The sequence below is a fragment of the Pseudomonas pichavaramensis genome, from assembly GCF_050473265.1.
GTDB lineage: Bacteria > Pseudomonadota > Gammaproteobacteria > Pseudomonadales > Pseudomonadaceae > Aquipseudomonas.
The window spans coordinates 165,351-389,497 of record NZ_JBJKFJ010000003.1; the positions used below are offsets into that span (position 1 = coordinate 165,351).

Sequence of the window (224,147 nt, forward strand, 5' to 3'; positions counted from 1 at the left end):
CGGCAGTTGCAGCTTGTCCTGGATCATCCCGGCGGCCTGGGTAGCCAGGGCGATGCTGGTGCCTTCGAGCACGTTGACCATGCCGAAGAAGCTCACCGGGTTGTGCCGGGCGATGCGGTCGTAGACGTAGGCCACCATCAGTTCGGTGGGCAGGCGCGGAGTGCCGTGGCGCACGGCTTCCTTGTCCGCACCGCAGGCGGCGATGTCATTCAGTACCCACTCCTGATGGCCGTATTCCTCCTCGATGTACTCGGCGATGGCTTCGCGCAGCCACTCCAGCCGCTCCGGCAGGCGCGCGCCACAGGCCATCAGCAGCGGCACGGTGTGCTTGACGTGGTGGTAGGCCTCGGTGAGGAAGGCGATATAGCTGTGCAGGCTGACCTGGCCGCTGAGGGCCTGGCCGATGATCGGCGCCGACAGCAGGTACTGACGTTCGGCTTCGGTCTGGCTCAGCAGGGTCTGGTAAAAGCTCATGCGTTGACTCCTTCGGCCATGCACGCAGCGATGGCGGACTGGTAATGATTGAACAGGGCGTTGCGGCGCAGACGACCGTTGGCGGTGGCCAGCTCGTTGGCGGCGCTGAAGGGGTGCTCAGCGCGCAGCCAGTGGTGCACGCGGGCGTAATCGGGGAGGTGGCGGTTGACCTCGGCCACCGCCGCTTCCAGCTGGGCGTTGCTGATGCTGGCAGTGCGTGGCACCAGCACGGCGACGTTGCCCGGCAGTGTCTCGCCATGCAGCCAGGCCTGGGCGATTGGCAGTTGCTGGACCAGTTCGGCCTCGACCCATTCCGGGTTGACGTTGCGCCCGTAGGCGGTGATGAACTGATGCTTCTTGCGCCCGTGCAGAACCAGGAAACCGTTTTCGAAGTGGCCCAGATCACCGGTGCCCAGCCACTCGCCGGCGGGCGCCGGTTCGCCGAGGTAGCCGAGCAGGCGCTGGCCCTTGACCAGCACTTCGCCGTCGTCAGCCAGGCGCACCTGCAGATGCCCCAGCGGTTTGCCGGTGGTGCCGATACGGCGCTGCTCCGGCGTGTTCAGGCACACCACCGAGGCGCACTCGGACAGCCCGTAACCCTCGAAAACCGGCAGGCCCATGGCCTCGGCGCGGCGCAGCAACTGCTCGGCCACGCGGCCGCCGCCGACCGCGACAAAGCGCAGCGAGCCCGGCAGCGGCATGCCCATCTCGGCGGCGCTGACCAGCGCCAGCAGCAACTGCGGCAGCAGGATCAGGCTGTGCGGCTGGGCACTGTGCAGCGCCCGGATAAAACGCTGCACATCGAAGCCGCTGGCGCCGCTCAGGCCGATCTGCGCCATCTCCATCAGTTCGACGCGGGCGCCGGCCAAAAGCGGCGCATAGACCCCGGCGATATTCTCCAGCAGGGTGGCCAGCGGCAGGCAGCACAGGTGGCGTTCTACCTGGCGGCTGGCGCTGGCCTGCAGCAGGCTCTCGGCCACGGCCAGCTGGCTGGCCAGATCCAGGCACACGCCCTTGGGCTGGCCGGTGGTGCCGGAGGTGTAGGTGATCTTGCAGGTGCCGGTGTGCAAGGTGGCCGGGTTGGCCACGCTGCGCCGGTGCAGGCCCGGGGCGACGCTGACAAAGCCTTCGGCGCCCTGGCCGATCAGGCAGTCGATGCCGGCGCTGTCGAGCACATGGCGCTGCTGCACGGCGGAGAAGAAGCCCGGCACCGGTACGCAGACCAGCCCGGCCTGCAGCACGGCGAGATCCCATAGCACCCAGTCGATGCCGTTATCCAGCGCCAGCGCCACACGCTCGGCGCCCAGTTCGCGTAATTGCTGGCTGCGTGCGGTGACGGCGTCGAGCAGGCCGTCGTAAGTCAGTTCGCGGCCGCCTTCGGCCAGCGCGGCGCGTTCGCCGAAAGCCGCCAGACGACTGAACAGGGTTTCAGCTGCAGGCCACATGGGGCATCTCCTCGGAAGCATAAAGGGCCTGATGGCCCAGGCGCGGATAGGCGCCCAGTTGCAGCAGGCGCTGATGGCCGCCGTAGATATCTCCGGCCATCACCATCGGCGTGCAGGCGTAGTAGCTGCCCCAGTCGGCCAGCTCCTCGCCCATGCGCTGCGGATCGGCAAGCCCCAGGGCGATGGGGCTCAGGCCCAGGCGCTGGAAACTGTTGAGCAGGGTCGGCGTGCCGGTGAAGGTGACCCAGCGAAAACCCAGCGCCACCAGCAGATCGGTCAGCGCGACGATCAGCAGACGCGCCGCGCCGGGGCTGACGGCCGCGAGGTTGCCGACTTCGACGATCTCGTTGCGCGCAGGCGCTGCGCCGCTCTGGCGGTCAGCGATGGCCTGCTCCACCGGCGCGTCGAGGTAGCGCTCGAGAAACATCGCCTCGGGATTGCCGCAGCGCAGGCCGACCGCACCGAGCACCTGCCCGGCGGTGGTTTCCAGGCCGAACAGGCACGGCATGAAGTGACGGATGCGCGCGCCGTACTGCGTGGCAAAACGCTGGCTGATGAACTGCTCCAGCTCCGCACGGCGCGGGCTGTCGCTGGCGGCCAGATGCAGCTCGTAACGCTCGTCGCGGCCAATCATGGCCACGGCTCGATCTTGATGCGCCCAGGGTAGTTCCATGGTGGAACCTCGCTAATGAACCTGGGGCCGATTGTTGGGGGGCAGGCTTAACGCTGTATTAAGTAATGCAAGGTTGGCGCAAGGACGGGACAAAAACTTTCGGCAAGGCGGCGGTAAGGGCTGCAGACAAAAAAACGCCGGCCTGCATAAGGCAGGCCGGCGCTGAGAGAAACGCGAGCTGGATCAGGCCATCAGTAGGCGATGCACACCGATTTGCTTTCGGTGAAGCCTTCGATGGCGGCGCGGCCGAACTCGCGGCCGATGCCCGACTGCTTGTAGCCACCGAACGGCATGTTGGGGTCCACCGGCACGTGGTTGTTGACCCATACGGTGCCGGCTTCGATGCGCGGGATCAGGTCCATCACGCGGCCCAGATCGTTGCTCCAGATACTCGCAGTGAGGCCGTAGCGGCTGTCGTTGACCATCGTCAGCGCCTGCTCCAGATCATCGAAGGGCATTACCGACAGCACCGGGCCGAAGATCTCTTCCTGCATGTTGGTCATGTTCTGCTGCAGGTTGCTCAGCACAGTGGGCTGCACGAAGTAGCCGGGCAGATCCGGCTTGCCGCCGCCAGTGGTGAACTGCGCGCCTTCCTGGCGGGCGATGTCCAGGTAGCGCATGACGCTGTCCTGCTGCTTGCGCGAGACCAGGGCGTTGATCTGCGCCTCGGGGTCCATGCCGGCGCCGACCTTGAGGGCGGATACCTGTGCGGTCAGTGCTTCGAGGAAGTCCTTGTGGCGGCTGGCGTGCACATACAAGCGCGAGGCCGCGGCGCAGACCTGGCCCTGGTTGAGCAGGCCGCCGCCGATGGCACCGGCCACGGCTTTTTCGATATCGGCGTCGGCCAGCACCAGCATCGGGTTCTTGCCGCCCAGTTCGAGGGTGAAGCGGGTCATGTTCTGCAGCGCGGCGACGCCGACCTGCTTGCCCACGGCGGTGGAGCCGGTGAACGACACCTTGTTCACCTGCGGGTGAGCGACCAGCGCGGCACCGGCTTCCGAGCCCTTGCCCACCAGCACGTTGAAGATGCCCGCCGGGATGCCGGCCTCGATCGCCAGTTCGGCCAGGCGCAGGGCGGTCAGCGGGGTTTCGTCGGCGGGCTTGATGATGATGCTGTTGCCGCAGGCCAGGGCCGGCATCACCTTCCACAGGGTGATCATCATCGGGAAGTTCCACGGCACGATGCCGGCGATCACCCCGGCGGCCTCGCGGCGGGTGTAGGCATTGAAGCGCGCGCCCGGCGGCACCTGGATCGACACGTCGAGGGTCTGCCCTTCGATCTTGGTCGCCCAGCCGGCCATGTAACGCATGTAGTTGAGCGAGGCGCCCACTTCGACGGCGCGGGCCAGGTGAATCGACTTGCCCTGGTTGAGGGTTTCCAGCTGCGCCAGTTCTTCGCTGTGGGCTTCCACCACATCGGCGAAGCGCAGCAGGGTGCGCTCGCGCTCGGCCGGGGTCAGGCCGCTCCAGACGCCGCTGCTGAAGGCGCGGCGGGAGCTGGCGACGATGGCTTCGACCTGCTCGCTGTCGGCCTGCAGGGTGCGGCTGAGTACTTCGCCAGTGGCCGGGTTGAGAATGTCACGCGGGCTGGACGTGGCGGGCTGGCGTTGCTGGCCATCGATAAAGGACGCGTGGGTACGGTCGGTGAAGGCGGAAACGCTGGGGAGAATCTCAATCAATGCAGTCACGAGCAGCTCCTGAAACGGGGCAGAGAATTTTTTCGCCATGGCGAGCACCTGCCCAGCATAGGGGCGGGGGCTCGCGGCGTCTTGACTGTCACGGCCATAAAACATGACCGAGCAGACTGTGGCGCCGGGGCTGGCCCGGCGTCTTGCCCGCTCAGGCCGCAGCCGTTGCCTGGGTCTTGCTGCGGCTGGCCGGTGCCGCCAGTGCGGCCTTGCCGATCAGCAGGTCGGCGGCTTTCTCGCCGATCATCATTGCCGGGGCGTTGGTGTTGCCGGTGATCAGGCGCGGCATGATCGAGGCATCCGCCACGCGCAGGCCTTCGATACCGTGCACGCGCAGCTGATCGTCGACCACGGCCATGTCGTCGTGGCCCATCTTGCAGGTGCCGACCGGGTGGTAGACGGTGCCCAGGTTGGCGCGGATCCAGGCTTCGATCTCGCTGCGGCTGTTGACGTTCGGGCCCGGCACCAGCTCGCCCTGCAGGTGGCGGGCAAAGCTCTCGGTGGCGGCCAGGCGGCGGATCATGTGGAAGCCTTCGACCAGGGTGTCGAGATCGGCCGGGTGGCTGAGGAAGTTGCCTTCGATCTGCGGCTTGTCATGCGGGTCCGGCGAGTTCAGGCGAATCCGCCCGCGGCTCTGCGGGTGCATCACCGCCACGTGCAGGCTGATGCCGTTGCCGAACGGAATCACCCGGTCGGGCTGATTCTTCAGGGCCGGGGCGACGATCACGCCCAGCTCCGGCGAGCTGGCCTGCGGGTCCAGACGAAGGAAACCACCGGCCTCCACGGTATTGGAGGTCATCGGCCCGCGGCGGCCGAACAGGTACTGGAACGGAGAGCGCAGCAGCGGCAGCAGGCCCTTGCGGCTGAGGCCGAAGCCCAGCTCGGCCGTGCTGCGATACATCAGCACGATGTCCTGGTGATCCTGCAGGTTTTCGCCGACGCCCGGCAGTTCGTGACGCTGAACGATGCCATGGCGTTGCAGTTCGGCGGCCGGGCCGATGCCGGAGAGCAGTAGCAGTTGCGGCGAGTTGATGGTGCCGGCGCTGAGCACCACCTCGCGGCGCGCCTGCAGCTGGCGTACCGCGCCGTTTTGGCTGATTTCGATACCGGTGGCGCGCTTGCCGTCGAGCAGCACGCGCTGGGTCAGGGCGTTGCTGAGGATGGTCAGGTTGCTGCGCTGCAGGATCGGATGGAGGAAGGCGCGCGAGGCGCTGCAGCGTTCACCGTTGATCTGGGTGACATGGAAGGGGCCGATGCCTTCCTGCTGCTCGCCATTGAAGTCGGGGTTGTACGACCAGCCCAGCTCGCGGCCGGCGTCGTAGAACACCTGGTTGACCGCGCTCGGGCTGCGCAGCTCGGCGATGTTCAGCTCGCCGCCCTGACCGTGGTAGGGCGACGGGCCGGGCTCGAAATGTTCCGAGCGGCGGAAGTAGGGCAGCAGTTCGTCATAGCTCCAGCCACGGTTGCCGTCGGCGGCCCACTGATCGTAATCGTTGCGGTCGCCACGGATGTAGATCATCCCGTTGATCGCGCTGGAACCGCCCCAGACCTTGCCGCGCGGGCAGAAGATCGGCTTGTTGGCGGTGCCCGGCTGGGCGCTGAAATTGTGCATCCAGTTCCACTTCGGGTTGGCGATCAGACGGATGATCCCGGCTGGAGTCCGAATGTAGCCAGCGGGCAGCGGGGTACGGTCGCTGGCGCCGGCCTCCACCAGGCACACCGATACCGACGGATCGGCGGACAGCCGGTTCGCCAGGACGCAGCCGGCAGAGCCGGCGCCGACCACGATGTAGTCGAAGGTTTGGTGGGCTGTGGACGTCATGCTGTTTACCTCTGGGTGACGGGTTGTTTGGGCCGCCAGCCGCCAGGCAGCAGCCGGGCGGTGTAGCGGCATGGCAGTGCTACAGGCCGAGCATCGAGCCCATGTCAACGATCAGTTGCAGACCAACGACGAAGCCATCGCTGTTCAGCTCGCGTGCGTCGGGGTTGTAGTAGTTGTCCGGGTTGAAGATGTACTGCACCGAGGGCTCGACGCTGATGTTGCGGCCCAAGGCGATAGTGGCGTTGGTTTCCAGGCTGTAGACATTGCGGCTGCCGTTGCGCGGATCGCCGCCAGCGGCAATCCGGCTCTGCCGCTGGAACTCCAGTTGATGTGCGCTCTGGCGCAGGTAGCGGGCCTTCAGGCTGATCTTGTCCTGCGGCCGGTCGAACGGCGCGAAATAGGCCAGGCCGAGTTCGCCAAACTGGCTGAATGGCTGCTTGTCATCGGCGGCGGCCGACAGCGAACCGAACAGCCCCAGTGCCTGTGGCGAGGAGCGCTGGCCGCCGTCGGCACGCCAGATCAGTTGCTGGAACTTGAAGAACGCTCCGGCCGTGCCGTGCTCGCTGTCGCCGGTCAGTGGGTCGACCTGGTTGGAGGTGTTGTAGTAGGCGTTCAGCTCGTAGTGCGAGCGGTACGGGGTAAGCGACTCGTCCTGCTTGCGCCCGACGCCGAACAGCAGGGTGGTGCCGGCGGCGTCGGTGGTGCTGAAATCGACGCCCTTGCGCTCGTTGAGGTAATCCGCCGGATTGGACTCGAAGGCGCCCAGGTGCAGGTAGGTATCGGCGCTGGTGCGGTACTTGAGGTAGCCGCCCCAGGTGGCGTAGGGCGGTGGCAGCACGCCGGTGGAGGCGTCGACCACCGGGTCGTTGCAGGTGACGATGGCCTCGCAGTTGTAGATCAGGAAGTAGCGACGTGCGTTGGTGCGGCCCAGATGGGTTTCCAGGCGACCGTCGAGCCACTGCTGTTGCCAGGTGAGCAGGCTCAGTTGATTGCTGGTTATGTCGTTATGGATTGGTGCGCCGGCGAAGTAGCTGCCAGCTGCACCCTGCCAGTTTGGGGCGGTGGGTACGCCGGTGCCTTGATCGAGAACGAAGATTGTTTGTTCCAGGTGCAGCGATGCGCCATTGATTCCGGCCATCTTGTTCAGATCGAAATCGGCGCCGAGGAACAGGTCGCCGCTGTTGCCGAAACTGTGTTGTCGGGTGCCAGTGTCGAGGTTCTTCAGCGACAGGCTCCAGAAATGCGCGCGGGCGGTGATGCCCATCTCGGCCAGTTGTTCGCCGAGGGCTGCCAGCGGGCCGCTGCGATCAGAAGTTTCGGCTTGGGCAGTGAGACTGAGCAGGCTGCCGCAGAGCAGCGTGGTGATACGGTTGCAGGTCTTCATCTTTTGCTTACTCGTATTTTTTGTTTTTATTGCTGGTGGGGCTGGCCCGCCATACGTTGGCTCTAGGGGCTCAGGCCCGGCTGGCCTCCAGGTCGCTGTTGGCGCTTGGGCTGCCGCGGCGACGGGCTAGTACCGCCGGTGCTGTTTCACGCAGGAACAGCGAGAACAGCGCCGAGAGCAGGGCGCCTGCACAGGAGATCCACATCACTACTGGCAGGCCGAAACTGTCGGCTGCAAAACCGGCCAGGGTCGGCGAGACGAAACCACCGACCAGTTCACCGATGCCCATGACCAGGCCGATGGCAGTGGCGATGCTGTTGCTCGGCACGGTTTCGGCGGGGATGGTGGCCATGAACAAAGTGAAACAGCCCAGTCCGGTATAGGTCAGCAGCAGCAGAGCGCCGAGACTGTAGGCATCCGGCGCATAGAGCAGCACCAGCGGGCAGCAGGCGGCGATCAGGGAGAACAGCACCAGGGTCGGGCGGCGGCCGATGCGGTCGGAAATCGCAGCAACACCGAAGCCCCAGACCACCCAGGCCACGCCCAGGCAGCTCATCAGGCTGCCCATGGTGCTGGCGCTGAAGCCGCGGCTGTTGACCAGGAACGTCGGGGTGAAGGAAATCAGCACGATGAACCAGGTGACGAAGGTACAACTGATCAGGGTGCACAGAAGAATGTTGCGGTTCTTCAGCAGAGCCAGGCGACTGCCCTTGCTGGCCTGCCCGATACTGGCCACTGGCGCCGGGACACGCTGTGCATCAGGTTTGACGTAGCGCCACAGTAGCCAGGCAATGATCACCCCAGGAATCAGCGAGGCGATGAACGCCTGCCGCCAGCCGAACGCTTCGGCCAGGGCAATTAATACCGGGGGGCCGATAACAGCACCGAGCAGGCCGGCGGCCGAACCGTGCAACAGACCCATGTTCAGACCGCGGCGATGTGGCGAAGAGGCTTCCACCATCAGTGACTGCGAGATCGGCAGAATAGGCCCCTCGGCCAGACCCATGATGGCGCGGAAAATCAGCAGGCTGATGAAACCGCCAACCAGGCCGGAGACCGCTGAGCATACCGAGAACAGCAAGACTGCGACGATCAGCACGGGTTTACGTTTGCCATTACGGTCGGACCAGGCGCCGACCACCACGCCCGACAGCGCCCAGGCCAGAGCCAGTGCGGAAGAGAGCATGCCCAGATGGCTGTTATTCAGCTGCAATTCGTCTTGCAGGAAGGGAAAGAGGAAGGACAGCGCCAGGCGGTCGAAGAAGACGAAGCCGAAGGCGAGGAACAGGACAGCAAGCAGAACGTTTTCATAACTGGCGGAATTGTTTTTAGGCGCCATGTCAGTCTCCAGGCCAGATGGCCGGTCAGAGATGAAAGTGTCAAATGTCAGGTGCGACGCAGGTGTCTACTGTCAGCCGAGATCTAATAGGCTGCTGTAGGCGGACAGATGAGAGGGGGGACGGTAGGGTGTGGATTAATGCAGCGGGCAGAGTCGGGCATGGTGGCCTCTTGTTTTGCTGTTTTTATTGGGTAGCGAGACTCTAGTGCCCGGGGCGATAGCAGGTTTGTGTGCGGCAGACAGGATGTTTGCCCGCTGCGGACATGAGACCTATATCGACTAAAAGAGAATGCCATCGGTCGATTGATGTCGACAAAAATTCATATGTTAATGATATTGTCTGTGTTCCAGGCCACTGCCAGAAACCTGCTGATTTTCAGTCTGATCACAATGTATCTGTGCGCTGCTGTAGCTCCGCCAGGCCAGGCCGAAGGAAAAGAGCACCACTGAGAAATAATAAAAATGTCTACGAACAATCTGCTTGAAACCCGGCGTGCTAGTACCCAGGGGATTCCTCCAGAGCAGCGGTTGGCATTCTGGGAGGATTACAACGCCACCGCGTTGGTCGGTCTGAGATGCTCGTCTTATGCCCAAAGCGGTTTTCTCGCCACTCAGGACAACCTCGTTCTGGAGCGTCTGCGGGTGGCACGCATCGTCGGCAACGAGCATGTGGTCGAGCGCAGCCAGCCGATGATCCGCGAGTGTCCCAGCGAGTCGGTGTTTGTCGCTCTGGTGCAGGGCTGCCAGTCGTTCTTCTATCAGGGCGACAACTGCCAGATGCTGCAGCCGGGCGAGATGCTCATCTATCGCAATGACAAACCCTATCTGTTCGGTTTCACTGGGCCGATGCGCCTGTTCGTCTTCGACATGCCGGAGCAGGATTTCGCCGAGCGCTATCTGCGTGATCTGCGTGGGCCATTGCGCATTGGCGCGGAAAGCCCAGCGCAGCGTCTACTCTGTCGCTCGCTAGGGCAGCGGGTGGACAGTTTTCTCGATCAGCCCGATGGGCAGCAGGCTGGGCGCTTTCGCGAGGAGGCCGGCGACCTGCTGGGGAGTATTATCAGCGACCAGTTCGGCGAGCATCGCAGTAGCGCGTTGAGCGCTTCCTATCTGCTGGCTGCCAAACAGTTCATTAACGAGCACCTGGAGGATGCCGAACTCAGCTGCGAGCAAGTGGCGGCGGCGACCGGGATCTCAATCCGCCACCTGGCGCGCTTGTTCGCACAGGAAGGCAGCACGCCGGCGCGCTATCTGCTGGAGCGCCGTCTGGAGCGTGCCCGTCAGTTGCTCAGTTCGCCGCAGGGCACGCGCCTGGCGATTGCCGAAGTGGCTTACCGTTACGGCTTTTCCAGCCAGGCGCACTTTGCCCGGGTGTTCAAGGCGCGCTTTGCCTACACCCCCAGCGAAGCGCGCAGCGCCGCCGTGCGTCACTGAGTACGGCGTTCAGGCCACCTGCAGCCGCGCCTGCACCGCCTGCTGGGCGGCGCGGGCGCATTCGCCATCCTGCGCCTCGCTGGCGCCGGAAATACCGATCGCACCCAGCGCCTGCTCGCCCAGGCGCAGCGGCTCGCCGCCACCGAACAGGGCCATGCCTGGTTGCAGCGGCAGGCCGTTGCGCACCACCTCCGAGCAGCGCTGCAGGCGCTCCTGCCAGGCACTGGTGGAGAGGTTGAAGCTCAGCGCGGTACGCGCCTTGTTCAGGGCAATATCACGGCTGAGCAGGGCAGCTCCGTCCATATGCGCCATGTGGATCAACTGCCCGCCGGCATCCACCAGGGCGATGCTGATGCGCACCCCGAGGTGCTCGGCGTGCTGCAGGGCAGCCTGCAGGGCGTGCATGGCGAGGGTCAGACTGAGGCTGGGTTGCTGCTGAACGAGCGGATGCATGGCGATTCCTTGAGGTGGGTCGCGGGTGGCTGTAGGGGCTGCGGCTGGCGTTGGAAAAGTCCCGTGGAAAACGCCGGGTAGCCGACCATTATTGCTAATATCGTTAAGCTATTAATTTTTTGGCGCGTTGTCATGCTCAAGCCCCGTCAGTCCCTCACGCTCACCCTGTTGCAGGCACGTGAAGCGTCCATGCGTTTCTTCCGGCCGCTGCTCAATCAGCGCGGCCTGACCGAGCAACAGTGGCGGGTGATCCGCATCCTGCACCAGCAGGGTGAGCTGGAAAGTCATCGTCTGGCGCACCTGGCGTGCATTCTCAAACCGAGCATGTGCGGCGTGCTGGAGCGCCTGGAGCGCGCCGGCATGCTGCAGCGCACGCGCCTGGCCAGTGACCAGCGGCGGGTGCTGGTGCGCCTCAGTGAGCAGGGCGAGCAATGCTTTGCCGAAACCTGTGAGGAGATGGAGCGCAGCTACCGGCGCATCCAGCAGCAGTTGGGCGAGGAGAAGCTGGTGCAACTGGTCGGCCTGCTCCAGGAGCTGCGCACCCTGAGCGCGGCGGACGCATAAAAAAGGCCCCGAAGCGGGGCCAAAGCGTGACAAGCATCAGGGTGTGACGGGCATTACTGGATGCCCAGGCACATGTATTTCTGCTCGATGTAGTCGTCGATGCCGTAGTGCGAGCCTTCGCGGCCGAGGCCGGATTGCTTGATGCCGCCGAAGGGGGCGACCTCGGTCGAGATCAGCCCTTCGTTGACGCCGACCATGCCGTACTCCAGCGCCTCGCTGACGCGCCAGGCGCGGCCCAGATCGCGGGTGTAAACGTAGGAGGCGAGGCCGAACTCGGTGTCGTTGGCCATGGCGATGGCTTCGGCTTCAGTGTCGAAGCGGAAGATCGGCGCCAGCGGGCCGAAGGTTTCATCGCGCGCTACCAGCATCTCGGGGGTGACATCGCCGAGCACGGTCGGCTCGAAGAAGCTGCCGCCGAGCGCGTGCGGCTTGCCGCCGGCGAGCACGCGGGCGCCCTTGCTGACGGCGTCGTCGATGTGTTCCTGCACCTTGGCCACGGCCTTGGCATTGATCAGCGGGCCTTGTTGGGCGCCGTCTTCGCCAGCCGGGGCGACTTTCAGGGCATTCACCGCGGCGACCAGGCGTTTGCTGAATTCCTCGTACACGCTGTTCTGTACCAGCAGACGATTGGTGCACACGCAGGTCTGCCCGCTGTTGCGGAACTTGGAGCCCAGCGCACCCTGCACGGCGGCATCCAGATCGGCGTCGTCGAAGACGATGAACGGCGCGTTGCCGCCCAGCTCCAGCGAGACCTTCTTGATCGTTGTGGCGCATTGCGCCATCAGCAGTTTGCCGATGCCGGTGGAGCCGGTGAAGGACAGCTTCTGCACGTCCGGGTTGCCGGTCAGCTCGGCGCCAATGGCGCGTGCGTCGGTGCCGGGGACGATGTTCAGCACGCCGGCCGGAATGCCGGCGCGTTCGCCAAGCACGGCCAGCGCCAGGGCCGACAGCGGGGTTTCCGATGCCGGCTTGAGCACCACGGTACAGCCGGCCGCCAGCGCCGGGCCGACCTTGCGGGTGATCATGGCGTTGGGGAAGTTCCACGGCGTGATCGCCGCGACCACGCCGATGGCCTGCTTGATCACCACCAGCCGGCGGCCTTGCTTGTCATGCGGGATCACATCGCCGTAGACGCGCTTGGCTTCTTCGGCGAACCACTCGATGAAGCTGGCGCCGTAGGCAATTTCGCCACGGCTTTCGGCCAGCGGTTTGCCCTGTTCCCAACTGAGCAGGCGGGCCAGGTCTTCCTGGTTGGCCATGATCAGGTTGTACCAGTTGCGCAGGATGGCGCTGCGTTCCTTGGCGGTCTTCTCGCGCCAGGCCGGCAGGGCAGCCTTGGCGGCGGCGATGGCGCGGGCGGTTTCGGCCTGGCCGAGGGAGGCGACTTCGGCGATCAGTTCGCCGTTGGCCGGGTTGCTCACGGCGAAGCGGGCCTCGTTGTCAGCCTCGACCCACTGGCCGTCGATATAGGCCTGCTCGCGCAGCAGATTCAGATCGGAGAGTTTCATATCGGTCTCTTGTTTGGCTCAGTAAACGCCGCCGCCACTGCCGGTCGGCAGCGGCGCGTCCTTGAAGGTGGCTGCCAGGGTCTGCAGGCCGCGCATCAGTACGGTGGTGTCGACGCCGACGGCAACGAACCTGGCGCCCAGTTCGATATAGCGGCGTGCCAGTTTCTGGTCGGCGCTGAGGATGCCGGCCGCCTTGCCGGCCTTGCCGATACGCACGATGGCGTCCTCGATGGCCGCCTGCACCTCGGGGTGGCCGGGGTTGCCGCGATGGCCCATGGCGGCGCTGAGGTCGGCCGGGCCGATGAACACGCCGTCGACGCCGTCGACCGCGACGATTTCATCGAGCAGAGCCAGCCCCTCGAGGTTCTCGATCTGCACCAGCAAGCACATCTGCTCGTCCGCTTGCTCGAGGTAGCCGGGGATGCTGTTCCAGCGCGAGGCGCGGGCCAGGGCGCTGCCGACACCACGCACGCCGCTTGGCGGGTAGTGGATGGCGCGCACCAGTTCGCGGGCCTGTGCGGCGCTTTCGACCATGGGCACCAGCAGGGTCTGCGCGCCGATATCGAGAATCTGCTTGATCAGCGCGGTGTCGCCGATGACCGGGCGGATGATCGGTTGCGCGGCGTAGGGCGCAACCGCCTGCAGCTGGCCGAGCAGGCCGCGCAGGTCGTTGGGCGCATGTTCACCGTCGATCAGCAGCCAGTCGAAGCCGGCGTTGGCCGCCAGCTCCGCGCAGTACGGGTCGGCCAGGCCGAGCCACAGGCCGATCTGCGCTTCATCGGACAGCAGGCGTTGCTTGAAGGTGTTGATGGGCATTTGCATGACGGGCTCCTCGCGGGTCAGACGAAGCGGCAGGCGATGCTGCCGAGCATGTCGTAGTCGACGTGGAAGGTGTCACCGGGGCTGGCCGCCACCGGGCGGGTGAAGGAGCCGCCGAGAATGATCTGCCCGGGCTGCAGGGTGACGTCATACGGCGCCAGCTTGTTGGCCAGCCACGCCACGCCCTTGGCCGGGTGGTTGAGCACCGCGGCGGAAACGCCGGACTCTTCGATCACACCGTTGCGGTAGAGCACCGCCGGCACCTTGCGCAGGTCGATCTCGGTCGGCCGCACGGCGCGGCCGCCCATCACCACGCCGGCATTGGCGGCGTTGTCGGAGATGGTGTCGAAGACCTTACGGGTGGCCTTGCTGTGCGGGTCGATCTGCTGGATGCGGGCGTCGATGATCTCCAGTGCCGGGATCACCCACTCGGTGGCGTCGAGCACGTCGAAGATGGTCACGTTGGGGCCTTTCAGCGGCTTGCCGAGGATGAACGCCAGCTCCACTTCCACGCGCGGCACGATAAAGCGCTCGAAGGGAATGTCGCTGCCTTCGTCGAACAGCATGTCGTCGAGCAGGGCGCCGTAGTCCGGTTCGGTGATGTTCGAGGAGACCTGCATGGCGCGCGAGGTCAGACCTATCTTGTGGCCGACCAGCTTGCGGCCGTCCTTGATCTTCTGCGCCACCCAGGCGCGCTGAATGGCGTAGGCGTCTTCGATGGTGATCTCGGGGTAGTCCAGGGAGAACTGGCGGATCTGCTCGCGGGAACGCTCCGCGGCATCGAGGCGGGCAGCCGCCTGCTGGATCAGGGTCGAATCGAGCATGGCAAGAATCTCTTGAAGGTGAGTGCGCGGGAAATCAGACGGTCTTGTTGAACAACGGGTGCAGGGTGCTGTGCTTGCCGTCGTAAACCTGGCCGTGGCTTTCGTCGATCTGCAGGGTGAGGCCGACCGGGCGTTGCTGCTGGGCGTCCGCCAGGTACTCGCGCAGCACGGCGAGCAGGCTGTCGCCGACGCGCTGGTGCACCTCCGGGCTGCGCCCGAGGCCCATGCGCAGGTTGGCGTAGAGGAAGCCGTAGTCACCCTTGCCGTCGGCTACCGCACAGTGTGCGGCCGGGTAGGCCAGCACGCGGGTGCCGCCAGTGGGGAAAACCTGTTTGCCCTGCTCGTCGCGCTGTTCGAGCATGCTGTCGGCCAACGCGCGGCACAGGCCCGGGAGGTCGGCCTGATGTTCCAGTTCGGGGGTGTAGAGCAGCACCAGATGAGGCATGGGAACTCCTGTGAACGGCGCAGCAGGCTGCGCCGTGCATGCGGTTACAGGCGGCTGGTGGACAGCACGCCGGCGGGGTTGGAGGCGCTGGGGGCGGGGATCGCCGAGCCGTCCTGGGGGGTGACCGGGAAGATCGCGTTGATCTGGCCGGTGCCGGAGGCGGCGAAGTATGGCGTGATGACTTCGACGTTGGCGTCGTAGTTCGACCAGCCCAGTGCGCCGAGCAGCTTGGCGGTGTCGTGCATGAAGCCTTCACCGTGGCCCTTGGCGGCGTACTCCGGGAGCATGGCGCAGAAGTCCTGCCACTCGCCGTTCTGCCACATCTCGACGACGCGCTGGTCGAGGGTTTCCAGGAACGGGCTCCAGATCCTGGTGGCGAATTCCGGCGCCTGGCCGTTCTGCGCGAAGCGGTGCGACAGCGAGCCGCTGGCGAGGAACGCCACGGTGCCGTCGTAGTGATCTTCCACGGCCTTGCGCATGGCCCAGCCGAGGCGGGCGCTGTCGTTGAGGTAGTGCGAGGTGCACAGCGAGGAGGCCGAGATCACCTTGAAGTGCTGATCCTTGTTCATGTAGCGCATTGGCACCAGGGTGCCGTATTCCGGGGCCAGGGTGGTGGCATCGTGGGCCATGGTTTCCACGCCCATGGTGTTGCAGGCGTCGGCCAGGATGCGCCCGAGTTCCGGGTTGCCGGAAAACTCGTACTCCATGTTGCTGATGAAGTGCGGCAGCTCGTTGCTGGTGTACAGGCCCTTGAAGTGCGGCGCGCAGTTGATGTGGTAGTTGGCATTGACCAGCCAGTGGGTGTCGAACACCACGATGGTGTCCACGCCCAGCTCGCGGCAGCGGCGGCCGATTTCGATATGGCCGTCGATGGCGGGTTTGCGGAAGCCCTGACGCGGGCCTGGCAGTTCCGACAGGTACATCGACGGAACGTGGGTAATCTTGGCAGCCAGAGCAAGTTTGCCCATGACGGTTCTCCTAGCGGTTTGTTGTGATTGGTCTGCACGCAGGAAAGAGGCGAGGCTGGCCACGGTCGAAACCGTGGCTGCCTGGCTCGGGCGAACAGCGCGTCATACGCCCCAGCGCGGGATATGGTGGCTGCCCATGGAAATGCAAACGTTCTTGATTTCGGCGAACACCTCGAAGCTGTACTCGCCACCTTCACGGCCGGTGCCGGAACCCTTCACGCCGCCGAACGGCTGACGCAGGTCACGCACGTTCTGGCTGTTGATGAACACCATGCCGGCTTCGATACCACGGGCCAGGCGGTGGGCCTTGCCGATGTCCTGGGTCCAGATGTAGGAGGCCAGGCCGTACTCGGTTTCGTTGGCCAGACGCAGCGCTTCGGCTTCGTCCTTGAACTTGATCAGGCACACCACCGGGCCGAAGATTTCTTCCTGGGCGATGCGCATGCGGTTGTCGACGTCGGCGAACACGGTCGGCTGGATGAACTGCCCCTTGGCCAGATGTGCCGGCAGATTGGCCGGGCGCTCCAGGCCACCGGCCAGCAGGTTGGCGCCTTCTTCGATGCCGATCTTGATGTAGCCGGTGACCTTGTCGTAGTGCGCCTGGGTGATCATCGAGCCGACCTGGGTCTTCGGATCGGTGGGGTCACCGACGATCAGGCGCTTGGCGCGGGCGGCGAACTCGGCGACGAACTGGTCGTAGACGCTTTCCTGGATGAAGATGCGGCTACCGGCGGTGCAGCGTTCGCCGTTCAGCGAGAAGATGGTGAACAGCGCGGCGTCGAGGGCGCGGTCGAGATCGGCGTCGTCGAAGATCAGCACCGGACTCTTGCCGCCCAGCTCCATGGAGTACTTCTTCAGGCCGGCGGTCTGCATGATCTTGCGGCCGGTGGCGGTGCCGCCGGTGAAGGAGATGGCGCGTACGTCCGGGTGGCGCACCAGCGCGTCACCGGCGGTGGCGCCGTAGCCCTGCACGACGTTGAGCACGCCCGGCGGAATGCCGGCTTCCAGGGCCAGGCGGCCCAGTTCGTTGGCGGTCAGCGGCGACAGTTCGCTCATCTTCAGTACCGCGGTGTTGCCCAGGGCCAGGCACGGTGCGGTCTTCCAGGTGGCGGTCATGAACGGCACGTTCCACGGCGATACCAGGCCACACACACCGACCGGCTGGTACAGGGTGTAGTTGAGCATCTGGTCGTCGACCGGGTAGCTGTGGCCGTCCATGCGCGTGCAGACTTCGGCGAAGAAGTCGAAGTTGTGCGAGGCGCGCGGGATCAGCACGTTCTTGGTCTGGTGGATCGGCAGGCCGGTATCGAGGGTCTCCAGTTCGGCCAGCTTGGGCACGTTCTGGTCGATCAGCTCACCGAGCTTGCGCATCAGCTTGGCGCGTTCCTTGGCCGGGGTGTTGGCCCACTTGGGGAAGGCTTCCTTGGCGGCGGCCACGGCCATGTCGATTTCGCGGGCACCGCCACTGGCGACTTCGCCGATGGCTTCGCTGGTTGCCGGGTTGTAGTTGGTGAAAGTCTCTTCGCTCGCGACTTCCTGACCGTTGATCCAGTGCTTGATCATGCTGTACGCCTCTCTTGTTTTGATTAGCCGCGGGCGGCAAAGAAATCGCTTTCGCTGACGATGCGGTTGACCAGACGGCCAACGCCTTCCACTTCCACCACCACTTCATCGCCCGGCACCACGTCGGCCAGACCTTCCGGCGTGCCGGTGGCGATCATGTCGCCCGGCTGCAGGGTCATGAAGCTGGAGAAGTATTCGATCAGGTAGGGAATGTCGAAGATCATGTCGGCAGTGGTGCCTTCCTGCTTCAGCTCGCCGTTGATCCAGGTGCGCAGCTTGAGCTGCGACGGATCGGCCACGTCGGCGGCATCGACCATCCACGGGCCGACCGGGGTGGTGCAGTCGCGGTTCTTCACCCGCAGGTTGGGGCGGTAGTAGTTTTCCAGGTAGTCACGGATCGCGTAGTCGTTGCATACGGTGTAGCCGGCCAGGTAGTCGAGGGCGTCTTCGCGCTTGACGTTCTTCGCCGGTTTGCCGATCACCGCCACCAGCTCGCACTCGTAGTGCATGTACTTGACGTTGTCCGGGCGCCAGGTGACTTGGTTGTGGCCGGTGTAGGTGCCCGGCGACTTGATGAAGGCCAAGGGGTCGGTCGGTGCCTTGAAGGCCAGCTCGGCGGCGTGGTCGGCGTAGTTCAGGCCCAGGGCGAACATGCTGCCTTCGGCCGGCGGCAGCCACTCGACCTCGGCCTCTGCAAGCAGGCGGCCATCGGCCAGGCGCACGGCGTTGTCGGCCTCGACGGTGACCGCGTGGATTTCGTTCTGGTAGCGGATACGGGCGTGTTTCATGGTGCTCTCCTTATTCCGCCACGATGTTGTTGGTCAGACGGCCCAGGCCGCTGATTTCCACCACGACCTGATCGCCGGGCTGCACGTCGACGCGACCTTCCGGGGTGCCGGTGATCAGCACGTCGCCTTCGTGCAGGGTCATGAACTCGCTGAGCTCGGCGATCAGCTGCGGCACGCTACGCACGAAGTTGGCGGTGGTGTTTTCCTGGCGCACTTCGCCGTTGACCAGCAGGGTCAGGGTCAGGTTGTGCGGGTCATCCAGTGCTACTACTTCGCTGCTCAGGGCGCAGAAACCGTCGCGGCACTTGGCCTTGACCGCTGGGCGGTAGTAGCTGACTTCCGGCAGGCTGAATTCGTTGACGATCAGGTAGCCGGCGACGTGGCTGAGGGCGTCCTGCTCGCTGACGCGGCTGGCCGTCTTGCCGATCACCACGCCCAGCGCCGGGCCGGGTTGCAGGCGTTCGCCAGCGGGCATGGCCACGGGCTGGCCGTCGGCGTTGCGGGTATTGGGGGTCTTGATGAACAGCACCGGCTTGACCGGTGGCTTCTGGTAGGGCGGCTCGTTGAATTCAGCCAGTCGGCTGTCGAGCAGGCCCTGGTAGTTCAGGGCGATGCCGAACAGGGTGCCTGTGGCGATTTCGCTAGCGGGGCGGCGCATGCTTCACTCCTGGATCGGGCTGGCAGTGGCCAGCGGATAAAGGCGGCTGATCCGCATCGACGGCGGAATCACCAGTGATTCGTTAACATGCTAATTTTATAATTAATATGTTAATTATGGTCAAGGCGGACGTGGCCCGGCCTTGCGCGGAGGGTTATTTAACGGGCTTTCTGCGCCTGGCGATTGTCCAGCGCGGCCAGGATGTTTGCCTGGCTTGGCCAGTGCGCAGGGTTTGCCTGGCACTAGCGGAAATTGGTTAAATTCCTATCTATTTCCCAGCCGGCCGGAGAGCCACCCATTCATGAGCGCCCCTCGTCCCTCCCTGACTCTCACTCTGCTGCAGGCGCGTGAAGCGGCCATGGGCTTCTTCCGACCGTCGCTCAACCAGCACGGCCTGACCGAGCAGCAGTGGCGGATCATCCGCATCCTGCGCCAGTCCGGTGAGATGGAAACCCACCAGCTGGCCAGCCAGGCCTGCATCCTCAAGCCGAGCATGACCGGCGTGCTGTCGCGCATGGAGCGCGATGGTGTGGTGCGCCGCTGGAAGTCGCCGCAGGATCAGCGCCGTGTCTATGTCGGCCTGACCGAGCGCGGTCAGCAGTGCTTCGTGGCGATGAGCGAGGACATGGAGCGCAATTACCAGCGCATCCTCGAAAGCTTCGGCGCCGACAAGCTGCAGCAGTTGCTGACGCTGCTCAACGAGCTGAAACAGATCAAGCCCTGATCGAGCAGGCAGGCGCAGATGGCCACACAGGCGATTCCCAACATCGATATCGGCCAGGTCTATGATCAGCGCTATGCCGATGCCGAAGTGCATTACGAGGCGCTCGGCAAGCTTGCCGACTTCTTCGGCCGCAACATGCCGGCGCACCGCCACGACCGTTTTTTTCAAGTGCACTACATCAGCAGCGGCAGTGTGCGCGTCTACCTCGACGAGCAGGGCTATCAGCAGCAGGGGCCGCTGTTCTTTCTCACGCCGCCGACCGTGACTCACGCTTTTGTGACCGAGCCTGGTAGTGATGGTCATGTGCTGACCGTGCGCCAGCAGCTGGTCTGGCCGCTGCTCGATGAGCAGCACGGCCTGGCCCGTGGCGCAGAGGTGGCGCCGGTGTGTGTGGCGTTGGCCGAGCTGGACGAGGGTTTGCGTGCTGAGGCCGAGCGCCTTGATGGTCTGTTTGCTGCCTTGGGCCGCGAGTTTTCGGCTCGGTTGCCGGGGCGGGCGGCCAGCCTCGAGGCGTTGACCCGGCTGCTCTTTATCAGCCTGCTGCGCCTGTTTGCCGGCTCCTTGCCGGCACAGCCGGCGCGGCGCGAGGATCTGCTGATCTTTCGTCGTTTCAACGAGCTGATCGAGGCCTGCTACCGCGAGCATCTGCCGCTGGGCGACTATGCGGCGCAGCTGGGGGTGACCGAGGCGCGCCTCAACGAGGTCTGCCGGCGCGTGGCGGACATGCCCTCCAAGCGCCTGGTGTTCGAGCGGCTGATGCAGGAGGCAAGGCGTCTGCTGTTGTTCAGTGGGGCGACGGCCAATCAGATCGGCTATCAGCTGGGTTTTCGCGATCCGGCCTATTTCAGCCGCTTCTTCACCCGCCATGCCGGGCTGACGCCGGGCGACTATCGCGCCCGGCGCCGCGTCGATCAGAACAGCGGCAGGCTGTAACCGAGGATCACCCGGGTTTCGTCGATGTCGGTGCTCAGGCCACCGCTGGAGCGGAAGGTGGCGTTGCGCAGGCGCACGTTGAAGCCCTTCAGTGCGCCGTCCTGGAAGACGTAGACCAGATCGCTGTCACGCTCCCACTCCTTGCCGCCGCTGACGCTGGCCGTCTCGATATTGCGCCCGCTGACGTAGCGGCTCATGAAGCTCAGGCCGGGAATGCCGAGGCTGGCGAAGTCATAGTCGTAGCGCAGTTGCCAGGCATCGGTCTGGGCCTTGGTGAACACGTTGATGGTCACCAGGTTGACCGAGTAGGGGTCCATGCCCGGGTAGGCGAAGTCACCCTTGCCGGAGAGATTCTGGTAACCGGCGGCCACTTTGTGCGCGCCCAGGCCGAGGGTCAGCATGCCGTTGAAGAACTGGTTGTCGATGCGCCCGTCGTCCACTCGGGCGGCGCTGCGCAGATTCTGCGCGCCCTGCTCGCGGGTCGTGAAGTAGCGCAGATCGGTCTTCAGGCTGATGCCTTCGGCCAGTTGCGTGTTGTGCACCAACCCGGCGAAGTGCTGCCGGTAGAGATCGTCCATCTGCGCGTAGTAGTAACTCAGGCTCAGGTTTGGCGTCAGCGCGTAGCTGCCGCCGGCCAGGTCCAGGTGTGCACTTTCCACGCCGGCGTAGTTCATCTCGTCGTTGCTGGACGAGTCGCGCAGGTTGATCTTCTCCAGACGGCCGATGTTGAGGGTCAGGCCGTCGATCTCCTGCGAGGTGAGCAGGCTGCCGGTGTAGCTCGAAGAGAGCAGGCGGGTGTCGTTGTAGGCCGCTACCGGCAACTGTGGTTGCAGGGTGCCCAGGCGCAGCACGCTGTTGGACAGACGCACCTTGGCGGTCACGCCCAGTTCGCCAAACTGGTTTTCCGGCTCCTGGCTGTCCGCCCCAGAGGGCAGCAGGCCGGTGCCGCGGCGCGCGCGGCTGGAGTCGAGGCGAATGCCCCACTGGGCCATGGCATCCACGCCGACCCCCAGGGTGCCTTCGGTGAACCCCGATTCGAAGCGGGCGGTGAAACCTTGCGCCCATTCCTCGGCCTTGGCCTGAGCGGCGCCGCTCTGACGAAAGTCGCGGTTCATGTACATGTTGCGGGCATCCAGGCGCAGCGTGCTGTCGTCGATGAATTCGGCCAGGGCGGCCGGACTGAGGCTGCATAGCGAACCGGCCAGGCAGGCGAGGGCCGGGGAGTTACGCGGGATCCTGATCATTGTTTTTGTCTCCAGGAATAGGTCGGTGCCCATGCGGGCCGGCTCAATTTAGATCATTTGTTAACCTGTTAACAAGTGTGCGCAACGCATGCTTGGCTGCTCGTTTTAAAACTTTTCCATGCTTATATTGCTGATTTTTAAGTGTTTTATATGTTTTTGGAAAGGCTAAGACCTGCGTCGAGTTGACAGTTCTTGGTAAAAAGTTAACTTATTAAATTCATCGCGGGCGGCGCCTTCCGGCCCGCTACAGCCCTTGCGACAACAACAAGAACGGAGCTGGACCCATGAAAATGCTCAAGATGGCCTTGCTGTGCAGCCTGCTCGGCGGTGCCGGCGGCGCTCTCGCTGCCGACCGTGTGACCCTCAAGATTGCCCACTTCCTGCCTTCCACCTCGAATGCCCAGAGCCACATCATCGAGCCCTGGTGTGCCCAGCTTGGCGAGGAGTCGGTCGGACGCATCCAGTGTCAGATCTTCCCCTCCATGCAGCTCGGCGGCACCCCGGCCAAGCTGGCCGACATGGCGCGCAATGGCGTTGCCGATATCGTCTGGACGGCGCCGGGTTATTCGCCGGGCAAGTTCCCCCGAGTCGAGGCGCTGGAGCTGCCTTTCGTCCTGCCCTATGGCGGGCAGGCCGGCAACCGCATCATCTGGGATTACTACCAGCAGTACGCCCAGGACGACTTCAAGGGCTACAAGGTGCTGGTGGTGCATGGCGACGGCGGCATGAATCTGCACAGCCGTGGCAAGGCGATCCACAGCCTGGCTGATCTCACTGGCCTCAAGCTGCGTGCTTCGAGCCGCACTGCGGCGAAGACCATCGAGAGCCTGGGCGCGACCCCGGTGAGCATGCCGCCGGCGCAGATGACCGAGGCTATTTCCAAGGGGGTGGTCGATGGCGCACTGGCCGCCTGGGAAGTGGTGCCGGCAACCAAGCTCGATGAAGTCACCGAGTATCACAGCGTGCCGCCGCAGGGGCAGCCGGCCTTCGGCTACACCGTACTGGCGATGCTGATGAACCCGCGCAAGTTCAACAGCCTGCCGGCTGATCTGCAGGCGATCATCGAGCGCAACAGCGGCGCTGCGTTGTCCGAGCACTTCGCCACGGCCTGGGACGCCGCCGCCGATCAGGCCCTGGCCAATACGCCGGAGAGCGGCCGCGTGGCGATCGCACCAGAGGCCTACCAGGCCATGCAGCAGGCCTCGCAGACGGCCGTGCAACAGTGGATCAGCGAGGCGGCTGACAAGGGCCTCGACGGTCAGGCGCTGGTGCAGCACGTGCGCCAGTTGTCCGCTGTGGCTGCGCAGTAAGTCTCATGCAGGAGTCGATGGAGGTGGCGTTCGCCGAGGAACGCCCGGCGGGCTGGGTGCGCCGTATCCTGCAGCAGCTGAGCCAGGGCTTTGCCCTGGCCGGCGGGCTGCTGTTGCTGGGCCTGATTGGTATGTCGGTGGTGTCAATCATCGGCCGCAAGCTGTTTGCCACGCCAGTGCGTGGCGACATGGAACTGATCGAGGTGGGCGCGGCGGTGGCGATTGCCGCCTTCCTGCCGTTGTGCGAGCTGCGCGGCGAGCATATCCGCGTCGATGCGCTGAGCGCCTGGCTGCCGCAGCCTGTGCGCACCGGGCTGGATGTACTGGCGCATCTGCTCTGCGCGCTGGTGGCCGGGCTGCTGGCCTGGCGCACCTGGCTGCAGATGCTCGACAACCGTGAGTATGGTGACACCACCACCTTGCTGGCCTTGCCGCTGTGGCTGCCGTTGCTGCTGATCGTACCCAGCCTGGTGTTGCTCGGCCTGTGTGCGCTGGCACGTGCCGGGGAAGTCTGGCGCGGTGTCGGGAGGTTGTCATGAGCGGTCTGGTCATGGGCCTGCTGGCTCTGGGGATCACCACGCTGCTGCTGGTGCTGCGCGTGCATATCGGCATCACCATGCTGGTGGGGGGCGTGGCCTGCTTCTGGGCGGTCAACGAGGGTGATCTGTCGAGCCTGTTGTTCACCCTCAACAACCTGACGTATTCGCGGCTGTCCAACTACGACCTGGCGGTGATTCCGCTGTTCGTGCTGATGGGCCAGTTCGCCACCCATGGTGGGCTGTCGCGGGCCATCTTCCGCTGCGCCGCGGCGTTTATCGGGCACTGGCGCGGCGGCATGGGCCTGTCGGCCATCGGCGCCTGTGCCGGCTTTGGCGCGATCTGCGGCTCGTCGCTGGCCACTGCGGCGACCATGAGCCACGTCGCCTTGCCGGAGCTGCGCCGCCATCACTACAGCGGAGGGCTGGCCACGGCCAGTGTCGCGGCTGGCGGTACCCTGGGCATTCTGATTCCGCCGTCGGTGCCGTTGATCATCTATGCGGTGCTGACCCAGGAGTCGATCGCCAAGCTGTTCGTCGCTGCGGTGATCCCGGGGATTCTGGCGGTGATCGGCTACATGCTGGTGCTGCGCCTGGTGATTGGCCGCGAGTCTGAGCAGGCGACCCGTTCGCAGCCGGCTTCGTTGCAGGAGCGCGGGCGTGCGCTGCTCGGCGTATCGCCGGTGATCGGGGTATTCCTGGTGGTGATCGTCGGCATCTACGGCGGCTGGGCCAACCCCACCGAGGCGGCCTCCATCGGCGCGGCGGCCTGCGGCCTGTTGGCTGCGCTGCAGGGTGGCATGCGCTGGATGGGGCTGCGTGCCAGCCTGCTGGGCACGGCGCAGACCACGGCGATGATCTTCCTCGTGCTGCTTGGTGCCGATCTGCTCAATGCCGGTCTGGCGCTGACGCAGATGCCGGCCGAGCTGGCTCAGTTGGTGATCGACAGTGGTCTGGCGCCGATGCTGGTGTTGCTGCTGATCCTGCTGCTGTATCTGCTGCTCGGCTGTGTGATGGATTCGCTGGCGATGATCCTGCTGACCATCCCGATCTTCTACCCGATGATCATGGGCCTGGATTTCTTCGGTCTGAGCGAGTCGGACAAGTCGATCTGGTTCGGCATTCTCGCGCTGATGGTGGTGGAGATCGGCCTGATCACGCCGCCTCTGGGGATGAACCTGTTCATCGTCCAGCGCAGTGCGAGCGAGGTGCCCTATGCCGAGACCGCACGCAGCATCGTGCCGTTCCTCTGTTCCGACGTCGTGCGCATTGCCTTGCTGGCGTTGTTCCCCGGTTTGAGCCTGTGGCTGCTGACGCTCTAGGCCGTTCTCTGCAAACAGGCCGCCTGCGGGCGGCCTTCCTGATTGATGTGAGCCCTGCATGTCTGCTGCCAGTCAACCCAAGCGTCTGATCGTTCTCCTCGCCGCCCTGGTCGCCTTCGGCCCGCTGTCGATCGACATGTACCTGCCGGGCCTGCCACTGATTGCCCGTGATCTGGGCGCCAGCGAGGCGCAGGCGCAGCTGACCATCAGCCTGTTCCTCGCCGGCTTCAGCCTGGGCATGCTGGTTTACGGGCCGCTGTCTGATCGCTTCGGTCGGCGCCGTCTGCTGTTGCTGGGGATCGGCCTGTATCTGCTGGCCAGCCTGGGCTGCGTGCTGGCCGCCGATGTGCCGCAACTGGTGGGCTTCCGTCTGTTGCAGGCGCTGGGCGGGGCGGCGGCTTCAGTGTTGGCGCGGGTCATCGTGCGTGACCTGTTCCCGCTAAAGGACGCCGCGCGGGTGCTGTCACTGATGCAGCAGGTGACCATGATCGCCACCCTGGCGGCGCCGCTGCTCGGTGGCTACCTGATTCTCTTCAGCGGCTGGCGACTGCTGTTTGCCAGCCTCATGCTGTTCGCCGGCGTGTGCCTGCTGCTGGTCTACTGGCGCATCCCCGAGACCCTGGCGCATGAGTCGCGTGGGCATTCGGTGGCGCATGCCTTCCTCGCGTACGGGCAGATTGCCCGGCAACCACGGGCGCTGGGTTACATCCTGTGCATGGGCCTGGCCTTTGCCGGCATGTTTGCCTATATCACCGCTTCGCCCTTCGTTTACATCGAGTATTTCGGTGTGTCGCCGCAGCATTACGGCTGGCTGTTCGGCCTCAACATCGGCGGCATCATGGTCATGAGCTGGCTCAATGCGCGGCTGGTCCATCGCCTCGGGGTGGACTGGATGCTCGGCTTCGGTTCCGTGCTGGCGGCACTGTCCGGGGTGGCCTTGCTGCTGTGCACGGGCAATGGCTGGGGCGGGTTGCCGGCAGTGGTGGTCTGCCTGCTGTGTTATGTCAGTGTCACCGGGCTGCTGCTGGCCAACTGTCTGGCCAGCCTGATGGCGCTGTTCCCGAAACAGGCAGGTGCAGCGGCTGGGCTGGCGGTAGCGGCGCAGTTCGGCCTGGGCACCCTTGGCAGCCTGGCAGTTGGCCAGCTGTATGACGGTACGCCCTGGCCGATGGGGCTGGTGATCGGCATTACCGGCTGCGGCGTCGGCCTGGCCTGGCTGCTCAGTCGGCGTTGACCGGAGCCGCGTCAGTCTCGCGGCTGCGCAACGCGCTGAGGAAGTAGACCAGCAGCAGTACCGCACTGACCGCCATGACGCCGCGCACGCCGTAATGCGCAGCAGCGATGCCGGCGAGCAGGCCGCCGATGGCGTCGAAGCCGAAGCGGATCGAGGTGTACAGCGCCACCACCCGGCCGCGCAGAGCCTCCGGCGCTTCGCTCTGCAGCAGGATATTGGTGCCGACGTTGCTGATGGTGATGGCAAAGCCGAGCAGGGCCATGGCGCAAAGGGCATGCCACAGGTGCGTGCTGGTGGCCATCAGCAGCATGCCGGCGGCGCTCATGAGCAAAGCCAGCAGGATCAGCCGCGGCAGCGCGCGGGTGTTCTGCCGGCCGGCCAGCAGCAGGCTCGACGCCAGCGAACCGACCCCCGCGGCGCACCACAGCCAACCCAGGGTGCTGGCATCACCGCTGAAAATGTCGCGGGCAAACACCGGCAGCAGCACGGCATAGCTGGAGGCGGTGAGGTTGACCACCAGTACGCTGAGCATCAGTTGCAGCACCCGGGCATTGCCCAGGGCGTACTGCAGGCCTTCACTGAACACGTTGCGGAACGATCCGCTGGCCCGTGGCGAGGGCCCCATGCGCACACACAGCAGGCCGATCATCAGTGCCAGGTAGGAGATGCCATTGAGGGCGAAGCACAGCGCCTCGTCGAACAGCCCCAGCAGCACCCCGGCCAGCGGCGGGCCGATAAAGCGCGACAGGGTGAACAGCGAGGCGTTGAGCGCCAGAGCATTGGGCAGATCGCTGCGGTCGTTGACGAACTGGCTGAGCAGCGCCTGGCGCAGCGGTGTGTCCACCGCATTGAGCACGCCGAGCACGGCAGCCATGGCCACGATCAGGCTGGCGTTGATCAGCCCGCTGGCGGTCAGCAGCGCCAGGCTGAGGGCCTGCAGAGCGAGCGCGCCTTCCACCAGAATCAACAGCCGGCGCTTGTCGTGGCGGTCGATCCAGGCGCCGGCAAAGGGGCCGACCAGCAGTTGCGGAATCAGCGCGGCAAAGGTGGTCAGGCCGAGCAGGGCGGTGGAGTCGGTCAGCCGGTAGACCAGCCAGGCCAGCGCCACCTGCTGGATCCAGGTGCCCAGCGTGGAGATGGCGTGGCCGCAGAAATACAGACGGAAGTTGCGATGGCGCATGGCGCGCAGAGAATCGGGCCAGTCACGCATGGCAGGCGTTGCTCCGGGGGCGGCGAGGCCTGCATTCTAGTCTTTTTTGTTAGCTTGTTAATGAATTGTTTTTGGTGTCATCTCCCCGCCTTGCCGATGGGTTTGAGCATTGATGTTCATGAAAAGTGCAATCTATCCCGTGTAACGTCCATTTTTACCGGTAAATACCCTGTCCATAATTGAAATCCATTGCCAGCGCGTACGGCTGTCCGGATTGCGCTGCAGTTATTTCGTGAACATCTAATAAAAAGGATAACCTCATGAAAACAGCCAATGCGCTGCTGACCGCGCTGCAGGAAATCCTCCCCGCAATTGCCGCCAATGCCGCCCGTGCCGAGCAGGAACGCCGCGTGCCGGACGAAAATATCGCCATGCTCAAGGGCATCGGCATGCACCGTGCTTTACAGCCACGTGCCTATGGCGGTATGGAGATTTCCCTGCCGCAGTTCGCCGACTGTGTGGCGGCGCTGGCCGGTGCCTGCGGCGGCACCGCCTGGGCCTTCAGCCTGTTGTGTACCCACAGTCACCAGATGGCGATGTTCTCGCGTCAGTTGCAGGAGGATGTCTGGGGTGAGAATCGGGATGCCACGGCCAGCAGCAGCATCGCGCCATTCGGCAAGGCACAGAATGTCGAGGGCGGCATCATCCTGAACGGCGAGCTGGGCTGGAGCAGCGGTTGCGATCACGCCGAGTGGGCCATCGTTGGTTTTCGCCGCCCGGCTGGAGAGGGCGAGCCGCCGCTGTATTGCTTTGGCGTAGTGCCGCGCCGTGACTATGAAATCCGCGATGACTGGTATGTTGCCGGTATGAAGGCCAGCGGTACCAAGACCCTGATCCTCAAGGACGTATTCATTCCTGAGCACCGGATCGAAGCGGCCAAGGACATGATGGAAGGGCGCTCGGCCGGCTATGGTCTGTACCCCGACAGCAAGATTTTCTATGCGCCCTATCGCCCCTATTTCGCCAGCGGCTTTGCCGCCATCAGCCTGGGCATCGCCGAGCGCATGCTGGTGGTCTACGCAGAAAAGACCAGAAGCCGTGTACGTGCCTACACCGGTGCCAGTGTCGGCACGGCGACGCCGGCGCTGATGCGCCTGGCCGAGTCGACTCATCAGGTCGCAGCGGCGCGGGCCTTCCTCGAAAGACCTGGCAGGAACATGCCGAACACGGCGAGCGCCAGCAGTACCCGGATGCGCGCACGCTGACCTTCTGGCGCACCAATCAGGCTTACGCGGTGAAGATGTGCATTCAGGCCGTCGACCGCCTGTTCGAGGCGGCGGGTGGCAGCAGCTGGTTCGACAGCAACGAGATGCAGCGATTGTTCCGCGATTCGCACATGACCGGTGCCCATGCCTACACCGACTACGACGTCTGCGCGCAGATCCTCGGGCGTGAACTGATGGGCCTGGAGCCCGACCCGAGCATGGTCTGACGGGCTTACAGGTATCTGCGTCGCAACAGGAGACAAGCATGAACGACGTATTCGAACCACGCGCGCTGCGCCGCGTGCTGGGCAATTTCGCCACCGGCGTGACGGTGATGACTGCAGCCGTGGACGGCCGCCGGGTTGGCGTCACGGCCAACAGTTTCAACTCGGTGTCGCTGCAGCCGGCACTGATTCTCTGGAGCATCGACAAGCGTTCCAGCAGCTATGCGGTGTTCAATGATGCCGGGCACTTTGCGGTGAATATTCTCGCGGCCGAACAGATCGAGCTGTCCAACCGCTTTGCCCACCCCGGCGATGACCGCTTTGCCGCTATCGAGGTCGAAACCGGGCAGGCTGGTATGCCGTTGCTGCCGGGCTGCGCCGCGCGCCTGCAGTGCCGCCTGGTGCAGCAGATCGACGGCGGCGATCACTGGATTCTGATCGGCCAGGTGTTGGCCTTCGACGATTTCGGCCGTGCTCCGCTGCTTTATCATCAGGGCGCCTACTGCTCGCTGTTACCGCATCCGGGCACCGGCAAACGCACGGATGAACCTGCGGCCACGGCCTTCGGCGGGCGCCTGCAGGACAATCTCTATTACCTGATGACGCAGGCGGTGCGCCGTTATCAGGCCGACTACCAGCCGCGCCAGCTGGCGGCCGGGCGGCGTACCCGGGAGGCGCGCCTGCTGATGGCACTGGAGATGGACGGCGGCCTCGACGGCAGCCAGTTGCAGCAACTGATTGATCTGCCGCAGCGGGAAATTGCCGAAGGTCTCGATAGCCTGGCGGCCGAGGGGCTGCTGGTCCCGACGGCGGGCGGCCATACGTTGAGTAGTGCCGGCATGGAGCAGGCCGAGCGCCTCTGGCAGATTGCCGATGAACAGCAGCGGCGGGTGTTTGCCGGCTTCAGTCAGGAGCAGGTCGACACCTTCAAGACAGTATTGCAGGCGATCATTCGCCAGTTCTGATCAGCGCCTGTGAGGCGGTGCAGGGGCTGACGCGTGTTTGTCAGACCCCACCGTCCGTCTGGTGCTGTGTGCCTTCCTGTAGGACACTTCGCGTCCACTGCTTTCTGCAGTGTGGCGGTCGCTGCCCCGTTGGTGTTGGCAGGGTGAGCCCTGCGCACGGGCAGTCCCTATCCGCACGTCCCTTTGATCTGCTGCCCCGGTGCCGGCTCGTTGCGCCAGGGCTGGTCTGCGCCTGAAGGCAGGCTGCCGTTGGAGTTCGTTGATGTCGTACCGACCCCGCTTTACCTACAGCCTGCTGGCGCTGGCCTTGACTCCCACCTTGCTCTGGGCGGAAGAACCGACCGAGCTGGATGCCGCCACCGTGACCGGTGAGCGGGCCGACAACTACCGGGTCAAGCGAGCGTCGGTGACGGCTTATGACGATGCGCCGCTGCGCGACACGCCGGCTTCGGTGACGGTGATCAGCGAGCAGTTGCTGGCCGACCAGCAGCCCCGGTTGCTCAGCGAGGTGCTGAAGAACGACGCTTCGGTGGGCGACAGCTATGCGCCGGTGGGGTACTACGAGAACTTCGTGGTGCGCGGCTTCTCGTTGAATGCGGCGAGCAGCTACAAGATCAACGGCCGCACCATTGCCGGCGAGCAGAACGTGGCGCTGGAGAACAAGCAGCGGGTCGAGCTGCTCAAGGGCCTGGCCGGGCTGCAGGCCGGGGTGTCCGAACCGGGCGGTCTGGTCAACTACGTGACCAAGCGGGCCGCGGACGTGCGCTCGGTGACCGTCTCGACCAACGAGCAGGGCGAGCGCTACCTGGCCACCGATGTCGGCGGCTGGTTCGGCAGCGAGCAGCAGTTCGGCCTGCGCGCCAACCTGGCGCATGAGGACATCCGCTCCTATGTCGACCACTCCGATGGCAAGCGCGATTTCGCCTCGCTGGCCTTCGACTGGAACATCAGCCCCGATGCACTGCTGCAGCTGGATGTGGAATACCAGCAGCGCGAGCAGCTGTCGGCGCCCGGTTATCAGCTGCTTGGCGGGCGCCGCGTGCCCCACGGCATCGACCCCAGCGACAAGCTGGCGCACCCGGGCTGGGCCAAGCCGGTGGGCATCGATTCGCTGAATACCAGCGGGCGTTTCGAGTACCGCTTCAGCGAGGCCTGGGTCGGCGCCCTGAGTGCATCGCGCAGCCATGTGGTGATCGACGATTACAGCGCCTTCGCCTGGGGCTGCTACGGCGCCGCCAGTTGCGCCAGCGATGCGGTAGCGAACTACTTCAGCGCCGAGGGCGACTACGACGTCTACGACTACCGCAGCCCGGACGACACGCGCTGGAACGACGAGCTGGAGGCGACCCTCAGCGGCACCTTCGCCACCGGTTTCCTCGACCATCATCTGACGCTCGGCAGCGGCGCCTCGCGGCGCATCGTCGAGCGGCGCACGGCGGTCAACGAATGGGTCGGCACCGGCAATATCTACCAGCCGGCGCCCGTGCTGGCTGAGGCCAGCGCGGCGCTGAGCGACAAGACCCGGCGCCTCGACAGTCGTCAGTACGCGCTGTTCATCAACGACCGCATCCGCTTCAACGAGCACTGGCAGACCGTACTCGGCGGGCGTCTGGTCCGTCTCGACGAAGAGGCCTATGACGGCAGCGGCGTGCAGGCACGGCATACCCAGCGCAGCGAGTTCCTCCCCGATCTGGCGCTGATCTACAAGCCGCGTGAAGACACCACGCTCTACGGCCGCTACAGCGAAGGCCTGGCGCAGGGCGGCGAGGCGCCGTGGTTTGCCACGAACGCCGAGGCGATTCTGGCCCCGGCCGACTCGCGCCAGTATGAGCTCGGCCTAAAACGCGACTGGCGCCGGGTCAGTGCCAGCGTGGCGCTGTTCCGCATCGAGCGCGATTACCAGTACAGCCGGCCTAACGGCGATGGCAGCTACACCTATGTGGCCCAGGGCGAGCAGCACAACACCGGCCTGGAGCTGGCGGCCAGCGGCTGGCTGACCGAGCGCCTGCAACTGGCGGCCAGCACCGCGCTGATCCGCGCGCGGGTGACCGGCAGCGGCACGGCCGAGTACGAAGGGCATCAGGCGATCAACGTGCCGACGCTGCGCAGCAGCCTGTCGTTCGACTACCGCGTGCCGGGCTTCGACGGCCTGGCGCTGCTCGGCGGCGTGCAGTACAGCGGCAGCAAGTACGCCAGCCAGGCCGGGCAGGTGAAGGTGGATGACTACGCCGTGTTCGATCTGGGCGGGCGTTACACCCTGCGTGTCGAGGGCTACGAGACGGTGCTGCGCCTGAGCGTGGACAACCTGTTCGACAAGCGCTACTGGCGCGATGCCAGCGAGTACCTGGGCGATGGCTATCTGTTCCAGGGCGCGCCGCGCACGGCCCGTCTGGCGGCGACGGTGAGTTTCTGAAGGCTGACGCCTTGCCGGGGTTGGCCCGGCAAGGCGTTACACCTCAGCAGACCTGGGCGATCCAGTCGTTGAGGTTGTAGTAGTTGCTGATGCGCGCGACCTTGCCGTCCTTGATGTCGAAAAAGGCACCGGCCGGCAGCACGTAGGTCTGGCCGTTGGCTGGCGGCAGGCCCTCGTCGTCTGCCAGGTATTCGCCGTGGACCACGAACTCGGCGGCGGCGCGGCTGCCTTCAGCGTTCTGCATGACCACGATATCGGCCAGGCGCTCGCGGTAGCAGCGGTTCATCTTGTCCATGAAGGCCGCGAAGGTGGCCTTGCCAACCTGACGCTCGCCCTGGTTGATGTCGTGCACCACGTCGTCGGCCAGCAGGTCGAGGAAGGCGGGCATGTCGCCGGCGTTGAAGGCGGCGTAGTAGGCCTGCACCAGTTCGGTGGCGGTCATGGCTAAGTTCCTTTCGTAGTGTGGTTAGTGGTTTGCCGGCCCGCATGATAAGTTCGCCGCTTTCCGCTGGCATAGCCGCCGGCGTCATCCTGCTGCTGGCGAACGACTCCAGATGGACATCGAATTGCTCCAGGGGCCGCAGATCGCGCCCCACATCGAGGACCTCGCGCACCTGCGTATCACGGTCTTCCGCGAATTTCCCTATCTCTACGACGGTAGCCTCGATTACGAGGCCGAGTACCTCGACACCTACATGCGCAGCAAGGACAGCCTCTGCGTGCTGGTGCGTGATCAGGGCCAGGTGATCGGCGCCTCCACGGCGCTGCCGCTGGCCGACGAGACCGAAGAATTCCAGCGGCCGTTCATCGAGGCCGGCTGGAATCCGGCGCGCATCTTCTACTGCGCCGAGTCGGTGGTGTTGCCGGCCTGGCGTGGGCATGGCCTGGGCGTAAGGTTTTTTGCCGAACGTGAAGCCCATGCGCGGCGCCTGGGACGCTTCGACTGGTGTACCTTCTGCGCCGTACAGCGGCCGCTCGATCACCCACGGCGGCCCCATGACTACCAGCCGCTGGACGAATTCTGGATGCGTCGTGGCTATCGCCATCACCCCGAATTGCACACCGAATACACCTGGTGCGACCTGGACGAAACCGAGGAATCGGCCAAGCCCATGTCGTTCTGGCTCAAGGAGCTTGTCTGATGATCAAGGTTGCCACCTGTCAGTACCATATCGACCTGCTGCAAAGCTGGGAGGCTTACGCCGCGCATCTGACCGAACTGTGCGAAGAGGCCGCCGGGCAGGGCGCAGTGCTGCTGCTGTTGCCCGAGTACGCCGGGCTGGTGCTCACCGGCCTTTTGCCCGAAGCCGAGCGCGGTGATCTGCATGGCTCCATCGCCGGCATCCAGCCATTGCTACCGCGCTGGCTGGAACTGTGCGAGAGCCTGGCGCGCCGGCTCAACGTCTACCTGCAACCGGGCTCGGTGGCGGTGCTGGACGAGGATGGCGTGTATCGCAACCGCGCCTGGCTGTTCGGCCCGCAGGGCAACCTGGGTTACCAGGACAAGCTGATCATGACCCGCTTCGAGCTGGAGCAATGGAACATCGCCGCCGGTAACGGCCTCAAGGTGTTCGACACGCCGCTGGGCAAGCTGGGCATCCTGATCTGCTATGACAACGAGTTCCCCCTGCTGGCGCATACCCTGGCCGAGGCCGGCGTTGACCTGATCCTGGCGCCGAGCTGCACCGATACCGTCGCCGGCTTCTACCGCGTGCGCATCGGCGCCCAGGCCCGCGCGCTGGAGAACCAGATCGCCGTGCTGCACTCACCGACCGTCGGCCTGGCGCCCTGGTCGCCGTCGCTGGATGAGGGCTACGGCCGTGCCTCGCTTTACGTACCGTCGGACTACGGCATGCCGGCCAGTGGCATCGTCGCCGAGAGCGAGGAGCTGTGCCCTTCGCGCAGTCACTGGCTGATCTGCGAACTGGACTTGGCCGAGGTGCGTCGTGTGCGTGAGCAAGGCCAGGTATTCACCCGCCGTGACTGGCCGCGCCAACTGGATGATGGTCGGCTGGTGCTGCGTTGAGCGTGATTGCCCAAGGGCTGCCGGATTCCCCGCAGGCAGCTTACGAGCGGGCACTGGCGTCCGGCTTCGTCGCCGACGCTGCGCAGCAACGTGCGGTTCTGGCACTGCAGCACTGTCACGAGGCTGTGCACCGTGGCGAAATACCTTCGGGCGTCTATCTCTGGGGCCCGGTCGGGCGCGGCAAGACGTGGCTGATGGACAGCTTCTACAACGCCTTGCGGGTGCCGGCGCGGCGGCAGCATTTCCACCATTTCATGCAGTGGGTGCACCGTCGCCAGTTTCAGCTGACCGGCAATGCCGACCCGTTGCGCCTGCTCGCCGAGGAACTGGGCCGCGAGGTACGGGTGCTGTGCTTCGACGAGCTGTTCGTCAGCGATATCGGTGACGCCATGCTGCTTGGTCGCCTGCTCAGCCTGGTGGTGGAGCAGGACGTGGTGCTGGTGGCCACCTCCAACCAGCCGCCCGAACGCCTCTACGAGGACGGCTACAACCGCGAGCGCTTCCTGCCTGCCATCGCCGCGCTCGAGCAGCACATGCAGGTGGTGGCGGTGGATGGCGACGAGGATCATCGTCTGCATCCCGGTACGCTCTGCCAGCGCTATTGGGTGCGACAGCCTCAGGCATTGACCGAGACCTTCGCACGTCTGAGCGAAGGGCAGCCGCCAAGCCATGAGCCGCTCGAGCTGGCCCACCGCCGTATTGCCGCGCTGGCTCACACTGCGTCGCTGTTGTGGTGCCGGTTCAGTGAACTGTGCGAGCAGCCGCTGGCCGCCGCCGATTTCATCGAACTGTGCCAGCGCCACACGGCGATCTTTCTCAGCGACGTGCCTTGCCTGGGGGGACCTCCGCGGGAGGGGCGCATCGCCCGAGGCACCGAGGATGGTGCCGAGCGGGTCGATGCCGGCGATCGAAAGCTACCGGCTCTGGCGCGTAACGACGATGCGGTACGGCGTTTCATCGCCCTGGTCGACGAATGCTACGAGCGCCGCGTACCGCTTTATATCGACGCCGAGGTAGCGCTGGATGAGTTGTACACCCAGGGCTACCTCGACTTCGCCTTCCGGCGCACCCTGAGTCGTCTACATGAAATGCAGCTGCAACGCTTCGGCAGCGCCGCTCGCTAGACCGAATCTTCAGCAGCCTTGCCGGCGGGGTTGTCGCGCGTGGGCATGGCGAGCACCTCCGGCAGCACCTCGCGGGCAAAAACCTCGTGCAGGCGGCGCAATTCGGCGACCGGGTCACGGTGGTGATCGACGCGGATATCCCACAGCGGGTATTGCTCTTGGTCGACCACGTAGATCACCGCGGATGACTCGCCGTGACGGTCGCCGCCGCACTCATCGCCAGCCGCCAACGCTTCGATCAGCCGCTCGATCAATGGGCGCTGCTGCTCGCGGGAGAAGGCAGCTGCCACGGCGTCCAGCACTTGCGGGCCGACCAGGCGGTTGCCCTGCACGGAAAACTGTTCGCCGCTCAGCGAGCCGGCCCAGGGAATGCATGCGTCGCCCGTCCAACAAGCGGTGTCGCCCTGGGCGTCGATCAGTGCGCACTGGCGCAGCTGCATGCAGGGATCGGTGCCGTGCAGCTGCTGCAGCGCCTGCTGAGCGGTAAGCCCCTGGCTCAGCAGATCCAGGCCATCCAGGCCGAGGTAGGGGTTGACCTGCGCCTGGGTCGCCACGGCGCCCACCCTGGCGGCTGCATGGCTGAGCAGTTTGCCGACCGCAGGCATGGCCGTGGCGGCGGCGACACCGAACTGACCGCTGTGCGGGCAACGGGCAACGATGGAAAAGGTCATGGCACCTCCTTGGCGGTTTCCCGTTTAGGCCAGGGCCCGGCCCCTATCGTTCCGCAGGTTGTTCAACGGCCTTTGCCAGAACCGCTTGGGCGTCGTCTAATGCCGGCTGTTTCTGTCTGCAATGAGGAATCTCCGATGGTGCTTGGCCAGTCGATCGAGCAATGGTGCGCGGAATATCCACTGCTTGACGAGTTGATCGCGCTGCATGAAACCAGCTGGTTCAACCCGGGCGTCGCGCCTGCCGAGCAGGCGCTGGCCGATGTCGGTCTGAGTGCTGCCGATGTGCTCGACGCCAGCGCTCGGCTCAAGCGTTTCGCGCCCTATTTGGCCAAGGCTTTTCCCGAGACGGCCGGCAGTGGCGGCATCATCGAGTCGGATATTCTCCATTTACCGCACATGCAGGCGCTGCTGAGCGAACAGGGCGCCGGTGAGCTCGGCTCGCTGTGGCTCAAGCGTGACAGTCATCTGCCGATTTCCGGTTCGATCAAGGCCCGTGGCGGTATCTACGAGGTACTCAAGCACGCCGAGGAGCTGGCACTGGCCGCCGGGCTGCTCAGCCTCGATGACGATTACGCCTGTCTCGACAGCGATGAGCTGCGTGCCTTCTTCGGCGGCTATCAGGTGGCGGTGGGTTCCACCGGTAATCTCGGCCTGTCGATTGGCATCATCAGCGCGCGTCTGGGGTTTCAGGCCACGGTGCATATGTCCGCCGATGCTCGGCAGTGGAAGAAGGACAGGCTGCGTGCCCACGGGGTGAGCGTGGTCGAATACGCCAGCGACTACAGCGTCGCCGTGGAGCAGGGGCGGCGTCAGGCCGAAGGCGACCCGCGTTGCCACTTCGTCGATGACGAGAACTCCAGACACCTGTTTCTTGGTTACGCGGTGGCTGGTGAGCGCCTCAAGCAGCAACTGCGGGCTGCCAGCATCCTGGTCGATGACGAGCACCCGCTGTTCGTCTATCTGCCGTGCGGCGTTGGCGGCGGGCCGGGCGGTGTGGCCTTCGGGCTGAAACTGGCGTTCGGCGATGCGGTGCATTGCCTGTTCGCCGAACCGACCCACTCGCCGTGCATGCTGCTTGGCGTGCACACCGGCCGGCATGAAGAGCTGTCCGTGCAGGACTTTGGCATCGACAATCGCACGGCGGCGGACGGTCTTGCCGTTGGCAGGCCGTCCGGTTTCGTCGGACGCGCCATGCAGCGGCTGATCGACGGCTACTACACCGTCAGCGACGATCAGCTGTTTTGCTACCTGGCGCAGTTGGAGCAGAGCGAAGGTCAGCGTCTGGAGCCGTCTGCCCTGGCCGGTATGCCGGGACCGTTGCACGTGCTGGATGAACGGCAGGGTTATCGCCAGCGCATGGGGCTGACCTCGGCGCGCATGGCTCGCGCCACCCATCTGGTCTGGGCGACCGGCGGCAGCATGGTGCCGGAGGCTGAAATGGACAGCTACCTGGCGCGCGGCCGGCAACTGCTGTTGCAGCGTTCGGGTGAGGATTGACGCAGGTCTGTAGCAGCCCCGCCCCCGGGGCGAAGCTTCTCTGCCGGGGCGGGGCTCGGCTCCCACTCATGAGCGATAAGCGCCGCGCCTGAAAACGCAGAAGCCCGGCACTTGGCCGGGCTTCTTCTTGCAGCGTGGCTGCTTACTTCACTTCCACCGCCAGGCTTTCGGCGATCTTCTTGTTCCAGATCGCAGGTCCGGTGATGTGCACCGACTCACCGTTGGTATCGACGGCGACGGTGACCGGCATATCCTTCACTTCGAACTCGTAGATGGCTTCCATACCGAGTTCTTCGAAGGCCAGCACCTTGGACTTCTTGATCGCCTGGGCCACGAGATAAGCGGCGCCGCCGACGGCCATCAGGTACACGGCCTTGTTGTCCTTGATCGCGTCGATGGCTATCGGGCCGCGCTCGGACTTGCCGATCATGCCCAGCAGACCCGTCTGCTCAAGGATCTGACGGGTGAACTTGTCCATCCGCGTGGCAGTGGTCGGGCCGGCTGGGCCAACCACTTCGTCACCGACCGGATCGACCGGGCCGACGTAATAGATGAAGCGACCTTTCAGGTCCACCGGCAGTTGCTCGCCCTTGTTCAGCATGTCGACCATGCGCTTGTGCGCGGCGTCGCGGCCGGTAAGCATCTTGCCGTTGAGCAGGACGGTCTCGCCCGGCTTCCAGCTCTGCACCTCTTCCGGGGTCAGGGTGTCGAGGTTGACGCGGCGCGCGCTCGGGCCGGCTTCCCAGACGATTTCCGGGTAGGCGTCCAGATCCGGCGCTTCCAGTTCGGCCGGGCCGGAGCCGTCCAGCACGAAGTGAGCGTGACGGGTGGCAGCGCAGTTGGGGATCATGCACACCGGCAAGGATGCGGCGTGGGTCGGGTAGTCCATGATCTTGACGTCGAGCACAGTGGTCAGACCGCCCAGACCCTGGGCGCCGATGCCCAGCTGGTTGACCTTCTCGAACAGCTCCAGGCGCAGCTCTTCGATGCGGTTCTGCGGGCCACGGGCCTGCAGCTCATGGATGTCGATGTGCTCCATCAGCACTTCCTTGGCCATCACCGCGGCCTTCTCGGCGGTACCGCCGATGCCGATGCCGAGCATGCCCGGCGGGCACCAGCCAGCACCCATGGTCGGCACGGTCTTCAGCACCCAGTCGACGATCGAATCGGACGGGTTGAGCATGGCCATCTTCGACTTGTTCTCGGAGCCGCCGCCCTTGGCCGCGACGTCCACTTCCACTTTGTCACCCGGAACCAGGGAGTAGTGGATGACGGCCGGGGTGTTGTCCTTGGTGTTCTTGCGGGCACCTGCCGGGTCGGCCAGGATCGAGGCGCGCAGGACGTTTTCCGGCAGGTTGTAGGCGCGACGAACGCCTTCGTTGATCATGTCGTCGACGCTCATGGTGGCGCCGTCCCAGCGCACATCCATGCCGACCTTGACGAACACGGTGACGATGCCGGTGTCCTGGCAGATCGGGCGGTGGCCGGTGGCGCACATGCGCGAGTTGATCAGGATCTGCGCCATGGAGTCCTTGGCGGCCGGCGACTCTTCCTTCAGGTAGGCCTCGTGCATGGCCTGGATGAAGTCGACGGGGTGGTAATAGGAGATGAACTGCAGGGCGTCGGCGACGCTCTGGATCAGGTCGTCCTGTTTGATCACGGTCATTGGGGCGCTCCTCTATCAGGGAACATCTATAAGGAAGCGCCGAATCATGACCCGGCGCAACGGCGAAAGGGCATCTGAAAAAGACACTGCGGCCTGGTTGGCCTGTGCTATGCGTCGCAGGCTCACATCGCTGTGTCGTTTCCAGGTGCCCCAAAAGGCGCGGCAGTATAACGCGCCGGCCGCGACCGGCACAGCCGCCGAAGGTCGATGGTAAAGGCTGTGGGCGGTTATCGGCGGCCTAGGCTTTTTGTGATCACAGGGGTAGAGTAAGGCTATATGCCATTATGGGATGGAGCCCATGAGCTCAAGCACTCCACGAGGAACGCAGCGCAGTCTGCAGAGCCTTTTGCTCAAACGCTTCGCCATGGCCGTGACCACTTACGTGATGATGGCGCTCGTCTGCTGGTTTGCAGTGTTCAATGGCCTGTTCAGCGGTTCTCTCTCCACCGCAGCCTGGTTGACCATCGGGGTCTTCGCCAGCCAGCTGATATTTCTCTGGCTGTTTCTTTCCGGGCGCAACCTGCGTTTCGACGATCCCAGCCTGACCGAAGCCCAGGTCCTGGTGGCGCTGGCCTGGCAGCCGCCAGTACTGGCTTTCTTCGACACTGCCCGTGGCGTGCTGATGGTTTTCTACGTACTGATTCTGCTGTTCGGCGTGTTCCAGTTGCCGCCGCGGGTATTCGTACGCTGCGCGTTGTTCGCCTTTTTCGGGTTCGCCGCCATGGTGCTGATCGAGGCCTACCGCATGCAACTGGTCGACCCGGGTATGGCCTGGCTGCAGGTATGGGTGTTGTTCATCCTGCTGGTGTGGCTGTGTCTGTTCTCCAGTTATGTACAGGCCATGCGCAAGCGCATGCGCCAGCGTCGTTTCGCCTTGCAGGCGCACCAGGACACACTGCGCGGCATGATGCGGCAGCTGGAAGATCTGGTGGCGACCGACGAACTTACCGGGCTGTTCAACCGGCGTCATTTCCTGCGTCTGGCCACTCGCGAGCTGGAGCACCTTGGGCATGGTCGCCGGCATGGTCTGGCGTTGATCGACCTGGACCATTTCAAGCGGATCAACGATGCTCATGGCCATGCTGCCGGTGACCGGGTGTTGCAGACCTTCGCCGCAGTCGCCCGCGCCTGCCTGCGTGATGGCGACATCATTGCCCGCTACGGCGGTGAGGAATTCGTCTTGCTGTTACCCAATACCGATGCCGATCAATTCACCGCCTGCTGCGAGCGGCTGCGCGAGGCCTTCGCCAAGGCCGAGCCACTGGGGGTACAGGTGGACAATCTCAGCCTATCTGCTGGCATGACACTGCTGTTGGCCGGGGATGACCTCGATGAAGCCCTGCACCGCGCCGATCAGGCGCTGTACCAGGCCAAGCGTGGCGGGCGCAATCGCTGTGATGCCAGCTGGGAGGGCGCCGGTGCCTGAGCTGCGTGTGGGCGATCGGCAGTTGCAGGTTGCCAGCCAGAGCAATCTGCTCGATGCCCTGCTCAGCGGCGGCGTGGCGGTGCCCCACAGCTGTCGTGCCGGCAGTTGTCATGCCTGCATGGTGCGCTGTCTGAGTGGTGAGCCGCTGGATCGTCAGCCCGAAGCACTGGCGCTCGACAAGCGCGCCGAGGGCTGGCGTCTGGCATGTCAGTGCCAGGTGGTCGAAAACCTCGAAGTAGAACCCTTCGACCCGCAGCGCGACGGCCTGGCTGCCAAGGTCGTGTCTCTCGACTGGCTCAGCCCCAACGTATTGCGCCTGCGTCTGCAAGCGGCCCGGCCGCTGCGCTATCGCTCCGGCCAGCACATGGTGCTGTGGACCGAGCAGGGCACAGCTCGGCCATATTCACTGGCTAGCCTGCCGGGTGAGGATGACTGGCTGGAGTTCCATATCGATTGCCGCAAGCCCGGCGCCTTCTGCGATGCGGCGCGCCGGCTGCAGGTCGGCGATGGCCTGAGGTTGGGCGAGCTGCGCGGCGGTGCCCTGCATTACGATGCCGACTGGCAGTCGCGGCCGCTGTGGTTGCTGGCTGCCGGCACCGGTCTGGCGCCGCTGTATGGCGTACTGCGTGAGGCATTGCGCGAGCAGCACCAGGGCAGCATCCGCCTGTTTCATGTCGCGCATGACGCCGCCGAGCATTATCTGGGGAGCGAGCTGCAGGCACTGGCGGCGCAGCATGCGAATTTGCAGGTCGAGTTGGTGACGGCGGCGCAGTTGCCGGCTGCTTTGGCCGAACTGCGCCTTGTTTCACGGCAGACCCTCGCCTTACTCTGCGGCCATCCCGAATCGGTCGAAAGCTTCTCGCGGCGCCTCTACATGGCGGGTTTGCCGCGCAGTCAGATGCTTGCCGACGTTTTCCTTCCCCGCGCCTAGGGTGGGCCCGGCTGCCGAGGCGTGTGGTGCGCACGGCGCACCCTACGATTTTGGAGCAGTTGATGAGCGAACACCTGCATATCGAACGTGAAGGCGGTCTGCTGACCCTGCGCATGCAGCGCCCGGACAAGAAGAATGCCCTGACCCGTGCCATGTACGCCGGTATGGCCGAGGTGCTGGACGAAGCCGAGCGTGACGTCAGCGTGCGCGCGGTACTGCTGACCGGTGGCGAGACGTGCTTTACCAGTGGCAACGATGTGGCTGATTTCATTCAGGCACCGCCTTCTGGCCTGAACAGCGAAGTATTCCAGTTCATGCGCGCCCTGTTCGACTTCAGCAAGCCTGTGGTCGCTGCCGTGGCCGGCCCTGCTGTGGGCATCGGCACCACCTTGTTGCTGCACTGCGACCTGGTTTACGTCAGCCACGATGCGCAGTTGAAAATGCCTTTCGTCAGTCTTGGCCTGTGCCCCGAATACGGTTCCAGCCTGATCCTGCCGCGCCTACTTGGTCATGCGCGAGCCGCCGAATTGCTGCTGCTTGGCCAGGGCTTCAGCGGGGAGCAGGCAGCCGCCTGGGGTATCGCCAATCAGGCACTCGACGGTGGCCGGGCGACCCTGGATGCCGCGCGTGGGGCGGCGCTGCGCTTTCTCGAGCTGGCGCCTTCAGCCGTCGTCGACAGCAAACGCCTGATGCGCGCACCGGGGCGTGAAGAACTGCGCAAGGTGATCGAGGAGGAGGGCGCGCTGTTCGGTCAGCGCCTGCGTTCGCCCGAGGCTATTGAGGCTTTGACGGCATTCATGCAGCGTAGAAAGCCGGATTTCTCTCGCTTTGCATAGGCTGCGCACGCTCCCATAAAGCACAAGGCCGCTCATCGAGCGGCCTTTTGCATTCAGGTTGGGATCACACCATCGGATCACCGACGTGGAGGATCTTCATGGTGTTGGTGCCGCCGGTGCCGTGGTAGCTGTCGCCCTTGGTCAGGATGACCCAGTCACCTGGCTCCACTACGCCGCGTTTGAGCAGCTCGTCCACCGCGGCCTGGCTGACCTTGTTCGCCGGCAGCGAGGCCGGGTCAAACGGCACGGTGTAGACACCGCGGAACAGTGCCACGCGGGCCTGCGCTTCACGGTGCGGGGTGAAGGCGAAGATCGGGATCGAGGAGCGGATGCGCGACATGATTAGCGGGCTGTAGCCGCTCTCGGTCAGGCTGATGATGGCCTTGACGCCCGGGAAGTGGTTGGCGGTGTACATGGTCGCCAGGGCCACGCTCTCGTCGCAGCGCTCGAACTGGCGGCCGATGCGGTGGCTGGATTTCTGGCTGGTCGGATGCTTTTCGGCGCCCAGGCACACGCGGGCCATGGCCTGCACGGCTTCCACCGGATATTCACCCGCAGCGCTCTCGGCCGACAGCATCACTGCGTCGGTGTAGTCCAGCGCGGCGTTGGCCACGTCGGACACTTCGGCGCGGGTCGGCATCGGGCTGTGGATCATCGACTCCATCATCTGCGTGGCGGTGATCACCGCTTTGTTCAGGCGACGGGCGTGGGCGATGATCTTCTTCTGGATGCCGACCAGCTCGGCGTCACCGATTTCCACGGCCAGATCGCCACGGGCGACCATCACCGCGTCACTGGCGCGGATCAGACCGTCCAGGGCTTCGTCATCGGCCACCGCTTCGGCGCGTTCGATCTTGGCTACCAGCCAGGCGCTGCCGCCAGCCTCGGTGAGCAGACGACGGGCGTAGTCCATGTCAGCGGCGTCACGCGGGAAGGACACGGCCAGGTAGTCAAGGTCCATCTCGGCGGCGACCTTGATGTCGGCCTTGTCTTTCTCGGTCAGGGCGGGGGCGGTGAGGCCGCCGCCACGGCGGTTGATGCCCTTGTTGTCGGACAGCGGGCCACCGATCAGCACGCGGCAGTGCAGCTCGTCGGCGCCCTTGAGTTCGACACGCATGACCACACGACCGTCGTCGAGCAGCAGCTCGTCACCTACGTCGCAGTCCTGGATCAGCGCCGGGTAGTCGATGCCGACCACTTCCTGGTTGCCTGCGGTACGCGAGTGGCTGGAGGACAGGCGGAACAGGTCGCCGTCCTTCAGTTCGATGCGCTTGTTCTCGAACTTGGCGATACGGATCTTCGGCCCTTGCAGGTCGCCGAGCAGAGCGACGTGGCGACCGTGCTTGGCGGCGAGTTCGCGGACCAGGGCGGCGCGTGCCTTGTGATCATCCGGCGTGCCATGGGAGAAGTTCAGGCGGGCCACATCCAGGCCGGCGATGATCAGTTGCTCCAGTACTTCCGGCGAGTTGCTGGCCGGGCCCAGGGTGGCGACGATTTTGGTGCGGCGAAAGGTCATGCACGAACTCCCTAGTGAACTATGCCGCGAGGCTACTACGGCGCTCAGCTGTAGTCATTGTTCCTGTGCACTACCCTTTGGCGGGCGGTTTGATCACCAACAGGTCGCATTCGATGCGCTGCAGTACCCGCTCAGCCGTATGACCGATCAGCAGGCTGTCCAGTTGGCCGCGGGCGATGGCGCCCATTACCAGCAGACCAATATTGTGCTCACGCACGAAATGCGGGATGACTTCCTCGGCGAAGCCGTCCAGCAGGTGGGCCTGCCCGGGGTCGATGGCGTGCTGGGCGATCAGCGCGTCGAATGCCTGGCGATGCTCTTGATGGCACTGGGTCACGTAGTCTTCATATTCCTGCGCTACTTCGGCGTCGAACATCAGCGAGCGCGGCAGCGGGGCCTGGGCGTGCAGATAGTGGGCAGTCAGGCCCAGCGTGGTCTGCAGTGTCTGGCTGGCCGTGATCAGTTGATGATCAAGGGCGGCCGGTTTGTCGGCACTGTGCAGAGGGTCGAGCGCGACGCACAGGTTCCTGCCGCGCGGTTCAGCGTCGTGCACCAGCCAGAGCGGCACCGGGCAGCGGCGGATCAGCTGCCAACTGGTGTCGCTGAATAGCAGGCGGCGCAGGGTGCTGCTGGGGTGAGTCGACTTGAACAGAATGTCCGGTTGCAGCGCGGTGACGTGGGCGAGGATTTCTTCATGTCGCCGCTTGCCCCAGCGCACGTCCACTTCGATCCTTAGGCCTTGCTGGATCAGATCGGTAACGCTGGCTGTCAGGTCGTCACGGCGCTGCTGAATGATGCTGTCACGGAGACGCCGGTAAAGATGGCCATCGAGTAGCCCCGCGTCCAGGTTCGGGTGGTAGTCGACCTGCAGCAGGTGAAGCTCGGCCCCCGTCTGGCGTGCCAGCTCGGCGGCACGTAGCAGGGCGGGCTGATCAGCGTGTTCGGTGTCGATGACGACCAACAGTTTGTGCAGTTGCATGGCAGCGTCCTCGGCTGGGTGTTCTGACATTACAGACCCCGGCGCGGCGAACGGCATTGATATGGGTCAGCGTGCGTCCGGATTCAGGGCCAGGTCGAGGTGGCGGGCGGCCTTGGTGTTCAGCTGACCCTCGGGGAACTGCACGAGCAGTCGGCGCAGATAGGCGATGGCCTTGTCGCGGTTGGCGGCCGGGTTGTCCGGGGCCATGTGCATCAGGGCCAACTGGTACAGTGTCTTCTCCTTGATGTCGGCCGGTACATGCGGGTCCGCCAGGCCCAGCATGTAGAGCTGCTCGGCCTCGTCGACCCGGCCTTTGAGCACGGCGCGACGTGACAGCAGGGTCATGTCCGGATCGAGGCTGGGTTTGTACAGGTCGAGATTCTGGCTGGGCTGCCAGTGCGCCAGCAGCTCGCGCGAGGTCTGCTGGATGGGTTCGTCTGCGCGTTGACGGATGCTTTCGATGCGTTGCTCGGCACGGCCTGCGGCCTGGCTGGCGGGAAATTCGTTGAGCACCCGGTAGAAGTAGTTCAGTGCCTTGGCGTCGTCGCGTTGTTCGTTGAAACGGTTCATGTAGACCAGGCCGATCTGGTACAGGGCAATGGCGCGCACCTCGCTGCTCAGTTCGTGGTCGCGGTAGCCGTCCAGATAAAGCGCTTCGGCCTTGTCGCTATGGGCGTCGCGGATGGCCAGGGCACTGTAGGTCAACAGGTCGCCTTCTTCCTCGATGGCCGCCGTCATGCGCTTGCTCTTCAGTGCCTTGTACTCGACCACCTCGTTGGTGGTGACCTGGGCGATGAACAATGGCGTGGTCGGTGCGCAGGCGCCGAGCAGGCAGGCGCCGATGACGAGGGGAAGCAGGCGGAGAAGCGGCATGCAGGCACCTTGACCGGAATGAAGCGATGCCGCGCAGTCTAGTCAGGGCGATGGGTAGCGCCAAGGCGATGGTGGCAAAACCCATCAGAGGTTTGTCGCTGTTCAGTTTTTCCCGCTGCTGTCGATACACTGCTCATTGGAGGACTTGCCCATGCGAACCCTGATCATTCTGGCCGTGGCGCTGTTTGCCACGGGTTGTACCCGTGTCTCGCTCGATCATCATTTGAACAACGCCTATCGCGCCTACAACGAGGGTGATTGCGCCCAGGTTGCGCTGGAGCTGTCGCAGGCCGAGCGCAAGAGTCGTTCGCGCAGCTATCTGCAGCCGGAAATTTCCCTGCTGCGTGGGCAATGCCTGGAGCGCGAAAGTCTGTTCGTCGATGCCGCGCAGACCTATCGCTTCATCATCACTCGCTACCCGGCGAGTGAGTATGCCTACCGTGCTCGTGCTCGACTGCAGACACTCGAGCAGCTTGGTCACTACAACTCCTCAGCGGCAGCCAAGGTCAGCCCTGCCGCGCTGTGAACCTTTGGTCGTTGGTCATTTCTCCAGATGGCAGTGAGGTATAAGCTGGCGCTTGTATCTCATGGAGGATGACCATGCGCCGTTGTTTGTTGATCGCCTTGCTGCTGCCTGTCCTGGCCAGTGCGGAGATTTATCGCTGGACAGACGAGCAGGGGCGGGTGCACTTCGGTCAGCGCCCTGTCGCGGGCGCCGAGCCGGTCGAGGTCAAGCCGCAGGTCATAGAGCGCGACCAACATACGCGCGAGCGTGAAGCGCGCAGTCAGCGTTTCTACGACGCTCGCCGGGAAGAACAGCAGCAGGCCGCCAGTGCCGCCGCAACGCAGCGCCAGGAACGAGCCAACGAGTGCCGTGACCTGCGCCGGCGCTTGGCACAGATCCCCGAAGGTTTCAGCTACTACCGTACGGGTGCTGACGGCAAGCGCATCTACTACAGTGATGAAGAGACGGATACCGCTCGTCGCCAGTTGCGCGATCGTATCGCGCAACGTTGCAGCTAGGGCTGGCCTGGCGGCCTGGAGCGGGCCATACTCAAACACCCTTGTAGCGATTTGCCACTATGCGTAGCCAGCGTCGAATCGAACGCCATCAGTTGCCTTACTACCTGAAGGTGTTCAATCGCATCACCGACAAACCGATGGGATCCATCGGCAATGTCTCTCTGGATGGCCTGATGCTGATCAGCCAGCTGCCATTGCTGGTGGGCGCGCGCTTCGATCTGCGCTTGAAGATTCCTGGCCAGCAAGGTTCGCGTTTCATCGATTTCTCCGCCACGTGCCAGTGGTCCCGCGAGGATGTCACGCCCGGCAGTTATGACTCCGGTTTCGCGCTCGTGGCGCCTCCTGCCGACTATGTCGAGATGGTCGACGCGCTACGTTATTACTTCAGCTTCCACAGTCTGGCAGCGTCGGCCTGAAGGCGGCGCGCTCAATGCACTGCCGGTATTCTTTCCAGGTTGCGCAGGCGCTGACTCAGCTGCAGGCGTAGACCTTCCTCTTCGCACAACAGCAGTGCGTGCTCCAGGTCGTAGCGTTCGCCCTGTGGGCAATCGAGCTTATGGTAGACATCAGCCCGGGCAAGGTGGTCGACGACGCTCGGCGCGCCGAGTTGCAGAACCCGTTCGGCATCCTTGAGTGCTGCGAGTGGATCGTCATGTTGCATGTGCAATTGGCGCAGGTTACGCGACAGGCGCTGCAGCATGCTCCTGGCATCCGCCGTCTGCAGGTGCACGCCAGTGAGTTCGACGTCTGCGCCCAGTTGGCGAGAGAGTTGTTCGCGGCAGTCCCGGGTATACAGGCGGCGCCCGCCGCAAGGGTCGAGCAGATGATCGGCACCGGGTACGCGCAGCATGAAATGGCCGGGGAAGTTCACACCCTGCAGAGGAATTTCCAGGTTGCGTGCCAGTTCCAGGGCAATCAATGCCAGGGACAACGGTTGACCACGGCGCCGTCTCAGCACTTCATGCAGCAGGGCATGACGCGGGCGGGTTACTCCTTCATCGTCTTCCTGGAAATCGAGTTCGGCGAGCCGCCGTAGTAGCGGCTGGGCCAGCTCACGAGCCGGCAGGGCCGGTAACCCGGCACTGACCTGCAGCTGCAGGCTGTGCAGGTCGGACACTAGCTGCGCCGGTTGTACCTGCTGCTCATGCTCTGCGGCTATCCACAGCGCTGCTTCGAACAGGGCGGGTGGGTCACGTTGCAGGCACTGCAGGCAGGCTTGGCGTGGGCTCATCGCATTCTCCGGTGGCTTCTGCTCTTGTAGCTCCAGAACGGCCGCCCGTCCAGTGCGCCTCACCTATACTGAGGCCTGAAGTCAGACCGGGAGCTCGCCCATGTTCAGCATGATGGAAGCCACCCGCCTCGAGGCACTGCATCTGGTTGACGATCCTGTCAGTGGCCTCAAGGCCGTTATCGCCATTCACAACACCCGACTCGGCCCGGCGCTTGGCGGCTGCCGCTATCTGGCCTATCCCGACGAGCAAAGCGCTATCCGTGACGCCATCCGTCTGGCTCAGGGTATGAGCTACAAGGCGGCGCTGGCCGGCATCGAGCACGGTGGCGGCAAGGCGGTGATCATCCGGCCTGCGCATCTGGACAGCCGCGCGGCTCTGTTCGAGGCGTTTGGTCGTTTCATCGAAACCCTCAACGGGCGCTACATCACCGCCGTCGACAGCGGCACCTCCAGCGCCGATATGGATTGCATCGCCCTGCACACTCGTCATGCAACCAGTACGTCCAGCGCAGGTGATCCCTCCGCACATACGGCGCAGGGTGTGTTCACCGGTATACGAGCCACCGCCCAGGCCCGATTGGGCAGCGATGATCTGGACGGTCTGCGGGTTGCCATTCAGGGCTTGGGCAGTGTCGGTTTCGCGCTTGCCGAGGCGTTGCATGCTGCGGGTGCCGAACTGCTGGTCAGCGATCTGGACGCCGGGCGCGTGCAACTGGCGGTCGAGCAACTCGGCGCCCACCCGGTCGCCAGCGAGGCCTTGCTGACCACGCCCTGCGACATTCTCGCGCCTTGTGCGCTCGGCGGCGTATTGAACAGCCAGAGCGTTGGCCATCTGCGTTGCGCCGCAGTCGCCGGGGCGGCCAACAACCAGTTGGCCAGCCCGGAGGTCGCCGACGAGCTGGAGGCCCGTGGCATCCTTTACGCTCCGGATTACGTGCTCAATGCCGGCGGGCTGATCTACGTGGCGTTGCGTCACCGCGATGAGGCGCTGGCGAGCATCACCGCGCATCTGGTGCAGATCAGCCGGCGGTTGACTGAAATCTATGCCCACGCCCAGGCGGAAAAACGCTCGCCCGCGCGAGTCGCCGACCAGCTGGCCGAGCGACTGCTATACGCGACCTAGAGCCGGTTGCCGTGCTCGCGCTGCGGGGCAATACGAAAGACCAGCGCCAGCCCCAGCAGAATAGCCAGCATGCCGACCAGGGCATGTGCGGACAACCGATTGCCCAGCAGCAGGTAATCGAGCACCGCAGTGGTCACTGGCACCAGATAGAACAGGCTGGTGACGTTCACCAGATTGCCGGCCTGAATCAGGCGGTACAACAGCAGTTGCGCACCGACCGAGATCACCAGCCCCATCCACAGCAGTGGCAGCAGCAGCCCGACATCGTACTGCACCCTCCATTCCTGGCTCGGCAACAGCAGCAGGCTGGCCAGCAGGCAAAGACCGTACTGCAGCGGTAATGCCCGCATCGGGCTCTGCTGCAGACTCTTCTGAGCGATGGTGCCAAGGGTGATGCAAAGCAGGGCGCCGAGCGTGAGTACTACACCGGAAATGGGCAGCGTGCTGTTGAGCAGGCTGTCGCTCACGATCAGCGTCAGGCCGGCCAGAGCCGTCAGTAAACCCAGTGCACGCAGAGGCGAGGCGCGCCGCTCCAGCAACAGCAGGGTGAGGATGGGTTGCACGCCCAGCACCGTGGCCAGCACACCGGGTGTGACGCCCTCGTTCAGCGCCAGCATGTAGCAGAGACTGTATCCGCCGATCATCAACAGACCGGCTCTGGCGGTTGGCCAGCGCAAGCCCGCTTGCGGTAGCCAGATACCGGAATGGCCTGCGAGCAATGCCAGAGCCAGGCAGGCCAGGGCAAAGCGCAGAACGAGAAAGGAGAAGGGTGACGCATACTCCAGGCCGAGGCGGGCGAATATTGCGCCACCGGACCAAAGCAGGACGAACAAGGCTGTCGCGCCGTAGCTGGACAGAAGGGTCGAATTGAAACGCATGGTGGAACACCTGTCGATAAATCCGCATGAGCTCCGTACGCACGGGCGCAGCTCGGCAAGGCCGATGAAAACGGAGCGGGAGGTAGCGGGCGTGCCCGCTTAGACGGCGGCCGGCGGAGGGGGAGTGCCGGCGTGACAGGCTGGTGGTGGCGCGCAGCCTTCGGCAGCGACGCTGTAGGCGGCGCTGGCGAAATCGTTGAGGCGATGCGCAGACAGGATCATGAAAACAGGTTCGATACGATGGCAGATGCGCTGAGGCTAGCCTGTGCGACCGGCACGGTCAATCGGCATCGAGCAGGTTCTGGTAGCAGACGGGAGACGTGGGTGGTGACTGTCGTTCCAGCTCGTCTTCGAGAAACTCGGCCAATACCAGGGCGTTGTTGTTGCGCTCATCGCGAGCCGCGTAAAGCAACGTCAGTGTGCCCAGGTTGGCCCAATGCAACAGGCCTTGCCAATGCTCGGGATGGTTGACCAGTTCGCGGCGATAGGCAGTGCGGAAATCTTCGAATGCTGCCGGACGATGACCGAAACGCTTGCGCAGGGCGGTCGATGGCGCTACGTCGGGTAACCAGGCGTCGAGTGGCAGTGCCTCTTTCGCCAGGCCTCGCGGCCACAGGCGGTCGACCAGTACCCGCTTTCCGTCACGGTTTTCGGCGTCCAGATAAACCCGTTTGCAGCGGATCATCGAACTGACTCCTTGCCTGCGGCAACGCTGCACTTGGCGTTGTGCGCGGGCTCGATTAGCGTGAGCGAGGAGGAGTCACCATGGACTATTTCATCATCATCGTCACTACCGCCGCCGGCTTGTACTTTCACTGGTGGCTGTTTCGCCGAATTCGCCAGTGGAGTGACCGTGACCTGGCACTTTCCTTTGCTGAAGGCGACGAGCGAAAGCGTCAGTACATGCTCGAACGACTGCTCCAGGCACAACGAGAGGGCATCAAACGGCGCGAGTTGCCCACCTGGCTGGAGCAGGCTGCAGCGCAGTATCCTACTACCCGCACATCACCCTGAGGCCTCGACCGTCGATGACGGAGAGGCCAGTGGTCGTGATCATTCGCTGGCCGGCTCGACCTCGAGTTCCTCGAGCGCGTCCGGCTGGTTCTTGAAGGCCTTGGCGAATACATCGCGGTTCTTGGCCATGAAAATGCCGAGTTCCTCGCCTTGCTCCTCGTTCAATGACGGCACTGCCTTGTGCAGCACCTCGGTCAGGCGCTCGGCCAGTTCGAGCATCTTGTCGTAACGATCGGCTTCGGCCTTATCCATGAACAAACGCTCCGGGTCGCGATTGCTGCGGTACACCACTTCGACGGCCATTCATCACCTCATCTGCCTTCATGCGTGTTGTCAGAGTGTTACTGGTTTTTTATACAGTTATTGGGAGGATAAAGGACTCGCTGCCGCTTGACCAGTATTGCGTTCATCAGTGTCAGCGCAAATCTCCTGGCGCCCTTTCACGGGCATTGGTCAGGCTGGTTGCAGCTAGGTTCGTGACGAGGAGTAGTGACAGTGTTTTACAAGTGCAATATATTCGCATTCGTTTCTTTTGCACCATGGAACACTCTCTGCGATGGCCCAAACCCTTCCAGGCGATTCCCTTGCCACGCTCTATCGCGGCCATCATGGTTGGCTGCTCGGCTGGCTGCGTCAGCGTCTGGCCTGCCCGCAGCAGGCCGCCGATCTGGCTCAGGACACCTTCGTAAGGGTGCTGGTGAAGGGCGAGGTGCACGCCTTGCACGAACCGCGGGCGTTTCTGGCCACTGTGGCTCGCGGCCTGCTGGTCGATCACTATCGCCGCGCCAGCTTGGAACGAGCCTATCTGGAAGCGTTAGCACAATTACCCGAGCTTGAAGCGCCTTCACCTGAGGCGCAGGCGCTGGTCATGGAGGCACTTGTGGCTATCGATCATTTGCTCGACGGCCTCAAACCAGTGGTACGGGAAGCGTTCCTGCTGTCGCAACTGGATGGCCTGACCTATCCACAAATCGCCGAGCGATTGCAGCTGTCGGTCAGTTCAATTCAGCAATACATGACCCTGGCGTTCACTCATTGTTACCGGGTGGCCTACGCGTGAGTGTGCCGGACGAGGCGGTGCAACAGGCGGTCGCCTGGCGTGTGCGCCTTGCTTCGGGCACGGCGACGCCCCAGGAGTACGCGTTATGCGACGACTGGCGGGCTGCAGACCCACGGCACGAGCAGGCCTGGCAGCGCCTGGAGCAACTTGGTCAGCAGTTTTCCGCTGTCTCGGCGCCGTTGGCCAGGCACGCATTGGCGGGTGCGCAGGTGGATCGCAAGCGGCGCCAGAGCCTCAAGCAGTTGGGGATGTTCGGGGCGCTACTGGCCACCGGTGTGCTCGCTCAACAGCTGCAGCCCTGGCAGCCGTTGCTGGCGCAGCAGCGTACCGGTACGGGCGAGCGACGTCGTTTGCAACTGGAAGACGGCAGCACCTTGTATCTCAACAGCGATACCGCGCTGGATATCCAATACGGTAGTGAGCGCCGGCTTGTCCAGCTGTATCAGGGGGAGATTTTCGTGCAGACCGCGGCCGATCCTGGCGCCCGGCCATTCCTGGTGAGTACTGATCAAGGAGTGTTGCAGGCGCTCGGTACCCGCTTCCAAGTACGCCAACTGGCAGACGCTTGCGAGCTGCAGGTATACCAGGGGGCGGTGCAAGCCAGGCCCAGAGACGGCCAGGCAGAGCGCGTCGAGGCCGGGCAGCGTGTTCGTCTTGGCGCAGGTCGGGTACTCGCATTGGGTGCTGCCGACGTTGATCGCGGACGTTGGGTCGATGGCCTGCTGGTGGCCCATGACATGCCGTTGGCAGACTTTCTTGTTGAGCTTGCACGGCAGCGGCCTGGCTTGTTGCGCTGCGCGCCAGAAGTAGCGCGTTTGCGTATCTCCGGGATTTTCCCTCTGGACGATAGCGACCGTGTGCTGACGATGCTGTCGCGGACCTTGCCGGTAAAGGTGGTCTATCGCACCCGTTATTGGGTCAGCGTACAGGCTGCATGAAAATAATTCGCAAATTCTTTTGCAGCTTTTTCTCGTTCGTACGGCTTTCCTGGCAATCGTTACCTAACGCTATGCCGAAGGAGTCGTCATGCCCTGTCCTGTCCGTCGTTCTTTGCCTTTGACGCGAGCGGTGCGCGCTGCGCTGCTGAGTCTCAGTTTGCCACTGGCCGCTCTACCCTTGGCTACACCGGCCTGGGCTGCACAAACCTATCAGGTCAGCGCTGGCCCTCTTGAGGGAGTGCTCACCGAGTTCGCCCGTCAGTCCGGCGTACTGCTCAGCTTCGATCCGTCGCTGACCCGTGGGCGCACGAGTTCCGGTTTGCAGGGCAACTACTCGCTGGAACAGGGTTTCGCTCAACTACTGGCTGGCAGTGGGCTGCGTGCAGTACTTGACGGGGAGGCCGCTTATCGCCTGGAGCCGGCGCCGCAAGCGACGGTAGACAGTCTGGAGTTGCAGAGCCAGACGGTTACCGGGCAGTCCGTCGAGCGCGCCAATGGGCCGGTCGGAAGCTACGTGGCCAACCGCAGCGCCACCGCGACCAAGACCGATACGCCGTTGTTGGAAACCCCACAGGCGATCAGCGTAATCAGTCGTGAGCAAATGGATGCTCGCGGCGTCACCACACTCGAAGAGGCGCTGCGCTACACCCCGAGTATCAGCGTGCCCTATGGCTTCGACACCCGCTACGACTGGTTCAGCATCCGCGGTTTCGATGCGAAGACCCGAGTGTTTCGTGACGGCCTAGTGCAGCCGACCAGCACCTACGGTCTGCCGCGCCTGGACAGTTGGGCGCTTGAGCGCATCGAGGTGCTACGTGGCCCCGCGTCGGTACTCTATGGCCAGGCCGAGCCCGGAGGCGTGGTCAATCTGGTCAGCAAGCGTCCCGGCGAGACGGCTCACAACGTGGTGCGCGTGCGCGCAGGTAGCGATGACCTGGCGGAGCTGGCCGGTGATTTTACCGGGCCGCTGAATGACGACGGCACGGTGCTCTATCGCGTGGTGATGCTGGGTAATGACGCCAACGCTCAGGTCGACAAGACCGGTATGCAGCGGCAGATGCTGGCGCCGAGTCTGACCTGGCGGCCCAGCGCCGACACTGAGCTGACAGTTCAGGCCGCCTACCAGAAGGATGACGGACGCTACGGCTTCAGCACGCATTTTTCGCCGTACCTGCGTGAAGCCTTCAATCTGCCTTATGACCGTGATCCCGACTTCTTCGACGGCGAGCCGGATTTCAACGACTTCCAACGTAGCTACTACTCTGCCGGTTATCAGCTATCTCACCGTCTCAATGACACCTGGACGCTGCGGCAAAATCTGCGTTACGACGAGACCACCCTTGAATACAGCTACATCAACGCCTATGCCGTGCTTCCGTCCGACGGTCGCACTCTGCTGCGCAGCGCCGGAGTACAGGATGAGCACCTGAGTGGCTGGGGCTTGGACAACCAGGCCGAGGCCAACTTCATCACCGGCAGCGTCGAGCACAAGCTGCTGCTGGGGCTGGACTGGCGCCGCAGCCGCTCTAACGAGACCGCATACTACGGCGCCACCATGCCTACGCTGGATTTGCTCGATCCGCAGTACGGGCGGCCAACACCCTCGCCAGCGGTTGATCGCAAGCAGAGCCTGCTGACCCGTCAGACCGGCCTCTATCTACAGGACCAAATCAAGCTCGGCGAACATTGGAGGCTGTTGCTGGGTGGCCGCTATGACTGGGCGGAGAATGAGACCGACGACGCCTTGCAGGCGGACAGCAAGACCCGCAGTGAAGCGTTCAGCGGTCGTGCGGGACTGGTCTATGTGCTCGACAACGGGCTGGCGCCCTACGTCAGTTATAGCGAATCGTTCAACCCGGTCAGCGGCAGCGATACATCGACCGGCAAGCCTTTCGATCCGGAGCGCGGCAAGCAGTACGAAGTCGGGGTGAAATACCAGCCCGAGGGCTCGCGCAGCTTTGTCAGCCTGGCCTTGTTCGACCTGACCAAGCAGGATTATGTGCTCAGCGACTTCAGCAGTGATCCGGGCCGTACGCTGCGCCGTCAGGTGGGTGAGGTCAACTCGCGGGGCGCCGAACTCGAAGTCCTGGCCAGTCTCGCCGAGGGGCTGGATCTGAGCGCCTTCTACAGTTACACCGACGCCTTTGTCAGCAAGAGCCCCAACCCCTGGGAGAAGGACAGCCGCCTACCACGCACGCCGCGCGACTCGGCTGGCATCTGGCTCGACTACACCCAGCAGAGCGGTGCGCTTAAGGGCGTCGGTGGCGGTATCGGTGTGCGCTACGTCGGCGAGAGCCGATACACCGGACGGAACGCTACCCTGGCGTTTAACCCGGCCTTGGAACCCGTCGTCAGTGTCGAATCTGAAGGCTACAACCTGATTGATGCGAGCCTGCACTATGACGTCGACGGCATGCGCTTGGCGCTCAACGCCAGCAACCTGTTGGACAAGGAATACGACACCTCCTGCAGCGAAGTGACCTGTTACTACGGCTACGGCCGCACTCTGACCGCTAGTGCTAGCTACAGCTGGTGAGTGGCGACGGTCTTGCGTATGAAGATGTTATCCGAGGCAAGCGCCCCAGCAGGGCGCGCCTGCCTGAATACTGATCACTGATAGAAGAGCTGGCCATGAACGAGCAATCATCTCTGACCCGCTGGAGCATTGCTTCACGGATACTGGCCGCGCTGTTCGGCGGATACGCCCTGGCTTACGGCTGCACGGCATTTCTTGCCGTTTACCTGCCATTGGCGCGCCCTGACCGGGTGGTGTTCGCTAGCCTCCTGTGCTTTTTCGTATGGAGCGCTGCTGCGATCTACGTGTTCGCAGCGCGCAGCGCCCTGCGTGCCTGGGTGATGGTGGGCGGGTTGACGCTGTTGTCGTGTCTGGCCGCTTTTCTGCCTGCCGAGTTCGGAGCGCGCCCATGAGCCTGCGTCAATCCATGGCTGGCTTGCATACTTGGGGTGGCTTATTGCCCAGTTGGCTATTGTTCGTGATCCTGTTCAGTGGCACCGTTGCTTGTTTCGACAAGGAGCTGGAACGCTGGATGCGCCCGGCGCTGCATCAACCTCAGACTGCCACGCTCAGTGCCGAGCAATTGCGTGGTTGGCTGAACGCCAACGTGGCGGATGAGTTGCACGCTTTCTGGTTACGTCCACCTAGCGAGCGGACACCATTCTGGCAACTGGCCTGGGAAGTCGAGGGCAACGAGCGTATCGAGCGGCGTGCCTTCGCCCCGCACAGTCTGCAACCCTTGCCCGAAACCCAGGGCGGGGACTTCTTCTTCAAGCTGCACTATGAGCTGCATGGCGGTATGCCCGGGCGCTATCTGGTTGGCCTGGCGGGGATGTTCATGCTGGTGGCGCTGATCTCGGGGGTGATCATTCATCGGCGCATCTTCAAGGACTTCTTTACCCTGCGCCCGGCGGCAAACGGCCAGCGTGCCTGGTTGGATGCGCACAACCTGCTCGGCGTGACCGGCTTGCCCTTCCATCTGGTGCTGGCCTACACCGGCGTGGTGATCTTCGTTGCTTCATACATGCCGGCCGGCGTGCAGGTTGCCTACAAAAGCGACATTGCACACTTCTTCAGTGAAGTCATGGGAGGGTATCACCGCGAGGAGTTGAAGCGTCCGGCACCAGCGCCAGTTTCCCTAGATCTGTTGAGCGAACAGGCACGTGCCCACTGGCAGGGAGGCGAGCTGGGATGGATCAGCGTACATCACCCAGAAGATGCCTCGGCAGTGGTGGAAATACGCCGTGCCGATCGCTCCCACATCGCTAGCCCTGCCGACACCCTGACCTACGATGCAGGCAGCGGCGAACTGCTTCACGAGCAACGTGCGCCGGCTGGCTACAAAACCTATCTGTGGCTGGCAGGGCTGCACATGGCGCAGTTCGGCGGTGCCCTAGTGCGAGGTCTCTACCTGCTGCTGGGGCTTGCCGGATGCGCGATGCTGGTAGCCGGCAGCCGCGTTTGGCTGAGCAAACGCATGGCCCGCGGGGGCGCAGCCATTGGCCTGGTGCGAGCACTCAATGGCGCCGTGTTTGCCGGCCTGCCCCTGGCCAGTCTGGCCCTGTTGTGGGGCAACCGTCTGCTGCCGGAGCAGATGGCGGCCCGCGCCAGTACGGAGGCCTGGGTCTTCACGGTAAGTTGGGTGCTGCTGGCATTCTGGGCCGTGTGGCAGCGCCATCGCCCCAGCTTGCTGCGTCAGCAACTCATCCTTGGCGCGCTTCTGGCTGCAGGGCTGCCCCTGTTGGCGCTTACGACCATGCCGCAGGGCAACCTGTTGGCCAGTCTTGCGCGCGGTGACTGGGCGTTGGCAGGTATCGATCTGTTCCTGCTGTTCATCGGGCTGTCCTGTGCAGCCTGGGCCTGGTACCTAAGGGCCTCTGCGCCCGTGCGTGAACAGCAAGAACCACTCGGGGAGGTGCGCTGATGCTGCTCGCGTATACGTTCGCCTACATAGGCATGCTCGCGCTGTGTCTGGCCATGTCTCGGCATCACAGGTCATTGCTCGGCGGAGAACCGCAGTGTGCACGGCAGCGTGGCCTGCGCCTGGCTGCGGCGATCTGCTTCCTGCTCGCCCTGGGTGTGTGCCATTGGAACGTAGGGGTAGAGATCGGCACGGTGCTGTGGTTGTGCCAGTTGATGCTCGCGGCGTTGCTGCTGGTCGTTCTCCTGGCCTGGCGGCAGCGCTGGGTGTTACCAGCTGCAGCAGCGCTAATGACGGGCGGTATGCTTAGCTGGTGGCTCTGAAGGCGCTGCGGCAAATCGCAGCTGTGTCTTTTCCATGCGTAGCGGCATCATCCTGAAGCTGGTGTTTTTCCTGCATGATCGCTGGGGGCGGGTACTCATTTCGGGTATCCGGGCCGTCATCAGGTTTGGTGGAGAGTTGAAGGATGAATTGGGCTGAGCGCTTGCGCGAAAACATGCACGGTCTGGCGGAGTCGCTGGGCAACCTGCTGATGGAGGCTTTCCATTATCTGGCGCTGTTCGCCATCGGTGCCATCACCGCCTGGGCGGGGGTGATGGCGTTCATCGGCATGCTGGAAAAAGGTCACATCACGGTCGATGACATCCTGCTGCTGTTCATCTACCTGGAGTTGGCGGCCATGGTCGGGATCTACTTCAAGACCAACCACATGCCGATCCGCTTCATGATCTACGTGGCGATCACGGCGCTGACGCGCTTGATGATTTCCGATATTTCCCACACTCATAAACCGAGCTGGGGCGTGGTGATGGTGTCCGGGGCGATTTTGCTGCTGGCGCTGGCGATCCTCGTGGTGCGCTACGCCTCGTCACGTTTTCCGGCGGTAGCCGGACCGGTGCCGCGAGGCAAGGTGCGCAACCGCGAAGATGCCGAGGCAGAGCGCGATGATGCGGCCGACTGAGCCGCATCCTCTACTGTAATGGGGCGAACAGCGCGGCCAGATCCGCTTCGTCTAACTGCCATTGACCCTGGCCGCCGTTACCCAGAACGCCTTCGGCCAGGTTGGCCTTGGCTTGCTGTAGTTGCTGAATCTTCTCTTCGACACTGCCGCGAGCGATCAGCTTGTAAACGAACACCGGCTTGTCCTGGCCGATACGGTAGGCACGATCGCTGGCCTGGGCTTCGGCAGCCGGGTTCCACCAGGGGTCGAAGTGAATCACGGTGTCGGCCGCGGTAAGGTTCAGACCGCTGCCGCCGGCCTTGAGGCTGATCAGGAACACCGGAAACTCGCCGGCCTGGAAGCGTTGCACCGGGGTGCGCCGGTCCTGGGTGCTGCCGGTCAGCTTGGCGTAGGCGATCTTGCGCGCCAGCAGTTCCTGTTCGATCAGCGCCAGCATCGAGGTGAACTGGGAGAACAGCAGCACACGCCGGCCTTCTTCCACCAGTGCCGCGAGCATTTCCAGCAGGGCGCTGAGCTTGCCCGAGTCACTGGCGCTCAGTTCGCCGCCGTCCTCGCCGAGCAGGCGCAGGTCGCAGCAACTCTGGCGCAGGCGCAGCAGGGCTTCGAGAATGACGATATGACTGCGGGCCAGGCCCTGGCGGGCGATTTCGTCGCGCACCTTCTGGTCCATGGCCAGGCGCAGGGTTTCGTAGCGGTCACGCTGCAACTGAGTCATCTCGACCCAATGGGTGATCTCGGTTTTCGGCGGCAATTCGCTGGCGACCTGCTCCTTGGTGCGGCGCAACATGAATGGGCGAATGCGTCCACTCAGGTGGGCCAGACGCTGGGCATCGCCACGCTTCTCGATGGGGGTACGGTAGTCGCGGGTAAAGGCCTTGGCGTCACCCAGCCAGCCGGGCATGAGAAAGTGGAACAGTGACCACAGCTCGCCCAGGTGATTCTCCAGCGGTGTGCCGGTCAGGCACAGGCGCAAATCGGCCTGCACCAGGGCTGCGGCAGTGGCGGCCTTGCTGCGCGGGTTCTTGATGTTCTGCGCTTCGTCGAGAATCAGCAGGCGATAGCGTTGCTGGTTCAGCGCCTTGAGGTCGCGCGGCAGCAAGGCGTAGGTGGTGAGGATCAGGTCGTGCGCGGCGATTTCCTCGAACAGCGCCTTGCGCTTGTTGCCATGCAGGGCCAGTACCCGTAACTGCGGAGTGAAGCGGGCGGCTTCGTCCTGCCAGTTGGGAATCAGGCTGGTGGGCATGACGATCAGCGCGGGCCTGTCGAGGCGTCCGGCCTGCTTCTCGCAGAGAATATGGGCCAGTGTCTGCAGCGTCTTGCCCAGGCCCATGTCATCGGCCAGCACGCCACCCACGCGCAATTCGGCGAGGGTCTGCATCCAGTTCAGCCCCTGCAGTTGGTAGGGGCGCAGTTCGGCCTGCAAGCCTGGCGGTGCCGCAACTTCTCTGACCCTGAGCTGTTGCAGGCGCTGGGCGAAACCGCGTAGTGCTTCGCCGCCCTGCCAACTGAGGGCAGGGTCATGCGCCAGTTCCGCCAGTCGCGCAGCGTCGGCGCGGCCCAGGCGCAGCGGCAGGTGATCCTCGGCCGGATCGCGAAAGTACAGCTCGCCGAGCGTCGCCAGCAGTGGTTTGAGGCGCGCGAAGGGCAGGGCGATGCGCTTGCCACCCTGCGGCAGATTGACCAGCAGACGATCCTCGTCCGTGCGCTGGGCCAGCGCCTCGGGGGTCAGCAGCCAGGGCGTGCGGCGGATGGCCTGCAGTAGGATTGGCAGCAGACTCAGACGCTGGCCGTCCACCTCGATACCGAGCTCCAGGTCGAACCAGTTCTGCTGCGGGTCCTCCTCGACTTCGGCGTACCAGTCATCGACCTCGGCCAGGTTGTACTGGAAATCCGGGCGCATGATGATCTGCCAGCCTTGGGCGCGCAGTTGCGGCAGTTGGTTCTGCACGAATCCAAGCCAGTCGCGTTCACCTTCCAGCTCGAAGGGTTCGCCTGCCTCTACCGGCAGGGCATCGCTCTGGCGCAACGCCACCTGCAGGCCGGTTTGCTCCAGGCGCTTGCGCAGCAGGGCTTCGGCGCCGGCGTCGCGGATGACGCGCAGATTCAACTCGGCGCTGAGGCGCTTGACCAGATCCTTGGCCGGTTTGCCGAAAGCCAGATGCCCGGCGTAATCGAAGGCCAGTGCAGCACGGTGCTGGGTCTGTTCCAGCATGCGCCCCTTGCGTGCATCGAAGTGCACGCGCACGTGGCTGCCAAGCGTCAGTACAGGGCGCGGCTCGACGCCTTCCAGGCGCTGCTCGGCGACTTCCTTGCTCGGCACGATCAGCTCGGACAGGTCGGCGCCGTCCTTCTGCAGGGCCTCCAGAGCGAGCAGGGCAGCGACCACGTGCTTGCAATTGAAGCCGACCGGACAACTGCAGTGGCCGGTCACGCTCCATTTGCGCCCGTAGGGGTGCAGGGTAATGCGCTGCTGGTAGGTCTGGCCTGAGCCCCGGCAGTTCGCCAGGATGCTGTGATCCTTGAGGCTGAGCAGCTTGCTGCGCTTTTCCTCGGCGTAGGCGATGCCGCGGCGCAGGTCACCGGCACCGAACTCGGAGCGCCAGTCTTCCTGACGCAAGTGATGGATATCGAGGGGCATCAGCAGAGCCCCAAGCGGGAAAAGGTTTGACGCATGAGCCGGCCGTGATGATGCAAAGGGATCGATTTTCGCACAGGCGAACCGGCTTGCGCAGGCCCACGGTCGGCTTGTGCCTGCTGCGGCCTACTTTCTTGCCCTGACGCAACCGTAGCGCTGTTCCTTCGATGGCGGATAGCCGTAGAAAGAGGCGTAGCACTTGCTGAAGTGGCTGGGGGAAACGAAGCCGCAGGCCAGGCCGACATCCACGATCGGCAGTTCGGAGTGTTGCAGCAAACGCCGGCTCTCGGTGATGCGCAGCTCCATGTAGTAACGCAGCGGTGTAGTGCCGAGCTGCTCCTGGAACAGCCGTTCGATCTGCCGCGGTGAACGGCCGGCGTATTGGGCGAGCTGAGCGACGGTCAATGGCTCTTCGATGTTCGCCGCCATGAGGTTGATCACCTCGCGCAACGGCTCGCTCATCTTCTCGTGCAGTGCAGGTCGTGCCCGGCGGTAGCGCGATTCTTCGAAGGCCAGGATGTCGACCACGGCATCGACCAGGCTGCGTCCATAACGCTGGTTGATCCACTCCAGCACCATGTTGAAGGCGCCGGTGGGGCTGGCTGCGGTGAGCCGGTCGCGGTCGACGATGTAGCTTTCGCTGGTGACCTGGCTGTCCTTGGCGATCTCGGCCAGGGCCGCGCGATGTTCCGGGTGAATGGTGCAGCGGTAGCCATCGAGCACGCCGGCGCGGGCGAGAAACCAGGCGCCGTTCCACAATCCGGCCAGGGCGATGCCCTTGTGCTGCGCCTGTTTCAGCAACTGACCGAGTGCCGGCATTTCCAGGAGCGGCGTGCGCAGGCCGCCGCACAGGACCAACAGGTCCAGCTCCGCGAAGCGCTCGCTGGTCAGTGACGCGTCGGGACAGATGACCAGGCCCAGGTCACTGGTGACCGAACCGCCATCGAGGCTGAAGGTTCGTGTGTCAAAGGCCCCTTTGCGAATGAGATTGGCCGTGATCAGCGTGTCGAGTGCCTGGGTGAAGGCTGGCAGAGAGAAGTGCTCGAGCAGCATGAAACCGACGCGCGAACGCTGTGACGTTTCGGCCTTGTCGCCGATGAAACGCACGTTCTGACCCTGCATGGCCTCGCTGAACTGTCTTCTGGTAACCAATCGCGACCTCATCATGCTCTTGTGCAGGCACCGTGCGGTACCTCTCTCTTATGTCGAGCACTATACCTGCAGTCGGCGGATCAGGTTCGTTCGAAAGCCTGACGATAGCGACTGGGTGTGTCGCCGAGGGCCTGACGGAAACGGTTGCTGAAGTGGCTGGCGCTGGCAAAGCCACAGGCCAGCGCCACTTCCGACAGGCTCTGGCGGGTGCTTCTGAGCAGGTGGCAGGCCAGCGCGAGACGGCGTGCCAGCACGTAGCGGTGGGGCGGCAAGCCGAAGCTGCTCTGGAACATGCGCGCGAAATGATAGGCCGAGAGGCTGCAGAGCCCGGCCAGAAGATCCAGTGAAAGCGGTTCGCAGAGGTTCTGCTCGATGTAGTCACGCACGCGCCGACGTACCACCGGCGCCAGTCCGCCTTTCAGGTGCAGCCCCTGGCGCAGGCCAACCTGATGCAGCAGGGCATGGTCGAGCAGCTCATGCGCGAGACTGCTGGCCAGCAGGCGTTCGCCCGGCTCCTGCCAGTCGAGCTGGCAGAGCTGGCGAAAGCGGCTGGCCTGCTCGGCATCTTCGAGAAAGGTCGCCTCTTGCAGTTGCAGGCTGCGTGGCTCGCGGTCGAGCAGGGCGACGGCACCGAGGGCGAAGCGTTCCTGCTCGATATACAGGTGCGCGAGCTGGATTTCGCCGTTGATGATCCAGGCGGACTCATGCTCGGCGGGTAGAATGCACAGCTTGTCCGGCGCGCCCCTGTGGCCAGGTTGCTCGCGGCGGAAGGTGCCGGTGCCGCCGGCCAGGTAGCACGACAGGGTGTGATGGCTGGGGGCGAGGTAGTCACGCGCATCATGGGCATTGCTCCAGCGTGCCACGGACAGGCCATTGCCCAGTTCGGCCATGGCATGCAGCTGCGCGTTGGGCGAGCTGCTCATGCTCTGGAATACCTGCAGATGTTCGAATTGCGCCATCGTTCTCTCCCGAATGCAGCCATGCTACGCCTGCTGACCGGCAAAACCAGCCGCGACGAAAAAAATGCGCAAGTTTGCGCAAATTCGGGGTCGTAATCTCTGGAGCGCTTTTGACGGGTGCCTGATTTATTTGCGTCAACCCACGGCGCGACGCAGGGACTCGGAGTATCGTGGCGACCATTCCAACAATGATTCGCATCCCGGATGCCATTCTCGATGAAATACCTGCGCCAGTTCGCTCTTGCCTCCTTGTTGATCTCTCCCAGCCTGTTGGCTGCTGCCCCCTCCATCGATGACAAGTCAGTCTTCATCGACGATCTCGTCAAGCGCATGACCCTGGAGGAAAAGGTTGGCCAGCTGCGCCTGATCAGCATCGGCGGCGACATGCCGCGCGAGCGCATCCGCGAGGAGATGGCGGCCGGTCGCATCGGCGCCACCTTCAACTCGGTGGTGCGCCCGGAGAACCGGCCGATGCAGGAGGCAGCGCTGCGTAGCCGCCTGGGCATCCCGGTATTCTTCGCCTACGACATCATTCATGGCCATCGCACTACCTTTCCCATCGGTCTGGGCCTGGCCTCTAGCTGGGACATCCCGGCGATCGAGAACAGCGCGCGGATCGCTGCGCTGGAGGCCAGCGCCGACGGCCTCGACATGACCTTCGCGCCGACCGTCGATATCTCCCGCGATCCCCGCTGGGGGCGTACCTCCGAGGGCTTCGGTGAAGACCCTTATCTGGTCTCGCGTATCGCCGCGGCCATGGTGCGCGGCTATCAGGGCGATGATCCCAGTGACCCGCAACGGATCATGGCCAGTGTCAAACACTTTGCCCTGTATGGCGCGGTGGAAGGCGGGCGCGACTACAACGTGGTCGACATGAGCCCGATGCGCATGTACCAGGATTACCTGCCGCCGTATCGCGCGGCCATCGATGCTGGCGCGGGCGGGGTGATGGTGGCTTTGAACGCCATCAACGGCGTGCCGGCCTCGGTCAACACCTGGCTGCTGCGCGACCTGTTGCGTCGTGACTGGGGTTTCAAGGGCGTGGCGCTGAGCGACCACGGCGCGATCACCGAACTGTTGCGTCACGGCGTGGCCAGCGATGGTCGCGAGGCGGCGCGCCTGGCCATCAGTGCGGGCGTTGGCATGAGCATGGCCGACACCCTCTACGATAAGGAACTGCCAGACCTGGTGCGCAGCGGCGCGGTGCCGCAGAGCGTGCTGGATGAGGCGGTCACTCACGTGCTCAACACCAAGTACGATCTGGGCCTGTTCCATGATCCGTTCCGCCGTATCGGCCGGGCCGAGGATGATCCTGCCGACGTCAACGCCGAGAGCCGTCTGCACCGTGCCGATGCGCGGGCCATGGCACGCGACTCGCTGGTGCTGCTGGAAAACCACGGCGATACCCTGCCGCTGAGCAAGAAAACCACCGTCGCCCTGATCGGTCCGCTGGCCGACTCGCCGGTGGACATGCTCGGCAGCTGGTCGGCGGTCGGAGTGGCCGAGCAGGCGGTGACGTTGCGCAAGGGCATGGAAGCGGCGCTCGAAGGACAGGGCAAACTGCTCTACGCGCTGGGCGCCAATGTCACCGACGATGCCCATGTGATCGATTACCTCAACCAGCTCAACTGGGATCGCCCAGAGGTCGTGCCGGACAAGCGCACACCCCAGGCGCTGCTGGAGGAGGCCGTGCGCGTGGCAAATCAGGCCGATGTCATCGTCGCCGCGGTCGGTGAAGCGCGGGGTATGAGCCACGAGTCGTCCAGCCGTACGCGCCTGGACCTGCCGGACAGCCAGCAAGCGCTGCTGCGCGCGCTGAAGGCGACCGGCAAGCCGCTGGTGCTGGTGCTGATGAATGGCCGGCCGCTGGCGCTGAGCTGGGAGAAGGACAACGCCGATGCGATGCTGGAAACCTGGTACAGCGGTATCGAAGGCGGCAATGCCATCGCCGATGTGTTGTTCGGTGAGCACAATCCGGCGGGCAAGCTGCCGATCAGCTTTCCACGCTCGGTTGGGCAGATCCCGACCTACTACAACCATTTGCGTCTGGGCCGCCCTTATACGCCCGGCACACCAGGCAACTACACGTCGCAATACTTCGAAGAGCCCAACGGCCCGCTCTATCCATTCGGTTACGGCCTGAGCTACAGCGAGTTTCAGCTGGCGAAGCCCAAACTCTCCGCCGAGCGCATGCTGGCCGGTGAAAAGATTCGCGTCAGCACAACGCTGAAAAACACCGGGCCACGGGCGGGTGCGACTGTCGTGCAGTTGTACCTGCATGACGAGGCCGCCTCGGTGATCCGTCCGGTGAAGGAACTCAAGGATTTTCGCAGGGTCAAGCTTGAGGCAGGCGAGGCACGCGAACTGAGCTTCGAGATCGATGAAAGCATGCTGCGTTTCTTCGATGCCAGCCTGCAGCAAGTCAGCGAGCCAGGTGCCTTCCGTGTCCAGCTGGGGCTGGATTCGGAGAGCGTGCAGGAGGCGCGTTTCGAACTGTTGCCACACCAATGAAGGGGTGGCCCAAGGAGGCGGAAAATATACTCGCGCGAGCACCTGTGCCGGACTTCACGATCTGGTAATAATGCGCAGAAAGAATCCGCGCATGCGGAGGCGTCACCGTTCGGTTGGTCGTCCGTATCGCGCTCGCGCTGTCGTTATCTCATTCGCCTGTTTTCAACTATCCGTAGCGGTCGCCCGTGGGCTGGCCGCTGCTTGTCAGTACGTGTTGCCCTGGAGGCTGTGTGTCGATGAGTCGTTGTTCTGGAGCCCGTATGGGCAAGGCCGGCAAGCTGGCCTTCTGTGTGCTCCCTCTGTTGTTCGCCGCCCAGAGCTGGGCTTTCGAACTGGACGATGTCGCGGTCAAGGCCAAGGCCCTGGCTGCCGAGAAGTACAGCGCGCCGCAGAGCCGCTTGCCCGCATCGTTGCGTGAATTGCCGTTCGCCGGCTACCAGAAGGTGCGCTTTCGTGAGGACAAGGCCTACTGGAACGATGGCAAGACGCCGTTCCAGCTGTACTTCTTCCATCAGGGCATGCATTTCGATGTGCCGGTCAAGCTAAACGAAGTGACCGCCGAGGGAACACGCGAGATCAAGTATGACCCGGCGATGTTCGACTTCGCCGACCTCGATCTGAAACCTGAGGATCTCAAGGATCTTGGTTTTGCTGGCTTCAAGGTAGTTCATGAACTCAACGAGGCGGGCCGTCACGACGAGGTGATGAGCGTGCTGGGCGCCAGCTATTTCCGCATCGTCGGCAAGGGCCAGGTGTTCGGCCTGTCGGCGCGTGGCCTGGCCATCGACACCGCGTTGCCATCGGGCGAGGAGTTCCCGCGTTTCACCGAGTTCTGGATCGAGAAGCCGCAATCCGATCGTGGCACGCTGCTGTTCTATGCGCTGCTGGATTCGCCGCGTGCCACCGGTGCCTACCGCATGGAGATCGACCCGGGCCGCGACAGCGTGCTCGACGTGCAGGCCAAGGTCTACCTGCGCGAGCCGGTGGAGAAACTGGGCATCGCGCCACTGACCAGCATGTACCTGTTCGGTGCCAACCAGCCTTCGCCGCGTCACAACTACCGCCCCGAGTTGCATGACTCCGACGGTCTGGCTATCGCTGCCGGTAACGGCGAGTGGCTGTGGCGTCCGTTGAACAACCCGCAGCGTCTCAACGTCAGCAGCTATCGCATCGACAATCCGCGTGGTTTCGGGCTGATGCAGCGCAATCGCGATTTCGGTCAGTACCAGGATCTCGATGACCGTTACGAGCGCCGTCCGAGCGGCTGGGTGGAAACCGTTGGCGACTGGGGCCCTGGGCATGTCGAGCTGGTGGAAATTCCCACGCCGGATGAAACCAACGACAACATCGTCGCCCTCTGGCGCCCCGAGAACCAGCCCGCTCCCGGCGAGGCGCTGGACGTGCACTACCGTCTACACTTCAGCCGCGACGATGCCAAGCTGCATGACCCGCAACTGGCCATGGTCACCCAGACCCGACTTTCCGAAGGTGACGTGAAGCAGGCCAACCTGATTCGCCAACCTGACGGCAGCACTGCTTTGGTGGTGGACTTCGCCGGCCCGGTGCTCGCCGAGCTTCCCGAGGATGCGGCCATCGAACCGCAGATCAGCGTCGACGGCAATGCCGACATCGTTGAGAAGAACCTGCGTTACAACCCGGTGAACAAGGGCTGGCGCCTGACTCTGCGGATCATGGTCAAGGACCCGGCGCAGCCGGTGGAAATGCGTGCCGCCCTGATTCAGGACGGCAAGCCCCTGTCGGAAACCTGGAGCTATCAGCTGCCTTCCCATGAATAACTCCCTCGACGATACGCTGATCCAGGATTATCTGGAGGAACTGCCGCTCGACCAGCAGCGGCAGCAGGACTTGGCTCATCGCCTGGAGGAGGGTGGTGATCTGGCCACCCTGCATCGCGCGCTGCAGACGCCCGAGGCGAGTGCCACCGAGTCGTACGAAGAAACGCGCGAGCTGCTCGAGTCGGTCCCGGCGCGCCTGGAAATGGGCTGGCCGGACGCGCTCGAGCGCGGCTGCCGCATCGTCGACGATCATCAGGGCCGACCGACCATCGAGTCGACCCCGCCGATCAAACGCACGCGCATCGTGCCGGAGCCCTGGCAGACCAACATCCTCGATCGTGGCTGGCGACGCCTGAAGGGCGAAAAGCCGGCGCCTCGCCCGCGTACCCGTGAAACCGAGGACTTCACCGAGGCGCGCTGGCGCCATGTGGCGTCGATGCGCCGCGCCGCCTTGCTGGTGCTGATGCTGGTGCAGACCGTGGTCGCGACTTGGTACATGAAGTCGGTGCTGCCTTATCAGGGTTGGTCGCTGGTCGACCTGGGCCTGGTGTTCGAGCAGCCGTTGCGCGAGTCGGCGCGGCAGATCCTGCCGTACGTGGTGCAGACCAGCATCCTGGCACTGTTCGCGCTGCTGTTCTGTTGGGTCTCGATGGGCTTCTGGACCGCCCTCATGGGCTTCTTTCAGTTGCTCAGGGGGCGTGATCGCTACAGCATCTCGGCCACCGCCTGTGGTAACGATCCGATCTCGCCGAAGGCGCGCACCGCGCTGGTCATGCCTATCGCCAACGAGCACGTACCGCGGGTGTTCGCCGGCCTGCGAGCAACCTTCGAGTCGCTGAAAACCACCGGGCAACTGGAGCATTTCGACTTCTTCGTGCTCAGCGACAGCAACGATCCGGACATCTGCGTCGCCGAGCAGCAGGCCTGGATGGAACTGTGCCGCGAAGTGGAAGGCTTCGGGCGCATCTTCTATCGCCGTCGCCGGCGCCGGGTCAAGCGCAAGAGCGGCAACATCGACGACTTCTGCCGGCGCTGGGGCAGCAACTACCGCTACATGGTGGTGCTCGATGCCGACAGCGTGATGAGCGGCGACTGCCTGACCAGCCTGGTGCGCCTGATGGAGGCCAACCCCGGTGCGGGCATTATCCAGACGGCGCCCAAGGCTTCCGGTATGGACACCCTCTACGCGCGCCTGCAACAGTTCGCCACCAGCGTCTATGGGCCGCTGTTCACCGCCGGCCTCAACTTCTGGCAACTCGGCGAGTCGCACTACTGGGGGCACAACGCGATCATCCGCGTCAAACCCTTCATCGAGCACTGCGCACTGGCGCCTCTGCCGGGTACCGGGGCTTTTGCCGGGGCGATTCTCTCCCACGACTTCGTCGAAGCCGCGCTGATGCGCCGTGCCGGCTGGGGCGTGTGGATCGCCTACGACCTGCCGGGCAGTTACGAGGAGTTGCCGCCGAACCTGCTCGACGAGCTCAAGCGTGACCGCCGCTGGTGTCACGGCAACCTGATGAACTTCCGCCTTTTCCTGGTGCGTGGCATGCACGCGGTGCACCGCGTGGTGTTCCTCACCGGGGTCATGTCCTACCTGTCGGCGCCGCTCTGGCTGCTGTTCCTGGTGCTGTCCACCTGTCTGCTGGCGATTCATACGCTGATGGTGCCGGAGTACTTCCTGCAACCGAACCAGCTCTACCCCTTGTGGCCGCGCTGGCAGCCGCAAGAGGCGGTAGCGCTGTTCTCGGCGACCATGACCCTGCTGTTCCTGCCCAAGCTGCTCAGCGTGTTGCTGATCTGGATTCAGGGCGCTGAAGCCTATGGCGGGCGCGTGCGTGTGCTGCTGTCGATGCTGCTCGAGGCTGGTTGTTCGGTGCTGCTGGCGCCGGTGCGCATGCTGTTCCACAGCTTGTTCGTGACCGCGGCCTTTCTCGGCTGGTCGGTGCAGTGGAACTCGCCGCAGCGCGTCGACGACTCCACGCCCTGGAGCGAGGCGTTTCGTCGTCACGGCTCGCAGGTGCTGCTCGGCCTCGGCTGGACGGCGCTGGTCGGCTGGCTCAACCCGGACTTTCTCTGGTGGCTGGCGCCGATCGTGGTGTCGCTGATCCTCTCGCCGGCGGTATCGGTGCTGACCAGCCGCACGGCGCCGGGCCTGGCTGCGCGCCGCAGCAAGCTGTTCCTGATTCCTGAGGAGCACAAGGTGCCGCGCGAGCTGAGCAACACTGCCGAGTACGAGCAGTTGAACAGCTCGCGGGCATTGCGCCAGGGCTTCCTGCGTGCGGTGGTCGATCCGCTCTACAACGCTCTGGTCTGTGCAATGGCGCGTGCCCGTCATGCCAAGGTGGTTCCGGCTGCCGAAGCGCTGCGTGACGAGCGCATCGAGGAAATCCTCGAAGCCGGTCCCGAGGGGCATGTCGAAGCCACTCGCTGGCGCCTGCTCAATGATCCTGACGGCATGGCGCGTCTGCATGCCCGCATCTGGCAGGAGCCGCAGCACCACAGCTGGCGTGAGGCCCGCGACCGCCTGCGCGGCGCTTGAGGGCCAGCAAGTGTGTCGCTTGTTCGGCGACACACTTGCTTACACCCAGACCTCCCCACAGCGGCCTTGCGGCAGGCACCATATACCCCCGGTATGGTCTGAAAGGCCCGAAACAGAGCCTTGACTCTCCAACAAGCGAAGCGCGCGGAACCGTGCCGTGCCTTCCTGTCGCAGTTGCCGATAACGTTTTGCCGCGTGCGCACAAGGCAGGCCTTATGAGGCTGCGTCACTCATTTAACCTGACAGGGAACCTGATATGTCGAACCTCCAAGACTCCGCGCAGCGTTACGGCGCTGTCTCGCGGTTGCTGCACTGGGCCATGGCTGCGCTGCTGGTGTGGCAATACCTCACGGTGATCGTGCCCGAGGGGCACTTTCTTGAAAGCATCGTCGGCGGTACGCACAAGGCGGTGGGGTTGCTGCTGATGGTGCTAGTAGTGATTCGCCTGATCTGGGCGCTGAGCAACCGCGGTCGTCGGCCGGCCTCGCTCAGTGTTCCGGCGATGCTCGGCCATCTGGCGCTCTACGGCCTGATGCTGCTGATCCCGCTGCTCGCCCTGCTGCGCCAATATGGATCGGGGCGCGCCTTCGAGGCCTTCGGCATGACCATCATGAGCGGTTTTGAAGGAGACAAGATCGAGTGGATGATTGCCCCGGCCAGTCTGTTGCACGGTAATCTCGGCTGGCTGCTGCTGGTGATGATTGTCGGTCACATTGGCATGGCTTTCGTGCACCGCCGCCAGGGCGATGTCGATGTCCTGGGACGGATGATCGGGCGTTCTTCCTGAACGCTATGGCAAATGTCTTACACGCTGAGGCGGCAACAGCTGCTGTTGCCGCCCGAGGTGAATCCCTAATCTACACACATCCCCTGCAGCAACGGATCGCTGAGGATCAAGGATGATGACCAAGCCATGATGGCTACCGACAGGATGTCGGATGGTTGGAAGAGACCCGCTTCGGCGGGTTTTTTGTTGCCTGCAGAAAATGGCTCACGCCTCCTTGCCGATGAATATCAGCAACGCCACCAGAGGCAGGCCGCCAGCCAGCAGCGCCGTGCCTGCCCAGCCGAACTGCTCGTAGATCGGGCTGGCCAGGGCCGAGCCGATGGCGCCGCCGACGAAGATGCTGGTCATGTACAGCGCGTTGAGACGGGCACGACTCTGCGGCTCCAGGGCATAGATGGTGCGTTGGCCGAGGACCATGCTCATTTGCACGGCGAAGTCGAGAACGATGGCGGTGAGCACCAGACCGGCCCAGCCCAGGCCGTGGCTCAGCAGATTGGGGGCGAAGGCCAGCGGGGCGAGCAGCAGCGCGATCAGGCTGGCCCGGTAGGTGTGCCCGGCATCGGCCAGACGCCCGGCGATAGGCGCTGCCACGGCACCGATGGCGCCGGCCAGGGCGAACAGGGCGATATCCTGCTGGCTCAGGCCCAGGTGGCGGGCCAGCTCCAGTGGTGCGGCCGTCCAGAACAGGCTGAAGCTGGCGAACATCAGCCCCTGGTACAGCGCACGGCGGCGCAAGGTGGGGTAGCGGCGCAGCAGGTGGGCGAGCGAGAGCAGCAGTTGTGCATAGCTGGCGCGGTGGCTGGGGGCATGGCGCGGAATGGTGCTGGCGATCACCACGGTGATCAGCAGCATCAGTCCGGCAGCCATCAGAAACACCGCGCGCCAGCCGAATTCCCCGGCCACCAGGCTGGCCAGCGGCCTTGCGAGCAGGATGCCGAGCAGCAAGCCGCTCATGATATTGCCCACCACCCGGCCACGGCTGGCCTCTGGCGCCAGATTGGCGGCCAGTGGGATCAGCATCTGCACCGACACCGAACTCAGCCCGATCAGCAGCGCCAGGCCCAGGAACAGGTCAGGCTGGCTGGCGAACGCGGCTGCCAGCAGGCAGAGCAGGGCTGCTGCAGTGGTGAGCAGCATCAGTCGGCGACTTTCCAGCAGGTCGGCCAGGGGCACCAGAAACAGCAGGCCCAGGGCGTAGCCGATCTGCGTCAGCGAGACGATCAGGCTGGCCCGTTCGGCGCTGAGGCCGACATCCGGGGCGATCAGTTCGATGATCGGCTGGGCATAGTAGAGGTTGGCGACGATGGCGCCACAGCACAGGGCGAACAGCAGGACCAGCGTCTGTGACAGCGCTGGTGATTCGTGGGTGAGCGAGGAGGTCTGACTGGTCATGATGATGTCTCAGGCGTTCAAGGCTGGATAGTCGGTGTAGCCGGCAGCGCCGCCGCCGAAGAAGCTGCTGCTGTCCGGGTGGTTCAGGCGGCTTTGCTGGTGCAGGCGCAGTGGCAGGTCCGGGTTGGCGATGAATAGCCGGCCGAAGGCGATCAGGTCGGCGCGGCCCTCTGCCAGGGCGCGGCGTGCACTGTGCAGGTCGTAGCCGCCGGCCAGGATCAGCACGCCGCTCCAGCTACGGCGCAGCTGACGGATGATGCGATCCCAGGCCGGATTGCTGTTTTCATCCTGCTGGTTACCGACGATGGCTGGTTCGACCAGATGCAGGTAGGCCAGTTTCCACCGGTTCAGTTCGCTGACGATGTAGCCGAAGGTGGCTGCCGGGGTGTCGTCGCCCATGCCCATGAAGCGACCCATGGGTGTTAGCCTCACGGCCACTTTCTGCTCACCGATTTCCTCGCATACCGCTTTGACCACTTCCAGCAGGAAGCGGGCCCGGTTGCCGATGCTCTGGCCGTAGCCGTCGCGCCGCTGGTTGCTGTGGGAGTTGATGAACTGGTCGAGCAGGTAGCCGTTGCCGGCGTGGATCTCCACGCCATCCATGCCCGCGTCCATGGCGTTGCGTGCGGCCTGACGGTAGTCGGCGACTATGTCGCAGATTTCGTCGACGCTCAGCTCATGCGGCACCGGGATGTCGCTCCAGATGCCCTGACCGTTGGCGTCTTCGATAAAGGTCTGGCCAGGTACCGGCAAAGCACTGGGCGCGACTGGCAGCGCACCGCCAGGCTGCAGGCTGGGATGGGACACACGGCCGACATGCCACAGCTGCAGAAACATGCGCCCGCCGGCCTGGTGCACGGCCTCGCTGACCAGCCGCCAGCCGGCGATCTGCTCACGGCTGTGAATGCCCGGCGTCCAGGCGTAGCCCTGGGCCTGACGGGAAATTTGCGTGGCTTCGCTGATGATCAGCGCGGCACTGGCGCGTTGACGGTAGTACTCGGCATTCAGCGCGTTTGGCACATTACCGGGCTGTACGGCACGCGAACGGGTCAGCGGCGCCATGACCACACGATGGGGCAGTTGCAGGTCGCCGAGGCTGATGGGGTCGAACAGGGAAGGGGCCATTGGAGTCTCCGTAGTGGTTTGGCCGGGAGACTCAAGGTTAGGGACGAGGCGCCGCGAGGATAATCCACCGCGCCGGCAACGCTGCTTTGCGCACCGTGCAACGGCTCACTCCAACACTGTTTGCAGGAATGCCGAGAACGCCGCGATGCGTTTCGAACCACGATGGTTGGGCAGATACAGCATATGGATGGCGCCGTCGTGTGGGCCTGGAGCGACTTCGTATTCGGGCAGCAGGCGCAGCAGCTGACCCTTGGCAACATCCTCGCGTACCAGCCAGTCGGCCAGCAGGGCTACGCCCTGACTGGCCAGGGCGGCCTGACGCAGAATGTCGGCGTTGTTGCTCAGCAAGCGGCCTCCAACCGGTACCTGCAGCAACTCGCCGTTCTGCTCGAAGCGCCAGTAACGGGTCGGGCTGCCGTAGTCGAACTGCAGGCAGGCATGAGTTTGCAGGGCATCAGGGTGTTCGATGGCCGGGGTGCGCGCCAGGTATTGCGGGCTTGCCACCAGCCAGCGACGGAAGCTGCCGACTCGCTGGCTGACTACATCGTCACTGGTGATCGACGAGCCCAGGCGCAGGGCGAGGTCGATGTGCTGACTGAGCAGGTCGACGACCTCGTCGGTGACGCGCAGGGTCAGCTCCAGTTGCGGATGACGCTCGAGTAGCTCGCCCAGGCGCGGGGCGATCAGGCGACGGGCGAACTCCACGGGCACGCTGACGGCGAGACGGCCACGCACCTCGTCGTCACTGTCGGCCACCGCCGCATCGGCTTCGTCCAAGGCTTCGAGAATGGCCAGGGCGCGTTCGAAGTACTCCCTCCCGGCTTCGCTGACGCTGATCTGCCGCGTGTTGCGGTTGAGCAGCACGCAGCCCAGCTCCTGCTCCAGGGCGTTGACCGAACGGGTGACCGATGAGGTGGCCAGACCCAGTTGCCGCGCCGCGGCAGAAAAACCACCGCAGCGCACGGTAGCGACGAAGGTGCGTAGAGCCAGCAATTTGTCCATGAGCGCGCCTGGCGAGAAATCAGTCGCCAGCTTGCGCGATTGGCCGGCTCGCTGCCAAGCACTGCGTGGCCCCCTGCGCTTTGCGCGTGTACCACAGCACCCGACTCACGCCACGGGTGATGGCCACGTAGGCCAGGCGCCGGGTCTCGTCCTGCATGGCCTGATCGTAGCTGCCGGCGAAGAAGCCGCAGTGGGCGTAGAGCGCATTGCGCAGCGGGTGTTTCTCCACCGGCAGGCAGTCATCGAGGATGATCGCCACCTCGGCCTGCAGGCCCTTGGCGCGGTGGATGGTCATGGTTCTGACCGGCAATTGTTTGCCCAGCTGCGCGCGGACCTGCTGCAACGGCTCGTTACGCCGGCTCAGCAGCAGCACGGCGTTGCGGTCGGCTGCGGGGCGGCTGGCGACATGGGCGCATTGCGCGCGAATGTCTTCGAGCAGGCGCGGCAGACCGCTGGCCAGGTCGAAGCGCTGGATCAGCTTGACGCCATGATCACCCGGTTGCATGGCCCGGGCCGCAACGCAGGTCTTGGCCTGCTTGCTGCGTACGTCGGCCAGCACCCTCTCGCCATCACGGATCACCGGTTCGATGCTGCGGTAGTTGGTGGTCAGCAGCAGGGTGTTGCTCTTGCCACGGCCACGGCTGGGAAAGTGCCGGTCGAAATCGATGAACAGCTCCGGCGAGCTGCCACGCCAGCCGTAGATCGACTGCCAGTCATCGCCGATGGCCATCAGGCTGATGCGCTCCCCCGCGCCCTGCAGGCGACGGTGCACGGCCTGCAGCCACAGCACGATCTGCGGCGAGATGTCCTGGAATTCGTCGATCAGCAGGTGGCTGAGGGCCAGCAGGGCAGGCCCGGGTTTGCCAGCACTGCCATTCAGGGTATCGCTCAATTGCGCGAAGGCAGCGTTGAAACGGATCAGGCCCTGGCCGTGCAGCAGGGCATCGAAGTGCTGCTGGAAACATTGCATGGCTGCGATGAAGTCACGCTCGCGCGGCGCGCAATCCAGTGCTTTCACGTCCAGACGCTCGAGGCGAATGCCTAAGCTTTCGGCGAAATCGATCTGCCCGTGCAGCAGTTCGAACAAGGGCAGGGCGGTGAACTCCCCAGGCAACTTGCAGGCATCCAGCGGCGCTTTGGCTTTGCCCTTTGCCGGTTCCTCGGGGGCGGGCAGCTTGAGCAGGCGGTGGGTCAGGGCGCGAAAACGGGCGTCGTCGGCATAGGCGTTCTGGTACGCCTGCTTGAGCAGGCGCTGCTGCGCGGGCCGCAGGCGGCCGCCGGTCAGCGGGTTGTCTGGCTCCTCGCCGGGCTCGTCCAGTTGCTCGAACCAGCGCGGGTGGCTCAGCTGCTCCTTGGCCAGCGTGGCCATGGCCGCGTGAAAGGTGCGCACGCATTGGCTGGCATCCTGCGGGTATTGCCAGAAGCTGAGCACGCGCTGCAGGCGCTCGCGCAGTTCACCGCACGAGGCGTTGGTGAAGGAAATTACCGTCAGCCGCTTGGGGTCGATCTGCAGGTGGCAGAGCATGAACACCACGCGCAGGACCAAGGTGCTCGACTTGCCGGAGCCGGCACCGGCGAAGATGCGCGTCAGGGGTGTGCGGCAGAGAATCATCGCCCATTGTTCGTCCGAGGGCGCGCCGATCAGCCCGGCGCTGACGGCGCGGGCCACCTGTTCGCGCATGGCCTGGACCTGCGCGTCCTCGATCTTCAGACGGGTGCCGGGGTAAATGCCGACAGGGCCGGGCTTGCTCTTGGCCGATTTGCTGGTGGTCGCCTTCTTGCTGGCTGCGGATTTCTTGCGGGTTTGCTTGCGTGCAGGTTTGCGTGGTTGCGCGGCTTCACGCTCGGCACGCAGGTAGGCGGTGGTGCGGGGGAAGCAGCGGGCAAGGGCGCTGGACAGCAATTGTTTGTAGCGTGCGACGGCAGAGAACATGCAGTGAGAAGGATCCGGCTGGCAAAGGCAGCATGATAAAGCCCCAGGCGCGATGGCAGGCAGTGATGGCGCAGCGATAATTGCGCAACTTTGTGCAAGCGTCCGGCCTGCGCTGCTTCCAGACTGTAGTCAGTCTTGGGAGATAGCCGATGAACCTTTCGCTCTACCTGCTTACCGTATTGATTTGGGGTACCACCTGGATCGCCATCAAACTCCAGGTCGGCGAGGTGGCGCTTGCAGCGTCCATCGCCTATCGCTTTGCCCTGGCCTCGCTGGTGCTGTTCGCCATGCTCTGGTTCAGTGGCCGCCTGCAGCCGCTCGACCGTCGCGGTCAGGGCATCTGCATGGTGCAGGGGTTGTGCCTGTTCTGCCTCAATTTCCTGTGCTTCTACACCGCCAGCCAGTGGATTCCCAGCGGTCTGATCGCGGTGATCTTCTCCACCGCCACGCTGTGGAACGCGATCAATGCTCGATTGTTCTTCAAGCAGCGTATCGCCAGTAACGTGCTGTTGGGCGGCGCTCTTGGCCTGGCCGGCTTGGGGCTGTTGTTCTGGCCGGAACTGGTCGGCCACGAGGCCACTCGGGAAAGCCTGCTGGGTATCGCTCTGGCGCTCTGTGGCACGTTGTTCTTCTCCGCCGGCAACATGCTTTCCAGCCTGCAGCAGAAAGCCGGCCTCAAGCCGCTGACGACCAATGCCTGGGGCATGCTGTACGGCGCGCTGATGCTGGTACTGATCTGCCTGGTCAGTGGGACGCCGTTCGCCTTCGACTGGAGCCTGCGCTATGTCGGCTCGCTGCTGTACCTGGCGATTCCCGGCTCGGTGATCGGTTTCACCGCCTATCTGACCCTGGTCGGGCGCATGGGGCCGGAACGCGCGGCTTATTGCACCGTACTGTTCCCGGTGGTGGCGCTGAACATCTCGGTGTTCGTCGAGGGCTACCAGTGGACGGCCCCTGCGCTGTGCGGTCTGGGCCTGGTGATGCTGGGCAACGTCCTGGTGTTTCGCAAGCCCAAGCCGGTGCTGGCACCGGCCCGGGCTTAGCAGGCCTAATTGCCGCGAATCAGCTTGCGCAGCATGAAGCGATTGGGGTGGCTGGCCTCGGCCACCTCGCGCGGCACTGGCAATGGCTCGTCATCGAGCCAGGCGGCAATCAGCTCGCCCGACAGCGGTGCGGTGATCAGCCCGCGTGAGCCATGGCCGCTGTTGATGTACAGGCCGGGTAGCCAGGGGCAGGGTGCATCCGGCACCTGGCGGGCGTCCCTGGCCAGCACGGCGTAGGCCTGGTTGAAGGCTTCCTGCTCGGCCAACGGGCCCACCAGCGGCAGATAGTCCGGGCTGGTGCAGCGGAATGCGGCGCGGCCTTCGAGGGTGGCCGGATCGAGTTTGTGCAGATCGAGACGTTCGCCAAGATCGGCAGAAATTTCCCGCAGCAGCTCCAGGTTGCTGGCGTGCTCGCTGACGCTGGGCGTGAGGTCGTCGCTGTGGAAGTCGAAGCTGGCGCCCAAGGTGTGTTCGCCGCCACGCGCGGGTGCCACGTAGCCTTCGGCGCAGACCACGTTGCGCAGTTCGCTGCTGGCTTGAGTTGCCGGCAGGCGGCTGATCTGCCCGCGGATGCGTTTGAGTGGCAGGTTGGCGGTGGGCAGCAGGCGGGCGATCTCGGCGGCGCAGGCCAGCACCACGACCGGCGCTTCGGCCAGCAGGCCGTTCTCGCCAGTGATTCGCCAGTTTTCGTCATCGCGTTGCAGGCCCAGCGCCTCCTGGTAAGGGCGCAATTCGATCAACGGATGCTGCAGCAGGTGTCGGCACAGCGCTGGCGGATGTACCCAGCCGGCATCGGGGTAGAACAGGCCGCCAGCAGGCAGGGCGACGCCGGCTCGCGCTTCGGCCTGCGCCTGGCTCAGTGCATGCAGCAGGTCGCTGGGGAAGGCGCTGGCCAGTTTGCTCTGGCGCTGGCTTTCCTTGGCATCGAAGGCCAGTTGCAGCACACCGCAGGCCTCCCAGTCGACGCCACCTTGCAGGCGCTCGAGCAGGCGACGGGTATGGCCGAAACCGGCGACGATCAGGCGCGACAGTGTCGTACCGTGGGCCGACAGCTTGAGGTAGAGCACGCCCTGCGGGTTGCCGGAAGCCTCGCGGGCCACGTCGTCATGACGCTCCAGCAGGGTCACGCGCCAGCCGCGTACGGCCAGGCTGGAGGCCGTGGCGCAACCGGCCAGGCCGGCGCCGATCACCACGGCATGGCGCTCGCCTTTTGGCCGAGCGGGGCGGGTGAACCAGGGCACCGCGCGCGCGCTCGGCGCCCCCTGGAACGGCCCGGCCAGCATCTCGCGCTTGTGGCCGAAACCCTTGACCCGAACCATGGCGAAACCGGCGGCAATCAGCCCACGGCGGACGAAGCCGGCGCTGGTGAAGGTGGCCAGGGTGGCGCCGGGTGCCGACAGCCGCGCCAGTTCAGCAAACAGGGCGTCGGTCCACATCTCCGGGTTTTTCGCCGGGGCGAAGCCGTCGAGAAACCAGGCGTCGACCTGCGCATCGAGCTGCGGCAGGCACTCCAGCACATCGCCGATCATCAGCGTCAGCACCACGCGGCCGCCATCGAGCAGCAGGCGCTGGAAGCCAGGATGCATCGCTCGGTATTGCTCTAGCAGTTGTGCAGAGAAGGGTGCCAGTTCCGGCCACAGGGCCAGGGCGCGCTGCAGGTCGGTGAGGCTGAGAGGGAATTTTTCGACGCTGACGAAGTGCAAATGGGCATCGGCTGGGGCGTGTTCGGCGAAAGCCTGCCAGGCGCAGAGAAAGTTCAGCCCGGTGCCGAAACCGGTCTCGCCGATCACCAGCCGGCCGCCGGCCGGCAGGGCCTGGCAGCGCTGCTCGATGCGGTTGTGGGCGAGGAACACGTGGCGGGTTTCTTCCAGGCCATTGGCGCGGGAGAAGTACACGTCGCCGTAGCTGCGTGACAGCGGCTGGCCGTGTTCGTCCCAGTCGAGCTGGGCGTTGTGCAGATCGGGCATGGCGGGGTTCCAGGCAGAGCAGGCGGCGATTCTACCGGTTATGTCGGCCGAACACCTGGAACAGGTCGATTTCGCCATTCTCGGGAGGCGTCAGGTTAAGCCGGCGCTCGATATTGAGCAGGTGTTCTTCCATACTCGCCACGGCTTTGGCCGTCTCACCGGCCAGCAGCGTTTGCGCAAGCGACTCGTGCTCGTTGTGCGAGCACTGGATGCCGTTGTGGTTCTCGTACAGGGCGATGATCAGCGAGCTGCGGGCGATCAGGACTTCGAGCATTTCTCCCAGCGTGTGGTTGCCGGCGATTTTCGCCAGCAGGCGGTGAAACTCACCGGAGAGCCGAATGAACTCGGGCTTGGCCGGATCGTTGCCCAATGAGCGCTCCGCCTCAATATGAGCGCGAATCGCCTTGCGGTCAGCGGGACGCATGCGCCTGCCGGCCTCTTCGATGAGGGCCTTCTCGATTATCCGGCGCGCGGCGAATACTTCTCGCGCCTGTTCCGGGGTGGGTTCTTCGACGAAGGCACCCCGGTTCATTTCCAGGCGCACAAGCTTGAGGTGGGCCAGCTCACGTAGCGCGCTGCGGATGTGGTTACGGTTGGCGCCGAACACCTCTACCAGATTCAACTCGGTCAGACGCGTACCCGGTGGCAGGCGTTGCTCGACGATGGCGTCGTAAATGGCGCCGTAGATGCGCTGGATTTCCCTTGTGACATGGCTGGCCATGCGGTTCACCTCGACTGCAGATACGGAAAAGTCCCGTATCAGGAACGTCTTACTAGTGTCATAACACGGAGCACATGTCGGCATGTGCTCGGGTGCTTTTGGGTAGGGTGCGCTGCGCGCACCGCGAAGACCGCAGTACTTGCCTGGTGCGCACGGCACACCCTACGAAAAGCCGTCCGACCGACAGTTGATCTGTGGTGCAACACTAGACTAATTGTTAACAATTTTTTCGCAAATACTATTTTTTGCGCCGGGAGTTGGTGCGTTCTGGCCTGAACTGCGCCGATAGGGTGCACACGTCGGTAAGGGGTAGACGCGTTACTTTTTGATGCACTTGTTCATCTACCACCACCTGATTTGGCAAGGCTTTGCTTTGCAAGAAAATTGCTTCTGATCGTTCGGTCAGGAAGATGATTCAGGCAGTTTTCTGGCACATCGGTTGCTAACACTGATTTTAAAATTGTTAGCAAAATGGATGTTGGCAATGTCAGGAAAAGGGCTGGTCGAGCTGGTGGCGGTACATAAGGCATACGGTAGCCGTGTAGCCGTCAGTGACATCAACTTGAAGATCCCCAGCGGCAGCTACTGCTGTCTGCTTGGTCCCAGTGGCTGCGGCAAGAGCACCACCTTGCGCATGCTTGCCGGCCATGAGGATGTCAGTGACGGCGACATCCTCATGGATAACCGCAACGTCACCGATTTTTCGCCGACCCAGCGCGGCACGGCGATGATGTTCCAGAACTATGCGCTGTTCCCGCACATGAGTTGTCTGGATAACGTCGCCTTTGGCCTGCGTATCGCCGGGGTGGCGAAAGCCCAGAGGCATGCGCGGGCCAGCGAGTTGCTGGCCTTGGTGAACATGCAGGACTACGAGAGCAGCTATCCCGCACAGCTGTCCGGCGGCCAGCAGCAGAGGGTGGCGTTGGCCCGGGCACTGATCACCCAGCCCGATGTGGTGCTGCTCGACGAACCCCTGTCCGCGCTCGATCCGTTCTTGCGTATTCGCATGCGCAAGGAGCTCAAGGCGATTCAGAAACGCCTGGGGCTGACCTTCATTCACGTCACCCACTCGCAGGAAGAAGCCTTCGCCCTGGCTGATCTGGCTGTGGTCATGGATGGTGGCCGGATTCAGCAGGTCGCCCCTCCGCGCCAACTGTTCGAAAAGCCGGCGACGCCTTTTGTGGCTCAGTTCATCGGGGGGCACAGCCTGATGCGCGGTGAGCTCGGTGAGCAGGTCGACGGCCGCATTGCGCTCAGCGTCGAGGGGGCAGGGCGGGGCAGTCTGGAGGCTGCGCAGCTTGCCTCGCATGATCTGCAGCCAGGCACCGCGGTGGCTTTTTCGGTGCGCTGCGATCACCTCGACATCCTGCCACTCGACACGCCTGCCGATGCCGGGCGATTCGTGTTGCCGGTGCGCATCAGCGATGTCGAGTTCCAGGGCGCTTTCATCTATGTCGAGTGTCAGGCGGCCAGCGGCGCATCGCTGATGGTCTACCTGGCCGACCGTCAGCAGTACCTGCCGCAGGTCGGTGCCGAGGTGTGCCTGGGCTGGTCCGCGCAGCATTTGAATCTGTTCTCACCCGAGTACGCCCATCCGACCAAGGAGATTCAGCCATGAGCGATCACGATGACAGCACCCCACAAGTAGAAGAACAGCCGGCAGCAACTGCAGGCGGCCTGTCCCGGCGCAACCTGATCAAGGGTTTCGGGGCCGCGTCGGCGCTGGCGGTCGGTTCCGGAGCCATTACCGGTTTCCCGATGATCTGGGCTCAGAACATCAAGAATGTCACCTTGCGTCAGTTCGGTACCGGGGTTTCCAACCTCAACGACATCGCGCAGAAGGCCAAGGAGGACCTGGGCATCACGCTGCAACTGACGGCCCTCGATTCCGACGCCGTAGCGCAGCGGGCTGTGACCCAGCCTCGCTCTTTCGATATCGCCGATATCGAGTACTGGATTGCCAAGAAAGTCTTTCCCTCCGGCACCATGCAGGCGATGGATACGCGACGGCTGAAGAACTTCGACAAGATTTCCCAGCTGTTCATCACCGGCAAGCTGACCCCCGATTCGGTGATCGCCCAGGGAACGGCGCCGCATACGGTAGGCTTTGTCGAGGGCGCTGACTCGGTGAAATTCGCCAGTGAGCCGACGCACTGGATGACCCTGGTACCGACCATCTACAACGCCGATACGCTGGGCATTCGCCCTGACCTGGTCGGCCGGCCGATCAGCAACTGGCGCGACATCATGGACCCGGCCTTCAAGGGCAAGACGTCGATTCTCAACATCCCCTCCATCGGCATCATGGACGCCGCGATGATCTGCGAGTCGATGGGCGAGATCCAGTATGGCGACAAGGGCAACATGACCCAGGCGGAGATCGACAAGACCATCGCCATCCTCATGCAGGCGAAGAAGGACGGCCAGTTCCGTGCATTCTGGAAGAGCTTCGACGAGTCGGTGAACCTGATGGCTTCCGGTGAGGTGGTGATCCAGTCGATGTGGTCGCCAGCCGTGGCTGCGGTGCGTAGCCGCGGCATCGAGTGCGTCTATCAGCCGCTGCAGGAGGGATACCGCGCCTGGGGTGGCGGCATCGGTCTGGCCAAGCACCTGTCCGGTCTGGAGCTGGACGCAGCCTACGAATATATCGACTGGTACCTGTCCGGCTGGGTCGGTGCCTATCTCAACCGTCAGGGTTACTACAGTGCTGCACCGGAAACCTCGAAGGCCTACATGAGCGCTGACGAGTGGGGCTTCTGGATGGAGGGCAAGGCTGCCCAGGGTGACATTCTCAGCCCTGACGGCAAGGTGATGGAGAAGGCCGGCGCGGTACGCGACGGTGGTTCCTATGAACAACGCATGGGCAGTGTCGCCTGCTGGAACTCGGTGATGGATGAGAACCGGCACATGATCCGCAAGTGGAACGAATTCATCGTCTCCTGAGCATCGTTGATGCAAGCAGGAGCTGGCTCGCCGGCTCCTGCTGCGAGTCGTACAGGCACTTCTATTGAGCGGATTCCGCCATGCGTAACGGACTAGCCAATCTCAGCCATCTGCAAGCTCTGCCGCTGGCGCTGACCCTGCTGTTGTTTCTGGTCTTCCCGATCAGCGTGATCCTGCTGGTCAGTTTCTGGGATTACGATTCCTATCAGCTGATTCCCGACTTCATTCTCGGTAATTACCAATACCTGCTGGGTTCGGCGGTAACCTGGCAGGCTTATCTCAATACCTTCAAGTACGCGCTGAGTACCTGGCTGATCACCTTGCTGCTCGGCTTCACCGTTGCCTATTACCTGGCGTTCCACATTCGCAGCAACAAGGTGCAGACCTTGCTGTTCCTGCTCTGCACCATCCCGTTCTTCACCTCCAACATCATCCGGATGATTTCCTGGATCCCGCTGCTGGGGCGTAACGGATTGGTCAACAACAGCCTGTTGGGGGCCGGTCTGATCGAGCAGCCCCTGGAGTTTCTGCTCTACAGCGATTTCTCCATCATCCTTGCCTATGTCCATCTTTACACCCTGTTCATGGTGGTGCCGATCTTCAACACCATGATGCGCATCGACCGGCGCCTGCTCGAGGCGGCCCGTGATGCCGGCGCGAAGCCCTGGCAGATCCTGCTGCTGGTGGTGGTGCCGTTGTGCAAGTCGGGGATTCTCATCGGCAGCATTTTCGTGATCACCCTGGTGATGGGGGACTTCGTCACCGTGCGCATCATGGGCGGCGGGCTGCACTCTTCGGTTGGCGTGCTGATTCACAACGAAATCAGCCTGCTGCAATACCCGGCCGCGGCAGCCAACGCGGTGGTGCTGCTGGCGACTGTGCTGCTGATGCTGGTGGTGATGTTCCGCCTGGTCGATATTCGCAAGGAGCTGTGAGATGAAACGACCACTGAGTTTCTATCTGCTGAGCCTGGTATTCGGCCTGTTCGTGCTGTTTCTCTATGGCCCGACGCTGACCATCGGCATCCTGTCGTTTCAGGGGCCGAGCGGTGGCCTGACCTTCCCCATGAACGGCGTTTCGCTGCACTGGTTTCGCAACCTGTTCCAGACCCAGCAAGTGGGCAATTTTGGCGGTTCATTCGGGCGCTCGCTGGTCCTCGGTATTGCTGTCATGGTCTGCACCCTGGTGTTCTCGCTGCTGGCCGGTTTCGCCTATCGCCGTCAGTTCGCCGGGAGTCAGATGCTGTTCTATCTCTCCCTGGCCAGCCTGATCATTCCGTCGATCCTGATCAGCCTGGGTATTGGCCTGATGTTCGACCAGTTGGGGCTTGAGCCAACCTGGTACAGCTCGGCATTCGGCGCGCACCTGACCTGGACCCTGCCGTTCGGCCTGTTGATCATGTTCGCCGTGTTCAACCGATTCGATCGCTCCTATGAAATGGCGGCCCGTGATCTCGGAGCCAGCCCGTGGCAGACCGTACGCCTGATCGTCCTGCCGCTGATAGCGCCGAGCCTGCTCGGCGTCGCCCTGTTCGGCCTGACGCTGTCCTACGACGAGTTCGCGCGCACCCTGATGGTGGCCGGCAGTTTCAACACCTTGCCACTGGAGGTGTTCGGTATGACCACCAACGTGACCACCCCGGTGCTCTATGCCCTGGGCACTCTGACGACCTTGTTCTCCTTCAGCCTGATCGCTCTGGTCCTGTTGCTGATGGGCTTTAGCGCATGCAGGAAGACGGTATGAAAATCCAAGTGATCAACCCCAATGCGTCCGCCACCATGGCAGACATGCTGGCGCGAGCCTGCCGCGACATAAAAGGCGAGAGGACCGAACTCAGCGTGATTCACCTGGCCGACTCCGTGCCCAGCATCGAAGGCGCGGTAGATGGTGCCAAGGCGGCTTTTCACCTGCTGGCGGCTATCGAACGGGGTCAGCGTGAAGGGGTAGAGGGTTTCGTAATTGCCTGTTTCGACGATACCGGGCTGGACGCTGCTCGCGAACTCGCCACCGGGCCGGTAATGGGAATCGGTGAGGCCGCCATGCATGCGGCCAGCATGCTCAGCGTGCGCTACTCGATCATGACCAGCCTGCCGCGTTCGATTCACATCATCGAACGCAACATGCGCGCCTATGGCCTGGACCGACGTTGTGCAGCCATTCATGCAGTCGACATTCCGGTACTGGAGCTGGAGCGTGACCCGGCCCATTACGTTCGTCTGCGTCAACGCGGGCAGGCGTTGCTGGCCGCCGACCGCAGCGAATGTCTGGTTCTCGGCTGTGCGGGAATGAGCCAATGGGCCCGGCCACTGCAGGATGATCTCGGCGTGCCGGTTATCGATGGTGTACAGGTGGCTCTTAAATGGGCAGAGGCGCTGGTGCAGTTGCAGCTCGGGACGAGCAAGGCGTTGAGCTATGCGCCACCGAGGGTCAAGGCGCTCCCGTGATCTGAAGCAGGCAAAGAGCGGCATGATCCGTTAGCCTGTGGCAATCATTCCAGGGAGGTTTTTGCATGTTCGAGTCCGCCGAGATCGGCCGCACCATCGACAAGGCCACGTTCGAGGCCGAGGAACCGGCACTGCGCGAGGCGCTGCTGGAGGCGCAGTACGAGCTGAAGCAGCAGGCGCGTTTTCCGGTGATCGTGCTGATCAATGGCGTCGAGGGGGCCGGCAAGGGCGAGACGGTCAAGCTGCTCAACGAGTGGATGGACCCGCGGCTGATTCAGGTCAGCACCTTCGATCTGCAGACCGACGAAGAGCTGGCCCGACCACCGGCCTTTCGCTATTGGCGCATGCTGCCGCCCAAAGGGCGCATGGGCGTATTCTTCGGTAACTGGTACAGCCAGATGCTCCAGGGTCGGGTTCATGGGCGTTTCAAGGACGCCGTGCTGGATCAAGCCATTGACGGTGCCGAGCGCCTGGAGCGCATGCTCTGCGACGAGGGCGCGCTGATCTTCAAGTTCTGGTTCCACCTGTCCAAGAAGCAGATGAAGTCGCGTCTCGAAGCGCTCAAGGACGATCCGCTGCACAGCTGGCGCATCAGCCCGCTGGACTGGCAGCAGTCGAAAACCTACGACAAGTTTGTACGTTACGGCGAGCGTATCCTGCGCCGCACCAGCCGCGATTACGCGCCCTGGTACGTGGTCGAGGGCGTCGATCACTATTACCGCAGTCTCACCGTCGGGCGCATCCTGCTCGAAGGCCTGCAGGCCGCGCTGGCCAGTCCGCAGCGGACGAAGCTGCAACCACATGCCGCGCCGCTGGTGTCGAGCCTGGACAACCGTGGTCTGCTGGCCAGCCTGGATATGACTCAGGCGCTCGACAAGGACGACTACAAGGAGCAGTTGGCCACCGAGCAGGCGCGTCTGTCCGGGCTGATGCGCGACAAACGCATGCGCAGACATGCGCTGATAGCCGCGTTCGAGGGCAACGACGCCGCGGGCAAGGGCGGCGCGATTCGCCGCGTGACGGGTGCGCTCGATCCGCGTCAGTACCGCATCGTGCCGGTGGCCGCACCGACCGAAGAAGAGCGCGCGCAGCCCTATCTGTGGCGTTTCTGGCGGCATATTCCGGCGCGCGGGCACTTCACCATCTTCGACCGCAGCTGGTATGGCCGCGTGCTGGTGGAGCGGGTCGAGGGTTTCTGCAGCGAGGCCGACTGGCTGCGAGCCTACGGCGAGATCAACGACTTCGAGGAAGAGCTGACCAACGCCGGGGTGATTCTGGTGAAATTCTGGCTGGCCATCGATCAGCAGACGCAGCTGCAGCGCTTCAAGGAGCGCGAGCAGATCCCTTTCAAGCGCTTCAAGATCACCGAAGAAGACTGGCGCAACCGCGACAAGTGGGACGACTACGCCGATGCGGTGGGCGACATGGTCGACCGCACCAGCACCGAGATCGCCCCCTGGACGCTGATCGAGGCCAACGACAAGCGCTTCGCCCGGGTCAAGGTGCTGCGCACCATCAATGAGGCCATCGAAGCGGCGTTTGCCAGGGGTTGAAGCGTTAATCGCGGCTGAAGCCGCTCCTACGGTATTTACTGCAATGTAGGAGTGGCTTCAGCCGCGATGCTTTTATGTCGTTCTCGATGACCCCGGATTGCACCCGTGCTACGCCCCGGCATCGCCCCGTATACGCCAGATCAATGATGGTCGCGCCCAGGGATGGGCTGGATTTATCTTCACGCCATTCGTCATCCAATAACAATGAGGTGCGTCATGCGTGAAGTGGTGATCGTCGACAGCGTACGGACTGGCCTGGCCAAGTCCTTCCGCGGCAAGTTCAATATGACCCGGCCGGACGACATGGCCGCCCACTGCGTCGATGCGCTGCTGGTGCGCAACGGGATCGATCCGAAACTGGTCGATGACTGCATCGTCGGTGCCGGCTCCAACGAGGGCGCGCAGGGCATGAACATCGGCCGCAACGTGGCCGCACTCTCGCGCCTGGGCAACCCGGTAGCCGGCATGACCCTCAATCGCTTCTGCTCCTCAGGCCTGCAGGCCATTGCCATCGCCGCCAACCAGGTGGCCTCCGGATGCAGCGAGATCATCGTGGCCGGTGGCGTCGAGTCCATCACCATGACCCTGAAAAGCATGAACATGGACAACCTGTTCAACCCGCTGCTGCAGAAGGACAACCCCGGTATCTACTACCCCATGGGCAAGACCGCCGAGATCGTCGCCAGCCGCTATGGCATCAGCCGTGAAGCGCAGGACGCCTACGCGCTGCAGAGCCAGCAACGCACCGCGCGCGCCCAGGCCGAAGGCCGGTACGGCGATGAAATCGTGCCGATGACGGTGAAGTATCAGGTGGAAGACAAGGCCACTGGCGAGAAGCGCATTGTCGACGGCGTGGTCGAGGCGGATGACTGCAACCGCCCGGACACCACCCTGGAGTCGCTGGCCAAGCTGCAGCCGGCGTTCGACCCGGCTGGCAGCGTCACGGCCGGCAATGCCTCGCAACTCTCCGATGGCGCTTCCATGACCCTGGTGATGAGCCTGGAGAAGGCCCTGGAGCTGGGTCTGAAACCCAAGGCGTACTTCCGGGGCTTCACCGTAGCCGGTTGCGAGCCGGACGAAATGGGCATCGGCCCAGTGTTCTCGGTGCCCAAGCTGCTCAAGGCCAAAGGCCTGTCGGTTGACGATATCGACCTGTGGGAGCTCAACGAGGCCTTCGCCTCGCAGTGCCTGTATTGCCGCGACACGCTGGGTATCGACAACGACAAGTACAACGTCAATGGGGGTTCGATCTCAATCGGCCATCCCTTCGGCATGACCGGCTCACGTCAGGTCGGTCATCTGGTGCGTGAGCTGCAGCGTCGTGAGCTGCGTTACGGCATCGTCACCATGTGCGTTGGCGGCGGTATGGGCGCTACTGGCTTGTTCGAGGCGTATCGCGGCTAAAACGTAAGGATGTGCTGCGCGCACCACCGGCAATACGCATCGCATGCACGAACCGCGGTGCGCACGGCGCACCCTACGGCATCGCTGGCCCCACGACGGCCAGCGATGCGCTGTTTATACTCGCGCTCTGCCCTGTGGACGGAGCGCCTGCCATGCCCTTTGCCGAGAACCTCCTGGCCTTCACGCTGGCCGCGACCCTGCTGACCTTGACGCCGGGGATCGACACCGCACTGGTGTTGCGCACCGCGGCGGTCGAAGGGCGCCAGCAGGCATTTCGTGCTGCCCTTGGCATCAATGCCGGCTGCCTGCTCTGGGGCGCGGCAGTGGCCTTTGGCCTGGGCGCGCTGCTGGCGGTTTCCGAGTTCGGTTACAACCTCCTCAAATATTGCGGCGCGGCCTATCTGGCCTGGCTAGGGCTGAACATGCTGCTGCGTCCGCGCAGTTCGCTGGCTCCGGCCCAAGCGGGCATCAATCCTGATGCCAACTGGTTTCTGCGCGGTTTGTTGGGCAATGTGCTGAACCCCAAGGTAGGGATCTTCTATGTGTCTTTTCTTCCTCAGTTCATTCCGCAAGGGCAGCCTCTGATCGCCTGGACCTTCGCCCTGGTGGGCATCCATGTGGCGATCAGCCTGCTCTGGGCGCTGCTGCTGATCGGCGCTACCCAGCCGTTGGGTCACTGGTTACGCCGCGAGCGGGTGATCAAGTGGATGGATCGCAGCACCGGCCTGATCTTCATGTTGTTCGCCGCTCGCCTGGCATTGAGCAGGCGCTGAGCCCGGCATGAGGTACGCTGTGCCGGCGCAACAGACAACCAGGCGGTGACGATGGATCGCTTTCAGGAAATGAAGGTGCTGCTGGCGGTGACCGAAGCCGAGAGCTTCGCTGGCGGCGCCAAGCTGCTGGGTATCTCGCCGCCCGGCGTGACGCGCGCCATTGCGGCGCTGGAATCACGCCTGGGTACGCTGCTGCTGGCCCGCAGCACGCGCAGCCTGCGCTTGACCGAGGCGGGCCAGCGCTACGTCGAAGACTGTCGACGCATCCTGCTCGAGCTGGAGGAGGCCGAGGAGCTGGCGGCCGGTGGCAGTGTGCGGCCGCGTGGCCGGCTCAACGTGACCGCGCCGGTGATGTTCGGCGAGCTGTTTCTGGTGCCTCGTATCGCCCAGTACCTCGACACCTATCCCGATGTGCAGATCAATGCGCTGTTGGTCGACCGCGTGGTGAACATGATGGAGGAGGGCATCGACGTTGCCGTACGCATAGGTTCGCTGCCGGAGGGTGATCATCCTGCCATTCAGGTGGGGCAGATCCGCCCGGTGGTTTGTGCGTCGCCTGCTTTTCTCGATCGTGTCGGACGGCCACAACATCCGGATGAATTGCGCGATGCGCCGATTGTCATGTCCAGCGCCAGCAGTCTGCTGACCCACTGGAGCTTCATGGGGGCCGATGGCCCGTTCGGGTTTACCCCCTCGCCACGCTTCACCGTCAGCTCCAACCAGGCCGCGATCGGTGCTGCCCGGGTTGGCTGGGGCTACACCCGTGTACTGTCCTACCAGGTGGCTGGCGCGGTGGCTCGCGGCGAGATCGAACTGGTGCTCGAAGCGTTCGAACCTCCTGCGCTGCCGGTGCACATCATTCACCAAGGTGGGCGCCAGGTGTCAGCCAAGGTGCGCACCTTCGTCGACCTCTGCACTGCCAGCTTCCGTGCCGACCCGGCCTTGCGGGCAGCTGGCGCGCCCTCGGTGGCATGAGCCAGCACCGCGAGATGCAGGTATTCCTGGCTGTGGCGCGGGCGGGTAGCCTGGCGGCCGCCGCCAGGGCCTTGCAGCTGTCGCAGGCCACGGTGATGCGCAGCGTCGCTGCACTGGAGCGTCGCCTGGACACGACCCTGCTGCTGCGTGGGCCGCGCGGCGTCAGTTTAAGTCCTGCCGGTGTGGCGTTCGCCGAGAGCTCGCAGCGTATTCTGCAGCGAGTGGAGGAAGCCGAACAGTCGGTGACAGGGCTGCATGCCAGCCCGGCCGGGCATCTGACCCTGGCGCTGCCGCTGCTGATGATGCAGCAGATACTGACGCCGATCGCTGTCGATTACCTGGCCACATTTCCCGATGTGAGCCTGGCGACTCTGGCGCGTGAAGAGCTGCCGAGATTGCTGGAGGAGGGGATCGATCTGGCTGTGGTGGTCGGTCATCTGCCCAGCTCGTCCGGCTTCGCCGTGCCGTTGGGGCAGGTGCGTCCGCTGGTCTGTGCTGCGCCGGCCTATCTGCAGCGCTGGGGGTGGCCAGACAACCCCGCTGCCCTGGCGGCGCACCGCACCATCGCTACCTCTTCGACCGGTCATGTCGGCGAATGGCGCTTTGCACAAGAGTCGGTGAAGCTCACGCCGCAGCTGATCTGCAGTACACCGCAGGCATCCATTCGCGCGGCGCTCGCCGGCTTTGGCCTGACCCGCTGCCTGAGTTACGAGGCCTATCAGGAGTTGCATGGCGGTCAGTTGCAGGTCGTGCTGGACGACTTCGCCACGGCTCCCGTGCCGGTGCAGCTCTATTACCGCGAGGGGCGCCGGGCCGCCGCTCGGGTGCGCAGCTTCCTCGACTTTGCCGTGCCGCGGCTGCGCGCCCACCCGGCCTTTCAGGTCTGAGGTAATTGCAGAAAGTGAAATAGTGGATTGCCTTAAGTGGGGATTCTTCTCTAGGTTGGATGGGGCGAACATGACCCCATTGTCGCGAAGCCCGGTTATCTCGCGGAGACCAACCCCACTCTCAAGGAGTCATCGCCATGTCCCGTCCCGCTATCAAACTGTACAACTTTCCCCGTTCCGGCCATGCCCACCGTGCCGAGCTGATGCTCTCGCTGCTGCAGGTGCCCACCGAGCTGATCTTCGTCGATCTGGCCAAGGGTGAGCACAAGACACCCGAGTTCCTCGCCATGAACCCCTTCGGCCAGGTGCCGGTGATCGATGACGGCGGCACCATCGTCAGTGATTCCAACGCCATCCTCGTCTACCTGGCCAAGCGTTACGGCAACGATGACTGGCTGCCGCAAGATCCGGCTGCCGCAGCCCGTGTGCAGCGCTGGTTGTCCGTCGCTGCTGGTCCGGTGGCCTTCGGCCCGGCCGCGGCGCGCCTGGTCACGGTGTTTGGGGCCTCGTTCAATACCGAAGAGGTGATCAACCGTGCTCATGCACTGTTCACCGTGATGGAGGGTGAGCTGAGCGATACCCCGTTCCTCACTGGCGAGAAACCGAGCATCGCCGACGTCGCCAACTACTCGTACATCGCCCATGCACCGGAGGGCAACGTCTCGCTGGAGGCCTACCCGAATATCCGCGCCTGGCTGGCGCGCGTCGAGGCGCTGCCGGGCTTCGTGCCCATGCCGCGTACTGCAGTTGGTCTGCAGGCCTGACCCACAGTGCATCTCTAAAAACTACCTGCGTTGCCATCGCGGCGTTAAAAAACAGGCTCGAGCGCGAGTCCGATCAAAATGCTCATTTACAACTCGTAAAGTCGAACGCGACTCCGAGCGTTTTTCGCCTGTTTTTGTGGGGCCGCCATCGGTATTGCAGCTGGCTACCTCGCCTACGTTTTTAGAGGTGCCCTACAGCCGCTGCCGGTTACCCCGGCAGCACCTCTTCAGGAGGGCGCATCATGCAACAGCTACCCAGTCATCGGCGGTCGCCCTGGCATGCCGGTGAAAAGCAACTGCAGGAAAAGGTCGGCGTTGCCGAACGCATGGAAGTGCTCGGGCAGAAGGTGATCCGCGACTACATGCCGGACCAGCATCGCGAGTTCTACCATCAGTTGCCGTTCATGATCGCTGCCACCGTCGATGCTGCCGGCCAACCCTGGGCCACTTTGATCGAGGGCGAGGAGGGGTTCGTCAGCTCACCTGACCCGCGCCTGCTGTCGTTCGATCTTGCCGCCATGGCACTCGATCCGCTCGATCCGGCTACGTCGGGCCTGGCTACTGGCGAGGCTGTGGGCCTGCTCGGTATCGAACTGCACACGCGGCGGCGCAATCGCATCAACGGACATATTCGCCAGGCTTCGGCACAACGCCTGGATATTTCGGTGGAGCATTCCTACGGCAATTGCCCGCAGTACATCCAGCTGCGCCAGTATCACCGTGTGCCCGAGCGGGGCGGCGAGCGCCTGGAGGCGACAGAACTGGATGCACGCACCCGCGCGACGATCGAAGGCGCCGACACCTTCTTCGTCGCCAGTTACGTCGAGCACGACAATGGTCAGCGCTCGGTGGATGTCTCCCACCGTGGCGGGCGCGCGGGTTTCGTGCGGGTGCAGGGCAATCGCCTGACCATTCCCGACTACGCCGGCAACCTGTTCTTCAACACCCTGGGCAACCTCAGCGTCAATCCGCGCGCCGGCCTGTTGTTCGTCGACTTCGTCACTGGCGATGTGCTGCAACTGATCGGCCGTGCCGAGATCCTTCTCGACAGCCCGTTGATCAGGGATTTCGAGGGTGCCGAGCGGCTCTGGACCGTCGATGTCGAGCAGGTAGTGCTGCGTCCAGCGGCGACGTCGCTGCGCTGGGCCTTCGAAGAATATGCACCCACCAGCCTGATGACCGGCACCTGGGCGGAAACCGAGGCACGTCTGCACGAACGTCAGCAGCGCAATCAGTGGCAGCGCTGGCGCGTGCAGAGTCTGCAGCAGGAGAGCGTCGATATCCGCTCGTTCGTGCTGGCACCGGAAGCGGGCATCGTCCCGGCGTTCTCTGCTGGCCAGCATCTGCCCATTCGCATCACGACTGCCGAAGGCGAGACGCTGCTGCGTACCTACAGCCTGTCCAGTGCGCCGTCGGATGGTTTTCTGCGTATCAGCGTCAAGGCGCAGGGCGTGGTCTCGCGCCATCTGCACGAGCAGCTCCAGGCGGGTGATGTGCTGGATGTGCGACCGCCACTGGGCAGCTTCACTCTTGACGGCGACAGCGAGCGGCCGCTGGTGCTGATCGGTGCCGGTGTGGGCATCACGCCGCTGTTGTCGATGCTGCGCGAGCAGGTGGCGCTGGGGCAGGGCAAGCGTATTCATTTCTTCCAGGGCGCGCGACGGTTGAGCGATTTACCGTTCCAGGCCGAGCTGGGGGAGCTGGTAAAACGTGCCGATGGTTTGCTGCACGTGCACCGTGCCCTCAGTGCGCCGGAGGAGGAGGCGATACTCGGGCACGATTACGAGCAACGCGGGCGCATCGATCTGGCGCAGATCAAGGCCGCATTGTCTTTCGATGACTACGACTTCTACCTGTGTGGCCCGGCCGCCTTCACCCAGGCGATCTACGACGGTCTGCGCGACCTCAACGTCGCCGACGAACGCATTCACGCCGAGGCCTTCGGTCCATCGACACTGACACGCCGCCCGGACGGGGCGGCCAGCGCTCTGGCTCAGCCACCTGCCGCGACCGAACCAGTGCCGGTGTTGTTCAACGCCTCAGGCAAGGAAGCGCGCTGGAAACCCGACAGCGGCAGCCTGTTGGAGCTGGCGGAAAGTCGCGGCCTGACGCCTGAGTTCAGTTGCCGGGGTGGTTCCTGTGGCACCTGCAAGACGCGTTTGGTCAGTGGTCAGGTGCATTATCCGAATCCGCCTGCCGAGTTGCCGGGCGATGGCGGTGTACTGATCTGCTGTGCTGTGCCAGCTGCAGTCGAGGATGGCGCAAAACCCCTGGTGCTCGACCTGTAACGACCAGCATCAGTGCAAGGCGCCGACCTGTAGCTGCGTGCCGCCGTAGCGGTGGCTGCAGGTGCGGTTGCGACCTTCACTCTTGGCTCGGTATAACTGCTCGTCAGCCCAGGCGAGCAGTTGCTCGGCGCTGGCGCTGGAATCAGGAGGGAGGATGGCCGCACCGATGGATAACGTCAGCGTGTTGGCGACTTCCGATGCCTGGTGTTCGATGGCCAATTGGGCAATGGCCGACTGCAGTTGCCCGGCTACGTGCCGTGCGCCGGATTCGTCGGTGTCGGGCAACAGTGCAGAAAACTCTTCACCACCGAAGCGGGCTACCAGGTCATAAGGGCGGTTCAAGGTATTAGCCAGTGTTCTGGCCACTTCGCGCAGGCATTGGTCGCCACGCAGGTGGCCGTAGTGGTCGTTGTATTTCTTGAAGTAATCAACGTCGATCATCAACAGAGAAAGGTGTTTTTGTTCGCGCAGGGCTTGAGCTCTGGCGGCCGCGAAGCGTTCATTGAAACCTCGACGGTTGAGGATTCCGGTCAGGCCATCCATCAGCGCCATTTCGCGCAGGTAGTCGCCCTGCAGCTTCAGTTTGAGGTGATTGATGACACGGGCGCGAACCACCACAGCGTTGAATGGCTTGCGGATATAGTCCACCGCACCCAGTTCGAAGCCGGTCGCTTCGTCATCTTCGTGGCTCTTGCCTGTGACGAATATCACTGGGATTTCGCAGGTTTCGGGATCGGCCTTGAGGCGGCGACAGACCTCGTAGCCGTCCATATCGGCCATCATCACGTCGAGCAGTATCAGATCCGGCCGCAGTTCGCGGCTCATCGCCAGCGCCTGCTCGCCATGGGTTGCCATGAAGACATCGCATTCGGCACGAAAGAGCTCGTGCAGAACCCGGATGTTGATTGGCTGGTCGTCGACCACCAGCAGTTTTGGGCGTCCATGGAAATACTGCCTCAGGCGCTCCAAATCAATCCCCTTGTGCAGAGTGTCGTAATGCATGCAGCAGCTGAATGGCACGCTCGAACTGCAGCGCGTCGATCGCAGCGGCCATCTCTTCGAATGCCGCGCGTAGCTGCTCCGGCACCTGGGCGCGAATGTCGTCCAGCGATGCCAGCGCAGCCAGGTTGCCCTGTTCGAGTTGCACGTTAAGCGCTTCGAGCCGCTGCGTCCACATTCCAGCCGTGGAAGTGGGACGGGCGGATACTTCTTCTGGATCGGAAGTGAACATTGCGCTCAGGGTGGCACAGCTTTCTTCGAGTTTTCCCCGCAGCTCATCGATCCAGCCGGTGTCCTCGAAGGCTGCGGCCGGGTGCTGGGTGAACTGCTCTTCAAGTTGCGCAAGCCGGGCAGAAAGCTGCATTGCGCCCATGGTGCCGGAGCTGCCTTTGAGCGTGTGCAGACTACGCTGCACTGCGGTGATGTCCTGCTCGGCGACCTGATCTTGCAACTGGTTGAGTTGCCGGCGCAGTTCATCGGGGAACATGCTCAGCATCGAGCGCAGCAGTGTCAGGTTGTCGCCGAAGCGTCTGAGAATCGCGGCGCGATCCTCAACTGCCATGCCGGCAGTGGCGGTGGGCGGCTCGGTATCACCGCCACACCAGTAACGAACCACAGCAACCAACTTGTCGATGTCGATGGGCTTGCCAACATGATCATTCATGCCGGCGGCCAGGCAGGTTTCCCGGTCGGTTTGCGAGGCATTGGCGGTCATGGCGATGATTGGCTGAGACTGATGCGCCGGGTGCCGGCGAATGCGCCGCGTCGCCTCAAGGCCATCGATATCCGGCATCTGGATATCCATGAGGATGGCGTCGAACACGGGCATTTCACTGATCGCCAGATCCACCCCAGCGATACCACCTTCGGCCAGAACCACATGTGCACCTTCACCCGCGAGCAGCTCTCGTGCGACCTGACGGTTGAGTGGGTTGTCTTCCACCACCAGCAGTTTCAGCCCTGCTAGCCGTTGGCCTGGTTTGTAGCCCTGAGTGACGGCAGGCTCGCTGTCGCCGAGATGGGCCTTGCAGACCGCACGCACCAGCTGCCTGGGTGTGACGGGTTTGGTGAGGAAGGCGGCAAATGGTGCATCGGCGTCCGCGTAGCGATCGGCGAGTACCTCACGACCATGCGCGGTGATCATGATGACGGTAGGCAAGGATGCGTTGCCTGCTGCGTTCTCGCGCAACCTTTGCGCGGCTTCCAGGCCGTCCATGCCAGGCATGCGCCAGTCCATCAATACCAAATCATAGTTGTTGGCGGCTTGCCCGATACGCGTCAGGGCCTGTTCTGCGCTGCTCACCGCGTCGGCCTGCCAGCCCAGACTTTGCACGGTCTGCTGCAGCAACTGCCGCGCTACCGGGTTATCGTCGACGATCAACAGGCTTAGATCTGCCGGATGATCGGTCGCTTGCGGCAGAAGACAGGTTTCGCTGACCGCTCCGAGTTCTACCTCGAACCAGAAGCAGCTGCCGGCGCCCACCTCACTGTCGACCTTCAATTCACCGCCCATGAGCTCGACCAGACGCTTGCATATGACCAAGCCCAGTCCTGTGCCACCGTAGCGCCGGGTGGTCGATGCTTCGGCCTGGGTGAAGCCATCGAAGATGCGCTGCAGCTGCTGTTCACTGATCCCAATACCCGTGTCACTCACGCTGACGCGCACGCGCACCTGGCCAGCGTCGCGTTGCAGCTGTTTCAGGGCAATCACCACCTGGCCTGTGTTGGTGAATTTGAGGGCATTGCCGGCGAGGTTGATCAGAATCTGCTGCAGGCGCAGGCTGTCGCCATTGATGACGGCAGGCAGGGCCGTGTCGATGTCGAACAGCACCTCGATGTCCTTGTCACCCTGGTTACCGGCCAGTACCACAGCCAGATCACCGAGCAGGGGTTCGAGCTCGAAGTCGTGCAGGTCCAGCTGCAGTTTGCCTGCCTCGATCTTCGAATAATCGAGGATGTCGTTGAGCAACCCGAGCAACGAATGAGCCGCGCCCTGGGCCTTGATCACGTAGTCCAGTTGCCGTGGGTTCAGGGCTGTCGCCTGAACCAGCTGCAACATGCCGAGCACGGCATTCATTGGTGTGCGGATTTCATGGCTCATGTTGGCCAGGAAGGCGCTCTTGGCGGCGCTGGCAGCGTCAGCCTGCTCTTTGGCATGACGCAGGCGTGATTCCAACTGCAGCTGCGCAGTGATGTCGCGGTTGATCCCGGTCATCTTGACCGGCTGACCGTCACTGTCATGCTCGGTATGGGCGCCGGCTTGTATGTGCAGCGTCTGGCCGTCGGGACGGATGATGCGAAACACCATGTCGAAGCTGGCCACGTGTGACAGCGCATCGCGCAGGTTCGCCTCCAGCGTTTCGCGGTCGTCCGGGTGAACGCGGGCGCGCCAATGCTCGTAGCTCAGACCCTGCTCGCCCAGCTCGGTCGGGTAGTCATAGAGTTCGAACATGCGCTCGTTCCAGAGCAACTGATTGTCGGCGGGCGTCCATGACCAGATGCCCAGCTCGGCGACGTCCGCCGCCAGCGCCAACTGGTCACGTGCGGCCAGCGCTTCGCGGCGCAGGCGCAACTCCTCGGAGAGATCCAGGGCGATGCCGAGATAGCCGACCAGCTCTCCGGCGGCGTCACGCATGGCGGTGACCAGCAGCGTCACTGTCAGACGTGAGCCATCCTGGCGTACATAGGTCCATTCATGGCTTTCGGCTCCGTAATGTTCGGACTTGTGGACGAACACCCGGAAGCCTTCGATTGGCTGGCCAAACTCACGACTGAGCTGCTGACCACGGGCTTCGATTTCTTCGGCCAGGTGGAAGATCGCCGGAGTGCTGCGCCCGATCACATCCTCGGCGTTATAGCCCAGCAAGCGTTCGGCGCCTCGGTTGAACACCCGAATCGTGCCCTGCAGGTCGGTGGCGATGATCGAGACCTCGGAGGCCGATTGCAGCACGTTGTTCAGCAGAACGTTGAGCTCTCGCAGTTCCTGGGTGCGCTCGCTCACCTGCTCTTCGAGGCTGGCATTGAGCTCCAGGATGCGCGCCTCGGCCTCTTTCTGAATCGAGATATCGCGAACCGTTTTCGACAGGCCGACCAGCGCGCCGTGGGCGTCGAGAAGTGGCGACACGGAGACCGATACATCGACGATACGGCCATTCTTGCAGCAGCGACGGGTGTCGAAGTTGAGCACCGGCTTTCTCGCGGCAACCTGCTGCAGCGTGTGCTGCTCCTGCTCAGCAAGCTCCGCCGGCACGGTAAGGCCCGTCAGCGGTTTGCCAATCGCTTCGGCCGCAGTAAAACCGAAGATGCGCTCTGCGCCCTGGTTCCAGCTCACCACCGTGCCATCCAGGCTCTGGCCAATGATGCCGTCGCTGGAGCTGTCGACGATTGCAGCGGAGCGCGCCTGCTCGGCAAGAATCTGACGATGACGTTGCCGGCTGACCAGAATCACGCCCAGCAGCGCCGCGATCAGAAGGCTGAGCAGCGTGCCGGCCAGAGCCACCAGGCGCGGCGGAGTCTGACGCAACTGCTGGATGAACAAGGGGCGCGCATCGAGCTGAATCTGCCAGTGGCGCCCATAGATCTGCCGCGAAACGGCGTACTGCGCCACGCTGGCCGCTGCTCCCTGATCGGGCTCGCTGTCGTAGAAGGTCACGGCAGCATCGGCATCGGTGACATCGCTCAACTGCAGATGCAGGCCATCTTTTGCCAGTCGCAGGCCTTGTAGCACCTCACCCGTGAGCAGTGGTGCGTAGCTCCAGCCTATGCCTTTGCGCATGCGTTCCTCGATGCTGTCGGGCGTCACGGCATCGCGATAGATCGGCAGCAGAATGAGAAAGGATTGCAGCGGACTGCCGGTGGCCTGCACCAGGGTGATGGGGCCGGTAATGCGCACCTCGCCGCTGCTCAGCGCCGCCAGTGCGGCACTTCGACGGTTGCTCTCCGAGGCGATGTCCAGGCCCACGGCCTGGATGTTCTGCTCTACCGGCTCGATGTACTGAATGATGAAGCGCTCGTCATCGTGGGGTTGCAGCTGGCGGATGGTGAAGTCGGGCATGTCATCTGCCCGTGCAGCCGCGACGAACTGTTCTTCATCCACTACCGGCACACGGCGAATGAAACCGAAGCCGCGGGCGCCGGGAAACTCGCGGGCCACGTCGCGCGTCTTGCTGTAGCTGATGAAGCGTTCACGGGTGATGCCGTTGACGCCACCGGCCAGCACTGCCCCCCGGGCGCCACGCAATCCGTACTGATAGAGCTCCACGCGTTTGGTGACGACATCGGCGATGCGCTCGGTGGCGTTTATCAGCGCGTCCTGCGCCTGCTGTTCATTGCTGTGCTGGACCCATCCGGTCAGCAGGGTGGTGAGCGCGATACCTGTTACGAATGTCAGCAGGACGATGAGTTTCAATGGCGTTTCTTCTTCATCCGTAAATTCAGTTACGTTCGTGCGCGACTGCCAGGCCAAGCTCATCGCACAGTTGCTCGAAGGGCATCGGTCGACAGTAGTGATAGCCCTGCATCAGGTTGCACCCCAGAGTGAGCAGCTTCTGTGCCTGCTCCGAACATTCGACACCCTCGGCGACCAGCTCCAGATCGAGTGCCTGGCCCATGCGCACGATAGCTTCGATGATCGCAGCATCGCTGTGGTCCGTCAGCATGTCGCGGACGAAGCTTTGATCGATTTTCAGCACATCGATCGGCAGGCGCTTGAGGTAGGACAGGCTCGAATAACCCGTACCGAAATCGTCGATGGCGATGCGTACGCCCATGCGCTGAAGCTCGTCGAGCAGACAGCGCGTCTGATTCATGTCGCGGGCCAGGACGCCTTCGGTGATCTCCAGTTCGAGCAGTTGCGCTGGCAGGGCGGTTTCTTCGAGCACGTCCCTGATCATGTCGAGAAATGATTCTTCGCGAAACTGCACGACGGAGATATTGACCCCCACGCAAAGCGGCTTGCCTTGGTCGAGAAGCGTCTTGGCATCGTGGCAGGCCTGATGCAATACCTGCTTGCCGATGGGCACGATAAGTCCGGTTTCTTCGGCGAGCGGAATGAACTCGGCAGGCGAGACCAGTTCTCCGTTGCTGCGGCGCCAGCGAATCAGCGCCTCCATGCCGCAACTCTGCTGCCTGCTGACGTCGAAGCGCAATTGATAGAACACTTCGAACACGCCCGACTCGAGGGCGCTGCGCATATGGCGCTCGAGCAGGTGGCGGGCGCGCGCATTGCTTTCGATACTCTGCGAGAAGAACCGGTAGCGATTGCGTCCCTGCTGTTTGGCCTGATACATCGCCGCATCGGCCTGGCGATAGAGGGCCTCAAGGTCGTCACCGTCGTCGGGGAATACGCTTACGCCGATACAGGCGGACAGATCGTAACGAATACCGTCGATGGTCATCGGCAGTGCGATGACGTCCAGCAGCCGCTCCACGTAGTCGCTGATCACCTCCGAGCGCTGGATGTCCGCCTGCAGAATTACGAACTCATCGCCACCCTGACGGCTGACGGTATCGACATTGCGTGAGCAGCCGCGCAGGCGTTGGCTCACTTCCTTGAGGATGAGGTCGCCCGTGGAGTGACCGAGCGAGTCGTTTATACCTTTGAAGTTGTCCAGGTCCAGCAGCAGCAGCGCCAGGCGATCGCCACTGCGTCGGGCCTTCTGCAGCATCTGTTCGGCACGGTCCTGCAGGAGCATGCGATTGGGCAGGCCGGTCAGTGCGTCGAAATAGGCAAGCCGTTTGGCTTCGGCGCGCAAGTTCAGGTGCGCACGCACATGGGCGCGCACCACGGGAATGCTCAGGGGCTTTTGCAGAAAGTCGATGGCGCCGTGGTCCAGCGCCTGTACTTCGTTCTCGGTCTGGGTATGGGCGGTGACGAATAGAATGGCCGCGTCGCAGAGCTTGGCGTCTGCCTTGATCAGGCGACACAGCTCGAAGCCGCTCATGCCGGGCATTTCGATGTCGAGCAGGACCACGTCAGGCCGGCAGAACCGCGCTATCTGCAGCGCCATGGCACCATCATGCGCAACATGCACCTGGGCCAGCTCGCCAACTGCTTCTTGCAGAATCCTGACATCGCTGGCCTGGTCGTCGACTATAAGAATCACGGGGGATGGGGCGAACCCGTTTTCAGACATGCCGTAGCTCCGGAACTCCTTTTTCCTGAGGGTGAGACTAGCTTAGTTCAGGGCATATGTAGATCGTCCGGGTAGGCGGTTTTGTCTGCGACTCAGGTGGGGGGGCAAGCTGACAGCGATGAGGCTGTTGCCGTTTCGCGGGAAACGGCAACAGCCTCTGATCATCCTTGAACCTGCGCTTCTTCCAGGGCGATGCGGTAGGCGTCGGCTTCATCCTGAGAAGGGAAGATGCCGACCAGCTCTCCATTCTGAATCACATCCCAGACCACAACGCCCATGGCGCGTGCTTCACGGGAAAGATGTTCGTTGTCACGCTCGTGCACGATCACGTTCATGCTTGTCTCCTCGAAATACGGATGCGGCGAAATGTCGCATTTCGTTTATACGCTTCGTTAGCAAGCTAATTAAACCGTCGATTTGGCAAAGGACTGTTGCGCGAATGCAACGAGCGAAACGGCGTTTCGGTTGTCCTGAGGCGCCTGACCGCCGTGTTTGGTCGTGGCGCGATCGGTCAGGTTCGTCCGTATTACTGGCGATATTGCGCTGGCGTCAGTCCGGTCAGCGCCTTGAACATACGCCGCAGATTGACCGCACTGCTAAAACCCAACTCGGCACTCAGCGTGCTCAGAGGCGATGCCGGGCGAGCCTAGTCTGTACCTGGCGGGCGATACCCTGCTTACCGACGCCGTGCGCGCCTGTGTGCGTGAATACCGCCCAGCAGTCAGCGTGGTGCCAGCAGGTGGCGCGCGTTTCGACCTGGGTGGCGACATCATCATGGGGATCGACGAGGTGATCGAGTTCGCCCGATTGAGCGGTACGGCGGTTGAGGCCAATCATCTGGAGGCCATCAGTCACTGCCCGGTCAGCCGCCTGGCGCTGGCCGAGGCGGCTGACCGCGCCAAGGTCGATCTCTGCCTACCTCAGGATGGCGAGGTGCTGACGTTCTGACCCCTATTGGCCGTGCGCTGCGCCATCCAGCGCCGGTACTGGCGAGTACGGAAGATGTCCTTCACCTGCTGCGTCAGCAGCGCCCATATGGGGGATACGCCAGGCTGGCTGTCCCGGCCCTGGCTGAGTTTGCGCAGTTGGTACTTGACCACGGCCATGTTGGCCAGCGACGCCAGCACCTTGTTCTTCCAGGTGATCGGTGGCAGTTGTGGGGCGCTACCCAGGCCGAGCTGCCAGTCGCGCGGCAGGTTCGGCTCGATGGCCAGTGCGGTGCCGATGCCGACCATCTCGATGCCGCTGGCCAGAACGTCCTGGGCAACCGGCGCACGGCGGATACCGCCGGTGACCATGACCGGCATGCGCGCCACTGCGCGAATCTCGCGGGCGAACTCCAGAAAGTAAGCTTCTCGCGCCAGGGTACGGCCGTCACGCGCCTGGCCCTGCATGGCCGGCGCTTCGTAGCTACCGCCGGACAGTTCGACGAGGTCCACGTCCTCATCGTTAAGCAGGCACACCACCTGCTGCGCGTCGTCCGCGCTGAAGCCGCCGCGCTGGAAGTCTGCCGAGTTGAGTTTGACCGCTACGGCGAAGCCGGGGGAGACCACCGCACGCACTGCCCTGACGATCTCCAGCAGCAGACGCGCGCGGTTTTCCAGTGAGCCGCCCCAACGATCATTGCGTTGGTTGGTCAGCGGGGAAAGGAACTGGCTGAGCAGATAGCCATGGGCGGCATGAATTTCCACCCCGGTGAAACCGGCCTGCTCGCCCAGGCGAGCGCTGCGGGCGAAGCGCTCGATGACATCCTCGATCACGACCTCGCTCATCGCCTGCGGCGTTGCGAAGCGCTTCGACAGGTTACCCAGCTCCAGCGCAACGGCCGAGGGGGCCCAGGTCGGTTGCCCCATGTTGGCTTGCATCTGCCGACCGGGGTGGTTGATCTGCAGCCAGAACTGCGCCCCTTGGCTGCGGCCGATGCGTGCCCAACGCTCGAACCTCGCCAGCTGCCTGTCATCCTCCAGCACCACGCCGCCAGGCCCGGTCATGGCACGGCTGTCGACCATCACGTTGCCGGAAATCAGCAGACCGCTACCGCCCTCGGCCCAGGCCTGATAAAGGCGCAGCAGATGCTCGGACGGTGCATGGTCGGCGTCCGCCATGTTTTCCTCCATCGCGGCTTTGGCAATGCGGTTGGGGATGGTCGAGCCGTTAGGCAGGGTGAGCGTTTCGAACAGGTTCATAGGGGCTTCCTCGGCTTAGCGTGCGCTGACCTTAACTTTAAAGTTCACTTTAATGTCAATGAGCATTTCTACCCGAAGCAGGGCGTTGCAGCGCAGATACAAAAATCGCCGATCTGAGCGCTTGACCTTAAAGTTCTGTTTAACCTTAGGGTTGCCGCGACTGCCCTTCGGTGCTCGTTTCGATGGGCGGGAAACCTATCAATTTCTCGACGCGGATAATCACGATGAAGCAGCTTGCCCAACTCAGCCAACACCTGAAACGCCAATGCAGTGCATTGCTGGTCGGTGTGATTCTCAACGCTGTCAGCATGCCCTTGTGGGCTCAGGATGCCGGGGTGCCCACTGCAACGGTGGATATCGCCGGGCACTCGGTGCCGGTGGAGGCAGGCGGGCTTTACCAGCGTTTTCATTCCAATCCGCCGCTGTCGGTCATCGCAGCCGAGGCGCCGGACATCGATCTCAGCTGGTTCCGCAGCTTGCAGAAAACCAAGGTGGATATGGGCTTCGAGTCCTACTCCCCAAATTTTTACTACCGCAACACGCGCGTCACGGCGGTATTCACCGCCGACCTCGACAGGCTGCGCGAGCTGATGCCGGCCGAGGTGCTGGAGCAAGTGCAACCGCTGCAGGTCTGGCCGGGCAGGGGACTGGTGGCATTCACTGCATATGCCTATCACTACTGTGATAACGACCATTACAACGAGATTGCGCTGTCGATCGTGACCAACAAACCTGGCAATTCGAATCTGGGGCCCATCAGTCTGGTTGGTCAGAGCCTGTCCAGTGATTTCTGGGGTTATGTGCTCAAGTTGCCGGTCAACACCGAGTTGGCGCGGGTACGTGGCGTGGTCGGCTACAACCTGCCGAAGTGGCTGACGCCGATCGACTATCGCGAAACCGAGCGCAGCCTGGTCTTCGAGATCGCCGACAGTGAATCCGGCAAGCCAGATGTCGTCTTCGAGACGCAGAAGCTTGAAGAGGTATCCAGCGAGCCAGAGCTGGTGACCAACAGCTTCACCAATATCGGCCACGATGGTCAGCTGGCCTACGGCTACGCGGTTTCCCGGCAGATGCGCCATGCCTCCAGCTCCGATGCGCAGGCCGTGAAGCTGACGCTCGGCGAGGGTAGCTTGTCGACCTATATCCGGTCGTTGCAGCTGGGCAAGATGGTGAAGTACGAGTATGTCCCGGATTTCCAGAGTGCACTCTACGCGCCGGCACCGCTTGCGCAGATGCTCGATTAGGAGTGACGAGGCCTGGCGCATCGTCAAGGCTGCTCGTGGGAGCCGGCGCGTGACTGCATGAGTGTCGCTGGCAGGCCGGCTCCTGCCTATATGCCGGGCAGGAGCTTATCTGTTCGCGCGTTTGCCCGGCTCGTTCATTTCGGTCAGATTCATCTTCGACAACACCCGCTTGGCGTTGGCCGCGCAGTCCAGGTCACCGGGTTTGTTCTCTATTTCGTGGATCAGGGCAAGCAGGTGCGTCTTGCTCTGAGCGAGTCGCTGCTCCAGCGCTTCGATGTCGCGCACCTTGTCCTGCAGGGTGTCGAGCAGTTTGCCGTGCTCCCATTGCGAGAGATCCTGCGGCAACAGCATGCGCAGTTCATCGAGGCTGAAACCGGCCTGCTGTGCGGTGCTGATCAGGTTGAGCACCAGTACGGCCTCTTCCGGATAACTGCGATAGCCGTTCGCCTGACGGTCGACCAGTTTCAGCAGGCCGATGCTCTCGTAGAAACGAATGCGCGAAGCCGCCAGGCCCGTGCGCCGTGCCAGTGCACCGATCTTCATCTGCTTGTACTTGTCCAGGTCTGTATAGATTAAGGCTAACTTTAACCTTCACCTTTGCCCTGAGCCAGGCAGTTCGTCGATTCACGCTCGGCAGCTTGTCGCTCGGCTTGCAATTGCCTCAGACCGGTCCAAGACGCAGCGCATCCACCACCACGCGGAAGGCCGCCGTTTGTTGCCGGCGGCTAGGGTAATAAAGGTGATAGCCGGGAAAACTGTCGGACCACTCGCCCAGCACCTCGATCAGCTCGCCGCTGTCGAGGTAGGGCTGCACCTGAGTGTCGGGTAGTTGCGCCAGGCCAACGCCGGTCAGGCAGGCATCGAGAATCTGCAACACGCTGTTCATGATCAGCGGGCCGGTGACGCGCACCCGGAATTCGTTCTCGCCGCTGCCGAACTCCCAGGGATAGAGACCACCATGGGTGGGCAGGCGCAGGTTTATGCAGCGGTGACTGGTGAGCTCTTCAGGCTGCGCGGGTGTGCCGTGCCTGGCCAGATAGGCCGGGGCAGCGACCGTGACCATGCGCATGTCCGAGCCGATGGGCATGGCGATCATGTCGGCATCGATGATGCCGCCCAGGCGTACACCCGCGTCGAAGCGTTCGGCGACGATATCAGTGAGCCCGTAGTCGGTGATCAGTTCCACCGTCACTTCCGGGTAGGTTTCCAATATGGGGAGCAATTTTGGCCACAGCACATGCCGGGCAGCGAATTCGTCGGCGGTAATGCGCACGGTACCGGAGGGGCGCTGGCGGAGGTCGGAGACCGCGCTCAGATGAATTTCGATCTGATCGAGCAGCGGCGCAATCTCGTTGAGCAGTCGCTCGCCAGCCTCGGTGCGGGTCACGCTGCGCGTGGTGCGCGTCAGCAGGCGTACGCCCAGACGTTCCTCCAGACCGCGCATGGTCTGGCTTACCGCAGACGGTGAGACGCCCAGGCGGGCAGCGGCGCGAGTGAAATTCCCCTCGCGCGCGACCGTCACGAAGACAACGAGATCGTTCATTCCGTTCGCGAACATTATTAAGCTCTACTTCATATCGATTTCTATATTTTCCATATACACGAAGTAATTGGCAGGGGCTACAGTGACCTCGCACATATCGAGTGAGGTAACGAATCATGAGTGAAACCGATCTGGCCAATGCCGACATGCAGGTTCACCGCGCCGGCTCGAGCAAGGCCATTGCCGGCCCGGCCGAGTGCTTCACTGGTCGCGTCCGTATCGACCGCATCTTCAATGCGCCGGCTCCAGCGACCGTAGGCGTCGCGGTGGTCAACTTCGAGCCGGGTGCTCGCACCAATTGGCACACCCACCCGCGCGGTCAGACCCTGCTGGTCACCGACGGGGTGGGCTGGACCCAGTGCGAAGGCGGTCCGAAGACCGAAATCCGCGCCGGCGATCTGATCTGGTGCAACTGCGGCCGTCGCCACTGGCACGGCGCCACCGACACCACCGCCATGCAGCACGTGGCCATCCAGGAAGCGCTCGACGGCAAGCCGGTGGACTGGATGGAGCCGGTGACGGATGAGGTCTATCTCGCCGGTCCGGTGAAGAAAGACTGAGCGCGCGACGTCCCCGTAACCCGATACTGGAGGACCCCATGGGTAACTACATCTTCGAGCTGAGCGGCCAAGTCACCCGTCAACCGGTCAGCTACCGCAACCGTTTTGGCATCGAACTGGCCGGCGACCTCTATCTGCCCGCCGATTTCGCCAGCCGTGACAACTGGCCGGCACTGATCATTGGTGCACCCTATGGTGGGGTCAAGGAGCAGGGGCCTGGCGTGTACGCCAATGAACTGGCGCAGCGTGGCTTCGTCGCGTTGACCTTCGACGCCTCGCACAATGGCGAGTCCAGTGGTTCGCCGCGGCGCCTGTCGTCACCCGAACTGTTCGTCGAGGACTTTCACGCCGGTGTCGATTTTCTCGGCAATCAGGCCGGTATCGACCGTAACGCCATCGGCGTGATCGGCATCTGCGGCTCCGGTGGCTTCGGCCTCAGCGCCGCGCAAGTCGACCCGCGCATCAAGGCGGTGGCGACCGTGAGCCTGTACGACATCTCGCGTATGCATGCCGAAGGGTTCGCCGGCAGTCTCGATGAAGAGGCACGTAAGGCCACCTTGCAGGCATTGGCTGAACAGCGCTGGAGCGAGTTCGCCAGCGGTCGTGTGGCACTGGCCGAGCGCGGTGCCCCTCTGCAGATCGATGCCGACACCCACCCGATTGGCCGCGAGTTTGGCGAGTTCTATTCACGTCCGCGCGGCTATCACCCCAACTCGACAACCCAGTTCACCCAGACCTCGGCGTTGGGCTTCATGAACTTCCCGCTGCTGGACAAGCTGCAGTGGATCTCGCCGCGACCGATTCTGCTGATCGTCGGTGAGCACGCCCACTCGCGCTTCTACAGCGAGGATATCTACGCGGCTGCCGGCGAGCCCAAGGAACTGCATGTGGTGCCTGGCAGCAATCACGTCGACCTGTACGACCGTACCGACATGATCCCTTTCGACAAACTGCAGGCGTTTTTCCGCACTGCATTGCAATGACCAGAAAAAAGCTGGCCGCATAAGCGGCCAGCACAGAGGATAGACAACCGTGAACAGCTTCAGCTTCTTCAACAACACCCGCATCCTGTTCGGTGAGGGGCAGATCGCTGCCCTGCGCGAGCAGGTGCCGGCAGGTTCCCGCGTGCTGATCGTCTATGGCGGCGGCAGCATCAAAAAGAACGGCATCTTCGAGCAGGTTACCGCTGCCCTGGAAGGCTTCGACTGGCTGGAGTTCGGTGGCATCGAAGCCAATCCGCATTTCGAGACCTGTGTCGAGGCCATCACCCTGGCGCGTCGCGAGAGCATCGATTTCGTCCTCGCCGTTGGCGGTGGTTCGGTGATCGATGCCAGCAAGTTCATCGCCGCGGCTGCCGTGCATGAAGGCGACCCCTGGGAAATCATCGCCACCTTCGGTGCGGCAGTGAAGCAGGCGCTGCCGGTTGGCTGCGTGCTGACCCTGGCCGCCACCGGCTCGGAGATGAACGAGACGTCGGTGATCACCCGCAGTTCGACTCAGGACAAGCTGTTCTTCAAGACCGACCTGGTGCGTCCGCTGTTCTCCATCCTCGACCCGCGTACCACCTGCTCGCTGCCGGCGCGCCAGGTCGCCAACGGTGTGGTCGACTCGATGGTGCATGTGCTCGAGCAGTACGTGACCTATCCGGTCAACGCCAAGGTGCAGGACCGCTTCGCCGAAGGCCTGCTGTCGACCATCATCGAGGAAGGCCCGAAGGCCCTGGCCGAGCCGGACAACGTGGCGGTGCGCGCCAACCTGATGTGGAGCGCCACCATGGCACTCAACGGCCTGCTGGCTACCGGCGTACCGGGTGACTGGGCTTCGCACCTGATCGGTCAGGAGCTGACCGCGCTGTACGGCCTGGACCACGGTCAGACCCTGGCGATCATGATGCCGGCCATCTGGACCTACAAGCTGGCGCAGAAGCAGGAAAAGCTGGTGCAGTACGGCCAGCGCGTGTGGCACATCGAGGAAACCGAGCCGCAACTGATCGCCGAGCAGGCCATCGCCCGCACCCGCGAGTTCTTCGAGAGCATGGGCGTGGCCACGCGCCTGTCGGCCTATGGCCTCGACGAGAAGATCATTCCCCAGGTGGTCGCCAAGCTCGAGGAGCACCAGTTCGTGCAACTCGGCGAGCACGGTGACATCACCCCGCAAGATGCCGCTGAGATTCTCAAGCTGGCGCTGTAACCCCTGACATCGACAGGCCCGCACAGCGGGCCTGTCGCCTTTTTGCAGATGGAGAATTGCCGTGAGCGTTAGTTATGACTTCAAGGGCCAGGTCGCCCTGGTGACCGGTGCCGCACAAGGCATGGGTTTCGATACCGCGCGTGCCTTCGCCGAAGCCGGCGCCGCCGTGGTGCTGTCGGATATCAATGGCGATGTGCTGCAAAAATCCGTGGCCGAACTGGAAGGTGAAGGCCACCGCGTACTTGGCGTGGTCTGCGACGTTGCCGACGAGGCGCAGGTTGAAGCGCTGGTGAAGAAGACCGTGGACACCTTCGGTCGTCTCGACATGGCCTTCAACAACGCCGGCCTGCAGGTGCCGCCGTGCCAGACCTCCGAGCTGCCAGCCAGCGACTTCGATCTGGTCAACGCGGTCAACCTGCGTGGCGTGTGGGCGTGCATGAAGCACGAGCTCAAGCAGATGACCGTGCAGGGCAGCGGCGCCATCGTCAACTGCTCCTCGGTCGGTGGCCTGGTCGGCCTGCCGACCCTGGCGGCTTACCACGCCTCCAAGCACGGGGTGCTCGGCCTGACCAAGAGCGCCGGTCTGGAATACGCCGCGCAAGGCATCCGCATCAATGCGGTGTGCCCGGGCACGATCAACACGCCGATGGTGTCGAAGATGCTCGAAGAGCAGCCGGAAACCATGCAGGAAGTGCTGAAGAAACAGATGATCGGCCGTCTCGGCCGTGGCGACGAGATCGCCGCCGCTGTGCTTTGGCTGTGCAGTCCGGGTGCTTCGTTCGTCATCGGCCATGCGCTGGCGGTCGATGGCGGCTTTACCGCCAACTGAAGACGAGGGTACGCAGATGAAGATCGGCATCATTGGCTCCGGCCGCATGGGTGGCAACATCGGCACCGTGCTGGCCCGTGCCGGCCACGAGGTGGTGTTCAGCTACTCGCGCAGCCCCAGCCGCCTGCAGGCGCTGGTGCGCGGCGCTGGCAGCACGGCGCAGGCCGGCACGGTGGCCGAAGCGGCGCAAGCCGATGTGGTGCTGTTTGCCGTGCACTGGAGCCGCCTGGATGACGTGCTGGCCCAGGCCGGCACGCTGGCCGGCAAGGTGGTGCTGACCTGCTGCGTGCCGCTGGATCTGGCCGACAGCGAGCTGGTGGTGGCCCACCACAACAGCGGCGCCGAGGTGCTGCAGGCGCGTCTGCCGCAGGCCTCGGTGGTGGCCACTTTCCAGACCACGCCGAGCGAGGTGCTGCAGTCGGTGTACGAGCACCGCGAGCAGCAGCCGCGCCCCAGCCTTTTGTATTGCAGCGATGCGCCGGCCGCGCGCCAGGTCGCCATCGAGCTGATCAAGGATGCCGGCTTCGCTCCGGAAGATGCCGGCCCGCTGCGCATCGCCCGTTATATCGAGCCGTTCGCCATGCTCACTGCGCAACTGGCCTACGGTAGCCGCGGCGGCCCTGAGCTGACTTACCGTTTTGCGCGCTACTGAGCGCGATCTGTATTGAAAGTCGAGGATTTACCGATGAACCCGATCAAGTATGACTTCAGCGGCCAGGTGGCCCTGGTGACCGGCGCTGCTTCCGGCATGGGCCTGGCCGCTGCGCGTGCCTACGCCGAAGCGGGCGCCGCCGTGGTGCTGGCCGACATCCGCGAAGAGGCACTGCATGCCGCCGCCGATGAGCTGAGTACAGCCGGGCACAAGGTGCTGGCCGTGGCCGGCGATATCGCCGACGAAAGCTACGTGAAAGCACTGGTGGAACAAACTGTGGCCACCTTCGGCCGTCTCGACGCTGCCTTCAACAACGCCGGCATCCAGAGCCCGGCGGTGGAAACCGCTGATGTGCCGAGCGAGGTGTTCGACCGCATTACCGACATCAACATGCGCGGCGTGTGGCTGTGCATGAAGTACCAGCTGATCCAGATGCGCGCGCAGGGCAGCGGCGCCATCGTCAACAACTCGTCGCTGGGCGGCCTGGTCGGTGTGCCGGGGCGTGTCGCCTACCACGCCGCCAAGCACGCGCTGGTCGGCATGACCAAGAGCGCGGCGCTGGAATACGCCGCCCAGGGCATCCGCATCAACTGCATCTGCCCGGGCATCATCGAGACGCCGATGGTCGCCGGTATGCTCGAAGGCGAAACCGAAGTGATGAACGAAATGATGAAGGACGTCCCGATCCGCCGTCTGGGCAAGGCCGAGGAAATCGCCGACGCCGTGCTCTGGCTGAGCAGCCCGGGTTCGACTTTCGTGGTGGGGGTTGCCCTGCCGATCGATGGTGGTTACACCGCACGTTAACTCAAGGAGAGGTGAGCAGCATGAACAAGCAGATCTTCACCGTGGCGCTGTGCGTCGCTGCCCTGCAGGCCGGCCTGGCCAGCGCCGATGAAGGCGCCAAGGGCGAACAGCAGATCGTTCGCGCCGGCGAGCAGGCATCGATTGCCGGCCCCGAGCAGTTCTTCACCGGGCGCGCGCGCATCGACCCGATCTGGCCGGCCGATGAGCACATCAACACCTCCGGTGCGCTGGTTACCTTCGAGCCGGGCGCACGTTCGGCCTGGCACACCCATCCGGCCGGTCAGCGCCTGGTGGTCACCTCCGGCGTGGGGCTGACCCAGGAGTGGGGCAAGCCGATTCAGGTGATCCGCCCCGGTGATGTGGTCTGGTGCCCGCCGGGTGTCAAGCACTGGCACGGCGCGGCGCCGACCACGGCAATGACCCACATGGCAGTCACCGCGACGCTGGATGGCAAGAACGTTAACTGGATGGAGAAGGTGAGCGATGAGCAGTATAACCAAGCGCATCAACACTAAGTCGGGTCTGGCCATCGGTGCCCTCAGCGCTGTATTGGGCCTGGGGGAAGTGAGCCAGATTGCCGTTGCCCAGGAGAGCCAGAAAATGAGCGAAGCCGCTACCGCCAGTGTCAGCGAAACCCTCAGCGCCCGTCAGCAAGCCATCGTGCCAGTTGCCGCGCTCGCTGCGAGTGGCGATATCGCCGGACTCAACACCGCACTCAATCAGGGGCTGGATGCCGGCATGACCATCAGCGATGCCCGCGAAGTGCTGGTGCAGCTGTACGCCTATGCCGGTTTCCCGCGCAGCCTCAATGCCTTGGGCGAGCTGCTGAAGGTGGTCGAGGCGCGCAAGGCCAAGGGCATCGAGGATGCGCCGGGCAGCGAACCCAGCCATCCGGCGCCGACCGGCGATGCCTTGCTCGCGGCCGGTACCGAGAACCAGACCAAACTGTCGGGGGCGGTGGTCGAAGGCCCGTTGTTCGATTTCGCCCCGGTGGCTAACGAGTACCTGCGTAATCACCTGTTCGGCGACATCTTCGAGCGTGACAACCTCGACTGGCAGAGCCGTGAGCTGGCGACCGTGAGCATGCTCGCGGCGTTACCCGGTGCCGAGCCGCAGCTGCAGGCACATATGCGCATGAGCATGAATACCGGCGTCACGGCCGCGCAGCTGCGCCAGTTGACCGAGGTGCTTGGCGAACGCGTCAACGCCGAAGTGGCTGGCCGCGCCAAGCAGGCGCTGGAGCGTCACCTGGCCAGCCAGTAAGCGCTTAACCTGCCGGCTGTTCGTGCCGGCTGCAAGACCCACCAACCACACGCACCTGTGGGCAAACGCCTGCTGGTGCCTGTGGTTGCTGCGTTTGATTTCCCCGAGCGCCGCTGAACGGCTGCGCTGTGATGAGGTAGTACGGCGTGAGCCATGACAGTGATTGGAAAACCTTTCTCGGCGCGAGCCTGTCCCTGCTGGTGGTGTACGCCGCCTCGGCCACGCCGATCCCGCTGTACGGTCTGTACCGCGCCGAGGATGGGCTGAGCTACGGCGATCTGTCGCTGAGTTCGGTGGTCTATTTCGCCGGTGCGGTCACCGCGCTGCTGGTGTTCGGCCGGCTTTCCAGTCACCTCGGTCGGCGCCCACTGTCGCTGGTCTCGCTGCTGCTGGGCATGCTCGCCTGCGCCGTGCTGATGACCGTGCACGGCCCGGCGCCGTTGTTGATCGGCCGGTTGCTACAGGGTTTGTCCTGCGGGCTGGCTTCGACCGCGCTGAGTGCCTGGCTGGTGGACAGCGCGCCGCTCAAGCCGCGCTGGCTGGCGCCGGCAATCACCAGTTGTGGGCCGATGATCGGCCTGACCCTGGGCGGCCTGGGTTCCGGGGCAGTGGTCGATTACGCGCCGCAGCCGCGCCTGCTGCCGTTCGAGCTGATCCTTGCGGTGATGCTGGTCTGCCTGCTGCTGGTCGCCATCAGCCGCGAAAGCATCAGCCGCCGGCCCGGCGCCATGGCCTCGCTGCGGCCGCGCCTGGCCCTGCCGGACAGCGCCCGCCGGGCCTTCCCGGTAGCGGCCTGGGCGTTCGTCTGCACCTGGGCCTTCGGCGGTTTCTATCAGGCTTTCGGCCCGGCCATGGCGCGCGATCAGCTGCATTCGGCCAGCGCCCTGGCGGCGGCGCTGGTGTTCGGCTCGGTGATGGCGCCGAGCCTGCTCGGCGCCTCGCTGGGCGGTCGCCTGCGGCCGCAGCAGGCGCAGTGGGGCGGCATGCTGTTCTTCACCCTGGCGGTGGGCGGTGTGCTGCTGTCGCTGTCGCAAGGCCAGCTACTGTTCTTCCTGCTTGCCAGCGCGCTGGCTGGCATCGGCCAGGGCGCTACCCTCAGTGGCAGCATCCAGACCATGGTCGACGGTATCTCCATGGAAGAGCGTGCTGGCGTGCTGGCAACGATCTACGCCACGTCTTACAGCGGCGCGGCGATCCCGACGCTGATCGCCGGTCGTCTGGCCGGGCACTTCAGCCTGCTGCAAGTTGCCTGTGGCTACGGCGTGCTGGCGCTGCTCGGCTGCGTGGCGATCTTCGTGCTGATGCGCCGCGCTGAGGCCGTTCGCGCTACCCACTGAGCGAACGTCAACGAGCGCAGTTTTCTGCACCTGCGCTCAATTTATCCATTGACCTCAAGTTAACTTGAGCCTTTATAAAGGCGACGGCTCGCTGCCGTCAGCCGCACCCCGGGTGCCCGCCAGACCCCGCGCAGCCAGCTCTGTTCGCTGTCATCCATGCCTGCCAATCGCCCGTATAGAGGTTCGGCGGGCGGGTCATTTCTGTCTGGGGAGCCCGTTCAATGAGTCGCTGCGTCAATCACCCGCGCTGTGCGCGTTCACGCCTGAGTCTGTTGCCTGCTGCTGTGCTGGCGGCCGTATTGTTGAGTGGCTGCACAGAAGAGGAGGGCGGTGTGCACAACATGCCGCCGCCGCAGGTCGGGGTGGCACCGGTACAGGTGAAAGCGGTGAGCCGCTGGGATCAGTTCAACGGCCGTATCGAGGCCACCGAGACGGTCGAGCTGCGCCCGCGGGTGACCGGCTATATCGAGCGCGTGGCCTTCCGTGAAGGGCAGGAAGTGAAGCGAGGCGATGTGCTGTTCAAGATCGACCCGCGCAGCTACCGCGCCGAACTGCAGCGCGCCGAAGCCCAGCTGAAACGGGCGCAGGCACTGGCGCGGCAGAGCCGCAACGAGGCGCAGCGGGCCAAGGTGCTGGTGCAGAGCCAGGCAGTGTCCACCGAACAGTACGAACAGCGCCGCGCCGCTGACGAGTCGGCCCAGGCCGATGTGCGCGCGGCGCAGGCGGCGCTGGTGACGGCGCAGCTCAACCTGCAGTGGACCGAGGTGCGCGCGCCCATCGATGGCCGTACCGACCGTGCGCGGGTCACCGCCGGCAACCTGGTGGTGGCCGGTGATGCCGCCAGCGTGCTGACCACCCTGGTGTCCCAGGAGCAGGCCTACGTCTATTTCGATGTCGACGAGAACGCCTTCCTGCGTTATGCGCAGATGGCCCGCGACGGCTCGCGCCCCGATGGCAGCAACGGCAGCCTGCCGGTGCGCATCGGCCTGGCCAACGAGTCGGGCTTCCCCCATGCCGGCACCCTGGATTTCGTCTCCAACCAGCTCAACCGCAGCAGCGGCACCGTGCGCCTGCGCGCCGTGCTGGACAACCGCGAACGGCTGTTCACTCCGGGGCTGTATGCCCGCGTGCAGCTGCTCGGCAGCGGTGAGTTCGAGGCCATGCTGGTGGACGACAAGGCGATCCTCACCGATCAGGACCGCAAGTACGTGTACATCGTCGATGAACAGGGCCTGGCCCAGCGCCGCGACGTGCAGCCCGGCGGCAGCGCCGAGGGCCTGCGCATCATCGACAAGGGCCTGCAGCCCGGTGACCGGGTGATCGTCAGCGGCGTGCAGAAGGTGTTCATGCCCGGCATGCCGGTGGATGCGCAGCCCCAGGCGGACAGCGCCGATCACGCGGCGAACTGAGGACGGGCCATGGACTTCTCCAAATTCTTTATTGAGCGGCCGATCTTCGCCGCCGTGCTGTCGATCATCCTCTTCGTCTCCGGCCTGATCGCCATTCCGGCGCTGCCGATCAGCGAGTACCCGGATGTGGTGCCGCCCTCGGTGATGGTCAGCACCGTCTACCCCGGGGCCAACCCCAAGGTCATCGCGGAAACCGTGGCCACGCCGCTGGAGGAAGAGATCACCGGCGTCGAGGGCATGATGTACCTCAAGTCGGTGGCCGGCTCCGACGGCGTGCTGCAGATGACCGTGACCTTCCGCCCCGGCGTCGATGCCGATGACGCCACCGTGCGTGTGCAGAACCGCGTCGCCCAGGCCCAGGCGCGCCTGCCCGAAGACGTGCGCCGCCAGGGCGTGACGGTGCAGAAGCAGTCGCCGACCTTCCTCATGGTGGTGCACCTGACCTCGCCGGATGGCCGCTACGACTCGCTGTACCTGCGTAACTACGCGCGCCTGCACGTCAAGGATGTGCTCGGGCGCATTCCCGGGGTCGGCGACGTGCAGGTGTTCGGCGGCGGCGACTACGCCATGCGCCTCTGGCTTGACCCGGACCGCATCGCCGCGCGCGGGCTGACCGCCAGCGACGTGGTGGCGGCCATCCGCGAGCAGAACGTGCAGGTCTCGGCCGGACAGATCGGCGCCGAGCCCATCGAAAAAAGTGACTTCCTTTACCTGATCAACGCCCAGGGCCGCCTGCGCAGCGAGCAGGAGTTCGGCGACATCGTGCTCAAGAGCGGCGCCGACGGCGAGCTGGTGCAACTGCGCGACGTCGCCCGCATCGAACTCGGCGCCGGCGACTACACCCTGCGCGCCAAGCTCGACGACAACCCGGCCGTTTCCGGCCTGGGCATCTTCCAGGCGCCGGGGGCCAACGCCCTGGATATCCGTGACCAGGTGATCGCCAGCATGGACGAACTGCAGCAGCAGTTCCCTGAAGGCATGAAGTACGAGGCGGTGTACGACACCACCATCTTCGTCCGCGAGTCGATCAACTCGGTGATCCACACCCTGCTCGAAGCGGTTGTACTGGTGGTGCTGGTTGTGATCCTGTTCCTGCAGACCTGGCGTGCCTCGATCATCCCGCTGATCGCCGTGCCGGTGTCGGTGATCGGCACCTTCGCCGGCCTGCACCTGCTGGGCTTCTCGATCAACACCCTGACCCTGTTCGGCCTGGTGCTGGCCATCGGCATTGTGGTCGACGACGCCATCGTCGTGGTGGAGAACGTCGAGCGCAACATCGAACAAGGGCTGACGCCGATTGCCGCGGCGCACCAGGCGATGCGCGAGGTGTCCGGGCCGATCATCGCCATCACCCTGGTGCTCTGCGCGGTGTTCGTGCCGATGGCCTTCCTCGATGGCGTTACCGGGCAGTTCTATAAACAGTTCGCGGTGACCATCGCCATCGCCACGGCCATCTCCGGGCTCAACTCGCTGACCCTGTCGCCGGCCCTGGCCGCGCGCCTGCTCAAGGCCCATGACGCGCCCAAGGACGGCCTGACGCGGCTGATCGACCGCCTCTGCGGCTGGATCTTCCGGCCGTTCAACCGCTTCTTCAAACGCAGCTCCGATGGCTACGAGCGTGGCGTCGGCCGTGCCCTCGGCCGCCGTGGCGGCGTTTTCCTGGTGTATGCGCTGTTGCTGCTGGGCACGGCCTTCATGTTCAAGAGCGTGCCCGGCGGTTTCATCCCGACCCAGGACAAGATGTACCTGATCGCCGGGGTGAAGCTGCCCGAAGGGGCCTCGCTGTCGCGCACCGACGCGCTGCTCAGCCAGGTGGTGGAGATCGCCCGAGAGATCGATGGCGTCGACCGCGCGGTGGCCTTCCCCGGGCTCAACCCGCTGCAGATGACCAACACGCCGAACAGCGGCATGGCCTTCCTGATTCTCAAGCCCTTCGATCAGCGCAACGGCCGCACGGCGGCGCAGATCAACGCCGAACTCAACCAGAAGATATCTGCGCTCAAGGACGGCATCAGCTTCGCCATCATGCCGCCGCCGATCCTCGGCCTGGGTAACGGCGCCGGCTATTCGCTGTTCGTCCAGGACCGTGCCGGGCTTGGTTACGGCGAACTGCAGAATGCCGTCAGCGGCTTCCAGGGCGCGCTGTCGCAGCAGCCGGGCATGGGCTACCCGATCACCACCTACCAGGCCAACGTGCCGCAGTTCGATGCCGAGGTCGACCGGATCAAGGCCAAGGCCCAGGGCGTGCCGCTGACCAACCTGTTCGACACCCTGCAGACCTACCTCGGCTCGGCCTACGTCAACGACTTCAACCAGTTCGGCCGCACCTGGCAGGTGATCGCCCAGGCCGATGCGCCGTTCCGCGACAGCATCGAGGACATCGCCAACCTGCAGACCCGCAACGATCAGGGCGAGATGGTACCCATCGGCTCGATGGTGACCATCAGGCAGAGTTTCGGCCCCGATCCGGTGCTGCGCTTCAACGGCTACCCGGCGGCGGATCTGGCCGGCGATGCCGACCCGCGTGTGCTGTCCTCCACGGAGGCCATGGCCAAGGTTGCTGGCCTGGCCGAACAGGTGCTGCCGCCGGGCATGGCCATCGAATGGACCGACCTCAGCTACCAGCAGGCCAGCCAGGGCCACGCCGTGCTGATCGTCTTCCCGCTGGCGGTGATGCTGGTGTTCCTGGTGCTGGCGGCGCTGTACGAGAGCTGGACCCTGCCGCTGGCGGTGATCCTCATCGTGCCGATGTGCCTGCTCTCGGCGCTGTTCGGCGTGTGGCTGGCCGGCGGCGACAACAACGTGTTCGTCCAGGTCGGGCTGGTGGTGCTGATGGGCCTGGCGTGCAAGAACGCCATCCTCATCGTCGAGTTCGCCCGCGAACTGGAGCTGCAGGGCAAGGGCATCGTCGAATCGGCGCTGGAAGCCTGCCGCCTGCGCCTGCGCCCGATCGTGATGACCTCGATCGCCTTTATCGCCGGGGTGATCCCGCTGCTGCTGTCCAGCGGCGCCGGCGCCGAAGTGCGCGCCGCCACCGGCGTCACGGTGTTCGCCGGGATGCTCGGGGTGACCCTGTTCGGCCTGTTCCTCACCCCGGTGTTCTACGTCGCCCTGCGCAAGCTGGCCGGCACACCGTTGGTGCAGCACAGCCATGATGACGTTTCCGGAGTGCAGCACTGATGAACATCCCCTACAGACACCATGCGCGCCTGCTGGCTGTTGCCCTGGGCAGTGGCCTGCTCGGCGCCTGCAGCGTCGGCCCGGACTATCAGCGCCCGGAGCTGCCCGTGGCCGCCGCATTCAGTGAGCAACCGGCAGTCAGCGCTGCGCCGGCGTCAGACAGTGCCGAGTTCTGGCGCTTCTTCGCCGATGCCCAGCTCGACAGTCTGGTGGACGCGGCGCTGGCACATAATCAGGACCTGTTGCTCGCCCTGGCCAACTACCAGCAGGCGAATGCCCTGCTGCGCGGCGCACGCTACGACCAGTTGCCGACGCTGACGGCCGACGCCCAGGCCGGCAACCGGCGCAGCAGTGCCGATCAGCTGCCTGGGGTGGCGGTTGGCGATCGCGACAACGACGAGTTCGCCGGCAACCTCGGCTTCAGCTGGGAGCTGGATCTGGTCGGCCGGGTGCGCCGCAGCGTCGAGGCGCAGCGCGCCGATACCGCCGCCGCCGCGCAGGATCTTGCGGCGCTGCAGGTGGCGGTGGTCGGTGAACTGGCGCGCAGCTACTTCCAGCTGCGCGGCGGGCAGCAGCAACTGCAGATCGCCCAGCACAACGCCGACAACCAGACCCGCACCCTGCAGGCGCTGGAACAACGCCAGCAGCTTGGCCTGGCCACGCCCTTCGACGTCGACCGCGCCCGCACCCAGCTGGAAACCACCCGCGCCCGCATTCCGTCGCTGGAAGCCGAGATCGCTGTGGCCATCCACCGCGTGGCGGTACTCAGCGGGCGCATGCCGCAGGCCCTGACGGCAGAACTGGCGACACCGCTGGCACTGCCCGAGCGGGTGCTGGCCGCGCCGAACACCACGCCGGGAGCGTTGCTGCGCCGGCGTCCTGACATCGCCGCAGCAGAGCGCCGCCTGGCAGCTTCCACCGCACGGGTCGGGGTGGCGACGGCGGACTTGTTCCCGCGCTTCACCCTCGGCGGGTTGATCGGCACCCAGGCGTTCGATGCCAGCGACCTGTTCCAGCGCGACAGTGAAACACGCCTGCTGATGCTCGGCATCGACGGCTCCTTCCTCAACGTCGGTCGCGTGCGTGCGCGCATCGCGGCGGCCGATGCGGCCAGTGCCGCCGACCTGGCGCGCTACCAGCGCACGGTGCTGACGGCCATGGAGGAAACCGAAAATGCTCTGGTGCGCCTGTCCCGCAGCCAGCGCCAGCAGGCCCACCTGCAGCAGGCGGCACTGGCCGGAACGCGCGCTGCCGACATGGCCCGGCAGCGCTTCGACCAGGGCGCCATCGACGTGCTGGAGCTGCTCGACGCCGACGACGCCCGCCTGCAGGCCGAAGACGCCTTGGCCCGCAGTCACACCGAAAGCATCGTCGCCAGCGTCAATCTGTACCAGGCCCTGGCCGGTGGCTGGCCGCAACAACTGCCGGAAAACGACCTGGTCAAACGATGAAGGAGAGCCGCAATGCCCACCGAGCCATGCCCTGATCGCCGCCGCCTGCTCGCCGCGCTCGGCCTGTCCTGCGCTGGCTTGCTGTTGCCGCGTTACGCTGCACCCCAGCCGCCAGCGCCCGGCGCTGCCGAGCGGCTGGTGGTCGCCATCGTCTCGCAGACCTTCTTCTACGTGCCATTGTGGCTCGGCGTGCAACGCGGCGCCTTTCGTCGCGCCGGCATCGAGCTGGAGATCGTCCAACTGGGGCAGCGCTCGCAGGTCGAGCCGCTGCTGTCCGGTGCGGTGCATGTAGCCATCGCCACACCGGAGTCGGTGCTGCACAACGTGGCGGCCGGCGGACCGCTGCGTCTGCTGGCAGGCAATACCGGCAAGCTGGCTCACGCGCTGATCGCCCGGCCGCAGATTGACAGCATCGAGGCCCTGCGCGGTGGGCGGATCGGCATTCTCAACAGGAGCGAGGGCACCTTCTTTCAGGTTCGCACGATGCTCGCGCGCCATGGCCTGCACTATCCGCAGGACTACAGCGTGATCGAAACCGGTGGCGTACCGGCCCGCCATCGGGCGCTGCTGGACGGCAGCATCGACGCCGGCCTGCAGTCGGTGCCCTGGTCGTATCAGGCCGAAGATGAGGGGCTACGCAACCTGGGGCAGATCATCGATTACATCCCGGACTGGCAGTTCGTCTCGGTCAATGCCTCGCTGCCCTGGGCCGAGCGTAATCGCCAGTTGTTGCAGCGCTTTCTCGCGGTACTGCTCGAATCCACCGAGGCGCTCTACGCCAACCGCGAGGCCGCCGCCGACGTAGCCCGCCAGCAGTTGCCGACGCGCCAGGATTACGCACTGCGGGCCTGGGACTACTACACCACCAGCAATGCCCTGACCCGCGACATGAGCGTCAGTGCTGCCGGGCTGAGCACCGTGCTGCAAGCTCAGCGCAGCAACGGACTGCTGGACGATCAGGCCTCCATGCGCGGGGAGGCCTATCAGGCGCCGGAGTTTCTGGCCGCTGCGCGCCGCGCGCGCTGAGAGGCACGGCGCACGGTCTGGCCTTCAGTTCTCCAACAAGCGAGCCCCTGGCCCCTGGCTGGCCAGGCGGTCTTCAGGGTTGCGCAGTGGGCAATCTTCCAGCGACAGGCAGCCGCAACCGATGCAACCGTCCATGGCGTCGCGCAGGCGCTGCAGTTTCTGGATGCGCTGATCCAGATCGTTGCGCCAGCGCGAGGCCACCACGCGCCATTGCTCGGCGCTGACGCGCACCATCGGGTCGTAATCGCCCAGCGCCTGCTTGACCTCATCCAGCGGAATGCCGGCGCGCTGCGCCACCTTGATGATGCCGATATAACGCAGCACACCTGGCGTGTAGCGGCGCTGGTTGCCAGCGGTGCGCAGGCTGCTGATCAACCCCTTGGACTCGTAGAAATGCAGCGCGGAAACCGCCACGCCACTGCGTTTGGCGACCTCGCCGACGCTCAGCAGGCGCGGCAGCTTGGCAATGCTTTCGGCAGAAGGTTCGCTCATCACAGACGCCTCATGGATCAAGTTAACTTGAGATTCTATGAGGGCGCCTTGCCGCCGGCAATCGCAGCGTTGCTGTGCACCGATGTCGGCAAACCACAACGGCCTACCAGCGATAACTCACAGTGCCTACCACCTGGCGCTCGTCGCCGTAGTGACAAGTGGAGAACGCGCACTGCGTGTAGCGCTTGTCGGTCAGGTTGCTGGCATTGACGGTCACGTTCCAGTGGTCGTCGATCTGGTAGCGCGCCATGGCGTCGAACAGGGTATAGGCTGGCATGGGCGAGTCCATAAGCGAGGCCTGCGTTGTGCCCATGTAGCGAGCGCCGATGCCCGCAGTCAGTTGCGGAATGCCCCAGTTGACGAAGTCGTAGCTGGTCCACAGGGCAGCCTGGTGGTAGGGCGTATCATCTCTGCGTTGGCCGACTTCTGTGGCAAGGGCGCTTTTGGTGACACGAGCATCGGTGTAGGCGTAGGAAGCAATGAGGCTGAGAGCGTTGGTCACATCCGCTTTGGCTTCCAGCTCCAGACCGCGCGAGCGAACCTCGCCCGTTTGTCTCGGATCGCTATTGCTATCAAATGTCAGCACATTGGTTTGGGTCAGCTCATAGACGGCTGCGCTGAGTAGCAGGTTGCTGTTCTTGGGCTGATAGCGCACGCCCACTTCGTATTGCTTGCCTTCGGTGGGAGCGAAGGCTTGGCCAGTGACTTCAGCGACAGAAACAGGGAAGAACGACTCGCTGTAGCTGATATAGGGTGCCAGACCATTGTCCGCCAGGTAGACGAGCCCCGCGCGGTAGGTGGTGGCCTCGTTATCTTGACTGGCCTTGGCACCATCTCTATGTGCCGTTTGCTGCTGATCGGCCCAGTCATGGCGACCGCCCAGAAGCAGAATCCATTTGTCGCCGAACTTGATCTGGTCTTGGAAATAGACGCCCTTTTGCAGCGTGTCGAGCTGTGAGCCGCGATCCTGACTACGATCCTTGTTTACTACTACCGGTTGCCCATAGTTGTAGCGGGTCAGATCGAGGCTTGGGGCATTGCTACGGAAGTTATGTGAGTCGTAGGAGGTGTCATAGCCATCGAAACCGACCAGTACGGTGTGCTCGACACTGCCGAGCTGCCATTTCGATTCGATATTGCTGTCGCTGGCCCATGTCCGCGCACGTTCGTGACGATCACTGTAGCGGCGTAACAGTGTGCCGGTACTTGCGGAGAAGTTGACGGCTGCGACAGACGGCTGAATTTGCAGGTAGCTCCACTTCACATCGGTTTCGTAATAACGCAGCTTATGGTTGAGCGTGAAGTGTTCATTGAAGTGGTGCTGAAATTCGTAGCCCAGAGTCGACATCTCGCCGTTCATGTCGTCGTAGTCCGGCTCGCCGACGAAATCGTTGCGACCGATTTTGAAAGCACCTTCACCCACACCTTTGACCATCTGATAGGGCAGGGGCGCGGGGAAACGCGTGTCGGTCTTCTGGTAGAAAGACAGCAGGGTCAGCGAGGTATTTTCGCTGGGGCGCCAGGTCAGCGCCGGGGCGATGTAGAACTTGTCGTCGTTGATGTGATCCTGCTGGGTGTCGCTGTTGCGGCTGAGCATCGTCAGGCGGTAGCTCAGGGTGTCGCTGCCGGCCAGTGGACCGCTGAAGTCGGCGGAGAGTTGCTTGCGGTCGTGGGAACCCACTTGCAGGTTCAGCTCATGGAAGGGCGTTTCGCTCGGGCGCTTGCTCACGCCATTGATCATGCCGCCTGGCGAGAGCTGGCCGTAGAGCACCGAGGCCGCGCCGCGAATGACCTCGACGCGCTCCAGACCATAAGGTTCCTGAATGCCGTCGTAGGAGTTGTTCTGCAGGCGCAGGCCGTCGCGCAGCGATCCACCAGTGCCTGATTCGACCTCGAAGCCACGGATGCGGAAGCGGTCGGCGGTGCGGTTGAAAGCGGTCGAGCTGCTGGTGAGCCCCGGTGTGTAGCTCAGCGCCTGGCCCAGCGTTTCCGAATGGCGATCGCGGATCTCGTCGCTGGTGACCACGGAGATCGATTGTGGGGTTTCGGTGATCGGCGTATCCGTCTTGGTCGCGCTCATATTGCGCTTGGCCACGTAGCCGGCCACATAAGCCGTGGGCTGCTCTTCGGCGGCGCCGGTGACGGTGGTATCGGCCAGCTCCAGGCGATCACCCTGGGCGACCAGCACATAGCCGTTGCGCCCAGGGCGGGCGCTAAAACCGCTGCCTTGCAGCAGGCGGGCAAAGCCGCTGGCGACGTCGTACTGACCGCTCAGGCCCGCGCTGTTGCGCCCGGCCAGGCGCTGCGGCTCGAAGGCCAGCGATACCCCGGCCTGCTGGGCAAACTGGCTGAGCGCGTTGGCTAGCGGGCCGGGGGCAATGTCGTAGTGGTTCTGCGTCTGTTCGGCGGCGCCGGTACTGAGCGGCGCGACCAGCACGGCGGCGGTCAGGGCGGTAAAGCTCAGCTGAACGGCCAGAGCCAGCGGAGTCACAGTGAAGGCAAGCGGCGCGGCAAGGATGCGCATGATCGATAGGGTCCCGTTTTTGTGGTTGCTACCTTCCCTGACGGGCCACTCGCCAAACCCGGAACCCCGCCCCGATGATTTTTCTCAGGGTTTTCGCCGCACCACCTGCAGCCAGGGCGTGTACTGCTCGACCTGCAGCGGCAGCACCTCGGCCAGCAGCGCGAGCGCGCGGCGGCTGTCATCCAGCGGCAGCACGGCGGTCACGCGCAGATCCGCCAGCGCCTGACTGTCGTATTGCACGTGGCCGGGGAACTGCCGGGCCAGTTGTTCCAGCACCTCGGGCAGCGGCTGATCGCGCACCACCAATTGGTGATGGCGCCAGGCATTCTCGACGCTGCGGGTGTCCACGCTGGTGCTGCGCTGTACGTCGCCACGGGTGATCCGTGCCTGTTCGCCGGCGCCCACTTCGAGGCTCGCCGGCGCCACGGCGGCACGCGCCACGACCCGCGATTCGAGCATGGTCAGCAGGGTCACGCCGTCCTGCCGGCTGACCACGAAGCGCGTGCCCAGCGCCTGCATCTGGCCCTGCTCGGTCTCGACGATGAACGGCCGCGCCGGGTCGTGTGCCACCTCCACCAGTACCTCACCGCGTAGCAGACGAATGCGCCGCTGCTTTGCGTCGAACTGGATATCGACCGCGCTATTGCCATTGAGGGTCAGTTGCGACTGATCCGGCAACTGCTGCTGCAGCCACTGCGCTGGCGCGGTGCGCAGATCGGCCAGCAGGTAGGCCGGCAACTCGCTGCGCCACAGCGCCCAGGCCGGCAGCAGCGCCGCCAGCATCAGCAAGGCGCGGCCGGCGCCCTTGCCACGCGGCTTGCGGCTGCGCTGAGCCGCATCGAGCGCGGCATGCACCGAGGCCTTCTGCGGGCGCAGCGCCGCCATCTGCCCGACGAAGACCTGCAGCCGCTCGGCCGCGGCGGCGTGCTGCGGGTCGCGGCGCTTCCAGGCGTCGAACTCGCCTTGCAGCGCCGGCTCCTCGTTGAGCCGCAGCAGCCAGTCGGCGGCCTGTTCGTTGATGCTGTCGGGCTTGCTCATGGCGCGTCAGATGTCCAGCGCGTTGCCGCAGTGCAGCAGCGCCTGCATCAGGTGCTTGCGCACCATGCGTTCGGAAATACCCATCTGCGTGGCGATCTCGGCCTGGCGCTGGCCGTCGAGAAAATACAGCAGGAAAGCCTGGCGCTGCTTGTCGCTCAGCTCTTCGAGGACAAAGGCGATCTGCTCCAGCGCTTCCAGCGTCAGCAGGATCTGCTCCGGCGACTGATGCCCCGCCAGGCTTTCGGCGGTCAGCGCCAGCTCGCGCAGGTAGGCCTCTTCGATCTGCTGGCGGCGCGAGCGGTCGATCACCAGACGCCGCGCGGTGGTGGTGAGAAAGGCGCGCGGTTCGCGAATGTTGCCCAGCAGCTCGCGCGAGGCGAGGATGCGGGCGAAGGTGTCCTGCGCCAGATCGGCGGCATTGTGCGCACAGCCGAGCTTGCGCCGCAGCCAGCCGAACAGCCAGCCGTGATGGCTGCTGTAGAGCTCATGAAGATCTCGCTGGAAAGGAGGCTCGGCCGCGGACATGCGCAAACTCGCTAAGAAGGAATTGATCTCGATAAACAATTGAGAATTATTCGCATAATATCGATTTGCCCTGGCACGTCGCAACCACCATCGCCTTATGCAGGAGAGAGCCAGACAAGGACCAGCGTGTAAACGTCTGCGTTTGCTCGAAACTGCGCTCGAGCGCTTACAATTGGCGCCCATCACTTCAGGCCATGAACATGGCTACAGCCACAAGGAAAACGCCCATGGCCTCCCCGGACAAACAGAAGAAACGCGCCCAGCGGGCCAAAGCCAAGGCCAAGCAGAACCGCATGGGCAAGCCCAAGAGCAACCCCATTCATCCGCTGTTGGCCAACCTGCAGCTCAACGAACCCTTCGATGATGTCGAGATCGACCTGAGCACCTTCGACTTTGCCGATATCAAGGAGAACGGCTTCGACCCGGCGCTTTTCGATGATCTTTTCCAGGCCATGAATGCTGCCGAAGGCATCAGCCTGACCGCCCTGTGCCTGGTATTTCTGCAATACCCAGTGCTGGAACTGGTGGTCGCCGAAGAGGCGGAGGACGATGCGACCGATTTCATGATGGGGCTGTTGATCGTCTACCGGGCCATCTTCCACGAACAAGAGGAAGAGGCGGCCGTGACCTGGATTGGCAGCGAGGCCTTCCAGAGTGCCTACAACGAAGCCTCGATGATTTTGCAGAAGAAAGCCGCGCGCGGCTGATATCCAGCGCAAATCAGCCTTTCAATGCCGCCTCGATTCTGGCGATGTCGATCTTGCTCATGGTCATCATCGCCTCGAAAGCACGCTTGGCCGCTGCAGGATCAGGGTTGCTGATGGCGGCTGTGAGAACGCGCGGGGTGATCTGCCAGGAAACTCCCCATTTGTCCTTGCACCAGCCGCACTCGCTGGCCTGACCCTGATTGTCGATTATCGCGTGCCACAGGCGGTCCGTCTCGGCCTGATCGTCGGTCGCTACCTGGAACGAGAAGGCTTCGTTGTGCTGGAAGACTGGGCCGCCGTTAAGACCAAGGCAGGGAATACCCATGACGTTGAACTCCACCGTCAGCACATCGCCCTGCTGGCCGGAGGGGTAATCGCCGGGGGCGTGATGCACGGCCAGCACGGCGCTGTCGGGAAAGGTTTCGGCATAGAAAGTCGCCGCCTCCAGTGCGTCGCGGTCGAACCAGAGGCAGATGGTGTTCTTGCTGGTCATCCTCAGTCTCCACGGTTGTGGCATGGGACTCAGGAGTCTAGACGGACTTGTGCCGATAACCCTGTTACACGCCGATGTATGTCCGTCAGCGCCGGCTACTGCTGCTTTCTCCTTCAGGCTCTTGCGAATGGCTCGAAAGGTTGGAACTGGTCGTCGTCGCGAATGGAAGAGCCGACGCCACGTTGCGCTAGCTTTTGATGCACGCCGGTCTGCGCTGATTCTCAATCGGCACTGGCCTGCAATCGCGGGATGCAGGGCAGTCTCGCCAGCGAATTAAACGGTAGATATTCTCAGTTGCATTTGCTTATTATTGCCTGATTATTCCTTGCTGTTTCGCTAATCATGCCAATGACTGACAACTCATCCGCCGCGGACTTTGGCACGCTCTATCTCGATCATCATGGCTGGCTGCAAGGCTGGCTGCGACGCAAACTCGGTTGCTCCGCCAGTGCGGCGGACTTGGCTCAGGATACCTTCGTCCGCCTGCTGGCCAAGCCGGAACCGATCGAGATTCGCGATTCTCGCGCTGTGCTGGTGACGGTCGCACGCAGCGTGCTGAGCAACTACTTCCGTCGTCAGAAGCTCGAGCGGGCCTATCTCGAAGCTCTCGCCTGCGTGCCTGAACCACTGATGCCTTCCCTGGAAGAGCAGGCGATTCTCCTGGAAACCCTGCAGGAACTCGATCGCCTGATGGACGGGCTGGACGTTCCGGTACGTCAGGCCTTCCTGTGGTTTCAGCTCGACGGGATGCGTCACACCGAGATCGCCGAGCGGCTGGGCGTTTCGGTTACCACGGTCAAGCGCTACATCATTAAGGCGGGCGTGCAATGTTGCTTCAGCGAATGATGCGAGGCCGCCTGTGACGGGCGTGATCAGGCCCGCCATCGCTGAGCAGGCGGTGGAGTGGATGATGGAGTTGCAGAGCCCGCCCGTGACGCCGGAAAAGCTTGCGCAATGGCAGTGCTGGTTGCAGCAGGACCCTCAGCATGCACTGGCCTGGCAGCGGGTGGAGGCATTCGGTGAGCGCCTGTCCGGCCTGGGGGCGCACGCGCCCATCGTACATGCCGCGCTGGCTACGCCATCTGACAGCCGCCTTGACCGGCGCACGGCCCTCAAAGCGCTGGTGCTTGCCGTGTCGGCTGGTGCGCTGGCCTGGAGTGGGCGTGACTCCGATCTGTGGCAGAACCTGAACGCCGATTACCGTAGTGGCGTAGGCGAGCAGCGCTGGTTTGATCTGCTCGATGGTAGCCGGCTGATGCTCAATACCGATACGGCGGTCGACGTGCGTTTCGATCCAGCCGTGCGCCAAGTGCAGTTGCTGCGTGGTGAAGTCCAGATTCAGGTGGCAGCGGACAAGGCTTTGCGACCGTTCCAGGCCTACACGACGCAGGGCTCTGTGGTGACGCAGAGAGGAGATTTCCTGCTGCGTCAGGACTCCGCTTTCAGTCGCCTGGCTGTAACCGAGGGCGTGGTGATGCTATCGCCCGAACGCCTTGTGGCTGTTCGTGTGGAAGCTGGGCAACAGGTGACCTTCACCCGCGACGAGATCGGCCCGCTGCGTCAGTTGACCGAAGCGGACCAGGCCTGGACTGCAGGTCTGCTCATGGCCGTCGATATGCCGCTGGGTCACTTCGTCCGGGAGCTTGGCCGTTATCGCCATGGCCACCTGGGTTGCGCCCGTAGCCTGGCCGATATCCGGGTCGCAGGTACTTACCCCCTGGCCGATACCGAGCGCATTCTGCAGACCCTCGCCGTGTCGCTGGATATCGAAGTGCGCCGCTTTACCCCGTATTGGGTGACTCTGGAACCCAAGCGCACGATAAGTTGAAAAAAATCGCTGAGGCGATGGTCTGTTTTTCATTCTTACGAGACTCCACCAGTAAGAACTCGTTATTTCTGGTGGAGTCCCGCATGAATTACACCCTTCGCCTTCGGGCGCTGACCCTCGCCATGGCCGGCTGCATGGCACCCTCGATCACGGGCGCTGGCTTGTTGCTCAGCCTGAACATGGCCCACGCGGCCGAAACCAGCCGCACCTACGATATTCCAGCCGGCGCGTTGCGTGATGCGCTCAATCGCTTTGGCCAGCAAGCCAACCTGTTGCTATCGTATCCGGCTGAGCAGGTCGCCGGTCGGCAGAGTCGCGGGTTGCAGGGTCGCTACGGTGTAGAGGACGGCCTGGCTGCACTGCTGGCTGGTAGCGGTTTGCAGGCAAGTCGCCTGGCCAATGGCAGCTACATCCTGCAGCCAGCGCAGCAGGACGTACTCAGCCTGCCAACCGCGACCATCAGCGGTCTCACCGAGAGCGTCACCGGCCCGACTCAAGGTATTGTCGCCAACCGTTCCTCCGTGGGCACCAAGACCAATACCGCGATCAACGAAGTGCCACAGTCGATTTCGGTGATTACCCGCGACGAGATGGACAAGCGCGGCGTGCAGGACTTCAACAGCGCGGTGGCCTATACGCCAGGCATTCGCGCCATCGACTACGTGGGCGGCCAGGGGGCGCCGGACATCTACATGCGCGGGTTTCGCTCGTTCAATCTGTTCGGTATCTACCGCGATGGCTTGCGCAGCGGCTTCAACCAGTACGACACCGACTTCGAGACCTTTGGCCTCGAACGCCTCGATGTGATCAAGGGACCGGCGTCGGTGCTCTATGGGCAGATGGCGCCTGGCGGCATGGTCAACCTGACCAGCAAGCGTCCCACCGATGAAACCATCCGTGAAATCCAAATCCAGGGTGGCAGTCACGACCGCAAGCAGGGAGCGATCGACCTCGGTGGTCGGCTGGATGACGAAGGTACGCTGCTCTATCGCTTCGTAGCGCTCGAGCGTGACAGCGGCACCCAGGTGGATCATTCGCCAGATGATCGCACCTACCTGGCGCCTTCTTTGACCTGGCGGCCAAGCGAAGACACCAGCCTGACGCTGCTGGCAAGCTATCTGAAAACGCGCAAGGGCGGCGCGGAGCAGAGCTTCCCGGTCAACGGCACCTTGCGCGGCACCGCCCTGGGTCATGTGCCGTCGAGCACCTATCTGGGTGATCCGCACGTGTCCAAGTACGAGGTGGAAAACACCTCGCTTGGCTACAGCCTCGAGCATTACTTCGATGAAAACTGGAAGCTGCAGCAAAACGCCCGCTACATGTACAGCAACGTCGATTACATCAGTAACGGTGCTCGCAATGGTGCCCAGTTGGGCGCCGACGGGCGCACCTATACCTTCGGTTATCAGGAGCGGCCCAAGAAGACCGATACATTCCTGATCGATACCAACCTGCAAGGTCTGTTCGATACCGGGCTGTTGAGCCACGAACTGACACTGGGCGCCGACTATGGCCATTACTCCGGCCGCGAGTCACGCACGGGGGCGAACAACCAGACCGTCGATATCTTCGATCCCGTCTACAACGGCAATGTGCTGTGGGCCGCTGCCCCGGTGGTGGATGGCAAGAGCGTGGCGGTGCAGAAGGGGCTGTACGTTCAGGACCAGCTCAAACTGGACAACTGGCGCCTGACCCTGGGAGGACGCCAGGACTGGCTGGAAAGCCGTGACTACAGCTACCTGGGTAACGGCAGCCGCCGCGAACAGAAGGACGACAAATTCACCGGACGCGTGGGCTTGGCCTATCTGTTCGACAACGGCATCACGCCCTATGCCAGCTACAGCACCTCCTTCCAACCCACTTCGGGCACGGCGCAGGATGGCAGCAATTTCAAGCCTACCGAGGGGGAGCAACTGGAAGTCGGTATCAAATACGCGCCGCCTGGCTCCAACAGTTTCATCACGGCCTCGGTCTACGACCTGACCCAGAAGAACGTCACCACTACGGATCCGACCAATCCCAGTTTCCAGGTCCAGACCGGTGAGCAGCGTTCACGCGGTCTGGAGCTCGAAGGCAAGGCCTCGCTCAGCGAGGGTCTGGATCTGCTTGCCTCGTATGCCTATACCGACGCCGAGGTGACCAAGGCCAACCCGGTGGGTACGGGCGCCAGTGCCTATAGCCTGGAAGGCAACCGACCCATTTCGGTACCGCGCCACACCGCTTCGCTATGGCTCGATTACACCGTGCTGGGCGGCGCACTGGATGGCCTGGGTATGGGGGTAGGGCAGCGCTATGTCGGTTCGTCGTACAACGCGAGAAATACCGTGAAAGTCCCAGGCTACAGCCTTACCGACCTGAGCCTGCGTTATGACCTGAAAAGGCTGGTCGCCGGCGCCAGTGTCGATCTCAATGTGAGCAACCTGTTCGACAAGACCTATTTCACCCCCGGGTTCTACGAGAACAGCGTGTTCTACGGCACCCGGCGAACGGTCGTAGGGAGTCTTACCTACCAGTGGTGAGGGCCTCGTTGCGCGCAACAGGAAAATGACCGGATAGCCAGGTGCTTACCCCTATCTAAAATCCCGGCTGCGTATATCCAGCCCGGTCAGCCTATCGGTCATGTCGATCAGGCGGCCGGCGATGATATGGCGCACGCCGTCCACCGTTTCCAGGTGGCCGTCGATGCGCAGCAGTTGCGATTGCACGAGCACGCGGCGTTGGCGCTCGCTGCTACGAAAGGGGATTTATTGGCTGGCGTACTGGCCGCTGGCAAAAGCAGACGCTCCGTTGTGTAGATGGCGTTGAGGCGTTCACTCTAAACCTCGGTGCGACCCAACTCTGGGAAGGCGTCACTGATTAGGGGGGATTGTCAAAATCACAGTCAGCATTAAAGTGCTGAAATAGCGGTCGGGTGGTTGATAAGTCAGATTTATATTGCTGATTTAGGTCGCTTAATCCATGATAACCAGACATAAAACGCCGAAAGCTGGTTTTGGTCATGTTCGAGAAACTCACGATCCAAACCTTCGTTGACAATGAATGGTTCGACGCCGCTTTTGCTGCAGTTGCGCCTGCAGACGTGATCTTTGACCGGCTACGCGCAGCGGCACAGACGTTCAGGGCGCTACCGGACTTGCTTACCGAGTTGCCAGATGAAGTTAGGCATTCCAACGCAATACCGTTGAATAATCTGGATGTGAATTTGCAAAGGTGGGGGCTCCTATGAATGAAATGACAGGAGCAGAACGTAAGGCGCTCATTGACGACATCATGGCCAAGCATGGGGCAGGCCTTGAGACCCTCGGTACCTGTGTTCGACGCTTACGCCTTGAGGTGACTGGCTTCGATCAAGAGACTTTTGCCGCCATGTGCGATCTGTCTACGCGTGCCCTGTATCAGCTGGAGTCTGACAAAGGAAACCCAACCCTCAAGACTATCGATGGAGTACTGCGTAAGTTTGGGCTGCAGATGGGAATTGTTGCTGCGCAGTCAAAGCGAAAAAGCACTGTCCGTTCTGTTCATGCGAAGGGGCTGGTCGAGGCTTCGGTGCATGGGTATCAGGCCACCGATAGCGTCGTGACTAAAGTCCGGACTGAGCCAGCGCCAAAACGGGGTAGCAAACCCCAATCGTCCAGGCGGGGCGATAGAAAAAAAGAGCTCTAACATCGCTGAGCGCATGAGCAAAATCCTCAAGCAAAAAGGGCCGCATAGCGGCCCTTTTCTTTGCTCTCAGGTCAAGGGGCAGCATTGAACAGCGGCAGGACGTGCTCCGCCATTTCGTCAATCACATCCTCGGCCGAGCGTTGTGAGGGCTTCATGTTCAGCGCGACATGGGTGACGCCGAGTTCGCGCTGGTGCTGCCATTTGTCGATAAGGGCCTTGCGGCCGATACGCGTGACATTGTGAAAGTGCTGTTCCGGCGCGTCGGGGTCCTTGGTCAGGTCGAAGAAGGTCGCATAGCCATATGGCGGTGGTGGCTGCTCGCCTGCGGCTTCTTTCAGAAGTTCCAGGACATGGGCGATCTGGGTGCTGTCATGGACCGACCAGATCCAGGCGTCGGCATGCTGGGCGATCCATTCGATGGGTTGGCGTGCACGGCCGATGTTGATCATCGGCAGCCTGGGCGTGACGGGTTTCGGCACCAGGTCCAGGTCACCGCGAAAGCTTCCATAGTGCTGAGTCTGCAAGGCCGGGAAGTTCTTGCTGTGCAGTGTGCGGATCAGCGCAAAGGCTTCTCGGTAGCGCTCGTCGCGGTTGGCGAAGTCGGCTCCCAGCGCCGGGTATTCGGTGGGACGGTCGCCGGTCGACAGACCGAGAATGAAGCGTCCTGCGCTGAGCTGGTCGACCGATGCCGCCTGCTTGGCGACGAATACCGGGTCGCGCAGGGGCAGGACGATGCCGGCGGTGCCCAGGGTGATGCGTTGGGTAATGCTGGCCAGCATGCCGGCATAGACGAATGGATCGAGCATCTGACCGGCGTCGCCGAACCTGGGGTCGTAGAAGGGAACGTCACGCAGCCAGAGACTGGCGAAGCCGGCTTCGTCGACCTTGCGGGCCAGGCGTTGGTGGTCCTGTAGCGTGGGGAAGGGCGAGTCCGGGTAGGCCTCCAGCGGTGCGATGAAACCGAAGGTCAGGCGCCCGGGATGAAACACCTGGTTGAAGGCCAGGTGATCATTCAGGGGAGAGGTTGCGTTCATCATGTCCTCGTATGCTGGCCGCCTGGCAGCGAGCTGCCAGGCGAGGTGAGGTTGACTACTGCGCTGCAGTCGCCGGGTACGTGGGGTAATCGGTGTAGCCGCGGGTGACGCTGCCATTGATCCCGTAGAAGGTGGCGCGTTCGGGCTCGGCTAGTGGCCAATCCTGCTGCAGGCGCTCGACCAGGTCGGGGTTGGCGATGAAGGGGCGGCCGAAGGCGATCAGGTCCAGTTCACCGCTGGCCAAGGCCGCTTCGGCGCTGCTGCGATTGAAGCCACCGGCAGCCATCAGGGTGCCACGGAAGGCCTGGCGGAACTGGTGGGCGAAACCCTCGGGAATCGCTTCGGCGCCCAGGGTCAGCTGATCGCTCAGGTGAACGTAGGCCAGGTTTCGTGCGTTCAACTCGGCAGCCAGGGTGAGCCAGGTTTCGGCTTCGTCCGCGTAAGGGTGCATGTCGAACAGGCGGCCGAAAGGCGACAGGCGCACGCTGACCTTTTCCGGGCCGATGGCCGCAGACAGGGCGTCGAGGGTGTCCAGTACGAAGCGCAGGCGGTTGTCGATCGAGCCGCCGTAGCTGTCTTCGCGGGTATTGAGCGCGCCATTGATGAATTGCTCGAACAGGTAGCCATTGGCTCCATGCAGCTCGATGCCATCGAAGCCAGCGTCAATCGCGCGCTGTGCAGCCTCGACGAAGTCGCCGGTGATGCGCTGGATTTCCTCGACTGACAAGGCCCGTGGCGTACTGGCCTGCACCGGCCCGGCCTCACCCGGTGTAGCCCAGGCATAGGCATTGGAGCGCTGCGCCTGGACGGCGACCGAGGATACGGGCGCACCCTGTTCGGGTTGCAGGGATACATGGGACATGCGCCCGACATGCCAGAGCTGGGCGAAGATGCGGCCGCCCTTGTCATGCACGGCGTCCGTCACCAGGCGCCAGGCCTGGGTCTGGGCGTCGTTGTAGAGTCCGGGGTTGAACAGGTAGCCGCAACCCTCGCGGGAGACGGGGATGCCTTCGGAAATGATCAGGCCGGCAGAAGCGCGCTGTGCGTAATACAGCACCGTATGCTCATCGGGGATGTCGTTCAGGGCTCGGGCGCGGGTCATGGGGGCCATGACCACACGGTTTTTCAGTGGTGTTGCGGCCAGGTCAAAGGGGGTGAACAACGTGCTCATGGTCACTCTCGGGGAAATGGATTGGGGAAGGCTGTCGCCCACTCTTCAGGTGGGCAGCACCAGATCGCGGCCTGGGGCGCCGCCAGCGACGTTCGGCTCTGGCCAGATCACGTCCAGTCGGGTTCGGCTGATCAGCCACTGGCCGTTTACGCGGCGATATTCGTCGGCATAGATGCCCAGCAAGAGCAGTGGGTTGGCCGAGGGAGCCCGCGATGCGTCGAAGTCGATCAGGTAGCAGCGACCTTCTGCACGGTCGTCGTCCAGCACCTCGATCCAGTGGTTGCTGACGGCATGCAGGAATGGATAGGTGCCGCGCTGATGAATGTCGTATGCCGCAAACGCCTGGGTCAGGCCTTCACGTATCGCTTCCCGGCCGCGCCAGCTACCGCGATCGACCTGACAGATCGCGTCTTCGGTGAACAGTTGCGCCAGGTCTGCCATGCGGTTGGTATCCAGGTAGTGGCAGTAACGCTGGCGCAAGTCGCGAATCGCTTCACGGGTAAGCAGAAGCTTCAATTCGGTTTCCATAGGGGGCTCGTTGAACCGGTGGGAAAATGGAAGCTCAGCTTAATTAAATCCCCTGTTTCTATTAACGTGCTTGTATTCTTTTCAGTTGATCCTAAAAGGATCAAATGGCTCGTGCATTTCACAGGTATCGATTTATGCAGACGCTTCAGCTCGACGGTATTCGCGAGTTCATTCTGGCGGCGCAGCTGCAGAGCTTCACGGCGGCGGGATTGCAGTTGGGTGTCACCAGTTCGGCCGTTGGCAAGAGTGTCTCGCGCCTGGAAAAACGCCTGGGCATCAAGCTGCTGCATCGCACTACACGCAAACTGAGCCTGAGCAGCGAAGGCGAACTCTATCTCGCGACGTGTCTGCGGGTGATGGAGGATCTGCACGAGACCGAGGGTGCACTGTCGACAGGCTCGGCCGAGCCGCGTGGTCGCTTGCGTATCGACATGCCGGCGGCGTTCGGGCGGCGTCATCTGGCTCCGCTGCTGATCGAGCTGGCGCGCAAGTACAGCCAGCTGGATCTCGCCGTTACCTATGGCGAGAGAACGGTCGATCTGATTGCCGAGGGCATCGATCTATCGGTGCGTATTGGTGAACTCAACGATGATCCCGAGCTGGTGGCCAGGCGGCTGGGCGACCAGTACCTGGTGATCTGTGCCTCTCCCGAGTACCTGCGCAACCACCCGCCGGTCAGGGAGAAGGCCGATCTGCTGGCCCACGACTGCATCATCGCCTGGCGCAAGGGCATGCGGGCAACCTGGCTGCTGCAGAGCGCGGCTGGCCTGCTGCAGCAGGAAATACGGGTACGGCATGAGTTCGGCGATGGCGAGATGATGCTTCGTGCGACGCTGGAAGGCCGAGGCTTGTGTCAGCTACCGACCTGGCTCGTGGAGGAGCAATTGCGCAGCGGTGAACTGGTAACCGTGCTGGACGACTACGCAGGTGCGCGTATGCCGATCCATGTGATCTGGCCGAAGACGCGCTATATCCAGCCGAAAGTCCGCTTGGTGATTGACGAGCTGCTGCGGATGAAGGCCTTGCAACCTTCGCTCTTCGAACCCTGGGTGCCCTGAATCGAGTCGCTGTGGGGATTCAGCCCGTCACCCAGCGCTGGCGGGCCCAACCACTCAAGGCATCGACCGCCAGCACCAGCAGCAGCATGGCGAGAATCACCGTGGCCGCCTGGGCCTCCTGAAACAGGCTGAGGCTCATGTAGAGCATCTGCCCCAGGCCGCCGGCGCCGACGAAGCCGAGCACGCTGGCCATGCGGATGTTGTTCTCCCAGCGGTACAGCGAGTAGGCGATCAGTTGTGGCCAGACGCCCGGCAGGGTGCCATAGCAGAAGGCGACCAGGCGGCCGCCGCCGTTTTCGCGGATGGCATCGGCAGGTTCGCGCGGGGTGTTTTCCAGTGCTTCGGCGAACAGCCGACCGAGCACGCCAGCGGTGTGCAGGGCCAGGGCCAGGGTGCCGGCATTGGGGCCGAGGCCGGCGGCCAGCACCATCAAGGCTGCCCACACCAGTTCGGGAATGGCGCGCAGGGCGTTGAGCAGCAGGCGCGTGGCGTGCAGCGCGAGGCCGCCGAAGCGCCCGGCGGCCGGCAGTGCCAACGCCAGGCCGAGCAGGGCCGCGAGCAGGGTACCGATGGCGGACATGGCCAGGGTTTCCAGGGCGCCACGGCCAATGGCTTGCAGGTGTGCGGCGGAAAAGTCCGGATGCAGGAAGCCGCTGGCGTACTGGCCCATCTGCGCCAGGCTGTCGCCGGCCACCAGTGCGCCGAGGTCGATGCCCAGATAGACGAATGAAGCAATCACTGCCCCAAGCAGGACGGCGAGCAGAATCAGGTTGCCGGCTCTCATGTCAGCCTCGCGCGCAGCAGGCGGCTGAGCTGGTCGGCGAGCAGCACCAGCAGCAGGAAGGTGAGCAGCATGCTGGCCACTTCGCCGCCGGCGAACATGCGCAGCGACAGATCAATCTGCTGGCCCAGGCCGCCGGCGCCGACGAAGCCCATCACCACCGAGGCGCGAATCGCACACTCCCAGCGGTACACGGTGTAGGAGAGCATCTCGCCAGCGGCATTGGGCAGCACGCCGTAGGCGAACGCCGCCAGGCGGTTGCTGCCGGCGCCGAGCAGCGCGCGGGCGGGGCGGGCGTCGACCGATTCGAAGATTTCCGCGTAGACCTTGCCGAGCATGCCGGCGTAGGTGATGGCGATGGCCAGCACCCCGGCGGTGGGGCCGAGGCCGACGGCGCGGACGAACAATAGCGCCCAGACGATCTCCGGCACGCTGCGCAGGAAGATCAGCAAACCGCGCACCGGCCAGCGCGCCAGACGGGCCCACCAGGCCGGGCGTCCGCCACGGTGCAACGCCGACAGCGACAGCGCGCGGCTGGCCAGCAGCGAGGCGGGAATGGCGATCAGCAGTGCCAGGCTCATGCCGGCGGTGGCGATGGCCAGGGTTTCCAGGGTGGCGCGGCCGAGCAGGGCGAGGAACTCGGCATCATGCGCCGGTGGCCAGAAGCCGGCGAGGAAGTTGCCCATGGCGCGCGTGTTGTCGCCATCCACCAGTACGGCCAGGTCCAGCTCGCTGAGGTTGATCCCCGGCCATAACAACAGCAGTGCCAGTGCTGTGATCAGCAGGCGTGGCAGGGCGGCAGGGTCGCGTGGGGCGGCGCTCAGCATCGTGGGATATGCACCGGTTGCGGTGGCACGGGCACGCTGGGCGAAGCCTGCAACTGTTCGTTGACGTACAGCGCCTGCAGCTGTGCAGGTTGCACCTCGGCGGCCGGCAGGTCGAAGGCGACGCGACCGTCGCGGATGCCGATCACCCGCGGAAAGTGCGCCAATGCCAGGTCGACGGCATGCAGGCTGGCGAGCAGGGTCATGCCGCGCTCGCTGGCCTCGCGGTTGAGCACGGCCAGGGTGTGCCCGGCCAGCACCGGGTCCATGGCCGAGACGGGTTCGTCGGCGAGGATCAGCTCCGGCGCCTGGTACAGCACGCGGGCGATGCCGACGCGCTGCAACTGGCCGCCGGAGAGCTGGTCGCAGCGTTGGTAGAGATGCTCGGCGATATCCAGGCGCGCGAGGGCGGCCTGGGCGCCATTGGCGTCCAATGGGTAGAGCAGGTTGAGCAGGCCCTTGGCCAACGGCCATTGGCCGAGTTTGCCGGCCAGTACGGCGGTGACCACGCGCTGGCGCGGTGGCAACGGCGGCGCCTGGTGGATCAGACCGATGCGCGCGCGCAGGCGCTGACGCTGGCCGGCAGCCAGGCGCCAGGGGTTGTGTTGCAGCAGATCGATCTCGCCGCGCGTGGGGCGCAGGCTGCTGGCCAGCAGACGCAGCAGGGTGGTCTTGCCGGCGCCGGAGGGGCCGATGATGGCCACCCGTTCGCCGGGAGCGATGTGCAAGTCGATATCTTCGAGCGCAACCTTGCCGTTGGCGTGGGCCAGGCCCACGCCACGCAGGGTGACACTCACTTCAACAGGCCAGCGGCGCGAGCGGCTTCTTCAATACCTTGGTAGTTTTCAGGCTTGGTCTCGATGAAGCGACTGGCGGCTTGCAGATCGAGAATCGCCTTTTGCTCCGGCTTGGCCGGGTCGAGGGCGAGGAAGGCCGCCTTGATCTTCGCCTGCAGGTCGGCGTCGAGATTGCCGCGCACGGTCCAGTTGTAATCGTAGTAGGTCGGGGTGGTGGCGAAGACCTTGACCTTGTCGGTGTCGACCTTCTTGCCATCGACCAGCTTCTGCCACACAGAGGCATTAAGCACACCCGCGTCGGCCTTGCCGGCCTGGACCCAGGCTGCGGTGGCGTCGTGGGCGCCGGAGAAGGCTACGCGGCTGAAGAATTCTTCCGGCTTGATGCCGTCCTGCAGCATGAAATAGTGCGGCATCAGGCTGCCGGATGTGGAGGACACGGAGCCGAAGGCAAAGGTCTTGCCCTTGAGGTCCTGCAGCGATTTCACCGCCGGGTCGGAGGTGATGAACTTGCTGGTGAACTCGGCATCCTGCTCACGCTGCACCAGTGGCACCGCGTTACCGGTTTTCAGACGCGCCTGGACGAAGGTGAAGCCACCCAGCCAGGCCATGTCGATACGATCAGCAGCCAGTGCTTCGACCACGGCGGCGTAGTCGGCCACCGGCACGAACTCGACCTTCATGCCCAACTCCTGCTCCAGGTAGGCACCCAGCGGCTTGAACTTGCGCAGCAGTTCGGTGGGGGCTTCGTCGGGGATGGCCGAGACCTTGAGAACGTCGGCGGCGTGCGCGAATACGGCGGATACGGACAGAGCGATGCCGGCGGCGAGCGCCAGGGTTTGCTTGAACATGACGGATTCTCCGGTTCAATAGCGGGGAAGGCTGGCGAAGTATAGTGGCCGAGCGATGCGCTTGCAGCACGCACGTACTGACTCCAAGGTTAAGATGCGCGCTGAACAAGAACTGCCTGGAGTTGATCGATGACTGCAACGCTGCCCGCCCTGGCCTTTGCCGGCATTGGCCTGATGGGCCTGCCGATGACCCGCCGCCTGCTCGCTGCCGGCTACCCGCTGACCCTGTGGAACCGCTCGCCGGACAAATGCACGCCGCTACTCGAACAGGGTGCACACCGTGTGGAGAACCCGGCGGAGCTGTGCCGCGATGCCAGTGTGGTGATGCTCTGCCTGGCCAATACCGAGGTGGTGCGCGAGGTGGTGTTCGGCCCCGGTGGGATAGTCGAGGGCGCGCGCCCGGGTCAACTGCTGGTGGATTTCTCCAGCCTGGACCCGGCCGCCACTCGTGAAATGGCCGCCGAGCTGGAAGCACGCACTGGCATGCGCTGGGTCGACGCGCCGGTGTCTGGCGGCACGCCCGGCGCCGAAGCCGGCACTCTGGCGATCATGGCTGGCGGTCGCGAAGAGGACGTGGAGCGTGTACGGCCGATCCTGGCGCACCTGGGCCAGCGCCTGACGCGCATGGGCGATGTTGGCGCCGGGCAGGTGACCAAGGTATGCAATCAGATGATCGTCGCCTGTAACGCATTGGTGATCGCCGAGGTGGTGGCGCTGGCCGAGCGCGCCGGGGTCGATACCAGCCTGATTGCCCCGGCACTGGCTGGTGGTTTCGCCGATTCCAAACCGCTGCAGATTCTCGCGCCACAAATGGCGGCCAGTCAGTTTGAGCCGATCAAGTGGCACGTGCGCACGCTGCTCAAGGATCTCGACACGGCGGTGAAACTGGCACGCGAGCAAGGTGGCGCCACGCCCATGAGTGGCCTGGCCGCGCAACTCATGCGCCTGCACGGCAGTCAGGGCTATCTTGAGCGCGACCCGGCCACTCTGGTCGAGCTGCTGCGGGAGCAACGTCCATGAAGATCGCCGCCAACCTGTCCATGCTGTTCACCGAGTTGCCACTGCGCGAACGTGTGCTGGCGGCGATGCGTGCGGGGTTCGATGGCGTGGAGATCCAGTTTCCCTACGAGCTGCCGGCCATCGCCCTGAAGGAAGTGCTGGAGCTCAGCGGCATGCCACTGGTGCTGATCAACGTGCCGGCGGGCGACCTGATGACGGGCGGCCCCGGTCTGGCCAGCGTGCCTGAGCGGCAGGCCGAGTTCGACGCTGCGCTGCAGGAGGCGCTGAGCTACGCCGCCATGGTGCGTCCGGCCTGTGTCAACGTGCTGCCGGGGCGCCTGGCCGAGGGCGTGAGCCGCGAGCAGGCGCTGGATTGCCTGGTCGCCAACCTGCGCAAGAGCGCCGAGGCCTTCGCCGTGCTGGGTATCCGGGTGCTGGTGGAGGCAATCAACCCCATCGACATGCCGGGCTTTCTGATCAACACGCCGGAGCATCTGGATGAGCTGCTGCGTACGGTCAATCATCCCAATCTGACGGCGCAGTACGATCTCTATCATATGGCGCGGCAGGAGCTGGATGTGGCAGCGGGTGTGCGCTTGCTGGCCGGGCGCATCGGTCACGTGCAGTTTGCCGATGTGCCGGGGCGTGGCGCGCCGGGTACGGGAGCGCTGGCTTTTGCGCCGCTGTTGGGCGCCCTACGCGACAGCGGGTATGACGGCTGGCTGGGGGCTGAGTACAAGCCGGGCGAGGCGGGTACCCAGGCGAGCCTGGGCTGGCTGGCGCAGTGGCAGCAACACTCGTAGGGTGCGCCGCGCGCACCGGGAGACCTGGTAGGCACTGGAGGTCGATATTGCGGCTGGTGCGCATGGCGCACCTTACGGGGCTGGAGTGTGAGTGTTTGATCACGGCTGACGCCGCTCCTACAGATACCCACCGATTTCGTAGGAGCGGCTTTAGCCGCGATGAGCTATCAGCCTCAGGCAAAGGCCAAGCAACGACAAGGTTCGCGAGCTTTCCCCGGATTGTATCCGGGCTACGCCGCTGGTCGCGGCTAAAGCCCCTCCCACAGGGCGGCGCGGTTGTTGTAGGAGGCGCTTTAGCGGCGAGCTTTTGCTCTAAGACAGCTCAGGACCTGGCTACCACCCGTTCCAGCGGCCGGTAGTGAGGTGGGAACAACGTGACGATTTCCGCCAGCGGCAGCGGTTTGCTGAACAAATAGCCCTGCACCTGATCGCAGTCGCGCTGCTGCAGGAAGGCCAATTGCTCCTGGGTCTCTACCCCTTCGGCGACCACTTTCAGATGCAGGGCGTGGGCCATGGCGATAATGGCGTGGACGATTTCGCGGTCCTGACTGGAGTTGACCACATCCTGGATGAAGGAGCGGTCGATCTTCAGCGTGTCCAGCGGCAGGCGGCGCAGGTAGGCCAGGGACGAATAGCCTGTGCCAAAGTCGTCGATGGACAGGCTCACGCCCAGCGCGCGAATGCTCTCCAGCAGGCTGATGGCGCGGTTGATATTGCTCAGCAGTGCGCTCTCGGTGACTTCCAGTTCCAGGCATTGAGCAGGGCAGTGGGTTGAGCGCAGCAGTTGCTCGATCCGACCAGGCAACTGGTCGGTGCCCAGGTTGAGAGCCGAGCAGTTGACCGCGATCTTCAGGCCGGCATAGCCCATGTGTTCGAGATGGTTGAGATCGAGACAGGCGCGGCGCATGACCCAGTTGTCGAGCTGATCGATGAAACCGTTGGCCTCGGCAATGGCGATGAAGCGTTCGGGCGTGAGCAGGCCGTGCTGCGGGTGTTGCCAGCGCACCAGCGCTTCCAGTTTGTTCAGCTCGCCGCTGTGCAGGTCGATGATCGGTTGGTAGTAGAGCAGCAGGCCGTTGTCCTGCTGCAGGGTTTGGCGCAGGTCTTCCTCCAGTTGCAGCTCGAACGAAGCCTTCTGTTTCAGGTGCGGGTTGAAGAAATGCACCACGTTGCGCCCGCTACCCTTGGACTGATACAGCGCCAGGTCGGCATGTTTGAGCAACTCGTCGGCGCTATTACCGTCCTGCGGGAACAGGCTGATACCTATGCTGTTGGTCATCACGATCTTGCGGCCGTTGAGGCAGATCGGTTCTTTCATCTGTTCCAGCATGCGATTGGCCAGCGCGCGTGGGTCGGCATTGCTGTCGAGGCTGGCGACTACGCAGAACTCGTCCCCACCGAAGCGCGCAATGATGTCGCGCTCGCGCAGCGCAAGACGGATGCGCTGAGCCACGACACGCAACAACTCGTCGCCGGCATCGTGGCCGAGGCTGTCGTTGATGCGCTTGAAGTGATCGACATCGAGAAACATCACCGCCAGGCTGCGATGCGTCACGGCGTGTTCCTCGAGGGTGGCGGCGAATACGCGATTGAAACCGCGACGATTGAGCAGCTCGGTCAGCGGGTCGAAATGTGCAGCCTGCTCCAGCGAGGCCTTGGCCTGATCCAGCTGCACCAACAGACTGTTGACCCGTTGCAGATCGCGATCCTTGTCCTCCAGCTTGCGTCCGATCCAGGCTGCCGCCAGGCTCAAGCCGAGAATCAGCAGGGTGATCGAGGCAACGATCAGCACCAGTTGCATGCTGTTGTCGGCGCTGCGCAATTGCAGGGGAGTACCCTCCGGCACCACCAGATTGAGTGCGGCCATGCCGGTGTAATGCATGGTGGCGATGGCGGCGCCCATCACCAGGGCTGCGAATATACGCATCCAGTGTTGCTGTCGGGCTGAGCCCAGGCGCACGTAGCGATCAATCAGCAGCGCGGCGAAGCTGGCACTGATGGCGATGACAATGGACAGACTGAACAGGCCTCCATGGTAGTAAGCCTGTGCCGGCGAGCGGATGGCGGCCATGCCGCTGTAGTGCATGGCGGTGATGCCCAGACCAATGATCACCGCAGCCAGCAATTGCCGGCTGAAGCCAGGTTGAGGGAGGGCCATGTAGTAGATGGCGAGCAGGGCGGCGCCCAGCGCTACCAACAATGACAGGGCTGTCGTGGCCAGATCGTAATGGATGCCGACGGGCGCATGGAACGCCAGCATGCCGATGAAGTGCATGGACCAGATGCCGCCAGCCAGGCACAGCCCGCCGACCATGCCCCAGATCAGGCGCATACTGCGTCGTTGAACCTGCTCCAGGTGTTTGCTGATGGTCAATGTGCTGAAGCTGCCAATGGTAGCGATGACATACGACAGCAGGACCAACCCAAGGTCATGGCTGCAGTCGAGCAGCAACTGCCCCTGGACGGGAAGGTCTGCAAGAAAGCGGATAGAGAGTCCTTCCATAGTCATCCCTCCAGGCAGCGAAAAACAGCCTGATTCAGCGAAGCATGGCACGCTCGTACTACCTGATTGGTTCTAGCACGTAAAAAAGCACTTTGCGTTATCGCCAGTGGCGCCTGGGCATTTGGTCGCCCAGTCCAGCATCGTCGTACATAAAGCAAACGAATGTTCGCAGACAGACGTCAGCAAAGGCTCTAGATTGCCTTTCACCCAGCGTTCGGTCGGTGTCGCCAGGGTAGGTGCCACTCTAAGGCCGCACGCAGATAACAAGAACGAGACATTGCCATGCAGCCCAATCAGCAAGCGTCGAATGCCTGGCGCATTCTTTTCCTGCTTTTCCTGGCCAATCTTTTCAATTTCTTCGACCGCACGATTCCCGCGATCATCATCGAGCCGATACGTCTGGAATGGAGCCTGAGCGACCTGCAGCTCGGTCTGATCGGTACCGCATTCACCATTGTCTATGCCCTGGCCGGGGTTCCTCTCGGACGTATGGCCGACACCGGCGCCCGGCGCAAGATCATGGGCTGGGGCCTGGCGGCCTGGAGCGGTCTGACGGCGCTAAACGGCCTGGCCTGGAATTTCTGGAGCTTCCTGCTGATTCGTATGGGCGTCGGCATTGGTGAGGCCAGCTACGCGCCAGCGGCCAATTCGCTGATCGGCGATCTGTTTCCTGCGCACAAGCGCGCGCGGGCCATGGGCATCTTCATGCTCGGCTTGCCGTTAGGCTTGCTGCTGGCATTCTTCACCATCGGTGCCATGGTTCAGGCTTTTGGTAGCTGGCGTGCGCCATTTCTGATCGCCGCAGTGCCGGGTTTGATCCTGGCGCTGTTTCTGTTCTTCATTCGCGAACCCGCTCGTGGTGCGGCGGAGGAAAACCAGATCAGCAGCGCACCGGTGGACAAGCCACTGCGCAAGGTACTGGCGATTCGCACCTTCTGGTGGCTGGTGCTGGCAGGGCTGGCGTTCAACTTCGCCACCTATGCCTGCAACTCCTTCATGGTGCCGATGTTGCAGCGCTATTTCGGTCTTGGGCTGCAGAATGCGGCGATGGCCACCGGCGTCATCGTCGGGCTTACCGGCCTGGTGGGGCTGACTCTGGGCGGCTGGATTGCCGACAAGGTGCATCAGCGCTGGGCCAATGGCCGTCTGCTGTTCGCCGCGCTGAGCATGCTGGTGTCTTGTGTCTGCACGGGTTGGGCGCTGAGTGCCGGGCGTATCGATACGGCGGTATTCGTCGGCGTGTTCAGCCTGGGCTGGCTGTTCTCCTACAACTTCTATACCTGCGTCTACACGGCGATTCAGGACGTGATCGAGCCGCGTCTGCGGGCGACGGCCATGGCCTTGTACTTCGCCGGTCTGTATCTGCTGGGTGGTGGCCTTGGCCCACTGGCGGTCGGCTGGCTTTCCGATCATTACTCCCAGGCGGCGATGCAGGCAGCCGGTGCCGGTGAAATGACTGAAGTTTTCAAGGCTGCCGGATTGCATGATGCGATGTTGCTGATTCCCGTGGCGCTGCTGCTTACGCTGCTGGCCTTGCTGCAGGCCGCACGTTGCTTCCAGGCGGATGCGCTGCGCATGCGTGAGGGGATGGCCGAAGCCGTTCCGGCTTGAGACTATCGGTACACACGGCGCCCCAGCAGTTTCCGGGCGCCGTGCGTTTCGCCTCAGGGCACCAGCAGGACTTTGCCGTCACGTTCGCCGCTGGCAGCTGCCGTCACGGCGTCCTTGATGTGCTCCAGGTCGTAGGTCGCAGCGACGCGGGTCTTGAGTTGGCCACTGGCGATCAACTGCACCAGTTCGCCGAATACCTTCATCTGTTGGGCCTGGCTGGCCTGTTGGAACCATTTGGCCAGCCAGAAACCACGCAATGTCACGTCACGGAACACGAACGACGCCGGTGAAACCTGGCAGGCCTGGCCACTCATCATGCCGTAGTTGACCAGCACGCCGCCGTTGGCCAGAGCCGCTGCCAGGTGATCGGTGCTGGCGCCGCCGACGGCATCGATACCCAGACGCACTTCGGCACCACCGGTGGCCATGCGTACGCGCTTGGCCAGATCCGGTCCATCCACCAGCACCAGATCGCCGCCTTCGGCTTCCACAGCGGCGACCGCAGATTCGCGGCGCACCACGTTGATGGTCTTGAAACCGCGCAACTTGGCCAGTTGGATCAGATAGCTGCCAACTCCGGAGTTGGCGGCGTTCTGAATGACCCAATCACCCGGTTTCAGGTCGACGAACTCGCTTAGCAGCAACGAGGCGGTCGGCGGGTTGACGGTGAGCATGGCCAACTGCAATGGGTCGGCATCCGGCAGCGGGATCAGCTTGTCCGCCGGCGCGTTCATGGCCGTGACCCAGGTGCCGCAACCGACGGGCAGGAGCACGGTTTGGCCGACCTTGAAATGACCGACACCTTCGCCGAGCGCCTCGACCTTGCCAACGCCCTCGTTACCTCCGACGGCAGGAAGCGGCGGCAGCATGCCATAGGCCCCCGTGAGGGTCAGTACATCGGACGGGTTGATCGGCGCGGCGAGCACCTTGACCCGCACTTGCCCGGCGGCAGGCTCCGGCAGTTGCAGCTCCACCGCGCTGATGACGTCTTGCGGTACCGGGCCGCGCTGTTGGTATTCGGCTTTGAGCATGGTCGTGGTCTCCAGAAGGCAGGCGCAGAAATGCGTGGAGCCAGTCTAGCTGCGATAGTGCACAACGGAGTGAATCAACCAGCATCCACTCTGGTTATGACCCGTGCCAGCCGTCTATGCTGAGCTGGACCGACAGCGGGGTACGTAATGTTCAGAGGGTGGGTTGCAGGGATTCTGGCATGCCTGAGTCTGACGGCTGTGGCCGATGTGCTGCACGTGGGTTTCGGCACGCACAAGCCGCCCTACATCTACGAGGGCGAACCGCGTGGCCTGGAGTACGACTTGATTGAGCGCGCGGCGCACAACGCCGGTTTCGAGGTCACCGTCTACTACGCACCGATGGAGCGCCTGCACCTCATGTTGCGCCGTGGCGAGATCGATGCGATCGCCACGACGCACCAGCGTAGCGGTGTACAGGCCTATTACTCGGATACCTACATCTACTACCACAACGCGGCCGTAGCATTGGCCGGGCGCGGTTATCACATCGAGCGCATCGCCGATCTCAGCAAATACTCGATCAGTACATTTCAGCGTGCACGTCTGTTGCTCGGGCCCGAATTCGAGCGTATGGCCATGAGCAACCCGCACTACCGCGAAGAGGCCTTGCAGATAAATCGCAACCGTCTGCTCTACAGTGGACGAGTGGATGTCGTGATCGGCGACAGGCGCATCCTCAACTACTTCAATCGTGAGGTAGCGGATCAGGTCGACGTGACCCAGCCGCTGTCCTGGTTTTACATATTCCCGCCGACGCCCTACAGGGTCGGCTTTCGTCTGCAGGAGCAGCGCCAGCGTTTCAATCAGGGGCTACGAGTGCTGCGTGAGTCCGGCGAGTATCAGCTCATCGAGCAACGCTACAGTACGCATTGAAACCTGAGGAAACCTTTGCACGGCTGTCTGAGCACAATGGCTGTTGCACTATGTCGCCCTGTTCGCAATCCGCATGGAGACGCCAAGATGCCGCGCAAGTCACTCGCCGCCTTTGCTCTGCTCGCCCTGGTTGGTTACCAGGCCAGTTTTGCCGATGATCAGCAGCTGTCGAGCGAACTGGGGCCGCTCGAGGTCCACACAGTCGCCGAAGGCCTGGCCAACCCCTGGGCTGTAGCCTTCCTTCCTGATAACCAGGGCTATCTGGTCAGTGAGCGGCCAGGGGCATTGCGTCGGGTAAGTCCGGAGGGGCAGATATCGCAGCCGTTGGCGGGTGTGCCGGAGGTCTTCGCCGTAGGGCAGGGCGGTTTGCTCGATGTGGTGCTCTCGCCTGATTTCGCCGAGGACCGGCTGGTCTATCTGTCCTACGCCGAGGCCGGTGATGGTGCGGCAGGTACAGCTGTCGGGCGTGGGCGGCTGTCTGCCGATGCGACTGCACTGGAGAACTTCGAGGTGATATTCCGCCAGCAGCCGAAGCTGTCCAGTGGTACGCACTTCGGTTCGCGTCTGGTGTTCGACCGTGACGGCTATCTGTTCGTCGCCTTGGGCGAAAACAATAATCGCCCGACCTCGCAGGACCTGGACAAACTGCAGGGCAAGTTGGTGCGTATCCACCCGGATGGACGTATCCCCGAGGACAACCCTTTCGTCGGCCGTGAAGGCGCTCGTGACGAAATCTGGTCTTATGGTCATCGCAATCAGCAGGGGGCGGCTCTCAATCCCTGGAGCGGGCGCTTGTGGACTCACGAGCATGGCCCGCGTGGTGGCGATGAAATCAATATTCCCGAGGCTGGCAAGAACTACGGTTGGCCGCTGGCAACCCATGGCATCAATTACTCGATGCTGCCGATTCCTGAAGCGAAGGGCAAAACGGTCGAGGGCACCGAGCCGCCGCATCATGTCTGGGAAAAGTCGCCCGCTATCAGCGGCATGGCGTTCTACAACGGCGAGCGTTTCCCCGCCTGGCAGAACAATCTGTTCATTGGCGCGCTATCGGCCCAGACACTGATTCGCCTGCAGCTCGATGGCGACAAGGTCGTGCATGAAGAGCGTCTGTTGGAATCGCTTGGGGCGCGCGTGCGCGACGTAAGACAGGGGCCGGATGGCTATCTTTACGTGCTGACGGATGCGTCGAAGGGGAAGTTGCTGCGCCTGGGCTTGGCGAGCGAATAGAACTGCAGAGGAGGGGCCGGGTGCGCTTGGCGCACCCGCGATCGATCACTTCTTGCTGATGGTGATCTGGCGAGTACCGCCGTAGGTCTGACCGCTGACACCCTTGGCGATCTGCTGGATCTCGCCACCGCCTTGCAGGAAGGCGGCAATCTGCGCCTCGATGGACTCGCGGGTTTCCACTGCTGGAGCCGGCTTGCTGACTTTGCTGGCGGATGACTTGACGCGAAGGGTGGCCATGACCTTGATCTCTTTTCGATGGGCGGCCGGCCATTATGCCTCAATCAGCCCCATTCTGCTGGGTTAATCGCCAATCAGTTGCCTGTGCAAGCCCCTCGAAGGCCTCTTTTCATTGCCTTTAATAGCTTGTTTTCCAGCCACTTAGGTCTGCCGGTGACCGGCTGTCGAATGATTGCACGGCAGGCCCGGAGACCCGTGAACTCGGGTAGAATTGCCGGCTGTTTTGGCGAGGTGAAGCACGATGGCCGTAATTGGGCGGATGAATTCTCTACAGGTGGTCAAGCACACCGACTTCGGGCTGTATCTGGACGGTGGGGCCGATGGCGAAATCCTCCTGCCCAAGCGCTACATCCCCAAGGACACCTCGAGTGAGGTCGAAGACTGGCTCAACGTGTTCATTTACCTCGACAGCGAAGACAAGCTGATCGCCACCACGTTGAAGCCGAAGATCCAGCTCGGCCAGTTCGCCAGCCTCAAGGTGGTGGACATCAACCGTGTCGGCCTGTTCTTCGACTGGGGACTGCCCAAGGACCTGCTGCTGCCCCATTCGGAAGAGAAGCGCCCGCTACAGATCGGCGACTACTGCGTGGTCTACCTCTACCTGGACAAGCGCACTCGCCGTCTCACCGCCACCGCACGACTGGATCGTTACCTGGATCAGGTACCGGCGCACTATCAGGTTGGCCAGGAGGTCGATCTGTTGGTGGTCGAGCGTACCGACCTGGGCTTCAAGGCCATCATCGACGGCAAGCACTGGGGCTTGATCCACAAGAACGAGCTGTTCAAGTTCATTCGCAATGGCATGCGCGAGAAGGGTTATATCAAGGAGCTGCGTGCCGACGGCAAGATCAGTCTGAGCCTGCAGCCCATTGGTCGAGAAGCCGCCACTGGCCTGGCCGGGCAGATCATCGAACGCCTGCGTGAGCAGGGCGGTGTGCTGGCGCTGGGTGACAAGAGCGCACCTGAGCAGATCGCCGAGCAATTCCGGGTCAGCAAGGGCAACTTCAAGAAGGCCATCGGTGGTCTCTACAAGCAGGGCCTTATCCGCATTCACGACGATCGTATCGAATTGCTCGACAGCTGATCACGCGGTGACTTGAGCACGAGCGCGGCAACTCGCATAATGCCGGCGTTTCCCGCCGGTGTAGCTCAGTCGGTAGAGCAGCGCACTCGTAACGCGAAGGTCGTAGGTTCGATTCCTATCTCCGGCACCAAAAAAATCAAAGGGTTAGCCTCGGCTAACCCTTTGTCGTTTCTACGCTGCAAAATCCCTCGCGCTGCTGTCCAACTCGGTGTGAAGATAGTTCCGGCCACTGTGCCCGATCCGTTCAGATGGGAGTTGCTCATGTTCATTCGCTCGTTGGTCTTCGTCCTGGCAACGGCTTTTGTCGGCGCTGCATTAGCTGATCAACCGCAGACCATTCGCGTCATTCCCAAGAGTTACGTCAGCCCAGGCGCCAGTGGCAGTGTCTCCGGCTCGTCGAGTTACCAGCAGCACAACCTGTATGGCGGGCAGCGCTTGCCGCAGGGCAGTGTGCGGCAGGAGAGTCGCTATGGCAGCCAGTCCAGCGAGACGCGCGGAGGCATTCGGCAGAGCACCGAGTACCCAGGAGGCCTGATCATCGAGCGCCAGCCTGGCAGCGGCACCTATCAGCAACAGCGCAGCCGCTGACTCTCAGGTTGGGGCGCTGCCTGAGGGCGGTTCGGCAATCACCGCACGGTTACGTCCCTCGCTCTTGGCCCGATACAGGCATTCATCGGCACGTTGCAGCCAGCTTTCCCAATGCTCGCCGCTGTGCAGAATGGCGCCGCCAATGGAGACGGTCACCGCGCCTCCCGGGCTTTCCAGCTCCTTGCGTATGCGTCCCAGCAGATTCTGCGCTGCCGTATGCAGGCCCGCGACGCCGGTATTGGGCAGCAGCAGAAGAAATTCCTCGCCACCGAAGCGAAACAGGCGATCTTCCTTGCGTGAGCAGCGCTTGATCAGTTCGACGAAGGAAACCAATACCTGATCGCCCACCTGATGGCCGAAGCGGTCGTTGATCTGTTTGAAATGGTCCAGGTCCATGACCAGCAGGCCATAGTTGTCGCTATGGCGGCGGTGGCTGGCCATGGCGATCTTCAGCTCTTCGTTCATGGCGCGGCGATTGCGCGCGCCGGTCAGCGGGTCGTGAATGGCCAGCAGCTGCAACTGGTCGCGCTGGGTACGAGTGCGGAAGGCGAAGATGAAGCTGAGCACGCTGGCCATCATGCAGGTGACCAGGAACGAGACCATCTGGTAGTGGCTCTCGAACACGCTCCCAGGCACCAGCATGGCGTGGCTGACGAGGCAGGCCAATACCACGGCTGTTGCCAGCAACGCCTTGCCGGGCGTGACCATGAAGAAGTTGAAGAGAATCAGCGGATAGATCCAGAACAGGCCATTGACGCCCAGAGTGATGGCGATCAGCGTGGCGCCAAGCGAGAACACCGCTGCCAGATAGATACCGGGCTTGACCGTGTCGCGCGTGACCCAGGCATAGAGCACGGCGAACAGCGTGGAAAAGACGATGACGGTGTCGGCGATGCCAACCAGGTAGTTGCCATTGAGAAGGCGATAGACAGCGTATGGGGAAATGCCGATAACGCCGAACAGCCCCATCAGGGTGATGATCGAAAGCTGGAAGTCATTGCGCAGGCGCTTCAGCAAGCGAGCGGTCTGGGTAGCCATAGCCTTTCTTTTCATTGTTATGGAACAAGCATGCAGAGCTTTGACCGCTTATGGCAAGAGGCATTCCAGAGCAAAGTGCCAGCATTTCCGCCCAGGCGGAGGGCCGCTCAATGAGCGCGCAGCGATACTAACGACTTGCTGCGCTGGTAACGGCCCAACCGTTCGGCTAGTTCGCCAGGAAGCTGATCGCAGTCGGCGAACTCCAGGCGCAGGTAGAAGGTGCGCAGGTCAGGGTGGCAGAACAGCCAGATGGCTTCGGGGTGCTGCGCCAGGCCATGGCTGAGCAGTTGCGCGGCTACGCCCTGGCGGCGAAACGCAGGCGCGACGAACAGGCCGGTCAGCCACTGGCCACCAGTGACAGGGCGCAGGCTCAAGGCGGCAACGATTTCACCGTTGTGCTCGGCAACCCAGGTCTGGTCGCCTGCCTGGCTGCGCATGGGCGAGCGATGGCTGCGATAGAACTTGTTGACCAGCGGCTGTAACAAAGCGGGCAGGCAGCGACAGTGGAACGTGGGCATCGAGCGGTACGGGCGAGGTAAGGGCGTGCCATTTAACCGCAGATTTTGGTTAACGGCTGCGCATTTGCAGTCTGTCGGCCCGTGACAGGCCCGCACCGTCGCCGCATCATGAGTCAGCCGTATCTCGCTGAAGGATCATCTGCGTGCCCCCATCTTCCGTATCAAGCATCGTGTTTGCCGCACAGAGCTCGGCAGGCCGGGTGCGCACGCACAACGAAGATGCCATGGCGTGTCACCCTGAACTCGGGCTATGGGCCCTGGCCGATGGGATGGGAGGGCATGCGCGTGGAGAGGTCGCCAGCGCCACGGCTGTACAGGGGCTGGTCGAGGCTGTGCAGCAGGGTGTCACGCTGGAGCAGGCCGTGCAGGCTGCACATCAGGCAGTACTCGCTGCCGCTGAGGCTGATGACGGTGCCGCGGACATGGGCAGCACGCTGGTGGCAGTGAACCTGAAGGACGATGCATTCGAACTGGCGTGGGTAGGAGACAGCCGTGCCTATCGCATCGCGGCTGATCGTATCGAGCAGCTCAGTCACGATCACAGCTGGGTACAGGCGATGATCGACGCCGGCGAGTTGAGCGTCGAGGAGGCGCGCGAGCATCCACGACGTAACCTCATTCTGCAGTGCCTCGGTCAGGGTGAGCAGGTGCTGGAAGTCGGCCAGTTGCGTGGCCGCCTGGCGCCTGACGAGTTGCTGCTGCTGTGCAGCGACGGCCTGACCTGCGAGCTGGACGATGCCACCATTCAGCGTTGCTGCGCCGAGTCCGCCACTCTGGAGGCGATGGTCGAGCAGTTACTGGGGCTGGCAAATAGCCATGGTGGCAGGGACAATATCAGCTGCATTGTCCTGGGGCTCGCCGCGCCTGCTCCTCCCAGCCAGGTACCCACGCGTGGCCTGCTGAGCAAGCTGTTCAAATTCCGTCAATCCTGAGTGCCAGTCGAGTCGTATGAGCCAGCCATCAATCAGCGTGCCCGGTTACAGCATCCATGGTCGCCTGGGCAAAGGCGGTATGGCGGAGGTCTATCTGGCCACCGAGGAGGCTCTGCAGCGCGAGGTGGCACTCAAGGTACTGCTGCGCCATGAGGACGAGGAGTTCACCCAGCGCTTCATCAAGGAAGGGCACATCGTCGCCTCCTTGCATCATCCGTCGATCATCACCATCTACCGTATCGACCAACTGAACGATGGCCGTCACTTTCTGGCCATGGAGTATCTGGCCGGCGGCGACCTGGCCCAGTACAAGGGGCAGCACCTTGAGCCTGCACAGGCCTTGCGCATCGTCCGGCAAATCGCCAGTGCCCTTGCCGTGGTGCACGACAAGGGGCTGGTGCACCGCGATATCAAGCCCGGCAACATCCTGTTCCGCGACGATGGCACGGCGGTACTCACCGACTTTGGTGTGGCCAAGGCCTTGCAACTGGACAGCGACCTCACCCAGTCGGGAATCGCCGTGGGCAGTCCGGCCTACAGCAGCCCCGAGCAGGCTCAATGCCAGGCGCTGGACGCACGCAGCGATATCTACAGCCTGGGTGTGATCCTGCTGGAGATGCTGACCGGGCATAACCCCTTCCGGGGTGAGAACTACACCCAGACGTTGATGAACCAGTTGCAGCTGGCGCCACCGCAATTGCCGGAGCCGTTGAGCGAGTTGCAGTGGCTGCTGGAGCGCATGCTGGCCAAGGAGCCGGAGGAGCGCTTTGCCGATTGCCACGTGCTGCTGGCCAGCCTGGATGAATTGCAGGGCGCCGAGCAGGATCTGACGCGCATGAGCCCGGCGCTCAAAGCCGCGCCCAGTCAGCCGCGCCGCCGCTGGTTGCCTTGGGCGGTACTGGGGTTGGTGCTGTTGGCTGGCATTGGTGCTGGCGGTTACTACTGGCAGTTGCAGCAGCGCATGGCCAGCTTGCTCGCGCTAGGCGAGACACGTCTGGCCGAAGGTCAGTTGCTGACCCCGATGCAGGACAATGCCGACTACTACTTCCGTCAGGTGCTGCTGCTGGATGCCGACAACGCTCAGGCCAGCGACGGTTTGCAGCGCGTGTTGCGGGCGCGTATCCAGGGCTATCTGCAACTGGCCGAGCAACGCCTGGCCGAGGGGCGGCTGATTCTTCCCGAAGACGACAGCGCGGTGCACTACTTCCGCCAAGTGCTCGGTTGGGAACCAGACAATCTGCTGGCGCTGGCCGGGATCAACCGTGTGGCGCAACGTTTCATCGAGCAGAGCGAAGCATCCTACGCACGGCGCGAGTACAACCTGGCGCTGGAGCAGATCAAGCAGGGGCTCGAGGCGGAACCCGACAACGAGCACCTGCTGGCGCTTTATGATGGCCACCAGGAGCGCGTGCGCCAGGCTACGCAACCCGCTGCACGGCCTGCACAGCGAGCCTCGCAGAATCCGATCAAGCGCCTGCTGAACAACCTTTTCGACTGAACCGAGGCATTCCCGATGCTCAAACTGCAGTTCCTGGATAACCGCCAAGCGCCGGTCTGGTTGAGCGACGAGCGCCTGACCATCGGCCAGGACAGCCGCAACCAGCTGGTGCTGGGCGATTCGGGGGTTACCAGCTTTCATGCCGAGATTCGTCAGCATCAGGGCTACTACTACCTGAGCGATGCCAGTCAGGGCGCCACTTGGGTCAACGACCAGCGCATCGGTAGCCGCTTCCAGTTGCGTGATGGCGATCGTCTGCGCCTGGGCAGCGTGGAGTTGTTGCTGGTCGATCCGGCCAAGGCGAGCGTCAAAGCGGACGCCCCAGCCGCACGCTGGTTTCTGCAGGTTATCCAGGGGGAGCACCAGGGGCGAAAGTTTCATATCCATGGCTCGATGACCTTCGGCCGTTCGAGCAAATGCGAGTTGTGTTTCAGCGATCTGGAGCTGTCACGCCGACACTGCGAGTTTTTCCTCAAGGACGACGTGCTGGAGATCAAGGACCTAGCCTCGGCCAACGGTGTGCAGGTCAACCAGCAGAAGGTCAGGACCTCCGTGCTGCAGCCGGGCGATCAATTGAAGATGGGCTCGGTGACGCTGCTGGTGATCGGGCCGAAGGTCAACGTCAGCGAAGCGCCCGACGAAGACGCCACCCAGTTCATGCGCGTCGCCGATCTGCCCAAGGCCCTGGCAGGCAAGGGCGGCGCCGCGGCGACACAGATTGCCCCTGCCCCCCAGGCGGCACGTAGCCTGCCCCGCGCCGCACCGGCTGCGGCCAATCCGCTACGCGCCGCTGCTCAGGCCAAGGCGTTGCCTGAGACCAGGCCTGCCGCAGCCGGCGCCGCGCAATTGTACTTGGGCGGCTTACTGGTGCTGTTGCTGGGAATGGGCCTTGGCGCCGCTTTCATGCGCCTGCTCGGCTGATGCTCTGGCGCTGATTCAGACAGACGCCAGGCGGCGTCGCTCGGCGCGAATCTCCGGCAGGTCGCTGCGGCGCAGATAAACCCGCAACGGGTCGCTCAGATTGACCCGGTCATCGATGCGCTGCTCCTGTAGCCAGGCCAGGCGTTGGCGGTCCAGGCGCATCAGCTCGCCTTCATCGGCGTGCCACACGTATTCACTGGTGGGGGTGATGGTCTCGGCCGGCACGTCGAGGCCGAAGCTGTCTTCGGAGAAACGCAGCAGGTACTGTGCGGTCTTGGCGTTGTAGCCGACGAAACCCTGCAACTGGTCGGCGGCCTGGCAGATCTGGGCGGACGTGATACTCATGGCAAACCTCGTTTCCTGTGGGGTTTGCATGCAAGGCGAATGGTTCTGTTTATCGGCGCAGCCTAACCCGTGAACAGGTGATTGCGCGTTGCCGTGGATCAAGAAAGCCGTTGCAGGGCCGGCAGCACCTGCTCGCGCAGCAACGGTGCCAGGTCATCGGGCAGAGGCTGGGCGGTGTCGAGCCAGCGCAGCTCTTCCAGTTCGGCAGCCGGTTGCACGCTATGGGGTAGTCTGGCGCGGTAGATGTCCGCCTGCAGCCAGGTGTCGGCTTCATTGGCAGCGGCTGCCTGAAACTGGCCGAGTGGGTGCAGAGCATCGGCATCCAACTGCAGTTCAAGCTCTTCGAGCAGTTCACGCTTGAGCGCAGACAGTGCATCTTCGCCCGGCTCGCGCTTGCCGCCAGGCAGCATGAAGAAGTGCGTGTTGCGCTTGCGTACCAGCAGCAGGTGGCCTCGTTCGTCGAACAGGCAGGCGGCGGCAATCTGTAGAGTGGTTTTCATGGGATAAGCAGCGGGCGCCCGTTCAGAGCGCCCGGCAGGCATCAGCCGGCGAGGCCGACGTAGACATTCTGCACGTCGTCGTGACCGTCGATGGCTTCGAGGAAGGCTTCGACTTCTTCCATTTGCTCCGGCGTGAGGCTGGTCACCGGGTTCTTCGGACGGTAACCGAGCTTGGCCGAGTTGACGGTGAAGCCTTGCTCCGGCAACGCCTTGCACACGGCATCGAGGTCGGTCGGATCGGTGATGAACAGGGTCGCGCCCTCGTCATCGGGAACGAAGTCCTGAGCGCCGGCTTCGATGGCGGCCAGCTCCGGGTCGGAACCGTCTTCAGTGCTGGCTTCGATCAGGCCGACGTGGTCGAAATCCCAGCTGACCGAGCCGGATGCGCCGAGCTGGCCCTTGCGGAACAGTACGCGGATTTCCGCGACGGTGCGGTTGACGTTGTCGGTCAGGCACTCGACGATCAGCGGCACCTGGTGCGGGGCGAAACCTTCGTACAGGGTGCGCTCGTAGTTGACCACTTCACCGGACAGGCCCGCACCTTTCTTGATGGCGCGGTCGAGGGTGTCCTTGGGCATCGAGGCTTTCTTGGCCTGATGAATGGCCAGGCGCAGTTTGGCGTTGGTGTCCGGGTCGGCGCCGTTACGCGCGGCGATCATGATTTCCTTCACCAGCTTGCCGAAGATCTTGCCTCGGGCATTGGCGGCGGCTTCTTTGGGTTTGGCTTTCCACTGGGCGCCCATCTGGGGTCTCCTGGCCGATAGGTGAAAAGGCGTCGGCACGTGAGCTCGGCCTGACGATCGGATAGGTTGCGGATTCTAGTGCCTTGCGCGGCTCAGGGCACCTGCAATTTCTGCGAAGCGCGACTGCCGGAGTAACACGCTGTAGCGAATCGGCGCCCGATCTAAGGGCGAGCCGGCCTAATCTTGGTCTTTTCGCCAGCGCGCTGGAGGTAGTCATGTCTCGTCCATTTCATCGTATCGGTGCCTTGTTGTTGTCCGCCATCCTGCTGTTGAGCGCTGGGTCGGTGCTGGCGCAGCAGGACGCTCTGCGTATCGGCATCATCGGTACCGGCAATATTGGCAGCCCGCTGGCCAGGCTGTGGGTCGAGGCGGGGCATGAAGTGATGGTTTCTTCACGTCATCCCGAGCGCCTGCAGGCACTGGCCGACGAGCTGGGTGAGCGCGCGCAGGTCGGCACGCCGCAGCAGGCTGCCGCCTTTGGCGAGGTGATTCTGCTGGCAGTGCCATACGCCGCTACTCCGCAGATCGGCCGTGACTACGCCGTAGAGCTGGCGGGCAAGGTTGTGCTGGATGCCGGCAACCCCCGGCCCGGGCGTGATGGTGAGATGGCGGTAGCAGCCATCGAACAGGGGGCCGGCCTGGCCTCTCAAGCATTTTTGCCTGGTGCGCGTGTGGTGCGCGCGTTCAACGCCATTGCGGCCTATAACCTGCGTAGCCAGGCGCATCGACAAGGCGAGAAACTGGCCATTCTCCTGGCCGGCGATGATCAGGCCGCGCTCGAGGTGGCGGCGCGTCTGGTGACCGATGCCGGCTTCGATCCGGTCATTGTCGGCCCGCTTGCCACTGCCAAGTCTTTTGACTTCAACAGCGGGGTGTCGGCGCGAATGCCTACAGCGAGGGAGCTGCGCGAGTTGCTGCAGTTGCAGCCCTAGCAGCGATCAGAGATAGCGCCAGATCAACTGCACGCCAGCCAGCAGAATTCCCAATCGCGCGATACGGTAGAACCACTGGTGATTGACCCGCGCCTGCAGCCACAGGCCGCTCCAGACACCGAGCGGCACGATGGGCGCGAGCATCAGGCTCAGCAGCAGGTTTTCCCGAGTGAACTGGCCGAGTGCGGCGTAAGGGAACAGCTTCGCCGCGTTGGTCAGCAGGAAGAACAGGTTGATGGTGGCGACGAAGCGCACCTTGTCCAGTTGCTGGGGCATCAGGTGCATCATCACCGGCGGACCGCCGGCATGGGCGACGAAACTGGTGAAACCGGCCAGTGTCGACAGCAGCGTGCCGCGGCCCTTGTGTAGCGGGCGCGGTGTCGGGTTGCGGGTGATCAGGCCCAGGCCGACGAAGACGATGGCGATCGCCCCGATCAGCAGGCCGATGGCGCGCTCGTCGAAGAAGCCGAAGGTCAGTGAGCCGATGGCAATGCCAAGCACGGCGCCAGGCAGCATGACCTTCAGGTTGACGGTATCCCACTTGCGCCAATAGGCCTTCAGACCGACCACATCGGCCAGGCAGAGAATCGGCAGAATGACGGCCACAGCCTGCTTCGGCGATGTCGCCAAGGCCAGCAGGGGCACAGCCAGACCGCCCAATGCGCCACCGAAGCCGCCCTTGGACAGCCCGGTGAGGAAGATCGCTGGCAGGGCGAACAGCAGAAAGTCGTGCAGGGTCATGGCGGCTACGGGCTGGAGGCAGGCGCGCAGGTTAGCAAAGGCCATGGCGGCAAAGAATGCCTGGCACGTGGATTGGGGCGATCAGCGCACTGTGTGGTGTTTTTCCTGCCATTCTGTGTCTGCCGCCTCGTGCCTGGCGCTGTTCTAATGGCCGCTCACATCGTTCGAGGACTGTCTGCATGTCGCCCAAGGATCTGCTACTGGCGTTGCTGGTGATCGTCGTCTGGGGGCTGAACTTCGTGGTGATCAAGGTCGGCCTGCACGGCATGCCGCCGCTGCTGATGGGCGCACTGCGCTTCATGCTCGCGGCCTTTCCCGCGATCCTGTTCGTGCGCCGGCCGCAGGTGCCGCTGCGCTGGATGCTGGCCTACGGCATGACCATTTCGCTGGGGCAGTTCGCCTTTCTGTTCTATGCCATGTACGTCGGCATGCCGGCGGGCCTGGCGTCGCTGGTGCTGCAGTCGCAGGCCTTCTTCACCCTGTTTTTCGCGGCGCTGTTTCTCGGTGAGCGTCTGCGCGGCAGCAACCTGTTTGGCCTGCTGGTGGCGGCCGGCGGCCTGGCGCTGATCGGTCTTCAGGGCGGCCAGGCGATGACCGTCGCCGGCTTCGCGCTGACCATCGCGGCGGCCTCGATGTGGGCGCTGGGCAACGTCGTCACGCGCAAGCTGGGCAAGGTCAACCTGGTTGGTCTGGTGGTCTGGGGCAGCCTGATACCACCGTTGCCGTTTCTGGCCTTGTCGTTCTGGCTGGAAGGCCCCGAACTGATCGGTCATTCGCTGCAAAACTTCAGTCTGGATTCGCTGCTGGTGCTGGCCTACCTGGCGTTTGGCGCCACCATTCTCGGCTATGGCCTGTGGAGTCGCCTGCTGTCGCGTTATCCGGCCAGCCAGGTGGCGCCGTTCTCGCTGCTGGTGCCGGTGGTCGGGATCAGCTCATCGGCGCTGTTGCTGGGCGAGCGCCTGGGCAGCCTGCAGATGGTCGGTGCGCTGCTGGTCATGGCGGGCCTGCTGATCAACGTCTGGGGCGGTCGCCTGCTCGACAGCTGGCGCCAGCGTGAGTTGACGCAGCCGTAGGGTGCGCTGTGCGCACCGCTTCCGTTACTGCTTGTAGTCCTGTGCGCACACGAATGCGGCCAGTGTTCACTCAGTCTTGCGGGTGTTTCTCCGGCAGGCGCTCCAGTATCTGATCCAGACGCTGCTGGATCTTCTGATCGATCTTTTCATGCAAACGCATGATTTCCAGCTCGGCACGCAGGTTCACTTCGAAGTCCAGGCGGGCTGCCAGGCGATCTTTGGCCGCCTGGCGATTCTGACTCATCATGATGATCGGCGCCTGGATTGCGGCCAGGGTCGACAGCATCAGGTTGAGAAAGATGTACGGGTAGGGGTCGAACACCATGCCGAAGTGCGACAGCACATCGCTGTTGAGCAGCATCCAGCCGAGCATGGTCAGTGAGAAACAGAGGATGAAGGTCCAGGACCCACCAACCGATGCGACGCGATCCGACAGGCGTTCGCCGAAGGTCGACTCTGCATCGGAAACATCTCCCACATCGCGGCTGATGGGGCGGCGTTCACGTATGGTTTCCAGTACGTGAGTCTCTTCCGGTTCGAGTTCGTGCAGGGCTTTGCCGAGCAGGTGCTGGGCGAGTTGTTGCAGGGGGTGAGGGGTGTTCATCGCGTGCAGCTCGCATGAGGAGATGGGCGAGATGCTGAACCGGATGGGCGCGGCTGTCACGGGGTGGCAGCGCAAAAAGAACAGCCCGCAAGAGCCGCGCTGACGGCTTTTGCGGGCAGGTCGATCAGTCCTGGCGGCTGGTGACTTCCAGCAGGTGGTAGCCGAACTGCGTCTTCACCGGGCCCTGCACCACGCCGACCGGCGCGCTGAAGACCACGGTATCGAATTCCTTGACCATCTGGCCCGGACCGAACGAGCCCAGGTCACCGCCGCTGCGGCCGGACGGGCAGCTGGAGTTGTCTTTGGCCAGTTGAGCGAAGTCAGCACCGCCTTCGATAGCGGCTTTCAGTTCGTTGCACTTGTCTTCGCTGGCAACCAGGATGTGACGGGCAGTAGCGCGAGCCATGGGATACCTCCTTTGAATTGAGCTGCAGAGCCTAGCGCAATCGCCCCGACAAGCAAACGTTGTCCGGGCGATAGCAGCAGTGGAGATCAGAGCAGTTTTTTGTCCACAGCCTGCTGCAGCGTACTTTGCGTCAGCTCTCTGAGCAGGTTGTCGCTCCTGTCCTGGAAGGGCACGGCGAAAATCAGCAGCAGGTGCATCCAGGTGGTCAGCGATTCCTGTCGCTGGGCGATGCCCAGTTTGTCGCCGTTATTGTCGCGCACGCTCATGTTCATCGTCAGCGTGTTGTCGAACGCGCCGGGAATCAGAAAGAAGGTCGCCCCGGTCAGTACGGCCAGGCCCATGTTGCCGGTTTCGTGGTTGTGCAGGGTCACGGTCAGATACAGATCGGATTCCTGCTGCTCGGTTGTCACGCGCGAAAAACGGCCGCTTTCGGAAAGGGTCTGCGAGATCACTTCCTCCAGCTTGGCTACGTCGGCGGTACTGACGCGCGGATTGTCGTTGACCTGATACTCGCCGAAGACCTTGAGGTAGACGCTGGGTTTTGCCTGTTCAGGCGCGGCGAGCGGCCACTGATCGACTTTCTGCAAGGAGTTGTGCGAGTAGGTCATGCAGCCCTGCAGGCTCGCCGAGGCGATCAGGAGCAGCAGTACGAAGAGCTTCTTCATGGGGAAATCCTTTTCAATGAGTCAGTTGCTGGGTGCCGTCTTCGAGCAACTGCTCGACCAGTTCGGTCAGCTGCTGCCCGCCAGACGGGAACATGTAGTCGTAGTCCCAGAGGCCGGTGTTCTTGTCCACCACCAGTTTCTTCTGCGAAAGCGCCAGTTGCCGGCCTTCGCTGTCGAGGATCTGCAGCTCGGCGGCCAGGTCGTACTTGTCGACGTAAATCGGCCCGTTCACCCAGATCCAGATCGTCAGCGTCAGCAGGGCGCCCGGCACATAGGCCGGGTGCGGCGTGCGCTTGCCTTTCAGTGAGGAGAAGTCGAATTGCAGTTGGACGTCCTGCTCATCGAGCTTGGCGGGGAAGCTGATCACCTGCTTGAAGTATTCGCCCTTTTCGATGTGCTGGCTGATCTGGGCGGTCAGCTGGTTGCCGATGTTGCGTCGGGTCTTTTCGTCGATGCGCGGGTCGGTGACCTTCACGTCCTTGATCATGGCGCTGCCCGGCAGGGAGTGCTCGATGATTTGCTCGGGCGGGGAAATCGGGCCTGCGGGAGTGAACGACACGCAGCCGGTCAGGGCCAGGCTGGCAATGCTGGCCGCGAGAAAATGTGCTTTGAACATCAGTGGAGCATCCTTGACGTATTGCTGAAATAGCGCGGTATCCGTCGGTGGTCGCTGGTTCCCGCCGGAGCGCTGTCCCTGGTGCCATCCTTCGGCGCGGCGGGATGTTAGCGTCAAAATGCCAGCATTGGAATGATGTTCATCACGGCTTTGCCGCCTTGCCCGGCAAGAGATTGCCCGGGGCTGGCAAGGCGCTGCCGTTCAGCGATGGCCAAGCCCCTTGAATACGGGGTTTCACAGCTGGCCCGTAATCTGCTTTGTCTGGTCAAAGGATTTTTGCGGAGGCTTCATGACCAGTATCAACAACAGCACGCCGGCGATGCTCAGTTATTACGGCAGCCAACTGAGCAACCGCTCGAACAGGGCCGGCAACGAGGGTGATACCCAGACCAGCCAGGATCCCTTGGCCGATCTGCGGCGCTTCGCCAAACAGGTGGTGGCGCGCAGTGAGGGAGGATTGCTCAGGGCGATGCAGGGCGGCACCGTCCAGGCCGGCAATGGTCTGCAGGGGATCGCGGATAGCAAGTCATCGACGCCATCGGCCATTCAGTTGCCGGATGTCGAGGCGCTCGATCGTGACGATGCGGCCAAGTTGCTGGAACAAGTGCAGAAAATGGTGGATGCCGGCATGGACGGTAGCGTGCTGATCGCCGGGCGCAACGGCGAGCAGCAGACCGACTCGCTGGAGACCTATCGCCAGTGGTTGCAGGACAAGGGCGGGATCAGCGTCTACGCCTGACTCAGCCGAGAGCGGGTTTGCTCCCGGCCGTGTTTTCGTCGGCGACTACCTGATTGCGTCCGCCGCGTTTGGCCGCGTAGGTGCGCCGGTCGGCGGCGCGCATCAGCTCGTCCAGTGACTGACCATCGTTGCCCAGACTCGCCACGCCAGCGCTCAGCGTCATGTGCAGAGGTGTGCCCGCCACGTCGAGTGGTTTGTCGCTCAGCCGTGCGCGCAGGCTTTCGGCGATTTCCCGCGCCTTCGTCGGCTGGCTGCCTGGTAGCAGCACGGCAAATTCTTCCCCTCCCAAACGACAGAACAGGTCGTTGATACGCAGCCGCTGAGCGAGCACCGTGGCGAAATGGACCAGTGCGTGGTCACCGACCTGGTGACCGAAACGGTCGTTGATCTGCTTGAAGTGATCGATGTCGACGAATACCAGTGACAACGGCGTACCGTTGCGCAGGGCATGGGCGCGCTCACGCTGGAATACTTCGCTGAGTTTCATGCGGTTCGGCAGGCCTGTCAGCGCGTCGGTCGTGGCTTGCTCGATCAGACGTTTCTCGTTGAGGATGCGGCTGCGCTCGTAGATATGCGCGAAGATCATCACCGCCATGCTTGCCAGGCCCAGGTTCGCCAGTATCACCATGTTCAGCAGTTGCTGGTCCGGGTCGAGACGTTGGTTGAACACGATCAGACCGATACCGACGAACAGCAGCGAACCGTACATGCCCAGGCGCAGACCCAGCAGCAGGTAGCAGATGATCGGGATGGTCTGGATCCAGGCGAATACGGCGAAGGTGGCATTAGGTTGCGACAGGGCCACGATCATGATGCTGAAGAACGGGAACAGGTAAATGGTGGTCAACAGCTGCAGGTTGCGGGTTCTGTCGATGATCAGCAGCATGTACAGCGAGACCCCGGCGTAGCCGATCTCGAGCGCGGCCAGCAGCCAGTTGTCGCGGAGCAGATTGACCACGAAGAAGAACACCCCGCCGGTCAGCGTGATCCAGGACAGCGCTTTGAGGACCAGGCGTCGGTGTTGTTCGTTCTTGGTGAATTGATCAGGCATCAGTTGCTCTCTGGCGGACAGGCGTGTTGGCATTGCACAGTGCTATCACGGGCGTATGCAGGAACCCTGCCGCCTCAATGCGATCCCAGTGCTCATGGGCTCCAGGCTGGAAGGTAAGCCCGGCGGCATTATTGCCGCCGGAAGTTGCGTCAGAATCACGACGTTAGTTGGGAGAGGGCGGTATGACAACAACAATGAGGACAGGCATGCGGGTGCGTTACCTGCTTGGGCTGCTGATGCTGGCGGCGTTCTGCTCTGCGCATGCTGCCGAGGATCGTGCCTTGATCGATGCGATCAATACCTATCGCGCAGAGGTACAGCGCTGTGGCGTGCAGGCCTCCGAGCCATTGCCGCCGCTGGCGAACGACCCGCGGCTGATCCTGTCTGCCAACGGCACGGCGGATTTGCAGGATGCGCTGAGTGCTGCCGGCTATCCCCTGGTCAACGTCCAGGCCATCACGCTCTCCGGCCCGCGTGATGCGCAGTCGGCAATGCAGGCCCTGAGCGAGAGTTTCTGCCGCGTCCTGCTCGATCCGCAGTTCATCGACGTCGGCGTCAGTCAGCAGGGGCGCGACTGGCGCATCGTGCTCGCGCGGCCGCTGTTAAGTGGCCGCCTGCAACCCTGGCAGGCTGAGGGCGAGAAGTTGCTGCTGCGGATCAACGCGGCTCGCGCCGAGGCGCGTCAATGTGGTGCTCAGTCGTTTGTCGCCGCTGCGCCCCTGGCCTGGAACGCGGAGCTGGGGGCGGCTGCCGAGAGCCATAGCCGGGAGATGGCCAATGAGAATTACTTCGCTCATCAGGGCCGCGACGGCCGCACGCCGGGTGACCGTGCGGAGCTGGCCGGGTACGGCGGCAGCCGCGTTGGCGAGAACATCGCGGCGGCGCTGGATACCCCGGACAAGGTGGTGGAGGGCTGGCTGGCCAGCCCCGGGCATTGCGCCAACATCATGAACCCACGCTTCACCGATCTGGGGGGCGCCTATGCCAGCGATCCGCAAAGCGACGCCGGCATCTACTGGACGGCGTTGTTCGGCGGCTAGTGCAACGCAGGCATCAGCGGATGCCGAAAACCTCGGCCAGGTGCTGTTCGTAGCGCGCTACGTCATGCTCGATGTTTGGCACCTTCATCACGTCGTTGCAGAGGAAGGTCGGCAGAGCGTTCATGCCGAGAAATTCGTTGGCCTTGTGGAAGGGAAAGTAGACGGCGTCCACGCCCTTGCCCTCGAAGAAATCGGTAGGGTCTTCGAAAGCCTGCACCGGAGCGTTCCAGGTCAGCGACAGCATGTACTGCTTGCCCTGGATCAGACCGCCGCTGCCGTACTTCTGCGAAGCATCGGAGCGGGTGCGGCCATCGTTGGGATAGAGGCTGCCATGACCCTCGGTGAATACCTCGTCTAGGTACTTTTTCACCGTCCAGGGGGCGCCCATCCACCAGCCGGGCATCTGATAGATCACCACGTCGGCCCAGAGGATTTTCTGTACTTCTTCCTGGACGTCGTAGCCGCCGTCGATGAAGGTGGTCTTGACGTCGAAACCGGAGCGGTCGAGGAAGGCAAGCGCGGCGTCGTGCAAGGTGGCGTTGTACTGGCCATGGGAATGGGCGAATGCCTTGCCGCCATTGAGCAGGAGGATCTTTTTCATGAGGGGTCTCCAGAAAATGTGGCGGCAGGTTAACCAGGGACACGCGCGCGAAATACCCCCTGACGGTCAAATAATTGTTGACTGAAAGTCATGAAAAATAGGTGGTGACGTGCATTAAGGTTGGCATTCCGTCAGTACAGGAGCCTTCCCATGCATGCCTTCATCCTTCATGCCCACACCAGGCCCGAGCGGGCCGAGGCGTTCGAGCAGCTATTTCGCGCCTATGTCGAACCCAGTCGCGCCGAGCCAGGCTGCATCGAGTACCACATGTTGCGCGACGCGCAGGACCCGACGCTGTTCATCTTCTACGAGGTCTGGGCTTCGCCGGAGGCGCTGGCCGAGCACATGGCCCTGCCACACATGCGCGCGTTCCATGAGCGGCGCCTGGATTATCTGCGCCGTGATTTCGAGATTCGCGAGATTCTCATGCTCAGCCCGGCTACCTGAGGCCTGGCAAGCCGGGATACCGGCATTTTTCACGCTTTCCCATATGCCTTCTATGCTTGAGTTTGAGCTGGCCTGGATCACGCCCGGGGTGGCCGAACACTCGGAGATTGACTGCTTGGAGAAGGCATATGTTCGCCAATCGATTGAAGAAGGAGCTGCAGGAGAAAGAAGCTGAGTTGTCGCGCTTCAAGCAGCTATACGACGGCATACGGGCGCAGAAGATCATGTTGTCGATAGACCCCGAGAAGCGCATCGTCGACTGCAATGACAAGTTCGGTCGTTTCGTCGGGTATGCGCCCGAGCAGTTGAAAGGGCGACCGCTGAGCGACATCGTGCCGGCGTACGTCAAGGACCTGCCGTGCTTCAAGAACCTCAGCGCGGCGATCTCCTCGGGCCAGTCGGTCAGCGATCGCTATCGGTTCCTGCGCAGCGATGGCTCATTGGTCTGGGTGCAAGCCTCGTGGATGCCATTGGCGGACGAGCGGGGTGTGGTGCGCCAGATCCAGTGCATTGGTAGCGAAGTCACCGAGAGCATGAACAAGGCGCGGGAGAACGAAGACTTCATCAACGCGCTGCTGCGCTCCACTGCAGTGATCGAGTTCGATCTTCAGGGGCATGTGCTCAACGCCAATCAGCAGTTTCTTGGTGCCATGGGCTACAGCCTCGAGCGAATCAAGGGCCAGCATCACCGCATCTTCTGTGAACCGCAGGAGTCGTCTTCCGCCGAGTATGCGCAATTCTGGGAACGACTCAATCGTGGCGAGTTCGTTGCCGGGCGCTTCAAGCGGGTGGACAGCCACGGCCGCGTGGTGTGGCTGGAGGCGACCTACAACCCGGTGCACGACACGCAGAATCGCCTGTACAAGGTGGTCAAGTTCGCCACCGTGATCACCGATCAGGTCAACCGCGAGGAAGAGGTCAACGACGCTGCTGATACCGCCTACGGCATTTCCCAGCAGACCGACAGCAATGCCCAGCGTGGCGCCCAGGTGGTAAGCGAGACGGTGCAGACCATGCAGCGCATCGCACAGGAGATGACCTCGGCCTCCGAGGGTATCGAGGCCCTTGGCAAACAGTCAGTGTTGATCAGCACCATGGTCCAGACCATCGGCGGCATCGCCCAGCAGACCAACCTGCTGGCGCTCAATGCGGCTATCGAAGCCGCGCGGGCAGGTGAACAGGGACGTGGTTTCGCAGTCGTGGCCGACGAGGTGCGGCAGCTTGCCAGCCGTACCAGCAAGGCCACCGAGGAAATCGTCGGCGTGGTGCAGGACAACCAGAAACTGGTGGATACCGCCGTGCGCGATATGGCTAGCAGCCGCACCCAGGCCGAAGCCGGCGTGCAACTGGCCAATCAGGCTGGCGATGTGATCGTGGAAATCCGTCAGGGTGCCAAGCAGGTACTCGGCGCCGTGGAGCGCTTCTCGCGGCAGTTGCACTAAACCTGCACTGCCCGCAGCTGCGGACGCTCCAGAGGTACTCTGAGGCCCTTGTCGTGTTCGTCGAGCACCTTTCTGACGATGCGCATCACCGCGACGTTGGCGTCCTCCATGATGGCCAGATTGTCCAAGGTCTCCTGCAGGCGTCCTTCGGCAAATGCATTGATGGCCTGGGCGCCGCACTGGTGAACCTGTTCATGCGGCTGTTCGATCTGGCGGAACTCGCGATTGCCCTGCAGTGCCGCGTTGCCGTCGCCGTAGTACCAGCGGCCGAACAGACACTGCTCCTCGCTGGGCAGCTCGCGGGCGTCGCCTTTACCGCTGAGAATCGCCTGGTATACCGAGGCCTTGAGCGATAGTTCGGCGAGGTTGGCCAACTCGATGCCCGAACGGAAGAACGATTGGCCAATTTCATGGTGCATGCGCTGCGCCTGTCCGTGAACGCTGAGCATGGCGCCGCTGGCATCGGTGGTCATGGCATGAAAATGGCCGGCGCTGCCTGCGTGATGCTGGATTTCCTGTTGGGCTGCGTGAATGACGTTCTGGATGTCTGCCGTCTCTCGGACGATATCCTGTGTAGCGCTGGCGGTTTTTTCCGCCAGATCGCGGATCTCGCCGGCGACCACGGCAAAACCACGACCGGATTCCCCCGCGCGTGCTGCCTCTATGGCGGCATTGAGTGCCAGCAGATTGGTCTGGCTGGCGATGCTACCGATCAGCCCCACGATACGGTCGATTTCGCTGGCGCGTTTGACCAGTTCGGAGATGCGCTGATTGAGGCTGGCAAGACCATCCTCCATACGTTGGGACTCTTCCTGCAACTGGCTGAACTTGAGCTTGTTCTGGATCGCCGCATTGGCCACATCCTGGGCGCGACGGTTGTTTTCATCCAGGCGTGCATTGAGATAGCTGAAGGAGTCGCCAACATGCTCGATGGACTGGCCGAACTTGAGCAGGTTGCCCGCCAGTCCCTGGTAAAAACTCAGATCGTCCTGCAGGCGAGTGTCGTCATGATGGGTCTGCAGCGCATCACGCAGCAGTTGGGTCTGCTGCTCGTTGTCGACGAGGCGGGCGAGCAAGGCATGGTAGTCGGCTTCGAGGCTACGATGGCGTTTGGCGCTGACGAAAAGCATGGCGGTATCCGGCACGAGAGTAAGAGGTCGCAGGGGACTTTTCAGGTTTCGTGCCAGGCGCTGATCGGTTAGAAATCAATGACTTGGTGTTGCGCTGTCGTTATGACCTGGTGTCACTTTGATATATCGCGGTCATTATGACCCGAAATGCCCCGCCTCACGCCACGGCGGGGCGACGTCTCAATGAGCGTAGCCGGTCGGCTTGCTGCGGATGGTCTTGAGCAGGTCGTCCGGGCTGATGTGGCCGACCACCTGGGTGGCAGCGCTGCCCGGTTGTGGCAGGTCGAGAATGTGCCCCTTCATCTTGCCCACCACGTGCATCTCGCAGGGTTTGCAGTCGAACTTCAGGGTCAGCACCTCGTCGCCGTGCACCAGTTGCATCGGCGCCACCTTGGTACGCACGCCGGTGACGCCCTTGGCCTGTTTCGGGCACAGGTTGAAGGAGAAGCGCAGGCAGTGCTTGGTGATCATCACCGGCACTTCGCCTTCTTCTTCGTGGGCCTCGTAGGCGGCGTCGATCAGCTGCACGCCGTGGCGGTGGTAGAAGTCGCGGGCCTTCTGGTTGTAGACGTTGGCCAGGAACGACAGGTGCGAGTCCGGGTACACCGGCGCCGGGTCGGTCTCGGCCTTGCGGCTGCCGCGCGGGTGAGCGGCGATGCGCGCTTCGGTCAGTTGCTCGATGGCCTCGCGGCGCAGCGCCTTGAGCTGCGAGTTGGGCACGAAGAACGCCTGCGGCGCATCGAGGCTGACGCCCTGCGCGTGGTAAATGGTGGTGCCGAGCTGAGTGAGCAGATCACGCAGGCCGTCGAGCGCCTGTTCCGGCTTGTTGGCCGGGCCGAACGGGCCGGGCAGGGCGACATCGACGCGGATACCTTCCTCACTGGTGGCGCTCAGCTTGAGCTGCTCCTCGCGCAGCTCGGCCTGCCAGCTGACGCCGATGCGGCGCTCGGCGCTGGTTTTCTGCAGCGCCTGCTGCCAGTTGTGGTCGAGGTTGCGCGACAGCGGATGGTTGGGGCGCAGACGGAACAGGCCCTCGGGCATCTCGTTGGGCTCGACGCGGTAGCGGTAGCGCTTCTCACCGTCTTCCTCGAACTCGCCTTTGAGCTCGGCGATGTTGGCGCGGAAGCCCACCACTTCGCGCTTGACCAGCACGTTGAGGCCGTCGCCGTTGGACAGCGGCTCAGCGGTAACGGCGATCAGGTCGCGCTTGTTAACTTTCTCAACGTGACCAACAGACAGCCCGGTAAAGGTCGGCGAGTCGAAGGCGCCGATGTCCACCTTGCGCTCGCTGACGAAGTAGTCGGTGCTGCCACGGTGGAAGGTCTTGTCCGGATCGGGCAGGAAGAAGTGCGCGGTACGGCCGCTGGAGGCGCGGGCCAGGTCCGGGCGGTCTTCGAGGATGGCGTCGAGTTCCTTGCGGTAGTGGGCGGTGATGTTCTTCACGTAGCCCATGTCCTTGTAGCGGCCCTCGATCTTGAACGAGCGCACGCCGGCCTCGACCAGCGCGCGCAGGTTGGCGCTCTGGTTGTTGTCCTTCATCGACAGCAGGTGTTTCTCAAAGGCGATCACCCCGCCGTTTTCATCTTTGAGGGTGTACGGCAGGCGGCAGGCCTGCGAGCAGTCGCCACGGTTGGCGCTGCGCCCGGTCTGCGCGTGGGAGATGTTGCACTGGCCGGAGAAGGCCACGCACAGCGCGCCGTGGATGAAGAATTCGATGGCCGCGTCGGTGGCATCGGCAATCTGGCGGATTTCCTGCAGGTTCAGCTCGCGCGCCAGCACCAGCTGGGAGAAGCCGGCCTGATCGAGGAACTGCGCGCGCTTGAGCGTGCGGATGTCGGTCTGGGTACTGGCGTGCAGCTCGATGGGCGGAATATCCAGCTCCATCACCCCCATGTCCTGCACGATCAGCGCATCGACACCGGCGTCGTAGAGCTGGTGGATCAGCGTGCGCACCTGCTCCAGCTCGTCGTCGTGGAAGATGGTGTTGAGCGTGGTGAACACCCGCGCGTGGTAGCGCCGGGCAAACTCCACCAGCTTGGCGATCTCGCTCACTTCGTTGCAGGCGTTGTGCCGCGCGCCGAAGCTCGGGCCGCCGATGTAGATGGCGTCCGCGCCATGCAGGATGGCCTCGCGGGCGATCTCGACATCGCGGGCAGGGCTGAGCAGTTCCAGGTGGTGTTTGGGCAAGGACATGGTAATTTCTTTTATCAGGCAAAGAGGGGCTTGCAAGCGTCGCGAGCGATGGTCAGGCAAGGCGAAATCGGCCGAGAAAGCGCAGTGTACGAGTCGTACATGAGCATTTTGAGGTTGATTTCAACGCAGCATGACCGAGCGCAGTAGCTTGCAGCACCTCTGGGGCACGGGTAAGGGGCTATTGTACCGGCGCCGGGCGCCTTCGGCATCCGCCAGCTATCAGCGATAGAACGCCGACGGCGCTACGCCGAACTGGCGGCGGAAGGCGGCGGCGAAGGCGCTCTGGCTGTCGTAGCCGTGCTGCAGCGCCACCTGCAGCACTGGCAGGCCCTGCGCCAGGGCCTCCAGCGACAGCAGCAGGCGCGCCTGCTGGCGCCAGCGGCCGAAGGTGATGCCGGTGCTGCGCTGAAAATGGCGGTGGAAGGTCTTGCTGCTCATCGCCAGTTGCGCCGCCCAGTGCTCGGCCGGTTCGGTCTGCGCCGGGTTGTCCGCCAGGCTCTGGCAGACGCGGGCGATACGCGCATCGTCCGGCCAGGGCAGGTGCAGCGGCAGTACCGCCAGGCTGCTCAGTTCATCCAGGAGAAAACGCATCAGCCGGCCATCGCGGCTGTCGGCCGGGTACTGCGCCGGCACCAGGGTGGCGGCCTGGATCAGCTCGCGCAGCAGCGGGCTGACGTCGATCACGCAGTTGCCCGTAGGCAGCCCCGGCGCGGCGTCCGGATTGACGAACAGGCTGCGCACGCGGGTCACCCCGCGCATGTGCAGGGCGTGTTCGCAGCCGGCCTGCAGCCACACGCCACGGGTCGGCGGGGTGACCCAGCGGCCGGCCGGGGTATCCACCACCAGCACGCCTTCGATGGCGTAGATCAGCTGCGCGCGCGGGTGGCTGTGCGCCGGCACGCGGTGGCCGCTGGGGTAGTCGATGGCCACGCCGGTGACCGGCATGGCCAGGGATTCGTAGGGCAGTTCGGTGTGATCGACCATGGCGGGCTGCGCGGCTGGAGGGTGAGCCAGCCTAGCGATGCGGCGGCAGGTTGTCCATTTCGCGACAGTGATCGGCCATTTGGCGTGAGGTGGACGGCGGCTGGCGCACTAAGCTGGCCTCTCATTTCGGGAGACGCCGCCATGCTCGTCCTTGCCAACCTGCTACTAGCCCTGAGCCTCGGCCGGGGTCCGACCCGGTGCGTGACTGTCACGCGCCGCTGATCTCCCCCTGATCCCGGCCTCGGACAGCCTGCAGCGCAGGCAGGGGAGATCGCGTTTTTTCCGCTCCCTATCGAGGCTTTGTCATGTTGCGCAATCCGCACACCAAGTACCGCGCGTTTCCCCCTGTCGATCTGCCTGACCGCCGCTGGCCGCAGCAGCGTTTGCAGCAGGCGCCCACCTGGCTTTCCACCGACCTGCGCGATGGCAACCAGGCGCTGTTCGAACCGATGAACCGCGAGCGCAAGCTGCGCCTGTTCGGCGAGCTGGTGCGGCTGGGCTTCAAGGAAATCGAGGTGGGCTTTCCCGCTGCCTCGCGTACCGACTTCGACATCATCCGCCAGCTGATCGACGAAGGTGGCATCCCCGACGACGTCACGCCGATGGTGATGACCCAACTGCGCGCAGATCTCATCGAGCAGACCGTGCAGGCCGTGGCCGGTGCACGGCGGGTGATCGTGCACCTGTACAACGCCATCGCCCCGGTATGGCGCGAGGTGGTGTTCAAGCTCTCGGTGGATGAGGTCGAGGCGCTGGTGGTGCGGCATATCCAGCTGTTCAAGGCGCTGAGCGCCGCGCACCCAGAGACCGAATGGGTGCTGCAGTACTCGCCGGAAACCTTCTGCATGGCCGAGCTGGAGGTATCGCTGCGCATCTGCAACGCCGCCATCGCGGCCTGGGATGCCGGCCCCGGGCGGCCGGTCATCATCAACCTGCCGACCACCGTCGAGGTCAGCACCGCCAACGTCTTCGCCGACCAGATCGAGTGGATGCACCGGCGCCTGGACCGCCGCGAGCACGTGGTGCTCTCGGTGCACCCGCACAACGACCGTGGCACCGGCGTGGCCTGCGCCGAGCAGGCGCTGCTGGCCGGTGCGCAGAGGGTCGAGGGCTGCCTGTTCGGCAACGGCGAGCGCAGTGGCAACCTCGATCTGGTGACCCTGGCGCTGAACCTCTACACCCAGGGCATCGACCCGGGGCTGGATTTCTCCGACATCGCCGGGGTGGCGCGGGTGGCCGAGGCCTGCACCGGGCTGCCGATTCATCCGCGTCATCCTTACGTTGGCGATCTGGTGTTCACGGCCTTTTCCGGCTCGCACCAGGACGCCATCGCCAAGGGCTTCGCCGCGCAGGACCCCGATGGCCTGTGGCAGGTGCCGTACCTGCCGATCGACCCGCAGGATCTGGGCCGCACTTACGACAGCATCGTGCGGGTCAACAGCCAGTCCGGCAAAGGCGGCATCGCCTACCTGCTGCAGCGTGACCACGGCGTGCAGATGCCGCGCCGCCAGCAGGTGGAGTTCAGCGCCCTCGTGCAGAAGCAGGCCGACAGCAGCGAGACCGAGCTGTCCAGCGCCGAACTCTGGCAGCTGTATCAGCAGACCTATCTGGCGCCAGCGCAACCGGGCGGTGCGCTGGTCTACTGCGGCCATCGCCTGCAGGATGAAGGCGAGCGGCAACTGATCGAGCTGGAGATCGAAGTGGCCGGCCGCCGTCTGCATCTGCGTGGCGAGGGTAACGGCCCGCTGGCCGCCGCCGTGGCTGCACTCGGCTTGCCGCTGCGTATCGACGACTACCAGGAGCACAGCCTGGGCGGCGGCAGCGAGGCTTGTGCGCTGGCGCTAGTGGAGGTCAGCTGGCCGGGCCAGGCCGGCTCGCGCTTCGGTGCCGGGCGTGATGGCAACCTCGTGCGCGCCTCGTTGCAGGCGCTGCTGGCGGCGGTGTCGCGCTTTGCGCCGGCACTGAGCCAGCTGCACAGCCGCTGCGATTGACGTACAGGCCTGGCCGCCTGGCGGTCAGGCTGTTTAGCGCCTGTCATCTGTGGGACAGTAACGCCCTTTTTCAGGGGAGACGTGGTGATGAACAGCAGAGGGTTGGAGAAGCTCGATCAGTGGCTGCTCAAGTACGGCAACGATGACTCGATCCTGTCCGCCAGCGAGCTGGATGGTTATTTCGCCGCCATCGTCTCCGGCCCGCGCCAGGTTGCGCCGGCTGTCTGGTACGCGGCGATCTGGGCTGACCAACCGCCGCAGTGGCCGAGCGACAAGGATGGCGAGCGTTTCATGAAGCTGGCTGTCGAGCTGATGAGTGAAGCAGCCTACATGCTCAGTGAGGAGCCGGACGATTACGAGGCAATCTTCCTGGCTGACGATAACGGCAAGGGCGAGAAGCTGATCGTCTCCGAATGGTGTGCGGGCTATCTGCGCGGCGCGGTGGTGGCCGGCTGGTTGGAAGAATCACTGCCTGAATCGGTGGCGGCAGCCCTGGCGCTGATCACCTTGCACGGCGATGAAAGCGGTAGTGCGGCGCTAAAAGCCATGTCCGACGCCGAATACGATGCCAGCACGGCGATGCTCGAACCGGCTGCTGTCGAACTTTACGACTATTGGCAGCAGAACCTGCAGCCTGTGCTGCCGGTCCGCCGCGACGATGCCAAGGTCGGTCGCAACGACCCTTGCACCTGCGGCAGCGGCAAGAAGTACAAGCAGTGCTGCATGCGCTGACTTCATCCTTGCAAAGTCCGGCCGGCTTGGGGCAGAAGCCCTGCCGACCGGGGACTGCAGTCGCGCTGCGCAGCTGTGCCGGTATTTAACCGAGCAACTCGGCAAACGCCTTGTCCGCTTCCAGAACCGCTGGTAGTGCTTCGAACAACGTGTCCAGATCGACGTCCTCGAACAATGGGCCTTCCAGGCTCTGCTGCGCCTGTTCGCTGACGCCATCCATCTCGATGGTTTCCGCCACGGTCACCGCCTGAGCCACCAGGCGTGCGTAGCGGTTGTCGCCGGGGGATTGGGTCGGGCGAGCCTGGTAGGCGATAGCGTGCTGGATCAGCTCCGGCAGTTGCCAACGTCGGGCCAGCTCTGCGCCGACCTCGGGGTAGCCAAAGCCCAGTTGCAGGGTCTCCTCCGCAGCATGCGCAGCCGCTTCGCGCTTCGGATGACGATTCATGCGCCGGGCGAAGTCCGGTGCGCCCGTCTGAATCAACAGTTCGCCGATGTTGTGCATCATGCCGCAGGTGAAGGCCGCGTCGGTGTCCATCTTCAACTGCTTGGCCATGCAGCGAGCGATGCTGGCGACGCGGAAGCTGCGAATCCAGAACCCCTTCAGGTCGAAACCTGTATCGACCTTGAAAGCGCCGGTCATGGCTGAAGCCAATACCAGGGTACGCAGGGTGTTGAAGCCCAGGCGCATGGCGGCGTCCTCGACGCTGACCGCTTCACGTGCGCCACGAAAACGCGGTGAGTTGGCCAGGCGCAGCACCTTGGCGGCGATCACCGGATCGCGCTCGATGTTGCGGGCGACGCTCTCCAGGCTGGAGGAGGGGTTATCGAACTGTTGAATAAGTTCCTGCGCAACTTTCGGAATACTGGGCAGGCTGTGCAGTTGGGCGAAGAGGCTTTCTATATCCATGGTGGCTCCGAAAGAGACGGGCGCGACTCTGGCGCTCGGTGAGAAAGTGCTCTTTCAGCATAGTCGCGCCTATCCTGGCGGCCAGTCTCTCAACCGCTTGTTAGAGCCTTATTCGACGCTTTCGTGCTTTCGCATGGCTTGAACCAGGCCCCGGCCGCATAGTGGGCGGGGCTTCGGGATATGTCGTTACTGACGTGGCGCTTCGCTGGTTTCGCTCGCAGCAGACCAAATGCGGTAGCGCACCTCGACATCCTGCGGTGCGTAGATCACCAGCGGCAGTTTGCTGTTGTAGCGCACCAGGTGCGGCTCGCCGCCGACGCGGACGAAGGCTTTCTTGCGGCTGCCGACCGGGCACGCCATCAGCGTGCTGACGGTTGGGCCGATCTGGCTCAGTTCGTAATAGCTGTAGCCCCAGCCTTGCACGGTCTTTTCCTGCCATTGGCCACTTATTCGCTGCAGGTTGCAGTCTACTTCCAGAGTTTTTCCGGCGATGATCTCAACCTTGTGCTCGGCCTCGTCGGTCTGCGCCGGCAGTTCGATCACATGGCGGTGGTAGCCTTCGCTGGCGGCGGGGTAGGGCTTGAGCGCATCAGGCGTGGCTGCGCAAGCAGCGAGAGGCAGTGTGCAGGCGAGGGTGAGCAACGAGAGCTTTCTTCGAGTCATGATGATTCCTTGCTGAAAGGCCTTGTGAGCCGTCCGTTATAGAGGAGCCGCCAGGTCGGCGGAGCAACACTGACTCCTTGAAATAGGCCAGGTTCCTGCGTACCGTAAATGCTATCAGGGGACGGCTGCGGGTTTGAGTTCGGCGGGCAGGGCTTGCTGCAGATAGTCTGCGAACAGCCGTACCTTGGGCGTCAGCTCGTAGCGATTGCGCACGCACAGGTAGTAATCCAGCGGGGCGCTGGTCGCGCGGCTGCGTGTTGGGGTGGCTGATGAGAACAACTCGACCAACTCGCCGCTAGCCAGGTGCGGATCCGCGACGAAGGAGGCCAGCCGGGTGATGCCGCCGCCTGCCAGGGCGCATTGGGCGAGGGCATCGATGTCGTTGCTGCTCATGCCGGCGTTGACCTGGGCATCGAAATGCACGCCGTCGCGAACGAAGCCCCAACGCAGAAAGCGGCCATCGGTCGCAAAGCGGAACAGCAGGCAGTCATGATCGCGCAACTGCTCGGGCTCGCTCGGGCGACCGGCGCGTTGCAGGTAGGCCGGGGCGGCGCAGAAACGGGTTTGCGCTGTGGCGATACGTCGGGCGACCAGGCCGCTCTGCAGTTGCTGCTCGATGTGGATGCTGACGTCGACGCCTTCCTGAATATGGTCGACGGTGTTGTCGGTGGTCAGCAGTTCACAGCGTATGCGCGGGTAGCGCGCCATGAAGCCGGGGATCAGCGGCGCCAGCACGTGTCGGCCGAAGGCCGCACTGGCGGCGATGCGCAATTGGCCGCGCGGTTCATCCTGCAGGTCGGCGACGTCGGCACGGGCCAATTCCAGTTCCTGAAGCACCGCTTGCACGCGCTCGAAGTACAGCGCGCCGGCGTCGGTAAGCGCCAGGCTGCGGGTGGTGCGGGTGAGCAGGCGGATACCCAGGCTTTGTTCTAGGCGGGCGATGTTCTGGCTCGCCGCTGCAGCGCTGATACCCAGCAGGCGCGCGCCGGCAGCGATGCTGCCGCTTTCCACCGCTTTGACGAAACTCTCCAGGCCGCGCAGGGTGTCTGTGCTTTTGCTTTGCAATGTCGGCCTCAGTCGTAAGTTGAACTTGATACTCAACTTACCTTCCGGCCTCTACCGGAGCAATCGTCCAGATCGTTAGAGTGCGGGCACATTCAATGATGAGGAAGTCAGAACATGTCCGATCTCGACGTCACGGCGGCGCCTGCTCGCAGCTGGAAACTCCCTGCTCGAGCCATGCCGGTGGCCTTCGCCTTCTTCATGTCGGGGATCATGGCGATGCTCATGTCGCTGGTGATAACCGCTGCAAATCGAGGGCTCGGCGACGGTTATCTGCAGGCGGTGCTGAGTGCCTACAGCCTGGCCATGCCGGTAGCTTTCTGCTGTGTGATGCTGGTGCGGCCGATCGTGATCAAGCTGGTGAGCCTGACCGTACGCGCTCCGTGAAAGACTGCACACGGGGAAGGAGGGTGGCCTGCTCTCGCGCTATGCAAATGCGCTCAGGCCCGTCGGCGAGTGTCTTGCGCGACACCCACCGAGGCGAGGGGGATCAGGCGAAAACGAAGTACTTGCGTACGGTTTCGACAACTTCCCAGGTGCCTTTCATGCCAGGTTCGACCACGAAGATGTCGCCGGCTTTCAGGTGGATCGGCTCCATGCCGTCCGGGGTAATGATGCAGTAGCCTTCCTGGAAGTGGCAGTACTCCCACTTCACGTACTCGACGCGCCATTTGCCGGGGGTGCAGATCCAGGTGCCCATGATCTTGCTGCCGTCATCCGAGTTGTAAGCATTGAGGTTGACGGTGTGCGGGTCACCTTCGATGCGTTCCCACTTGCAGGCATCGACGACAGGCATCGGCTGGGTATCGCGCAGGACAGTAATCGGTGGGTTGGCCATGGAACGCTCCGGTGTATGGTCAAAGGGCGTTCACCATAGAGGGGGAGCGAGGTGGTCAGTTGCCTGTGGTCGACATGGGGCTGTTCATTCGCGCAGTGTGCGGAAGTTTCTGCGCGCAAAAAAACCAAGGCCGGCTTATCGGGCCGGCCTTGCGGTATTGCATTTGCCATCGAGTCATACGAGGTTCTCGATCAGTTCATTGAAGGTGCATCAGGCAACGCGGTTTTCGATCAGACGATCGGAGCCACCTTCGGCGACACGATTTTCGATCAAGCGATCGGAGCCACCTTCGGCGACACGATTTTCGATCAAGCGATCGGAGCCACCTTCAGCGACGCGGTTTTCGATCAGGCGATCAGAACCACCTTCGGCAACGCGGTTTTCGATCAGGCGGTCAGAACCACCTTCGGCAACGCGGTTTTCGATCAGGCGATCAGAGCCACCTTCGGCAACGCGGTTTTCGATCAGACGGTCAGAGCCACCTTCGGCAACGCGGTTTTCGATCAGACGATCAGAGCCACCTTCGGCGACGCGATTTTCGATCAGACGGTCAGAGCCACCTTCGGCGACGCGGTTTTCGATCAGACGATCAGAGCCACCTTCGGCAACGCGATTTTCGATCAGACGATCAGAACCACCTTCGGCGATACGGCTTTCGATCAGGCGATCAGAGCCACCTTCGGCAACGCGGTTTTCGATCAAACGGTCAGAGCCACCTTCGGCGACGCGGTTTTCGATCAGGCGGTCAGAACCACCTTCGGCGATACGGCTTTCGATCAGGCGATCAGAACCGCCTTCAGCGACTGCAGGTTGGACGGAAGAAGCGGCGAATACGTTGGCTGCCAGTACGGAGAGAGCGAAGCTGAGGATGAGTTGGCGTTTCATGATGTCGTGCTCCAGGGGGGTGCGGTTGGGTATGGAGCAAATGGTACGCACTGGATTTTTTCAGAGAACTTCATTGGCATGATGGTAAACATCGATGCCAATGATGCTTGCTGTAAGCCCCGGAATATAAGGGCTGTAGCGAGATGGAGAGGCGTGTCAGGCGGGGTGGACCACGGCCGTTTTGGCCGTGATCCCATGGATCATTTGACGAAAGTGGCGCCGCGAGTGTTCACGTACAGGGAGTAGATCGAGTGGCTGCTGGCCATGAACAGACGGTTGCCCTGGGTACCGCCAAAGCACAGGTTGGCGCAACGTTCCGGCAGGTAGACATGGCCGATGGCCTTGCCCTCGGTGTTGAACACCCTTACGCCGTCCAGCTCTTCCGGTTTGCCCTTGGGTGAACCGTTGCTGCCCCAACCACACCAGAGATTGCCGGCTTCATCGCATTTGATGCCGTCCAGCGCGCCGGTGGCGCCGCCATCGATGTGCTTGCGGCGCTGACCCAGAGTCCCGTCGGCATTCACGCTGTAGGCCCACACCAGGCGATTGGGCTTGGCACGTCCTTCGACCACGTACAGCGCCTTCTCGTCCGGGGAGAAGCACAGGCCGTTGGGGCCGGCGAGGTCATCGATCACGCGGGTGACCTTAAGCGTCTGACCGTCGATGCGGTAGACGCCATGCGGCAATTCGATCTGTACCTTGTGCCCTTCGTATTCGTTGCCGGCCTGGAAGGGAGGGTCGGTGAACCACACGGAGCCATCGCGCTTGACCACGATGTCATTCGGCGAGTTGAAGCGCTTGCCTTCGAAATTGTCGGCCAGCACGGTGATGCTGCCGTCATGCTCGGTGCGGGTGATGCGTCGGCCCAGATCCTGATTGGTCGAGCCTTCGCAGGCGATCAGGCGGCCTTCGTTATCGCGGGTCAGACCGTTGGAATAGTTCGAGGACTCGCGGTAAACGCCCAGCGACTGGCTGATTTCGTCCCAGCGCATGATGCGGTTGTTGGGAATATCGCTGACCAGCAGATAGCGGCCGTCGCCAACCCACACCGGCCCTTCGGCCCAGCGCAGGCCGGTGGCGACCTTTTCCACGCTGGCATTGAACAGGCGCAGATCCAGGAAGCTGTCGTCGAGGATTTCCACCGAAGGGTCGGGGTAGCGCAGGTTCAGCGGTTCGCCGGCATGAGCCAGCTGTGGCAGTAGCGAGCCGACGCCTGCGGCTGCCACTGAGTAGGCGAGAGACTGCTTGAGAAATTGACGGCGCGAGCCGTCAGGACGTTGTTCGTCATTCATCGTCAGGTTCCTTGTTGTTCTTGTTGATCGCAAGTGCGACTCGTGAAACTTATACGATGTATGATGACTTTGAAAATGCTGTAATCAGAATTTACCCCGGCTAATCCTCGGGAGGCTTGAATTAAAGCGCATCAGCCAGCCTGAGAGAGTGCTGGCTTATATCTGGTTGTGTGATGACTGTATGCGGCATACCGCTGCAACGGCAGCCATATGCCTAAGGCTGATCAGATAAGCCCCCAGATCGCTTTTACGCAGGAGCCCCGCCCCTGGGCGAAGCGCTTCGAGTCCGCGTCGTACGGGTTTGCGGCGGGGCACCACTCCTACAGTTTTGGTGCATTGAGGCTTAACTGACTGGCATATGCCTGCATGTCACAACTGCGTGGCGAAGCTCTCGACTGCCCTGACCACGCGCTGCGTGGCATCCTGAATCTCCTCGATCACCTGTCCCGCCTGGCTGGACAGCTCGAGGCCTCGCTCGGCCTGGGCCTTGCCGCGATCGATGATCTCCACGGCGCGCTCGGCCAGTTGCTGGTTCTGCCCGACCACCGAGGTGATCTCCACGGTTGCCGCACTGGTGCGAGAGGCCAACTGGCGAACCTCATCGGCCACCACCGCAAAGCCGCGACCCTGTTCGCCGGCACGGGCGGCCTCGATGGCGGCGTTCAGGGCCAGCAGGTTGGTCTGGTCGGCGATGCTGCTGATGTTCTTGACGATGGAGCCGATCAGTTGGGATTGCTTGTCCAGTGCCTCGATACCTTGCACCGCCTCCTGCATGCGCGAAGCCAGCTCGTTCATGGCGTCGAGCATCTGTTGCACCACCTCGGCGCCATTGCGGGCGCTGCTGTCGGTGCCCTTGGAGGTTTCGAAGGCAATACCGGCGGCCTGGGCAACAGCTTCCTCGCGCTGCACCTGATCGGTAATCACCGTGGCGAATTTCACCACCTTGTACAGCCGGTCATGGGCGTCGGTAATGGGGTTGTAGGAGGCTTCCAGCCACACGTCGCGGCCGTGGCTGTCCAGGCGTTTGAAACGATCAACGACATATTCGCCACGGCGCAGCTTTTCCCAGAAGTGGGCGTAGGCGGGTGAATTGACCTCGCTCGGCTCGCAAAAGATGCGGTGATGCTTGCCCTGGATCTGCTGCAGGCTGTAGCCCATGGCATCGAGAAAGCGCTGGTTGGCCGTCAGCACTTCACCCTCGAGGTTGAATTCGATCACCGCGGTGGAGCGCTGCAAGGCCTTGATCAGGTTCTCGTGCTCGCGCGAGGATTCGATGGTGCGGGTCAGGTCGCTGGCATGGATGGCAAAGAAACGTATACGCCCGCCGCTGTCCAGCACCGGCTGCAGGATCGAGCGCAGCCAGGCCTCCTCACCGTTGCCACGTAGCAGGCGGATCACCCCGGCGAGGTGTTCGCCGCGCTCCAGCGCCTGGCGGACGCGATGGTGGAAGTCGAGATTACGCACATGTTCGGGGATCAGCTTCAGCACGTGCTCGCCTCGCAGGCGATCCGCGGTGTAGCCCATCTCCTTGAGGAAGTTGTCGTTGGTTCGCTCGATGCGTCCTTGCGGGTCGAGGATCATTACCAGCATCTCCTCTTCCAGGCTGGCACGCACCTGTTCCACGGAAGAAAGATCTTCGCGCAATGTCTGCAACTCTTGCTTCAGTCGTCCGTTGAACATGAGAACCATCTCGCTGAAAGTTGACGCCACTGTTTCGGCTGCAAACACCGGGAGTTTAGTTTTGTGCCTAGAGCATAGATTCGTGTGCGCGGCTTGCAGCAGATCATCAGTGTTGGTGAGTGGACGCGCAGCTGATTGTCACGCAGCAACTGGCGTGCCAGAGCGCTTGCGCTGTTCTGCGAGAAATTCTGTATGGGCCGATGCTTAAAGCCGCTTCGGCTGAGCTATGATGCGCGCCCCCGATACCCGGTCCTCCCCTCAGGTCATCATGTCCGGCAATGCTCTCTACACCGACCTGTCGGGTTATTACGACCTGATGTGCGCGGATATCGACTACGCAGCGCAGAGCCATTGCGTGCAGCGCCTGCACCAGCTGTTTGGTAATGGCGGCAAGCGTCACCTCGATCTGGCCTGCGGCACGGGCCCGCACGTACGCCATTTTCTCGATGCCGGTTACGCCAGCGGCGGCCTGGACATCAACCAGCCCATGCTCGACCACGCCGCTCTGCGCTGCCCCGAGGCGCACTTCGCCCAACAGGACATGTGCACCTTTCAGGTCGACGAGCCGCTGGATCTGATCACCTGTTTTCTCTATTCCATTCACTACAGCGCCAGCATCGAACGGCTGAGAGCCTGCATCGCCAGCGTGCATGCGGCCCTGGCCGTGGGGGGCGTGTTCTGCTTCAACGCGGTGGACAAGCAGCGCATCGACAACGCCTCGTTCGTCTCGCACAGCGCTCGCCACGGCGATAGCCAGCTGCGTTTCAGCTCCGGCTGGTACTACCGTGGCGAGGGTGAGCAACAGCTGTTGCGTCTGCGTATCGAGCGCAGCCAGGAGACGCAGACCGAGGTCTGGCACGACGAGCACCTGATGGTGGCGGTGAGCTTCGCCGAACTGCAGGCGCTGCTGGCACCGTACTTCGAGGTGCAGGTGCTCGAGCACGACTACCAGCGGCTGCTGCCGTGGGATGGCGACTCCGGCAACGCGCTGTTCGCCTGCAGCAAGCGCTGAGCGACACGCGCTCAGGCCGGCTGTGCAGCAGGTTCAGCCTGCAGTGAGCGTTGCAGCTCGCTCACCAGCGCATCGACCCTGTCCAGCGCCTGGGCAACCGATGCGGCCAGCAGTTCGCCGCCGACCTCCTGGCCCTCGATGGCGATCTGGTGCACCTGAGTGAGGCCGATGAAGCCGAGCGCGGTGATCAGGTTGGGCTCCAGATGGTTCATGTGCGCCATCTCGCCGCCGGCATCGAAGCCGATGCCGCCGCGCGCCGTGAGGATCACCACATGGCGCGGTCGGTCGGCCAGCATGGGCACATAAGGATCAAGCGGGTTGCTCTCATCCACCGCCACAGTGCGACCGGGGCGTACCACCTGGTCGATCCACGCCTTGAGCGCTGCCGGCATGCCGAAGTTGTACAGCGGTGTGCCGATCACCAGCACATCCGCGGCGATCAGTTCATCCACCAGTCGATCGCTTTCGGCGAGGGTGTCGCGCATCCAGGGCTCGCGCTTGGCCTGCGGGGTGAAGGACGAGGCGATCCAGTCATGGCTGATGATCGAAGGTGGGTTCTGGCCGATATCGCGGTAGGTGATCGCGTCCTGCGGGCGGCGTGCTTGCCACAGGCTGACGAAGCGCTGGCTGAGATTACGGCTGTGCGAGCCGTGCTCATCCTTGCCGGCAAGGCCGGGGCGGGCACTGGCGTCAAGGTGCAGGATATGGGTCATGTCGAGTCTCCTGGTTGAATTTGAATTCATCTGTGATTAACCGCAGACTCAGGCTAATTTCAGCCCTGATTGGCGACAAACGATCATTGTTTTGCTCTACAGATGAGGAAAATTCAGCCATGAGCCGACGCCGACTGCCTTCGCTCTCTGCCCTGCGGGCATTCGAGGCCGCTGCCCGTCACGAGAGTGCCAAGCTGGCGGCCGAAGAGCTTTCCGTCACCGCGACAGCGGTCAGTCACCAGATCCGGGCGCTGGAAGAGTCCCTTGGTGTGGCGTTGTTTCTGCGCAGGCCGCGTCAGCTGGAATTGACGGCCGCCGGGCGGGAGCTGCAACAGGTGCTGGAAAGCGCCTTCGACAGCATCGGTGCCACGGTCGAACGGCTCAGTGCCATGCCTTGTCGGCAGGCCATCACCCTCAGCACCACGCCAGCCGTGGCGGTGCGCTGGTTGTTGTCCTGGGTGTGCATGCTGCGCGACACCCACCCGGATATCGATCTGCGCATTCATGCTTCGCACGAGCCGGTGGCGCTGGACGGTGTCACCGCCGATATCGCCATCCGCTACGGCGACGGCCGCTGGCCGGGGCTGGTGGCCGAGAAGCTGTTCGATAACACCTTCATTCCGGCCTGCAGTCCCTTGCTCGATCTGCACGATGCTGCCGAGTTGCCCAGGCATTCGCTGATTCACTTTCGCAACCAGGCGGCGATCTCCTCGCCGATGGATTGGACCGTCTGGCAGAAGCAGGCGCAGGTGCCGGGGCTGGATGTTGGCGCCGGGCTGGTGTTTTCTGACGAGACCCACGCCGTTTCCGCCGCCGTTGGCGCCCAGGGCGTGGCGCTGATGAGCCGGCAACTGATCGAGGACGAGCTACGCGAGGGCCGGCTGGTGCAGCCCTTCGGGCCGGAGTTGCAAGGTAAACCGTTCTTTCTGGTGTATCCGGAAAATCGGCGCAACGACCCGACCATTCTCGCGGTGCGGGAGTGGATTCTGACGGTGCCGGGTGGATTGTGTACGTTGTAGCGGCCAGCCGGTACGGCGACGGTTCAGACCGCCACAGGCTGGCGCACGCGCAAGGTCAGGCCGGCATGCACCGCCAGGGTGGCGATTACCAGCGCGCCGCCATAGAGCGTCGCACTGGCTGGCGTTTCCTGAAGGAAGTACCAGACCCACAGCGTGCCCAGCACGCTTTCCAGCAGATAGAACAGTGCCACTTCGGCGGAGGGCAGATAGCGGGTCGCGTTGCTGATCAGCAGTGTAGCCAGCGGCATCTGCACCAGCCCCATGATCGCCAGTGCCCAGTAGCTCGATGCTGCCAGCTCGAAGGGCTCGGCGTTGGGCCAGGCGATCAGCGCGGCCACCAGCCCGCCAAGAGCGATCAGCGGCATGCGCTCCACGGCGGGGTGGCGGCGCAACAGCGTCAGGTTGCCGCCCACGGCTGCCGCCGACAGCAGGGCGTAGCCATTGCCGGCCAGGTCGGTGGCGGTAAAGGCGCCGGCGAATACCAGCATGATCCCCAGTGCCGCCACGCCGATTGCCAGCCAGGTGCGCAGCGCCACCTGTTCGCCGAGGAAGAAGCGCGTGAACAGCGCCGCGAACAACGGCGCCGTGCAGAGAATGACCACCACGTTGGCGACCTGGGTATGGATGATCGCCAGCACGAAGAAGATCGAGATCAACGCCAGCAGCAAGGCTGAGCTGGCACTCAGTAGCGGATTGGCCATGACGCTGGTGCGACTACGGGCCGACAGCGAGAACACGCCCAGCGCCAGAAACATCAGCAAACCGCGCCAGAACACGATGCTCCAGCCATCGGCCTGGGCCAGGCGCACCAGCAGGCCGTCGAAGCTGAGTATGGCGATACCGCTGGTGACGAGAAGCAGACCGCGAGCTGAATCCTTCATCCTTGTGTCCTCGACGTGCCGCTGATGGGCATCTTGTTTTTGCCGGGCTGCCTCGAAATGGTGCACAGCCAGACGCTGCGTCGATGATGGACGTGGTTTCTGCAGCAGACCTGCCCAGAAACGTCTCGGGAGCTGCGTTTAGCGACCTGGCGCTGGCGTTATGAGCAATCCGCTGACAACGCCGTTTGCTCAGTGCAGCGCGCGCGAGGGCAGGCGCTCGTCGACCAGTTGCTGAGCCTGCAGAGCGAGCGCGTCGAGGTGTGCGTCGCGCTGTTTTTCCGCCTGCTGCATGGCGCGCTGGCCGTGCTGCTTGAGCAGGTAGGCGTGAATCTGCCGCACCTCGGTGGAGGCGAACACCGGAGCCAGGTCGGCGACCGCGACCATGCCGCTGGAGCTGTAGTCACGGCTGTTCATCAGCACCTGCGCGCCTTGTGCGGCCAGCACCTGCAAGCCCAGAGTTTCGAACAGCGGCACCTTGTCTGCCGCGCAGGCCAGCTGCAGATGCGGGCGATGTGCCAACACGCGTTGCAATAGCGCCCGGCCGATGCCCTTGCGGCGATACCCGGCATCCACCGCCAGGTAGGCAAGGGTACAGGCGGCAGCATCGTCCGGGCTGGGCAGGTACAGGGCAAAACCCAGCACGCGGGCCGGGTCTTCATCGTCCAGCGCCAGGAGCAACTGCACCGGGCCTTCGGCCTCACCGTTCATGGTCTGCAGGTGCAGATGCACCTCGTAGCCGATCACGTACTGGTACAGCTGATACAGCGGGTTACTCGGCAGCAGCGGCACCGCACTGACGTCAGCGAAGTAATCCACCACCATCTGCAGCACCTGGCTCTTCAGGGACTCGGGCGGCGGGCTGCTAAGGTGGGAGAGGGTGAACATCGGCCGGCGGCTCCGCTGAAAAAGGCGTGGCCGGGGATTGTAACCTGTGGGCTGCGCTCGTGATCCGTCTCCGGCCCACAGGGGCGTTGCTGCGGTACGTTTTTGCCGCTACCCGGTCGGCAGCGATTCGCCACCTGTCCGGTCATCCACCCGCGTGTTATTGCGTCCGCCGCGCTTGGACTGATAGAGCGCGGTGTCGCCTTGTTCGATCAGCGCCGCCAGGCTGGCCGGTGGTCGATCGAACAGCGTGGCGCCGATGCTCAGAGTGACGGCCTGCGGCGTGGCCAAGGCTTGCGCCGCCATGTGGTTGAAGCGTTGGCGCAGCGCATCGCCCAACGCCACGACGCGCTCATGCGATGCATCACTCATCAGAATCACGAACTCGTCGCCACCCAGACGAGCTGTGAGCGCACGCTCCGGCAGCAGCGCGCGCAGCATCTCACCAAGGGCGATCAGCAGACGGTCCCCTGCGACGTGGCCATGGAGATCGTTGGCCTGCTTGAAGTTGTCGATGTCGATCAGCAGAAGGGCGCCAGGGCGAGCGGGCGAGGTTTCCTTCAGCAGGTTGCCGGCTCTTGCCTCCAGCGCACGGCGGTTGTACAGCGCGGTCAGCGGATCGCGTGCGGCCAGGCGCTCGATGCGCTTCTCGCGGCGCCAACGCACGGTGCCGGTCATCGACAGGGCAATCAGCATCAGCGCCATGGCGCCTTCTACCAACGACACCTGGATGATCACGCCACGAAAGGCGCTCAGGTCTATCAGCGTGCCGGGAATCACGGCGGTCATTGCCTTGGCCGCATAGAACAGGCCGTGCATCAGCAATACATAGCGCAGCTGAACGGCGCCCACGCTCAATGACCTGCCATGCGGTCGCAGCAGGGCGCTGGCCTTGAGGGTGACCAGGGCGACCAGCATCGAGTTGGTGAACAGCATGACCCTGGACCACAGCGGCCCCTCCGGCAGGAGCAGCATCGCCAGCCAGGCGACGAAGATCAGATACCACGCCCGTGAAAAACGCGCCTCGGTGAAACGGGCCACGCCCAGCAGGAACAGCCAATGGGCCGTGACCAGCAGACCATTGGCGAACCAGATGCCGATCAGGATCAGGCCGCTACCGCGCAGCAGGGCAAGCGTCGAGCCGATGGCGATGGTCGCGAAGCCTCCGCTCCAGAACAGCAAGGGTGACTCCCTTACGTTACGCCACTCAACCGCCAGGTACAGCGCAGCGGCCACGGCGAGGGCGACGGTGAGGGTCAGCATGGTTGGGGCGTCGAACGCCATGTTCTGCAGGGCCTGTATGGTGCGATGACGAGAGCGCGGTGGACATTACGTCGATGGTCGGTTTGCGCGCAGAGTTTAAGGGGTAGGGATGATTTTCCAAGAGCTGGCGGTCGGGCACCGCTGGCGCTGGACCCTTATCCGTAGATTGATCATTGCCGACACGCGGCGTCATCAACTCCAGTGCTGCATCCGGGCCTGGAGCGTCTCGGGTAACATGGCGTGCCCTGAAAACCGACCCGGAAGCACCCCATGCCATCGCCGAAACGCAAACACTCAGGCATCGAGCGCGAGCTGATTCGCAGCCTGACCACTGCCTGCGAAACCGCCAAAAGCGAAATCGTCGGTTTCCAGTGGCTGACCCATGAGGTGGACTACGAACAGTTTCCGCAGAGCCTGGTGGTGACCTGGATGTTCGATAGCGAGGCGAGCAGGGCGCGGGCGCTCGCCAGCGGCGACAAGGCGAGAATGCAGGCGCTGACTCAGGCCGCTTTCGATGAGGTGGGTATCAGCGTTTCCACTATCGCCAGCCATGTCGCGTTTTCGGTCGAGCAAGCGACTGGAGGCAAGCGTGGCCAAGGACATTGAGAACCCCTGCGTGTCGCTCTGCCAGCTCAACAGCGAGCTGTGCGTCAGCTGCGGGCGCACGCGTGAGGAGATCCGCAAGTGGCGGGGCATGAAGCGCCCCGAGAAGATGGCCACTGTGCAGAAGGCGGCGGCGCGGATGAAGGCGATCGCCAGGAAGAAAAGCAAAGGCCAGCAAGCCGGGCCGGAATGATCTGCGATCCAATGGCCACCGATAGCTACCACGCTCCAGCGTGGTAGCCAGCTCGCGACGCGCTGCGGCGCCTACGGGGTATGGGGCTGGCAAGCGTCTGTGTATTACGGCGCTCGCGCTCCACTTCGCCCATGAGGACAATCAGTTGTTCAGATAGCGGGCCGCCACCTTGTCGATGAAGCCTTCCTTGCGCATCTGATCCAGCGTGCTCTGCAGCTGCTGCACGACTTCATCCGGCGTTTCCTTGTTCATCGCCAGATAGAGCTGCGTGCTGCTCATGGAAAAGGCCACTTCCAGCTTGCCGATACCCGCCTTGCCGGACTCGTAATCACCTGCCGGATTGGTGGTCGCCCACAGGTCGAACTCCCCGGCCTGCAGCTTGGCAGGCGCACCGCTCAAGACGTGCTTCACGCTGAAGTTTCGCTTCTCCAGATACTGGCTGACACTGGTGCCTGCGACCGAACCGATGTTGTACTTGCGGGCGTCGTCGAGGCTGCGCAGTTCGATCGGGTTGCCAGGCATCTTCAGCAGCACCAGTTGAATCTCGCTCAATGGGCCGACCCACTTGAAGCGTGGCTCGCGCTCTGCCGAGCGGCTGAGCGAATACACGGCAAAGCCGGGTTGATGTTCGGCCATCTCCTGCAAGCGGCTCCAGGGGAAGCGCAGCGACATCTGGTACGGCACCTCGGCACGCTTGAACAGCTCGGCCACGACTTCCTTGTCGATCCCTTCAATACCCTCTTCGCGCTCGAAGTTCTTGCCGTTCGCCGACATGCTGAATGGCGGGTAATTCTGCGTCAGGATCTGGACGACATCGGCCGCCTGGGCTGTGCCGGCGAGCAACGGCAGCAACGAAAACATTGCACGGCGGATTGTCTTGTTGAACATGGGGCAACTCCTTGTGACCTTCATTATCGTGACGCGAACGTTCTGGGGTTCGCCTTTCTGATCTGATGTTGTGAGGTTGACGCCGACCGAATGGATTCCCTTGGCAATGCCCGGCTCGGTGACGCGGCAAGCATGGTGCCGGCAGGCCGGCAGAACCTGTCTGTCGTTCGAGGTGTGGTTCCAGAGGGGCGGGCATTGTTCAGCAAACGCGACTGGGTGGCAGCTATTGGATGAATGCCATGCGGCTTGCATCACACCTTCCAGCTCGGTAATCGTCAGTGGAGTGACCAATTGGTCATCGATGGTGCCCATGGGCGTGATTGGGAGCCAGAGTCTGAAGCGGTTGCCCGGGCTACTCGCTAGGATGGAACTGTTGCTACGTGATGGGGTTCACCTGCAAGTTCGGGTGCTGGAGTAGATTTGTGGGGGACTCCTCAGGGGCTGTCCCCGATTGCGCTATCAAAAGGTGCCCAGCAGCCCTATTAGGCTTGGCGACCATTAAACGACAAGGGACTTGAAGATGAGTACATTGAAACTGGCTAGCGTATCGCTTCTCGCTGTGGCGAGCTTCGGCTGCGCTTCCACTGGCCAGCAGATCGATACCAGAGGGCTGACGCTGGTGGAGGAAAACCACGCCACGGTCGAGCATGGGGCTCAGCGATACATACTCGATAGTTTTATCGTGCCGTTTCAGCAGCCGTACTACATCCGCGTTCAGCTTGAGGCACCTGGCCCGTTATCAAGCGCGGAAGCAGTCAGCATAGCCAAGGCCTACATCGAACCAAGGGGCTGTACACAGCCACTGGCTCGTCGTCCGGACCTAGATCGCGTCAATAGTGATAAAACCCAGTGGCTGATCGGTATCGAGTGCTAATCCTATATCCATATTTGGTTTCGTAGCTCGTAGGGTGGATGGCACTTTTTCATCTCCCGTCAGCGGTTATCCGGGCTACTTGCTACGGAGTGAACTCGCCGCTGATGCGGTGGTTTGAATAGCGGTTCCGCCCTTACGGCGGGTCACTTCTGGCAAACGCCCCAGAAGTAACCAAGAGGGCTTGCCCCTACCATCCGGCCCGACTGCGTCGGGTTCCCTCGCTCCATCATTGCTCCAGGGGCACGCCGCGAAGGGCCATCCCTGGCCCATCGCGGCTCTCGCGGCATCCATGCCGCTCAACCCCTTACACAACGATTCCACTCGGCCTCCTGACGGGGCGTTTGGTCTCGCCCATGCGATTGGTGTTTACGAGCCGACAAGGAACGAAAGCATTGCGGCAAAGCCGCGATGCTTTCGGGATGTTCTGAAAATGTCATTTATCGTCACTCCTGCGAAGGCGGGAGCCTAGGACGCTCGCAGGTTCTGGATTCCCGCCTTCGCGGGAATGACGACTTTTTTCAGGGTTTCCTTGGCTCTGCTTTTTCTTTTGATTTACCTACACAGCCAGACCAGGCGACTCGGTCTCTGAATCCGGTCAGGAGGCCGAGTGGAGGTGCTGTGGAGAGGGGCGTTTGGCATGGATGCCAAACGAGGAGTGATGGGCCAGGGATGGCCCACCGTGACGACCCTCGGAACAGTGCCGGAGCGAGGGGAGTTGAGCGAAGCGAAACCCGGATGCCGGGCGCGCTTTCTCTTTGGTTACTTTCTCTTTCGCGCGAGCAAAGAGAAAGTGATTCGCCGTAAGGGCGAAACCAGTAGTAGAGGTCGACAGAGAAATAAGTCTGTCCCCTTTACCATTTCTTTCCTGTGCTACAGCGGGTGTTGTGTTAGTTTTGCTATGTATAAAAGTTCTTCAATTAGCGCTCGATAGATTATGCGAACGTTCTTGATGTCGCTTTTCCGGCAGTTATATTTTATACGATGCGCTGATAGGTTGCCGAGCTCCCGATAGGAGTCAATGTCTTTCTTTGATTCGGGAGATAGACCGATTTCCTTTCTTGACGTTGCTTTGTTGATTAGTGTCTTCAGGTTGTTGTAATTGCCTTCTTGGTCTTTGGCTTGTTCGCTTAGCCCAGTTTCTTCGAAGCAATGAATTAGTAGTATTTCTAGCAGACGCCTCATCATGAGGGAGCAGGCATCAAATAAATTGTTTTCGTAGCATGAGTTTATTTGTTGAGCAATTTTTATCAGGTAAGGTCTTTTGGTGTTCGTGAAAAGTATTTCTGGAAGGATCGAGTCGTCGGAAATAATTTCTTCGATGTCTGTTATTTCTGGAATTTCAAGTTTTATTTCGCTTCGTCTTTTAGGGGCTAGGCGAAAAGAGTTTTCTTGAGCTCCTTTAACAAACGACCGTGATTTTCTAATCTTCGATAGTAGACGGCTTGAGTTTGGTCGGGCAAAGCCTAGCGCAGTTAATACTGCGCTAAGGTCTTTGGCTTCAATCTCAGATTGATCCTTGTTTTCCGAAAAGTAGAAAGCGAGATATTCAGCTTTCTCAAGCTCGGTTCTGTCGTGTAGTTTTGCGATATTGGCGAAAACTTCTAGCTTCAAGGGCTAGGTTCCTATTCGTTGGACTTTCCATTCAGCTGTGCTAGCAGTTTTCCAGCCTCTTCTACACCTGGAATAGTCAGCTTGCATGTTTTGGATGAGGAACCTTTTTTCCCATCCAGAAGAATAAATTCCTTTGCGTTTTTAAGGATTCCAGCGAAGTTTGAAGCGTCAAGACAGCTTTGTTCTTGGCAAAGCTGTCTGATTTCTTGCATGGGGACTTCGTTAATGCCTAGAGACCGTTTTCCCCAAAGGTAGACCAGTGCAGCATTAACTGTTTTTTTCGCAAGAGTGCCGCCGGGGATCCGTTTAAGCACCCTAACCTGATCGCCCTCCATATGAAGAACCCGATTGTACGTATCTGATGGATTCGCGGATGCAGGCTCTTCCTCTGCTGGCGCCTCTAGCAGAAGTTGGGGGCACGGGGGCGACGGTTGATGGCCAACGATGGGGGCGTCAACCGTTCTCCTCGTCAAAGTGTCCAAGATGGCTTCTTTGAAGCTATTGATTTGCTCGGAGACGAACCCTTCGGAACCAGTAATCTCAAAGACTCCGTCACGGATAGAAAGATGAAACCTGGCTTCGTTACTACTCACTTGCTATTCCCTCAGTAAATGCTAGATACAAGGCTCGCGGTCAATAGGCCCGTCTTCGTTACTCAATCCCAGCTCAACGCCCCACCCGTCTGATACTCGATCACTCGGGTTTCGAAGAAGTTCTTCTCCTTCTTCAGGTCCATGATCTCGCTCATCCACGGGAAGGGGTTGGTGGTGCCTGGGTACTCTTCCTTCAGGCCGATCTGGGTCAGACGACGGTTGGCGATGAACTTGAGGTAGTCCTCCATCATCGCGGCGTTCATGCCCAGTACGCCGCGCGGCATGGTGTCACGCGCGTATTCGATCTCCAGCTGGGTGCCCTGCAGGATCATCTGAGTCGCTTCGTCCTTCATCTGGGCGTCCCACAGGTGCGGGTTCTCGATCTTGATCTGGTTGATCACGTCGATGCCGAAGTTCAGGTGCATGGACTCGTCACGCAGGATGTACTGGAACTGCTCGGCGGTGCCGGTCATCTTGTTGCGGCGGCCCATGGAGAGAATCTGGGTGAAGCCGCAGTAGAAGAAGATGCCTTCCAGTACGCAGTAGTAGGCGATCAGGTTGCGCAGGAACTGGCGGTCGGTTTCCGGGGTGCCGGTCTGGAACTGCGGGTCGGAGATCGAGCGGGTGTACTTGAGGCCCCAGGAGGCTTTCTTCGCGACGCTCGGGATCTCGTGGTACATGTTGAAGATTTCGCCTTCATCCATGCCCAGCGACTCGATGCAGTACTGGTAGGCGTGGGTGTGGATCGCTTCCTCGAAGGCCTGGCGCAGGATGTACTGGCGGCACTCGGGGTTGGTGATCAGGCGGTACACGGCCAGCACCAGGTTGTTGGCAACCAGGCTGTCGGCGGTGGAGAAGAAGCCGAGGTTGCGCATGACGATGCGGCGCTCGTCTTCGCTGAGACCGTCTGTGGATTTCCACAGCGCGATGTCGGCGTTCATGTTCACTTCCTGCGGCATCCAGTGGTTGGCGCAACCATCCAGATACTTCTGCCAGGCCCAGTCGTACTTGAAGGGTACGAGCTGGTTGAGGTCGGCGCGGGCGTTGATCATCTGCTTGTCGCCGACCTGTACGCGCGCGGCGGCGCCTTCGAGGTCGTCCAGGCCTTCCTGGATGTCGAGGTCGTTCAGGGCCTTCTTGGCGCGGGCGACGGCGTCGGAGTCGTTGGCGTCAACGGCGCGCGCTTCTTCGACCGAGCCGGCAGCTTCGCTGTCGAGCTTGTCGAAGTTGGTGCTGGCGCTCTGCGCGGTGGCTTTGCTTGCGGCGACTGCTTCGGCGCCGTCTTCCTTGTCGAATTCATCCCAGCTCAGCATGGCTTGGCTCCTGCGTGAGGGCCGGTGAATGTACCGGCCTGTATGGATATACAGATAATTTGAATTATGTTCCGTTGCGTGATGCGCGCAAGGGTAAACGGGTACCACTGGTCAGTCGCGATGGATTGCGGGCTGACCGTTGCCGCTCGACCCGGAGGAGGAGGGGCGGGAATTTTTGAGAGGGGCAAGGTTCGGGTAGGAGCGGATTTATCCGCGATTTTCGCGGCTGAAGCCGCTCCTACGGAAGAGCTTTGCCCTCTCCCTAACCCTCTCCCGCAAGCGGGAGAGGGGACTGATCAGTGTGTTGCTCTAGCTTTTCATCCAACCTTCGAGCGTGCAGCTGAGCGAGTAGTCGCAAGGCACCTGCTGGAGTGGAGCCCCTGAGCGTACGCATGTACGTGATGGGGGCCGCTCCGGCAGGTAACGCCGCGAATGCCGCTCAGATCCACGCGCCAGCCTTACTGGCAGGCTTCGCAGTCGGGTTCGTCGATGGCGCACGCTTTTGGTACTGGCGCCGGGGCCGGGGCGGCCTGCTGGGCAGGCGCCTGGGCTTTGGCCGAGAAGCCGTCGTCACCACCGGCGGATACCGCGTTGAGCTTGCCGGTGTTGATGGTGGACTTCTCGGTGCTGGTGGCGGCCAGGGCACGGAGGTAGTAGGTGGTTTTCAGACCACGGTACCAAGCCATGCGGTAGGTCACGTCCAGCTTCTTGCCGCTGGCGCCGGCGATGTACAGGTTCAGCGACTGCGCCTGGTCGATCCACTTCTGGCGACGGCTGGCGGCGTCGACGATCCACTTGGTTTCCACTTCGAAGGCGGTGGCGTACAGGTCTTTCAGATCCTGCGGGATGCGCTCGATCTGCTGCACGGAGCCGTCGTAGTACTTCAGGTCGTTGACCATGACCGGGTCCCACAGGCCGCGGTTCTTCAGGTCGCGTACCAGGTAGGGGTTGATCACGGTGAACTCGCCGGAGAGGTTCGATTTCACGTACAGGTTCTGGTAGGTCGGCTCGATGGACTGCGACACGCCAATGATGTTGGAGATGGTCGCGGTCGGCGCGATGGCCATGATGTTCGAGTTACGAATACCTTTCTTCACGCGCTCGCGCACCGGCGCCCAGTCCAGCGACTCGCTCAGGTCGACGTCGATGTACTTCTGGCCACGGGCTTCGATCAGCAGTTGCTGCGAGTCCAGCGGCAGGATGCCTTTGCTCCACAGCGAACCTTCGAAGGTGCTGTAGCTGCCGCGCTCGTCGGCCAGGTCACAGGAAGCCTGGATGGCGTAGTAGCTGATGGCTTCCATCGACTTGTCGGCGAACTCGATGGCGGCATCGGAGCCGTAGGCGATGTGCTGCAGGTACAGGGCGTCCTGGAAGCCCATCAGGCCGAGGCCGACCGGACGGTGCTTGAAGTTGGAGTTACGCGCCTGGTCCACGCTATAGTAGTTGATGTCGATAACGTTATCGAGCATGCGCACAGCGGTCTTGACGGTGCGGCCGAGTTTCTCGATGTCCAGCTTGCCGTCGACGATGTGGTTGACCAGGTTGACCGAACCCAGGTTGCAGACGGCGATCTCGTCCTTGTTGGTGTTCAGGGTGATCTCGGTGCACAGGTTGGAGCTGTGGACCACGCCGACGTGCTGCTGCGGGCTGCGCAGGTTGCACGGGTCTTTGAACGTCAGCCACGGGTGGCCGGTCTCGAACAGCATCGAGAGCATCTTGCGCCACAGGTCCTTGGCCTGGATGGTCTTGTACAGCTTGATCTTGCCGTACTCGATCAGGGCTTCGTAGTACTCGTAGCGCTCTTCGAAGGCCTTGCCGGTCAGGTCGTGCAGGTCCGGCACTTCGCTCGGGCTGAACAGGGTCCACTTGCCGTCTTCGAAGACGCGCTTCATGAACAGGTCCGGAATCCAGTTGGCGGTGTTCATGTCGTGGGTACGGCGACGGTCGTCACCGGTGTTCTTGCGCAGCTCGAGGAATTCCTCGATGTCCATGTGCCAGGTTTCCAGGTAGGCGCAGACCGCGCCCTTGCGCTTGCCGCCCTGGTTGACGGCAACGGCGGTGTCGTTGACCACTTTGAGGAAGGGCACGACGCCCTGGGATTTGCCGTTGGTGCCCTTGATGTAGGAGCCCAGCGCGCGCACCGGGGTCCAGTCGTTGCCCAGACCGCCAGCGAATTTCGACAGCATGGCGTTGTCGTGGATGGCGCCGTAGATGCCCGACAGGTCGTCCGGCACGGTGGTCAGGTAGCACGAGGACAGCTGCGGACGCAGGGTGCCGGCGTTGAACAGGGTCGGGGTCGACGCCATGTAGTCGAACGAGGACAGCAGGTTGTAGAACTCGATGGCGCGGTCTTCGCGGTTCTTCGGCTCTTCGATGGCCAGGCCCATGGCCACGCGCATGAAGAACACCTGCGGCAGTTCGAAACGGATGCCGTCCTTGTGGATGAAGTAACGGTCGTACAGGGTCTGCAGGCCGAGGTAGGTGAACTGCTGATCACGCTCGTGGTTCAGCGCAGCGCCCAGTTTCTCCAGGTCGTAGCCTTGCAGTTTGCTGTCCAGCAGCTCGAACTCGACACCTTTGGCCACATAAGCCGGCAGGGCCTTGGCGTACAGCTCGGCCATCTCGTGGTGAGTAGCGCTGGCGGTGATTTCGAGGAAGCTCAGGGCCTCGGCGCGGATGTTGTCCATCAGCAGGCGGGCGGTGACGTAGCTGTAGTTCGGCTCACGCTCGACCAGGGTGCGGGCGGTCATCACCAGGGCGGTGTTGACGTCCTTCTCGGCTACGCCGTCGTACAGGTTCTTCAGGGTTTCGCGCTCGATCAGCGAACCATCGACTTCGGCCAGGCCTTCGCAGGCTTCGCGGATGATGGTCTGCAGGCGGCCCATGTCCAGCGGCTGCAGTTCGCCACCTGCGGTGGTGATGCGGATGCTCGGGTGCGGCTGGGCGATTTCGCTGCCGGCACTGGCCTTGCGCTTGCTGGCCTGGGCTTCGCGGTAGATCACGTAGTCACGGGCGACTTTCTGCTCGCCGGCGCGCATCAGGGCCAGTTCGACCTGATCCTGGATCTCTTCGATGTGGATGGTGCCGCCGGACGGCATGCGGCGCTTGAAGGTGGCGGTGACCTGCTCGGTCAGGCGCGCGACGGTGTCATGGATACGCGACGAAGCGGCAGCGGTGCCGCCTTCTACAGCGAGGAACGCCTTGGTGATGGCAACGGTGATCTTGTCATCGGTGTAAGGGACGACGGTGCCGTTGCGCTTGATCACACGCAGTTGGCCGGGCGCGGTGGCTGCCAGATCCTGGGAGGAATCGGCGGCCTGCGGCGTCACGGCCTGCGGGTTCTCGCGAGTAGTGTCGGTATGCATGGAGATCTCCGTGTTCTGTAATTTTCTGGTTGGACGTCACGACAGTAGATGTCGCGCCTTGTCCGCCGTTCATTCCATTAACAACTGTTCCGTACGCGGCAACGGGGCCGGGCACGGGGTGTCGCAAGAGCTGGCAGGGTGGGCACGACTTGAAGTGCCGTCCTGGCGCATAAGTCCGGCGAGGTGTTACGGCACCTCGCCTACTACATATAGTGGCCGACAGATGAATCTGTTCACTGTCTGGCCTGCTCACGCGTATCGTCGAGCGATCTCGCGTGGCGATACCCGGGCCAGGCCCGGGATTGTGTAAAGCGATCAAACGAAATACCTGGAAAACCCTGTGAAAAGGGCTTGCGCGATGAGTTCTTCTTGTGTTCGGTTTTTCGTTTTAACCCAACATCTGGTGGGTGTCGCGCGATGGGGATACAAGATAGTGCGCTGTTTGCGGCATTGCAAGGCGCTGGGGGAAGAACAACCTGTGGATAAGATGTGCGTGCCTTGTGGGTGCGTGCGGCCAAGCGCCCGTGTTCTCTGGCTCTGACTATCGATGACCGTTCGTCGCCCCTGATGGAAGGTTTTTCACGCGCTGGCGAGGCTGTTCGGTGGCGCACAGACTACCACTATATGTAGTGATTTTGGCATGTGCTGTGCTAGGCGCTGGCGCGGTGATATGGCGTCCGGTTTGCCGCTCGCGCCGAAGCGCCGACAGCCCCTAGAATGGCTGTCGTGATTGCGGCGCTGGCCGGTATGCAGAAGGGGCAGGGTGTGGAACAAGAAGCGTGGCAGATTCTGATCGTCGAGGATGACCAGCGCCTGGCGCAGTTGACCCGCGAGTATCTGGAAGGTAACGGCTTGCGCGTGGCCATCGAAGACGACGGTGCTCGCGCCGCTGCACGCATCCTCGCCGAGCAGCCGGACCTGGTGATCCTCGATCTGATGTTGCCGGGCGAAGACGGCCTGAGCATCTGCCGCAAGGTGCGCAGCGGCTACAAGGGGCCGATCCTGATGCTGACCGCCCGCACCGACGATATGGACCAGGTGCTGGGTTTGGAAATGGGCGCTGACGATTATGTGTGCAAGCCGGTGCGCCCGCGTGTGTTGCTGGCGCGCATTCGTGCGTTGTTGCGCCGTCGTGAGGGCGGCGAAAGCGAGCGCGACGAGGGCGTGCCGCGGCGTCTGCAGTTCGGCCCGCTGGCCATCGACAGCGCCATGCGCGAAGCCTGGCTGGGCGAGCAGGGCATCGAGCTGACCAGTGCCGAGTTCGACCTGCTCTGGCTGCTGGCGGTCAATGCCGGGCGCATCTTGTCACGCGAGGAGATCTTCAATTCCCTGCGCGGCATCGAGTACGACGGCCAGGACCGCTCCATCGACGTACGCATTTCACGTATCCGGCCGAAGATCGGCGACGACCCGATGCATCCACGGCTGATCAAGACGGTGCGCAGCAAGGGCTACCTGTTCGTCGCCGAGGCCGCCGAGGCGTTGCCGCATGGCGATGCGGCGCCTGCCGTACGCGATTGAGCGTCCGCCCATGAATTCGATCTTCCTGCGCATCTACGGCGGCATGCTCGCCGCGTTGGTGCTGGTGGCGCTGCTCGGCGTCGGTGCGCTGCATCTGGTCAACGAGGTGCGTGGCGACCAGTATCGCGAGGGTCTGGCGCGCGGCACTTTCCGCCTGATGGCGGACAACCTGCTGCCGATGAATGAGGTGGAGCGCAAGCGCGCGCTGGTGGTCTGGTCGCGTTTGCTCGGCATTCCGCTGGCGCTGCAGGCGCTCAGCGATGTGCCGCTGGAAAGCAGCGAGCGCAACCGGCTGCAGCGCGGCCATGTGCTGGTGCAGCAGACCGGCCCGCACTCGGCCAAGGTCTACGGCCTGCTCGACGGCAAGCAGCCGTTGCTGCTGACTGGCGAGATCCAGCAGATCAGCGAGCAGCTGGCACGCGCCACCAACTATTTGTTGATCGACGAGCTGATCCGCTATCCGGTGGACGAGCAGCCAAGGCGTCTGGCCGAGCTGAAGGAGGCCAAGCGTTTCGGTTTCGACCTGCAGTTGGTGCGACTCGAGGAGGCCGGCATCGATCTCGACCAGCGTCGGCGCATCGATGAGGGCGATACGGTGATGGCGCTGGGCAAGGGTGGCGATTCCATCTACGTGTTTTCCGGCATCGTCGATACGCCCTGGGTGCTGGAGATCGGCCCGCTGTATCAGATGAATCCTTATCCACCGCAGTTGCTGGTGTTGATCGGTGCGCTGGGTTTGAGCCTGATCGGCCTGATTGTCTATCTGCTGGTGCGCTCGCTGGAGCAGCGCCTGCGCGCCCTGGAAGGCGCGGCCACGCATATTGCCAGCGGCCGGCTGGACGCCCGAGTGCCGGCGCGCGGCGCCGACTCGGTAGGCCGACTGGCCAGCAGCTTCAACGCCATGGCCGAGCACCTGCAGACCTCGCTGAGCACTCAGCGCGAGCTGGTGCGCGCGGTGTCCCATGAGCTGCGCACGCCGGTGGCGCGCCTGCGTTTTGGCCTGGAGATGATCGCCGATGCGCCGAACGAGGCGGCGCGCAACAAATACATGGACGGTATGGACAGCGACATCCAGGACCTCGACAAACTGGTCGACGAGATGCTGACCTATGCGCGCCTGGAGCAGGGCTCGCCGGCGCTGAACTTCCAGCAGGTGGAGCTCAAGGCGCTGATCGATCAGGTGATCGACGAGCTGGCGCCGTTGAGCAACAGGGTGCGGGTGGAGTGCGGCGCGGTGCTCAGCGTGCAGGCCGAGGGCGCCTGCTGGGTTGAGGCCGAGCCGCGCTACCTGCATCGAGCGCTGCAGAACCTGGTGAGCAACGCCATGCGTCATGCCGAGGGGCGGGTGCTGATCAGCTGTCAGGTGGGTTACAAGCGTTGCCGCATCGATGTTGAGGATGATGGCCCCGGCGTGCCGGAAGAAGCCTGGGAGCGCTTGTTCAGTCCCTTCCTGCGTCTCGATGACAGCCGCACGCGGGCCTCGGGCGGGCACGGTTTGGGCCTGTCCATCGTGCGGCGGATCATCTATTGGCACGGCGGTCGCGCGCAGATCGGTCGCAGCGACAGCCTGGGCGGTGCGCGTTTCAGTCTGGTGTGGCCGCGGCGTCAGGGCGAGTAGGGCGCGGCCTTGTGTCGACCCCGGTGCGCATGGCGCACCCTACGCAATTGCGCACCGAATTTTTCGTAGCCCGGATGCAATCCGGGGCTGGCCGGCGACCTGTTCCCGGATTTCATCCGGGCTACGCTGCGACTGCCGCCTGCATTGTAGGGTGCGCCGCGCGCACCGGATGATCCGCGTATGGCGGAGCGCATGCTCACGCCGCCAAGGCCACCAGGCTTAGTACCTTGTTATCGAACAGCACGAACTGACCTTCCAGCTCGGCCCCCTCGCGCCAATCGGGGTGCAGGTCGATCAGCAGGCGCAGGCGCGCGCTGTCCTGGTCGATGTCCAGCAGTTCGGCGTCGTGGAAGTAGAAGTGCTTCAGGGTCAGCGGGTAGAGGGCCTTGAACAGGCTCTCCTTCAGCGAGAAGGTCAGGCTGATGTGCCGGGCGTGGTTTTCCTCGTCCAGCTGCTGCAGGCGTTGCAGCTCGGCAGGGGTGAGGATTTCGCCCTGCAGGCGCCGGGCACGCTCGGTCGGCAGCAGGCGTTCGACATCGAGACCCAGGGCGCGCCATTGACTGCCTGGCGCGACCAGTGCGGCAGCCCAGTTGTCGCCGTGGGTGATGGAGCCGGTCACGCCAACCGGCCATTGCGGCGCGCGGTCTGCGCCGACAGCGGGCACGCTGGCGCTGCCGGTCACGCGGCGCAGCGCTTCACGGGCGCAGAGGCGGCCGGCCAGGTATTCGCTCTGGCGCTTGGCCACGCCACGCACTGGCGCGATGGCGCAACGCTGGAAGTCATCGGCGCTCAGCAGTGCGGGATCGAACTGCGTGCTGATCAGCTGCGCGCCAGCCAGCGGCCGGGGCAGGGGATAGTGATCGTCGAGGGGGCTGCAGCAGGCGGGATGGTAGGTGTTCATGGGCGCGATTGTGCCGTGCGGCGGACTGCTCAGTCATCTGCCGTTTACATTTCTTTGCAGGCAGTTAACAAAGCTAAACGGACGCTGCCCTGGGCTTTTGTCAGACTGTGCTGGCATTCCTCAAGGAATGCAGGTGAGGTTGTAGTCAGTGCCTGGCACTGATGTTTTCTCCGAGTTCGAGAACGGTAGCCCGATTGGGCTGCCGTTTTTTTTGCGCTGCGTTTGGGCAAGCGGTTGGCGCATAGTAGGGTGCGCCGCGCGCACCGAGGGGCGTCTTCTTGGTGCGCACGGCGCACCCTACTGGACCGAGTCGTCACGATGCACCCGGCTGTGGGAGGCGCTTCAGCGGCGAGCTTTGTGCAATTGCTGTCGCGGCTAAAGCCCCTCCCACGCTGTGGCGTATCGCCAGGGTGTTGGTATTCGGTTTCGTAGGGTGCGCCGTGCGCACCGATGAGTGGCGTCTGCGGGAAGCTGTGGGAGGCGCTTCAGCGGCGTGCTCTGCGCAGTTGCTGTCGCGGCTAAAGCCTCTCCCACGCTGTCGCGAACCGCCAAGGCGTTCGCATTTGTCCTGTGGCTTTCGTGGGGGGATTTGCAGTCAAATGTCTGTGCGGGCCAACCGACCCCCGCGAGGACCATGGACGATGACCCAACAATCGCAATTCGCCTTGCTCGGCAAGAAGCGCTTCCTGCCGTTCTTCACGACGCAATTGCTCGGCGCTTTCAACGACAACATCTTCAAGCAGTCGCTGATTCTCGCCATCCTCTTCAAGCTCAATACCGGTGTCGACCGCGATCTGCTGGTCAATCTCTGCGCCTTGCTGTTCATCCTGCCGTTCTTTCTGTTTTCTGCGTTGGGTGGTCAGTTCGGTGAGAAATTCGCCAAGGACTCGCTGATTCGCAAGATCAAGCTCGCCGAGATCTTCATCATGCTCGCCGGGGCTGCCGGGGTGTTGTTGAACAACCTGCCACTGATGCTGGCGGTGCTGTTCGCCATGGGTACGCAGTCGGCGCTGTTCGGTCCGGTGAAGTATTCGATCCTGCCGCAGCACCTGCAGGAGCAGGAGTTGGTGGGCGGCAACGCGCTGGTGGAGATGGGCACCTTCCTGGCGATTCTCGCTGGCACCATCGGCGCCGGGATCATGATGGCCAGCAGCAGTTATGCGCCCGTCGTCGCGGGTTCCGTGGTCGGCGTGGCAGTGCTCGGTTACCTCGCCAGTCAGGGCATTCCCAAAGCCGCTGCGGCCATGCCGGAGCTGAAGCTGGACTGGAATATCTTCCGCCAGTCTTGGGTGATCATGAAGTTGGGGCTGGGGCAGCGCCCGGCGGTGTCGCGCTCGCTGGTGGGCAACTCCTGGTTCTGGTTTCTTGGCGCGATCTACCTGACGCAGATTCCGGCCTATTCCAAGGAGTGGCTGTACGGCGACGAGAGTGTGGTGACGCTGATTCTCACGGTCTTCTCGTTAGGCATCGGCCTGGGTTCGATGCTGTGTGAGCGTATGAGCGGGCACAAGGTGGAGATCGGTCTGGTGCCGTTCGGCTCCATCGGCCTGACCCTGTTCGGCGTGCTGCTCTGGTGGTTCTCCGGCGGCTTCCCGCAGGGCGCGGCCCCGCACGATTGGCTGGCGCTGCTGGGCTATGGTCAGGCCTGGTGGATTCTCGGCTGCATTCTCGGCATCGGCCTGTTCGGCGGCTTCTATATCGTGCCGCTGTATGCCTTGATCCAATCGCGTACTGCCGAGCACGAACGGGCGCGGGTGATCGCTGCCAACAACATTCTCAACGCGCTGTTCATGGTGGTGTCTGCCATCGTCACGATTCTGTTCCTGAGCGTTGCCGGGCTGTCGATCCCGCAGCTGTTTCTGGTGGCCTCGCTGATGAATGTCGCGGTCAACAGCTACATCTTCAAGATCGTCCCCGAGTTCAGCATGCGCTTTCTCATCTGGCTGCTGGGGCATTCGATGTACCGGGTCGAGCACAAGGGGCTCGAGGCGATCCCGGATGAAGGCGCTGCGGTGCTGGTGTGCAACCACGTCTCTTTTGTCGATGCGCTGCTGATCGGCGGGGCGGTGCGCCGGCCGGTGCGCTTCGTCATGTACTACAAGATTTACGACCTGCCGGTGCTCAACTTCATTTTCCGCACCGCCGGCACCGTACCGATTGCCGGGCGCAACGAGGATCTGCTGATCTACGACGCCGCCTTCAAGAAGATTGCCGAGTACCTGCGCAACGGCGAGCTGGTGTGCATCTTCCCCGAAGGCAAGCTGACCGCCGATGGCGAGATCGACGAGTTCAAGGCCGGCGTTGAGCGCATTCTCGAAGAAAACCCGGTGCCGGTGATTCCCATGGCCCTGCAAGGCCTGTGGGGCAGCTTCTTCAGTCGCGATCCGCACAAGGGCATCTTCCGCCGCCTGTGGTCGCGGGTATGTCTGGTGGCCGGTGCGCCGGTGACGGCCGAGCAGGCCAAGCGCGAGGCGCTGCAGGCTCAGGTGGCCGCGTTGCGCGGGGATTGGCGTTGAGCTTGTGGGAGGGGCTTGAGCCGCGATGCTTTCGCCGCTGAAGCGCCTCCCGCTGGTCTGGAGCCCGGCTTTCTCAGTGGCTCAGCTTGAGCCCGATCAGCCCGCAGACGATCAGTGCGACGCTGGCCAGGCGCAGCAGGGCCATCGACTCACCGAACAGGATGATGCCGGCGATCACCGTGCCTACGGCGCCGACGCCGGTCCAGATGGCGTAGGCGGTGCCCAGTGGCAGCTCCTTCATGGCCAGGCCAAGCAGGGCCAGGCTGACCAGCATCGCGCAGACGGTCAGTAGCGTTGGCAATGGGCGGGTGAAACCGTCGGTGTATTTCAGGCCGATGGCCCAGCCGACCTCGAACAGGCCGGCGAGAAACAGAATGATCCAGGACATATTCACCTCCAGTGGCTGAAGGGGCCGTCCCCGGATGAGCCACCCCGCGATCGGGGTGCGGAGGTCGTCCTCGCGTGCGCCAATATTGTGCATATTGGTGCATTTGGAGCAAGGCGCCCTGGATTGGTGCGTGGTGTTGGCTCAGTCGGCGCGTTGCTCTGAGCGCTGCTCCATCCGCCGATAGAGCGTCGCCAGCAGCGGGCCGGAGAGGTTGTGCCAGACGCTGAACAGTGCACTGGGCACGGCTGCCAGTGGGCTGAAGTGAGCACTGGCCAGGGCGGCGCCGAGGCCGGAGTTCTGCATGCCGACCTCGATGGACAGGGTCTTGCGTTGCGCCAGGTTCATGCCGAACACGCGCCCGGCCAGATAACCCAGGCCCAGGCCGATACCGTTGTGCAGGATCACCACCGCCATGATCAGCAGGCCGGATTCGGCGATCTTGCCCTGGTTCGCGGCGACCACTGCCGCGACAACGGCGACGATGCTCACTACCGATATCAACGGCAGCACTTCCACGGCGGTCTTCACCCGCTCGCCAAGCACGCGCTGGACGATCAGGCCGAGAACGATGGGTAGCAGCACCATCTTGAGGATGGAAATGAGCATGGCGCTGAACGACACCGGCAGCCATTCCGATGCCAGCAGCCAGATCAGCGCGGGTGTCACCAGCGGGGCGAGCAGGGTGGTGATGGCGGTGATCGATACTGACAGCGCCAGGTCGCCGCGGGCGAACCAGGTCATCACGTTGGAGGCGGTGCCACCCGGGCAGCAGCCCACCAGTATCACGCCAACGGCGATTTCCGGCGGCAGCGCGAAGGCCCGGCACAGGGCCCAGGCCAGCACCGGCATGATGCTGAACTGCGCAATGACGCCGAGCAGTACCGCCAGCGGGCGGCGGGCAACTTCCTGGAAGTCCGAGCCTTTGAAGGTCAGGCCCATGCCGAACATGATCAGGCCGAGCAGCGGGACGATCAGCACGGTCATTGATGCGAACCAGGTAGGCTGGAAGAACGCCAGAATGGCGAACAGCAGCACCCAGATGGCGAAGGTGCTGCCGACGAAACGGCTGAGGGCGATCAGGGCATGCATGGCGTGTTTCCTGGCAGGTTCGGAAAAGCCGGCAAGCCTACCAGAAGCGTCGTTATTTGCCTGGTCGAGTCATGACTGTATTGAGCTCGCAGCGTACCCGCGCTGTAGGAGCCGGCTTGCCGGCGATGTTCTACTGAGGTTTTTCGAGCTGACGGATCGCCAGCAGGCAGGTGCCTACAAACGCCTTACAGCGGCTCCTCGTCCGCCGGGTAGCGGCTGGCGCTGAGGCTTTCCTTGATCTTGCGCAGGTGCGGCTGGAAGTCCACCCCGCGACGCAGGGTGACGCCGGTGGCGAGCACGTCGAGCACGGTGAGCTGGATGATGCGCGAGGTCATCGGCATATAGATGTCGGTGTCTTCCGGCAGCGGAATGTCCAGGCTCAGGGTGCTGGTCTTGGCCAGGGGGGAACCGGCAGCGGTGAGGCCGAGCACCGAGGCGCCGTTCTCACGGGCCAGGCGCGCGACCTCGACCAATTCGCGGGTGCGCCCGGTGTAGGAAATGATCACGAACAGATCGCCGGTGTGCGCGACCGAGGCGATCATGCGTTGCATCAGCACATCCGAGTGGGCGGAGACCGCCAGATTGAAGCGGAAGAACTTGTGCTGCGCGTCCAGTGCCACCGAGGAAGAGGCGCCGAGGCCGAAGAAGTGGATCTGCCGCGCCTGAATCAGCAGGTCGACGGCGCGGCTGACGTGCTGCGGGTCGAGGCTCTGGCAGGCTGCGTCCAGTGACGCGATGGTGCTGCCGAAGATCTTGCGGGTATAGGCCTCGGGGCCGTCATCGGCAGATACCGCACGGCTGACGTAGGCCGCGCCGCTGGCCAGACTCTGCGCCAGCTGCATTTTCAGCTCGGGATAGCCGTTGGCACCGAAGGAGCGACAGAAGCGGTTGACCGTCGGCTCGCTGACCCCGGCAGCCTGAGCCAGGGCGGCAATGCTGAAACGAGTGGCCTGCTGCGGGTCGTAGAGGATCACTTCGGCGACCTTGCGTTCAGCCTTGTTCAGGTCGTCCAGGCGGCTCTGGATCTTTTCCAGCAGGTTGCGCACGCGGTCCATAGGGGCTCCTAACAGGCGGTTGAACGGGCTTGGCGGCATTGCGATGGGCGGTAAAACAACCGGCCTATCCTACTGATGACGCTCGATGGTCACCACTGACTTATCTCTTGTAGTAAGTAATGTTGTTGCTATAACAATATTTGTCCTTGATAAAAGCACAATCAAGCGGTATTTCTAACGCATCTTGATAAAAGAACAATCTCATGGCCGCAATCAAGCTTGAATCCTGTACCTTTGCCCTGTTCGGTGCCTTGGGCGATCTCGCGTTGCGCAAGCTGTTTCCCGCGCTTTACCAGCTCGATCGCGCCGGTTTGCTGCACGATGGCACGCGCATTCTGGCGCTGGCCCGCGATGCCGGAGCGCCTAGCAGCCACCTGGGCACCATCGAGCAGGCGCTGCGCCTGTATGTGCCTGCCAAGGAGCTGACGGACGTCGACCTTTCGCGCTTTCTCGCAAGGTTGAGCTATCTGGTCATGGATTTTCTCAAGGCCGAGGATTACGCGGCGTTGCTCGAGCACGTCAGCCCGCAGGATCAGTTGATCGCCTACTTCGCCACTCCGGCTTCAGTTTATGGCGGCATCTGCGCCAACCTGGCAGCGGTGGGCTTGGACGAAGGCACGCGAGTGGTACTGGAAAAGCCGATCGGCCATGACCTGGCTTCCTCGCGTGCGGTCAACGATGCGGTGGCTCAGGTATTCCCGGAGAACCGCGTCTACCGCATCGACCATTACCTGGGCAAGGAAACGGTGCAGAACCTGATTGCCCTGCGCTTTGCCAACAGCCTGTTCGAAACCCAGTGGAACCAGAACCATATTTCCCACGTGGAAATCACCGTGGCCGAGAAGGTGGGCATAGAAGGGCGCTGGGGCTATTTCGATCAGGCCGGGCAGTTGCGCGACATGATCCAGAATCACCTGCTGCAGCTGCTCTGCCTGATTGCCATGGACCCGCCCAGCGACCTGTCCGCCGACAGCATCCGTGACGAGAAGGTCAAGGTGCTCAAAGCGCTGGAGCCGATCAGCGTCGAGCAGCTCGGCCAGCGTGTGGTGCGCGGCCAGTACGTTGCCGGCAGCAGCGACGGCCGGCCGGTGCCGGGCTACCTCGAAGAGGAAAACTCCAACGCGCAGAGCGATACCGAGACCTTCGTCGCCCTGCGCGCGGACATCCGCAACTGGCGTTGGGCCGGTGTGCCGTTCTACCTGCGCACCGGCAAGCGCATGCCGCAGAAGTTGTCGCAGATCGTCATTCACTTCAAGGCGCCGCCGCACTACATCTTTGCCCCGGAGCAGCGGCAGTTGATCGGCAACAAGCTGATCATCCGCCTGCAGCCGGACGAGGGCATCGCCCTGCAGGTGCTGACCAAGGATCAGGGGTTGGACAAGGGCATGCAGTTGCGCAGCGGCCCGTTGCAGCTGAGCTTCTCCGATACCTATCGCAGTGCGCGCATCCCCGATGCCTACGAGCGGCTGCTGCTGGAAGTGATGCGCGGCAACCAGAACCTGTTCGTGCGCAAGGATGAGATCGAGTACGCCTGGCAGTGGTGCGATCAGTTGATCGACGGTTGGCAGCGCCTCGGCGAAGCGCCGAAACCCTACACGGCCGGCAGCTGGGGCCCCATGGCCTCGGTTGCATTGATCACTCGCGATGGCAGGAGCTGGTATGGCGATCTCTGAACTTGAACTGCCGCAGGGTGTACAGGCCCGCCCGCACGATGATGCCGAGCAACTGGCTCAGGCGCTGGCGCAGCGCGTGGCCGAGGCGCTGCGCGAAGCCATTGCCAGGCGCGGTCGGGCAACCCTGGTAGTCTCCGGCGGCCGCAGCCCGGTGCCATTTTTCGAGGCGCTGTCACAGTGCGAGTTGCCCTGGGCGCAGGTATTGGTGAGCCTGGCCGACGAGCGTTGGGTGCCAGTCAATCACGCCGCCAGCAACGAGGCCCTGGTGCGTCGCCATCTGCTGCGTGGGCTTGCTGCCGAAGCGCGTTTCCTCAGCCTTTATCAGGTCGCCGGTAATCATGAGCAGGCTGCCGAACTGGCCGATGCAGCCGTCGCCGAACTGGCGCCCATCGATGTGTTGGTGCTGGGCATGGGCGACGATGGCCATACCGCCTCGCTGTTTCCCGGCAGCGCCAACCTGGCACAGGCGCTGCAGACCGACTGCCCGCGTCGGGTGCTGGCAATGCGCGCGCCGAGCGAACCGGCGCAACGCCTGACTTTGACGCTGCCGGTCCTGGCCAGCGCTGGCCTGTCGCTGCTGGCGATCCAGGGCCAGGCGAAACTGAACACCCTGAAAGCGGCGCTGCAGCCGGGCGACACCGCCCAGTTGCCAATTCGCGCCTTCCTCAATTCCCCTCTCGAAATCCATTGGTGCCCCTGACATGACCAGCCTTGACCAAAACCAGCGTGCGCGCATGGCCGACAAAATTGCCGAGATCGACCGCATCTGCGCCCAGGCGCAGATCATGCCGGTGATTACCATCGCCCGTGAGGAGGACATCCTGCCGCTGGCCGATGCTCTCGCCGCCGGTGGCCTGCGGGTGCTGGAAGTGACCCTGCGCTCGGAGCATGGTCTGGAAGCGATTCGCCGTCTGCGCGCCGAGCGTCCGGAGCTGTGCGTCGGCGCCGGCACCGTGCTCGATGAGGAAATGCTGGCGGCGGCTACCGCTGCCGGTGCGCAGTTCATCGTCACGCCGGGCAGCACCCATGAGCTGTTGCGGGCAGCAGTGGACAGCCCTGTGCCGTTGTTGCCGGGAGTGAGCAGTGCGTCGGAACTGATGGTCGGCTATGCCCTGGGGTACCGCCGCTTCAAGTTGTTCCCGGCTGAACTGTGCGGTGGCGTGGCCGCGCTCAAGGCGCTGGCCGGGCCTTTTGGCGGCGTGCGCTTCTGCCCGACTGGCGGGGTCAATCCGGACAACCTCAGGTCTTACATGGCGCAGCCCAACGTCATGTGCGTGGGTGGCACCTGGATGTTCCAGCGTGATTGGGTCGAGAGCGGCAACTGGGCGCGTATCCAGCAGTCCAGCAGCGAGGCGTTGCAGTTGCTGGCATGACTCGGCTAGTGGCAGGTGGTTGAAACTGCCTGCCCTGACGTCGGTGTGGCAGGCGTCAGCGCAAAATGTTCATCTTCAGCGGGTAGGGTCGAGCGCCACATTCGAATGCTTTTCGGCTGTTTTTACCGGGGCGATTGTCGTCTTGGCCTGCCAATCAATTTCCGTCCAATCCACTTATCTGGTCATCTAGTTGAATGATGACTTAATAGTGGCGCCATGATATCGTCGACCGATTGGTCACTTTTTGAGTGCCGTGGTTAGCGTGCTGGCAACAAGAACAATTCTCCAGCGGATATCCAATCCCTTTTCCTTGGACGGAGAATTTCATGAGCAAATGGCTCGGCAACGTCAGCGTCACCCTGAAGCTCGCCTTCAGCTTCGGCCTTGTGCTTCTGCTTACCCTGATTCTTGCGATCACCGGCTGGGATGGCATCAGCCGCCTGATCGAGCGCGGGCAGCGAGTCGTCGAGATCAACGAGGTCAACAACCTGCTCGATGATCTGAGAGTCAATCGTGTGCGTTATGTGATGAGCAATGGCGACGAGAAACTGGGGGATGAGATGCAGCGCGCGCTGGATCTCTATCGCGAGTCTCACGAGCGCATCATGGGTAACTTCAGGTCGGCAGATAACGTTCGCTTGCTCAAGGAACAGAATGGGCAGATCGCTCACTATCAGGATTCCCTGACCGCCATGCGCAGTGCATTTGCCGACGCCGCCGCCACGCGCAAGGAAATGGGACGGCTGGCACGTGAGGTCTTCGCCGAGATCGAAGCGCTCGATACGCTAATCGAGCGCATGCCGGAATACGATCCGCAGCGCCAGGTGCGCTATCGGGCTATGCGCGATGCCAAGGAAGGCATTCAGTTGATGCGTTACGAGGTGCGTGGTTACACCGCCAACGTCAATGCTGATACCGAGGCGGCAGTGACTCGGCAGGTGCAGAGAACGGCCGACAGCCTGACCCAGCTCGATGTGGCCATGGGCAGCGAGAGCGCTGCACAGGTCAAGGCCATTCAGAGTGGCTTCGATGATTACCGGGCGGTGGTGGAGGCGTTCCAGCAGGCCAATACGGCGGCGCTGAAGGCACGTGACGAGCTGGACCAGACGGGTAATGAGATCGTCAGGTTGAGCGACGAGTTGGTGCACAACCAGGTCGTACAGCGCAACAGCGACAGCGCGGCGGCCAAGTCCATGCAGTTGATCACTACGCTGGTGGCGCTGCTTATCGGAATTGGCTCGGCCATCGTCATGACGCGCCAGATCACTCGGCCTCTGGGGGAGACGCTGCAGGTGGTGGAGCGTATTGCTGCGGGTGATCTGACGGACCTGCCGGAAACCAGCCGTAGCGACGAGATCGGTGTGGTGCAGCAAGGTGTGCAGCGTATGGGCCAATCCCTGCGTGAGCTCATCGGCGGTATCAGTGACAGCGTCAGCCAGATCGCCAGCGCCGCTGAGGAACTGTCGGCCGTCACGGAGCAGACCAGCGCCGGGGTCAACAGCCAGAAGCTGGAGACCGATCAGGTGGCCACTGCGATGCAGGAGATGTCTGCCACGGTCAACGAGGTGGCACGCAATGCCGAGCAGGCGTCGCTCGCTGCGGTCGATGCCGACGCCGAAGCCAATCAGGGTGATCGCGTGGTCGCCGAGGCCATCGGCCAGATCGAGGCGCTGGCGGCAGAGATGGTGCGCTCCACCGATGCGATGAACCTGCTGCAGAAGGAAAGCGAGAAGATTGGCAGCGTGATGGACGTGATCAAGGCGGTGGCCGATCAGACCAACCTGCTGGCGCTCAATGCCGCCATCGAAGCGGCGCGGGCTGGTGAGGCCGGGCGTGGCTTCGCCGTGGTGGCCGACGAGGTGCGCAGCCTGGCGCGGCGTACACAGCAGTCCACCGAGGAGATCGAGAGCCTGATCGGCGCACTGCAGCGCGGCACTCAACAGGTCGCCGGTGTGCTCGACGAGAGCCGCAGCATGACCGAAGGCAGCGTCGAACTGGCGCGCAAGGCCGGTGTGGCACTGGGTGTGATCAACCAGAAGGTCTCCAATATCCAGTCGATGAACCAGCAGATCGCCGCGGCTGCCGAACAGCAGGGCGCCGTCGCCGAAGAAATCGGCCGCAGCGTGCTCAACGTCCGCGACGTGGCCGAGCAGACTGCCGCTGCCAGCGAAGAGACCGCCGCCAGCTCGGTGGAGTTGGCGCGTCTGGGCAATCATCTGCAGCTATTGGTCAGCCGTTTCCGCGTTTGATACGAGTTGGATTCGGTGCGCGCGGCGCACCCTACGGGATGTGCGCCGTTCAAGCCGTAGGGTGCGCTGCACGCACCGCGGACTATCCTGAATCTGCCGGCAAGGATTCAGGAGACAGGGAATGTCCAATTACCGCCGCGCCCGTGATGCGGGCGCATGCTATTTCTTCACGCTGGTCAGCCACCAACGTCTCCCGGTGCTGACCGATGCGCCATTGCGCGCAGCCTTGCGCCGCGCCATCGAACGAGTCCGTTTACACCGTCCCTTCGTCATCGAGGGCTGGGTGTTGTTGCCTGACCACCTGCACTGTGTCTGGCGCATGCCAGAGGGCGATGCAGATATTGGCTCACGCTGGTCGATGATCAAGCGGTTGACCTCTCAGGCAATCGCGATACCTGGAACCGTGAGTCTGAGCCGTAGCCTGCGTCGTGAAGCCGGGCTGTGGCAGCGGCGCTTCTGGGAGCACCGCATTCGTGATGAAGGCGATTACCAGCGGCATATGGATTACCTGCATTTCAATCCGGTGAAGCATGGCTTGGTCGATCGTGTAGGGGATTGGCCTTGGTCGAGCTTCCACCGGTTGGTAAACGAGGGGATATATCCGCCGGACTGGGGTGGTGACGCTTTGGTGGACGGCGGCGAATACGGTGAATGACGCGGTGCGCATGGCGCACCCTACGGGGTGTGTGCCGTTCACCTCGTAGGGTGCGCTGCGCGCACCGGCTTTTCTCGGGTGATGAAAAAGGGCACATATCCGATGGTTTGGGGGCACGTCTTAGTGGATGACGGCGAGTACGGCGAATGATGTTGTTCGCGTGTCGCCCCCTACGGGATGTGCGCCGTTCACCTCGTAGGGTGCGCTGCGCACACCAGCTTTTTTCAATGTGCCTGTCGATTCTTCCGTCGCCCGTTCGACTACTGCATAGAACCCCGCCCAGGGTTCACTGTCAGCCGTAGGGAGACACCCTGCGCGCGACTTCGACTCGAACAAGGAGAAAGGCGATGCGTTTCATGGTGATTGTCAAAGCGACGGCAGATTCCGAGGCCGGTGTGATGCCCTGCGAGGAGTTGTTGACGGCCATGGGCCGTTACAACGAGCAATTGGCCGCAGCCGGTGTGATTCAGGCCGCAGAAGGCCTGCACCCCAGCTCGAAGGGCGCGCGGGTGCGCTTCTCCGGTTCGCAGCGTACGGTAATCGATGGCCCGTTCATGGAAACCAAGGAATTGGTGGCCGGCTTCTGGATATTTCAGGTCGAGTCGCTGCAGGCCTGTATCGACTGGGTCAAACGTTGCCCCAATCCCATGCCTGGCGAATCCGATATCGAGATTCGGCAGATCTTCGAGGCCGAGGATTTCGGCGCCGAGTTCACCCCCGAGTTGCGTGAGCAGGAGGATCGTATCCGCGCGCGCATGAGCAGTGAAAACCAAGGAGAGTAGCGATGAAGATACATGCCTATCTGATGTTCGACGGTCAGTGCGAGCAAGCCTTCAACTTCTATGCCGAGCTGCTGGGCGGCAAGCTGGAGCTGATGCGTTTCGGTGAAAGTCCGGATGCCGGCGAGGTGCCGCCGGAGTTTCACGATCGGGTGATGCACGTGTGCCTGACGGCGGGTGATCAGGTCCTGATGGCTTCCGACACCACCCCACAGTATCCGCACCCAGGCATCAAGGGCTGCTCGATCTCCCTGCAGGTGGACAACGTGCCCGAGGCTGAGCGCCTGTATGAGGCGTTGTCGGCCGGTGGTGAGGTGCAGATGGAGCTGCAGGCGACGTTCTGGGCGACCCGTTTCGCCATGCTCACCGACCGTTTCGGGGTGCCATGGATGATCAACTGTGTAGTCGATAGCCAGCAGGGCTGACTGCAAGCGTCCTGAACCCGGCCCGGGTGCGCGGGATTCAAGCTTTCGCGGCTGAAGCCGCTCCTACCGAGCAAACGAGCACCTTAGGAACGGCTGAGCGGCATTGCGCTTCAGCCGCGAAAGACTGAAGCGGTTCCTGAACGAGCAGTATCCGGCAGCTCCGATCATCAGCCGCGACAAGGCTGGAAGCTCGCCGCTAAAGCGCCTCCCACAAGACGCAAGCTCCACTTGTGAGCGCTGCTAGCTCGCCAGAGTCAGCGGCGTAGGCTCTTCCTGAACTTGCACGCCTGCCAGGAATTCCTCACCCCAGCGACGGATATCGTTGTAGTTGACGATATCGAACAGCTCGCGCAGGCGCGCCTGGGCTTCACTCTTGGGCAGGTTCAGGGCCAGATAGCAGGTTTGCGCCAGGTCGGCCGGATCGTGCGGATTGGTCAGTAACGCGCCTTTGAGTTCGGCGGCGGCGCCGGCGAACTCCGACAGCACCAGTACACCGCGCCCACCGAGCAGGCCCTGGGCTGCGACGAATTCCTTGGCCACCAGGTTGAGGCCGTCACGCAGCGGGGTGATCCACATCACGTCGGCCATGGCGTACCAGGCGCTGACTTCCTCGAACGGCAGGCTGCGGAAAAAGAACTGCAACGGCGTCCAGCCTATACGGGCGAAGCGGCCGTTGATGCGGCCCACGGCCTGCTCGATCTGCGTTTGCAGCTCGTCGTAGACCGTCATTTCCCGTGCCGCGGGTACGCAGACGGTGACCAGGGTGACCTTGCCGATCAGCTCGGGGTTGTCATCCAGTAGTCGCTCGTAGGCGTTGAGCTTTTCCAGAATGCCCTTGGTGTAATCGAGACGTTCGACCGACAGGATCAACTTGACGCCTTTCATTTCCTCACGCAGTTGCCCCATCAACTCCTTGATCTTCGGTGCTTCCAGCGCGCTGCGCACGCGGTCGATATCCAGGCCGACCGGATGCGCGCCGAGTTTGACCTGGCGTGTGCCGGTGTCCAGTGCAGTGGTCATGCGCTCCAGGCCCACGGCGCAGCCGTACGTGATGAAGCGCGGTGCACAGCTTTGTCGTTCCAGCGTCTGCAGGGGGAATACGCCTCGGGCGACATCGACGAAGTTCTCCACCTGGCGCGGGATGTGAAAACCGATGTAGTCGCACTGCAGCAGGCTGCCGACGATCTGCCGGCGCCAGGGCAGTACGTTGAACACGTCTGCCGAAGGGAAGTAGGTGTGGTGGAAGAAGGCGATGCGCAGGTCCGGGCGCAGCTCGCGCAGGTAGGCCGGCACCATCCACAGGTTGTAGTCGTGCAGCCAGACAATGGCGCCTTCGGCGGCTTCCAGGGCTGTACGTTCGGCGAAGGCGCGATTGACCTTGAGGAATACCTGCCAGTCGTCTTCGTTGAAGGTGGCGCGTTCCCAGAAGGTGTGCAGCGTCGGCCAGAAGGCTTCCTTGGAGAAGCGCTTGTAGAAGACGTCGACTTCTTCCTTGCTCAGCTTGACCCGCGCAGCGGTGAGCTTGGGGTAGCGCTCGGCGTCTACTGTGGTGTGGCTGTCGAAGGGCTCGTCGCCGTCCTCATGTACGGCCCAGGCAACCCAGGAGCCCGGGCGACCATCGCCGAAGAAACTGAGCAGGGTTGGGATGATGCCGTTGGGCGAGGTCGGGCGGCGGCGCTGCAGTTTGCCGGCTGCATTACGATATTCCTCGTAAGGCAGGCGGTGATAGACCATCACCAGCTCCGCCTTGCCGGGCTGAGCAGCCTGGCGGCGTTCGGCAGCGATGCCATGCTCGCCGAGAAAACCGAAATGGGCGAAGGCTTCGAGAATGCCACCGCAGCCCGGACGATTGGCATGCAGCGTGCGCGAATGATTGCTGGTGGCCTCCAGCAGCGCGCTTTCTGATTCACCGACGCACACGCCATGGAAGCTGGAGCTGAGCATGGACAGGTCGTTGAGGGTGTCGCCGGCGGCCAGCACCTGGTCGTGATTCAGTTCCAGCCAGTCGGCCAGGGACTTGAGGCTGCTGCCCTTGTTCACACCCTTGGGCAGAAAGTCGAGGTACAGCCCGGCGGAGTACAGCAGGTCGCAGCCGAGGCTGTCTGCCGCTTCGAGCAGGGCCGGGTTGTTGGCCTGCTCGGGCGTGCAGAAGTAGGAGCAGCGGCGTGCCTGTGGCACGTCCTGGCGCTCCAGGCCGAAGGCTTCGATGGTGCTGGCCACCTGGCTTTCACCGGGCCAGTGGGCATCGACCGCGCTTTGCAGTGGCTGGATCGGCTGCAGGCTGTCGCCGTGCACCAGGGTCGCGCCGACGTCGGCGATGATGTAGTCCGGCTGCGGCAGGGTCGGGTCAGCCAGCAACGGCAGCACCGCCTCCAGGCTGCGCCCGGTGACATAGGCGAGTTTGATCTCGGGGTGCGCGGCGATGGTCTGATAGAGGCTCAGGCGGTCTTCAGGGGCGCCGGCGAGAAAGGTTCCATCCAGGTCGGTAGCTAATAGCATCGTTGTTTCTCCAGAAGTGGCCGGTGCGGCGCGGCTCGTTGGCGAGCGGCCGGCAGGGCCGGGTTCTGGCTGCTTGGGGTAGGCTCGGGGCCTTGCCGAAACAGCCGGTTAACGTCTTCAGGACACGGGGTTCGCGGTGTCCTCCATTGGCTCGTGCTCATGCTGCGGCGCATCGGGCATCAGCTCCAGCACGGTGGGGCTGGTGCGCAGCATGGGCACGAAGTGGGCGGCATCGCCGCTGACCAGGTCGCTGACATGGCGCAGCCGATAGAAGGTGTAGGCGGCCAGCAGACCGAGCGTGCAGGCGAAGTAGAGTGGCAATGCTGCCGCGCCGAGCTGTTCCATCAGGACGCCAGCCAGCAGCGGCCCGCAGACCGAGCCGATGCCATTGACCATCAGCAGGCTGGCGGAGCCGGAAAGAATCTCATCGCTGTGCAACTGGTCGATCAGTTGCGCCACGGCGATGGGGTAGATGGCGAAGGCCAGGCCGCCCCAGATGAAGATGGCGCCGAGCAGCAGCGGCCCGGCTGGCAGCAGACTCATGATCAGCGCCAGGCCGACCGCCAGCAGCACCACCCAGAGCAGCACCTGACGGCGGTCGTGGCGATCCGAATAGATCCCGATGGGCCATTGCAGCAGCGCGCCGCCGAGAATGGTGGCGGTCATCAGCAGGCCAACGCCAGCAGTATCGAAGCCGGCCAGACTGGCGTAGACCGGCGCCATGCCCCAGAAACCGCCGAGCGCCAGCCCGGACAGACCGGCGGCGACTATGGCCAGTGGGGCGATGCTCCACAGTTGACGCAGATTGCTGGGTGGCGTTTCCGGCAGGCTCGGTTGTACCTGGCGGGTCAGCGTGATGGGCATCAGCGCCGCACTGATGAGGATGGCGGCGATGGCGAACAGAGTGAATTGCACCGGGTCGGCAAGGTGCAGCAGTTGCTGGGCCAACGCGAGAGCGCCGAGGTTGACCGCCATATACACGGCAAATACCTGGCCGCGCTTTTCATTCGGCGCCTGGGCGTTGAGCCAGCTCTCGATGACCATGTACAGCGTCACCAGCCCCAGCCCATAAAGCACGCGCAGGAACAGCCAGATCCACGGGTTGATCAGCAGCAAATGGAGCAGGGCAGCGATGGCCGCCAGTGCTGCGCAACAGGCGAACGCACGGATATGCCCGATGCGCCGGACCAGCGGAGTCGCCAGCCAGGTGCCGAGAAGGAACCCGACGAAGTACCCGGACATGATCAGTCCGAGCATCGTGGTGGAGTAGCCTTCGGCGACGCCACGCAGGGTCAGTAGGGTGTTGAGTAGACCATTGCCAAGCAGGAGCAAAGCCACGCCGCTCAGCAGTGAACTGATGGGGGCAATGAGAGACCACATGCGAACTACCCTAGGGAACTGTGCTACTGATAGCAAGCACGAAGCACGCCATGATTTCTGCGTTTCGTTTTTATCTATTTGATTTTAAAGGATTATTTTTATAGACAAACGGTCGCCCAATTTTTTTCTGGGTACAACTGCCCCATCATGGGGCTTCGCTTGCTACGTGCAGGGGCAGCAGTGGGCTGTATTCGGAGGGCAGCGTGCGGTTGAGGCGAGCGATGAAGTCATTGATTTCCTCACGCTCGCGCCGCTCGTGCAGGTGGCGCTCTGCAGTGTCACGGACGCTGCGAGCATGGCGCAGAAGCTCGCTGCGTTGCGCCTCACTGCAGGGGCAATGCAGCAGGTTCTTGTAGGCTTGCAGCAGGCTGACCAGAACGCTGACATCCGCAGCGCCATAAGCACGTATTGGCCCCAGCAGCTGCAGCAGCAACTGGTCCAGCGACAGCTCGTGGTAGGACAGCCGCGGCGGCTCATCGGGCAGGGCGGCAAAGTCCCGGTCGCTCAGCGCCAGGCGCTTGCTCAGCAGCACGCTGAGCAGATCCACGCTCTTGATCGCTGTGCCTGGATCATTGATGCCGGGGCTCAGCGCCTTGACCGCGATCTCCGACATTTGCCGGCAACCGAAGAAGTAGTGGGTGCTGGCGTATTCCTCGATGAAGAAGTCGAAGCAGTCGAGCAACTGTTGGCAGACGTCTTCGTCCTGCGCACGCTCCAGACGAAACAGCGGATGCCCCTCGCTGACGAAGAAGCCGCGGTGGGCCAGTACCGTCATGCGCACCTGGTGTCGCCGCAGCAGCGCATTGGCTTCGTTGACGTTGAGTGCCTTGAAGTAGCCGTTGCGCTGCGCATTGACGGTCACCCAGCCACTGTCATCCGGCCAGGGTGGCTGCTGCTCTATTGCGGACAGGCTGGTGCTGCAGGCATCGAGCTTTTCCAGGCTGGCGCCATAGAGGTTGCTGAGGATGTGCTCGACCTGAATCGACTGCGAGATCGAACGGATGAAATGCACGAAAAGGCCCAGGCAGGTGATACCCAGTGCCAGGGTGATCAGCACGCCCAGGCTGGGCACCCGCTCGCTGTCGCCCTGTTCGATGGTGGTGATCAGCAACAGCGCGTAGAGAATGGTGCCGAGGTAGACGCCGAGGGTTTTCTGATGCCCCTTGCTGCTGATCAACCCTGGAATCACCCGCGGTGAAAGTGAGGCAGCGGCGTTGTTGAGTACCACCATGACCATCGAGAAACTGAACACCATCAGCGACAGAATGCCGGCCACCAGGGTGCCGAGTATCAATCTGGCATTGTCCGCATTACGCACCAGGCCAAGATCGAACTGTTCCTTGAGTGCCGTCATCCAGGGGCGGTATTCGATGGCCATGGTCAGCAGACACAGCAGGAAGAAGCCGATGGCGATCAGCGTCGGGTAGAACGCCAGGCTATGAATGACGCGCTGGTAGGCGCGGAACAGGATGTTGCTGGTTACGGCCATTGGCGAATCCGTCGTGGATGGCATTGACCGCACTATAGCCGGGAAGCGGGCGGGCGGCAGGCCATAGTGACCGCCGCCCGCCGACTCAGTTCACGCAGACCCGGGCAATGGCAGCGGCCAGTTGATCCAGGCGGCTGGCATCCAGCCCGGCGACATTGGCGCGGCCACTGTTGACCATGTACACGCCGAACTCTTCACGCAGGCGCAGCACCTGTAACGGGGACAGCCCGGTGTAGGAGAACATGCCACGCTGCTCGGCCACATGCGCGAAACGTGCGTTCAGGTTGTGCGGCTCCAGGGCATCGACCAGGCCGCGACGCAGGCTGGTCACGCGCAGGCGCATACCTTCCAGCTCGTCCAGCCACAGGCTTTTGAGTTCATCGTCGCCAAGAATGGTCGCGACCACTGCCGCGCCGTGGGCAGGGGGGGTCGACCACAGATTGCGCGCGATGGAGGAGAGCTGGCTGCGGATGTCGACGAGCTTTTCGGCATTGCCCGCGCAAACGATCAGCGCGCCGGTGCGCTCGCGATACAGGCCGAAGTTCTTCGAGCAGGAGCTGGTGATCAGCAATTCTGGCAGCTCGGCGGCGAACAGGCGCACCGCCCAGGCATCCTCTTCCAGGCCATCACCGAAGCCCTGGTAGGCGAAGTCGATCAGTGGCAGCAGTTCGCGTGCCTTGACCACCTCCAGCACGCGTTTCCAGTCCCGTGGGGAGAGGTCGAAACCGGTAGGGTTGTGGCAGCAGGCATGCAGCAACACCACGTCGCCTTTGGGCAGGTGGCTGAGGGCGGCGATCATCGCCTCCACATCGAGCCGGTTGTCGGCGCCGACGTAGGGATAGTGGCCGACCTTGAGCCCGGCCTCGGCGAACAGGGTTTCGTGAATCGGCCAGGTCGGGTCGCTCAGCCAGATGCCGCGTCCCGGCAGGCAGTGGCGGATGAAATCGCCGGCCAGGCGCAGGGCGCCGGTGCCGCCGGGCGTCTGCGTGGCAGCGGCGCGCTGTTCACCCAGCAGCCGCGAGCGTTCCCCTAGCACCAGGCGGCTCAGGTGTTCGCCGAAGGCGGTATCGCCATGGCCGCCGATGTAGCTCTTGCTCAGTTCGCTGTCGATCAGTCGCTGTTCGGCCAGCTTCACCGCACGGGGGATCGAGGTCAGGCCCTGAGCATCCTTGTAGACGCCGACTCCGAGGTCCAGGCGCGCCGGATTGGTGTCGAGGCGATAGGTTTCCATCAGGCTCAGAATGGGGTCGCCCGGTACGCGGGCGACGTCACTGAAGTGGCTCACTTGCGGCCCTCGGCACTGGCGGCGAGCACATCGGTGCGAGCGGCCATGATGAAGTCGTTGCGGTGCAAACCGCGCATTTCGTGGCTCCACCAGGTCACGGTAACCTTGCCCCACTCGGTGAGCAGGGCCGGGTGGTGACCGACTTCCTCAGCGATGGCGCCGACCGCGTTGGTAAAGGCCAGGGCGTGACGAAAGTTCTTGAACAGGTAAACGCGCTCCAGCTCCATGTGGTCGCCGCGCACCTCGATGTTCCAGTCGGGGATCTCGCGGATCAGCTCGGCCAGCTCCTGCTCGGATACTTTCGGCGCATCGGCGCGGCAGGCTTCGCATTGGGCTTGGGCAAGGCTCATGGGATTTCTCCAGGGTAAGAAGTTTGGGTGAATCGGCTGCTGCCTAGTCAGTTAACCATCGAATGTAGGCGCCGCGCCTCGCGGCGAACGGGTAAGTCACTGGTTGCATCAAGTGCCACCGCTCAGGCCGCTTTCGGCGGAAACTTCGGCGCATGCAGGCCCAGGCTCATGGCCTGTTGCACCAGCGCCATGATGTCTTGCTGAGCGAGTTCGAACAGGCGCTTGAGCTGGGGCAGTACGAAGTACAGCGGTTGCAGAATGTCGATGCGATACGGCGTGCGCATCGCTTCCAGCGGGTCGAAGGGTTGATGCTCGGGCTCGTCGGAAAGGGCGTAAAGGGTCTCCTTCGGCGAGGAGAGAATGCCGCCACCATAGATACGTCGACCGGCCGGGGTGTCGAGCAGGCCGAACTCGATGGTCAGCCAGTACAGCCGCGCCAGGTATACACGTTGCTCCTTGCTGGCCTTGAGGCCGAGCTTGCCGTAAGTGTGGGTGAATTCAGCGAACCAGGGGTTGGTCAGCATGGGGCAGTGGCCGAAGATCTCGTGGAATATGTCCGGTTCCTGCAGGTAGTCCAGCTCTGCAGGCGTGCGGATAAAGGTGGCGACGGGAAACTGCTTGCTGGCCAGCAGCTCGAAGAAGGTCTGGAACGGAATCAGCGCAGGCACCCGTGCCACACGCCAGCCAGTCGTGGCTTCGAGCACGCGGTTGATCTCGCCCAGCTGCGGAATGCGCTGCAGCGGCAGGCCGAGTTGTTCGATGCCATCCAGGTACTCCTGGCAGGCACGGTTTTCGATCACCTTCAGTTGGCGGGTGATCAGGGTGTTCCACACCTGATGTTCGGCTTCGGGGTAGTGGATAAAGCCACTTTCGTCCGGTTCGCGGGCCAGGTACTGCGTGCTCTTCATCGCTGCCTCCTGCAGGGGGCTGTTGTTCTTGTGTTGACCAGAGCATGCCTTCGATTACTCAACCGGCGAGGGTCTTGTCGGGCGCTTTGCGAGAAAGAAGACGACGAGGCTGTAAAGTTTGGCTTACGATAATGGTGCTGGGGCCGTGTGATGGCTTGCTGTGCGCTGAAAACTGGCACATATTCTTTACGAAAATTATGCCGTTGCAGCGATTTTCCGCACTGTGACGGCCCATAACAAGACCAATAAGAGCCTGAGCCATGCGTATCAAGGTCCATTGCCAGAACCGTGTCGGCATCCTGCGTGACATTCTCAACCTGCTGGTCGACTACGGCATCAACGTCGCCCGTGGCGAAGTCGGCGGGGAGCAGGGCAACGCCATCTACCTGCACTGCCCGAATCTGATCAATCTGCAATTCCAGTCGCTGCGCCCGAAGTTCGAGGCGATTGCCGGCGTATTCGGTGTCAAACGGGTGGGCTTGATGCCCAGCGAGCGGCGCCATCTGGAGCTCAATGCCCTGCTCGGGGCGCTGGATTTTCCGGTGCTGTCCATCGACATGGGCGGCAGTATCGTCGCCGCCAACCGCAGCGCCGCGCAGCTCCTGGGCGTACGTGTTGACGAGGTACCGGGCATGGCGCTGTCGCGTTACGCCGAGGACTTCGACCTGCCCGAGCTGGTGCGCGCCAACAAGACGCGGATCAACGGCTTGCGGGTGAAGATCAAGGGCGATGTCTTCCTCGCTGATATCGCGCCGCTGCAGAACGAACATGACGACAGCGAGGCGTTGGCCGGCGCGGTACTGACTCTGCACCGCGCCGATCGTGTCGGCGAGCGCATCTACCACGTGCGCAAGCAGGAGCTGCGCGGTTTCGACTCGATCTTCCAGAGTTCCAAGGTGATGGCTGCGGTGGTCAAGGAGGCGCGGCGCATGGCGCCGCTGGACGCGCCGCTGTTGATCGAGGGCGAAACCGGCACCGGCAAGGAGCTGCTGGCACGCGCCTGCCACCTGGCCAGCCCACGTGGCCAGTCGCCGTTCATGGCGCTCAACTGCGCCGGCCTGCCCGAGTCCATGGCCGAGACCGAGCTGTTCGGTTATGGCCCCGGCGCCTTCGAGGGCGCGCGCCCGGAGGGCAAGCTCGGGCTGCTGGAACTGACGGCCGGCGGCACGCTGTTTCTCGATGGCGTCGGCGAGATGAGCCCGCGCCTGCAGGCCAAGCTGCTGCGTTTTTTGCAGGACGGCTGCTTCCGCCGGGTGGGCAGCGATGAAGAGGTGTATCTGGATGTGCGGGTGATCTGCGCCACCCAGGTCGATTTGTCCGAGTTGTGCGCGCGGGGCGAATTTCGCCAGGACCTCTATCACCGCCTCAATGTGCTCAGTCTGCACATCCCGCCGTTGCGCGAATGCCTCGATGGCCTGGCGCCGCTGGTGGAGCATTTCCTCGATTCGGCCAGCCGGCAGATTGGCTGCGCGCTGCCGAAGCTGGCGCCGCAGGCGCTCGAGCGCATGGCGAACTACCACTGGCCGGGCAACGTGCGCCAGCTGGAGAACGTGCTGTTCCAGGCGGTTTCGCTCTGTGATGGCGGCACGGTGAAGGCCGAGCATATCCGTTTGCCGGACTACGGCGCGCCGCAGCCGCTGGGCGAGTTCTCGGTGGAAGGTGGCCTCGACGATATTCTCGGCCGCTTCGAAAAGGCGGTACTGGAGCGGCTGTTTCGCGATCATCCGAGTAGCCGCCAGCTGGGCAAGCGCCTTGGCGTGTCCCATACCACCATCGCCAACAAGCTGCGCCAACATGGGCTGGGCAAGGATTAGCGGCTGTTCATGGTTGGCCGCGCCAGGCCTGGGTTACCCGTTGGCGCAGGGCCTGGCGGTTCTGCAGGCGTTGGATGGCCAGTTCGGCCAATTCGACCCAGTAAGGTGCAACCTCGGCCTGCGCGACTGAAAGCCGCGATGCCAGGTTTTCCCAAACCGGCGGTAGCGGCCCGTGGCTGACGGCGAAGCCACCGTCCTTGTCGCGCGTCAGGTAGCGCACACGCGGTATGCCAGCGAGCAGGATGCGGCCGTAGCACATCAGGCAAGATTCCAGGCTGACGTAGAGCGTCAGCCCTTGGCGGTCGACCTCGGGGTGTTGGTGTTCGAGTTGATCGATGACCTTCATCTCGGCATGGGCCGCGCTGTCGAACGCGTTGGCGAAGACCTGGTTGCGGTCACTGCACAGCAACTCCTGGCGGTCATTGACCAGTATCGCGCCCACCGCGTAGCAGCCGTCCTCCAGGGCCAGTAAGGCTTGCTCACAGCACATCCTGGCCCAGATGTCCTCGGCATTGCTGCTGGCCGGCGCTTGTTGCAGGAGGGCGAGATGCTCGGGGCTCATTGACCTGTCCTCATCCACCACTGGGTAGTGCTCTGAGTATGGCTCGCACGGCTGAGTTCGCCCGTCTACGACCTTGGTGCAATTGGCGGGCAAGCGGGTGGAGGTGAAACTGCGTGCGTACCGATCATCCTGCGTGATTTGGGTGCAAGCGTTTCCGCATTCCTTTTCAGGAATGCCTTGAATGGGCGGGCGACCTGATGGTCGCCCTTTTTTTGCCTGGCGTTCCTGCAGGTGTCGACAACGCTCCGCCTCAGACGCCCTGAGTCAGCCGGTCGATCAGGGCCCGGACGCTGCCCGGCAGCGCATCCAGTTCACGCACCAGCATGCTGCGCTCGCGTACCGCCCAGTCTTCGTCCAACTGCAAGACGGCCAATTGCATGGTACGGCTGTGCCGGCGTGCGGCGGACTCGGGGATGATGCCGATGCCCACGCCGCCCTCGATCATTCGGCAGATCGCCTCGAAGCTCGACACCTGGATACGCAGGGCCAGGTTTTCGCCGAGTTTTTCCACCTGCTCGCGGAGAAAGGTGATCAGGGTGCTGCCCTCGTGCAGGCCGATGTGCTGATAGGCGAGGGTGTTGGCGAAGCTGACCGACTGGCGTTGCGCCAGGGCGTGGCCCAAGGGCACCGCCAGCACCAGGCGGTCGGTGCTGAAATGCAGGACCTGCAGGCCCGGCGCCTGTACCGGGCCGGCGATGATGCCCAGATCTGCCGCGCCATCCAGCACGCCGCGCACGATGTCGCGGCTCAGGCGCTCCTGCAGGTCGACCGTGACCCCGGGGCGTTCGGCGAGAAAACCAGCCAGCACCTCGGGCAGAAACTCGGTCACCGCCGTGGTGTTGGCGAAGATGCGCATGTGTCCGGCGGCGTCGGCGCCGTATTCGGTGAATTCGCTTTTCAGGTAGTCCACCTGGCGCATGATCAGCCGCGCATGCTGCAACAGGCGCTGGCCAGCCGGGGTCAGCTCGACGCCACGGCTGTCGCGATAGAGCAGGCGACTACCGAGCTGGCTTTCCAGAGCCTTGATCCGCGCACTGGCCGCCGCTGGCGAGAGAAAGGCCCGCCGTGCGCCCTGGGTCAGGCTGGGCGACTCGGCGATATGGATGAACAGGCGCAGGTCGGCTAGATCGAAGTGCATGGGTTCCTCTGCT

General features: G+C 63.2%; 205 protein-coding genes, 1 tRNA gene and 7 pseudogenes (1 of these 213 only partly in view). 107 read left to right on the plus strand and 106 right to left on the minus strand.

Annotated features, from left to right (window positions below; genetic code table 11):
* From ACJRW5_RS06535 to ACJRW5_RS06565, 7 genes are all read right to left on the minus strand, one after another.
* Positions 1-474, minus strand: the 5' portion of a protein-coding gene (locus ACJRW5_RS06535) for an iron-containing redox enzyme family protein (protein WP_484569720.1). 186 nt of this gene lie to the left of the window's left edge; only the first 474 of its 660 coding nucleotides appear in the window; its start codon is at positions 472-474; its stop codon lies beyond the left edge, outside the window.
* Positions 471-1,919: an AMP-binding protein gene (locus ACJRW5_RS06540; protein WP_484569721.1), complete on the minus strand. Its 1,449-nt coding sequence runs from the start codon at positions 1,917-1,919 to the stop codon at positions 471-473. The genes ACJRW5_RS06535 and ACJRW5_RS06540 overlap by 4 nt, the downstream gene beginning before the upstream one ends.
* The gene (locus ACJRW5_RS06545; protein ID WP_484569722.1) at positions 1,903-2,592 is read right to left on the minus strand and encodes a thermostable hemolysin; all 690 of its coding nucleotides are present in this window, start codon (positions 2,590-2,592) and stop codon (positions 1,903-1,905) included. Before ACJRW5_RS06545 ends, ACJRW5_RS06540 begins: the two co-directional genes overlap by 17 nt.
* A gap of 191 nt (positions 2,593-2,783) precedes the next feature.
* Entirely contained in the window at positions 2,784-4,319 is a 1,536-nt protein-coding gene (locus tag ACJRW5_RS06550) for an aldehyde dehydrogenase family protein (protein WP_484569723.1), read from the minus strand.
* Between the two features lie 112 nt (positions 4,320-4,431).
* On the minus strand, positions 4,432-6,102 hold the full coding sequence (locus ACJRW5_RS06555) for a GMC family oxidoreductase (protein ID WP_484569724.1): 1,671 nt from the start codon (positions 6,100-6,102) through the stop codon (positions 4,432-4,434).
* Between the two features lie 79 nt (positions 6,103-6,181).
* Complete coding sequence (locus ACJRW5_RS06560; RefSeq protein ID WP_484569725.1) at positions 6,182-7,486, minus strand: carbohydrate porin; 1,305 nt, start codon at positions 7,484-7,486, stop codon at positions 6,182-6,184.
* 70 nt (positions 7,487-7,556) lie between these two features.
* Entirely contained in the window at positions 7,557-8,825 is a 1,269-nt protein-coding gene (locus tag ACJRW5_RS06565; protein ID WP_484569726.1) for an MFS transporter, read from the minus strand.
* 462 nt (positions 8,826-9,287) lie between these two features.
* On the opposite strand from ACJRW5_RS06565, the gene ACJRW5_RS06570 reads away from it, so the two are divergent.
* The gene (locus ACJRW5_RS06570; protein WP_484569727.1) at positions 9,288-10,259 is read left to right on the plus strand and encodes a helix-turn-helix domain-containing protein; all 972 of its coding nucleotides are present in this window, start codon (positions 9,288-9,290) and stop codon (positions 10,257-10,259) included.
* A 9-nt stretch (positions 10,260-10,268) separates the two neighbouring features.
* Here ACJRW5_RS06570 and ACJRW5_RS06575 read toward each other — a convergent pair whose 3' ends face one another.
* The gene (locus ACJRW5_RS06575; RefSeq protein WP_484569728.1) at positions 10,269-10,712 is read right to left on the minus strand and encodes a GlcG/HbpS family heme-binding protein; all 444 of its coding nucleotides are present in this window, start codon (positions 10,710-10,712) and stop codon (positions 10,269-10,271) included.
* Between the two features lie 132 nt (positions 10,713-10,844).
* Here ACJRW5_RS06575 and hpaR (ACJRW5_RS06580) point away from each other — a divergent pair, with 132 nt between their 5' ends.
* Positions 10,845-11,276: a homoprotocatechuate degradation operon regulator HpaR gene (gene hpaR, locus ACJRW5_RS06580; protein ID WP_484569729.1), complete on the plus strand. Its 432-nt coding sequence runs from the start codon at positions 10,845-10,847 to the stop codon at positions 11,274-11,276.
* Between the two features lie 53 nt (positions 11,277-11,329).
* On the opposite strand, the gene ACJRW5_RS06585 is transcribed toward hpaR (ACJRW5_RS06580), so the two are convergent.
* From ACJRW5_RS06585 to ACJRW5_RS06620, 8 genes are all read right to left on the minus strand, one after another.
* On the minus strand, positions 11,330-12,784 hold the full coding sequence (locus ACJRW5_RS06585) for an NAD-dependent succinate-semialdehyde dehydrogenase (RefSeq protein WP_484569730.1): 1,455 nt from the start codon (positions 12,782-12,784) through the stop codon (positions 11,330-11,332).
* 18 nt (positions 12,785-12,802) lie between these two features.
* Complete coding sequence (hpaI, locus tag ACJRW5_RS06590; RefSeq protein WP_484569731.1) at positions 12,803-13,606, minus strand: 4-hydroxy-2-oxoheptanedioate aldolase; 804 nt, start codon at positions 13,604-13,606, stop codon at positions 12,803-12,805.
* A 17-nt stretch (positions 13,607-13,623) separates the two neighbouring features.
* Positions 13,624-14,427, minus strand: a complete 804-nt coding sequence (gene hpaH, locus ACJRW5_RS06595; protein ID WP_484569732.1) for a 2-oxo-hept-4-ene-1,7-dioate hydratase — start codon at positions 14,425-14,427, stop codon at positions 13,624-13,626.
* A gap of 34 nt (positions 14,428-14,461) precedes the next feature.
* Positions 14,462-14,872 carry a 5-carboxymethyl-2-hydroxymuconate isomerase gene (locus ACJRW5_RS06600; RefSeq protein ID WP_484569733.1) on the minus strand — a complete coding sequence of 137 codons (411 nt, stop codon included), beginning with the start codon at positions 14,870-14,872 and terminating at the stop codon, positions 14,462-14,464.
* Positions 14,873-14,916: 44 nt separating this feature from the next.
* Positions 14,917-15,840 (minus strand): 3,4-dihydroxyphenylacetate 2,3-dioxygenase, encoded by a 924-nt coding sequence (hpaD, locus tag ACJRW5_RS06605; protein WP_484569734.1) that lies wholly within the window; start codon positions 15,838-15,840, stop codon positions 14,917-14,919.
* Between the two features lie 102 nt (positions 15,841-15,942).
* Entirely contained in the window at positions 15,943-17,403 is a 1,461-nt protein-coding gene (gene hpaE / locus ACJRW5_RS06610; protein WP_484569735.1) for a 5-carboxymethyl-2-hydroxymuconate semialdehyde dehydrogenase, read from the minus strand.
* A gap of 23 nt (positions 17,404-17,426) precedes the next feature.
* Positions 17,427-18,191 (minus strand): fumarylacetoacetate hydrolase family protein, encoded by a 765-nt coding sequence (locus ACJRW5_RS06615; protein ID WP_484569736.1) that lies wholly within the window; start codon positions 18,189-18,191, stop codon positions 17,427-17,429.
* 10 nt (positions 18,192-18,201) lie between these two features.
* Positions 18,202-18,849: a fumarylacetoacetate hydrolase family protein gene (locus tag ACJRW5_RS06620; protein ID WP_484569737.1), complete on the minus strand. Its 648-nt coding sequence runs from the start codon at positions 18,847-18,849 to the stop codon at positions 18,202-18,204.
* Between the two features lie 301 nt (positions 18,850-19,150).
* On the opposite strand from ACJRW5_RS06620, the gene hpaR (ACJRW5_RS06625) reads away from it, so the two are divergent.
* Positions 19,151-19,573 carry a homoprotocatechuate degradation operon regulator HpaR gene (gene hpaR, locus ACJRW5_RS06625; protein ID WP_484569738.1) on the plus strand — a complete coding sequence of 141 codons (423 nt, stop codon included), beginning with the start codon at positions 19,151-19,153 and terminating at the stop codon, positions 19,571-19,573.
* 18 nt (positions 19,574-19,591) lie between these two features.
* Positions 19,592-20,506, plus strand: a complete 915-nt coding sequence (gene hpaA, locus ACJRW5_RS06630; protein WP_484569739.1) for a 4-hydroxyphenylacetate catabolism regulatory protein HpaA — start codon at positions 19,592-19,594, stop codon at positions 20,504-20,506.
* Here the strand turns inward: hpaA and ACJRW5_RS06635 are convergent.
* Entirely contained in the window at positions 20,485-21,750 is a 1,266-nt protein-coding gene (locus ACJRW5_RS06635) for an OprD family porin (protein WP_484569740.1), read from the minus strand. The genes hpaA and ACJRW5_RS06635 overlap by 22 nt on opposite strands.
* 284 nt (positions 21,751-22,034) lie before the next feature.
* Here ACJRW5_RS06635 and ACJRW5_RS06640 point away from each other — a divergent pair, with 284 nt between their 5' ends.
* The 4 genes from ACJRW5_RS06640 to ACJRW5_RS06655 are packed head-to-tail and all read left to right on the plus strand — an operon-like array spanning position 22,035 to position 26,152.
* Positions 22,035-23,060 carry a TRAP transporter substrate-binding protein gene (locus ACJRW5_RS06640; RefSeq protein ID WP_484569741.1) on the plus strand — a complete coding sequence of 342 codons (1,026 nt, stop codon included), beginning with the start codon at positions 22,035-22,037 and terminating at the stop codon, positions 23,058-23,060.
* A gap of 5 nt (positions 23,061-23,065) precedes the next feature.
* The gene (locus ACJRW5_RS06645; protein ID WP_484569742.1) at positions 23,066-23,599 is read left to right on the plus strand and encodes a TRAP transporter small permease; all 534 of its coding nucleotides are present in this window, start codon (positions 23,066-23,068) and stop codon (positions 23,597-23,599) included.
* Complete coding sequence (locus ACJRW5_RS06650; protein WP_484569743.1) at positions 23,596-24,918, plus strand: TRAP transporter large permease; 1,323 nt, start codon at positions 23,596-23,598, stop codon at positions 24,916-24,918. Before ACJRW5_RS06645 ends, ACJRW5_RS06650 begins: the two co-directional genes overlap by 4 nt.
* A 58-nt stretch (positions 24,919-24,976) precedes the next feature.
* Positions 24,977-26,152 carry a Bcr/CflA family multidrug efflux MFS transporter gene (locus ACJRW5_RS06655; protein ID WP_484569744.1) on the plus strand — a complete coding sequence of 392 codons (1,176 nt, stop codon included), beginning with the start codon at positions 24,977-24,979 and terminating at the stop codon, positions 26,150-26,152.
* On the opposite strand, the gene ACJRW5_RS06660 is transcribed toward ACJRW5_RS06655, so the two are convergent.
* The gene (locus tag ACJRW5_RS06660; protein WP_484569745.1) at positions 26,139-27,362 is read right to left on the minus strand and encodes an MFS transporter; all 1,224 of its coding nucleotides are present in this window, start codon (positions 27,360-27,362) and stop codon (positions 26,139-26,141) included. The two genes, ACJRW5_RS06655 and ACJRW5_RS06660, sit on opposite strands and share 14 nt — an antisense overlap.
* 260 nt (positions 27,363-27,622) lie before the next feature.
* On the opposite strand from ACJRW5_RS06660, the pseudogene ACJRW5_RS06665 reads away from it, so the two are divergent.
* The 3 genes and pseudogenes from ACJRW5_RS06665 to ACJRW5_RS06675 all read left to right on the plus strand — a co-directional run bounded on the left by ACJRW5_RS06665 (position 27,623) and on the right by ACJRW5_RS06675 (position 32,169).
* A pseudogene (locus tag ACJRW5_RS06665) lies at positions 27,623-28,794 on the plus strand (p-hydroxyphenylacetate 3-hydroxylase oxygenase component).
* A gap of 38 nt (positions 28,795-28,832) precedes the next feature.
* The gene (locus ACJRW5_RS06670; protein ID WP_484569746.1) at positions 28,833-29,756 is read left to right on the plus strand and encodes a p-hydroxyphenylacetate 3-hydroxylase reductase component; all 924 of its coding nucleotides are present in this window, start codon (positions 28,833-28,835) and stop codon (positions 29,754-29,756) included.
* A gap of 262 nt (positions 29,757-30,018) precedes the next feature.
* Positions 30,019-32,169: a TonB-dependent siderophore receptor gene (locus ACJRW5_RS06675; RefSeq protein WP_484569747.1), complete on the plus strand. Its 2,151-nt coding sequence runs from the start codon at positions 30,019-30,021 to the stop codon at positions 32,167-32,169.
* A 43-nt stretch (positions 32,170-32,212) separates the two neighbouring features.
* Here ACJRW5_RS06675 and ACJRW5_RS06680 read toward each other — a convergent pair whose 3' ends face one another.
* Positions 32,213-32,611: a nuclear transport factor 2 family protein gene (locus ACJRW5_RS06680; RefSeq protein WP_484569748.1), complete on the minus strand. Its 399-nt coding sequence runs from the start codon at positions 32,609-32,611 to the stop codon at positions 32,213-32,215.
* Between the two features lie 112 nt (positions 32,612-32,723).
* Here ACJRW5_RS06680 and ACJRW5_RS06685 point away from each other — a divergent pair, with 112 nt between their 5' ends.
* Genes ACJRW5_RS06685 through zapE form a run of 3 tightly spaced genes read left to right on the plus strand, consistent with a single transcriptional unit; the run spans position 32,724 to position 35,319 of the window.
* Positions 32,724-33,311, plus strand: coding sequence for a GNAT family N-acetyltransferase (locus ACJRW5_RS06685; protein WP_484569749.1), 588 nt, complete (start codon positions 32,724-32,726; stop codon positions 33,309-33,311).
* On the plus strand, positions 33,311-34,195 hold the full coding sequence (locus tag ACJRW5_RS06690) for a carbon-nitrogen hydrolase family protein (RefSeq protein ID WP_484569750.1): 885 nt from the start codon (positions 33,311-33,313) through the stop codon (positions 34,193-34,195). The genes ACJRW5_RS06685 and ACJRW5_RS06690 overlap by 1 nt, the downstream gene beginning before the upstream one ends.
* On the plus strand, positions 34,192-35,319 hold the full coding sequence (zapE, locus tag ACJRW5_RS06695; RefSeq protein WP_484569751.1) for a cell division protein ZapE: 1,128 nt from the start codon (positions 34,192-34,194) through the stop codon (positions 35,317-35,319). The genes ACJRW5_RS06690 and zapE overlap by 4 nt, the downstream gene beginning before the upstream one ends.
* Here zapE and ACJRW5_RS06700 read toward each other — a convergent pair.
* Positions 35,316-35,990, minus strand: a complete 675-nt coding sequence (locus ACJRW5_RS06700) for a DUF1028 domain-containing protein (RefSeq protein ID WP_484569752.1) — start codon at positions 35,988-35,990, stop codon at positions 35,316-35,318. The genes zapE and ACJRW5_RS06700 overlap by 4 nt on opposite strands.
* A 135-nt stretch (positions 35,991-36,125) precedes the next feature.
* Here ACJRW5_RS06700 and dsdA point away from each other — a divergent pair, with 135 nt between their 5' ends.
* The gene (gene dsdA, locus ACJRW5_RS06705) at positions 36,126-37,487 is read left to right on the plus strand and encodes a D-serine ammonia-lyase (RefSeq protein ID WP_484569753.1); all 1,362 of its coding nucleotides are present in this window, start codon (positions 36,126-36,128) and stop codon (positions 37,485-37,487) included.
* Between the two features lie 142 nt (positions 37,488-37,629).
* Here the strand turns inward: dsdA and ACJRW5_RS06710 are convergent, their stop codons facing one another.
* The gene (locus ACJRW5_RS06710) at positions 37,630-39,153 is read right to left on the minus strand and encodes a fumarate hydratase (protein WP_197856182.1); all 1,524 of its coding nucleotides are present in this window, start codon (positions 39,151-39,153) and stop codon (positions 37,630-37,632) included.
* Positions 39,154-39,451: 298 nt separating this feature from the next.
* Between ACJRW5_RS06710 and ACJRW5_RS06715 the strand changes: the two genes are divergently transcribed.
* The 3 genes from ACJRW5_RS06715 to ACJRW5_RS06725 all read left to right on the plus strand — a co-directional run bounded on the left by ACJRW5_RS06715 (position 39,452) and on the right by ACJRW5_RS06725 (position 42,346).
* Complete coding sequence (locus ACJRW5_RS06715; protein ID WP_484569754.1) at positions 39,452-40,579, plus strand: GGDEF domain-containing protein; 1,128 nt, start codon at positions 39,452-39,454, stop codon at positions 40,577-40,579.
* Positions 40,572-41,510 (plus strand): iron-sulfur-binding ferredoxin reductase, encoded by a 939-nt coding sequence (locus ACJRW5_RS06720; RefSeq protein ID WP_484569755.1) that lies wholly within the window; start codon positions 40,572-40,574, stop codon positions 41,508-41,510. The genes ACJRW5_RS06715 and ACJRW5_RS06720 overlap by 8 nt, the downstream gene beginning before the upstream one ends.
* A gap of 62 nt (positions 41,511-41,572) precedes the next feature.
* The gene (locus ACJRW5_RS06725) at positions 41,573-42,346 is read left to right on the plus strand and encodes an enoyl-CoA hydratase (RefSeq protein ID WP_484569756.1); all 774 of its coding nucleotides are present in this window, start codon (positions 41,573-41,575) and stop codon (positions 42,344-42,346) included.
* 64 nt (positions 42,347-42,410) lie between these two features.
* Here ACJRW5_RS06725 and pyk read toward each other — a convergent pair whose 3' ends face one another.
* The 3 genes from pyk to ACJRW5_RS06740 form a co-directional block, all read right to left on the minus strand.
* The gene (gene pyk, locus ACJRW5_RS06730) at positions 42,411-43,862 is read right to left on the minus strand and encodes a pyruvate kinase (protein WP_484569757.1); all 1,452 of its coding nucleotides are present in this window, start codon (positions 43,860-43,862) and stop codon (positions 42,411-42,413) included.
* A gap of 70 nt (positions 43,863-43,932) precedes the next feature.
* Positions 43,933-44,841 carry a universal stress protein gene (locus ACJRW5_RS06735; protein WP_484569758.1) on the minus strand — a complete coding sequence of 303 codons (909 nt, stop codon included), beginning with the start codon at positions 44,839-44,841 and terminating at the stop codon, positions 43,933-43,935.
* 66 nt (positions 44,842-44,907) lie between these two features.
* On the minus strand, positions 44,908-45,714 hold the full coding sequence (locus tag ACJRW5_RS06740) for a tetratricopeptide repeat protein (protein ID WP_484569759.1): 807 nt from the start codon (positions 45,712-45,714) through the stop codon (positions 44,908-44,910).
* A gap of 151 nt (positions 45,715-45,865) precedes the next feature.
* On the opposite strand from ACJRW5_RS06740, the gene ACJRW5_RS06745 reads away from it, so the two are divergent.
* The 3 genes from ACJRW5_RS06745 to ACJRW5_RS06755 all read left to right on the plus strand — a co-directional run bounded on the left by ACJRW5_RS06745 (position 45,866) and on the right by ACJRW5_RS06755 (position 47,153).
* Positions 45,866-46,240, plus strand: coding sequence for a tetratricopeptide repeat protein (locus ACJRW5_RS06745; protein ID WP_484569760.1), 375 nt, complete (start codon positions 45,866-45,868; stop codon positions 46,238-46,240).
* A 74-nt stretch (positions 46,241-46,314) separates the two neighbouring features.
* Positions 46,315-46,737 (plus strand): DUF4124 domain-containing protein, encoded by a 423-nt coding sequence (locus tag ACJRW5_RS06750; RefSeq protein ID WP_484569761.1) that lies wholly within the window; start codon positions 46,315-46,317, stop codon positions 46,735-46,737.
* A 59-nt stretch (positions 46,738-46,796) separates the two neighbouring features.
* Entirely contained in the window at positions 46,797-47,153 is a 357-nt protein-coding gene (locus ACJRW5_RS06755; RefSeq protein ID WP_484569762.1) for a PilZ domain-containing protein, read from the plus strand.
* Positions 47,154-47,164: 11 nt separating this feature from the next.
* Here the strand turns inward: ACJRW5_RS06755 and ACJRW5_RS06760 are convergent, their stop codons facing one another.
* Positions 47,165-47,968 carry a SirB1 family protein gene (locus tag ACJRW5_RS06760; RefSeq protein WP_484569763.1) on the minus strand — a complete coding sequence of 268 codons (804 nt, stop codon included), beginning with the start codon at positions 47,966-47,968 and terminating at the stop codon, positions 47,165-47,167.
* 100 nt (positions 47,969-48,068) lie between these two features.
* Between ACJRW5_RS06760 and ACJRW5_RS06765 the strand changes: the two genes are divergently transcribed.
* The gene (locus ACJRW5_RS06765; RefSeq protein ID WP_484569764.1) at positions 48,069-49,091 is read left to right on the plus strand and encodes a Leu/Phe/Val dehydrogenase; all 1,023 of its coding nucleotides are present in this window, start codon (positions 48,069-48,071) and stop codon (positions 49,089-49,091) included.
* On the opposite strand, the gene ACJRW5_RS06770 is transcribed toward ACJRW5_RS06765, so the two are convergent.
* Together ACJRW5_RS06770 and ACJRW5_RS06775 are read right to left on the minus strand one after the other, a co-directional pair.
* The gene (locus tag ACJRW5_RS06770; RefSeq protein ID WP_484569765.1) at positions 49,088-49,969 is read right to left on the minus strand and encodes a DMT family transporter; all 882 of its coding nucleotides are present in this window, start codon (positions 49,967-49,969) and stop codon (positions 49,088-49,090) included. The genes ACJRW5_RS06765 and ACJRW5_RS06770 overlap by 4 nt on opposite strands.
* Before the next feature lie 280 nt (positions 49,970-50,249).
* Positions 50,250-50,654: a DUF488 domain-containing protein gene (locus ACJRW5_RS06775; RefSeq protein WP_484569766.1), complete on the minus strand. Its 405-nt coding sequence runs from the start codon at positions 50,652-50,654 to the stop codon at positions 50,250-50,252.
* Positions 50,655-50,734: 80 nt separating this feature from the next.
* Between ACJRW5_RS06775 and ACJRW5_RS06780 the strand changes: the two genes are divergently transcribed.
* The gene (locus ACJRW5_RS06780) at positions 50,735-50,983 is read left to right on the plus strand and encodes a hypothetical protein (RefSeq protein ID WP_484569767.1); all 249 of its coding nucleotides are present in this window, start codon (positions 50,735-50,737) and stop codon (positions 50,981-50,983) included.
* A 39-nt stretch (positions 50,984-51,022) separates the two neighbouring features.
* Here the strand turns inward: ACJRW5_RS06780 and ACJRW5_RS06785 are convergent, their stop codons facing one another.
* Positions 51,023-51,286 carry a YebG family protein gene (locus ACJRW5_RS06785; protein ID WP_484569768.1) on the minus strand — a complete coding sequence of 88 codons (264 nt, stop codon included), beginning with the start codon at positions 51,284-51,286 and terminating at the stop codon, positions 51,023-51,025.
* A 253-nt stretch (positions 51,287-51,539) separates the two neighbouring features.
* Between ACJRW5_RS06785 and ACJRW5_RS06790 the strand changes: the two genes are divergently transcribed.
* From ACJRW5_RS06790 to ACJRW5_RS06820, 7 genes are all read left to right on the plus strand, one after another.
* A complete protein-coding gene (locus tag ACJRW5_RS06790) occupies positions 51,540-52,043 on the plus strand; it encodes a sigma-70 family RNA polymerase sigma factor (protein ID WP_484569769.1) in 504 nt (167 codons plus the stop codon).
* On the plus strand, positions 52,040-52,981 hold the full coding sequence (locus tag ACJRW5_RS06795) for a FecR domain-containing protein (RefSeq protein ID WP_484569770.1): 942 nt from the start codon (positions 52,040-52,042) through the stop codon (positions 52,979-52,981). Before ACJRW5_RS06790 ends, ACJRW5_RS06795 begins: the two co-directional genes overlap by 4 nt.
* 88 nt (positions 52,982-53,069) lie before the next feature.
* Positions 53,070-55,517 (plus strand): TonB-dependent siderophore receptor, encoded by a 2,448-nt coding sequence (locus tag ACJRW5_RS06800; protein WP_484569771.1) that lies wholly within the window; start codon positions 53,070-53,072, stop codon positions 55,515-55,517.
* Between the two features lie 95 nt (positions 55,518-55,612).
* Entirely contained in the window at positions 55,613-55,909 is a 297-nt protein-coding gene (locus tag ACJRW5_RS06805; protein WP_484569772.1) for a DUF3649 domain-containing protein, read from the plus strand.
* Positions 55,906-57,420 (plus strand): PepSY-associated TM helix domain-containing protein, encoded by a 1,515-nt coding sequence (locus ACJRW5_RS06810; protein ID WP_484569773.1) that lies wholly within the window; start codon positions 55,906-55,908, stop codon positions 57,418-57,420. The genes ACJRW5_RS06805 and ACJRW5_RS06810 overlap by 4 nt, the downstream gene beginning before the upstream one ends.
* Positions 57,420-57,740 carry a DUF3325 domain-containing protein gene (locus ACJRW5_RS06815; protein ID WP_484569774.1) on the plus strand — a complete coding sequence of 107 codons (321 nt, stop codon included), beginning with the start codon at positions 57,420-57,422 and terminating at the stop codon, positions 57,738-57,740. The genes ACJRW5_RS06810 and ACJRW5_RS06815 overlap by 1 nt, the downstream gene beginning before the upstream one ends.
* 143 nt (positions 57,741-57,883) lie before the next feature.
* Positions 57,884-58,378 carry a phosphate-starvation-inducible protein PsiE gene (locus tag ACJRW5_RS06820; protein WP_484569775.1) on the plus strand — a complete coding sequence of 165 codons (495 nt, stop codon included), beginning with the start codon at positions 57,884-57,886 and terminating at the stop codon, positions 58,376-58,378.
* A gap of 10 nt (positions 58,379-58,388) precedes the next feature.
* Here the strand turns inward: ACJRW5_RS06820 and ACJRW5_RS06825 are convergent, their stop codons facing one another.
* From ACJRW5_RS06825 to ACJRW5_RS06835, 3 genes are all read right to left on the minus strand, one after another.
* A complete protein-coding gene (locus ACJRW5_RS06825) occupies positions 58,389-61,016 on the minus strand; it encodes a DEAD/DEAH box helicase (RefSeq protein WP_484569776.1) in 2,628 nt (875 codons plus the stop codon).
* Positions 61,017-61,139: 123 nt separating this feature from the next.
* A complete protein-coding gene (locus tag ACJRW5_RS06830) occupies positions 61,140-62,177 on the minus strand; it encodes a GlxA family transcriptional regulator (protein WP_484569777.1) in 1,038 nt (345 codons plus the stop codon).
* A gap of 68 nt (positions 62,178-62,245) precedes the next feature.
* Positions 62,246-63,124, minus strand: coding sequence for a helix-turn-helix domain-containing protein (locus ACJRW5_RS06835; protein ID WP_484569778.1), 879 nt, complete (start codon positions 63,122-63,124; stop codon positions 62,246-62,248).
* Positions 63,125-63,340: 216 nt separating this feature from the next.
* Here ACJRW5_RS06835 and bglX point away from each other — a divergent pair, with 216 nt between their 5' ends.
* From bglX to ACJRW5_RS06855, 4 genes are all read left to right on the plus strand, one after another.
* The gene (bglX, locus tag ACJRW5_RS06840) at positions 63,341-65,635 is read left to right on the plus strand and encodes a beta-glucosidase BglX (protein WP_484569779.1); all 2,295 of its coding nucleotides are present in this window, start codon (positions 63,341-63,343) and stop codon (positions 65,633-65,635) included.
* 260 nt (positions 65,636-65,895) lie between these two features.
* Complete coding sequence (locus tag ACJRW5_RS06845; protein ID WP_484569930.1) at positions 65,896-67,431, plus strand: glucan biosynthesis protein G; 1,536 nt, start codon at positions 65,896-65,898, stop codon at positions 67,429-67,431.
* On the plus strand, positions 67,424-69,970 hold the full coding sequence (gene mdoH / locus ACJRW5_RS06850) for a glucans biosynthesis glucosyltransferase MdoH (RefSeq protein WP_484569780.1): 2,547 nt from the start codon (positions 67,424-67,426) through the stop codon (positions 69,968-69,970). The genes ACJRW5_RS06845 and mdoH overlap by 8 nt, the downstream gene beginning before the upstream one ends.
* Before the next feature lie 256 nt (positions 69,971-70,226).
* Positions 70,227-70,757, plus strand: a complete 531-nt coding sequence (locus ACJRW5_RS06855) for a cytochrome b (RefSeq protein ID WP_484569781.1) — start codon at positions 70,227-70,229, stop codon at positions 70,755-70,757.
* A gap of 204 nt (positions 70,758-70,961) precedes the next feature.
* On the opposite strand, the gene ACJRW5_RS06860 is transcribed toward ACJRW5_RS06855, so the two are convergent.
* The 4 genes from ACJRW5_RS06860 to ACJRW5_RS06875 form a co-directional block, all read right to left on the minus strand.
* Positions 70,962-72,149 (minus strand): MFS transporter, encoded by a 1,188-nt coding sequence (locus ACJRW5_RS06860; RefSeq protein ID WP_484569782.1) that lies wholly within the window; start codon positions 72,147-72,149, stop codon positions 70,962-70,964.
* A gap of 9 nt (positions 72,150-72,158) precedes the next feature.
* Entirely contained in the window at positions 72,159-73,274 is a 1,116-nt protein-coding gene (locus ACJRW5_RS06865; protein ID WP_484569783.1) for an alkene reductase, read from the minus strand.
* A gap of 105 nt (positions 73,275-73,379) precedes the next feature.
* A complete protein-coding gene (locus tag ACJRW5_RS06870; protein WP_484569784.1) occupies positions 73,380-74,276 on the minus strand; it encodes a LysR family transcriptional regulator in 897 nt (298 codons plus the stop codon).
* A 19-nt stretch (positions 74,277-74,295) separates the two neighbouring features.
* Complete coding sequence (locus ACJRW5_RS06875; protein WP_484569785.1) at positions 74,296-76,209, minus strand: UvrD-helicase domain-containing protein; 1,914 nt, start codon at positions 76,207-76,209, stop codon at positions 74,296-74,298.
* Between the two features lie 149 nt (positions 76,210-76,358).
* Here ACJRW5_RS06875 and ACJRW5_RS06880 point away from each other — a divergent pair, with 149 nt between their 5' ends.
* The gene (locus ACJRW5_RS06880) at positions 76,359-77,252 is read left to right on the plus strand and encodes a DMT family transporter (RefSeq protein WP_484569786.1); all 894 of its coding nucleotides are present in this window, start codon (positions 76,359-76,361) and stop codon (positions 77,250-77,252) included.
* Between the two features lie 5 nt (positions 77,253-77,257).
* Here ACJRW5_RS06880 and mnmC read toward each other — a convergent pair whose 3' ends face one another.
* Positions 77,258-79,219: a bifunctional tRNA (5-methylaminomethyl-2-thiouridine)(34)-methyltransferase MnmC2/FAD-dependent 5-carboxymethylaminomethyl-2-thiouridine(34) oxidoreductase MnmC1 gene (gene mnmC, locus ACJRW5_RS06885; protein ID WP_484569787.1), complete on the minus strand. Its 1,962-nt coding sequence runs from the start codon at positions 79,217-79,219 to the stop codon at positions 77,258-77,260.
* Positions 79,220-79,250: 31 nt separating this feature from the next.
* A complete protein-coding gene (locus ACJRW5_RS06890) occupies positions 79,251-79,940 on the minus strand; it encodes a GntR family transcriptional regulator (protein WP_484569788.1) in 690 nt (229 codons plus the stop codon).
* A 484-nt stretch (positions 79,941-80,424) separates the two neighbouring features.
* Between ACJRW5_RS06890 and ACJRW5_RS06895 the strand changes: the two genes are divergently transcribed.
* The 12 genes from ACJRW5_RS06895 to ACJRW5_RS06950 all read left to right on the plus strand — a co-directional run bounded on the left by ACJRW5_RS06895 (position 80,425) and on the right by ACJRW5_RS06950 (position 93,971).
* The gene (locus ACJRW5_RS06895) at positions 80,425-81,558 is read left to right on the plus strand and encodes an ABC transporter ATP-binding protein (RefSeq protein ID WP_484569789.1); all 1,134 of its coding nucleotides are present in this window, start codon (positions 80,425-80,427) and stop codon (positions 81,556-81,558) included.
* Positions 81,555-82,883, plus strand: a complete 1,329-nt coding sequence (locus ACJRW5_RS06900) for an ABC transporter substrate-binding protein (RefSeq protein ID WP_179554284.1) — start codon at positions 81,555-81,557, stop codon at positions 82,881-82,883. Before ACJRW5_RS06895 ends, ACJRW5_RS06900 begins: the two co-directional genes overlap by 4 nt.
* An 80-nt stretch (positions 82,884-82,963) precedes the next feature.
* Complete coding sequence (locus tag ACJRW5_RS06905; RefSeq protein ID WP_484569790.1) at positions 82,964-83,818, plus strand: ABC transporter permease; 855 nt, start codon at positions 82,964-82,966, stop codon at positions 83,816-83,818.
* 1 nt (position 83,819) lies between these two features.
* A complete protein-coding gene (locus ACJRW5_RS06910; RefSeq protein WP_484569791.1) occupies positions 83,820-84,626 on the plus strand; it encodes an ABC transporter permease in 807 nt (268 codons plus the stop codon).
* Entirely contained in the window at positions 84,623-85,327 is a 705-nt protein-coding gene (locus ACJRW5_RS06915) for an aspartate/glutamate racemase family protein (RefSeq protein WP_484569792.1), read from the plus strand. The genes ACJRW5_RS06910 and ACJRW5_RS06915 overlap by 4 nt, the downstream gene beginning before the upstream one ends.
* Before the next feature lie 65 nt (positions 85,328-85,392).
* Positions 85,393-86,880 (plus strand): polyphosphate:AMP phosphotransferase, encoded by a 1,488-nt coding sequence (pap, locus tag ACJRW5_RS06920; protein ID WP_484569793.1) that lies wholly within the window; start codon positions 85,393-85,395, stop codon positions 86,878-86,880.
* Positions 86,881-87,096: 216 nt separating this feature from the next.
* Positions 87,097-88,284 (plus strand): thiolase family protein, encoded by a 1,188-nt coding sequence (locus ACJRW5_RS06925; protein ID WP_484569794.1) that lies wholly within the window; start codon positions 87,097-87,099, stop codon positions 88,282-88,284.
* 152 nt (positions 88,285-88,436) lie between these two features.
* Positions 88,437-89,057, plus strand: coding sequence for a LysE family translocator (locus ACJRW5_RS06930; RefSeq protein WP_484569795.1), 621 nt, complete (start codon positions 88,437-88,439; stop codon positions 89,055-89,057).
* A 51-nt stretch (positions 89,058-89,108) separates the two neighbouring features.
* Entirely contained in the window at positions 89,109-90,032 is a 924-nt protein-coding gene (locus ACJRW5_RS06935; RefSeq protein WP_484569796.1) for a LysR family transcriptional regulator, read from the plus strand.
* Entirely contained in the window at positions 90,029-90,919 is an 891-nt protein-coding gene (locus ACJRW5_RS06940; RefSeq protein WP_484569797.1) for a LysR family transcriptional regulator, read from the plus strand. Before ACJRW5_RS06935 ends, ACJRW5_RS06940 begins: the two co-directional genes overlap by 4 nt.
* Positions 90,920-91,056: 137 nt before the next feature.
* Positions 91,057-91,683, plus strand: coding sequence for a glutathione S-transferase family protein (locus ACJRW5_RS06945; RefSeq protein ID WP_484569798.1), 627 nt, complete (start codon positions 91,057-91,059; stop codon positions 91,681-91,683).
* Positions 91,684-91,925: 242 nt separating this feature from the next.
* Positions 91,926-93,971, plus strand: a complete 2,046-nt coding sequence (locus tag ACJRW5_RS06950) for a pyridoxamine 5'-phosphate oxidase family protein (protein WP_484569799.1) — start codon at positions 91,926-91,928, stop codon at positions 93,969-93,971.
* A gap of 9 nt (positions 93,972-93,980) precedes the next feature.
* Here ACJRW5_RS06950 and ACJRW5_RS06955 read toward each other — a convergent pair whose 3' ends face one another.
* The 5 genes from ACJRW5_RS06955 to ACJRW5_RS06975 all read right to left on the minus strand — a co-directional run bounded on the left by ACJRW5_RS06955 (position 93,981) and on the right by ACJRW5_RS06975 (position 101,732).
* The gene (locus ACJRW5_RS06955) at positions 93,981-94,973 is read right to left on the minus strand and encodes a diguanylate cyclase domain-containing protein (RefSeq protein ID WP_484569800.1); all 993 of its coding nucleotides are present in this window, start codon (positions 94,971-94,973) and stop codon (positions 93,981-93,983) included.
* Positions 94,942-99,378 carry a PAS domain-containing hybrid sensor histidine kinase/response regulator gene (locus ACJRW5_RS06960; RefSeq protein ID WP_484569801.1) on the minus strand — a complete coding sequence of 1,479 codons (4,437 nt, stop codon included), beginning with the start codon at positions 99,376-99,378 and terminating at the stop codon, positions 94,942-94,944. The genes ACJRW5_RS06955 and ACJRW5_RS06960 overlap by 32 nt, the downstream gene beginning before the upstream one ends.
* A 25-nt stretch (positions 99,379-99,403) precedes the next feature.
* Positions 99,404-101,104 carry a putative bifunctional diguanylate cyclase/phosphodiesterase gene (locus ACJRW5_RS06965; RefSeq protein ID WP_484569802.1) on the minus strand — a complete coding sequence of 567 codons (1,701 nt, stop codon included), beginning with the start codon at positions 101,102-101,104 and terminating at the stop codon, positions 99,404-99,406.
* A 161-nt stretch (positions 101,105-101,265) separates the two neighbouring features.
* A complete protein-coding gene (locus tag ACJRW5_RS06970) occupies positions 101,266-101,439 on the minus strand; it encodes a hypothetical protein (RefSeq protein ID WP_484569803.1) in 174 nt (57 codons plus the stop codon).
* Between the two features lie 191 nt (positions 101,440-101,630).
* Complete coding sequence (locus ACJRW5_RS06975; protein WP_484569931.1) at positions 101,631-101,732, minus strand: AraC family transcriptional regulator; 102 nt, start codon at positions 101,730-101,732, stop codon at positions 101,631-101,633.
* Positions 101,733-101,737: 5 nt separating this feature from the next.
* On the opposite strand from ACJRW5_RS06975, the gene ACJRW5_RS06980 reads away from it, so the two are divergent.
* On the plus strand, positions 101,738-102,052 hold the full coding sequence (locus ACJRW5_RS06980) for a hypothetical protein (RefSeq protein ID WP_484569804.1): 315 nt from the start codon (positions 101,738-101,740) through the stop codon (positions 102,050-102,052).
* On the opposite strand, the gene ACJRW5_RS06985 is transcribed toward ACJRW5_RS06980, so the two are convergent.
* Entirely contained in the window at positions 102,025-103,290 is a 1,266-nt protein-coding gene (locus tag ACJRW5_RS06985; RefSeq protein ID WP_484569805.1) for an NADH:flavin oxidoreductase/NADH oxidase family protein, read from the minus strand. The two genes, ACJRW5_RS06980 and ACJRW5_RS06985, sit on opposite strands and share 28 nt — an antisense overlap.
* 224 nt (positions 103,291-103,514) lie before the next feature.
* Between ACJRW5_RS06985 and ACJRW5_RS06990 the strand changes: the two genes are divergently transcribed.
* Complete coding sequence (locus tag ACJRW5_RS06990; RefSeq protein WP_484569806.1) at positions 103,515-104,534, plus strand: acetoacetate decarboxylase (ADC); 1,020 nt, start codon at positions 103,515-103,517, stop codon at positions 104,532-104,534.
* 105 nt (positions 104,535-104,639) lie between these two features.
* On the opposite strand, the gene ACJRW5_RS06995 is transcribed toward ACJRW5_RS06990, so the two are convergent.
* Positions 104,640-105,077: a MerR family transcriptional regulator gene (locus tag ACJRW5_RS06995; protein WP_484569807.1), complete on the minus strand. Its 438-nt coding sequence runs from the start codon at positions 105,075-105,077 to the stop codon at positions 104,640-104,642.
* A gap of 118 nt (positions 105,078-105,195) precedes the next feature.
* Positions 105,196-106,092, minus strand: a complete 897-nt coding sequence (locus tag ACJRW5_RS07000) for a LysR family transcriptional regulator (protein ID WP_484569808.1) — start codon at positions 106,090-106,092, stop codon at positions 105,196-105,198.
* Positions 106,093-106,193: 101 nt separating this feature from the next.
* Here ACJRW5_RS07000 and ACJRW5_RS07005 point away from each other — a divergent pair, with 101 nt between their 5' ends.
* The 13 genes from ACJRW5_RS07005 to ACJRW5_RS07065 all read left to right on the plus strand — a co-directional run bounded on the left by ACJRW5_RS07005 (position 106,194) and on the right by ACJRW5_RS07065 (position 120,778).
* Positions 106,194-106,637, plus strand: a complete 444-nt coding sequence (locus ACJRW5_RS07005) for a (R)-mandelonitrile lyase (RefSeq protein ID WP_484569809.1) — start codon at positions 106,194-106,196, stop codon at positions 106,635-106,637.
* A gap of 38 nt (positions 106,638-106,675) precedes the next feature.
* Complete coding sequence (locus ACJRW5_RS07010) at positions 106,676-107,620, plus strand: alpha/beta hydrolase (RefSeq protein WP_484569810.1); 945 nt, start codon at positions 106,676-106,678, stop codon at positions 107,618-107,620.
* A 49-nt stretch (positions 107,621-107,669) separates the two neighbouring features.
* Positions 107,670-108,827: an iron-containing alcohol dehydrogenase gene (locus ACJRW5_RS07015; protein ID WP_484569811.1), complete on the plus strand. Its 1,158-nt coding sequence runs from the start codon at positions 107,670-107,672 to the stop codon at positions 108,825-108,827.
* Between the two features lie 61 nt (positions 108,828-108,888).
* Complete coding sequence (locus tag ACJRW5_RS07020) at positions 108,889-109,656, plus strand: SDR family oxidoreductase (protein ID WP_484569812.1); 768 nt, start codon at positions 108,889-108,891, stop codon at positions 109,654-109,656.
* Between the two features lie 16 nt (positions 109,657-109,672).
* Entirely contained in the window at positions 109,673-110,308 is a 636-nt protein-coding gene (locus tag ACJRW5_RS07025) for an NADPH-dependent F420 reductase (RefSeq protein WP_484569813.1), read from the plus strand.
* A gap of 33 nt (positions 110,309-110,341) precedes the next feature.
* Complete coding sequence (locus tag ACJRW5_RS07030) at positions 110,342-111,112, plus strand: SDR family NAD(P)-dependent oxidoreductase (protein ID WP_484569814.1); 771 nt, start codon at positions 110,342-110,344, stop codon at positions 111,110-111,112.
* Positions 111,113-111,132: 20 nt separating this feature from the next.
* A complete protein-coding gene (locus ACJRW5_RS07035; RefSeq protein WP_484569815.1) occupies positions 111,133-111,627 on the plus strand; it encodes a (R)-mandelonitrile lyase in 495 nt (164 codons plus the stop codon).
* The gene (locus ACJRW5_RS07040) at positions 111,596-112,375 is read left to right on the plus strand and encodes a carboxymuconolactone decarboxylase family protein (RefSeq protein ID WP_484569816.1); all 780 of its coding nucleotides are present in this window, start codon (positions 111,596-111,598) and stop codon (positions 112,373-112,375) included. Before ACJRW5_RS07035 ends, ACJRW5_RS07040 begins: the two co-directional genes overlap by 32 nt.
* Positions 112,376-112,521: 146 nt before the next feature.
* Positions 112,522-113,712 carry an MFS transporter gene (locus tag ACJRW5_RS07045; protein WP_484569817.1) on the plus strand — a complete coding sequence of 397 codons (1,191 nt, stop codon included), beginning with the start codon at positions 112,522-112,524 and terminating at the stop codon, positions 113,710-113,712.
* A 221-nt stretch (positions 113,713-113,933) separates the two neighbouring features.
* Positions 113,934-115,121, plus strand: a complete 1,188-nt coding sequence (locus ACJRW5_RS07050; protein WP_484569818.1) for an efflux RND transporter periplasmic adaptor subunit — start codon at positions 113,934-113,936, stop codon at positions 115,119-115,121.
* A 9-nt stretch (positions 115,122-115,130) separates the two neighbouring features.
* Positions 115,131-118,301, plus strand: coding sequence for an efflux RND transporter permease subunit (locus tag ACJRW5_RS07055; protein ID WP_484569819.1), 3,171 nt, complete (start codon positions 115,131-115,133; stop codon positions 118,299-118,301).
* Positions 118,301-119,752 (plus strand): efflux transporter outer membrane subunit, encoded by a 1,452-nt coding sequence (locus tag ACJRW5_RS07060; protein ID WP_484569820.1) that lies wholly within the window; start codon positions 118,301-118,303, stop codon positions 119,750-119,752. The genes ACJRW5_RS07055 and ACJRW5_RS07060 overlap by 1 nt, the downstream gene beginning before the upstream one ends.
* Before the next feature lie 12 nt (positions 119,753-119,764).
* Positions 119,765-120,778, plus strand: coding sequence for an ABC transporter substrate-binding protein (locus ACJRW5_RS07065; protein ID WP_484569821.1), 1,014 nt, complete (start codon positions 119,765-119,767; stop codon positions 120,776-120,778).
* A gap of 24 nt (positions 120,779-120,802) precedes the next feature.
* On the opposite strand, the gene soxR is transcribed toward ACJRW5_RS07065, so the two are convergent.
* The 4 genes from soxR to ACJRW5_RS07085 all read right to left on the minus strand — a co-directional run bounded on the left by soxR (position 120,803) and on the right by ACJRW5_RS07085 (position 125,357).
* Positions 120,803-121,270, minus strand: coding sequence for a redox-sensitive transcriptional activator SoxR (gene soxR / locus ACJRW5_RS07070; RefSeq protein ID WP_484569822.1), 468 nt, complete (start codon positions 121,268-121,270; stop codon positions 120,803-120,805).
* A 103-nt stretch (positions 121,271-121,373) separates the two neighbouring features.
* Entirely contained in the window at positions 121,374-123,794 is a 2,421-nt protein-coding gene (locus ACJRW5_RS07075) for a TonB-dependent siderophore receptor (RefSeq protein WP_484569823.1), read from the minus strand.
* An 84-nt stretch (positions 123,795-123,878) separates the two neighbouring features.
* Positions 123,879-124,832 (minus strand): FecR family protein, encoded by a 954-nt coding sequence (locus tag ACJRW5_RS07080; RefSeq protein ID WP_484569824.1) that lies wholly within the window; start codon positions 124,830-124,832, stop codon positions 123,879-123,881.
* A 6-nt stretch (positions 124,833-124,838) separates the two neighbouring features.
* Positions 124,839-125,357, minus strand: coding sequence for a sigma-70 family RNA polymerase sigma factor (locus tag ACJRW5_RS07085; protein WP_484569825.1), 519 nt, complete (start codon positions 125,355-125,357; stop codon positions 124,839-124,841).
* 227 nt (positions 125,358-125,584) lie between these two features.
* Here ACJRW5_RS07085 and ACJRW5_RS07090 point away from each other — a divergent pair, with 227 nt between their 5' ends.
* Positions 125,585-126,064, plus strand: a complete 480-nt coding sequence (locus ACJRW5_RS07090) for a hypothetical protein (RefSeq protein WP_484569826.1) — start codon at positions 125,585-125,587, stop codon at positions 126,062-126,064.
* 13 nt (positions 126,065-126,077) lie between these two features.
* Here ACJRW5_RS07090 and ACJRW5_RS07095 read toward each other — a convergent pair whose 3' ends face one another.
* Entirely contained in the window at positions 126,078-126,557 is a 480-nt protein-coding gene (locus ACJRW5_RS07095; RefSeq protein ID WP_484569827.1) for a VOC family protein, read from the minus strand.
* Positions 126,558-126,899: 342 nt separating this feature from the next.
* Between ACJRW5_RS07095 and ACJRW5_RS07100 the strand changes: the two genes are divergently transcribed.
* The 3 genes from ACJRW5_RS07100 to ACJRW5_RS07110 all read left to right on the plus strand — a co-directional run bounded on the left by ACJRW5_RS07100 (position 126,900) and on the right by ACJRW5_RS07110 (position 130,904).
* The gene (locus ACJRW5_RS07100) at positions 126,900-127,403 is read left to right on the plus strand and encodes a sigma-70 family RNA polymerase sigma factor (RefSeq protein WP_484569828.1); all 504 of its coding nucleotides are present in this window, start codon (positions 126,900-126,902) and stop codon (positions 127,401-127,403) included.
* A 22-nt stretch (positions 127,404-127,425) separates the two neighbouring features.
* Positions 127,426-128,385, plus strand: a complete 960-nt coding sequence (locus ACJRW5_RS07105) for a DUF4880 domain-containing protein (protein ID WP_484569829.1) — start codon at positions 127,426-127,428, stop codon at positions 128,383-128,385.
* A gap of 83 nt (positions 128,386-128,468) precedes the next feature.
* Positions 128,469-130,904, plus strand: a complete 2,436-nt coding sequence (locus tag ACJRW5_RS07110) for a TonB-dependent siderophore receptor (protein WP_484569830.1) — start codon at positions 128,469-128,471, stop codon at positions 130,902-130,904.
* Positions 130,905-130,955: 51 nt separating this feature from the next.
* On the opposite strand, the pseudogene ACJRW5_RS07115 reads toward ACJRW5_RS07110, so the two are convergent.
* A pseudogene (locus ACJRW5_RS07115) lies at positions 130,956-131,114 on the minus strand (hypothetical protein); the annotation flags it as partial.
* Between the two features lie 269 nt (positions 131,115-131,383).
* Between ACJRW5_RS07115 and ACJRW5_RS07120 the strand changes: the two are divergent.
* Complete coding sequence (locus ACJRW5_RS07120; protein ID WP_484569831.1) at positions 131,384-131,611, plus strand: hypothetical protein; 228 nt, start codon at positions 131,384-131,386, stop codon at positions 131,609-131,611.
* Entirely contained in the window at positions 131,608-132,048 is a 441-nt protein-coding gene (locus tag ACJRW5_RS07125; protein WP_484569832.1) for a helix-turn-helix domain-containing protein, read from the plus strand. The genes ACJRW5_RS07120 and ACJRW5_RS07125 overlap by 4 nt, the downstream gene beginning before the upstream one ends.
* A 71-nt stretch (positions 132,049-132,119) precedes the next feature.
* Here the strand turns inward: ACJRW5_RS07125 and ACJRW5_RS07130 are convergent, their stop codons facing one another.
* Genes ACJRW5_RS07130 through ACJRW5_RS07140 form a run of 3 tightly spaced genes read right to left on the minus strand, consistent with a single transcriptional unit; the run spans position 132,120 to position 134,781 of the window.
* Positions 132,120-133,082, minus strand: a complete 963-nt coding sequence (locus ACJRW5_RS07130; RefSeq protein ID WP_484569833.1) for an LLM class oxidoreductase — start codon at positions 133,080-133,082, stop codon at positions 132,120-132,122.
* Between the two features lie 55 nt (positions 133,083-133,137).
* A complete protein-coding gene (locus ACJRW5_RS07135; protein ID WP_484569834.1) occupies positions 133,138-134,253 on the minus strand; it encodes an alkene reductase in 1,116 nt (371 codons plus the stop codon).
* A 45-nt stretch (positions 134,254-134,298) separates the two neighbouring features.
* A complete protein-coding gene (locus tag ACJRW5_RS07140; protein ID WP_484569835.1) occupies positions 134,299-134,781 on the minus strand; it encodes a nuclear transport factor 2 family protein in 483 nt (160 codons plus the stop codon).
* Between the two features lie 134 nt (positions 134,782-134,915).
* Here ACJRW5_RS07140 and ACJRW5_RS07145 point away from each other — a divergent pair, with 134 nt between their 5' ends.
* The gene (locus tag ACJRW5_RS07145; protein ID WP_484569836.1) at positions 134,916-135,839 is read left to right on the plus strand and encodes a LysR family transcriptional regulator; all 924 of its coding nucleotides are present in this window, start codon (positions 134,916-134,918) and stop codon (positions 135,837-135,839) included.
* Between the two features lie 19 nt (positions 135,840-135,858).
* On the opposite strand, the gene phnE is transcribed toward ACJRW5_RS07145, so the two are convergent.
* The 4 genes from phnE to ACJRW5_RS07165 are packed head-to-tail and all read right to left on the minus strand — an operon-like array spanning position 135,859 to position 139,089.
* Entirely contained in the window at positions 135,859-136,623 is a 765-nt protein-coding gene (gene phnE, locus ACJRW5_RS07150) for a phosphonate ABC transporter, permease protein PhnE (RefSeq protein WP_484569837.1), read from the minus strand.
* On the minus strand, positions 136,620-137,447 hold the full coding sequence (locus tag ACJRW5_RS07155; protein WP_484569838.1) for a PhnE/PtxC family ABC transporter permease: 828 nt from the start codon (positions 137,445-137,447) through the stop codon (positions 136,620-136,622). The genes phnE and ACJRW5_RS07155 overlap by 4 nt, the downstream gene beginning before the upstream one ends.
* Positions 137,441-138,241, minus strand: a complete 801-nt coding sequence (locus ACJRW5_RS07160) for a phosphonate ABC transporter ATP-binding protein (RefSeq protein ID WP_484569839.1) — start codon at positions 138,239-138,241, stop codon at positions 137,441-137,443. Before ACJRW5_RS07160 ends, ACJRW5_RS07155 begins: the two co-directional genes overlap by 7 nt.
* On the minus strand, positions 138,238-139,089 hold the full coding sequence (locus tag ACJRW5_RS07165) for a putative selenate ABC transporter substrate-binding protein (protein WP_484569840.1): 852 nt from the start codon (positions 139,087-139,089) through the stop codon (positions 138,238-138,240). The genes ACJRW5_RS07160 and ACJRW5_RS07165 overlap by 4 nt, the downstream gene beginning before the upstream one ends.
* Before the next feature lie 129 nt (positions 139,090-139,218).
* Between ACJRW5_RS07165 and ACJRW5_RS07170 the strand changes: the two genes are divergently transcribed.
* Entirely contained in the window at positions 139,219-140,109 is an 891-nt protein-coding gene (locus ACJRW5_RS07170) for an NAD(P)-dependent oxidoreductase (RefSeq protein ID WP_484569841.1), read from the plus strand.
* The gene (locus ACJRW5_RS07175) at positions 140,106-140,891 is read left to right on the plus strand and encodes a hydroxypyruvate isomerase family protein (RefSeq protein ID WP_484569842.1); all 786 of its coding nucleotides are present in this window, start codon (positions 140,106-140,108) and stop codon (positions 140,889-140,891) included. The genes ACJRW5_RS07170 and ACJRW5_RS07175 overlap by 4 nt, the downstream gene beginning before the upstream one ends.
* 322 nt (positions 140,892-141,213) lie before the next feature.
* Here the strand turns inward: ACJRW5_RS07175 and ACJRW5_RS07180 are convergent, their stop codons facing one another.
* Positions 141,214-143,394 carry a putative bifunctional diguanylate cyclase/phosphodiesterase gene (locus ACJRW5_RS07180; protein ID WP_484569843.1) on the minus strand — a complete coding sequence of 727 codons (2,181 nt, stop codon included), beginning with the start codon at positions 143,392-143,394 and terminating at the stop codon, positions 141,214-141,216.
* Positions 143,395-143,676: 282 nt separating this feature from the next.
* Between ACJRW5_RS07180 and ACJRW5_RS07185 the strand changes: the two genes are divergently transcribed.
* On the plus strand, positions 143,677-145,005 hold the full coding sequence (locus ACJRW5_RS07185; RefSeq protein ID WP_484569844.1) for a spinster family MFS transporter: 1,329 nt from the start codon (positions 143,677-143,679) through the stop codon (positions 145,003-145,005).
* 53 nt (positions 145,006-145,058) lie between these two features.
* Here ACJRW5_RS07185 and ACJRW5_RS07190 read toward each other — a convergent pair whose 3' ends face one another.
* On the minus strand, positions 145,059-146,036 hold the full coding sequence (locus ACJRW5_RS07190) for a zinc-dependent alcohol dehydrogenase family protein (protein ID WP_484569845.1): 978 nt from the start codon (positions 146,034-146,036) through the stop codon (positions 145,059-145,061).
* Positions 146,037-146,183: 147 nt separating this feature from the next.
* On the opposite strand from ACJRW5_RS07190, the gene ACJRW5_RS07195 reads away from it, so the two are divergent.
* Together ACJRW5_RS07195 and ACJRW5_RS07200 are read left to right on the plus strand one after the other, a co-directional pair.
* Positions 146,184-146,909, plus strand: a complete 726-nt coding sequence (locus tag ACJRW5_RS07195; protein ID WP_484569846.1) for a substrate-binding periplasmic protein — start codon at positions 146,184-146,186, stop codon at positions 146,907-146,909.
* A gap of 87 nt (positions 146,910-146,996) precedes the next feature.
* On the plus strand, positions 146,997-148,139 hold the full coding sequence (locus tag ACJRW5_RS07200; RefSeq protein ID WP_484569847.1) for a PQQ-dependent sugar dehydrogenase: 1,143 nt from the start codon (positions 146,997-146,999) through the stop codon (positions 148,137-148,139).
* A 45-nt stretch (positions 148,140-148,184) separates the two neighbouring features.
* Here ACJRW5_RS07200 and ACJRW5_RS07205 read toward each other — a convergent pair whose 3' ends face one another.
* Positions 148,185-148,376 (minus strand): hypothetical protein, encoded by a 192-nt coding sequence (locus ACJRW5_RS07205; protein WP_013716575.1) that lies wholly within the window; start codon positions 148,374-148,376, stop codon positions 148,185-148,187.
* 241 nt (positions 148,377-148,617) lie between these two features.
* Here ACJRW5_RS07205 and ACJRW5_RS07210 point away from each other — a divergent pair, with 241 nt between their 5' ends.
* The 3 genes from ACJRW5_RS07210 to ACJRW5_RS07220 all read left to right on the plus strand — a co-directional run bounded on the left by ACJRW5_RS07210 (position 148,618) and on the right by ACJRW5_RS07220 (position 150,048).
* Positions 148,618-149,460: a CvfB family protein gene (locus ACJRW5_RS07210; RefSeq protein WP_484569848.1), complete on the plus strand. Its 843-nt coding sequence runs from the start codon at positions 148,618-148,620 to the stop codon at positions 149,458-149,460.
* Positions 149,461-149,514: 54 nt separating this feature from the next.
* Positions 149,515-149,590, plus strand: a tRNA-Thr gene (locus ACJRW5_RS07215).
* A gap of 131 nt (positions 149,591-149,721) precedes the next feature.
* Positions 149,722-150,048, plus strand: coding sequence for a hypothetical protein (locus ACJRW5_RS07220; RefSeq protein ID WP_484569849.1), 327 nt, complete (start codon positions 149,722-149,724; stop codon positions 150,046-150,048).
* Positions 150,049-150,051: 3 nt separating this feature from the next.
* Here the strand turns inward: ACJRW5_RS07220 and ACJRW5_RS07225 are convergent, their stop codons facing one another.
* Both ACJRW5_RS07225 and ACJRW5_RS07230 read right to left on the minus strand, forming a co-directional pair.
* Positions 150,052-151,086, minus strand: coding sequence for a GGDEF domain-containing protein (locus tag ACJRW5_RS07225; protein ID WP_484569850.1), 1,035 nt, complete (start codon positions 151,084-151,086; stop codon positions 150,052-150,054).
* Between the two features lie 107 nt (positions 151,087-151,193).
* Positions 151,194-151,604, minus strand: a complete 411-nt coding sequence (locus ACJRW5_RS07230; RefSeq protein WP_484569851.1) for a GNAT family N-acetyltransferase — start codon at positions 151,602-151,604, stop codon at positions 151,194-151,196.
* Positions 151,605-151,747: 143 nt separating this feature from the next.
* Here ACJRW5_RS07230 and ACJRW5_RS07235 point away from each other — a divergent pair, with 143 nt between their 5' ends.
* Genes ACJRW5_RS07235 through ACJRW5_RS07245 form a run of 3 tightly spaced genes read left to right on the plus strand, consistent with a single transcriptional unit; the run spans position 151,748 to position 154,955 of the window.
* On the plus strand, positions 151,748-152,536 hold the full coding sequence (locus ACJRW5_RS07235; RefSeq protein ID WP_484569852.1) for a PP2C family protein-serine/threonine phosphatase: 789 nt from the start codon (positions 151,748-151,750) through the stop codon (positions 152,534-152,536).
* Between the two features lie 16 nt (positions 152,537-152,552).
* A complete protein-coding gene (locus tag ACJRW5_RS07240; RefSeq protein WP_484569853.1) occupies positions 152,553-154,034 on the plus strand; it encodes a serine/threonine-protein kinase in 1,482 nt (493 codons plus the stop codon).
* A gap of 15 nt (positions 154,035-154,049) precedes the next feature.
* Positions 154,050-154,955, plus strand: a complete 906-nt coding sequence (locus tag ACJRW5_RS07245) for an FHA domain-containing protein (protein ID WP_484569854.1) — start codon at positions 154,050-154,052, stop codon at positions 154,953-154,955.
* Between the two features lie 15 nt (positions 154,956-154,970).
* On the opposite strand, the gene ACJRW5_RS07250 is transcribed toward ACJRW5_RS07245, so the two are convergent.
* The 3 genes from ACJRW5_RS07250 to ACJRW5_RS07260 all read right to left on the minus strand — a co-directional run bounded on the left by ACJRW5_RS07250 (position 154,971) and on the right by ACJRW5_RS07260 (position 156,543).
* On the minus strand, positions 154,971-155,300 hold the full coding sequence (locus tag ACJRW5_RS07250; protein WP_484569855.1) for a DUF2025 family protein: 330 nt from the start codon (positions 155,298-155,300) through the stop codon (positions 154,971-154,973).
* 98 nt (positions 155,301-155,398) lie between these two features.
* Positions 155,399-155,800: an NUDIX hydrolase gene (locus ACJRW5_RS07255; protein WP_484569856.1), complete on the minus strand. Its 402-nt coding sequence runs from the start codon at positions 155,798-155,800 to the stop codon at positions 155,399-155,401.
* 41 nt (positions 155,801-155,841) lie between these two features.
* Positions 155,842-156,543 carry a YebC/PmpR family DNA-binding transcriptional regulator gene (locus ACJRW5_RS07260; RefSeq protein ID WP_484569857.1) on the minus strand — a complete coding sequence of 234 codons (702 nt, stop codon included), beginning with the start codon at positions 156,541-156,543 and terminating at the stop codon, positions 155,842-155,844.
* 215 nt (positions 156,544-156,758) lie between these two features.
* Between ACJRW5_RS07260 and ACJRW5_RS07265 the strand changes: the two genes are divergently transcribed.
* Positions 156,759-157,475: an NADPH-dependent F420 reductase gene (locus tag ACJRW5_RS07265; RefSeq protein WP_484569858.1), complete on the plus strand. Its 717-nt coding sequence runs from the start codon at positions 156,759-156,761 to the stop codon at positions 157,473-157,475.
* 6 nt (positions 157,476-157,481) lie between these two features.
* On the opposite strand, the gene ACJRW5_RS07270 is transcribed toward ACJRW5_RS07265, so the two are convergent.
* On the minus strand, positions 157,482-158,216 hold the full coding sequence (locus tag ACJRW5_RS07270) for a sulfite exporter TauE/SafE family protein (RefSeq protein ID WP_484569859.1): 735 nt from the start codon (positions 158,214-158,216) through the stop codon (positions 157,482-157,484).
* A gap of 179 nt (positions 158,217-158,395) precedes the next feature.
* On the opposite strand from ACJRW5_RS07270, the gene ACJRW5_RS07275 reads away from it, so the two are divergent.
* Positions 158,396-159,289: an EamA family transporter gene (locus ACJRW5_RS07275; protein WP_484569860.1), complete on the plus strand. Its 894-nt coding sequence runs from the start codon at positions 158,396-158,398 to the stop codon at positions 159,287-159,289.
* 70 nt (positions 159,290-159,359) lie between these two features.
* Here ACJRW5_RS07275 and ACJRW5_RS07280 read toward each other — a convergent pair whose 3' ends face one another.
* The 4 genes from ACJRW5_RS07280 to ACJRW5_RS07295 all read right to left on the minus strand — a co-directional run bounded on the left by ACJRW5_RS07280 (position 159,360) and on the right by ACJRW5_RS07295 (position 161,580).
* Positions 159,360-159,893: a DUF1003 domain-containing protein gene (locus tag ACJRW5_RS07280; RefSeq protein WP_484569861.1), complete on the minus strand. Its 534-nt coding sequence runs from the start codon at positions 159,891-159,893 to the stop codon at positions 159,360-159,362.
* 124 nt (positions 159,894-160,017) lie between these two features.
* On the minus strand, positions 160,018-160,299 hold the full coding sequence (locus ACJRW5_RS07285) for a peptidylprolyl isomerase (protein ID WP_003462270.1): 282 nt from the start codon (positions 160,297-160,299) through the stop codon (positions 160,018-160,020).
* 86 nt (positions 160,300-160,385) lie between these two features.
* Complete coding sequence (locus ACJRW5_RS07290) at positions 160,386-160,964, minus strand: hypothetical protein (protein WP_484569862.1); 579 nt, start codon at positions 160,962-160,964, stop codon at positions 160,386-160,388.
* Positions 160,965-160,977: 13 nt separating this feature from the next.
* On the minus strand, positions 160,978-161,580 hold the full coding sequence (locus ACJRW5_RS07295; protein WP_484569863.1) for a hypothetical protein: 603 nt from the start codon (positions 161,578-161,580) through the stop codon (positions 160,978-160,980).
* 289 nt (positions 161,581-161,869) lie between these two features.
* Between ACJRW5_RS07295 and ACJRW5_RS07300 the strand changes: the two genes are divergently transcribed.
* Positions 161,870-162,319 carry a hypothetical protein gene (locus tag ACJRW5_RS07300; protein ID WP_484569864.1) on the plus strand — a complete coding sequence of 150 codons (450 nt, stop codon included), beginning with the start codon at positions 161,870-161,872 and terminating at the stop codon, positions 162,317-162,319.
* Position 162,320: 1 nt separating this feature from the next.
* On the opposite strand, the gene ACJRW5_RS07305 is transcribed toward ACJRW5_RS07300, so the two are convergent.
* Entirely contained in the window at positions 162,321-163,370 is a 1,050-nt protein-coding gene (locus ACJRW5_RS07305; RefSeq protein WP_484569865.1) for a GGDEF domain-containing protein, read from the minus strand.
* 206 nt (positions 163,371-163,576) lie between these two features.
* Here ACJRW5_RS07305 and ACJRW5_RS07310 point away from each other — a divergent pair, with 206 nt between their 5' ends.
* Positions 163,577-164,410, plus strand: a complete 834-nt coding sequence (locus ACJRW5_RS07310) for a CAP domain-containing protein (protein ID WP_484569866.1) — start codon at positions 163,577-163,579, stop codon at positions 164,408-164,410.
* Between the two features lie 13 nt (positions 164,411-164,423).
* Here the strand turns inward: ACJRW5_RS07310 and mdaB are convergent, their stop codons facing one another.
* Positions 164,424-165,011 carry an NADPH:quinone oxidoreductase MdaB gene (gene mdaB, locus ACJRW5_RS07315; RefSeq protein ID WP_484569867.1) on the minus strand — a complete coding sequence of 196 codons (588 nt, stop codon included), beginning with the start codon at positions 165,009-165,011 and terminating at the stop codon, positions 164,424-164,426.
* A 150-nt stretch (positions 165,012-165,161) separates the two neighbouring features.
* Here mdaB and ACJRW5_RS07320 point away from each other — a divergent pair, with 150 nt between their 5' ends.
* The 3 genes and pseudogenes from ACJRW5_RS07320 to ACJRW5_RS07330 all read left to right on the plus strand — a co-directional run.
* Positions 165,162-165,458, plus strand: a complete 297-nt coding sequence (locus ACJRW5_RS07320) for a putative quinol monooxygenase (protein ID WP_484569868.1) — start codon at positions 165,162-165,164, stop codon at positions 165,456-165,458.
* Positions 165,459-165,682: 224 nt separating this feature from the next.
* A pseudogene (locus tag ACJRW5_RS07325) lies at positions 165,683-166,315 on the plus strand (PAS domain-containing protein); the annotation flags it as partial.
* A 153-nt stretch (positions 166,316-166,468) separates the two neighbouring features.
* Positions 166,469-166,900, plus strand: a pseudogene (locus ACJRW5_RS07330) (methyl-accepting chemotaxis protein); the annotation flags it as partial.
* Here ACJRW5_RS07330 and ACJRW5_RS07335 read toward each other — a convergent pair.
* The 4 genes and pseudogenes from ACJRW5_RS07335 to ACJRW5_RS07350 form a co-directional block, all read right to left on the minus strand.
* Complete coding sequence (locus tag ACJRW5_RS07335) at positions 166,897-167,373, minus strand: CZB domain-containing protein (protein ID WP_484569932.1); 477 nt, start codon at positions 167,371-167,373, stop codon at positions 166,897-166,899. The pseudogene ACJRW5_RS07330 and the gene ACJRW5_RS07335 sit on opposite strands and share 4 nt — an antisense overlap.
* A pseudogene (locus ACJRW5_RS07340) lies at positions 167,365-168,030 on the minus strand (methyl-accepting chemotaxis protein); the annotation flags it as partial. The pseudogene ACJRW5_RS07340 and the gene ACJRW5_RS07335, both read right to left, overlap by 9 nt.
* Before the next feature lie 180 nt (positions 168,031-168,210).
* Positions 168,211-170,223, minus strand: coding sequence for a peptidase U32 family protein (locus ACJRW5_RS07345; protein WP_484569869.1), 2,013 nt, complete (start codon positions 170,221-170,223; stop codon positions 168,211-168,213).
* A gap of 219 nt (positions 170,224-170,442) precedes the next feature.
* Positions 170,443-171,207, minus strand: coding sequence for an AraC family transcriptional regulator (locus ACJRW5_RS07350; RefSeq protein WP_484569870.1), 765 nt, complete (start codon positions 171,205-171,207; stop codon positions 170,443-170,445).
* A gap of 305 nt (positions 171,208-171,512) precedes the next feature.
* On the opposite strand from ACJRW5_RS07350, the gene ACJRW5_RS07355 reads away from it, so the two are divergent.
* Both ACJRW5_RS07355 and ACJRW5_RS07360 read left to right on the plus strand, forming a co-directional pair.
* Positions 171,513-173,198: a 2-isopropylmalate synthase gene (locus ACJRW5_RS07355; protein ID WP_484569871.1), complete on the plus strand. Its 1,686-nt coding sequence runs from the start codon at positions 171,513-171,515 to the stop codon at positions 173,196-173,198.
* Positions 173,199-173,285: 87 nt separating this feature from the next.
* Positions 173,286-173,930, plus strand: a complete 645-nt coding sequence (locus ACJRW5_RS07360; protein WP_484569872.1) for a YecA/YgfB family protein — start codon at positions 173,286-173,288, stop codon at positions 173,928-173,930.
* A gap of 85 nt (positions 173,931-174,015) precedes the next feature.
* On the opposite strand, the gene ACJRW5_RS07365 is transcribed toward ACJRW5_RS07360, so the two are convergent.
* From ACJRW5_RS07365 to ACJRW5_RS07375, 3 genes are all read right to left on the minus strand, one after another.
* Positions 174,016-174,837, minus strand: a complete 822-nt coding sequence (locus ACJRW5_RS07365; protein ID WP_484569873.1) for an HDOD domain-containing protein — start codon at positions 174,835-174,837, stop codon at positions 174,016-174,018.
* 186 nt (positions 174,838-175,023) lie between these two features.
* Complete coding sequence (gene eco, locus ACJRW5_RS07370) at positions 175,024-175,500, minus strand: serine protease inhibitor ecotin (RefSeq protein ID WP_484569874.1); 477 nt, start codon at positions 175,498-175,500, stop codon at positions 175,024-175,026.
* Positions 175,501-175,614: 114 nt separating this feature from the next.
* Positions 175,615-176,565: a LysR family transcriptional regulator gene (locus ACJRW5_RS07375; protein WP_484569875.1), complete on the minus strand. Its 951-nt coding sequence runs from the start codon at positions 176,563-176,565 to the stop codon at positions 175,615-175,617.
* Between the two features lie 114 nt (positions 176,566-176,679).
* Here ACJRW5_RS07375 and ACJRW5_RS07380 point away from each other — a divergent pair, with 114 nt between their 5' ends.
* Entirely contained in the window at positions 176,680-176,949 is a 270-nt protein-coding gene (locus ACJRW5_RS07380; protein WP_484569876.1) for a DUF2798 domain-containing protein, read from the plus strand.
* 103 nt (positions 176,950-177,052) lie between these two features.
* Here ACJRW5_RS07380 and ACJRW5_RS07385 read toward each other — a convergent pair whose 3' ends face one another.
* The 5 genes and pseudogenes from ACJRW5_RS07385 to ACJRW5_RS07405 form a co-directional block, all read right to left on the minus strand.
* A complete protein-coding gene (locus tag ACJRW5_RS07385) occupies positions 177,053-177,400 on the minus strand; it encodes a cupin domain-containing protein (RefSeq protein WP_484569877.1) in 348 nt (115 codons plus the stop codon).
* 210 nt (positions 177,401-177,610) lie between these two features.
* Positions 177,611-178,285 carry a phage infection protein gene (locus tag ACJRW5_RS07390; protein ID WP_484569878.1) on the minus strand — a complete coding sequence of 225 codons (675 nt, stop codon included), beginning with the start codon at positions 178,283-178,285 and terminating at the stop codon, positions 177,611-177,613.
* Between the two features lie 200 nt (positions 178,286-178,485).
* Positions 178,486-179,577, minus strand: a complete 1,092-nt coding sequence (locus ACJRW5_RS07395) for an SMP-30/gluconolactonase/LRE family protein (RefSeq protein ID WP_484569879.1) — start codon at positions 179,575-179,577, stop codon at positions 178,486-178,488.
* Positions 179,578-179,946: 369 nt separating this feature from the next.
* Entirely contained in the window at positions 179,947-180,384 is a 438-nt protein-coding gene (locus ACJRW5_RS07400; protein WP_484569933.1) for a methyl-accepting chemotaxis protein, read from the minus strand.
* 96 nt (positions 180,385-180,480) lie between these two features.
* Positions 180,481-181,266, minus strand: a pseudogene (locus ACJRW5_RS07405) (PAS domain-containing protein); the annotation flags it as partial.
* A gap of 259 nt (positions 181,267-181,525) precedes the next feature.
* On the opposite strand from ACJRW5_RS07405, the gene ACJRW5_RS07410 reads away from it, so the two are divergent.
* On the plus strand, positions 181,526-182,269 hold the full coding sequence (locus ACJRW5_RS07410; protein WP_484569880.1) for a class I SAM-dependent DNA methyltransferase: 744 nt from the start codon (positions 181,526-181,528) through the stop codon (positions 182,267-182,269).
* 11 nt (positions 182,270-182,280) lie between these two features.
* Here the strand turns inward: ACJRW5_RS07410 and ACJRW5_RS07415 are convergent, their stop codons facing one another.
* Complete coding sequence (locus ACJRW5_RS07415; protein WP_484569881.1) at positions 182,281-182,982, minus strand: FMN-dependent NADH-azoreductase; 702 nt, start codon at positions 182,980-182,982, stop codon at positions 182,281-182,283.
* 119 nt (positions 182,983-183,101) lie between these two features.
* On the opposite strand from ACJRW5_RS07415, the gene ACJRW5_RS07420 reads away from it, so the two are divergent.
* Positions 183,102-184,001 carry a LysR substrate-binding domain-containing protein gene (locus tag ACJRW5_RS07420; RefSeq protein ID WP_484569882.1) on the plus strand — a complete coding sequence of 300 codons (900 nt, stop codon included), beginning with the start codon at positions 183,102-183,104 and terminating at the stop codon, positions 183,999-184,001.
* A gap of 23 nt (positions 184,002-184,024) precedes the next feature.
* Here ACJRW5_RS07420 and ACJRW5_RS07425 read toward each other — a convergent pair whose 3' ends face one another.
* The 3 genes from ACJRW5_RS07425 to ACJRW5_RS07435 form a co-directional block, all read right to left on the minus strand.
* Complete coding sequence (locus ACJRW5_RS07425; RefSeq protein WP_484569883.1) at positions 184,025-184,882, minus strand: DMT family transporter; 858 nt, start codon at positions 184,880-184,882, stop codon at positions 184,025-184,027.
* Positions 184,883-185,071: 189 nt separating this feature from the next.
* Positions 185,072-185,767: a GNAT family N-acetyltransferase gene (locus ACJRW5_RS07430; RefSeq protein ID WP_484569884.1), complete on the minus strand. Its 696-nt coding sequence runs from the start codon at positions 185,765-185,767 to the stop codon at positions 185,072-185,074.
* 108 nt (positions 185,768-185,875) lie between these two features.
* Positions 185,876-187,048: a GGDEF domain-containing protein gene (locus ACJRW5_RS07435; RefSeq protein WP_484569885.1), complete on the minus strand. Its 1,173-nt coding sequence runs from the start codon at positions 187,046-187,048 to the stop codon at positions 185,876-185,878.
* 249 nt (positions 187,049-187,297) lie between these two features.
* Here ACJRW5_RS07435 and ACJRW5_RS07440 point away from each other — a divergent pair, with 249 nt between their 5' ends.
* Together ACJRW5_RS07440 and ACJRW5_RS07445 are read left to right on the plus strand one after the other, a co-directional pair.
* Positions 187,298-187,633, plus strand: coding sequence for a hypothetical protein (locus tag ACJRW5_RS07440; protein ID WP_484569886.1), 336 nt, complete (start codon positions 187,298-187,300; stop codon positions 187,631-187,633).
* The gene (locus tag ACJRW5_RS07445) at positions 187,617-187,823 is read left to right on the plus strand and encodes a DUF1289 domain-containing protein (protein ID WP_484569887.1); all 207 of its coding nucleotides are present in this window, start codon (positions 187,617-187,619) and stop codon (positions 187,821-187,823) included. The genes ACJRW5_RS07440 and ACJRW5_RS07445 overlap by 17 nt, the downstream gene beginning before the upstream one ends.
* Positions 187,824-187,964: 141 nt before the next feature.
* Here the strand turns inward: ACJRW5_RS07445 and ACJRW5_RS07450 are convergent, their stop codons facing one another.
* Complete coding sequence (locus tag ACJRW5_RS07450) at positions 187,965-188,711, minus strand: substrate-binding periplasmic protein (protein WP_484569888.1); 747 nt, start codon at positions 188,709-188,711, stop codon at positions 187,965-187,967.
* A gap of 520 nt (positions 188,712-189,231) precedes the next feature.
* Between ACJRW5_RS07450 and ACJRW5_RS07455 the strand changes: the two genes are divergently transcribed.
* Entirely contained in the window at positions 189,232-189,585 is a 354-nt protein-coding gene (locus ACJRW5_RS07455; protein ID WP_484569889.1) for a hypothetical protein, read from the plus strand.
* A gap of 870 nt (positions 189,586-190,455) precedes the next feature.
* Here the strand turns inward: ACJRW5_RS07455 and ACJRW5_RS07460 are convergent.
* From ACJRW5_RS07460 to ACJRW5_RS07475, 4 genes are all read right to left on the minus strand, one after another.
* Positions 190,456-191,196 (minus strand): DUF4145 domain-containing protein, encoded by a 741-nt coding sequence (locus ACJRW5_RS07460; protein WP_484569890.1) that lies wholly within the window; start codon positions 191,194-191,196, stop codon positions 190,456-190,458.
* An 11-nt stretch (positions 191,197-191,207) separates the two neighbouring features.
* Entirely contained in the window at positions 191,208-191,789 is a 582-nt protein-coding gene (locus ACJRW5_RS07465) for a hypothetical protein (protein ID WP_484569891.1), read from the minus strand.
* A 62-nt stretch (positions 191,790-191,851) separates the two neighbouring features.
* Entirely contained in the window at positions 191,852-193,102 is a 1,251-nt protein-coding gene (locus ACJRW5_RS07470) for a ribonucleotide-diphosphate reductase subunit beta (protein WP_484569892.1), read from the minus strand.
* A gap of 458 nt (positions 193,103-193,560) precedes the next feature.
* Positions 193,561-196,467: a ribonucleoside-diphosphate reductase subunit alpha gene (locus ACJRW5_RS07475; protein WP_484569893.1), complete on the minus strand. Its 2,907-nt coding sequence runs from the start codon at positions 196,465-196,467 to the stop codon at positions 193,561-193,563.
* A 765-nt stretch (positions 196,468-197,232) separates the two neighbouring features.
* Between ACJRW5_RS07475 and ACJRW5_RS07480 the strand changes: the two genes are divergently transcribed.
* Positions 197,233-197,988 carry a response regulator gene (locus tag ACJRW5_RS07480; protein WP_484569934.1) on the plus strand — a complete coding sequence of 252 codons (756 nt, stop codon included), beginning with the start codon at positions 197,233-197,235 and terminating at the stop codon, positions 197,986-197,988.
* 10 nt (positions 197,989-197,998) lie between these two features.
* Positions 197,999-199,606 carry an ATP-binding protein gene (locus ACJRW5_RS07485; protein ID WP_484569894.1) on the plus strand — a complete coding sequence of 536 codons (1,608 nt, stop codon included), beginning with the start codon at positions 197,999-198,001 and terminating at the stop codon, positions 199,604-199,606.
* A 196-nt stretch (positions 199,607-199,802) separates the two neighbouring features.
* On the opposite strand, the gene ACJRW5_RS07490 is transcribed toward ACJRW5_RS07485, so the two are convergent.
* Complete coding sequence (locus ACJRW5_RS07490; protein WP_484569895.1) at positions 199,803-200,507, minus strand: 4'-phosphopantetheinyl transferase family protein; 705 nt, start codon at positions 200,505-200,507, stop codon at positions 199,803-199,805.
* Between the two features lie 641 nt (positions 200,508-201,148).
* Here ACJRW5_RS07490 and ACJRW5_RS07495 point away from each other — a divergent pair.
* Complete coding sequence (locus ACJRW5_RS07495) at positions 201,149-203,023, plus strand: MFS transporter (protein ID WP_484569896.1); 1,875 nt, start codon at positions 201,149-201,151, stop codon at positions 203,021-203,023.
* A 73-nt stretch (positions 203,024-203,096) separates the two neighbouring features.
* Here ACJRW5_RS07495 and sugE read toward each other — a convergent pair whose 3' ends face one another.
* From sugE to ACJRW5_RS07510, 3 genes are all read right to left on the minus strand, one after another.
* The gene (gene sugE, locus ACJRW5_RS07500; RefSeq protein ID WP_484569897.1) at positions 203,097-203,411 is read right to left on the minus strand and encodes a quaternary ammonium compound efflux SMR transporter SugE; all 315 of its coding nucleotides are present in this window, start codon (positions 203,409-203,411) and stop codon (positions 203,097-203,099) included.
* Positions 203,412-203,552: 141 nt separating this feature from the next.
* Complete coding sequence (locus ACJRW5_RS07505) at positions 203,553-204,500, minus strand: bile acid:sodium symporter family protein (RefSeq protein WP_484569898.1); 948 nt, start codon at positions 204,498-204,500, stop codon at positions 203,553-203,555.
* A 185-nt stretch (positions 204,501-204,685) separates the two neighbouring features.
* The gene (locus ACJRW5_RS07510) at positions 204,686-205,546 is read right to left on the minus strand and encodes a MurR/RpiR family transcriptional regulator (protein WP_484569935.1); all 861 of its coding nucleotides are present in this window, start codon (positions 205,544-205,546) and stop codon (positions 204,686-204,688) included.
* Between the two features lie 212 nt (positions 205,547-205,758).
* Here ACJRW5_RS07510 and zwf point away from each other — a divergent pair, with 212 nt between their 5' ends.
* The 8 genes and pseudogenes from zwf (at position 205,759) to ACJRW5_RS07550 (ending at position 212,709) form a co-directional block, all read left to right on the plus strand.
* Entirely contained in the window at positions 205,759-207,228 is a 1,470-nt protein-coding gene (zwf, locus tag ACJRW5_RS07515; RefSeq protein WP_484569899.1) for a glucose-6-phosphate dehydrogenase, read from the plus strand.
* Positions 207,215-207,928 (plus strand): 6-phosphogluconolactonase, encoded by a 714-nt coding sequence (pgl, locus tag ACJRW5_RS07520; protein ID WP_484569900.1) that lies wholly within the window; start codon positions 207,215-207,217, stop codon positions 207,926-207,928. Before zwf ends, pgl begins: the two co-directional genes overlap by 14 nt.
* A 1-nt stretch (position 207,929) precedes the next feature.
* Positions 207,930-208,601 (plus strand): bifunctional 4-hydroxy-2-oxoglutarate aldolase/2-dehydro-3-deoxy-phosphogluconate aldolase, encoded by a 672-nt coding sequence (locus ACJRW5_RS07525; RefSeq protein ID WP_484569901.1) that lies wholly within the window; start codon positions 207,930-207,932, stop codon positions 208,599-208,601.
* A gap of 326 nt (positions 208,602-208,927) precedes the next feature.
* Positions 208,928-209,947: pseudogene (locus tag ACJRW5_RS07530) on the plus strand (methyl-accepting chemotaxis protein); the annotation flags it as partial.
* Between the two features lie 198 nt (positions 209,948-210,145).
* Positions 210,146-210,850, plus strand: coding sequence for a methyl-accepting chemotaxis protein (locus ACJRW5_RS07535; RefSeq protein ID WP_484569936.1), 705 nt, complete (start codon positions 210,146-210,148; stop codon positions 210,848-210,850).
* Between the two features lie 121 nt (positions 210,851-210,971).
* Positions 210,972-211,505 (plus strand): REP-associated tyrosine transposase, encoded by a 534-nt coding sequence (locus tag ACJRW5_RS07540; protein WP_484569902.1) that lies wholly within the window; start codon positions 210,972-210,974, stop codon positions 211,503-211,505.
* 347 nt (positions 211,506-211,852) lie between these two features.
* Positions 211,853-212,287 carry a YciI family protein gene (locus ACJRW5_RS07545; protein WP_484569903.1) on the plus strand — a complete coding sequence of 145 codons (435 nt, stop codon included), beginning with the start codon at positions 211,853-211,855 and terminating at the stop codon, positions 212,285-212,287.
* A gap of 2 nt (positions 212,288-212,289) precedes the next feature.
* Positions 212,290-212,709, plus strand: coding sequence for a VOC family protein (locus ACJRW5_RS07550; protein ID WP_484569904.1), 420 nt, complete (start codon positions 212,290-212,292; stop codon positions 212,707-212,709).
* Between the two features lie 240 nt (positions 212,710-212,949).
* Here the strand turns inward: ACJRW5_RS07550 and ggpS are convergent, their stop codons facing one another.
* From ggpS to phhA, 6 genes are all read right to left on the minus strand, one after another.
* Positions 212,950-215,208, minus strand: coding sequence for a glucosylglycerol-phosphate synthase (ggpS, locus tag ACJRW5_RS07555; RefSeq protein WP_484569905.1), 2,259 nt, complete (start codon positions 215,206-215,208; stop codon positions 212,950-212,952).
* Between the two features lie 117 nt (positions 215,209-215,325).
* On the minus strand, positions 215,326-216,588 hold the full coding sequence (locus ACJRW5_RS07560; protein ID WP_484569906.1) for an MFS transporter: 1,263 nt from the start codon (positions 216,586-216,588) through the stop codon (positions 215,326-215,328).
* Positions 216,589-216,733: 145 nt separating this feature from the next.
* Complete coding sequence (locus ACJRW5_RS07565) at positions 216,734-218,077, minus strand: DUF2254 domain-containing protein (RefSeq protein ID WP_484569907.1); 1,344 nt, start codon at positions 218,075-218,077, stop codon at positions 216,734-216,736.
* 85 nt (positions 218,078-218,162) lie between these two features.
* Positions 218,163-219,362, minus strand: coding sequence for an amino acid aminotransferase (locus ACJRW5_RS07570; RefSeq protein ID WP_484569908.1), 1,200 nt, complete (start codon positions 219,360-219,362; stop codon positions 218,163-218,165).
* Entirely contained in the window at positions 219,359-219,712 is a 354-nt protein-coding gene (locus tag ACJRW5_RS07575) for a 4a-hydroxytetrahydrobiopterin dehydratase (protein ID WP_484569909.1), read from the minus strand. Before ACJRW5_RS07575 ends, ACJRW5_RS07570 begins: the two co-directional genes overlap by 4 nt.
* Positions 219,713-219,834: 122 nt before the next feature.
* Positions 219,835-220,620: a phenylalanine 4-monooxygenase gene (gene phhA / locus ACJRW5_RS07580; RefSeq protein ID WP_484569910.1), complete on the minus strand. Its 786-nt coding sequence runs from the start codon at positions 220,618-220,620 to the stop codon at positions 219,835-219,837.
* A 260-nt stretch (positions 220,621-220,880) separates the two neighbouring features.
* On the opposite strand from phhA, the gene ACJRW5_RS07585 reads away from it, so the two are divergent.
* On the plus strand, positions 220,881-222,434 hold the full coding sequence (locus tag ACJRW5_RS07585) for a sigma-54-dependent transcriptional regulator (protein ID WP_484569911.1): 1,554 nt from the start codon (positions 220,881-220,883) through the stop codon (positions 222,432-222,434).
* Positions 222,435-222,441: 7 nt separating this feature from the next.
* Here the strand turns inward: ACJRW5_RS07585 and ACJRW5_RS07590 are convergent, their stop codons facing one another.
* A complete protein-coding gene (locus ACJRW5_RS07590) occupies positions 222,442-222,996 on the minus strand; it encodes a nucleoside deaminase (RefSeq protein ID WP_484569912.1) in 555 nt (184 codons plus the stop codon).
* Between the two features lie 250 nt (positions 222,997-223,246).
* A complete protein-coding gene (locus ACJRW5_RS07595) occupies positions 223,247-224,134 on the minus strand; it encodes a LysR family transcriptional regulator (protein WP_484569913.1) in 888 nt (295 codons plus the stop codon).
* Positions 224,135-224,147: the final 13 nt, after the last annotated feature.

Bases quoted from the DNA above. Each gene is read 5' to 3' on its own strand.
- ACJRW5_RS06540 (WP_484569721.1), bottom strand. From the start codon at position 1,919: ATGTGGCCTGCAGCTGAAACCCTGTTCAGTCGTCTGGCGGCTTTCGGC.
- ACJRW5_RS06545 (WP_484569722.1), bottom strand. From the start codon at position 2,592: ATGGAACTACCCTGGGCGCATCAAGATCGAGCCGTGGCCATGATTGGC.
- ACJRW5_RS06550 (WP_484569723.1), bottom strand. From the start codon at position 4,319: ATGGCGAAAAAATTCTCTGCCCCGTTTCAGGAGCTGCTCGTGACTGCA.
- ACJRW5_RS06555 (WP_484569724.1), bottom strand. From the start codon at position 6,102: ATGACGTCCACAGCCCACCAAACCTTCGACTACATCGTGGTCGGCGCC.
- ACJRW5_RS06560 (WP_484569725.1), bottom strand. From the start codon at position 7,486: ATGAAGACCTGCAACCGTATCACCACGCTGCTCTGCGGCAGCCTGCTC.
- ACJRW5_RS06565 (WP_484569726.1), bottom strand. From the start codon at position 8,825: ATGGCGCCTAAAAACAATTCCGCCAGTTATGAAAACGTTCTGCTTGCT.
- ACJRW5_RS06570 (WP_484569727.1), top strand. From the start codon at position 9,288: ATGTCTACGAACAATCTGCTTGAAACCCGGCGTGCTAGTACCCAGGGG.
- ACJRW5_RS06575 (WP_484569728.1), bottom strand. From the start codon at position 10,712: ATGCATCCGCTCGTTCAGCAGCAACCCAGCCTCAGTCTGACCCTCGCC.
- hpaR (WP_484569729.1), top strand. From the start codon at position 10,845: ATGCTCAAGCCCCGTCAGTCCCTCACGCTCACCCTGTTGCAGGCACGT.
- ACJRW5_RS06585 (WP_484569730.1), bottom strand. From the start codon at position 12,784: ATGAAACTCTCCGATCTGAATCTGCTGCGCGAGCAGGCCTATATCGAC.
- hpaI (WP_484569731.1), bottom strand. From the start codon at position 13,606: ATGCAAATGCCCATCAACACCTTCAAGCAACGCCTGCTGTCCGATGAA.
- hpaH (WP_484569732.1), bottom strand. From the start codon at position 14,427: ATGCTCGATTCGACCCTGATCCAGCAGGCGGCTGCCCGCCTCGATGCC.
- ACJRW5_RS06600 (WP_484569733.1), bottom strand. From the start codon at position 14,872: ATGCCTCATCTGGTGCTGCTCTACACCCCCGAACTGGAACATCAGGCC.
- hpaD (WP_484569734.1), bottom strand. From the start codon at position 15,840: ATGGGCAAACTTGCTCTGGCTGCCAAGATTACCCACGTTCCGTCGATG.
- hpaE (WP_484569735.1), bottom strand. From the start codon at position 17,403: ATGATCAAGCACTGGATCAACGGTCAGGAAGTCGCGAGCGAAGAGACT.
- ACJRW5_RS06615 (WP_484569736.1), bottom strand. From the start codon at position 18,191: ATGAAACACGCCCGTATCCGCTACCAGAACGAAATCCACGCGGTCACC.
- ACJRW5_RS06620 (WP_484569737.1), bottom strand. From the start codon at position 18,849: ATGCGCCGCCCCGCTAGCGAAATCGCCACAGGCACCCTGTTCGGCATC.
- hpaR (WP_484569738.1), top strand. From the start codon at position 19,151: ATGAGCGCCCCTCGTCCCTCCCTGACTCTCACTCTGCTGCAGGCGCGT.
- hpaA (WP_484569739.1), top strand. From the start codon at position 19,592: ATGGCCACACAGGCGATTCCCAACATCGATATCGGCCAGGTCTATGAT.
- ACJRW5_RS06635 (WP_484569740.1), bottom strand. From the start codon at position 21,750: ATGATCAGGATCCCGCGTAACTCCCCGGCCCTCGCCTGCCTGGCCGGT.
- ACJRW5_RS06640 (WP_484569741.1), top strand. From the start codon at position 22,035: ATGAAAATGCTCAAGATGGCCTTGCTGTGCAGCCTGCTCGGCGGTGCC.
- ACJRW5_RS06645 (WP_484569742.1), top strand. From the start codon at position 23,066: ATGCAGGAGTCGATGGAGGTGGCGTTCGCCGAGGAACGCCCGGCGGGC.
- ACJRW5_RS06650 (WP_484569743.1), top strand. From the start codon at position 23,596: ATGAGCGGTCTGGTCATGGGCCTGCTGGCTCTGGGGATCACCACGCTG.
- ACJRW5_RS06655 (WP_484569744.1), top strand. From the start codon at position 24,977: ATGTCTGCTGCCAGTCAACCCAAGCGTCTGATCGTTCTCCTCGCCGCC.
- ACJRW5_RS06660 (WP_484569745.1), bottom strand. From the start codon at position 27,362: ATGCGTGACTGGCCCGATTCTCTGCGCGCCATGCGCCATCGCAACTTC.
- ACJRW5_RS06670 (WP_484569746.1), top strand. From the start codon at position 28,833: ATGAACGACGTATTCGAACCACGCGCGCTGCGCCGCGTGCTGGGCAAT.
- ACJRW5_RS06675 (WP_484569747.1), top strand. From the start codon at position 30,019: ATGTCGTACCGACCCCGCTTTACCTACAGCCTGCTGGCGCTGGCCTTG.
- ACJRW5_RS06680 (WP_484569748.1), bottom strand. From the start codon at position 32,611: ATGACCGCCACCGAACTGGTGCAGGCCTACTACGCCGCCTTCAACGCC.
- ACJRW5_RS06685 (WP_484569749.1), top strand. From the start codon at position 32,724: ATGGACATCGAATTGCTCCAGGGGCCGCAGATCGCGCCCCACATCGAG.
- ACJRW5_RS06690 (WP_484569750.1), top strand. From the start codon at position 33,311: ATGATCAAGGTTGCCACCTGTCAGTACCATATCGACCTGCTGCAAAGC.
- ACJRW5_RS06700 (WP_484569752.1), bottom strand. From the start codon at position 35,990: ATGACCTTTTCCATCGTTGCCCGTTGCCCGCACAGCGGTCAGTTCGGT.
- dsdA (WP_484569753.1), top strand. From the start codon at position 36,126: ATGGTGCTTGGCCAGTCGATCGAGCAATGGTGCGCGGAATATCCACTG.
- ACJRW5_RS06710 (WP_197856182.1), bottom strand. From the start codon at position 39,153: ATGACCGTGATCAAACAGGACGACCTGATCCAGAGCGTCGCCGACGCC.
- ACJRW5_RS06715 (WP_484569754.1), top strand. From the start codon at position 39,452: ATGAGCTCAAGCACTCCACGAGGAACGCAGCGCAGTCTGCAGAGCCTT.
- ACJRW5_RS06725 (WP_484569756.1), top strand. From the start codon at position 41,573: ATGAGCGAACACCTGCATATCGAACGTGAAGGCGGTCTGCTGACCCTG.
- pyk (WP_484569757.1), bottom strand. From the start codon at position 43,862: ATGACCTTTCGCCGCACCAAAATCGTCGCCACCCTGGGCCCGGCCAGC.
- ACJRW5_RS06735 (WP_484569758.1), bottom strand. From the start codon at position 44,841: ATGCAACTGCACAAACTGTTGGTCGTCATCGACACCGAACACGCTGAT.
- ACJRW5_RS06740 (WP_484569759.1), bottom strand. From the start codon at position 45,714: ATGCCGCTTCTCCGCCTGCTTCCCCTCGTCATCGGCGCCTGCCTGCTC.
- ACJRW5_RS06745 (WP_484569760.1), top strand. From the start codon at position 45,866: ATGCGAACCCTGATCATTCTGGCCGTGGCGCTGTTTGCCACGGGTTGT.
- ACJRW5_RS06750 (WP_484569761.1), top strand. From the start codon at position 46,315: ATGCGCCGTTGTTTGTTGATCGCCTTGCTGCTGCCTGTCCTGGCCAGT.
- ACJRW5_RS06755 (WP_484569762.1), top strand. From the start codon at position 46,797: ATGCGTAGCCAGCGTCGAATCGAACGCCATCAGTTGCCTTACTACCTG.
- ACJRW5_RS06760 (WP_484569763.1), bottom strand. From the start codon at position 47,968: ATGAGCCCACGCCAAGCCTGCCTGCAGTGCCTGCAACGTGACCCACCC.
- ACJRW5_RS06765 (WP_484569764.1), top strand. From the start codon at position 48,069: ATGTTCAGCATGATGGAAGCCACCCGCCTCGAGGCACTGCATCTGGTT.
- ACJRW5_RS06770 (WP_484569765.1), bottom strand. From the start codon at position 49,969: ATGCGTTTCAATTCGACCCTTCTGTCCAGCTACGGCGCGACAGCCTTG.
- ACJRW5_RS06775 (WP_484569766.1), bottom strand. From the start codon at position 50,654: ATGATCCGCTGCAAACGGGTTTATCTGGACGCCGAAAACCGTGACGGA.
- ACJRW5_RS06780 (WP_484569767.1), top strand. From the start codon at position 50,735: ATGGACTATTTCATCATCATCGTCACTACCGCCGCCGGCTTGTACTTT.
- ACJRW5_RS06785 (WP_484569768.1), bottom strand. From the start codon at position 51,286: ATGGCCGTCGAAGTGGTGTACCGCAGCAATCGCGACCCGGAGCGTTTG.
- ACJRW5_RS06790 (WP_484569769.1), top strand. From the start codon at position 51,540: ATGGCCCAAACCCTTCCAGGCGATTCCCTTGCCACGCTCTATCGCGGC.
- ACJRW5_RS06800 (WP_484569771.1), top strand. From the start codon at position 53,070: ATGCCCTGTCCTGTCCGTCGTTCTTTGCCTTTGACGCGAGCGGTGCGC.
- ACJRW5_RS06805 (WP_484569772.1), top strand. From the start codon at position 55,613: ATGAACGAGCAATCATCTCTGACCCGCTGGAGCATTGCTTCACGGATA.
- ACJRW5_RS06810 (WP_484569773.1), top strand. From the start codon at position 55,906: ATGAGCCTGCGTCAATCCATGGCTGGCTTGCATACTTGGGGTGGCTTA.
- ACJRW5_RS06815 (WP_484569774.1), top strand. From the start codon at position 57,420: ATGCTGCTCGCGTATACGTTCGCCTACATAGGCATGCTCGCGCTGTGT.
- ACJRW5_RS06820 (WP_484569775.1), top strand. From the start codon at position 57,884: ATGAATTGGGCTGAGCGCTTGCGCGAAAACATGCACGGTCTGGCGGAG.
- ACJRW5_RS06825 (WP_484569776.1), bottom strand. From the start codon at position 61,016: ATGCCCCTCGATATCCATCACTTGCGTCAGGAAGACTGGCGCTCCGAG.
- ACJRW5_RS06830 (WP_484569777.1), bottom strand. From the start codon at position 62,177: ATGAGGTCGCGATTGGTTACCAGAAGACAGTTCAGCGAGGCCATGCAG.
- ACJRW5_RS06835 (WP_484569778.1), bottom strand. From the start codon at position 63,124: ATGGCGCAATTCGAACATCTGCAGGTATTCCAGAGCATGAGCAGCTCG.
- bglX (WP_484569779.1), top strand. From the start codon at position 63,341: ATGAAATACCTGCGCCAGTTCGCTCTTGCCTCCTTGTTGATCTCTCCC.
- ACJRW5_RS06845 (WP_484569930.1), top strand. From the start codon at position 65,896: ATGGGCAAGGCCGGCAAGCTGGCCTTCTGTGTGCTCCCTCTGTTGTTC.
- mdoH (WP_484569780.1), top strand. From the start codon at position 67,424: ATGAATAACTCCCTCGACGATACGCTGATCCAGGATTATCTGGAGGAA.
- ACJRW5_RS06855 (WP_484569781.1), top strand. From the start codon at position 70,227: ATGTCGAACCTCCAAGACTCCGCGCAGCGTTACGGCGCTGTCTCGCGG.
- ACJRW5_RS06860 (WP_484569782.1), bottom strand. From the start codon at position 72,149: ATGACCAGTCAGACCTCCTCGCTCACCCACGAATCACCAGCGCTGTCA.
- ACJRW5_RS06865 (WP_484569783.1), bottom strand. From the start codon at position 73,274: ATGGCCCCTTCCCTGTTCGACCCCATCAGCCTCGGCGACCTGCAACTG.
- ACJRW5_RS06870 (WP_484569784.1), bottom strand. From the start codon at position 74,276: ATGGACAAATTGCTGGCTCTACGCACCTTCGTCGCTACCGTGCGCTGC.
- ACJRW5_RS06875 (WP_484569785.1), bottom strand. From the start codon at position 76,209: ATGTTCTCTGCCGTCGCACGCTACAAACAATTGCTGTCCAGCGCCCTT.
- ACJRW5_RS06880 (WP_484569786.1), top strand. From the start codon at position 76,359: ATGAACCTTTCGCTCTACCTGCTTACCGTATTGATTTGGGGTACCACC.
- mnmC (WP_484569787.1), bottom strand. From the start codon at position 79,219: ATGCCCGATCTGCACAACGCCCAGCTCGACTGGGACGAACACGGCCAG.
- ACJRW5_RS06890 (WP_484569788.1), bottom strand. From the start codon at position 79,940: ATGGCCAGCCATGTCACAAGGGAAATCCAGCGCATCTACGGCGCCATT.
- ACJRW5_RS06895 (WP_484569789.1), top strand. From the start codon at position 80,425: ATGTCAGGAAAAGGGCTGGTCGAGCTGGTGGCGGTACATAAGGCATAC.
- ACJRW5_RS06900 (WP_179554284.1), top strand. From the start codon at position 81,555: ATGAGCGATCACGATGACAGCACCCCACAAGTAGAAGAACAGCCGGCA.
- ACJRW5_RS06905 (WP_484569790.1), top strand. From the start codon at position 82,964: ATGCGTAACGGACTAGCCAATCTCAGCCATCTGCAAGCTCTGCCGCTG.
- ACJRW5_RS06910 (WP_484569791.1), top strand. From the start codon at position 83,820: ATGAAACGACCACTGAGTTTCTATCTGCTGAGCCTGGTATTCGGCCTG.
- ACJRW5_RS06915 (WP_484569792.1), top strand. From the start codon at position 84,623: ATGAAAATCCAAGTGATCAACCCCAATGCGTCCGCCACCATGGCAGAC.
- pap (WP_484569793.1), top strand. From the start codon at position 85,393: ATGTTCGAGTCCGCCGAGATCGGCCGCACCATCGACAAGGCCACGTTC.
- ACJRW5_RS06925 (WP_484569794.1), top strand. From the start codon at position 87,097: ATGCGTGAAGTGGTGATCGTCGACAGCGTACGGACTGGCCTGGCCAAG.
- ACJRW5_RS06930 (WP_484569795.1), top strand. From the start codon at position 88,437: ATGCCCTTTGCCGAGAACCTCCTGGCCTTCACGCTGGCCGCGACCCTG.
- ACJRW5_RS06935 (WP_484569796.1), top strand. From the start codon at position 89,109: ATGGATCGCTTTCAGGAAATGAAGGTGCTGCTGGCGGTGACCGAAGCC.
- ACJRW5_RS06940 (WP_484569797.1), top strand. From the start codon at position 90,029: ATGAGCCAGCACCGCGAGATGCAGGTATTCCTGGCTGTGGCGCGGGCG.
- ACJRW5_RS06945 (WP_484569798.1), top strand. From the start codon at position 91,057: ATGTCCCGTCCCGCTATCAAACTGTACAACTTTCCCCGTTCCGGCCAT.
- ACJRW5_RS06950 (WP_484569799.1), top strand. From the start codon at position 91,926: ATGCAACAGCTACCCAGTCATCGGCGGTCGCCCTGGCATGCCGGTGAA.
- ACJRW5_RS06955 (WP_484569800.1), bottom strand. From the start codon at position 94,973: ATGCATTACGACACTCTGCACAAGGGGATTGATTTGGAGCGCCTGAGG.
- ACJRW5_RS06965 (WP_484569802.1), bottom strand. From the start codon at position 101,104: ATGTCTGAAAACGGGTTCGCCCCATCCCCCGTGATTCTTATAGTCGAC.
- ACJRW5_RS06970 (WP_484569803.1), bottom strand. From the start codon at position 101,439: ATGAACGTGATCGTGCACGAGCGTGACAACGAACATCTTTCCCGTGAA.
- ACJRW5_RS06980 (WP_484569804.1), top strand. From the start codon at position 101,738: ATGCCGGGCGAGCCTAGTCTGTACCTGGCGGGCGATACCCTGCTTACC.
- ACJRW5_RS06985 (WP_484569805.1), bottom strand. From the start codon at position 103,290: ATGAACCTGTTCGAAACGCTCACCCTGCCTAACGGCTCGACCATCCCC.
- ACJRW5_RS06990 (WP_484569806.1), top strand. From the start codon at position 103,515: ATGAAGCAGCTTGCCCAACTCAGCCAACACCTGAAACGCCAATGCAGT.
- ACJRW5_RS06995 (WP_484569807.1), bottom strand. From the start codon at position 105,077: ATGAAGATCGGTGCACTGGCACGGCGCACGGGCCTGGCGGCTTCGCGC.
- ACJRW5_RS07000 (WP_484569808.1), bottom strand. From the start codon at position 106,092: ATGTTCGCGAACGGAATGAACGATCTCGTTGTCTTCGTGACGGTCGCG.
- ACJRW5_RS07005 (WP_484569809.1), top strand. From the start codon at position 106,194: ATGAGTGAAACCGATCTGGCCAATGCCGACATGCAGGTTCACCGCGCC.
- ACJRW5_RS07010 (WP_484569810.1), top strand. From the start codon at position 106,676: ATGGGTAACTACATCTTCGAGCTGAGCGGCCAAGTCACCCGTCAACCG.
- ACJRW5_RS07025 (WP_484569813.1), top strand. From the start codon at position 109,673: ATGAAGATCGGCATCATTGGCTCCGGCCGCATGGGTGGCAACATCGGC.
- ACJRW5_RS07030 (WP_484569814.1), top strand. From the start codon at position 110,342: ATGAACCCGATCAAGTATGACTTCAGCGGCCAGGTGGCCCTGGTGACC.
- ACJRW5_RS07035 (WP_484569815.1), top strand. From the start codon at position 111,133: ATGAACAAGCAGATCTTCACCGTGGCGCTGTGCGTCGCTGCCCTGCAG.
- ACJRW5_RS07040 (WP_484569816.1), top strand. From the start codon at position 111,596: ATGAGCAGTATAACCAAGCGCATCAACACTAAGTCGGGTCTGGCCATC.
- ACJRW5_RS07050 (WP_484569818.1), top strand. From the start codon at position 113,934: ATGAGTCGCTGCGTCAATCACCCGCGCTGTGCGCGTTCACGCCTGAGT.
- ACJRW5_RS07055 (WP_484569819.1), top strand. From the start codon at position 115,131: ATGGACTTCTCCAAATTCTTTATTGAGCGGCCGATCTTCGCCGCCGTG.
- ACJRW5_RS07060 (WP_484569820.1), top strand. From the start codon at position 118,301: ATGAACATCCCCTACAGACACCATGCGCGCCTGCTGGCTGTTGCCCTG.
- ACJRW5_RS07065 (WP_484569821.1), top strand. From the start codon at position 119,765: ATGCCCACCGAGCCATGCCCTGATCGCCGCCGCCTGCTCGCCGCGCTC.
- soxR (WP_484569822.1), bottom strand. From the start codon at position 121,270: ATGAGCGAACCTTCTGCCGAAAGCATTGCCAAGCTGCCGCGCCTGCTG.
- ACJRW5_RS07075 (WP_484569823.1), bottom strand. From the start codon at position 123,794: ATGCGCATCCTTGCCGCGCCGCTTGCCTTCACTGTGACTCCGCTGGCT.
- ACJRW5_RS07080 (WP_484569824.1), bottom strand. From the start codon at position 124,832: ATGAGCAAGCCCGACAGCATCAACGAACAGGCCGCCGACTGGCTGCTG.
- ACJRW5_RS07085 (WP_484569825.1), bottom strand. From the start codon at position 125,357: ATGTCCGCGGCCGAGCCTCCTTTCCAGCGAGATCTTCATGAGCTCTAC.
- ACJRW5_RS07090 (WP_484569826.1), top strand. From the start codon at position 125,585: ATGGCCTCCCCGGACAAACAGAAGAAACGCGCCCAGCGGGCCAAAGCC.
- ACJRW5_RS07095 (WP_484569827.1), bottom strand. From the start codon at position 126,557: ATGACCAGCAAGAACACCATCTGCCTCTGGTTCGACCGCGACGCACTG.
- ACJRW5_RS07100 (WP_484569828.1), top strand. From the start codon at position 126,900: ATGCCAATGACTGACAACTCATCCGCCGCGGACTTTGGCACGCTCTAT.
- ACJRW5_RS07110 (WP_484569830.1), top strand. From the start codon at position 128,469: ATGAATTACACCCTTCGCCTTCGGGCGCTGACCCTCGCCATGGCCGGC.
- ACJRW5_RS07120 (WP_484569831.1), top strand. From the start codon at position 131,384: ATGTTCGAGAAACTCACGATCCAAACCTTCGTTGACAATGAATGGTTC.
- ACJRW5_RS07125 (WP_484569832.1), top strand. From the start codon at position 131,608: ATGAATGAAATGACAGGAGCAGAACGTAAGGCGCTCATTGACGACATC.
- ACJRW5_RS07130 (WP_484569833.1), bottom strand. From the start codon at position 133,082: ATGAACGCAACCTCTCCCCTGAATGATCACCTGGCCTTCAACCAGGTG.
- ACJRW5_RS07135 (WP_484569834.1), bottom strand. From the start codon at position 134,253: ATGAGCACGTTGTTCACCCCCTTTGACCTGGCCGCAACACCACTGAAA.
- ACJRW5_RS07140 (WP_484569835.1), bottom strand. From the start codon at position 134,781: ATGGAAACCGAATTGAAGCTTCTGCTTACCCGTGAAGCGATTCGCGAC.
- ACJRW5_RS07145 (WP_484569836.1), top strand. From the start codon at position 134,916: ATGCAGACGCTTCAGCTCGACGGTATTCGCGAGTTCATTCTGGCGGCG.
- phnE (WP_484569837.1), bottom strand. From the start codon at position 136,623: ATGAGAGCCGGCAACCTGATTCTGCTCGCCGTCCTGCTTGGGGCAGTG.
- ACJRW5_RS07155 (WP_484569838.1), bottom strand. From the start codon at position 137,447: ATGCTGAGCGCCGCCCCACGCGACCCTGCCGCCCTGCCACGCCTGCTG.
- ACJRW5_RS07165 (WP_484569840.1), bottom strand. From the start codon at position 139,089: ATGTTCAAGCAAACCCTGGCGCTCGCCGCCGGCATCGCTCTGTCCGTA.
- ACJRW5_RS07170 (WP_484569841.1), top strand. From the start codon at position 139,219: ATGACTGCAACGCTGCCCGCCCTGGCCTTTGCCGGCATTGGCCTGATG.
- ACJRW5_RS07175 (WP_484569842.1), top strand. From the start codon at position 140,106: ATGAAGATCGCCGCCAACCTGTCCATGCTGTTCACCGAGTTGCCACTG.
- ACJRW5_RS07180 (WP_484569843.1), bottom strand. From the start codon at position 143,394: ATGGAAGGACTCTCTATCCGCTTTCTTGCAGACCTTCCCGTCCAGGGG.
- ACJRW5_RS07185 (WP_484569844.1), top strand. From the start codon at position 143,677: ATGCAGCCCAATCAGCAAGCGTCGAATGCCTGGCGCATTCTTTTCCTG.
- ACJRW5_RS07190 (WP_484569845.1), bottom strand. From the start codon at position 146,036: ATGCTCAAAGCCGAATACCAACAGCGCGGCCCGGTACCGCAAGACGTC.
- ACJRW5_RS07195 (WP_484569846.1), top strand. From the start codon at position 146,184: ATGTTCAGAGGGTGGGTTGCAGGGATTCTGGCATGCCTGAGTCTGACG.
- ACJRW5_RS07200 (WP_484569847.1), top strand. From the start codon at position 146,997: ATGCCGCGCAAGTCACTCGCCGCCTTTGCTCTGCTCGCCCTGGTTGGT.
- ACJRW5_RS07205 (WP_013716575.1), bottom strand. From the start codon at position 148,376: ATGGCCACCCTTCGCGTCAAGTCATCCGCCAGCAAAGTCAGCAAGCCG.
- ACJRW5_RS07210 (WP_484569848.1), top strand. From the start codon at position 148,618: ATGGCCGTAATTGGGCGGATGAATTCTCTACAGGTGGTCAAGCACACC.
- ACJRW5_RS07220 (WP_484569849.1), top strand. From the start codon at position 149,722: ATGTTCATTCGCTCGTTGGTCTTCGTCCTGGCAACGGCTTTTGTCGGC.
- ACJRW5_RS07225 (WP_484569850.1), bottom strand. From the start codon at position 151,086: ATGGCTACCCAGACCGCTCGCTTGCTGAAGCGCCTGCGCAATGACTTC.
- ACJRW5_RS07230 (WP_484569851.1), bottom strand. From the start codon at position 151,604: ATGCCCACGTTCCACTGTCGCTGCCTGCCCGCTTTGTTACAGCCGCTG.
- ACJRW5_RS07240 (WP_484569853.1), top strand. From the start codon at position 152,553: ATGAGCCAGCCATCAATCAGCGTGCCCGGTTACAGCATCCATGGTCGC.
- ACJRW5_RS07245 (WP_484569854.1), top strand. From the start codon at position 154,050: ATGCTCAAACTGCAGTTCCTGGATAACCGCCAAGCGCCGGTCTGGTTG.
- ACJRW5_RS07250 (WP_484569855.1), bottom strand. From the start codon at position 155,300: ATGAGTATCACGTCCGCCCAGATCTGCCAGGCCGCCGACCAGTTGCAG.
- ACJRW5_RS07255 (WP_484569856.1), bottom strand. From the start codon at position 155,800: ATGAAAACCACTCTACAGATTGCCGCCGCCTGCCTGTTCGACGAACGA.
- ACJRW5_RS07260 (WP_484569857.1), bottom strand. From the start codon at position 156,543: ATGGGCGCCCAGTGGAAAGCCAAACCCAAAGAAGCCGCCGCCAATGCC.
- ACJRW5_RS07265 (WP_484569858.1), top strand. From the start codon at position 156,759: ATGTCTCGTCCATTTCATCGTATCGGTGCCTTGTTGTTGTCCGCCATC.
- ACJRW5_RS07270 (WP_484569859.1), bottom strand. From the start codon at position 158,216: ATGACCCTGCACGACTTTCTGCTGTTCGCCCTGCCAGCGATCTTCCTC.
- ACJRW5_RS07275 (WP_484569860.1), top strand. From the start codon at position 158,396: ATGTCGCCCAAGGATCTGCTACTGGCGTTGCTGGTGATCGTCGTCTGG.
- ACJRW5_RS07280 (WP_484569861.1), bottom strand. From the start codon at position 159,893: ATGAACACCCCTCACCCCCTGCAACAACTCGCCCAGCACCTGCTCGGC.
- ACJRW5_RS07285 (WP_003462270.1), bottom strand. From the start codon at position 160,299: ATGGCTCGCGCTACTGCCCGTCACATCCTGGTTGCCAGCGAAGACAAG.
- ACJRW5_RS07290 (WP_484569862.1), bottom strand. From the start codon at position 160,964: ATGAAGAAGCTCTTCGTACTGCTGCTCCTGATCGCCTCGGCGAGCCTG.
- ACJRW5_RS07295 (WP_484569863.1), bottom strand. From the start codon at position 161,580: ATGTTCAAAGCACATTTTCTCGCGGCCAGCATTGCCAGCCTGGCCCTG.
- ACJRW5_RS07300 (WP_484569864.1), top strand. From the start codon at position 161,870: ATGACCAGTATCAACAACAGCACGCCGGCGATGCTCAGTTATTACGGC.
- ACJRW5_RS07305 (WP_484569865.1), bottom strand. From the start codon at position 163,370: ATGCCTGATCAATTCACCAAGAACGAACAACACCGACGCCTGGTCCTC.
- ACJRW5_RS07310 (WP_484569866.1), top strand. From the start codon at position 163,577: ATGCGGGTGCGTTACCTGCTTGGGCTGCTGATGCTGGCGGCGTTCTGC.
- mdaB (WP_484569867.1), bottom strand. From the start codon at position 165,011: ATGAAAAAGATCCTCCTGCTCAATGGCGGCAAGGCATTCGCCCATTCC.
- ACJRW5_RS07320 (WP_484569868.1), top strand. From the start codon at position 165,162: ATGCATGCCTTCATCCTTCATGCCCACACCAGGCCCGAGCGGGCCGAG.
- ACJRW5_RS07335 (WP_484569932.1), bottom strand. From the start codon at position 167,373: ATGACCACCGATGCCAGCGGCGCCATGCTCAGCGTTCACGGACAGGCG.
- ACJRW5_RS07345 (WP_484569869.1), bottom strand. From the start codon at position 170,223: ATGTCCTTGCCCAAACACCACCTGGAACTGCTCAGCCCTGCCCGCGAT.
- ACJRW5_RS07350 (WP_484569870.1), bottom strand. From the start codon at position 171,207: ATGGTCGATCACACCGAACTGCCCTACGAATCCCTGGCCATGCCGGTC.
- ACJRW5_RS07355 (WP_484569871.1), top strand. From the start codon at position 171,513: ATGTTGCGCAATCCGCACACCAAGTACCGCGCGTTTCCCCCTGTCGAT.
- ACJRW5_RS07360 (WP_484569872.1), top strand. From the start codon at position 173,286: ATGAACAGCAGAGGGTTGGAGAAGCTCGATCAGTGGCTGCTCAAGTAC.
- ACJRW5_RS07365 (WP_484569873.1), bottom strand. From the start codon at position 174,837: ATGGATATAGAAAGCCTCTTCGCCCAACTGCACAGCCTGCCCAGTATT.
- eco (WP_484569874.1), bottom strand. From the start codon at position 175,500: ATGACTCGAAGAAAGCTCTCGTTGCTCACCCTCGCCTGCACACTGCCT.
- ACJRW5_RS07380 (WP_484569876.1), top strand. From the start codon at position 176,680: ATGTCCGATCTCGACGTCACGGCGGCGCCTGCTCGCAGCTGGAAACTC.
- ACJRW5_RS07385 (WP_484569877.1), bottom strand. From the start codon at position 177,400: ATGGCCAACCCACCGATTACTGTCCTGCGCGATACCCAGCCGATGCCT.
- ACJRW5_RS07390 (WP_484569878.1), bottom strand. From the start codon at position 178,285: ATGAAACGCCAACTCATCCTCAGCTTCGCTCTCTCCGTACTGGCAGCC.
- ACJRW5_RS07395 (WP_484569879.1), bottom strand. From the start codon at position 179,577: ATGAATGACGAACAACGTCCTGACGGCTCGCGCCGTCAATTTCTCAAG.
- ACJRW5_RS07400 (WP_484569933.1), bottom strand. From the start codon at position 180,384: ATGCTCGACGCCATGAACGAGCTGGCTTCGCGCATGCAGGAGGCGGTG.
- ACJRW5_RS07410 (WP_484569880.1), top strand. From the start codon at position 181,526: ATGTCCGGCAATGCTCTCTACACCGACCTGTCGGGTTATTACGACCTG.
- ACJRW5_RS07415 (WP_484569881.1), bottom strand. From the start codon at position 182,982: ATGACCCATATCCTGCACCTTGACGCCAGTGCCCGCCCCGGCCTTGCC.
- ACJRW5_RS07420 (WP_484569882.1), top strand. From the start codon at position 183,102: ATGAGCCGACGCCGACTGCCTTCGCTCTCTGCCCTGCGGGCATTCGAG.
- ACJRW5_RS07425 (WP_484569883.1), bottom strand. From the start codon at position 184,882: ATGAAGGATTCAGCTCGCGGTCTGCTTCTCGTCACCAGCGGTATCGCC.
- ACJRW5_RS07430 (WP_484569884.1), bottom strand. From the start codon at position 185,767: ATGTTCACCCTCTCCCACCTTAGCAGCCCGCCGCCCGAGTCCCTGAAG.
- ACJRW5_RS07435 (WP_484569885.1), bottom strand. From the start codon at position 187,048: ATGGCGTTCGACGCCCCAACCATGCTGACCCTCACCGTCGCCCTCGCC.
- ACJRW5_RS07440 (WP_484569886.1), top strand. From the start codon at position 187,298: ATGCCATCGCCGAAACGCAAACACTCAGGCATCGAGCGCGAGCTGATT.
- ACJRW5_RS07450 (WP_484569888.1), bottom strand. From the start codon at position 188,711: ATGTTCAACAAGACAATCCGCCGTGCAATGTTTTCGTTGCTGCCGTTG.
- ACJRW5_RS07455 (WP_484569889.1), top strand. From the start codon at position 189,232: ATGAGTACATTGAAACTGGCTAGCGTATCGCTTCTCGCTGTGGCGAGC.
- ACJRW5_RS07470 (WP_484569892.1), bottom strand. From the start codon at position 193,102: ATGCTGAGCTGGGATGAATTCGACAAGGAAGACGGCGCCGAAGCAGTC.
- ACJRW5_RS07475 (WP_484569893.1), bottom strand. From the start codon at position 196,467: ATGCATACCGACACTACTCGCGAGAACCCGCAGGCCGTGACGCCGCAG.
- ACJRW5_RS07485 (WP_484569894.1), top strand. From the start codon at position 197,999: ATGAATTCGATCTTCCTGCGCATCTACGGCGGCATGCTCGCCGCGTTG.
- ACJRW5_RS07490 (WP_484569895.1), bottom strand. From the start codon at position 200,507: ATGAACACCTACCATCCCGCCTGCTGCAGCCCCCTCGACGATCACTAT.
- ACJRW5_RS07495 (WP_484569896.1), top strand. From the start codon at position 201,149: ATGACCCAACAATCGCAATTCGCCTTGCTCGGCAAGAAGCGCTTCCTG.
- sugE (WP_484569897.1), bottom strand. From the start codon at position 203,411: ATGTCCTGGATCATTCTGTTTCTCGCCGGCCTGTTCGAGGTCGGCTGG.
- ACJRW5_RS07505 (WP_484569898.1), bottom strand. From the start codon at position 204,500: ATGCATGCCCTGATCGCCCTCAGCCGTTTCGTCGGCAGCACCTTCGCC.
- zwf (WP_484569899.1), top strand. From the start codon at position 205,759: ATGGCCGCAATCAAGCTTGAATCCTGTACCTTTGCCCTGTTCGGTGCC.
- pgl (WP_484569900.1), top strand. From the start codon at position 207,215: ATGGCGATCTCTGAACTTGAACTGCCGCAGGGTGTACAGGCCCGCCCG.
- ACJRW5_RS07525 (WP_484569901.1), top strand. From the start codon at position 207,930: ATGACCAGCCTTGACCAAAACCAGCGTGCGCGCATGGCCGACAAAATT.
- ACJRW5_RS07535 (WP_484569936.1), top strand. From the start codon at position 210,146: ATGTCTGCCACGGTCAACGAGGTGGCACGCAATGCCGAGCAGGCGTCG.
- ACJRW5_RS07540 (WP_484569902.1), top strand. From the start codon at position 210,972: ATGTCCAATTACCGCCGCGCCCGTGATGCGGGCGCATGCTATTTCTTC.
- ACJRW5_RS07545 (WP_484569903.1), top strand. From the start codon at position 211,853: ATGCGTTTCATGGTGATTGTCAAAGCGACGGCAGATTCCGAGGCCGGT.
- ACJRW5_RS07550 (WP_484569904.1), top strand. From the start codon at position 212,290: ATGAAGATACATGCCTATCTGATGTTCGACGGTCAGTGCGAGCAAGCC.
- ggpS (WP_484569905.1), bottom strand. From the start codon at position 215,208: ATGCTATTAGCTACCGACCTGGATGGAACCTTTCTCGCCGGCGCCCCT.
- ACJRW5_RS07560 (WP_484569906.1), bottom strand. From the start codon at position 216,588: ATGTGGTCTCTCATTGCCCCCATCAGTTCACTGCTGAGCGGCGTGGCT.
- ACJRW5_RS07565 (WP_484569907.1), bottom strand. From the start codon at position 218,077: ATGGCCGTAACCAGCAACATCCTGTTCCGCGCCTACCAGCGCGTCATT.
- ACJRW5_RS07575 (WP_484569909.1), bottom strand. From the start codon at position 219,712: ATGAGCCTTGCCCAAGCCCAATGCGAAGCCTGCCGCGCCGATGCGCCG.
- phhA (WP_484569910.1), bottom strand. From the start codon at position 220,620: ATGAAGAGCACGCAGTACCTGGCCCGCGAACCGGACGAAAGTGGCTTT.
- ACJRW5_RS07585 (WP_484569911.1), top strand. From the start codon at position 220,881: ATGCGTATCAAGGTCCATTGCCAGAACCGTGTCGGCATCCTGCGTGAC.
- ACJRW5_RS07590 (WP_484569912.1), bottom strand. From the start codon at position 222,996: ATGAGCCCCGAGCATCTCGCCCTCCTGCAACAAGCGCCGGCCAGCAGC.
- ACJRW5_RS07595 (WP_484569913.1), bottom strand. From the start codon at position 224,134: ATGCACTTCGATCTAGCCGACCTGCGCCTGTTCATCCATATCGCCGAG.